186 protein-coding genes and 1 pseudogene (1 of these 187 running past the window's edge) are annotated in these 194,605 nt (G+C 59.7%); 63 read left to right on the plus strand and 124 right to left on the minus strand.

Annotated features, from left to right (window positions below; genetic code table 11):
• Positions 1-286 carry the start of a chemotaxis protein CheV gene (locus tag PSFL_RS27185; RefSeq protein ID WP_057960227.1) on the minus strand. The gene continues 650 nt to the left of window position 1, outside the view, so 286 of the gene's 936 nt are visible here — the first part of the coding sequence; its start codon is at positions 284-286; the stop codon falls past the left edge of the window.
• Positions 287-845: 559 nt separating this feature from the next.
• Here PSFL_RS27185 and PSFL_RS27190 point away from each other — a divergent pair.
• The 3 genes from PSFL_RS27190 to PSFL_RS27200 all read left to right on the plus strand — a co-directional run bounded on the left by PSFL_RS27190 (position 846) and on the right by PSFL_RS27200 (position 3,178).
• A complete protein-coding gene (locus tag PSFL_RS27190) occupies positions 846-1,295 on the plus strand; it encodes a hypothetical protein (protein ID WP_057439155.1) in 450 nt (149 codons plus the stop codon).
• A gap of 333 nt (positions 1,296-1,628) precedes the next feature.
• Positions 1,629-2,522, plus strand: a complete 894-nt coding sequence (locus PSFL_RS27195) for a sensor histidine kinase (protein ID WP_170060040.1) — start codon at positions 1,629-1,631, stop codon at positions 2,520-2,522.
• Entirely contained in the window at positions 2,519-3,178 is a 660-nt protein-coding gene (locus PSFL_RS27200) for a response regulator transcription factor (RefSeq protein ID WP_057439157.1), read from the plus strand. The genes PSFL_RS27195 and PSFL_RS27200 overlap by 4 nt, the downstream gene beginning before the upstream one ends.
• Here PSFL_RS27200 and yegS read toward each other — a convergent pair.
• The 3 genes and pseudogenes from yegS to moaB form a co-directional block, all read right to left on the minus strand.
• Positions 3,140-4,064, minus strand: a pseudogene (yegS, locus tag PSFL_RS27205) (lipid kinase YegS); the annotation flags it as partial. The gene PSFL_RS27200 and the pseudogene yegS overlap by 39 nt on opposite strands.
• An 87-nt stretch (positions 4,065-4,151) precedes the next feature.
• Positions 4,152-5,339, minus strand: a complete 1,188-nt coding sequence (gene glp, locus PSFL_RS27210) for a gephyrin-like molybdotransferase Glp (protein WP_258558660.1) — start codon at positions 5,337-5,339, stop codon at positions 4,152-4,154.
• Between the two features lie 22 nt (positions 5,340-5,361).
• Positions 5,362-5,901 carry a molybdenum cofactor biosynthesis protein B gene (moaB, locus tag PSFL_RS27215; protein ID WP_397470681.1) on the minus strand — a complete coding sequence of 180 codons (540 nt, stop codon included), beginning with the start codon at positions 5,899-5,901 and terminating at the stop codon, positions 5,362-5,364.
• Between the two features lie 76 nt (positions 5,902-5,977).
• Here moaB and mobA point away from each other — a divergent pair, with 76 nt between their 5' ends.
• Positions 5,978-6,580, plus strand: coding sequence for a molybdenum cofactor guanylyltransferase MobA (mobA, locus tag PSFL_RS27220; protein ID WP_057439159.1), 603 nt, complete (start codon positions 5,978-5,980; stop codon positions 6,578-6,580).
• Positions 6,581-6,660: 80 nt separating this feature from the next.
• Entirely contained in the window at positions 6,661-6,882 is a 222-nt protein-coding gene (locus tag PSFL_RS27225; RefSeq protein WP_029298091.1) for a YgdI/YgdR family lipoprotein, read from the plus strand.
• A gap of 68 nt (positions 6,883-6,950) precedes the next feature.
• Here the strand turns inward: PSFL_RS27225 and PSFL_RS27230 are convergent, their stop codons facing one another.
• The 3 genes from PSFL_RS27230 to PSFL_RS27240 form a co-directional block, all read right to left on the minus strand.
• On the minus strand, positions 6,951-7,841 hold the full coding sequence (locus PSFL_RS27230) for a pseudouridine synthase (protein ID WP_057439160.1): 891 nt from the start codon (positions 7,839-7,841) through the stop codon (positions 6,951-6,953).
• 51 nt (positions 7,842-7,892) lie between these two features.
• Complete coding sequence (locus PSFL_RS27235; protein WP_029298086.1) at positions 7,893-8,228, minus strand: hypothetical protein; 336 nt, start codon at positions 8,226-8,228, stop codon at positions 7,893-7,895.
• A 76-nt stretch (positions 8,229-8,304) separates the two neighbouring features.
• Positions 8,305-8,541 (minus strand): glutaredoxin family protein, encoded by a 237-nt coding sequence (locus tag PSFL_RS27240; protein WP_115129378.1) that lies wholly within the window; start codon positions 8,539-8,541, stop codon positions 8,305-8,307.
• Positions 8,542-8,689: 148 nt separating this feature from the next.
• Between PSFL_RS27240 and PSFL_RS27245 the strand changes: the two genes are divergently transcribed.
• The gene (locus PSFL_RS27245) at positions 8,690-10,426 is read left to right on the plus strand and encodes a monovalent cation:proton antiporter-2 (CPA2) family protein (protein WP_178124576.1); all 1,737 of its coding nucleotides are present in this window, start codon (positions 8,690-8,692) and stop codon (positions 10,424-10,426) included.
• Here the strand turns inward: PSFL_RS27245 and PSFL_RS27250 are convergent.
• Entirely contained in the window at positions 10,413-11,621 is a 1,209-nt protein-coding gene (locus PSFL_RS27250; RefSeq protein WP_057439162.1) for an ammonium transporter, read from the minus strand. The two genes, PSFL_RS27245 and PSFL_RS27250, sit on opposite strands and share 14 nt — an antisense overlap.
• Positions 11,622-11,976: 355 nt before the next feature.
• Here PSFL_RS27250 and PSFL_RS27255 point away from each other — a divergent pair, with 355 nt between their 5' ends.
• The 8 genes from PSFL_RS27255 (at position 11,977) to PSFL_RS27290 (ending at position 20,942) form a co-directional block, all read left to right on the plus strand.
• Complete coding sequence (locus tag PSFL_RS27255; protein WP_057439163.1) at positions 11,977-12,291, plus strand: YqjD family protein; 315 nt, start codon at positions 11,977-11,979, stop codon at positions 12,289-12,291.
• 2 nt (positions 12,292-12,293) lie between these two features.
• Positions 12,294-12,680: a phage holin family protein gene (locus PSFL_RS27260; RefSeq protein WP_057439164.1), complete on the plus strand. Its 387-nt coding sequence runs from the start codon at positions 12,294-12,296 to the stop codon at positions 12,678-12,680.
• Positions 12,677-13,018 carry a hypothetical protein gene (locus PSFL_RS27265; protein WP_057439165.1) on the plus strand — a complete coding sequence of 114 codons (342 nt, stop codon included), beginning with the start codon at positions 12,677-12,679 and terminating at the stop codon, positions 13,016-13,018. The genes PSFL_RS27260 and PSFL_RS27265 overlap by 4 nt, the downstream gene beginning before the upstream one ends.
• A gap of 93 nt (positions 13,019-13,111) precedes the next feature.
• Entirely contained in the window at positions 13,112-14,275 is a 1,164-nt protein-coding gene (locus PSFL_RS27270; RefSeq protein ID WP_115127860.1) for an EAL domain-containing protein, read from the plus strand.
• 72 nt (positions 14,276-14,347) lie between these two features.
• A complete protein-coding gene (locus PSFL_RS27275; protein WP_057439167.1) occupies positions 14,348-15,679 on the plus strand; it encodes a deoxyguanosinetriphosphate triphosphohydrolase in 1,332 nt (443 codons plus the stop codon).
• Positions 15,680-15,926: 247 nt separating this feature from the next.
• Positions 15,927-16,328: a response regulator gene (locus PSFL_RS27280; RefSeq protein WP_115127859.1), complete on the plus strand. Its 402-nt coding sequence runs from the start codon at positions 15,927-15,929 to the stop codon at positions 16,326-16,328.
• 352 nt (positions 16,329-16,680) lie between these two features.
• On the plus strand, positions 16,681-17,307 hold the full coding sequence (locus PSFL_RS27285; RefSeq protein ID WP_057439169.1) for a response regulator transcription factor: 627 nt from the start codon (positions 16,681-16,683) through the stop codon (positions 17,305-17,307).
• A gap of 8 nt (positions 17,308-17,315) precedes the next feature.
• Positions 17,316-20,942: a transporter substrate-binding domain-containing protein gene (locus tag PSFL_RS27290; RefSeq protein WP_397470682.1), complete on the plus strand. Its 3,627-nt coding sequence runs from the start codon at positions 17,316-17,318 to the stop codon at positions 20,940-20,942.
• Between the two features lie 133 nt (positions 20,943-21,075).
• Here the strand turns inward: PSFL_RS27290 and PSFL_RS27295 are convergent, their stop codons facing one another.
• Complete coding sequence (locus tag PSFL_RS27295) at positions 21,076-21,558, minus strand: GAF domain-containing protein (protein ID WP_115127857.1); 483 nt, start codon at positions 21,556-21,558, stop codon at positions 21,076-21,078.
• Positions 21,555-22,445 carry an ATP-binding protein gene (locus PSFL_RS27300; protein ID WP_029298058.1) on the minus strand — a complete coding sequence of 297 codons (891 nt, stop codon included), beginning with the start codon at positions 22,443-22,445 and terminating at the stop codon, positions 21,555-21,557. Before PSFL_RS27300 ends, PSFL_RS27295 begins: the two co-directional genes overlap by 4 nt.
• Before the next feature lie 166 nt (positions 22,446-22,611).
• Between PSFL_RS27300 and PSFL_RS27305 the strand changes: the two genes are divergently transcribed.
• Positions 22,612-24,936, plus strand: coding sequence for a response regulator (locus PSFL_RS27305; RefSeq protein WP_397470722.1), 2,325 nt, complete (start codon positions 22,612-22,614; stop codon positions 24,934-24,936).
• Here PSFL_RS27305 and PSFL_RS27310 read toward each other — a convergent pair.
• The 3 genes from PSFL_RS27310 to msrB all read right to left on the minus strand — a co-directional run bounded on the left by PSFL_RS27310 (position 24,920) and on the right by msrB (position 26,405).
• A complete protein-coding gene (locus PSFL_RS27310; protein ID WP_057439172.1) occupies positions 24,920-25,381 on the minus strand; it encodes a MarR family winged helix-turn-helix transcriptional regulator in 462 nt (153 codons plus the stop codon). The two genes, PSFL_RS27305 and PSFL_RS27310, sit on opposite strands and share 17 nt — an antisense overlap.
• A complete protein-coding gene (locus PSFL_RS27315) occupies positions 25,378-25,863 on the minus strand; it encodes a glutathione peroxidase (RefSeq protein ID WP_057439173.1) in 486 nt (161 codons plus the stop codon). The genes PSFL_RS27310 and PSFL_RS27315 overlap by 4 nt, the downstream gene beginning before the upstream one ends.
• Before the next feature lie 149 nt (positions 25,864-26,012).
• Entirely contained in the window at positions 26,013-26,405 is a 393-nt protein-coding gene (gene msrB, locus PSFL_RS27320) for a peptide-methionine (R)-S-oxide reductase MsrB (protein WP_115127855.1), read from the minus strand.
• A gap of 203 nt (positions 26,406-26,608) precedes the next feature.
• Between msrB and PSFL_RS27325 the strand changes: the two genes are divergently transcribed.
• Together PSFL_RS27325 and htpX are read left to right on the plus strand one after the other, a co-directional pair.
• The gene (locus PSFL_RS27325; RefSeq protein ID WP_029298044.1) at positions 26,609-27,820 is read left to right on the plus strand and encodes a pyridoxal phosphate-dependent aminotransferase; all 1,212 of its coding nucleotides are present in this window, start codon (positions 26,609-26,611) and stop codon (positions 27,818-27,820) included.
• Between the two features lie 304 nt (positions 27,821-28,124).
• A complete protein-coding gene (htpX, locus tag PSFL_RS27330; protein WP_029298042.1) occupies positions 28,125-29,012 on the plus strand; it encodes a protease HtpX in 888 nt (295 codons plus the stop codon).
• Between the two features lie 57 nt (positions 29,013-29,069).
• Here the strand turns inward: htpX and PSFL_RS27335 are convergent, their stop codons facing one another.
• Positions 29,070-29,726, minus strand: coding sequence for a thiopurine S-methyltransferase (locus tag PSFL_RS27335; protein ID WP_397470683.1), 657 nt, complete (start codon positions 29,724-29,726; stop codon positions 29,070-29,072).
• Positions 29,727-29,829: 103 nt separating this feature from the next.
• On the opposite strand from PSFL_RS27335, the gene PSFL_RS27340 reads away from it, so the two are divergent.
• The gene (locus tag PSFL_RS27340; protein WP_115127853.1) at positions 29,830-30,597 is read left to right on the plus strand and encodes a class III extradiol ring-cleavage dioxygenase; all 768 of its coding nucleotides are present in this window, start codon (positions 29,830-29,832) and stop codon (positions 30,595-30,597) included.
• 97 nt (positions 30,598-30,694) lie between these two features.
• Here the strand turns inward: PSFL_RS27340 and PSFL_RS27345 are convergent, their stop codons facing one another.
• Complete coding sequence (locus PSFL_RS27345; protein WP_017136163.1) at positions 30,695-32,368, minus strand: DEAD/DEAH box helicase; 1,674 nt, start codon at positions 32,366-32,368, stop codon at positions 30,695-30,697.
• Between the two features lie 422 nt (positions 32,369-32,790).
• Here PSFL_RS27345 and PSFL_RS27350 point away from each other — a divergent pair, with 422 nt between their 5' ends.
• Positions 32,791-33,582 carry a crotonase/enoyl-CoA hydratase family protein gene (locus tag PSFL_RS27350; RefSeq protein ID WP_057439178.1) on the plus strand — a complete coding sequence of 264 codons (792 nt, stop codon included), beginning with the start codon at positions 32,791-32,793 and terminating at the stop codon, positions 33,580-33,582.
• 333 nt (positions 33,583-33,915) lie between these two features.
• Here the strand turns inward: PSFL_RS27350 and PSFL_RS27355 are convergent, their stop codons facing one another.
• Complete coding sequence (locus tag PSFL_RS27355; RefSeq protein WP_057439179.1) at positions 33,916-34,671, minus strand: spermidine synthase; 756 nt, start codon at positions 34,669-34,671, stop codon at positions 33,916-33,918.
• A 142-nt stretch (positions 34,672-34,813) separates the two neighbouring features.
• Here PSFL_RS27355 and PSFL_RS27360 point away from each other — a divergent pair, with 142 nt between their 5' ends.
• The gene (locus PSFL_RS27360; RefSeq protein ID WP_057958936.1) at positions 34,814-36,160 is read left to right on the plus strand and encodes a class II 3-deoxy-7-phosphoheptulonate synthase; all 1,347 of its coding nucleotides are present in this window, start codon (positions 34,814-34,816) and stop codon (positions 36,158-36,160) included.
• A gap of 87 nt (positions 36,161-36,247) precedes the next feature.
• On the opposite strand, the gene PSFL_RS27365 is transcribed toward PSFL_RS27360, so the two are convergent.
• Together PSFL_RS27365 and PSFL_RS27370 are read right to left on the minus strand one after the other, a co-directional pair.
• A complete protein-coding gene (locus tag PSFL_RS27365) occupies positions 36,248-37,480 on the minus strand; it encodes a winged helix-turn-helix domain-containing protein (RefSeq protein WP_397470684.1) in 1,233 nt (410 codons plus the stop codon).
• Between the two features lie 43 nt (positions 37,481-37,523).
• Positions 37,524-37,730 (minus strand): DUF1127 domain-containing protein, encoded by a 207-nt coding sequence (locus PSFL_RS27370; protein ID WP_057444696.1) that lies wholly within the window; start codon positions 37,728-37,730, stop codon positions 37,524-37,526.
• A gap of 70 nt (positions 37,731-37,800) precedes the next feature.
• On the opposite strand from PSFL_RS27370, the gene PSFL_RS27375 reads away from it, so the two are divergent.
• Complete coding sequence (locus PSFL_RS27375) at positions 37,801-38,682, plus strand: LysR family transcriptional regulator (protein WP_115129377.1); 882 nt, start codon at positions 37,801-37,803, stop codon at positions 38,680-38,682.
• Here PSFL_RS27375 and PSFL_RS27380 read toward each other — a convergent pair.
• The gene (locus PSFL_RS27380) at positions 38,672-39,421 is read right to left on the minus strand and encodes a sulfite exporter TauE/SafE family protein (protein ID WP_057439181.1); all 750 of its coding nucleotides are present in this window, start codon (positions 39,419-39,421) and stop codon (positions 38,672-38,674) included. The two genes, PSFL_RS27375 and PSFL_RS27380, sit on opposite strands and share 11 nt — an antisense overlap.
• A gap of 111 nt (positions 39,422-39,532) precedes the next feature.
• On the opposite strand from PSFL_RS27380, the gene PSFL_RS27385 reads away from it, so the two are divergent.
• The 3 genes from PSFL_RS27385 (at position 39,533) to PSFL_RS27395 (ending at position 41,553) form a co-directional block, all read left to right on the plus strand.
• Positions 39,533-40,483: a LysR family transcriptional regulator gene (locus PSFL_RS27385; protein WP_057958934.1), complete on the plus strand. Its 951-nt coding sequence runs from the start codon at positions 39,533-39,535 to the stop codon at positions 40,481-40,483.
• A 77-nt stretch (positions 40,484-40,560) separates the two neighbouring features.
• On the plus strand, positions 40,561-41,004 hold the full coding sequence (locus PSFL_RS27390; protein ID WP_057439182.1) for a MarR family winged helix-turn-helix transcriptional regulator: 444 nt from the start codon (positions 40,561-40,563) through the stop codon (positions 41,002-41,004).
• A 129-nt stretch (positions 41,005-41,133) separates the two neighbouring features.
• Entirely contained in the window at positions 41,134-41,553 is a 420-nt protein-coding gene (locus PSFL_RS27395; protein ID WP_057439183.1) for an organic hydroperoxide resistance protein, read from the plus strand.
• Between the two features lie 61 nt (positions 41,554-41,614).
• Here PSFL_RS27395 and PSFL_RS27400 read toward each other — a convergent pair whose 3' ends face one another.
• The gene (locus PSFL_RS27400) at positions 41,615-42,187 is read right to left on the minus strand and encodes an elongation factor P (RefSeq protein ID WP_003172723.1); all 573 of its coding nucleotides are present in this window, start codon (positions 42,185-42,187) and stop codon (positions 41,615-41,617) included.
• A 49-nt stretch (positions 42,188-42,236) separates the two neighbouring features.
• Positions 42,237-43,370, minus strand: a complete 1,134-nt coding sequence (earP, locus tag PSFL_RS27405; RefSeq protein ID WP_115127849.1) for an elongation factor P maturation arginine rhamnosyltransferase EarP — start codon at positions 43,368-43,370, stop codon at positions 42,237-42,239.
• A 132-nt stretch (positions 43,371-43,502) separates the two neighbouring features.
• Here earP and PSFL_RS27410 point away from each other — a divergent pair, with 132 nt between their 5' ends.
• Both PSFL_RS27410 and PSFL_RS27415 read left to right on the plus strand, forming a co-directional pair.
• Positions 43,503-43,871 (plus strand): hypothetical protein, encoded by a 369-nt coding sequence (locus PSFL_RS27410; RefSeq protein WP_057444674.1) that lies wholly within the window; start codon positions 43,503-43,505, stop codon positions 43,869-43,871.
• A gap of 14 nt (positions 43,872-43,885) precedes the next feature.
• Positions 43,886-44,368 (plus strand): GreA/GreB family elongation factor, encoded by a 483-nt coding sequence (locus PSFL_RS27415; RefSeq protein ID WP_057444675.1) that lies wholly within the window; start codon positions 43,886-43,888, stop codon positions 44,366-44,368.
• Positions 44,369-44,373: 5 nt separating this feature from the next.
• Here PSFL_RS27415 and cysB read toward each other — a convergent pair whose 3' ends face one another.
• The 5 genes from cysB to PSFL_RS27440 all read right to left on the minus strand — a co-directional run bounded on the left by cysB (position 44,374) and on the right by PSFL_RS27440 (position 48,246).
• Entirely contained in the window at positions 44,374-45,348 is a 975-nt protein-coding gene (gene cysB, locus PSFL_RS27420) for an HTH-type transcriptional regulator CysB (RefSeq protein WP_115127848.1), read from the minus strand.
• A 105-nt stretch (positions 45,349-45,453) separates the two neighbouring features.
• Positions 45,454-45,954, minus strand: a complete 501-nt coding sequence (locus PSFL_RS27425; RefSeq protein ID WP_057439186.1) for a universal stress protein — start codon at positions 45,952-45,954, stop codon at positions 45,454-45,456.
• Positions 45,955-46,024: 70 nt separating this feature from the next.
• The gene (locus PSFL_RS27430) at positions 46,025-46,942 is read right to left on the minus strand and encodes a 5'-nucleotidase (protein ID WP_038447487.1); all 918 of its coding nucleotides are present in this window, start codon (positions 46,940-46,942) and stop codon (positions 46,025-46,027) included.
• Positions 46,943-46,951: 9 nt separating this feature from the next.
• Entirely contained in the window at positions 46,952-47,914 is a 963-nt protein-coding gene (locus tag PSFL_RS27435; RefSeq protein WP_057439188.1) for a putative 2-dehydropantoate 2-reductase, read from the minus strand.
• Positions 47,911-48,246 (minus strand): co-chaperone YbbN, encoded by a 336-nt coding sequence (locus tag PSFL_RS27440; protein ID WP_115127847.1) that lies wholly within the window; start codon positions 48,244-48,246, stop codon positions 47,911-47,913. The genes PSFL_RS27435 and PSFL_RS27440 overlap by 4 nt, the downstream gene beginning before the upstream one ends.
• 187 nt (positions 48,247-48,433) lie before the next feature.
• On the opposite strand from PSFL_RS27440, the gene PSFL_RS27445 reads away from it, so the two are divergent.
• Entirely contained in the window at positions 48,434-49,510 is a 1,077-nt protein-coding gene (locus PSFL_RS27445; RefSeq protein WP_029297994.1) for a 3-deoxy-7-phosphoheptulonate synthase, read from the plus strand.
• Between the two features lie 56 nt (positions 49,511-49,566).
• Here the strand turns inward: PSFL_RS27445 and PSFL_RS27450 are convergent, their stop codons facing one another.
• On the minus strand, positions 49,567-49,848 hold the full coding sequence (locus PSFL_RS27450; RefSeq protein ID WP_029297992.1) for a GNAT family N-acetyltransferase: 282 nt from the start codon (positions 49,846-49,848) through the stop codon (positions 49,567-49,569).
• A 614-nt stretch (positions 49,849-50,462) separates the two neighbouring features.
• Here PSFL_RS27450 and oprI point away from each other — a divergent pair.
• A complete protein-coding gene (gene oprI, locus PSFL_RS27455) occupies positions 50,463-50,714 on the plus strand; it encodes an outer membrane lipoprotei OprI (protein ID WP_003172710.1) in 252 nt (83 codons plus the stop codon).
• 133 nt (positions 50,715-50,847) lie between these two features.
• Here oprI and PSFL_RS27460 read toward each other — a convergent pair whose 3' ends face one another.
• Genes PSFL_RS27460 through PSFL_RS27470 form a run of 3 tightly spaced genes read right to left on the minus strand, consistent with a single transcriptional unit; the run spans position 50,848 to position 52,833 of the window.
• Positions 50,848-51,816 carry a L,D-transpeptidase family protein gene (locus PSFL_RS27460; RefSeq protein ID WP_057439189.1) on the minus strand — a complete coding sequence of 323 codons (969 nt, stop codon included), beginning with the start codon at positions 51,814-51,816 and terminating at the stop codon, positions 50,848-50,850.
• Positions 51,817-51,874: 58 nt separating this feature from the next.
• Positions 51,875-52,171 (minus strand): hypothetical protein, encoded by a 297-nt coding sequence (locus PSFL_RS27465; protein WP_029297976.1) that lies wholly within the window; start codon positions 52,169-52,171, stop codon positions 51,875-51,877.
• A 56-nt stretch (positions 52,172-52,227) separates the two neighbouring features.
• Complete coding sequence (locus PSFL_RS27470) at positions 52,228-52,833, minus strand: arylesterase (protein WP_115127846.1); 606 nt, start codon at positions 52,831-52,833, stop codon at positions 52,228-52,230.
• Positions 52,834-52,843: 10 nt separating this feature from the next.
• On the opposite strand from PSFL_RS27470, the gene PSFL_RS27475 reads away from it, so the two are divergent.
• Complete coding sequence (locus PSFL_RS27475) at positions 52,844-53,527, plus strand: ABC transporter ATP-binding protein (protein ID WP_057439231.1); 684 nt, start codon at positions 52,844-52,846, stop codon at positions 53,525-53,527.
• Positions 53,527-56,037, plus strand: coding sequence for an ABC transporter permease (locus PSFL_RS27480; protein WP_397470685.1), 2,511 nt, complete (start codon positions 53,527-53,529; stop codon positions 56,035-56,037). The genes PSFL_RS27475 and PSFL_RS27480 overlap by 1 nt, the downstream gene beginning before the upstream one ends.
• A 45-nt stretch (positions 56,038-56,082) precedes the next feature.
• On the opposite strand, the gene greB is transcribed toward PSFL_RS27480, so the two are convergent.
• Both greB and PSFL_RS27490 read right to left on the minus strand, forming a co-directional pair.
• Positions 56,083-56,556 (minus strand): transcription elongation factor GreB, encoded by a 474-nt coding sequence (greB, locus tag PSFL_RS27485; protein WP_057439191.1) that lies wholly within the window; start codon positions 56,554-56,556, stop codon positions 56,083-56,085.
• 137 nt (positions 56,557-56,693) lie between these two features.
• Entirely contained in the window at positions 56,694-57,857 is a 1,164-nt protein-coding gene (locus PSFL_RS27490; RefSeq protein WP_057958926.1) for a hypothetical protein, read from the minus strand.
• Between the two features lie 311 nt (positions 57,858-58,168).
• On the opposite strand from PSFL_RS27490, the gene PSFL_RS27495 reads away from it, so the two are divergent.
• Genes PSFL_RS27495 through PSFL_RS27505 form a run of 3 tightly spaced genes read left to right on the plus strand, consistent with a single transcriptional unit; the run spans position 58,169 to position 61,619 of the window.
• Positions 58,169-59,095, plus strand: coding sequence for an ABC transporter ATP-binding protein (locus PSFL_RS27495; RefSeq protein ID WP_115129376.1), 927 nt, complete (start codon positions 58,169-58,171; stop codon positions 59,093-59,095).
• Positions 59,092-59,817, plus strand: a complete 726-nt coding sequence (locus tag PSFL_RS27500) for an ABC transporter permease (RefSeq protein WP_057439193.1) — start codon at positions 59,092-59,094, stop codon at positions 59,815-59,817. The genes PSFL_RS27495 and PSFL_RS27500 overlap by 4 nt, the downstream gene beginning before the upstream one ends.
• 14 nt (positions 59,818-59,831) lie before the next feature.
• Complete coding sequence (locus PSFL_RS27505) at positions 59,832-61,619, plus strand: Gldg family protein (RefSeq protein WP_397470686.1); 1,788 nt, start codon at positions 59,832-59,834, stop codon at positions 61,617-61,619.
• Between the two features lie 21 nt (positions 61,620-61,640).
• On the opposite strand, the gene PSFL_RS27510 is transcribed toward PSFL_RS27505, so the two are convergent.
• The 3 genes from PSFL_RS27510 to PSFL_RS27520 form a co-directional block, all read right to left on the minus strand.
• Positions 61,641-61,949: a class I SAM-dependent methyltransferase gene (locus PSFL_RS27510; RefSeq protein WP_397470687.1), complete on the minus strand. Its 309-nt coding sequence runs from the start codon at positions 61,947-61,949 to the stop codon at positions 61,641-61,643.
• A 247-nt stretch (positions 61,950-62,196) separates the two neighbouring features.
• The gene (locus tag PSFL_RS27515; protein WP_057439195.1) at positions 62,197-62,631 is read right to left on the minus strand and encodes a DoxX family protein; all 435 of its coding nucleotides are present in this window, start codon (positions 62,629-62,631) and stop codon (positions 62,197-62,199) included.
• Between the two features lie 104 nt (positions 62,632-62,735).
• Positions 62,736-64,157, minus strand: coding sequence for a transglycosylase SLT domain-containing protein (locus PSFL_RS27520; protein ID WP_057439196.1), 1,422 nt, complete (start codon positions 64,155-64,157; stop codon positions 62,736-62,738).
• 235 nt (positions 64,158-64,392) lie between these two features.
• Here PSFL_RS27520 and PSFL_RS27525 point away from each other — a divergent pair, with 235 nt between their 5' ends.
• The 3 genes from PSFL_RS27525 to PSFL_RS27535 all read left to right on the plus strand — a co-directional run bounded on the left by PSFL_RS27525 (position 64,393) and on the right by PSFL_RS27535 (position 67,284).
• Positions 64,393-65,199, plus strand: a complete 807-nt coding sequence (locus tag PSFL_RS27525; protein ID WP_115127840.1) for a TatD family hydrolase — start codon at positions 64,393-64,395, stop codon at positions 65,197-65,199.
• A gap of 96 nt (positions 65,200-65,295) precedes the next feature.
• Positions 65,296-66,777: a methyl-accepting chemotaxis protein gene (locus PSFL_RS27530; protein WP_115127839.1), complete on the plus strand. Its 1,482-nt coding sequence runs from the start codon at positions 65,296-65,298 to the stop codon at positions 66,775-66,777.
• A gap of 144 nt (positions 66,778-66,921) precedes the next feature.
• Entirely contained in the window at positions 66,922-67,284 is a 363-nt protein-coding gene (locus PSFL_RS27535) for an Mpo1-like protein (protein WP_104911974.1), read from the plus strand.
• Positions 67,285-67,291: 7 nt separating this feature from the next.
• Here PSFL_RS27535 and PSFL_RS27540 read toward each other — a convergent pair whose 3' ends face one another.
• The 3 genes from PSFL_RS27540 to PSFL_RS27550 form a co-directional block, all read right to left on the minus strand.
• Positions 67,292-68,089 (minus strand): acyl-CoA thioesterase II, encoded by a 798-nt coding sequence (locus tag PSFL_RS27540; protein WP_057439199.1) that lies wholly within the window; start codon positions 68,087-68,089, stop codon positions 67,292-67,294.
• Positions 68,090-68,190: 101 nt separating this feature from the next.
• Positions 68,191-68,952 (minus strand): CHAD domain-containing protein, encoded by a 762-nt coding sequence (locus tag PSFL_RS27545; protein WP_057958917.1) that lies wholly within the window; start codon positions 68,950-68,952, stop codon positions 68,191-68,193.
• 95 nt (positions 68,953-69,047) lie between these two features.
• Positions 69,048-69,326 carry a hypothetical protein gene (locus PSFL_RS27550; RefSeq protein ID WP_029300795.1) on the minus strand — a complete coding sequence of 93 codons (279 nt, stop codon included), beginning with the start codon at positions 69,324-69,326 and terminating at the stop codon, positions 69,048-69,050.
• 216 nt (positions 69,327-69,542) lie between these two features.
• Between PSFL_RS27550 and PSFL_RS27555 the strand changes: the two genes are divergently transcribed.
• Positions 69,543-70,580: a patatin-like phospholipase family protein gene (locus PSFL_RS27555; RefSeq protein ID WP_057958915.1), complete on the plus strand. Its 1,038-nt coding sequence runs from the start codon at positions 69,543-69,545 to the stop codon at positions 70,578-70,580.
• Positions 70,581-71,437: 857 nt separating this feature from the next.
• Here the strand turns inward: PSFL_RS27555 and PSFL_RS27560 are convergent.
• From PSFL_RS27560 to kdpF, 6 genes are all read right to left on the minus strand, one after another.
• Positions 71,438-72,133 carry a response regulator gene (locus PSFL_RS27560; protein WP_169961263.1) on the minus strand — a complete coding sequence of 232 codons (696 nt, stop codon included), beginning with the start codon at positions 72,131-72,133 and terminating at the stop codon, positions 71,438-71,440.
• Positions 72,134-72,182: 49 nt separating this feature from the next.
• Complete coding sequence (locus tag PSFL_RS27565) at positions 72,183-74,834, minus strand: DUF4118 domain-containing protein (RefSeq protein WP_397470688.1); 2,652 nt, start codon at positions 74,832-74,834, stop codon at positions 72,183-72,185.
• Between the two features lie 126 nt (positions 74,835-74,960).
• Positions 74,961-75,506: a potassium-transporting ATPase subunit KdpC gene (kdpC, locus tag PSFL_RS27570; RefSeq protein ID WP_057439203.1), complete on the minus strand. Its 546-nt coding sequence runs from the start codon at positions 75,504-75,506 to the stop codon at positions 74,961-74,963.
• 55 nt (positions 75,507-75,561) lie between these two features.
• A complete protein-coding gene (gene kdpB / locus PSFL_RS27575; protein WP_057439204.1) occupies positions 75,562-77,625 on the minus strand; it encodes a potassium-transporting ATPase subunit KdpB in 2,064 nt (687 codons plus the stop codon).
• A gap of 5 nt (positions 77,626-77,630) precedes the next feature.
• Positions 77,631-79,325 (minus strand): potassium-transporting ATPase subunit KdpA, encoded by a 1,695-nt coding sequence (kdpA, locus tag PSFL_RS27580; RefSeq protein WP_057444681.1) that lies wholly within the window; start codon positions 79,323-79,325, stop codon positions 77,631-77,633.
• An 8-nt stretch (positions 79,326-79,333) separates the two neighbouring features.
• Positions 79,334-79,423 carry a K(+)-transporting ATPase subunit F gene (gene kdpF / locus PSFL_RS27585; RefSeq protein WP_032863112.1) on the minus strand — a complete coding sequence of 30 codons (90 nt, stop codon included), beginning with the start codon at positions 79,421-79,423 and terminating at the stop codon, positions 79,334-79,336.
• A 400-nt stretch (positions 79,424-79,823) separates the two neighbouring features.
• Between kdpF and eat the strand changes: the two genes are divergently transcribed.
• The 3 genes from eat (at position 79,824) to PSFL_RS27600 (ending at position 82,192) form a co-directional block, all read left to right on the plus strand.
• The gene (gene eat, locus PSFL_RS27590; RefSeq protein ID WP_057439205.1) at positions 79,824-81,188 is read left to right on the plus strand and encodes an ethanolamine permease; all 1,365 of its coding nucleotides are present in this window, start codon (positions 79,824-79,826) and stop codon (positions 81,186-81,188) included.
• Between the two features lie 111 nt (positions 81,189-81,299).
• Complete coding sequence (locus PSFL_RS27595; protein ID WP_081044204.1) at positions 81,300-81,467, plus strand: DUF2897 family protein; 168 nt, start codon at positions 81,300-81,302, stop codon at positions 81,465-81,467.
• Between the two features lie 134 nt (positions 81,468-81,601).
• The gene (locus PSFL_RS27600) at positions 81,602-82,192 is read left to right on the plus strand and encodes a TetR/AcrR family transcriptional regulator (RefSeq protein ID WP_057439206.1); all 591 of its coding nucleotides are present in this window, start codon (positions 81,602-81,604) and stop codon (positions 82,190-82,192) included.
• A 17-nt stretch (positions 82,193-82,209) separates the two neighbouring features.
• Here PSFL_RS27600 and PSFL_RS27605 read toward each other — a convergent pair whose 3' ends face one another.
• Positions 82,210-82,545: a helix-hairpin-helix domain-containing protein gene (locus tag PSFL_RS27605; RefSeq protein WP_057958909.1), complete on the minus strand. Its 336-nt coding sequence runs from the start codon at positions 82,543-82,545 to the stop codon at positions 82,210-82,212.
• Between the two features lie 305 nt (positions 82,546-82,850).
• On the opposite strand from PSFL_RS27605, the gene PSFL_RS27610 reads away from it, so the two are divergent.
• Positions 82,851-83,711 carry a 3-hydroxyacyl-CoA dehydrogenase family protein gene (locus PSFL_RS27610; RefSeq protein WP_115129375.1) on the plus strand — a complete coding sequence of 287 codons (861 nt, stop codon included), beginning with the start codon at positions 82,851-82,853 and terminating at the stop codon, positions 83,709-83,711.
• 47 nt (positions 83,712-83,758) lie between these two features.
• A complete protein-coding gene (locus PSFL_RS27615) occupies positions 83,759-84,499 on the plus strand; it encodes an acyltransferase (RefSeq protein WP_397470689.1) in 741 nt (246 codons plus the stop codon).
• Positions 84,500-84,564: 65 nt separating this feature from the next.
• Here the strand turns inward: PSFL_RS27615 and PSFL_RS27620 are convergent, their stop codons facing one another.
• From PSFL_RS27620 to mtnA, 25 genes are all read right to left on the minus strand, one after another.
• Positions 84,565-86,559: a nucleoside-diphosphate sugar epimerase/dehydratase gene (locus PSFL_RS27620; protein ID WP_057439209.1), complete on the minus strand. Its 1,995-nt coding sequence runs from the start codon at positions 86,557-86,559 to the stop codon at positions 84,565-84,567.
• 183 nt (positions 86,560-86,742) lie between these two features.
• Positions 86,743-88,800: an acyltransferase family protein gene (locus PSFL_RS27625; RefSeq protein ID WP_057958953.1), complete on the minus strand. Its 2,058-nt coding sequence runs from the start codon at positions 88,798-88,800 to the stop codon at positions 86,743-86,745.
• An 87-nt stretch (positions 88,801-88,887) separates the two neighbouring features.
• On the minus strand, positions 88,888-89,898 hold the full coding sequence (locus PSFL_RS27630) for a glycosyltransferase family 4 protein (protein ID WP_057439211.1): 1,011 nt from the start codon (positions 89,896-89,898) through the stop codon (positions 88,888-88,890).
• Positions 89,895-90,863, minus strand: a complete 969-nt coding sequence (locus PSFL_RS27635; protein WP_057958906.1) for an SDR family oxidoreductase — start codon at positions 90,861-90,863, stop codon at positions 89,895-89,897. Before PSFL_RS27635 ends, PSFL_RS27630 begins: the two co-directional genes overlap by 4 nt.
• Entirely contained in the window at positions 90,860-91,771 is a 912-nt protein-coding gene (locus tag PSFL_RS27640; RefSeq protein WP_057439212.1) for a glycosyltransferase, read from the minus strand. The genes PSFL_RS27635 and PSFL_RS27640 overlap by 4 nt, the downstream gene beginning before the upstream one ends.
• A 65-nt stretch (positions 91,772-91,836) precedes the next feature.
• Positions 91,837-92,742 (minus strand): glycosyltransferase family 2 protein, encoded by a 906-nt coding sequence (locus PSFL_RS27645; RefSeq protein WP_397470690.1) that lies wholly within the window; start codon positions 92,740-92,742, stop codon positions 91,837-91,839.
• A 1-nt stretch (position 92,743) separates the two neighbouring features.
• Complete coding sequence (locus PSFL_RS27650; protein ID WP_057439214.1) at positions 92,744-93,898, minus strand: hypothetical protein; 1,155 nt, start codon at positions 93,896-93,898, stop codon at positions 92,744-92,746.
• A gap of 33 nt (positions 93,899-93,931) precedes the next feature.
• Positions 93,932-95,359: a hypothetical protein gene (locus tag PSFL_RS27655; RefSeq protein ID WP_115127828.1), complete on the minus strand. Its 1,428-nt coding sequence runs from the start codon at positions 95,357-95,359 to the stop codon at positions 93,932-93,934.
• Positions 95,356-96,633 carry an O-antigen translocase gene (locus PSFL_RS27660; RefSeq protein ID WP_057958903.1) on the minus strand — a complete coding sequence of 426 codons (1,278 nt, stop codon included), beginning with the start codon at positions 96,631-96,633 and terminating at the stop codon, positions 95,356-95,358. Before PSFL_RS27660 ends, PSFL_RS27655 begins: the two co-directional genes overlap by 4 nt.
• The gene (locus tag PSFL_RS27665; RefSeq protein WP_057439215.1) at positions 96,630-97,757 is read right to left on the minus strand and encodes a DegT/DnrJ/EryC1/StrS aminotransferase family protein; all 1,128 of its coding nucleotides are present in this window, start codon (positions 97,755-97,757) and stop codon (positions 96,630-96,632) included. Before PSFL_RS27665 ends, PSFL_RS27660 begins: the two co-directional genes overlap by 4 nt.
• 101 nt (positions 97,758-97,858) lie before the next feature.
• On the minus strand, positions 97,859-98,263 hold the full coding sequence (locus tag PSFL_RS27670; RefSeq protein WP_057439216.1) for an FdtA/QdtA family cupin domain-containing protein: 405 nt from the start codon (positions 98,261-98,263) through the stop codon (positions 97,859-97,861).
• Positions 98,260-98,826: a dTDP-4-dehydrorhamnose 3,5-epimerase gene (rfbC, locus tag PSFL_RS27675; RefSeq protein WP_057439217.1), complete on the minus strand. Its 567-nt coding sequence runs from the start codon at positions 98,824-98,826 to the stop codon at positions 98,260-98,262. Before rfbC ends, PSFL_RS27670 begins: the two co-directional genes overlap by 4 nt.
• Entirely contained in the window at positions 98,823-99,716 is an 894-nt protein-coding gene (gene rfbA / locus PSFL_RS27680; protein WP_057439218.1) for a glucose-1-phosphate thymidylyltransferase RfbA, read from the minus strand. Before rfbA ends, rfbC begins: the two co-directional genes overlap by 4 nt.
• 479 nt (positions 99,717-100,195) lie before the next feature.
• Positions 100,196-101,548: an LPS O-antigen chain length determinant protein WzzB gene (locus tag PSFL_RS27685; RefSeq protein ID WP_115127827.1), complete on the minus strand. Its 1,353-nt coding sequence runs from the start codon at positions 101,546-101,548 to the stop codon at positions 100,196-100,198.
• 345 nt (positions 101,549-101,893) lie between these two features.
• A complete protein-coding gene (locus tag PSFL_RS27690; protein WP_057439219.1) occupies positions 101,894-102,127 on the minus strand; it encodes a lipopolysaccharide assembly protein LapA domain-containing protein in 234 nt (77 codons plus the stop codon).
• Between the two features lie 25 nt (positions 102,128-102,152).
• On the minus strand, positions 102,153-102,449 hold the full coding sequence (gene ihfB / locus PSFL_RS27695) for an integration host factor subunit beta (RefSeq protein WP_032888918.1): 297 nt from the start codon (positions 102,447-102,449) through the stop codon (positions 102,153-102,155).
• A 329-nt stretch (positions 102,450-102,778) separates the two neighbouring features.
• On the minus strand, positions 102,779-104,473 hold the full coding sequence (gene rpsA, locus PSFL_RS27700) for a 30S ribosomal protein S1 (protein ID WP_029298694.1): 1,695 nt from the start codon (positions 104,471-104,473) through the stop codon (positions 102,779-102,781).
• A gap of 121 nt (positions 104,474-104,594) precedes the next feature.
• Entirely contained in the window at positions 104,595-105,284 is a 690-nt protein-coding gene (gene cmk / locus PSFL_RS27705; RefSeq protein WP_057439220.1) for a (d)CMP kinase, read from the minus strand.
• The gene (locus PSFL_RS27710) at positions 105,281-107,491 is read right to left on the minus strand and encodes a bifunctional prephenate dehydrogenase/3-phosphoshikimate 1-carboxyvinyltransferase (RefSeq protein ID WP_397470723.1); all 2,211 of its coding nucleotides are present in this window, start codon (positions 107,489-107,491) and stop codon (positions 105,281-105,283) included. The genes cmk and PSFL_RS27710 overlap by 4 nt, the downstream gene beginning before the upstream one ends.
• 28 nt (positions 107,492-107,519) lie before the next feature.
• Positions 107,520-108,632 (minus strand): histidinol-phosphate transaminase, encoded by a 1,113-nt coding sequence (gene hisC, locus PSFL_RS27715; protein WP_397470691.1) that lies wholly within the window; start codon positions 108,630-108,632, stop codon positions 107,520-107,522.
• A 9-nt stretch (positions 108,633-108,641) separates the two neighbouring features.
• Positions 108,642-109,736, minus strand: a complete 1,095-nt coding sequence (pheA, locus tag PSFL_RS27720; protein WP_025113086.1) for a prephenate dehydratase — start codon at positions 109,734-109,736, stop codon at positions 108,642-108,644.
• Positions 109,736-110,821 carry a 3-phosphoserine/phosphohydroxythreonine transaminase gene (gene serC, locus PSFL_RS27725; RefSeq protein WP_057439234.1) on the minus strand — a complete coding sequence of 362 codons (1,086 nt, stop codon included), beginning with the start codon at positions 110,819-110,821 and terminating at the stop codon, positions 109,736-109,738. Before serC ends, pheA begins: the two co-directional genes overlap by 1 nt.
• 227 nt (positions 110,822-111,048) lie before the next feature.
• Positions 111,049-113,703: a DNA gyrase subunit A gene (gyrA, locus tag PSFL_RS27730; protein WP_200656569.1), complete on the minus strand. Its 2,655-nt coding sequence runs from the start codon at positions 113,701-113,703 to the stop codon at positions 111,049-111,051.
• Positions 113,704-114,035: 332 nt separating this feature from the next.
• Positions 114,036-118,967 carry a membrane-targeted effector domain-containing toxin gene (locus tag PSFL_RS27735; protein ID WP_397470692.1) on the minus strand — a complete coding sequence of 1,644 codons (4,932 nt, stop codon included), beginning with the start codon at positions 118,965-118,967 and terminating at the stop codon, positions 114,036-114,038.
• Positions 118,968-119,116: 149 nt separating this feature from the next.
• Positions 119,117-120,193, minus strand: coding sequence for an S-methyl-5-thioribose-1-phosphate isomerase (gene mtnA, locus PSFL_RS27740; RefSeq protein ID WP_057439224.1), 1,077 nt, complete (start codon positions 120,191-120,193; stop codon positions 119,117-119,119).
• A gap of 109 nt (positions 120,194-120,302) precedes the next feature.
• Between mtnA and PSFL_RS27745 the strand changes: the two genes are divergently transcribed.
• The 5 genes from PSFL_RS27745 (at position 120,303) to PSFL_RS27765 (ending at position 126,085) form a co-directional block, all read left to right on the plus strand.
• Positions 120,303-121,634, plus strand: coding sequence for a TRZ/ATZ family hydrolase (locus PSFL_RS27745; protein WP_057958895.1), 1,332 nt, complete (start codon positions 120,303-120,305; stop codon positions 121,632-121,634).
• A gap of 63 nt (positions 121,635-121,697) precedes the next feature.
• Positions 121,698-122,396 carry a bifunctional 2-polyprenyl-6-hydroxyphenol methylase/3-demethylubiquinol 3-O-methyltransferase UbiG gene (ubiG, locus tag PSFL_RS27750; RefSeq protein ID WP_003172645.1) on the plus strand — a complete coding sequence of 233 codons (699 nt, stop codon included), beginning with the start codon at positions 121,698-121,700 and terminating at the stop codon, positions 122,394-122,396.
• A 4-nt stretch (positions 122,397-122,400) separates the two neighbouring features.
• Positions 122,401-123,072, plus strand: coding sequence for an N-acetylmuramic acid 6-phosphate phosphatase MupP (mupP, locus tag PSFL_RS27755; RefSeq protein WP_169961297.1), 672 nt, complete (start codon positions 122,401-122,403; stop codon positions 123,070-123,072).
• A gap of 137 nt (positions 123,073-123,209) precedes the next feature.
• Positions 123,210-123,950: a YciK family oxidoreductase gene (locus PSFL_RS27760; protein WP_169961298.1), complete on the plus strand. Its 741-nt coding sequence runs from the start codon at positions 123,210-123,212 to the stop codon at positions 123,948-123,950.
• A gap of 1,208 nt (positions 123,951-125,158) precedes the next feature.
• Positions 125,159-126,085: a GGDEF domain-containing protein gene (locus PSFL_RS27765; RefSeq protein ID WP_397470693.1), complete on the plus strand. Its 927-nt coding sequence runs from the start codon at positions 125,159-125,161 to the stop codon at positions 126,083-126,085.
• Positions 126,086-126,107: 22 nt separating this feature from the next.
• Here PSFL_RS27765 and PSFL_RS27770 read toward each other — a convergent pair whose 3' ends face one another.
• The 7 genes from PSFL_RS27770 to PSFL_RS27800 form a co-directional block, all read right to left on the minus strand.
• Positions 126,108-126,866, minus strand: a complete 759-nt coding sequence (locus PSFL_RS27770; RefSeq protein WP_178112851.1) for a TenA family transcriptional regulator — start codon at positions 126,864-126,866, stop codon at positions 126,108-126,110.
• 79 nt (positions 126,867-126,945) lie between these two features.
• Positions 126,946-129,405 carry an EAL domain-containing protein gene (locus PSFL_RS27775; protein WP_289142346.1) on the minus strand — a complete coding sequence of 820 codons (2,460 nt, stop codon included), beginning with the start codon at positions 129,403-129,405 and terminating at the stop codon, positions 126,946-126,948.
• Between the two features lie 95 nt (positions 129,406-129,500).
• Positions 129,501-131,306 carry an ABC transporter ATP-binding protein gene (locus PSFL_RS27780; RefSeq protein WP_115127822.1) on the minus strand — a complete coding sequence of 602 codons (1,806 nt, stop codon included), beginning with the start codon at positions 131,304-131,306 and terminating at the stop codon, positions 129,501-129,503.
• Positions 131,299-131,901, minus strand: a complete 603-nt coding sequence (locus tag PSFL_RS27785) for a DsbA family protein (protein WP_169961215.1) — start codon at positions 131,899-131,901, stop codon at positions 131,299-131,301. The genes PSFL_RS27780 and PSFL_RS27785 overlap by 8 nt, the downstream gene beginning before the upstream one ends.
• Positions 131,902-131,937: 36 nt before the next feature.
• Positions 131,938-132,879, minus strand: a complete 942-nt coding sequence (locus tag PSFL_RS27790) for a rhodanese-related sulfurtransferase (protein ID WP_057440777.1) — start codon at positions 132,877-132,879, stop codon at positions 131,938-131,940.
• Between the two features lie 118 nt (positions 132,880-132,997).
• A complete protein-coding gene (locus PSFL_RS27795; RefSeq protein WP_115127821.1) occupies positions 132,998-133,297 on the minus strand; it encodes a BolA family transcriptional regulator in 300 nt (99 codons plus the stop codon).
• A gap of 3 nt (positions 133,298-133,300) precedes the next feature.
• A complete protein-coding gene (locus PSFL_RS27800) occupies positions 133,301-133,816 on the minus strand; it encodes a DUF2059 domain-containing protein (RefSeq protein ID WP_115127820.1) in 516 nt (171 codons plus the stop codon).
• Between the two features lie 193 nt (positions 133,817-134,009).
• Between PSFL_RS27800 and PSFL_RS27805 the strand changes: the two genes are divergently transcribed.
• Entirely contained in the window at positions 134,010-135,398 is a 1,389-nt protein-coding gene (locus tag PSFL_RS27805; RefSeq protein ID WP_397470694.1) for a class II fumarate hydratase, read from the plus strand.
• A gap of 1 nt (position 135,399) precedes the next feature.
• On the opposite strand, the gene PSFL_RS27810 is transcribed toward PSFL_RS27805, so the two are convergent.
• From PSFL_RS27810 to PSFL_RS27825, 4 genes are all read right to left on the minus strand, one after another.
• On the minus strand, positions 135,400-136,359 hold the full coding sequence (locus PSFL_RS27810; protein ID WP_057958888.1) for a DMT family transporter: 960 nt from the start codon (positions 136,357-136,359) through the stop codon (positions 135,400-135,402).
• A 592-nt stretch (positions 136,360-136,951) separates the two neighbouring features.
• Positions 136,952-138,136 (minus strand): thiolase family protein, encoded by a 1,185-nt coding sequence (locus tag PSFL_RS27815; protein WP_169961211.1) that lies wholly within the window; start codon positions 138,134-138,136, stop codon positions 136,952-136,954.
• A 101-nt stretch (positions 138,137-138,237) separates the two neighbouring features.
• The gene (gene pap / locus PSFL_RS27820) at positions 138,238-139,755 is read right to left on the minus strand and encodes a polyphosphate:AMP phosphotransferase (protein ID WP_057958886.1); all 1,518 of its coding nucleotides are present in this window, start codon (positions 139,753-139,755) and stop codon (positions 138,238-138,240) included.
• 29 nt (positions 139,756-139,784) lie between these two features.
• Complete coding sequence (locus PSFL_RS27825) at positions 139,785-140,456, minus strand: dermonecrotic toxin domain-containing protein (protein WP_397470695.1); 672 nt, start codon at positions 140,454-140,456, stop codon at positions 139,785-139,787.
• 197 nt (positions 140,457-140,653) lie between these two features.
• Between PSFL_RS27825 and mnmC the strand changes: the two genes are divergently transcribed.
• Complete coding sequence (gene mnmC, locus PSFL_RS27830) at positions 140,654-142,651, plus strand: bifunctional tRNA (5-methylaminomethyl-2-thiouridine)(34)-methyltransferase MnmD/FAD-dependent 5-carboxymethylaminomethyl-2-thiouridine(34) oxidoreductase MnmC (RefSeq protein WP_170045056.1); 1,998 nt, start codon at positions 140,654-140,656, stop codon at positions 142,649-142,651.
• 8 nt (positions 142,652-142,659) lie between these two features.
• Here mnmC and PSFL_RS27835 read toward each other — a convergent pair whose 3' ends face one another.
• Positions 142,660-147,480 (minus strand): NEL-type E3 ubiquitin ligase domain-containing protein, encoded by a 4,821-nt coding sequence (locus tag PSFL_RS27835; protein ID WP_397470696.1) that lies wholly within the window; start codon positions 147,478-147,480, stop codon positions 142,660-142,662.
• Positions 147,481-147,789: 309 nt separating this feature from the next.
• Here PSFL_RS27835 and PSFL_RS27840 point away from each other — a divergent pair, with 309 nt between their 5' ends.
• The 4 genes from PSFL_RS27840 (at position 147,790) to PSFL_RS27855 (ending at position 152,936) form a co-directional block, all read left to right on the plus strand.
• Positions 147,790-149,562 (plus strand): N-acetylglutaminylglutamine amidotransferase, encoded by a 1,773-nt coding sequence (locus PSFL_RS27840; protein ID WP_115127813.1) that lies wholly within the window; start codon positions 147,790-147,792, stop codon positions 149,560-149,562.
• Positions 149,563-149,565: 3 nt separating this feature from the next.
• Complete coding sequence (gene ngg, locus PSFL_RS27845; RefSeq protein WP_115127812.1) at positions 149,566-151,311, plus strand: N-acetylglutaminylglutamine synthetase; 1,746 nt, start codon at positions 149,566-149,568, stop codon at positions 151,309-151,311.
• Between the two features lie 153 nt (positions 151,312-151,464).
• The gene (locus PSFL_RS27850) at positions 151,465-152,649 is read left to right on the plus strand and encodes an osmoprotectant NAGGN system M42 family peptidase (RefSeq protein WP_115127811.1); all 1,185 of its coding nucleotides are present in this window, start codon (positions 151,465-151,467) and stop codon (positions 152,647-152,649) included.
• A gap of 59 nt (positions 152,650-152,708) precedes the next feature.
• Positions 152,709-152,936 carry a YheU family protein gene (locus tag PSFL_RS27855; RefSeq protein WP_003192759.1) on the plus strand — a complete coding sequence of 76 codons (228 nt, stop codon included), beginning with the start codon at positions 152,709-152,711 and terminating at the stop codon, positions 152,934-152,936.
• Here the strand turns inward: PSFL_RS27855 and csrA are convergent.
• Together csrA and PSFL_RS27865 are read right to left on the minus strand one after the other, a co-directional pair.
• The gene (csrA, locus tag PSFL_RS27860; protein WP_057440758.1) at positions 152,933-153,127 is read right to left on the minus strand and encodes a carbon storage regulator CsrA; all 195 of its coding nucleotides are present in this window, start codon (positions 153,125-153,127) and stop codon (positions 152,933-152,935) included. The two genes, PSFL_RS27855 and csrA, sit on opposite strands and share 4 nt — an antisense overlap.
• Before the next feature lie 174 nt (positions 153,128-153,301).
• Positions 153,302-154,117 carry an SDR family oxidoreductase gene (locus PSFL_RS27865; protein WP_057440755.1) on the minus strand — a complete coding sequence of 272 codons (816 nt, stop codon included), beginning with the start codon at positions 154,115-154,117 and terminating at the stop codon, positions 153,302-153,304.
• Positions 154,118-154,447: 330 nt separating this feature from the next.
• Between PSFL_RS27865 and PSFL_RS27870 the strand changes: the two genes are divergently transcribed.
• Positions 154,448-154,600 (plus strand): DUF3309 family protein, encoded by a 153-nt coding sequence (locus PSFL_RS27870; protein ID WP_032863216.1) that lies wholly within the window; start codon positions 154,448-154,450, stop codon positions 154,598-154,600.
• A gap of 69 nt (positions 154,601-154,669) precedes the next feature.
• Here PSFL_RS27870 and PSFL_RS27875 read toward each other — a convergent pair whose 3' ends face one another.
• The 5 genes from PSFL_RS27875 to PSFL_RS27895 all read right to left on the minus strand — a co-directional run bounded on the left by PSFL_RS27875 (position 154,670) and on the right by PSFL_RS27895 (position 160,433).
• Positions 154,670-156,757 (minus strand): LTA synthase family protein, encoded by a 2,088-nt coding sequence (locus PSFL_RS27875; protein ID WP_115127810.1) that lies wholly within the window; start codon positions 156,755-156,757, stop codon positions 154,670-154,672.
• A 392-nt stretch (positions 156,758-157,149) separates the two neighbouring features.
• On the minus strand, positions 157,150-157,341 hold the full coding sequence (locus tag PSFL_RS27880; protein WP_015885097.1) for a PLDc N-terminal domain-containing protein: 192 nt from the start codon (positions 157,339-157,341) through the stop codon (positions 157,150-157,152).
• 67 nt (positions 157,342-157,408) lie between these two features.
• On the minus strand, positions 157,409-157,939 hold the full coding sequence (locus PSFL_RS27885; RefSeq protein WP_397470697.1) for a hypothetical protein: 531 nt from the start codon (positions 157,937-157,939) through the stop codon (positions 157,409-157,411).
• A 41-nt stretch (positions 157,940-157,980) separates the two neighbouring features.
• A complete protein-coding gene (locus PSFL_RS27890; RefSeq protein WP_057440749.1) occupies positions 157,981-158,496 on the minus strand; it encodes an ankyrin repeat domain-containing protein in 516 nt (171 codons plus the stop codon).
• A 110-nt stretch (positions 158,497-158,606) separates the two neighbouring features.
• Positions 158,607-160,433, minus strand: coding sequence for a long-chain-acyl-CoA synthetase (locus tag PSFL_RS27895; protein ID WP_397470698.1), 1,827 nt, complete (start codon positions 160,431-160,433; stop codon positions 158,607-158,609).
• Between the two features lie 350 nt (positions 160,434-160,783).
• On the opposite strand from PSFL_RS27895, the gene PSFL_RS27900 reads away from it, so the two are divergent.
• On the plus strand, positions 160,784-161,062 hold the full coding sequence (locus tag PSFL_RS27900; protein ID WP_029300345.1) for a DUF3509 domain-containing protein: 279 nt from the start codon (positions 160,784-160,786) through the stop codon (positions 161,060-161,062).
• 52 nt (positions 161,063-161,114) lie between these two features.
• On the opposite strand, the gene PSFL_RS27905 is transcribed toward PSFL_RS27900, so the two are convergent.
• The 4 genes from PSFL_RS27905 to aroC all read right to left on the minus strand — a co-directional run bounded on the left by PSFL_RS27905 (position 161,115) and on the right by aroC (position 164,481).
• On the minus strand, positions 161,115-161,426 hold the full coding sequence (locus PSFL_RS27905; protein WP_081044200.1) for a response regulator transcription factor: 312 nt from the start codon (positions 161,424-161,426) through the stop codon (positions 161,115-161,117).
• 212 nt (positions 161,427-161,638) lie between these two features.
• Complete coding sequence (locus tag PSFL_RS27910; RefSeq protein ID WP_169961206.1) at positions 161,639-162,184, minus strand: acireductone dioxygenase; 546 nt, start codon at positions 162,182-162,184, stop codon at positions 161,639-161,641.
• A 46-nt stretch (positions 162,185-162,230) separates the two neighbouring features.
• Positions 162,231-163,379, minus strand: coding sequence for an MFS transporter (locus PSFL_RS27915; RefSeq protein ID WP_057440740.1), 1,149 nt, complete (start codon positions 163,377-163,379; stop codon positions 162,231-162,233).
• 10 nt (positions 163,380-163,389) lie between these two features.
• A complete protein-coding gene (aroC, locus tag PSFL_RS27920; protein ID WP_057440738.1) occupies positions 163,390-164,481 on the minus strand; it encodes a chorismate synthase in 1,092 nt (363 codons plus the stop codon).
• A gap of 142 nt (positions 164,482-164,623) precedes the next feature.
• Between aroC and PSFL_RS27925 the strand changes: the two genes are divergently transcribed.
• Both PSFL_RS27925 and PSFL_RS27930 read left to right on the plus strand, forming a co-directional pair.
• Positions 164,624-165,586, plus strand: a complete 963-nt coding sequence (locus PSFL_RS27925) for an alpha/beta hydrolase (RefSeq protein ID WP_169961205.1) — start codon at positions 164,624-164,626, stop codon at positions 165,584-165,586.
• Positions 165,587-165,686: 100 nt separating this feature from the next.
• A complete protein-coding gene (locus PSFL_RS27930) occupies positions 165,687-166,490 on the plus strand; it encodes a hypothetical protein (protein ID WP_115127806.1) in 804 nt (267 codons plus the stop codon).
• A gap of 137 nt (positions 166,491-166,627) precedes the next feature.
• Here PSFL_RS27930 and prmB read toward each other — a convergent pair whose 3' ends face one another.
• A complete protein-coding gene (prmB, locus tag PSFL_RS27935; protein WP_057440732.1) occupies positions 166,628-167,536 on the minus strand; it encodes a 50S ribosomal protein L3 N(5)-glutamine methyltransferase in 909 nt (302 codons plus the stop codon).
• A gap of 239 nt (positions 167,537-167,775) precedes the next feature.
• On the opposite strand from prmB, the gene PSFL_RS27940 reads away from it, so the two are divergent.
• From PSFL_RS27940 to PSFL_RS27965, 6 genes are all read left to right on the plus strand, one after another.
• Positions 167,776-168,366, plus strand: coding sequence for a cysteine hydrolase family protein (locus tag PSFL_RS27940; protein ID WP_057440730.1), 591 nt, complete (start codon positions 167,776-167,778; stop codon positions 168,364-168,366).
• Positions 168,367-168,506: 140 nt separating this feature from the next.
• Positions 168,507-168,827 (plus strand): hypothetical protein, encoded by a 321-nt coding sequence (locus PSFL_RS27945; RefSeq protein WP_057440727.1) that lies wholly within the window; start codon positions 168,507-168,509, stop codon positions 168,825-168,827.
• A 76-nt stretch (positions 168,828-168,903) separates the two neighbouring features.
• Positions 168,904-169,461 (plus strand): Smr/MutS family protein, encoded by a 558-nt coding sequence (locus PSFL_RS27950; RefSeq protein ID WP_057440725.1) that lies wholly within the window; start codon positions 168,904-168,906, stop codon positions 169,459-169,461.
• A gap of 339 nt (positions 169,462-169,800) precedes the next feature.
• Positions 169,801-170,157: a hypothetical protein gene (locus tag PSFL_RS27955; protein ID WP_397470699.1), complete on the plus strand. Its 357-nt coding sequence runs from the start codon at positions 169,801-169,803 to the stop codon at positions 170,155-170,157.
• A 159-nt stretch (positions 170,158-170,316) separates the two neighbouring features.
• Complete coding sequence (locus PSFL_RS27960; protein WP_397470700.1) at positions 170,317-170,556, plus strand: hypothetical protein; 240 nt, start codon at positions 170,317-170,319, stop codon at positions 170,554-170,556.
• A 252-nt stretch (positions 170,557-170,808) separates the two neighbouring features.
• Complete coding sequence (locus PSFL_RS27965; RefSeq protein WP_397470701.1) at positions 170,809-171,285, plus strand: hemerythrin domain-containing protein; 477 nt, start codon at positions 170,809-170,811, stop codon at positions 171,283-171,285.
• 452 nt (positions 171,286-171,737) lie between these two features.
• On the opposite strand, the gene PSFL_RS27970 is transcribed toward PSFL_RS27965, so the two are convergent.
• The 30 genes from PSFL_RS27970 to PSFL_RS28115 form a co-directional block, all read right to left on the minus strand.
• Positions 171,738-172,001: a DUF1652 domain-containing protein gene (locus PSFL_RS27970; RefSeq protein ID WP_397470702.1), complete on the minus strand. Its 264-nt coding sequence runs from the start codon at positions 171,999-172,001 to the stop codon at positions 171,738-171,740.
• A gap of 182 nt (positions 172,002-172,183) precedes the next feature.
• Positions 172,184-172,681, minus strand: a complete 498-nt coding sequence (locus tag PSFL_RS27975; RefSeq protein ID WP_397470703.1) for a DUF2514 family protein — start codon at positions 172,679-172,681, stop codon at positions 172,184-172,186.
• The gene (locus PSFL_RS27980) at positions 172,681-173,106 is read right to left on the minus strand and encodes a cell wall hydrolase (protein ID WP_397470704.1); all 426 of its coding nucleotides are present in this window, start codon (positions 173,104-173,106) and stop codon (positions 172,681-172,683) included. Before PSFL_RS27980 ends, PSFL_RS27975 begins: the two co-directional genes overlap by 1 nt.
• 59 nt (positions 173,107-173,165) lie before the next feature.
• The gene (locus tag PSFL_RS27985; RefSeq protein ID WP_397470705.1) at positions 173,166-173,420 is read right to left on the minus strand and encodes a hypothetical protein; all 255 of its coding nucleotides are present in this window, start codon (positions 173,418-173,420) and stop codon (positions 173,166-173,168) included.
• Positions 173,417-173,716 carry a hypothetical protein gene (locus PSFL_RS27990; protein ID WP_170042754.1) on the minus strand — a complete coding sequence of 100 codons (300 nt, stop codon included), beginning with the start codon at positions 173,714-173,716 and terminating at the stop codon, positions 173,417-173,419. Before PSFL_RS27990 ends, PSFL_RS27985 begins: the two co-directional genes overlap by 4 nt.
• Positions 173,716-174,255: a hypothetical protein gene (locus tag PSFL_RS27995; RefSeq protein ID WP_397470706.1), complete on the minus strand. Its 540-nt coding sequence runs from the start codon at positions 174,253-174,255 to the stop codon at positions 173,716-173,718. The genes PSFL_RS27990 and PSFL_RS27995 overlap by 1 nt, the downstream gene beginning before the upstream one ends.
• A 22-nt stretch (positions 174,256-174,277) precedes the next feature.
• Positions 174,278-174,931, minus strand: coding sequence for a hypothetical protein (locus tag PSFL_RS28000; protein ID WP_170045048.1), 654 nt, complete (start codon positions 174,929-174,931; stop codon positions 174,278-174,280).
• Positions 174,931-175,248: a hypothetical protein gene (locus PSFL_RS28005; RefSeq protein ID WP_346342844.1), complete on the minus strand. Its 318-nt coding sequence runs from the start codon at positions 175,246-175,248 to the stop codon at positions 174,931-174,933. The genes PSFL_RS28000 and PSFL_RS28005 overlap by 1 nt, the downstream gene beginning before the upstream one ends.
• An 8-nt stretch (positions 175,249-175,256) precedes the next feature.
• Positions 175,257-178,928: a phage tail protein gene (locus PSFL_RS28010; RefSeq protein ID WP_397470707.1), complete on the minus strand. Its 3,672-nt coding sequence runs from the start codon at positions 178,926-178,928 to the stop codon at positions 175,257-175,259.
• 59 nt (positions 178,929-178,987) lie between these two features.
• Positions 178,988-179,599 carry a tail assembly protein gene (locus PSFL_RS28015; protein WP_397470708.1) on the minus strand — a complete coding sequence of 204 codons (612 nt, stop codon included), beginning with the start codon at positions 179,597-179,599 and terminating at the stop codon, positions 178,988-178,990.
• Between the two features lie 62 nt (positions 179,600-179,661).
• The gene (locus tag PSFL_RS28020; RefSeq protein ID WP_248135838.1) at positions 179,662-180,063 is read right to left on the minus strand and encodes a hypothetical protein; all 402 of its coding nucleotides are present in this window, start codon (positions 180,061-180,063) and stop codon (positions 179,662-179,664) included.
• On the minus strand, positions 180,039-180,371 hold the full coding sequence (locus PSFL_RS28025) for a hypothetical protein (protein WP_397470709.1): 333 nt from the start codon (positions 180,369-180,371) through the stop codon (positions 180,039-180,041). The genes PSFL_RS28020 and PSFL_RS28025 overlap by 25 nt, the downstream gene beginning before the upstream one ends.
• A 96-nt stretch (positions 180,372-180,467) precedes the next feature.
• Positions 180,468-180,665: a hypothetical protein gene (locus PSFL_RS28030; RefSeq protein WP_169906054.1), complete on the minus strand. Its 198-nt coding sequence runs from the start codon at positions 180,663-180,665 to the stop codon at positions 180,468-180,470.
• A gap of 165 nt (positions 180,666-180,830) precedes the next feature.
• Positions 180,831-181,592, minus strand: coding sequence for a C40 family peptidase (locus tag PSFL_RS28035; RefSeq protein ID WP_397470710.1), 762 nt, complete (start codon positions 181,590-181,592; stop codon positions 180,831-180,833).
• Between the two features lie 2 nt (positions 181,593-181,594).
• Positions 181,595-182,347, minus strand: a complete 753-nt coding sequence (locus PSFL_RS28040) for a phage minor tail protein L (protein WP_397470711.1) — start codon at positions 182,345-182,347, stop codon at positions 181,595-181,597.
• Positions 182,348-182,358: 11 nt separating this feature from the next.
• Complete coding sequence (locus tag PSFL_RS28045; protein WP_397470712.1) at positions 182,359-182,697, minus strand: phage tail protein; 339 nt, start codon at positions 182,695-182,697, stop codon at positions 182,359-182,361.
• A complete protein-coding gene (locus PSFL_RS28050; protein ID WP_397470713.1) occupies positions 182,697-185,753 on the minus strand; it encodes a phage tail tape measure protein in 3,057 nt (1,018 codons plus the stop codon). The genes PSFL_RS28045 and PSFL_RS28050 overlap by 1 nt, the downstream gene beginning before the upstream one ends.
• A 27-nt stretch (positions 185,754-185,780) precedes the next feature.
• The gene (locus tag PSFL_RS28055) at positions 185,781-186,083 is read right to left on the minus strand and encodes a DUF1799 domain-containing protein (RefSeq protein WP_397470714.1); all 303 of its coding nucleotides are present in this window, start codon (positions 186,081-186,083) and stop codon (positions 185,781-185,783) included.
• Positions 186,084-186,100: 17 nt separating this feature from the next.
• Entirely contained in the window at positions 186,101-186,481 is a 381-nt protein-coding gene (locus PSFL_RS28060; protein ID WP_397470715.1) for a phage tail assembly chaperone, read from the minus strand.
• A 3-nt stretch (positions 186,482-186,484) separates the two neighbouring features.
• Positions 186,485-187,141, minus strand: coding sequence for a phage tail protein (locus PSFL_RS28065; protein ID WP_078825120.1), 657 nt, complete (start codon positions 187,139-187,141; stop codon positions 186,485-186,487).
• 73 nt (positions 187,142-187,214) lie between these two features.
• The gene (locus PSFL_RS28070) at positions 187,215-187,631 is read right to left on the minus strand and encodes a phage tail terminator-like protein (protein ID WP_397470716.1); all 417 of its coding nucleotides are present in this window, start codon (positions 187,629-187,631) and stop codon (positions 187,215-187,217) included.
• Positions 187,628-188,284: a hypothetical protein gene (locus PSFL_RS28075; protein ID WP_397470717.1), complete on the minus strand. Its 657-nt coding sequence runs from the start codon at positions 188,282-188,284 to the stop codon at positions 187,628-187,630. The genes PSFL_RS28070 and PSFL_RS28075 overlap by 4 nt, the downstream gene beginning before the upstream one ends.
• Complete coding sequence (locus PSFL_RS28080; RefSeq protein WP_397470718.1) at positions 188,281-188,649, minus strand: hypothetical protein; 369 nt, start codon at positions 188,647-188,649, stop codon at positions 188,281-188,283. The genes PSFL_RS28075 and PSFL_RS28080 overlap by 4 nt, the downstream gene beginning before the upstream one ends.
• A gap of 17 nt (positions 188,650-188,666) precedes the next feature.
• Entirely contained in the window at positions 188,667-189,170 is a 504-nt protein-coding gene (locus PSFL_RS28085; RefSeq protein ID WP_397470719.1) for a DnaT-like ssDNA-binding protein, read from the minus strand.
• A gap of 59 nt (positions 189,171-189,229) precedes the next feature.
• Entirely contained in the window at positions 189,230-189,805 is a 576-nt protein-coding gene (locus PSFL_RS28090; protein WP_397470720.1) for a hypothetical protein, read from the minus strand.
• Positions 189,806-189,854: 49 nt separating this feature from the next.
• Complete coding sequence (locus PSFL_RS28095) at positions 189,855-190,823, minus strand: major capsid protein (protein ID WP_078825126.1); 969 nt, start codon at positions 190,821-190,823, stop codon at positions 189,855-189,857.
• A gap of 11 nt (positions 190,824-190,834) precedes the next feature.
• Positions 190,835-191,545 carry a hypothetical protein gene (locus PSFL_RS28100; RefSeq protein ID WP_010567903.1) on the minus strand — a complete coding sequence of 237 codons (711 nt, stop codon included), beginning with the start codon at positions 191,543-191,545 and terminating at the stop codon, positions 190,835-190,837.
• Positions 191,546-191,632: 87 nt separating this feature from the next.
• Positions 191,633-191,986, minus strand: coding sequence for a Gp49 family protein (locus PSFL_RS28105; RefSeq protein ID WP_146386629.1), 354 nt, complete (start codon positions 191,984-191,986; stop codon positions 191,633-191,635).
• A 13-nt stretch (positions 191,987-191,999) separates the two neighbouring features.
• A complete protein-coding gene (locus PSFL_RS28110) occupies positions 192,000-193,088 on the minus strand; it encodes a minor capsid protein (protein ID WP_397470721.1) in 1,089 nt (362 codons plus the stop codon).
• Positions 193,063-194,523 carry a DUF4055 domain-containing protein gene (locus PSFL_RS28115; protein ID WP_397470724.1) on the minus strand — a complete coding sequence of 487 codons (1,461 nt, stop codon included), beginning with the start codon at positions 194,521-194,523 and terminating at the stop codon, positions 193,063-193,065. Before PSFL_RS28115 ends, PSFL_RS28110 begins: the two co-directional genes overlap by 26 nt.
• Positions 194,524-194,605 lie beyond the last annotated feature (82 nt).

Genomic DNA, 194,605 nt, shown 5'->3' on the forward strand with positions numbered 1-194,605 from the left:
CGGTAACGATAATGGTGCTGTTGGGCCCCGGTACCAGCGGACGCATGCCGATGGCCTGGGACAGGTCGATCACCGGCAGGGTCTGGCCCCGCAGGTTGACCACGCCGCAGACAAACGGGTGACGCTGGGGCATCAGGGTCAGCTTGGGCAACTGCAGGACTTCCTGCACCTTGAACACGTTGATTGCGAACAACTGGCGCCCTGCCAGGCGAAACATAAGGATCTCCAGGCGATTCTCACCCACCAATTGCGTGCGTTGATCTACCGTGTCGAGAATGCCAGCCATTGAAGACTCCTGGGGTGTGCTGAAAGATTTGCTGCTTACTGGAGAAAGATATCGGCAGACAGTGCCAAACCTTGACCCCCCGGTAAAATGCCACGTAAATGCATTGATGTCACACTGACATCATGCTTTACTGGCCTCACCTCACCTTACCGTCCGGTCGTCAAGCCACGCCGCAGGACCCTCAAACGGGCATAAGGTTCCGCCACGTAAGGGATTCCCCTAGTCGCAATCAGGTCCAACCTGATATTCCCGATATCCAATAGCCATTAATGTGACGCCATTCTCATTGCATGAACGGAGTCAGGCTTTTGTTTGCTATCGCAAGCCCACGGCCCAAGGGCCTTCCAGGCATTAACGCCTGGGCAATCGAAGTAATGCGAATGCCTCTGGTTGTTTCCACTGCAAGCAGCGCCAGCAGTCGCGACGCTGGTCATTCAAATAAAAGTACTACTCAAAATTCAGAAATGAACTACAGATCTCGGTCATATTTCGGCGCTAGTTTTAAGCCGTTGCTCCGGTATTACATCTCATTGTCTGACCGTACGTTGTGGAGACTTTCATGATGAACGACGGTAAAGAGTGGCAAGACGCACTTCCCGAGTTCCTCCTGGAGGCAGAAATGCTGCTGGCCAAGTCTGAGGAATGCCTGAGCCATCTGCATTTGATCCGCAACGATAACGATGCCATCGACTGCATGAAGAACAGCCTGGTCAAATTGGCGGAAAAGGCCGATGCCATGGCGCTGGAAGCCATTGGCAGCTTTTCCCGGCATATCCAGGACCTGATCAGCAACGCCCAAAGCCCGATGCAGCTTCACGATGCGGCACTTGCAGCCCTGCATGACTGCCTGACGCTGCTGGCCTGGCAACTGGAACTGATCGACATCAAGACCGGCAAACTGAGCCTGGATGACGCCGAGCAAACCACGTTGATTGAAACGGTTGTCCAGCAGATCCCCCAGAAGGATGTTGGCGCTCACCATCGCCACTCCATGCCCTACGCTTCCTGAACCTGCCATGCGGTTAACCAGGCCGCCGGCGGGCGCCCAACTAATACCCGTCAAGTATTTAGCCAGCCAACTATCAATAACCCAATATGGGTAATAGCGATACAAAACCAAATTAATAGTACAACTAGACACCGCTGAACTAAGCCTTGTAGCAGGCGACCAACGGTAATTGTTGGTGGTACTATTAGCGCGCTCGAAGTGGCTGCCCGTGAAGACGTAATAAATCTGAGAAGCGCCTCGAACCAACACTAAACCCAATCGCTTTCCAAACAGAGCCCGGCCAGCGGTCATGACCGGTCTACCCGTAGCGAACACCCATCGGCTCCATCTGCTATGTACGCCAGCCCCAAGTCACTCATCGCCAGGTTCGTCCTCTCGGGCAATACCCGTTGGATCACCCTGGGTCTTTGCCTGTGCGCGACTCTGGTCAGCCTCTGGGTCTATGCCCACAAAGCACCGCTGCCGCTGTTTTTGCTGTTGCTCAACCTCGCCGCCCTGACCGCCGCCGGCCTGCAGCGTTGGCGCTCGCGCAAGTCGATCAAGTTCCAGCCCCAGGAATTGGCCGACCGCCTGCTGCAAGTCCAGGAAAACGAGCGCCATCGTCTCAGCCGCGAGCTGCATGACGATATCGGCCAACTGCTGACCGCTGCCAAACTGCAAAGCGACTGGCTGCAACGCCGCTCGCCGGCAGAGTTGCAGGACCAGTGCGGCGTACTGTGCAACACCCTCAACGAAACCCTGGCCAAGGTGCGGGACGTATCGGCCATTCTCAATCCCCGGCAACTGACCAGCCTGGGCCTGGAGGCGAGCCTGCGCGCGCACCTGCTCAAGACCCTGGCAAACACCCCGGTGCATTGGAGCCTGGAATGCCAGCAACGCCTGACCGGGATTCCCGAAGAGATGGCGGTGGCGGCCTTTCGTATCACCCAGGAAGCCGTGACGAACATGTTGCGCCATGCCCAGGCGCGCAACCTGCTGGTGCGCCTGCAACGTTTGCCACAGGGGTTGTCGCTGTTTATCAGCGATGACGGCCGGGGGTTCTCCCCCGCCACCGACCCGGCCCTTGCGGGGCAACGGGGCATGTCAGGCATGTGCGAGCGCATTGATCAACTGGGCGGCATGCTGACGGTCAATAGCCAACCCGGCTTTGGCACGCGAATCGAAGCGCTGTTCCCCTGGGCGCCCCGTACCCTCGAACGGGCCAATTCCCCTGAGGTTCTAGAGTGACCTGCAATTTACTGCTGGTAGATGACCACGCCCTGATCCGCGCGGGTGTGCGCGCACTGATCCTGGATATCCCCGGCTATGCGGTGATTGGCGAGGCCACCGACGGCGCGCAGGTACTCGCACAATTCAATGCCCTGCAGCCCGATATCGTCCTGCTGGACCTGTCGATGAAGCACACCAGCGGCCTGGATGCGTTGCAACAACTCAAGCACGCCTACCCCAAGAGCAAAGTGCTGATCCTGTCGATGCACACCGACCCGCAATTGATCATGCGTGCCCTGGAGGCAGGCGCCCACGGCTACCTGCTCAAGGACACCACCGCCAACGAGCTGGAACATGCGCTGCTGGCACTGCGCAACAACGAGCGCTACCTGAGCCCGGCCATCGCCCACACCGTGATCAACCAGGCCTTGATCCACAGCCAGTCCCACCCGGAGGCGCCCGTGCAGCGCCACAACCTGACGGCGCGCCAGCTGGAAATCCTGCGCCTGATCGTACGCGGCAAATCCACCCGGGAAATCGCCCACGGCCTGGGCCTGAGCATCAAGACTGTGGAAGCTCACCGCTCGCAGATCATGAAGCGCCTGCAGATTTTTGATGTGGCCGGCCTGGTGCTGTTCGCCGTGCGCGAACAGATCATCAGCCTGGACGATTAGCCAGCAACGGTGAATCCATCGGCAAGTGCACCTGCAAGGCCTTGGGCAAGGCGCTGAAGCGCAGGTCACTGCCCTTGAGCGGTTCGCCATCCAGGTTGATATCCAGTCCTTCGGCCACCTTGATTTCCACCCACGGCAGGCGTGCCCGCACAAACAGGTTGTCCAGGCCCCAGCCGTCGGTCATCAGGCTGCGCAAGGTGCCGACCACTTCCTGAGGCGCCGGCAGGATGCTGATATCCAGCAAGCCATCATCGGCCATTGCCCCCGGGCACAGCTCGTGCCCGCCACCGGCCTGGCGACCGTTGCCGATGCCCAGGGCCAGTAACTCGCCGCGCCAGTGAAAGTCCGGCCCCACCAGCTCCCCATAAGCCGCCCGCAACTCGCTGAAACGCGACAAACCGGTAAACAGATAGGCCGCACCGCCCAGCACCTTTTTCAGATCCTCGGAAGTGTTGGCCGTAACCTGGCTGCCAAAACCGCCGGTGGCCATATTGAGAAACACCTGCCCGCCAACCTCCCCCAGGTCGATAGCGCGCGGCGCAACGTCCAGCAGCGCCAGGGCCTCACGCGGCTCCAACGGCACGCCGGCCGCACGGGCGAAGTCATTGGCAGTGCCCAGGGGCATCAGCACCAGGCTGGCGTCGGTCTTGGCGCGAGCCATGGCCTCGGCCACATCACGCAGCGTGCCGTCGCCGCCGCCCGCGATCAGGCGTGTGTAGCCGGCATCCAGGGCTTCACCCACCAGGCGTTGGGCATCGCCACCCTCCCAGGTGACGCGCACCGCCAGCTCCCACCCCTGCTCGCGCTTGCCTTGCACTGCCGCCCGCACGTCTTCGTTGAGGGCTTGCTTGCCGTGCAGAATCAACAGTGCCTTGGGTTTACTCATGGGGTGAAGCTCCTATTGTTGGAGGGGACCTGAGGGATGTTGACCTTCGGCAGTCAGAAAAAAGCCATTGGGCTGTAAATAAATTCTTCAGCCCAACACTTCACTCAGGGGAATGAAATTCACCCGATCACCGATGGCCAAGGTGCTGCCCTCCACTACTTCCACCAAACCCTCGGCCCAGGCGGCACTGCGCAATACACCGGAGCTCTGGTTCGGGTAGATCACCGCCCGCCCCTGCTCCAGGCGCCCGCGCAGGTATTCGCGACGGTTGCCCGGCTTGGCCCACACGAACCCTGCCGGCACCTCGAAACGCAACGGCTGCACCACCGCGACACCCTGACGGCGCAACAGATACGGGCGCGCCAGCAAGGCGAACGTAACCAGGGTGGACGCCGGATTCCCCGGCAGGCCGATCACCGGTACGCCGCGGAAATGACCGAATGTCAAAGGTTTGCCAGGCTTGATCGCCAGCTTCCACAAGGCCAGCTCACCCTCCTCGCGCAATGCGATACCGAGGAAGTCCGCTTCCCCCACCGAGACTCCACCGGTAGACAGGATCAAGTCCACCGAACCCAGTGCGCCCAGGCGGGTGCGCGTCAACTCCAGGTCATCGGGCAAGATACCGGCGTCGATCACCTCGCAGCCCAGGCGTTGCAACCAACTGCACAACACCCGCCGGTTGCTGTTGTAGATCTGTCCCGGCCCCAGTGGCAGGCCCGGTTCGATCAACTCGTCGCCCGTAGACAGCACCGCCACACGCACGCGGCGCACCACCGCCAACCGGTCGCGCCCCAGGGACGCCGCCAGGCCCAGTTCAATCGGGCCGAGCCGTGTACCGGCAGCCAGGACTTCCTCACCGACTGTAGTCTCCTGCCCCTTGGGGCGGATGTTTTGCCCTACGCGCAGCGCCTGGGTAAAGCTCACGCGCTGATCGGATTGCAGCTCGGCGTTTTCCTGCATTTCCACGCAGTCGGCCCCGTCGGGTACCGGAGCGCCGGTGAAGATCCGCGCACAGGTACCCGCCGCCAAGGGCTCAGGGGCCTGGCCGGCGAAAATACGCTGGCTCACCCGCAGCGGCTCGCCTGTCCAATCGGCAGTGCGCAGGGCGTAGCCGTCCATGGCGCTGTTGGGCCACGGCGGCAGGTCGAGGGTGGAAACCAATGCCTCGGCCAATACACGCCCATCGCACGCGGCCAATGGCAGGTGTTCCTGCTCACGGATCGGCGCGGCCTCGGCCATGTTCAGCAGCCGTTCCAGGGCTTCTTCCACAGGCATCAGGGCGCCGGTCTTGCCCGGCTTATCCACGGGATTCACACGGCTCGGCCAGCTTGAGGTGCGGCACAAAATTGCATGGGCGATGGCGGGCATCCAGCTGTTCGGCGAGAATCCCGTCCCAACCGGTACGCACCGCATTGGTGGAACCCGGCAGGCAGCACACCAGGGTGCCATTGGCCAGGCCGGCCAGGGCACGGGACTGCACGGTAGAGGTGCCGATATCGGCGACCGAAATCTGCCGGAACAGCTCGCCAAAGCCGTCCACTTGCTTGTCCAGCAAGCAACTGACCGCTTCGGGGGTGCTGTCACGGCCAGTGAAGCCGGTGCCACCGGTAATCAGCACCACTTGCACCACATCCTCGGCAATCCAGTGGGCGACTTGCGCACGGATTTTGTAGAGGTCATCTTTGAGCAATGCCCGTTCGGCCAGGCGATGCCCAGCAGCGAGCAGGCGGTCAACAAAGACCTGCCCGGAGGTGTCGGTTTCCAGGGTGCGGGTGTCGCTGACGGTCAGTACAGCAATATTAAGAGGTACGAAAGGCGCATCAGCCTTGGCTTTCATGGCTCGGTCCGGTTGTCGAAGGAACAGCCCGATGTTATATCACAGCCCCCTATTTCACTGCCGCTGCGGAGCCGTCATGCCACTCAATTCTTCGCCCCTGCCCTGCTCGATCCTGTTGCTGGCCGGCGGTCGCGGCCAGCGCATGGGCGGCCTGGACAAGGGGCTGCTCGACTGGCACGGGCAGCCGCTGATTGCTCACCTGCACCAACTGGTGCGGCCGTTGACCGACGACCTGATCATCTCCTGCAACCGCAACCAGGCGCAGTACGCCCCGTACGGCGACCAGTTGGTGAGCGACGACAGTCCGGACTTCCCGGGCCCCTTGGCCGGTATCCGCGCCGGCCTGGCCGCGGCGCGCCATGAACATCTATTGATCTTGCCCTGCGATGTGCCGCATATCGACGGGCAACTGCTGGCAGACCTGCTCGAAACCGCGCGGCAGCACCCCCAGGTGCCGGTGATGATCCGCCACGGGGCGTTCTGGGAGCCTTTGCTCTGCGTCATACCGACGCGCCTGCGCGACGCGGTGGAGGACGCCTGGCTGGCTGCAGAGCGCAGCCCGCGCCAGATCCTGCTGAAACTGGGGGCCCAGGCGCTCGATTGCGCCGAGAACGACCCGCGCCTGGCCAACCTCAATACACCAGAGTTGTTGCACCCACGCCCCGGCGTGTCAGAATGAGCGCTAGACAAGGAACTTTGCCGACGTTGCATACGTCACAAGGTCAGAACTCAACACAGTATTACTCTCGGAGAAGACTCATGACCCAACGGACCATCGCCGCTCTCATGCTTGCACTGGGCCTTGCTACCCTCGCCGGTTGCGCCTCGCCTACAGTGATCACCCTGAATGACGGTCGCGAAATCCAGGCTGTCGATACCCCTAAATTCGATCAGGATTCGGGCTTCTACGAATTCGAACAACTGGATGGCAAGCGTACCCGCATCAACAAGGATCAGGTTCGCACCGTTAAAGACCTGTAAGTCTTAACGCCAGATACAACAAAGCCCGTTCTTAAGCGGGCTTTGTTGTATCTGGCGCATGGGAAACATCACCACTCAAGCACGATCCGGCTGCTGAAGTCGCGCTGCTCACCGGTCACCGGGTCGATAAACCGTACGCCTTGGGCCAGCAACTTGAGCGGGTTGGCGTAGTCATCCACGGCATCCTTGATGACCTCGGGATAAAACGGGTCATTGCAGATGCTCGCCCCCAGTGCCGTCATATGCACGCGCAGTTGATGCTTCTTGCCCGTCACTGGAAACAGGCCATAGCGCCATAGGTCGCCATTCTTCTCGCGCACCTGCACCGCCGTTTCCGTGTTGCTTGCACCCGGCCCTTCCTGCATGCGGAAGAACGGTTCGCCCTCCACCAGGCGACTCTTGTGCACCAGCGGGAATGTCAGCGCGGGCAAGGCCGGGGCAATGGCTTCGTAGAACTTATCAATCTGGCGGGTGGGGAACAGTTGTTGATACGCCGAGCGGCTTTGCGGGTTGGCAGAGAACAGCACCAGCCCGGCAGTATGGCGATCAATGCGATGCAGCGGCACCAGCGACGGGTTATCCAGGCGGCGGATCAGGCGGCGCAGTAAAGTCTGCTCGACATATTCGCCGGCGGGCGTCACTGGCAGGAAGTGTGGTTTGTCGGCCACCACCAGATGCTCATCGGCATACAGGATGGACTCCTGCACCGGGATCGGCTTCTCATCCGGCACTTCGCGAAAGTAGTGGATGCGCAAACCTTCCTTGTAGGCCAGATCCACGGCGATGGGCTGGCCATTGCCATCCAGCACCCGACCACGGGCGATGCGGTCCAGCCACTGCTCGCGGCCGATGGCGCGAAAGTGCTCGCACAGGCAGTCGAGCACCGTCGCCCAGGGCCCAGGCGGCAGGTACAGCGTACTGGCTTGGTTCTGGGCAGCGGAAAAACCGGTATCGGACATGCGTACACTCAAGGGCCTGGAAATACTAAGGGGGCATTATCCCCCAGAATCTCAAGCCCTGACCAATTCGGCCCGCAGCACCGGCGAGGCGCTGGCAGCCTCGGTAAACTCCTTGAGCCACCGCAGGACGTCCACCGCTTCCCAGCGGCCGGGATCGTACAGCGCATACAGCAAGCCCTGATACCCGACCACATCCAACTGCTTGTGATAACCGGCGCGCTGGAACAAGGCTTCGATTTCGGCAAAGCAGGTATTGAAATGCACTTTGTTGAACGGCGTCTTGCCTTCCGTGACCAGGCCATCGAGCCGCAGCTCATTCACCGCATCGCGTACGATATCGACGGACATGCGGTTGACGCTGCTTTTCAGTTGTTCGACATTCACCACGGGCGTTCCCTCTCACTCAAATCGCTGTACAAACATACAGTAACCGAATAATCAGCAACCTGCCACGGGATTAGCGCTAACTTAAAAAGGCGACCACCTGTTCAGTTTCGAACGGCCAGCCCAGTTCCGCCCCGGTATCCACCCGGCGCAGCACCGGAATACTTAGGCTATAGGCTTCAAACAGCTCTTGCGAATCGGCGATATCCACCAACTCGACCAACAGCCCGCATTCGACCAACGGCATGATTTCAGCTTCCGCAAGCTCACACAGATGGCAGCCCAGGGTGCCGAACAACTGGCATTCAGGAGGCATGGCGAACAGATCCGATAAGAAACAGGTACCCATTCTAGGCCGCGAGAAAAACCTCGTCGAGTCATGCCAAAGACCTGATCCAGATCACCATGGCCTATAACTGATTCAGCGATTCTCGCGGCTTTTTTCCTGCAACACCCCGACGGAGATGTTTGTGTTTGCCAACCTGCTGATCATTCTTGCCTCATCCCTGGTCGTCATTGCGCTGTTCCGTCGGCTGCAACTGCCACCGGTGCTCGGCTACCTGTGCGTGGGCCTGGCCGTCGGGCCAACAGCCCTGGACTGGGTCAATGACAGCGAAGACCTGCCAGACCTCGCCGAACTGGGCGTGGTATTCCTGCTGTTTTCCCTGGGCCTGGAGTTCTCCCTGTCCAAGATGCTCAGCCTGCGCCGGGTGGTGTTCGGCCTCGGCAGCCTGCAGGTGCTGTGCTGCGCGGTAGTGCTGGGTGCCCTGCTGCTTTTGATGGGCATGTCGCCGGTGGCCGCCTTGCTGCTGGGGGCCGGGCTGGCACTGTCATCCACCGCCATTGTGAGCAAGGAGCTGACCAGCCTCGGGGAGATATTCAGCACTCATGGGCAGAATGCGATTGGCGTGCTGTTGTTCCAGGACGTGGTCGCGGTGCTGTTGCTGACCCTGGTCCCGGTGTTCGCCGGCAGTAGCGAGCAGGCCTGGTACTGGGCACTGCCCCTGACCCTGGGCAAGACCGTGGTGTTGTTCCTCGGCCTGCTGCTCGCCAGCCGCTGGCTGCTGCCGCGCCTGTTCCATGAAGTAGCCGCCTCGCATTCGGCGGAACTGTTCGTGCTGCTGGCCCTGGTGATTGTGTTGCTTACGGCCTGGCTCACACACCTGCTGGGCCTGTCGCCAGCCCTCGGCGCGTTCCTGGCGGGCATGCTGCTGGGGGAAAGCCATTACCGGCACCAGATCGAAGCGGATATCCGACCGTTTCGTGACATCCTGCTGGGGTTGTTCTTTGTCAGTATCGGCATGCTGATCGACTTGCAATTGTTCGTCAGTCACGCCCTGCAGATCCTCGGACTGACCCTGGCACTGATGTTGATCAAGGGCTGCATTGTCGCCGCGCTGGTCAAACTGCGCGGCAGCGACAGCGAGACCGCCTGGCGCAGCGGCCTGGCCCTGGCCCAGGGCGGTGAGTTCTGTTTTGCACTGATGGCGCAAATGCAGTTGAGCAATATGCTGCCCGGCGAAATCAGCAGCCTGCTGCTGGCCGCGACGTTCTGCTCCATGCTGCTGACGCCCCTGCTGCTGCGGGCCGCTCCCTCTATTGCCCTGCGCCTGCACCGCAAGCCCAACCAGCAAGTGCAGCTGGAGGCAATCACCGCGCTCAACGCCGAGCTGCGCGGGCATGTGCTGATCTGCGGTTATGGCCGGGTCGGCCAATCCATCGGGCGTTTCCTGCGCCGTGAACAACAGGCGTTCATTGCCCTGGACGATGACCCCGAACGGGTGCAGGAAGCCGCCACCGAGGACAGCAGCGTGCATTATGGCGATTGCCGGCGCGGCGCCCTGCTCAGCGCAGTCGGCCTGGAGCGCGCACGCCTGGTGGTGATTGCCGTGGACAATAGCGACGTGGCCCTGGTGGTGCTCAAGGAAGCGCGACGGATCAACCACAAAGTGCCGATCCTGGTGCGCACCCGCGACGACAGCCAGTTGACTGAACTGAAGGCCGCCGGGGCCAGCGAGGTGGTGCCCGAACTACTGGAGTCGAGCCTGATGCTGGCGTCGCACGCAATGATCATGCTCGGCCTGCCCGACCAGCAGGTGCGCGACCGCGTCGACGAAGTACGGCGCAATCGCTACCGCTTGCTCCACGGTTTCTACCAGCATACCGACGACAACCGTGAAGCCCCGATCAATCCTGACTGACTGCACCAATCTTATGGATCGACAAGTCCGCGCCGTAGTACTCCTCTTCCTGGCTCAAGCGCAGGCCGCAGAGGCGCTTGAGCACGCCGTACACCAGCAACCCGCCCGCCAGGGCCACTACCACCCCCAGGGCGGTACCGATCAACTGGCTGATCAGGCTCACGCCGCCCAGTCCACCCAAGGCGCTCTGACCGAAAATCCCGCAGGCAATCCCGCCCCACACACCACACAAGCCATGCAACGGCCAGACACCCAGCACATCGTCGATCTTCCACAGGTTCTGGGCGGCGATAAAGCACCACACAAACAGGCCACCGGCCACCACGCCGGTGACCAGCGCGCCCACCGGATGCATCAGGTCGGAGCCCGCGCAGATCGCCACCAGCCCGGCCAACGGGCCATTGTGCAAGAAGCCCGGGTCGTTACGCCCGATCACCAGCGCCGCCACGGTCCCACCGACCATGGCCATCAACGAGTTGACCGCCACCAGCCCGCTCACCCCGGACAAGGTCTGCGCACTCATCACGTTGAAGCCGAACCAGCCGACGATCAATATCCACGAGCCCAGTGCCAGGAACGGAATGCTCGACGGCGCAAACGCCACCAGACGCCCGTCGCGGTAACGCCCCTGACGCGGCCCCAGCAGCAACACCGCCGCCAGCGCCAGCCAACCGCCCATGGCATGTACCACCACCGAACCGGCAAAGTCATGGAAGGATGCGCCGAAGGTCGCCAACAACCAGGCTTGCAGGCCAAAGTTGCCATTCCACACCATGCCCTCGAAAAACGGGTAGATGAATGCCACGATCAGCGCCGTGGCACACAGTTGTGGAACAAAGCGTGCACGCTCGGCAATGCCCCCGGAGATGATCGCCGGGATGGCAGCTGCGAAGGTCAGCAGGAAAAAGAACTTCACCAGGCCATAACCATGGTCGGCACTGAGCACTGCGGCCGGCTGCATAAAGCTGACCCCGTAGGAGATCCAATAGCCTATAAAGAAATAGGCCAGGGTCGAAACCGCAAAATCACTGAGGATTTTCGACAACGCGTTGACTTGGTTCTTCTGCCGTACCGTACCGACTTCCAGAAACGCGAAGCCGGCATGCATCGCCAGGACCATCACCGCGCCAATCAGAATAAACAGCGTATTGGAGCTATGGACGAGAGTGTCCACCGCGCTTTGCACATTTTCCATGGGGATTGGCAGGCCTGCAGTTCAGGAAAAAGCACCAAAGCAGTTCATTGCCCAACAATCGCGCACTAAATTGGCACTGCGCGTTCTACCCTTCTTCAGAGGGAATGAACCGCTTTGGCGCGACGACCATTGAATAAGGCAGTGACTTGCGGGTTTTTCCACGGGTTTTAGGGATTTAGGGTAAGGTTTTTCAAGGCGTTGGCCGAAACCGCCCACATTGCGCGCAAGCCTTGCGGCTGGCGCACCAAGGCAAAGCAAAAGCTGTACCAGACAATTGCAGTGAACCTTCACCAATACCGGTGACTCTCAAGCAAAACCCTGTAAAAGCACCAGACAGCCACTCACGGAGATAACCATGGCCAGAAAATCGGCAAAGACTGCTCAAGAAATATTGATGGAAGATTTCCAGACCCTGGTCAGCGATACCGAAAAGCTGCTGGACGACACCGCGATTCTGGCCGGTGACCAGGCTGACGAGCTGCGCTCGAAGATCCATGACAGCCTGCTGCAGGCCCGGGAAACACTGAAGTTGACTGAGGACTCCCTGCGCGAACGCGGCAAGGCAGCAGTCACTGCCACCGAGGACTACGTGCAGGCCAACCCTTGGCAATCCGTTGGCATCGCTGCCGGCGTGGGCTTCCTGATCGGTCTGCTGGCTACAAGGCGCTAATCATGTCTATCGGCGAAACCGGCTCGTCCGCGGGCCCAAGTTCCACATCGCGGCGCCTCGGCGCGGCTGTCCTGGGCTTGCTGCACAGCCATGTCGAGCTGTTCGGCATCGAGTTGCAGGAACAGAAAGCACGCACCGTCAGCCTGTTGCTGTTTGCCGGGCTGGCACTGGTGTTCGCCCTGTTGCTGCTGGTGGGGTTATCGGCGCTGGTCATGATCCTGGTCTGGGATACCTACCGCCTGACCGGGATCATCAGCCTTTGCGTATTTTACGTTCTGGCCGCAGGGTTCTGCGGGTTGCGCTTGAAGGCGGCGGTATTCGATGAATCCACGCCTTTCCACGCCACCCTCGAAGAGTTGGCCAATGATCGGGAGCGCCTGCTGCCATGAGCCTGACTGAATTGCCGCACACCAACTCCCGGCGAGAAATGCGCAAGGCCTTGATCCGCCTGCGCATGGAAATGCACCGCCAGGAAATTCGCCACGAGTCCCAGCAATTGCTGCTGCCCTTGCAAAAGGTGCGCAACATGGGCCAAAGCTGGCAGGACGGGTTTGGTATCAAGCATGCGCCGCTGTGGGGCGTCGCCGCTGTGACCCTGCTGGGATTCTTCACCGGCAAAGGCGCCAAGGGTGGCGGCATCGGCACCATGACCCGCCTGGTACGGCTCGGTGCGGGCCTGATCCCGTTGATCAAGCTCGCCATGCAGGGTGCGTCCCGCAAACCCTGACGTAACTGGCTGCATTCTTGCAAACGGATCTGGCCCGGCGCCCTCTCTGTAGGGGCCGGGCCTTTTTCATGCCGAAGCACCTAAGGAGGCTCTGTGATTGACGGGCAACCGCTCGCCTGTTTTCAACCGTTTATCGACACCGCCACCGGACGCATCGCCGGGGTGGAAGCGCTGGGCCGCCTGCTCCAGGCAGATGGGCAACTGCACTCGGTAGGCCCACTGTTCGCCGATGCACGCACGCCCACCTCGGCGTTACGCCGCCTGGACCGCAAGATCCGCGACAATGCCCTGAGCCGCCTGCATGAAGCACCTGAAGACTGGTTTCTGAGCCTCAATATCTCGCCCCGCTGGATCACGTTGCTGCGACCCGGACAAGCCCTGCCCAGCCTGAAACAGTTGCAGGCCCATGGCGTCGATCCAAAACGCATCGTGTTTGAGATCACCGAGCTGGGTGGCGACAGCCAGCGCCTGGCCGAAGTCGTCGCCCGCTATCGTGAGGCGGGCGCACGAATTGCCATTGATGATTTCGGCGCCGGGTATTCGCAACTGGATCGGGTCCTGGCCCTGCGCCCGGATATCCTCAAGCTGGATATGCGCCTGTTCCAGGCCGCGGCACTGGGTGGCCCGAGCGGCGAGGTGGTGCGCGCCCTGGCGCAAATGGCGGAAAAAACCGGATGCTGGATCATCGCCGAAGGCGTGGAAACCGAAGCGCAACTGAGCTTTGCCCTTGAGTGTGGCGCACGTTATGTCCAAGGCTATCTGTTTGCCCAGGCGCAACGGGACTGGTTCGCCGCCGATGCCTTCGTCCCGCGCTTTGCCGTGCTGCGCCAGGCTTATGTGCAGCAGAAACTGACGGAGCGCGGACGGATCATGCAATTGCGCCAGCAATTGATCGAACTGATGCAGATCCTGCAAGGCTGGGCCCTGGCCCAGGCCCCCCTGAGCCAACTGCCATGGCTGCCGGGTTTTCCCCGGTTACTGCGGTTTTATCAGTGCGATAGCCACGGCACCCAACTGACCCCCAACTTCGAATGGCGCCAGGATGCCTGGCAAGCCGACAGCCGTTACCTGGGCCACAACTGGTCATGGCGCCCTTACTTCTATCATCTGCTGGCCGAAGGCTGGGAAGAGCGCCGCCTGATTCTCTCCAACACCTACCGTGATGCCACGACCAATCAATACTGCCTGACAGCAGGACAATTCTTCGATAACGGTCAGCGCTTGCTGTTAATCGATATTGACGCCGCCGGACTGTAGTTTTTCGCTTGCTCCCGGCACGCCGAACCGGGAAGCTGGGGGTCGACATTCATCCTACGGAGAGCACTCGCCTTGGATTGGCCTACCCTGCTTACCCGCGAACGCCTTGGAAAACCCCTGCACAGCCCGGAAGAACTGGGCCGCAGCCCGTTTCACAAAGACCATGACCGGATTATCTTCTCCGGGGCCTTTCGCCGCCTGGGCCGCAAGACGCAAGTTCACCCGGTGACCAGCAACGATCATATCCATACCCGGCTGACCCACTCGCTGGAAGTCAGTTGTGTGGGGCGTTCCCTGGGTATGCGCGTCGGCGAGACCATTCGCAGCGCCCTGCCCGACTGGTGCGACCCCAGTGACCTGGGGATGATCGTGCAATCGGCCTGCCTGGCCCACGACATCGGCAACCCACCGTTCGGTCATTCCGGCGAAGATGCCATTCGCCATTGGTTCCAGCAGGCAGCCGGCCGTGGTTGGCTGGATGACATGAGCAGCGCCGAACGCAATGACTTCCTCAATTTCGAAGGCAACGCGCAAGGCTTCCGCGTGCTGACACAGCTGGAATACCACCAGTTCGACGGCGGCACGCGCCTGACCTACGCCACCCTGGGCACCTACCTGAAGTACCCGTGGACCGCCCGCCACGCCGACTCCCTGGGCTACAAGAAACATAAGTTCGGCTGCTATCAGAGCGAGCTGCCGATCCTTGAGCAGATCGCCCAGAAGCTCGGCCTGCCACAACTCGAGGAACAGCGCTGGGCGCGCCACCCATTGGTCTATCTGATGGAGGCGGCCGACGACATCTGCTACGCCCTGATCGACCTGGAAGATGGCCTGGAAATGGAGTTGCTGGAATACGCCGAGGTCGAGTCGTTGCTGTTGAACCTGGTCGGTGATGACCTGCCGGAAACCTATCGGCAACTGGGGCCCGAGGATTCCAGGCGACGCAAACTCGCGATCCTGCGGGGCAAGGCGATCGAGCACCTGACCAACGCCGCCGCGCGGGCGTTCGTCGAACAACAGCCTGCGCTACTGGCCGGGACCCTGCAAGGCGACCTGGTGGAACACATGCACGGCCCGGCCAAGCGCTGCGTACTGAATGCCAAGGACATGGCCCGCAAGAAAATCTTCCAGGACAAGCGCAAGACCCTGCATGAGATCGGCGCCTACACCACCCTGGAAATCCTCCTGAACACGTTCTGCGGCGCGGCCCTGGAGCAACATGGCGGCCGTACACCATCCTTCAAGAATCGACGCGTCCTGGATCTGCTGGGCAACAGCGCCCCCCATCCTGACTGGCCACTGCATCGTTCATTCCTGCGCATGATCGACTTCATCGCCGGCATGACCGATAGCTACGCCAGCGAAATGGCCCGGGAGATGACCGGCCACTCAAACCCTCAATGACCCACACCCCGGGCAGGTTTTCCTGCCTGGGCGCTTACCTCAAAGAATCGACCTACGCAGGCACCAGAGCAGCCTGATCGAATTTGCCCCAACACCCGATGAATAATCACCCCTCTCTTATCCGCTCCAGCGATCAGCTCCTACATTCACGCAACCCCACGATAGCCCAGCGCCTGGCTCACCGAGCAAACAGACACAGGCATCGGCCGACGTGTTTCCGACCGCTGCTACTTCCACGGAAACTCCTATGCCCGAACGAAAATTGCGCATCCTGTTGGTGGAAGATCACCCTTTTCAACTCCTGGCCATTCAGTGCCTGCTCAAGAGTTTCGGCTTCAACCAACTGACCCCTGCCGAGAGTGCGGAGCAGGCGATCAAGTTGATGAGAACAACCGAGGCCCCCTTCGATATCATGTTATGCGATCAATGCCTGCCGGACCTCACCGGGTTGGAGCTGGTGGAGATAGCCTGCCATACGGGCTTCGTCAAAAGTGCGGTATTGCTAAGTGGACTGCCCGCCCTCGAACTGGAGTATTTGAAAACCCTGGCAATACAACGTGACTTGCGCCTGCTTGGATATTTGGCTAAGCCCTTGAATAAAGAAGCCTGGATCGAATTGATCAGCCAATCGGGGCTTGCCGATGATTAAAGAGTGCGCCCTTGCACTTGCCCAGAAACCATCTGACCAAACTGCTCCCCCACTACATCAACACACCGAGCCCAGCCAAAGTATTTTTTCAAATATTAATGTAGGACATTAAACACTCTTGCAACTGAAATATTACCTCCATCCAAGTGACAAATAACACCGCACAACTTTCAAACCTTTCACCTAAGAAACTCTTACAATACGGCCAATAAAGCCTTAGCAGGTCGTAGTCCAATACCTTTTTGGACGTAGGAATTTTCCTGTTTTATATCTACTCAGCCTTCCCTTCATGCTCCTGCCCTACCTTCTGAGCTAATGTGCGCGCTTATTTGCACTAGTATGGAATTGGCTCATGAATACAGTTTTTATTATTGACGACCACCCGGTCATTCGACTTGCAATCCGAATGTTGCTGGAACATGAAGGTTACAAAGTAGTCGGCGAAACAGATAACGGTTGTGATGCAATACAAATGGTCCGCGAATGCCTCCCAGACCTCATAATTCTTGACATCAGCATTCCAAAACTTGACGGACTGGAGGTTCTCTGCAGGTTCAATGCAATGAGCACGCCAATGAAAACCCTGATCTTGACGGCCCAATCCCCGACACTTTTTGCGACACGCTGCATGCGTTCCGGTGCTGATGGCTATGTTTGCAAAGAAGGCGACCTAAGTGAACTGCTAAGTGCCGTCAGAGCTGTACTTTCAGGTTACAACTATTTCCCAAGCCAGGCATTAAACAGCACTGGCACCGATGTGGGCGAAAACGAAGAATTGAATCTTTTCAAAGCCGTTAATGACCGAGAACTTATGGTCCTACAACTTTTTGCGCAAGGCCGTACAAACAAGGAAATCGCCAAAGGCATGTTCCTTAGCAATAAAACTGTTAGCACTTATAAAAAACGACTTATGCAAAAACTTAAGGCCAAGTCCTTGGTAGAACTTATCGAGATGGCAAAACGCAACGCGTTAGTGTGAGAAACAGGATGCCAAGGCGTTTAAAGGACTATCTAATCATTTTGAGTACCGGGCTGTGCTTGAGTACAGCCGTGCCAGCCGCTCAAACCGCTCCAGAACGCTACGCACTGCTGAGTCGTGCCGGCATCGTTCAGTTGGACACTCAACTGACCCCCACGCAGCGCCATTGGCTACAAAACAAACGGGAACTGCTGCTGGGAGCCTCGACACCCGATTACCCACCTTTCGACATCACCGCCAGCGGTCATGACTATGAAGGTATTACTGCCGATTACGCGGGCATCCTCGCCAAAGCCCTGGCATTGCCCGTCACGGTGGTGCGCTACCCCTCGCGGGAGGCGGCAATCCAGGCACTGGAAGAGGGGAAAATCGACCTGCTGGGCAGCGCCAACGGATTTGAAGCGAGCAACGCCGACATCGTCCTGTCAACACCCTATGCGGTCGACCAGCCGGTACTGGTCACCCGTGATACAGAAACCCGCCCTCTCGATGACGGGCTGGCGGGCCTGCGCTTGAGCCTTGTCTACCACTACCTGCCCTTGAAGGAAGTCGAAGCGCTGTACCCCAATGCGATCATCCAGGTCTATCCGTCCTATTTGAATGCGCTGAATGCCGTGGCCTTCGACCAGGCCGATGTGTTTCTCGGCGATACCATTTCCACCCATTACATGATCAACAAGGGCTACCTGAAGAACATCCGCATGGCCAATTTCGGCAAGCACGAAGCATACGGTTTCAGCTTTGCCGTACACCGCGACCAGCAGACCCTGCTGGACATCGTCGATACGGTCCTCGCCGGTGTCGGGACCTACGAGCGGGAGAACATCGCCAAACGCTGGAGTGCAGGCAGCGATATCCTGCTGACCGACCATAAGTTGCAGTTGAGCCAGCGTGAAGAGCGCTGGATCAAGGACCACCCAGTGGTGAAAGTGGTCATCAACGAAACCTTCGCGCCACTGACTTTCGCCGATTCAGATGGCCAACTGCGGGGCATGACCGCCGACCTGCTGGAGTTGATCCGGCTCCGTACGGGCTTGCGTCTGGAGTTCCAGAACACCCGCAACGTCAACCAGATGATCGAACAGGTGGAGAACGGCAATGCCGACATCATTGCCGCCATCAGCCCCAGCCGCGAACGCGAAGCCAAGCTCAATTTCAGCCGCCCGTACCTGCAGAACTCCTATGTCCTGCTGACACGCAAGGAACCTGGGGCACCCTCGAGTCTTGAGCAACTGGCGGGAAAAAAACTGGCAATCACCGAAGGCAACCCCCTGGTGGAGTACCTGCGTCGCGAGTTTGCGCAGATCACCCTGGTAGAGGCCAGCGACACCTTCAAAGCCTCGGAAATGCTGGCCCAGGGGCAGGTAGATGGGGCCGTCAACTCGTTGGTGGTTGCCAACTACTTCCTCTCATCCCACTTCTTTCAGGGCCGGTTGCAGGTCAGTTCGAGTATCGGCACGCAACTGGCCTCTTTTTCCCTGGCGACATCACGCAGCGCCACCGAACTGGCCTCCATTCTTGACAAGGCCCTGCTCAGCATCGCGCCGGACGAACTTGGGGTCATCAACAACCGCTGGCGTGGCTACACGGCCGCCTCCGACAGCTATTGGCGCAACTACCACCGTCTGATTATCCAGATCGTCAGCGCCGCCGGGCTGCTGCTGCTTACATCCCTGGCCTGGAACGGCTACATGCGCCGGCAGATCAAGCAGCGGCAGATGGCGGAGCGGGCCCTCAGCGATCAATACGAATTCATGCGCGCCCTGGTCAATGAGACCCCTCATCCGATCTACGTGCGTGATCGCAATGGTTTGCTACAGACCTGCAATGACAGTTACTTGCAGGTCTTCGGCGTCAAGCGCGAGGACGTCATCGGCAAGAGTGTCATGCAGATCAACCTGGAAAACGAAGCACAAGCCAGTCAGTACCATGCCGACTATCTGCGGGTAGTCGCCGAAGGCAAGCCGCTGATCCTGGATCGCGCCCTGCATATTCATGGGCAGCACCTGACGATCTATCACTGGATCCTGCCGTACCGCGATTCGGTCGGTAAGGTCCAGGGCATCATCGGCGGCTGGATTGATATCAGCGAACGCCGCCAATTGTTCGATGACCTGCGCAGCGCCAAGGACCGTGCCGATGAGGCCAATCGCGCGAAAAGCACATTCCTGGCGACCATGAGTCATGAGATCCGCACCCCCATGAACGCGGTGATCGGCATGCTGGAGCTGACCCTAAAGCGTGCCGACCATGGGCATCTGGATCGTCCGGCCATCGAGGTGGCCTACAACTCGGCCAAGGATTTGCTGGAGTTGATTGGCGACATCCTCGACATCGCACGCATCGAGTCGGGTCGCCTGAGCCTGGCGCCGGAACGCGTCAACCTGCGGGAACTGATCGAGTCGGTGGTGCGTGTGTTCGATGGGCTGGCACGCCAGAAGAGTCTCAATTTGCTACTGGAGTTCAATCCCGGCGTTGAAGAACGTGATGTGCAGATCGACCCCCTGCGCTTCAAACAAGTCCTGTCGAACCTGGTGAGCAATGCCATCAAGTTCACCGAGCAGGGCGAAGTGAAGATCAGGGTGGATATCCAGACCACCGGCGAGCCACAGCAAATCGAGATGAAACTGGTGGTCGAGGACACCGGCATCGGGATCAGCCGGGACGATCAGCAGCGCCTGTTCGAACCGTTTTCCCAGGCCGACAATTCCGGGCACCTGGCCAGGAGCGGCGCCGGTCTTGGGCTGGTCATCTGTCGTAGCCTATGCGAAATGATGGGAGGGCAACTGACCCTGAGCAGCGTGCCCAGGGTCGGCACCCAGGTGTTTGTCTCGCTGCAGATGACCAGCCTGCCACCTGCCTACCCGCTGATCGAGCTCAAGCCTGCGACCCAGGATGCTGCGGCGGTGCTCAATGTGCTGGTGGTGGACGACCATCCGGCCAACCGCCTGCTCATGTGTCAGCAACTGGGTTTCCTCGGGCACCGGTTCACTGCAGTCCAGCATGGCGCGGCGGGGTTCCAGGCCTGGCGCCAGGAGCACTTCGACCTGATCATTGCCGACTGTAATATGCCGATCATGAACGGCTATGAACTGGCACGGTCGATCCGCGAACATGAACAACGGGAGGACATCACGCCCTGCATCATCCTGGGCTTTACCGCCAATGCCCAGCCGGAGGAAAAACAGCGCTGCCGGGATGCAGGCATGAACGACTGCCTGTTCAAACCCATCAGCCTTACCACACTGGAGCGCCATCTGGCCGAGATCACCCCACTGTCACCAGGGCGGATCTTTGATCTCGATAGCCTGAACACCCTCACCGGTGGTGATCCACTGTTAAGCCAGCGTCTGTTGGAAGAATTGTTGAGCAGCAGCCGGCGTGATCGCGAGGAACTCATGGCAATGCTCGGACAAGGCACGCTTCAGGACCTGGTCGACCAGGCCCATAAGATCAAGGGCGCTGCCAGGATCGTCCAGGCCCGCACACTGGCCAAGCAATGTGAGGTGCTGGAACAGGCTGGCGAGGCAGCCGACCCGGTGCAGGTCGAGATTTGGATCAAGGCCATAGAACAAGCCATGCTCGACCTTGAGCACGTGCTGCAAGAGCAGTTGGAGAATATGGCGCCATTGTAGGGGCGGGCTTGTCGGGTCGCCGCATCGCGGCGATAGTCGTTAACGTAGACGTGGGGGGCCCGACACCCCCCAGTGTTCTTCCCGGCGCCATCGCAGGCAAGGCGGCTCCCACAAGGAACGCAGCTGCGCTCACTCAGCAGTCAGTCAACCGCAGAAAGATTGCCGCCAGTTGCTCAATCCCCATCTGATCCTCAAGCCTGAAACGCGCCAGTTTCGGGCTATCCAGATCCAGCACCCCAATCAACCGTCCATCCTTGATCAATGGCACCACCAGCTCACTGTTGGAAGCACCGTCGCAAGCAATATGCCCGGCAAAGGCATGCACATCTTCCACCCGCTGGGTTTGCCGTGAAGCCGCCGCCGCACCACACACCCCTCGACCAAACGGGATCCGCACACAGGCGATCTGCCCCTGGAAAGGCCCCAGCACCAGTTCCTCATCACGATTGAGATAGAAGCCCGCCCAGTTCAAGTCATCGAGTTGGTTGAACAGGAACGCCGAAAACTGCGCCGCGTTGGCGATAAAGTCGCGCTCATCGGCCAGCAGCGATTCCAGCTGCGCACAGAGCATGGCGTACCCATCTAGGCCGCTGCCCGACTGTTGCAAATCAATCATGGCTGACGCTCCAGCAATTTAAGCCCCACCCAGTAGCGGGCGAACTGGTAGGCGCAACGGCCGTTGCGATTGCCACGGCCGGTGGCCCAGCGCACCGCAAGGATGTCGAGTGCTTCATCGCGCTGCCACTGCAAACCCGCTTTGTTGGCCAACTCGCCGATCCAGTGCTCCACCACGTCCAGGAAGTGCTCCTGGGTGAAAGGATAGAACGACAGCCACAAGCCAAAACGGTCGGACAAGGCGATCTTGTCTTCCACCGCTTCACTGGGGTGCAGTTCACCGTCCACGCGTTTCCAATTGTCGTTGTCGCTCTGGTTTTCCGGTACCAGGTGACGACGGTTGGAGGTGGCGTACAGCAGCACGTTTTCCGGGGCCTGCTCCAGCGAACCGTCGAGCACGCTCTTGAGCACACGGTAATCGCCTTCGCCGGCCTCGAACGACAGGTCGTCGCAGAACAGGATAAAACGCTGGGGCAGCTTGAGCAGTTGCTCGACCACCCGCGGCAGGTCGGCCAGGTGGTCACGCTCGATTTCGATCAGGCGCAAGCCGGCTTTGGCATGCTGGGCCAGCAAGGCGCGGACCATGGACGATTTGCCAGTGCCACGCGAGCCCCAGAGCAACGCATGGTTGGCGGGCAGGCCGTCGAGAAACTGCTGGGTATTGCGGGCCAATTGCTCGCGCTGCTTGTCGACTCCAATCAGGTCGGACAGGCGCATATCCAGGCTGACTTCCAGGGGCAGCAGAAAACCGCTGCGCCCCTCACGCTGCCAGCGGGCCGCCAGGCAGTGGTTCCAGTCAATCACCGCGCGAGGTGCTGGCAACAGGGGTTCCAGACGAGCAAGCACCGCATCGGCCCGCTCAAGAAAGGCATTCAATCGAGAATCCATGACTATTCCTGTGGCAAGTTCTTGTAAAAGATGGCGTATTGGCAACCCTGACGCAGTTGCCAGACGGCTGCACCTGAAAAAACGATTCATACCGGGCAAGGCGGACGCTGAAGATGTTCAGCTATGCTTGCCAGGCGAAGGGAAACGTAAAGTGGCTCAGCACCCAATGGATATCAAGTTCGCCCACCGCTTGTCTTATAAACAAGCCAGACTGACTGTGCTGGTCGGTTTCGTATTGGGAACCTTGCTCAGCCTGATCCAAATCGGCATTGATTATGCCAGCGAAGACGCGTCCATCAACCGTGAAATACACGCGCTGATTGAAATCAGCCATAACCCCGCCTCACGCATCGCCTACAACATCGACGCCGAACTGGCCCAGGAACTGACCCTGGGCCTGCTGCATTCCCCCGCCATCACGCGGGCACAGTTGGTCGACAACAATGGCCTGGTGCTGGCTGACGTTAATCGGCCGCGCACAGAGAGCAGCTACCGCCCCATCAGCGACTTTTTGTTCGGCGCCAACCGCCAGTTCGAAAACCGGTTGTATCTTACCCATATGCCCGGCGAATCCCTCGGCGTATTGCACCTTGACGTCGATACGTACGCGTTTGGCAGCCGATTCCTACGCCGAGCGGAGATCACCCTGCTCAATGGCTTTGCTCGCAGCCTGATCCTGACCGGCATCCTTCTAGGCCTGTTCTACGTGATGCTGACCCAACCCCTGGTGCGGATCATCCGCGAGCTGAGCACCCGCAGCCCCGGCAATGCGCCCCTGGCTCGCCTGGACTGCCCGCCGGGGCACGAACACGATGAGATCGGTGTACTGGTCAATGTCGCCAACCAACAGTTCGAGAATATGGAGACCGAAATCCAGCAACGGCGCCACGCCGAGGACCGCCTGACCGAGTACCTCGGCCAACTGGAAGATATTGTTTCGGCGCGTACCACCGAGCTCAAGGCGATCAACCAGCGGCTAAGCCAGTCCAACGAGGAACTGGAAGCGTCGAAAATGACTGCCCTGGGCATGGCCCAGGCGCGTGCGGCCTTCCTCGCCAACATGAGCCATGAAATCCGTACCCCGCTCAACGGCCTGCTCGGCATGATCGCGCTGTCCCTGGACAGCACACTGAATGCCGAGCAGCGCCAACAATTGTCGATTGCCCATGACTCCGGCAAGGTCCTGGTAGAACTGCTCAACGATATTCTCGACCTGTCCAAGTTCGATGCCGGGCAACTGGAACTGGAGAGTATCCCCTTCGACCTCGGCTCCCTGGTGGAAGACACCGCCAACCTGCTGTCGCAGAACGCCGCACCCAGCGTCGAATTGACCTGCCTGATCGACCCGCAGTTTCCCGCCCAGGTCGTGGGTGATCCGACCCGGGTGCGGCAGATCGTCAGTAACCTGCTGTCGAATGCCTTGAAGTTCACCCGTTTCGGCCGCGTCGACGTACGCCTCAGTGCACAACCCGATGGCGTGCGCATCGAAGTGTGCGACACCGGCATCGGCATTGCCCAGGAGGCCCAGACGCGGATTTTCAAACCTTTCACCCAGGCGGGCGCCGGTATTACCCGTCAGTTTGGCGGGACTGGCCTGGGGTTGGCGCTGACCCACAACCTTTGCGAGGCCATGCGCGGGCGGCTGACCATCAGCTCGGAAACCGGCTTCGGCAGTCAGTTCTGCGCCGAACTGCCACTGCCCGCCCACACACCGGCGGCGCGGCTGGGACCATTGACCGGCGAGGTCGCGGTGATTACCGGGGCCAGCAGTGGCCTGGCAGAACTGCTGCTGACCTTGCTGCCGCACTGGGGATTGACGCCGCAGTGCTACACCATCGACGACGACTTGACCGGCCTGGCGCCGGACATCCTGATCACCGACTGCCCCGAGTGCCTGTTCCGCCTGCGCCCGACCGTCAGCGCACCGATTCTGCTGATTACCGCCTACGGCAACTTCATGCCCAGCGAAGAAGTGGCCGCCCTGGCCCCCCTGCAACAGCAGGCTCGCCCGCTGAGCCGCGCTGCGCTGTATCAGGTCCTGCACCGCACCCTGCGCGCCGACAGCGAAATCGTCCTCGACCTGGCCCAACTGGAAACCGGCCCGGTCGCGCATCGGGCGCGCATCCTTTTGGTGGAGGACAACCCGGTCAATCAACTGGTGGCCAAGGGCATGCTCGGCAAGCTGGGCTGCGAGGTGGTGGTCGCGGCCCATGGCGGCGAGGCACTGAAGCAACTGGAAGAACAGCGCTTCGATATGGTGCTGATGGACTGCAACATGCCGGTGATGGATGGCTACGAGGCGAGCCGGCAGATTCGCCGTAGCGGGCGCTGGCCGGAGCTGCCGATTGTCGCGCTGACCGCCAATGCCCTGGCCGAGGAGCGCGAACGGTGCCGGGCCGCCGGTATGAACGACTACCTGGCCAAACCCTTCCGCCGCGAAGAACTCAACGCCCTGCTCGACCTCTGGGTGCCGACTACGACAAGTCTGTGATCTGCCGGAGCAACTGGTCGAGGCCATGGCGCAAGGCGTCCGCCTGGCTCAGGTCCACACCACTGTCACACAACAGGCGGGCCTTCAGCGGCTGGACGCGCTCACGCAACGCCTGGCCCGCGTCGGCAAGACACAAGTGCACTTCGCGCTCATCCCGGGTACTGCGCCGGCGCGTGATCAACGCCAGCTGTTCGAGGCGCTTGAGCAACGGCGTCAACGTGCCGGAGTCGAGCAACAAGCGCTCCCCCAGCGCCTTGACCGTCGGCTGGGGCGGCGCAACGGCGTGCCACTCCCACAACACCAACATGACCAGGTATTGCGGATACGTCAGGCCCAACTCGTCGAGCATCGGTTTGTAGGCCCGCGTCACCGCCCGGGAGGCGGCGTACAGCTTGAAGCACAACTGGTCATCCAGGGCCAGGGATACGGCAGGCAAGTCGGTCATTTGAGCAACGCTTCGATCTCTTGGGTCAGTTCCTGAGGTTTGGTGGTGGGGGCAAAACGCTTGACCACCTGACCGTCGCGACCGATCAGGAACTTGGTGAAGTTCCACTTGATGCCCTTGGAGCCCAGCAGACCCGGTGCGCGCTGCTTCAATTGCACAAACAGCGGGTGGGCCTCGCCGCCGTTGACATCGACCTTCTTGAACAACGGGAAACTGACGCCGAAATTCAGCTCGCAAAACTCTGTAATGGCCCCCTCGTCACCCGGTTCCTGCTTGCCGAACTGATTGCACGGAAAGCCCAATACCACCAGGCCCTGGTCCTTGTACTGCTGCCAAAGCTGTTCAAGGCCTTTGTACTGCGGGGTGAAACCGCACTTGCTGGCGGTATTGACCACCAGGATCGCCTTGCCGGCGAAGTCCGCCAGGGTCTTTTGCTCACCCTTGATGGTGGTGCAGGGGATGGTCAGCAGGTTGTTGCTCATGAGAACGCCTCAGATGCAGAGAAGGTTGTGAAAACATAGCGAGCAATTAAATTGCATGCAATTTAATTGACCAGACTGATAACCCGACATCAGCTTGTGACGAGGGGGGCTTGCCCCCTCATCACCACAGCCCCTCGCTACAGGGGATTTCAGCGGGGAACCAGGTCCAGGCACACCGAGTTGATGCAGTAACGCAAGCCAGTAGGCGGCGGACCATCCGGGAACACATGCCCCAAGTGCGCATCGCACCTGGCACAGGTCACTTCAGTACGGATCATCCCGTGGCTGACATCACGAATCTCAATCATCGCGCTATCAGCAATCGGCTCATAAAAACTGGGCCAGCCACAACCGGCATCGAACTTGGTCTTTGAATCGAACAGTGGCTCATTGCAGCAAATGCAGTGATACACACCATCGGTCGTAGTCGCGTTGTACTTGCCGGAAAACGGCCGCTCGGTGCCCTTGAGACGGCACACTTGATACTGCGCCGGGTCGAGCATTTCCCGCCATTCATCCAGGGTCTTATCCAACTTTTCCATCAATCCACCTCGACAACTGAAAAAGCCTGATCTGTGTCTTTTCCATGGATCAGGCGGCACGTATGATTGCGCCTCTTCAAAGCGCCAGTCTGGCACCCGCGTTATCGGCATTCAAACGTATTTATGGGTCAGGCCACACGCAGGATTCCCAGCACGGTAGTCTTCACATCGTCTGGATCGTTCATTTTCGGGATCACATCGCCATGCAGGTCAGCAAATCGAACAAGCTCGCCAACGTCTGCTACGACATTCGCGGCCCAGTGCTCAAGCACGCCAAACGCCTGGAAGAGGAAGGCCATCGCATCCTCAAGCTGAACATTGGCAACCCGGCGCCCTTTGGTTTCGAAGCACCGGACGAAATCCTCCAGGATGTGATCCGCAACCTGCCCACCGCCCAAGGCTATAGCGACTCCAAAGGCTTGTTCAGCGCGCGCAAGGCCGTGATGCAGTACTACCAGCAAAAGCAGGTGGAAGGGGTCGGTATCGAAGATATCTACCTGGGCAACGGCGTCTCCGAGCTGATCGTGATGGCCATGCAGGCCCTGCTCAACAACGGCGACGAAGTGCTGGTGCCGGCGCCTGACTACCCGCTGTGGACGGCGGCCGTGACCCTGGCGGGCGGCCATCCGGTGCATTACCTGTGCGACGAGCAAGCCAACTGGTGGCCGGACCTGGCTGATATCAAGGCCAAGATCACGCCCAATACCAAGGCGCTGGTGATCATCAACCCGAACAACCCGACGGGCGCGGTGTATTCCAAGGAAGTGCTGCTGGGCATGCTGGAACTGGCGCGCCAGCACAACCTGGTGGTGTTCTCCGACGAGATCTACGACAAGATCCTCTACGACGACGCCGTGCACATCTGCACCGCCTCCCTGGCCCCGGACCTGCTGTGCCTGACCTTCAACGGCCTGTCCAAGTCCTACCGGGTGGCGGGTTTCCGTTCCGGCTGGGTGGCCATCTCCGGGCCCAAGCACAATGCCCAGAGCTACATCGAAGGCATCGATATGCTGGCCAATATGCGCCTGTGCGCCAACGTGCCGAGCCAGCACGCGATCCAGACCGCGCTGGGTGGCTACCAGAGCATCAACGACCTGGTACTGCCGGCCGGCCGCCTGCTGGAGCAGCGCAACCGTACCTGGGAACTGCTCAACGACATTCCCGGCGTCAGTTGCGTCAAACCCATGGGCGCCCTGTATGCGTTCCCACGGATTGACCCGAAGGTCTGCCCGATCCACAACGACGAGAAGTTCGTCCTCGACCTGCTGCTGTCGGAAAAGCTGCTGGTGGTCCAGGGCACGGCGTTCAACTGGCCGTGGCCCGACCACTTCCGCGTGGTGACCCTGCCGCGCGTGGATGACCTGGACATGGCCATCGGGCGCATTGGCAACTTCCTGAAGTCCTATCGCCAGTAACCCGGCTTTCGCTGTACGGCCCGCAAAAGGTCGTACAGCGAGTATCTGGCAACACATTCTGTACCCAGACACACCTTCTGCTCCGCCCGCTTCCCCTCTACCCTGTACTTACCCGCAATCGTGGGGCGCAGACGCCAGCCAAGGGCAATTTTCACGGGTCCCAAGCCTCGGAAAATCCCTGCAAGCCTCTACATTCATGCTGTAGGACACAGTTTGAAATAGTCGCCCGGTTGAATAGCCCACTGCCGCACCTTATATACCCCGCAGTACGCGACATATTAAGCATGAGGAGAATTCTACAACCATGATGCGCATCCTGCTGTTCTTGGCCACTAACCTGGCGGTCGTGCTGATTGCCAGCATCACCCTGAGCCTTTTCGGCTTCAACGGGTTCATGGCGGCCAACGGGGTTGATCTGAACCTCAATCAGCTGCTGGTTTTCTGTGCCGTCTTTGGTTTTGCCGGCTCGATCTTCTCGCTGTTCATCTCCAAGTGGATGGCGAAGATGAGCACCAGCACCCAGATCATCACCCAGCCACGCACCCGGCATGAGCAATGGCTGCTGCAGACCGTCGAGCAACTGTCCCGCGAAGCCGGGATCAAGATGCCCGAAGTCGGCATCTTCCCGGCCTACGAGGCCAACGCCTTCGCCACTGGCTGGAACAAGAACGATGCTCTTGTTGCCGTCAGCCAGGGTTTGCTGGAGCGTTTCTCGCCCGACGAAGTGAAGGCCGTGCTGGCCCACGAGATCGGCCACGTCGCCAACGGTGACATGGTCACCCTGGCATTGGTCCAGGGCGTGGTGAACACCTTCGTGATGTTCTTTGCACGGATCATCGGCAACTTTGTCGACAAGGTGATCTTCAAGAACGAAGGCGGCCAGGGTATCGCCTACTACGTGGCGACCATCTTTGCCGAACTGGTACTGGGCTTCCTTGCCAGCTCCATCGTGATGTGGTTCTCGCGCAAACGCGAATTCCGCGCCGACGAAGCCGGCGCGCAACTGGCCGGTACTGCCGCCATGATCGGCGCCCTGCAACGCCTGCGCTCCGAACAGGGCCTGCCGGTGCATATGCCGGACACCCTGAATGCCTTCGGCATCAACGGTGGCGTCAAGCAAGGCCTGGCGCGGATGTTCATGAGCCACCCGCCACTGGAAGAGCGGATCGACGCACTGCGTCGTCGCGGCTGACAGCCAGCGGGTAAAAAAAGGGGCGATTGAATCGCCCCTTTTTTGTGGGCGCGTGATTTACAGCCGCGCCAACCGGTAAACCCGCTCCTCCAGCCGCGTGACACCGCCCTGGGCGAACTTCGGGCTCTCGGCCAGGATATCCCGCTGCTCCAGGACGCTCAGGCGCCAGTGCACTCCCAGCAGCCCACGGACTTCATTGTCGCTCACGGCAAACGGCGGGCCTGCCTTCAGGGCCTGCTCATAGTCCAGGCTGATCAGCAGGCCACTGTCCACCTGCGGCGCAATCGCCTGCAAATGCGCGGCATAACGCTCGCGCATCAACGGCGGCAAGGCGATCAGCGCCGCCCGGTCGTAGACGGCCGTGCAGCCCGCCACATCTTCGCGGCTCAACTCGAAGAAGTCACCGCACCACAGCTCGATAGCGCCTGCCTGATACACCTTGAAGCTACCCCGTTGGCTGACTTGCGCAACCAGGCGCTGCTCCTGGAAAAACTCTTCAATGGCCTTTTCCGACAGTTCCACCCCCAGGACTCGATGCCCCTGGTTCGCCAGCCAGACCAGATCCAGGCTCTTGCCACATAGCGGCACCAACACCCCCACCCCGCTGGCCAACCCCAGGCCCGGCCAGTGTCGCTGCAAATAGGGATTGACCTCGGGCAGGTGAAAGCCGATCTGATTACGTGCCCAGCGGTCATGCCAAAAGGTGGAGTCCATGAATAATCCTGAAAATTCGATCAAATAGCGCTAAAACTTATATTAGATTTAGATCAATGATCTGATTGAAGATGGTCCCATCTTAACCTTGAGGACCCCACTCATGCTGCCCAGCCTGTTTATTTCCCACGGCTCGCCCATGCTTGCCCTGCAACCCGGCGCCAGCGGGCCGGCCCTTGCACGCCTGGCGGCGGACTTGCCACGCCCCAAGGCAATCGTGGTGATGTCCGCACACTGGGAAAGCCGTGAACTGCTGGTCAGCGCCAGCCCCGCCCCAGAGACCTGGCACGACTTCGGCGGCTTCCCCCGCGAACTGTTTGCCGTGCAGTATCCGGCCCCGGGTGATCCGGCACTGGCCCAGCAAATCGTCGAGTTGCTCATCGCCGATGGCTTGCAAGCCCGCCTCGATCACCAGCGCCCGTTCGATCATGGCACCTGGGTGCCGCTGTCGCTGATGTACCCGGCGGCCGACATCCCTGTAGTGCAGGTCTCCCTGCCCAGCCATATGGGCCCAGCCCTGCAAACCCGCATCGGCCAGGCACTGCGCGGCTTGCGCGAACAGGGCGTGCTGTTGATCGGCTCGGGCAGCATCACCCATAACCTCGGCGAACTGGACTGGCAGGCCGGGCCGCAAAGCATCGAGCCCTGGGCACGGGAGTTCCGCGACTGGGTCGTCGACCAACTCGGCGCCGAGGATGAAGCTGCCTTGCACGACTACCGCCGCCAGGCACCCCATGCAGTGCGCAGCCATCCCAGCGATGAGCACTTGTTGCCACTGTATTTCGCGCGCGGTGCGGGCGGGCAGTTCAGTGTGGTCCACCAGGGGTTCACCCTGGGAGCCTTGGGGATGGATATCTATCGTTTTGCTTAACCACGGTTTTTTGTAGGGCCCCGGGGAAACCCAGGCAAAAAAAATCCCCGAACCAGTCGGGGATTTTTTATGTTCGATCAATCAACCCAAGGGCTGATCAATCTTCGCGATAGCGACGCAGCTTGAGCTGCTTGCCGGCAACGCGGGTGTCTTTCAGCTTGGCCAGCAACTTCTCGAGGCCATCTTCCGGCAGCTCTACCAGAGAGAAGCTGTCACGCACCTGGATGCGACCGATCGCTTCACGTGCCAGGCCACCCTCATTGAGGATAGCGCCCAGCAGGTTCTTGGCAGCGATGCCATCACGCGCACCCAGCGCGGTACGGCAGCGAGCACGGCCTTCGGCCAATGGAACCGGCGCACGACGCTCACGATCACCACGGTCCGGACGGTCGCCAGTACGCTCTGGACGATCACCGCGCGGGGCGTTGTTCGGCACCAGTGGACGTTCTTTCTCGATCGCCGCCAGGGTCAGGGCCTGACCGTTGGTAGCCTTGCGCAGCAGGGCTGCAGCCAGGGCACGTGGGGTGCAACCGATATCGGCGGTCAGGCGGTCCAGCAGGTCGCCGTGGGTCGATTCAGCGTCAGCCACCAGCGGCGACAGGCTGTTGGTCAGTTTCTTGATGCGGGCATCGAGAACGGCCTGGGCATCCGGCAGGCGGACTTCGGCAACTTTCTGACCGGTTACACGCTCGATCACTTGCAGCATGCGGCGCTCACGCGGAGTCACCAGCAGCAGTGCACGACCTTCGCGACCGGCACGGCCGGTACGGCCGATACGGTGAACGTAGGACTCTGGGTCGTACGGCATGTCAACGTTGAACACGTGGGTGATACGTGGAACGTCGAGACCACGGGCAGCTACGTCGGTCGCCACAACGATGTCCAGACGGCCATCCTTGAGGGAGTCGATGACGCGCTCACGTTGGTTCTGGGCAATGTCACCGTTCAGCGCAGCGGCTTTGTAGCCTTTGGCTTCCAGGGCACTGGCCAGGTCCAGGGTCGCTTGCTTGGTGCGCACGAACATGATCAGGGCGTCGAAATCTTCGACTTCCAACAGGCTCAATACAGCCGAGGTCTTCTGGTCAGCGTGAACCAACAGGTGAGCCTGTTCGATCGCGGTAACGGTCTGGGTCTTGGTCTGGATCTTCACGTGTTGCGGATCGCGCAGATGGCGTTCGGCAATGGCACGGATCGACTGTGGCAGGGTAGCCGAGAACAGTACGGTCTGACGGGTCGGTGGCAGCGCCTTGAAGATGACTTCCAGGTCATCCATAAAGCCCAGCTTCAACATTTCGTCAGCTTCGTCGAGAACCAGGTGGTTCACGGTCGACAGGACTTTTTCGTCACGACGCAGGTGGTCGCACAGACGGCCCGGCGTGGCGACAACAATCTGTGCGCCATTACGGATTGCTTTCAGTTGTGGGCCCATAGGCGCGCCGCCGTAAACGGCCACAACGGTAACGCCCGGCATTTGCTTGGCGTAGGTTTCGAAAGCGGTTGCTACTTGCAGCGCCAACTCACGGGTTGGCGCCAGGATCAGGGCTTGCGGCTCGCGCTTGGCAGGATCGATGCAGTGCAGGATTGGCAGGGCGAACGCGGCGGTTTTACCGGTACCGGTTTGCGCCTGGCCAATCATGTCTTGGCCGGCCATGATGATCGGGATCGATTGCTGCTGAATAGCCGAAGGTTCTTCGTAGCCGGTCGCAATGACGGCAGCAAGAATGTTCGGGTTAAGATTAAAAGCGGCGAAGCCGCCGGTTTCCTGGGTCATGGGTCTGCCTCTAAGTGCATCCGCAAAGACCCATGCTCCAAAGCTGCGCATGCCGTGTTGAGACTCAAGAGTCGCCCTGGCTGCTTTGTCGGCGGGGATTTGCGAAAACGAATGAATGAAAAAGATTCGTCAAGGGAGAGTCCGCTGTGCGGACGTGCAGCCGAAGCTGACTTCGGGGAATTGCGCTACCTAAACGCGGCCCGGTTAAAGGCCGGCGCGCACTATACCGGAAATCCCTGAAAAAGGGAGCTTTTTTTATCGGAAAAGGCCATTCCACTGCTCTGTGTCACTGGCTTTGCGCATCTTCGCAGGAACGTCTATTTTTCAAAGGCCCGGCCCCGTTGGTCATTGCGCTTAAACGCTTCACCTTTTGCAGTGGGCCCTTCGGTCCGAAACTGCCTTTCGCGCCCGAGGATGCCCCCATGAGTCAAGCCAGTAGCAGCCGCGTCAGCCGTGAACTACAAGGGCATGTCCTGCTGCTGGGGCTCGATCGGGTAGCCAAGCGCAACGCCTTTGACCTCGATCTGCTCAACGAACTGAGCCTGGCCTATGGCGAATTCGATCGTAATGAAGAAGCGCGGGTGGCCGTGGTGTTCGGGCATGGCGAGCATTTCACCGCCGGGCTGGACCTGATCAACGTCGCCCACACCATGGCCCAAGGCTGGCAGCCGCCGCTGGGAGGTTGCGACCCGTGGGGCGTGTTCGCCGGGCCCAGGGTCAGCAAGCCGGTGATCGTTGCCGCACAGGGCTATTGCCTGACCATCGGTATCGAATTGATGCTCGCGGCAGATATCAACCTGTGTGCCAGCAATACGCGCTTTGCGCAGATGGAAGTGCAGCGCGGGATCTTTCCTTTTGGTGGTGCCACCCTGCGCCTGCACCAGATCGCCGGCTGGGGCAACGCCATGCGCTGGCTGCTGACAGGCGATGAGTTCGATGCCCATGAAGCTTTAAGACTGGGACTGGTGCAAGAGGTCATGGCCAGCGAGGACCTGCTGCCTCGAGCACTGACCCTGGCCAACCGGATTGCCAGCCAGGCACCGCTGGGCGTGCAGGCGACGTTGACATCGGCGCGCCAGGCGCGGGATGAAGGCGAGACCGCTGCGGCGGCCGGGTTGCCGGTGCTGGTCGAAAAACTGCTTAACAGCGAGGATGCCAAGGAAGGGGTGCGGGCGATGCTGGAGAAGCGGCCGGGGGTATTCAAGGGGTTGTGAGCAGGCAGTGATGGCCTCATCGTGAGTAAGTCGAATCGGCGCACCGTCCCATTTGACCGCGTACACCTGTGGGCTTGCCCGCGATGAGCATAGGTCTCTACACAACTCTCTTCTCGGTATGTGTACATAGCCATTGATGCGGTAACGGCGGCTATTGGTTCCGCCCTGACGGCGGCTCACTTTCGAAAAGCGCGAAAGTAACCAAAGCGCTTTTGCCGCCACTCGGTGCCTCGCCTAGGCTCGGCATGAGCGCAGCAACAGATATCTACACAAACCTGAGAAGCACTAAAGAGATGTGCAGAGACCGGGCCGCAATGCGGCCAGTACAGGCAACTAAGTCGCCGGCCGAACCGCCTTGATCAAGGCCTGCAACGAATACCCCAGGCGCGGCGCCAGCGCCTCGGCCCGCGCAGACACAGCCGCCAGGTCCAGCGTCTGGTCCAGGTCCGCCGGCACGATCAGGATCACATTGCCCTCCTTCACCGGCAGCTCCCAGTAATGCCGATGATAAAGCCCACGCAACAACGCAGCGCCCAGGGGCTTGCCATCATCGGTGGCCCATTGATTGATCACCAGCCAACCACCAGGGTTGAGCTTCTTCTGGCAGTTCTCCAGGAAGGTCCAGGCCAGGTGGCCAACCCCCGGCCCCACATCGGTATACAAGTCGACGAAAATCAGGTCCGCCGGCTCCGCCGTCTCCAGCAACTCCAGCGCATCGCCCACGCGGATGTACAGCCGCGGATCATCATCCAGCCCCAGGTATTCGATGGCCAGGCGCGGTACATCCGGGCGCAGTTCAATGGCTTCGACATCTTCCAGGGGCAGGAACTTGAGGCAGGCCTGGGTCAGCGTCCCCGCCCCCAGGCCAAGGAACAGCGCACTTTCGGGATGCTCGTGGCACAAGGCGCCAATCAACATGGCACGGGTGTAGTCATACTCCAGCCAGCTTGGATCGGCGGTGAACACACAGCTCTGCTCGATGGCATCGCCAAACTCGAGAAAGCGGTAATCGGCCACTTCCAGCACACGGATCATGCCGAAGTCATCATGGACCTCAGCCAACAGGCGCTCGACGCGCTCCTCAGTCATTTCATCTCCTAATGGGCCCGGGCACGGGTTCAAGCCGCCTGGTAGCAAGCGGGAAAGGCGCGATTGTCGGCCAAGCGGCGCCAGCAGGTCACGCACTAATTGCTGATAACATGCACGTTCCCGACATTCATTCGAGTTCACGATGAGCCAACCCTGGAGCCCCGACAGCTGGCGCGCCCTGCCGATCCAGCAACAACCCCACTACCCTGACGCCGCGCACTTGCTGCAGGTCGAGCAGAGCCTGGCCAGTTACCCGCCGCTGGTGTTCGCCGGTGAAGCCCGGGAGTTGCGCCGCCAGTTTGCCGAAGTGACCCAGGGTCGCGCATTCCTGCTGCAAGGTGGCGACTGCGCCGAGAGCTTTGCCGAGTTCTCCGCTGCAAAAATCCGCGACACCTTCAAAGTGCTGCTGCAGATGGCCATTGTCATGACCTTCGCCGCCGGCTGCCCGGTGGTCAAGGTCGGGCGCATGGCCGGCCAGTTCGCCAAGCCGCGCTCGGCCAACGATGAAACCATCGACGGCATCACCCTGCCCGCCTACCGTGGCGATATCGTCAACGGTATTGGCTTCGACGAGAAAAGCCGCGTCCCGGATCCGGACCGCCTGTTGCAGTCCTACCACCAGTCCACCGCGACCCTGAACCTGCTGCGAGCCTTCGCCCAGGGCGGTTTTGCCGACCTGCACCAGGTGCACAAGTGGAACCTGGACTTTATCGCCAACTCTGCGCTGGCCGACAAGTACAGCCAACTGGCAAACCGCATCGACGAAACCCTGGCCTTCATGCGCGCCTGCGGCATGGACAGCTCGCCACAACTGCGCGAGACCAGTTTCTTCACCGCCCACGAAGCGCTGCTGCTCAACTACGAGCAAGCCTTTGTGCGTCGTGACAGCCTGACCAACGACTACTACGACTGTTCGGCCCATATGCTGTGGATCGGCGACCGTACACGCCAGCTCGATGGTGCCCACGTCGAGTTCCTGCGCGGGGTGAACAACCCGATCGGGGTCAAGGTCGGCCCGAGCATGAACCCCGAGGATCTGCTTCGCCTGATCGACATTCTCAACCCGGACAACGACCCCGGCCGCCTGAACCTGATCGCACGCATGGGCGCCAACAAGGTCGGCGACCACCTGCCCAACCTGATCCGCGCCGTGCAGCGCGAAGGCAAGCAGGTGTTGTGGAGCAGCGACCCGATGCATGGCAACACCATCAAGGCCAGCAGCGGCTACAAGACCCGGGACTTCGCGCAGATCCTCAGTGAAGTGAAGGAATTCTTCCAGGTCCATGAAGCCGAAGGCACTTATGCTGGCGGGATTCATATTGAAATGACCGGGCAGAATGTCACCGAATGCATCGGCGGTGCGCGGCCGATTACCGAGGATGGCTTGTCGGACCGGTACCACACCCATTGCGACCCGCGGATGAATGCCGATCAGTCGCTGGAGCTGGCGTTCCTGATTGCCGAGACGTTGAAGCAGGTCAAACGCTAGGCAGGTGTGGCCTGAACCAACGCTATCGCGAGCACGCCGGGCTCCCACCACGGTCAATGGGGAGCCGGGCTTGCCCGCGATAGCGTCCTATCTGCCAGCCTCCACGGCCAGCATTGCCACCCGCAACCGGGCTGCGCTGTGTCGCTGACAATTGATCTGCACCTGCTCCAACCCCAGCCAATCCGCCATCTGCCGCAGGCTCAACGCCAGCGCCAACATCCCCGTCTCATCCAACCCTGGCTCTTCCTCATGCACGGCATGCACTGCCAACCGCGCATTGGCACGCTCGGCGCGCAGGTCCACCCGTGCGGCGATGCGTTCGTTGTGCAGGAACGGCAGCACGTAATAGCCGTACACCCGCTTGTCCTGCGGGGTGTAGATCTCCAGCCGATAGCGAAAGTCGAACAGGCGCTCGGTACGGCTACGCTCCCAGATCAATGAATCGAAGGGCGACAGCAAGGCACTGGCTGTCACCTTGCGCGGGACCGTTGGCTCGGGCAGGCAATACGCCGGCTGTTTCCAACCCTGGACCTGGCAGACCTGCAATTGCCCATCCTCGACCAACTCGGCGAGGCGCCCACGACTCTCTGCCGGGGTCAGGCGAAAATAATCGCGCAGGTCCTTTTCCGTGGCGATACCCAGCGCCGTCGCGGCATGCAGCAACAGGCCACGCTGGGCACTGTGCTCGCTCAAGGGTGCCTGTTGCAGGATAGCTGCCGGGATAACCCGCTCCGGCAGGTCGTACAGCCGCTCGAAACCACGGCGCCCGGCCACCGTCACCAGCCCTGCGGCAAACAGCCATTCCAGGGCCTGCTTTTCATCACTCCAGTCCCACCACGGCCCGGCGCGCTCTTCACGGGTCGACAGGCTGCCCGCCCCCAACGCACCCTGCTGTTCGACGATGGCCAGCACGCGGCGGATGGTTGCCTGTTGCTCGCGCCCAAAACGCGCCATCTGCTGATAGATCCCCTGCCCCTCGGACGCCCGCTGCATGCGCCAGCGCATCAGCGGATACAGCGCCATCGGCAGCAGCGAGGCCTCATGCCCCCAATACTCGAACAGCGTACGCTTGCGCCCCTGGCTCCAGGCCGCCTGTTCCAGCAGCAACGGCGAGTAATGACCCAGGCGGGAAAACAGCGGCAGGTAGTGGGAGCGCACCACGGCATTGACCGAATCGATCTGCAACACACCCAGGCGCTCGATCAGACGATTGACCTGGGCTGCCTTGATCTGTGCGGGCGGCTGGCGCCCGGAAAAGCCTTGGGCCGCCAGTGCCAGGCGGCGTGCTTGCTTGAGGGAAAAGCGCAGTTCTGCGGGCATGTGCATCTCCTGATTACGCCCGCAGACTGTAGCGCGGTGGCCGTCATTTACCCAACGGGTCATTCCACACAGACCGGTGGCGTTCATGCTCGACATCCGCCCGGGTCAAGCCAATATCCTTGAGTGAGTCATCACTCATTTCTGCCAGGACCTGACGCTCGCGCTGCACGGCGTACCAACGGCAAACCCTTTGAAACACCCCGGCCAACGGGCGTTTCACCAACAACACATAACCTCTTTGACCCTTCATCATCTCGCCCTCCAGTGGGGATGACTAAAGTCTGGGCCTGGGGCTATGATCAATCCAACGAATGTTTTTTATGCAATACATCTCAGAGATTGATCAATTGAACAACTACCCGAGCATTGATACCGACGTGCTACGCACCTTCGTCGCCATCGCCGACCAGGGTGGTTTCACCCGCGCGGGCGAGAAGGTCAACCGCACCCAATCGGCGGTCAGTATGCAAATGAAGCGGCTGGAGGAGGACGTGTTGCAGCGCAAGTTGTTCGAGCGTGATGGCCGGCAGGTCAGGCTTACGCCCGAGGGGCAGGTGTTGCTGGGGTATGCGCGGCGCATCCTGAAGCTGCACAGCGAGGTGTTCAATACCTTGCGCGAGCCGCATATGGTCGGGCTGGTGCGCATCGGCACCCCGGACGACTACGTGATGCGCTACCTGCCCGGTATCCTCAAGCGCTTTTCCAAGGCCTACCCGCTGATCCAGATTGAGATGCACTGCGAAGGCACGCCAGTGTTGATGCAGCGACGCGACCTGGCGTTGACCGTGGTCAGCCGTGAACCGGGGAATGAAATCGGCGAACAGCTGCGCAACGAGCGCATGGTCTGGGTGGCGTCACCGTGCTTCTGCGTGGATGAACACGAGACCCTGCCCCTGGCGATCGCCGGCCTGGACAGCTTTTGCACGCAATGGGCGCGCGCCTCGCTGGAGGCCGTGGGGCGCGAGTATCGCCTGGCCTACCACAGCTCCAACGGTGCGGCGATCCAGGCCGTGGTGGGTGCGGGGCTGGCGGTGACGGTGATGATGGAAAGCCTGGTCCCCGACGATCTGCGGATACTCGGCAGTGACGAAGGTTTCGGCCCACTGCACACGGTCAACTTGCGCCTGCTGCGCAACCCGAACATGACCTCGCCCATCACCGAGTGCCTGGCCGAATACATCCTCGAAGGCTTCAGACTTTAAAGGTCAACATCACCGCGCATACCACCAGGAAGCCGCAGAACAAACCGCGCAGCAGACGCTCCGGCAACGCGTGGGCGATTTTCACCCCCCAACTGATACTCAGCAGCCCGCCGACCGCCAAGGGCACGCCGATCAGCCAATCCACTTCCTGGTGCCAGGCATAAGTCACCAGGGTGACGCCGGTGCTGGGCAAGGCCAGTGCCAGGGACAGGCCCTGTGCAACCACCTGGGTGGTGCCGAACACGCTGGTCAACACCGGTGTGGCAACCACCGCGCCGCCAACACCAAACAGGCCCCCCATGGATCCCGACGCCGCGCCCAATACCCCCAGCCACGGCCAGGAATAGCGCATCTGCGCCGAAGGTGGCGCATTGCTGGTGACCATGCGCACCAGGTTGTACGCCGACAGGGCCACCAAAAATGCGATAAAACCAATGCGCATCACGCCCGCATCAATGCCTACCGCCCAGATCGAACCCAGCCAGGCAAAGCAAAACCCCGTGATGCCAAGCGGCAAGGCATGGCGCAGCTCAATGCGGTTGCGCTGGTGATAACGCCACAGCGCCAACATCACATTGGGCACGACCATCACCAGCGCAGTGCCTTGGGCGATTTGCTGATCCAGGCCAAACAAGACGCCCAGCACCGGAATCGCGATCAGCCCGCCACCAATGCCAAACAGCCCGCCGACGGTACCCAGGGCTATGCCCAGCACCACATACATCGCCATATCCACCACAACCGTACCCCTGCACCGTCTCAAGCCCTGCATGCTACGCAGTCCACTCTGGCATGGAAACGCACAGCAACGCACAATGGCTATGCCAAATCCGCACAAGCGAATCCCCCCATGAACCCTACGACCTTGACCGATCAACTGGGCCTGTTCCTCGACGTGCTGGAGACCGGAAGCTTTTCCGCAGCGGCGCGGCGCCATCCGCTGACGCCCTCGGCCGTGGCCCGGCGGATCGACAGCCTGGAAAGCGCCCTGGGCAGCCAGCTGTTCCTGCGCAGTACCCATGCGGTGCTGCCTACCCCTGCCGGCCTGGCATTTGCCGAGCGGGCGCGGCGGATTGTCCGGGAGTTGCAACTGGCGCGAGCCGAGGCGGTATCACTCAGCCATGCGCCCGAGGGCCTGATTCGCGTGGACGCGCCCGCCGCCTTTGGCCGGCGACACCTGGCACCGGCAATCGCGGACTTTCTGACGGTCTATCCGGGCCTGGACGTGCACCTGCATCTGATCGACAGTTTTGTCGACATGCAGGGCGAGCACCTGGGCAAGGTCGACCTGGTGCTGCGGGCCGGACATATCGTCGACACACGGCTGATCGCCACGCCTTTGGCCAGCATCGTGCGAATCGCCTGCGCCAGCCCGGCCTACCTGAAAAACCGTGGCACGCCGGCCCATCCCAGCCAACTCAGCGAACACGACGGCCTGGACTGGGAAGGTCTGGCGCCGATGTTCGCCTGGCGTTTTGAACTGGATGGTCGCAAGAACACCTACCGCCCACAGCGCATCCGCATGAGCGCCAACAATGCCGAAGCCCTGCTATCGGGCGCTCTGGCCGGACTGGGCATCGCTCACCTGCCCACCTGGCTGACCAGTGAGTACCTGGTGCGCGGCGAACTGGTGCCGTTATTCTGCGAAAACGGCCTGCCGACCGCAGAAACCGCCGGCATCTACGCCCTGCGCCTGGAACAGCAAGCCAATGCTCGCAGCCGTCTGCTGCTGGAGTACCTCAAGAGCCGTTTCAGCCCCGTCCCGCCGTGGGATCTGGCGTTGCAAAGTGGCTGGGGCTGACTGCGCCTGCAGAATTGTCTGGCGCGTTAAAGGTTTGGCCGCTAGATTCCAGATCAAATACGCTTTAAGGCACTGCCATGACCCACTCTTGCGACGCCCTGCTCCTCGACAACCAACTGTGCTTCGCCCTGCACTCCACCTCGTTGTTGATGACCAAGGTCTACAAACCCCTGCTGCAGGCCCTTGGCCTGACCTACCCGCAGTACTTGGCCATGATGGTGTTGTGGGAACAAGATGGTTTGACCGTGGGTGAAATCAGCAATCGCCTGCTCACCGATCCGGGCTCACTGACCCCACTGCTCAAGCGCCTGGAAGCCGAAGGCCTGTTAAGCCGCACCCGCAGCCGCGCCGATGAGCGTGTGGTTGTGGTGGAGTTGACCGAGGCTGGCCGAGCACTGCGGGACAAGGCCATGGATGTTCCCCCCTGCATCCTTGGCGCCAGCGGCCTGCAGATGGAGCAACTGCAGAAGCTGCAAGCCGACTTGCTGGAGCTGCGCAGGAATCTACAGGCCAGCGTCTAGCCGCCCCCCCAAAGGTGATGACGATCACTTCAAAATTTATATTGCGCGCTAAACATTTGCGCGATACATTCATCTCGCCACTTACTTTGCGCGCAAACCTTTAGCGCAAACACCAGCGAGGAATCCCTGATGCAAACCCTCTATACCGCAGTAGCCACCGCCACCGGCGGCCGAGATGGTCGTGCCGTTTCCAGCGACAGCATCCTCGATGTCAAGCTCTCTACCCCTAAAGAGCTGGGCGGCGCGGGCGGCCAGGCCACCAACCCGGAACAACTGTTCGCTGCTGGCTACTCGGCCTGCTTTATCGGCGCCCTGAAATTCGTCGCCAGCCAGAGCAAACGCAAAATCCCCGATGATGCTTCGATCACCGCCCACGTCGGCATCGGCCAGATTCCCGGTGGTTTTGGCCTGGACATCGACCTTCACATATCCCTGCCCGGCCTGGCGCAAGATGAAGCACAGAGCCTGGTAGACGCTGCACATCAAGTCTGCCCGTACTCCAACGCTACCCGTGGCAATGTGGATGTGCGCTTGCATGTCACGGTGTGACAGGTAAACAGGCATAAAAAAACCCGACTCTTGGTCGGGTTTTTTTTTGGTAACACCAGAATTACTTCTTGGCGCGACCTTTGTACGAACCACCTTCACGGGTGTCGATTTCGATCAGGTCGTCGATTTCGATGAAATCAGCAACTTGCAGTTCGGTACCGTTAGACAGCTTGGCAGGCTTCATCACTTTGCCCGAAGTGTCGCCGCGAGCGGAACCTTCGGTGTAGGCAACCTTACGCACGATGGTGGTCGGCAGCTCTACGGAAACCAGGCGCTCTTCGAAGAAAATGGCTTCGCAGACGTCTTCCATGCCTTCTTCGATGAACGGCAGAACAGCTTCGATATCTTCAGCGTTCAGCTCGTACATGGTGTAGTCGGTAGTGTCCATGAACGTGTAGGTGTCGCCGCTGATGAACGACAGGGTCGCTTCTTTGCGGTCGAGGATCACGTCATCCAGTTTGTCATCGGCGCTGTAGACGATCTCGGTCTTGTAACCGGTCAGCAGGTTCTTCAGCTTGGTCTTCATGATTGCGCTGTTACGACCAGACTTGGTGAACTCAGCTTTCTGAACCAGCCAAGGGTCGTTTTCGAGACGGATCACTGTACCGGGTTTCAGTTCTTTACCAGTTTTCATTACGAATATCCGAAATTTGGATGGGATTTACAAAAATCAAGGTCGCGTATCATATCCAATTTTCATAAAAGTGTACCAGCGCCGTCGCAAGATCGGCCTGCAAGGCCTGTTCCAGACACCATTTTTCGGCATGTGCGGTCACCTCAGGCCAATGCTCAAGGAGCATTTTCCAGTTGGCGGCCATGTCAGCGTCCGTGTTCCAGGCTTGCCAAAGGGCAATCAGTGCACCTTTGGCTGCGGGGGACAGGCCCTCGGTGTAGCGCTCAAGGAATGCATCGAGCTTGTCCAGGTGAATGTCTTCATCCTGACGGTAGATATGCCACAACAGCGGGCGCCCGGCCCATTGCGCACGGACGAAGGAATCCTCGCCGCGCACCGCATTGAAGTCGCAGCACCACAACAGGCGGTCGTACTGCTCCTGGCGCACGAACGGCAGCACCTGCACCGTCAGCGCGCCACGCAGGTGTACCTGCCCCACGCCCAGCGCCTCGACGCCCAGCCAGCGCTGCACATCACCAAGGATGCGCCCTTCCGGCACCAGCAGATGGGTGGGCTGCCCGTCGGCCGCCAACACCTCCAGCCAACTGGCCAGGCCGGCATTTTCGTAGGCAAACAGCGAGATCAATCGTGCGCCCACCACAGGAACAACGCCCAAGTCCTGTAGGAATTGTTGCTGAGCCTGGGAATCACGCTGAAACGCCTGACGCTGCTCGATCAACCCGGCCTCACGCAGCAAGCCCCCGGTGCCGGGACGGAATCCCGGAAAGAAGAAGTACTTTTGCACGCCCTTGAACTTGACCGACGGCAAGCCATGGCAACCGACCACCCACTCCTCGGCGCTCAGGTAATCCAGGTTCATCCACAGCGGCGTGCGCTCGCGAGCGGCCATGGCTTCCATATAATCCGGGGGCAACTGGCAGGCAAAGGCGGCGATCACCACGTCCGCCGCCGGTGTGGTGGGCCAGTGCGCCGGCCAGTGGCGCACGTCCACGCCCTCCTGCCACTGCTGCGCCGCCTGCACATCAACCTCAGGGCACATGCGCTCGAACGCCCGCAGGTCATCGACCCACAACCGCACCGCACAGCCCTGTTCCGCCACCAATTGCCGGGCCAGGCGCCAGGTCACGCCGATGTCGCCGTAGTTATCGACGACGCTGCAAAAAATATCCCAGCGGGCTTTCATTCCGGGCTCCATCAGTCAAAGGCTCGATTGTCCGCATAATTGCCGCCATGCAGAAGGGTTGATCGCGATTATTCTGCACGCCGGCTATGCGACAATCCCCAGCTCGCCGCAAACGCCCGCCAGGAGGCCACCATGTCCGATCGCCCGTTGTCGATGTTCAAACTCAGTATTGCCGTGGCCCTGGGCCTGTGGCTGGGCTTTGTCGCCATCGCCCTGACCGGCTGGCTGGCCTCCCGCTACCTGCTTGAACAACCCGTGGCCGCCGTCACCCAGGCCGTGCAGCAACTGGGCAAACCGCCTGCCGTGACGCCCGAGCCACCGAACCGGATGTTTGAGCAATACCAACAAAACCTGCACAAGCAGGAACAGCAGCAGGCGCTGGATCAGGCCCGGGACAACCCGCGCAACCTGTCCAACCCCAAATGCCAGTTCTGGCTCCAGCAGGACCAGAACGCCCCCAGCGACAAGAGCCGGGCCAACGTCCTGCAATTTTGTGATTGAGCCGAAAACCGCCCATGAATAAACACGCCGTCCTCCAGTTGATCCTGGAAAAACTCGTCGCCGATCTGGATGTGGCACAACGTGCCGCGCAAACTGCCTACGAAACCGCAACCCACGAAGAAAACATCGCCGAAAACAAGTACGACACCCTGGGCCTGGAAGCGTCTTACCTGGCTGCCGGGCAAGCCAAACGCGTCGAGGAGATCAAGCAGTCACTGGCGCTGTGCCAGAACCTCAACCTGCGTCCCTACGATGAACAACGGGGTATCGAGGTGGGCGCCCTGCTCGGCCTGGAAGATGACGACGGCCGCCAGCAATGGCTGTTCCTGGCGCCGGACGCGGCAGGCCTGAAAGTCTATGTGGTGGGGCAGTTGGTGACCGTCATCACCCCCCGCTCGCCGCTGGGCAAAAGCCTGCTGGGCAAGTTCGAGGGAGATGAGGTGGAGATTACGGTGGCGGGCGCCCGGCAACAATTCGTGGTGACCGAGGCCCGCTAGGCCGATCAGTGAACCGGCAGTTCAACGCCGTCGAACAGCTCTTCCAGTTCCTGCTTGTTATGGCACTGGATCGCCTTGGCCATGATTTCACGGGTCAGGTGCGGGGCGAACTTCTCGATGAAATCGCACATGAAGCCACGCAGGAACGTGCCACGACGGAAGCCGATCTTGGTCACGCTGGACTCGAACAACTCGCTGGCATCCAGTACCACCAGGTCGCTGTCGAGCTTGGTATCGACGGCCATCTTGGCCACGATACCAACGCCCAGGCCCAGGCGCACGTAAGTCTTGATCACGTCGGCGTCAGCTGCGGTAAACACCACTTTGGGCGTGAGGCCGCGATGGCTGAAGGCTTCGTCGAGCTTGGAGCGGCCGGTGAAGCCGAACACGTAGGTGACAATCGGGTATTCCGCCAGCGCTTCCAGGGTCAGCTTCGGCAGTTTGGCCAGTGGGTGGCCCTGGGGTACCACGACGCAGCGGTTCCAGCGATAGCACGGCATCATCACCAGGTCGCCGAACAGCTCCAGGGCTTCGGTGGCGATGGCGAAGTCGACGGTGCCGTCAGCTGCCATTTCAGCGATCTGCATCGGCGAACCCTGGTGCATGTGCAAGGCCACGTCCGGGTACTGCTTGATGAACGAGCTGATCACCGGCGGCAGCGCATAACGGGCCTGGGTGTGGGTGGTGGCGATCGACAGGGTGCCTTTTTTCTCGTTGGAGAATTCCTGGGCGATCTGCTTGATGCTTTCGACCTTGCGCAGGATCTCGCCGGCGGTGGTAATGATGCGCTCACCGGCAGGCGTGACGCGGGTCAGGTGCTTGCCGCTGCGGGCGAACACTTCGACGCCCAATTCGTCTTCAAGCAGGCGGATTTGCTTACTGATACCCGGTTGTGAGGTGTAGAGGCTTTGAGCCGTGGCGGAAACGTTGAGGTCGTGGTGCGCCACTTCCCAGATGTAGCGCAGTTGTTGAAGCTTCATATGTGTCCCTCAAAGCAGATAGACGCCACGGATATCAGCGACGGTATATAACTATATTAAAGGTTGGATTGATAAATCTAGAACTTTTTTATCGTTTACGCCCCATCACACATCATCACTGCGTCGACGTTGCAGCAAAGGCACCAGATAGACCGGCACCTGGGACAACTGCAACACCCGCGCCGCCGTACGCCCCAACGGGGTCGAGGCTCCTTCGCCCTGGCTATGACTCCCTACGATCAACAAATCCACCGAGAGTTTCTGCGCCTGGTCGAGAATCACTTGGGCGGGATCCCCCTGGATCACCCGCACCGAACGAATCGCCTGCAAGTCCTGCTCACCGTCCTGCAACTCTTCACGAAAACTGTCCAGCACCCGCTGTTCGATGTTTGCCATCACTGTATTGAGGCCCTGGCTCTGCCATTCGCTCAGGGCCTGTTCATCAAGATAGGTTTGCAGCACCGATTCTGCGAACAGCCCGATCGGCTCCACCACATGAATCACATACAGCTCCGCCTTGAATGTGCGCGCCATCGCCAGCGCATGTTGCATCACGTAAGGCGCATATACACCCAGGTCTGAGGCATACAACATCGACCGAATCATAGAACCTCCTGGACTGCCAGGATGGCGGGGATTGTTTCAGCTTAGCAGCGCCTCCGCGACTGCGATGAACTTAGCTCTCGACCTGGACTTTCGGCTCATTGCTCACGCCATGAGGCACATGCCCGGTGGCCACCACCTCCCTGGCTTTCTCGCAATGGCCGGCCTGATCGTCAAAAAACACGTCGGCGGCGAACGCTTCAAGGAACGCCGATTTTTCCAGGCCGCCAAGAAACAGCGACTCGTCCAGGCGGATATCCCACTCACGCAAGGTGCGGATCACTCGCTCATGGGACGGTGCCGAACGCGCCGTCACCAGCGCGGTGCGGATCGGGCAAGACTCATCGGGGAACTCGCGCTGCAGCAGATTGAGGGCCGCCAGGAAGCCCTTGAATGGCCCACCGCGCAGCGGCTCGCGGGCCGCTTGCCGCTCGCTGGCCTGGAACGCTTCCAGGCCGCCACTTTGGTAGACGCGCTCTGACTCGTCGGAAAACAGCACCGCGTCACCGTCGAAGGCAATCCGCAACTCAGCGCTGGAAGCCCGACGGGCGCCGCCGGACAAAATGGTCGCCGCCGCAAAACCGGCATCCAGCGCGCTGCGCACATCTTCGGCGTGGGTCGAGAGGAACAGGTGGCTGCCAAACGCCGCCAGATAAGGGTGGGGGTTACGCCCACCGACAAAGGCGGCGCGGGAAATATCCAGGCCGTAGTGCTGGATCGAATTGAACACACGTAAACCGGTGTCGGCGCTGTTGCGCGACACCAGCACCACCTCGACCCGTGCGCGGCCGAGGCTGGCATTCAGGGTCAGGAGTTTCTTGACCAAGGGGAAGGCATCCCCCGGCTCGAGGATTTCTTCCTCGTGGTCGATCTGATATTTGCGGTAGGCCTCGACGCCCTGGGCCAGATAAACCTTATGGCTTTCACCCAGGTCGAACAGGGCGCGCGAGGAAATCGCCAGCACCAGTTTGTCGCTCATCCCTTTGGCCATGTGTGTTCCTCAGTCGTTGCGTCGATCAATAAAACTCAAGGCCTGGTACAACGCCTGCATCCGCGGCAACTCGCAGCCCGCGGCCCTGGCAGCAGCCAGCGGGCGAGCGTAGATCGCGGCCAGTTCCAGGGGGCGCCGGTGCAGATGATCGTGATACATGCTGGGCCAGTAATCCGTCAAACGCTCGGTCATGCTGAACATCTGCTCGGGGTAGCCGGGCGCGATCTCATGGCCGCACGCCTGGGCGCCCTGCACTACTTCGGCCATCAGGCCCTGGATCAATTCCCGGCTGGATTCGTCGGCCATCAACTGCGAGGTATTGGCACCGAGCAGCACCGACAGGCCGTTGTACGGCACATTCCACACCAACTTATGCCAGCGTGCCTGATCCAGGTCGGGCATGGCCTGGGCGTCGATCCCGGCGTGGCGGAACAGCCCGGCGCCCTCTTCGACAATCGCCTGGCGGCGTGCAGCATCAGCGATGGCAGTGCCGCTGTGATAGCCAAGACTGACCCGGCCCATGGCCTGGTGCTCGACGATCCCCGGCCCGGAACGGTGCACGCAGATATAACAAAGCCCGCCAAGCAGGTGCAGGGACTCGGGCAGATGCTCGCGCAGGCCGTCCTCGACGGCGAGGCCGTTTTGCAGCAATACAACCTTGGCATCGGGCGCCGCGACCTGGGCAATGGTGGGCGCCAGTTCAACGTTACCAGTGGTCTTGGTGCCCACCAGCAGCCAATCGCAAGGCGGCATGTCGGCCGCGCTGGCATAGGCCTTGACCGGGTGCAGGCGCAAGGCGCCATGCACCGCACTGTTGAGCTGCAAGCCACGCTCACTGACCGCCGCAAATTCACTGCGCAGCAGGAAATGCACATCGAAACCGGCGCGCGCCAGCATCAACCCGTAAAAACCACCAATGGCACCGGTACCGATAATCCCAATGCGTGGCCCTGGCTCAACTGCACTCGTCATGGCAACTCCTCTGGTTCTCGTTTGAGCGCTTCTTCTATAGCCTCACGTAGGTCGCCGGCATTCAGACCCGTCTGCAATGCGCCGTGGAACTGACCCTCGCACACTACAAACAGCGCCGGCAAATGAAAGATCCCGTAGCGCTGCACCGCGCCGCCATTGTGCCCGGCGTCGATCCAGCAGATGCGCGCAACCGGCAGCTCCCAGCCGGGCAACTGCTGGCGCGCCCAGCGGCAACTGGAACAGCCGACACTGGTAAACACCAGCAGCGAAGCACCCGGCAACGCCAGCAACTGCTGGTCGATATCCAAATCCGTCAATTCAAACGCTTTCACTCGATCTGCACCACACCCTTTAACCAGGCAACACACTATCAGGCCGCACGACACCGCGCGCAATTGCCCATTGTCGAGCCGGCTTGTACGCGCTAAGGTTCGGCTCCCCGCTGCATTTAAATCATGCTGTGCTCCGCCGCACGGGGTTCGCTGGCGGCCGGCACCCGTGACCCTGACGAGTAACACGATGGCTGATTTACCGATCAACGACCTAAACGTCGAATCCAACGAGACCCTGATCACGCCCGATCAGCTCAAGCGCGAAATCCCTCTGAGCGACGCTGCATTGCAGACCGTCACCAAGGGCCGCGAAGTCATTCGTGACATCCTCGACGGCACTGACCACCGCCTGTTCGTGGTGATCGGGCCCTGCTCGATCCACGACCTCAAGGCTGCCCACGAGTACGCCGAACGCCTCAAAGTGCTGGCTGCGGAAGTATCCGACACCCTGTACCTGGTGATGCGCGTGTACTTCGAGAAGCCGCGCACTACCGTGGGCTGGAAAGGTCTGATCAACGATCCGTACCTGGACGACTCGTTCAAGATCCAGGATGGTTTGCATATCGGCCGCAAGCTGCTGCTGGACCTGGCTGAAATGGGCCTGCCAACGGCCACCGAAGCCCTGGACCCGATTTCCCCGCAATACCTGCAGGACCTGATCAGTTGGTCGGCGATCGGCGCGCGCACTACCGAATCGCAAACCCACCGCGAAATGGCCTCCGGCCTGTCCTCGGCCGTGGGTTTCAAGAACGGTACCGATGGCGGCCTGACCGTGGCGATCAACGCCCTGCAGTCGGTTTCCAGCCCACACCGTTTCCTGGGGATCAACCAGGAAGGTGGCGTGTCCATCGTCACCACCAAGGGCAACGCCTATGGCCACGTGGTCCTGCGTGGCGGCAATGGCAAGCCCAACTATGATTCGGTCAGCGTGGCCCTGTGCGAACAGGCACTGACCAAGGCGAAGATCAAGCCGAACATCATGGTCGATTGCAGTCACGCCAACTCCAACAAGGATCCGGCCCTGCAACCGCTGGTGATGGAGAACGTGGCCAACCAGATCCTGGAAGGCAACCAGTCGATTATCGGCCTGATGGTCGAAAGCCACCTGAACTGGGGCTGCCAGGCGATTCCAAAGGATCTGGCCGACCTGCAATACGGCGTCTCGATCACCGACGCCTGCATCGACTGGTCCGCCACCGAGACCACCCTGCGCAGCATGCACGCCAAGCTCAAGGACGTATTGCCCAAGCGCAAACGTACCTGACGCACACAAAAACGCCGGGCTAAGCCCGGCGTTTTTTTATGCCTGCCTGTTTGCTTTCACAGCTTCGCGGCATGGCGCTGGTGGCGCTCCATGTAGCGCTCGACGTAGGAGCAGGACGGAATCACCGTGTAGCCCATGCTCTCGGCGTATTGCAGCGCTTCTTCGGTCAGCGCAGCGGCAATGCCGCGCCCACGCAGGGCATTGGGCACAAACGTGCGGTAAATATCCAGGGTCTGCTTCCCCAGGTCCATGTAGGTCAGATAGGCACGATGACCGTCCACATTGGTCTCGAACTGATGACCAGCCTGGTCATGGTGGATGGACAACGCCTCGCTCATCACTACTCCTCGCGGGTCTTGGTTTCTGACCCCTACCTTACCGATGTTTTTCCGGCGAAGGAACATCTACGCCACCCCGTGCCGGTTTCGACAACGAGAAAAGCCCTACAGCACTCACGCCCCGCACGCAGGAATAGTAGGCACCAATCCTGTCATTGCTCAAGGGACACTCGTCATCCATTTGGCTCGCGAACATAGAAAGGGCTGATCGAACATCCTGTGGTCGATAGCCTGAACATTGCCGGCAGTTGAAGCGTGAGACGAACCCGCGCTTTTAAAGTCACCTCTACATGCGCGAAAGATGCCCGGCAACCCCGGGACAATCTGAACAATAGTATGGGGGCAGATATATAAATTGACATCGGCTTACAACGTTTAACACTTGCCAGGCGGCGCTTTCAGCCTGGATCCAATCTTTGACCAAGCGTCAAAAACTGGATATTTTTTATACAGACCCTCTAAAGATTAGCCAAAACAGATTCAGCACAAGAATTTTTTTTGCTTCTTGCGCTACGTCAGTTTACTTACTACAAGTAATGGGTAGTATGTACGCCGGCTATTAGCTCACTCTGAGAAATTAGCCATTAATTAGAAAGTCCTTGAAGGGGAACACGATGAACAACGTTCTGAAATTCTCTGCTCTGGCTCTGGCCGCAGTTCTGGCTACCGGTTGCAGCAGCGTCTCCAAAGAAACCGAAGCTCGTCTGACTGCAACTGAAGACGCAGCAGCTCGCTCCCAGGCTCGTGCAGACGAAGCCTACCGTAAAGCTGATGAAGCTCTGGCTGCTGCTCAAAAAGCACAACAGACTGCTGACGAAGCTAACGAGCGCGCTCTGCGCATGCTTGAAAAAGCTAGCCGCAAGTAATAATCCTTCGGGGTTGTTATCTAGCCGATCCATTTTGGATCGGCTTTTTATTGCCTGGGATTCGGCTACGGATCCCAGGCAATAAAAAACCCGCCAGGGGCAATCCGTGGCGGGCTTCGATGGGAGACAGGCGTTACTGCTGCAGATCGACCGGCATGCTGCTGACCATCGGCGCCGCGCCCGGTTCGCCAATTTGCGCCGGCAAACCATCTTCGGCCGCCACCACATCACGCACTTGATCCCAATCGACCCGCAGGTTATTGGCCAGGTCTTCGCGCTTGAGCATCGCATTGATGACTGCCGTGTGCTTGTCGACCACCGACGGCGTGCCATCGTCGTTCAACGGCGCATGCGCCTCCAGATAGACCTTGCCGCCGCTGATGCCGAATTTGTAGGCGTCATTGATGATCCGCACCGACGTGCCCACCGGAACCATCTTGGCCATCTCCAGCACATTGTTGTTGAACATGCGGAAACAACCATGACTGGTACGGGTACCGATACCGAACTTCTTGTTGGAGCCATGAATCAGGTAGCCCGGCGTGCCCAGGGTAAACTTGAATGGCCCCAGGGGGTTGTCCGGACCTGCCGGCACCACGTTGGGCAGCGGGTCACCGTCTGCTGCGTGTTCGGCCTTGATCGACGCAGGAGGAGTCCAGGTCGGGTTGGGTGTCTTGGCAATGATGCTGGTGTGGGCAATCGGCGAACCCCAACCCTCGCGACCGATCCCCAGCGGGAAGGTGTACACCACGTCCTGGCCCTTGGGGTAGTAGTACAGACGGTACTCGGCGAGGTTGATCACGATGCCTTCGCGGGGCCCCGGCGGCAGGATGAAACGGGTCGGCAGCACAATCTCCGCGCCGGTGCCCGGTAGCCAGGCATCCACGCCGGGGTTGGCCGCGACCATCTCCGAATAGCCCAGGTCGTAAGTCACGCCCAGGTCGGCAAAGGTGTCTTCGTACTTGGCCTTGATCACCTGGACCTCGCCGACAATGTCTTCACCCGGCGGTGGCAGGGGCAGTTGCAGAGCCGCAACAGGACCGGCTGCACATAAGGCAGCGAGAGACAGGCAACGGGTGACGACAGGCAGACGCGACAACATCCGGAAAATCCTTCGCAGATCGACGGGGGTAAATGGCGATTGTAGCGTGTAGCAGCCCTTAAAGCTCGAAGCGCAGTTCAGGCCAGATAGGCGGTGTGCCACGCTTTTGCGATTCGAGAATCGCCCGGCACAGGGGGCACAGGCGCTGGTCCTGGAAGATCGAGCGATCCACCGAAGACCAGCGTGGCTGGGCCGGCAGCAATGTGCCGCAGAGCGTACGGTCGATCGTGCCGCCCAGCTCCAGCTGACGTGTTACCAGGTGCACCTTCACTTCCTGGCAGGCGAACAGATCCAGCTGCTCGTCAGGCTCGATCAGTTGGTAGGCAAATAGGGACCAGGCAGGACGCGACGACATCGGGGGCTCCAAATCGGGGGCGCCACCTTAGCCGAAAGACCGCTGCTAGAAAAGCGTCATAACAGCGGTTTTAGCGTCGGCCAGACATTTTCCAGCAACTTCGCCTGGGCGCCGACTGCCGGGTGCAGTTGATCCGCCTGCATCATCTCCGGATGCCCCCCCACCCCTTCAAGAAAAAACGGTACCAGGGGAACGTTTTTTTCCTTGGCCAGCACGCCATAGACTTCGGCAAATGCCGTGGTGTAGCGCGGGCCATAATTGGGTGGCAACTGCATCCCCAGCAGCAACACCTTGGCGCCACCGGCCTTGGACTGGTCGATCATCGACGCAAGATTTTGTTGCAATTGTGCCGGGGGCTGTCCACGCAAGCCGTCGTTGCCGCCCAACTCGATCACCACCACGTCCGGCTTATGCTCTGCAAGCGCCGCCGGCAGCCGCGCCAAGCCTCCGGCACTGGTGTCGCCGCTGATGGAGGCGTTGACCACTTTATCGTCGAAACCCTCCTGCTTGAGCCGTTGCTCCAGCAGTGCCACCCACCCTTTGCTGGTATCCAGGCCGAAACCGGCACTGATACTATCGCCAACGATCAGGACAGTACCCGCCGCTGCGTTCTGGGCCATGCACATCAGGGCCAGGCCAGCACTCAAAAACCATATTCGCATCGGATTCTCCATGGGCGCATGCATTCTCACCGCGCAGAACCTTAGCAAAGTGGTTCCCAGCGCGGAAGGTGAACTGACCATCCTGCACGAACTGAGCCTGGAACTGAACAAGGGCGATAGCCTGGCTATCGTCGGCAGCTCCGGCTCGGGAAAATCCACGCTCCTTGGCCTGCTGGCCGGGCTCGACCTGCCCAGCAGCGGTGAAGTCACCCTCGCCGGCCAGGCCCTGAGTGTCCTGGACGAAGATCAACGGGCGCGCATCCGCGCCGAACACGTCGGCTTTGTGTTCCAGTCATTCCAATTGCTCGACAGCCTCAATGCCCTGGAAAACGTCATGCTGCCCCTGGAGCTGGACGGTCGCAAAGACGCCCGCGAACGCGCCCGGCACTTGCTCGAACGGGTCGGCCTGGGCCAGCGCCTGACTCACTCGCCCCGCCAGCTCTCTGGTGGCGAGCAACAACGAGTGGCCATTGCCCGTGCATTCGCCGCCGAGCCGGACGTACTGTTTGCCGATGAACCCACCGGCAACCTCGACAGCCACACCGGCGAGCGCATCAGCGACCTGCTGTTCGAGCTCAACAAAGAGAACGGCACCACCCTGGTGCTGGTGACCCACGACGAGCGGCTGGCCCATCGCTGCCGACGCCTGATCCGCCTTGAAGCCGGCCAGATGGTCGAGCCCCTGGAGCCTTGATGGCACGTTTGCCGCTGTTGCGCCTGTTCAGCCTTGCCCTGCGCCAATTGCTGCGCGATGCCCGCGCCGGTGAGTTGCGCGTCCTATTCTTCGCCCTGCTGGTGGCCGTAGCCGCCAGCACGGCCATCGGCTACTTCGGCGCACGACTCAACGGCGCGATGCTGTTGCGCGCCACCGAGTTCCTTGGCGCCGACCTGGTGCTGGAGGGCAGTTCCCCGGCCCGGCCCGAGCAGATAACCAGTGGCACGCAACTGGGCTTGGCACATGCCAGGGTGGTGGAGTTTTCCAGCGTCATCGCCACCGACAACGGTATTCAGTTATCGAGCATCAAGGCGGTCAACGAGCAGTACCCGCTGCGCGGCCAGTTGAAAAGCGCGGCCGAACCGTTCGCTGAAGACACCCCGGGCGGCGGGCCGAAATCCGGCGAAGCCTGGGTCGAGGCCCGCCTGCTGACCGCACTGGACCTGAAAGTCGGCGACAGTATCGACGTCGGCCTGAAGACCCTGCGCCTGGCCCGCGTACTCACCTATGAGCCGGATCGGGCCGGCAATCTCTACAGCCTCACCCCGCGGGTGATGATCAACCTGGCCGACCTTGAGGCCACCGGCGTGGTGCAGCCGGGAAGCCGGGTCAGCTACCGCGAGTTGTGGCGTGCGCCGCCAGCCAGTGTCGCGCTGCAAACCTACCGCGACCAGATCACCCCGGGACTGGCCGCCAACCAGCGCCTGCAGGATGCGCGGGACGGCAACCAGCAGATCGGTGGTGCCCTGGGCAAGGCCGAGCGCTACCTGAACATGGCCAGTCTGGTCGCCGTGTTGCTCTCCGGCGTAGCCGTAGCCCTGTCGGCCAACCGCTTTGCCAGCCGCCGCTTCGACGCCAGTGCGCTGCTGCGCTGCCTGGGTCTGTCGCGACGGGAAACCATGCTGCTGTTCAGCCTGCAACTGACCGTCCTGGGCTTGCTGGCCAGCCTCACCGGTGCCGCTCTGGGCTGGTTCGCCCAACTGGGCCTGTTTTACCTGTTGAACGACCTGTTGCCGGCAGACGTGCCACCCGGCGGATTGCTACCGGCCGTCGCCGGCATCGGTACCGGCCTGGTGGCCCTGGCCGGCTTTGCCCTGCCCCCTCTGGCGGCCCTGGGCCGAGTGCCGCCGTTGCGGGTGCTGCGACGCGACTTACTGCCAATCCCCTCCAGCACCTGGATGGTGTATGGCGCGGCGCTGTTTGCCCTGGGCCTGATCATGTGGCGCCTGAGCCTGGACCTGGTGCTGACCTTCGCCCTGCTGGGCGGCGGGGTGATCGCCGCGCTGCTCCTCGGTGGCCTGCTGCTGTTGCTCTTGCAAAGCCTGCGCCGCCTACTGGCGCGTGCTGCCCTGCCCTGGCGCCTGGGGTTGGGCCAACTGTTGCGCCACCCGCTGGCGGCGGCGGGCCAGTCCCTGGCGTTCGGCCTGATCCTGCTGTCGATGGGTTTGATCGCCCTGCTGCGTGGCGAGTTGCTGGACACCTGGCAGAACCAACTGCCCAAGGATGCCCCCAACTATTTCGCGCTTAACATCCTGCCGGCCGACAAGGACGCCTTCGGTGCCCGCCTGCTTGAACTGCAGGCACAGGCCGCGCCCTTGTATCCGGTGGTGCCGGGACGCCTGATCAGCATCAACGGCGAACCGGTGCAGGAAATTGTCAGCAAGGACTCCAGTGGCGATCGGGCGATACAGCGAGACCTGAGCCTGACCTGGGCGGCCAACCTGCCCCCTGGCAATACCCTGACATCGGGCACCTGGTGGGCGGATCAGCCGAGCGATGAAATACCGGGGGTCTCGGTCGAAACCAAGGTCGCCGAAAGCCTCAAGCTCAAGCTCAACGACCACCTGATCTTTACCGTTGGCGGGGAAAACCGTGAAGCCCGGGTCACCAGCCTGCGGGAGATCAACTGGGACAATTTCCAACCCAACTTCTTCATGATCTTCCAGCCTGGCACCCTGAAGGACCTGCCGGCCACGTACCTGACCAGCTTCTATCTGGCCGCCGGCCATGACCAGCAGATCGTCGACCTGTCCCGGGCCTTCCCGGCCGTGACCATCCTGCAGGTCGAGGCGCTGCTGGCCCAACTGCGCAGCATCCTGGCCCAGGTCACGCTGGCCGTGGAATACGTGCTGCTGTTTGTCCTCGCGGCTGGCATGGCGGTGCTGTTCTCCGGCCTGCAGGCCACCCTGGACGAACGCATCCGCCAGGGCGCCTTGTTGCGCGCCCTGGGCGCGGAGCGCAAGTTGCTGGTCAAGGCCCGGCGTATCGAGTTCGGGCTGCTGGGCGCGGTCAGCGGGTTGCTGGCGGCACTGGGTACCGAGCTGGTGACCCTGGTGCTGTATCGCTACGCATTCGACCTGGTCTGGCACCCTCACCCATGGTTGCTGGTGCTGCCAGTGATCGGTGCAGTGCTGATCGGTGGTGCCGGAGTGTTCGGTACACGCCGCGCGTTGAACGCCAGCCCACTGGCGGTACTGCGCGAAGGCTGAAACAAAAATGGCCCGCTTCCTCCTTGGGGAGCGGGCCACTCACAGTTACTTGATGTATTCGATACCTGTGATCCACCAGCACATTTCGCCATTTGGCGTCTGCACAATGGCCTCATCATCCACTTCTTTGCGCAGCAAGGCCCTGGCCATGGGGGAGTCGATGGAGATGTAGTCCATGCGCTCATAAATCTCGTCATAACCCACGATGCGAAAACGCTTGGTCTCGCCCTGCTCGTTCTCGATATCCACCCAGGCGCCGAAAAACACCTTGCCCTCCTGCTCGGGCATGTACTCCACCACCCGCATATCTTCCAGGCGTTTGCGCAGGTAACGCACCCGGCGATCGATTTCACGCAGCAGCTTCTTGTTGTACTGGTAGTCGGCGTTCTCGCTGCGGTCTCCCAGCGAAGCAGCCCACGTCACCTTGCGCGTTGTATCAGGACGTTTCTCTCGCCACAGGTAATCGAGCTCTTTTTTCAGTGCCTCATGACCTTCTTTGGTAATCAGCTTGGTACTCAAAAGCGTCACATCCCCAGGAAATATCCATTGGTTCACCCCCCCTCTGCATCAGCCAAGGATGCATTGGCTGCCTGACGGCAATCGGCCGGGTCTGATGATAAATGAACGCCAGAAAGTAGCCAGGCCTGATTCCCCGGTCAATCGGCACCAAGCAATTTACTGGATTGCTGCTCAACATTTTCCACAGGAAACAGGGTGCCATCCAGGCGATAAAGCAGTGCCTTCAAGTCGCCCCTGAAGCCCGACAACTGCCCCAGCCCGGTCGCCAGTTGCTCAGCCTGTTGCTGGGATGCCCGGTCCTGCGCCTGTAGCCTGAACGACTCATCTTCCATCTGTTGAGCCCAGCCCTCCAGGCGGCGTTGTTCTGCCTGCTGCAACTGCGCATCCCGGGCCAGGTGCTCCTCCCGGCTATTCAACGCTTCGGCTCGCTGCTGCAAAGCAAGCTCCTGCGCGGCCAACTGTTGATTGGCCTGCTCCAATGTGGCCTTTTCCCGTAGTAGCTGGTCCCTTTGCAGTTCAAGCGCCTCCTGCTGCTGGAGCACTGCGCGTTTCTGTTGCGTCAACTCATGCGCCACACGGGCAAGATTGGTCAGCGTGGTGTCTACTTCATGCAGGGACGACTGATCCGCCGCCACGACTGGCGGGACGACTGCGGGCGGTGCAACCGGCTGCGGCTCCGGGGCCTGCGGTGCAGATACCTCCTGTGCCTCCGGTTCCTTCGGCGGTGGAGGCAATGGCTCAGGCAAGACGACCACTGGCTCCTCATGGGGCTCCTGCGTCATATCCTCACGATTTGCCGTACCCGGTGGCGATACCATTTTTGACGAGAAGCGAATAGACGGCACAATCAACTCGGTGCTCTCTATCGCGGGCAGACCAATGACTGAAGTGCCCAGGGTGATCACCTTCATCACCAATGCCTTCTTGATCATCAGCGAGTGGTGATCCTCCGGTCGGGCCGTCGGTAGCTTGCTGCCCTTCAGGTCAATGAAATGATAAGGCACCTGGGGCCCGGCGGCATTGCCCCCAGATGCCGTGGCAAGGGTGATGATTTGCTTGAGGACGCTCATTGCCAGTTGCAGGCTCTCCTTGGACTCGATGCTTCCAAGAAAATACCGCTCGGACTTTTTGCGCAACGCGGCGATGTAGACCCGAGAGCTTCCGGGTTCGACCTCCTCGTCCAGACTGTAGACAAGAAAGTTGGAAGCAATTTGCGGTATCGCAAAACAACAGAGCAATGCACCGTTAACGGGGGAATCATGACCAGAGTGTTCAAGAACAAGAGTACGTAGAAGCATCATGAGTGTCGGACTCCATTACCGTAGTACTTCATATACACGCCATTTTTCAAATCAAAATCAACAATCCTGCAAAAACAACGCAATTGTTTCAGCGAGTGATTGAGGCACATGTAGGACTTACCTTATTCAAGCGCTTTAGCGTTTCCAAGCGCCCCTATTGAACGTACCATTTTTTAACAAAGCTGCACCTGAAACACTTGATCAATACTTTTCATTTTCCACCCTCGGCAATTCTCAACCTGAACACACAGGCTTATTGAGCCCCCTGCATATTCAGCATGCCCCGGCAAACAACCAAGCAGAAAAGCCTAATGATCGAAATAACCAATCTAACAAAAAAAACGGGACGAGCGATTGCCATCGACAATATGACATTCAGTGTCCGCCCAGGGGAATGCCTGGGGTTGTTCGGACACGATGGCGCTGGCAAAAGCACACTACTCAAATTGCTCTCAGGCGCAACTCCCGCAACTTCCGGCAATATAAAAATACATGACATAGATATCGCGACCCATCCGATAAGGGCAAAAAAAATAATAGGCTACCAGCCTGAATTCGCCCTCAGCCACGGCAATATGAAGGTAAAAAGCTTTCTGGGTTTCATGGCCGAAGTTCGCGGACTTCGTGGCCTGGAAAAGCGCAAGATGGTTGACCGCGCCATCACCCGCCTGGAACTTTGGCGAGTACTTGACTCACCTGTCGCAGCCCTCCCCCCAGGGCACCGGCGCAAAGTCGCGCTGGCCCAGGCCATCCTGCATGACCCCAAACTGCTGCTGCTCGATGAACCCACAGAGGGCCTGGACACCCTGCAAAAACAGAAGGTCGGCACCCTCATCCAGTCGTTGACCGAAGACATGACGGTCATTGTCGCCTCGCGCAACCCCGAGGAATTCTCCTGCATCTGCCAACGGGCGCTGGTCCTGGCCGAGGGCCGATTGCTCGCCGACGCCCCTGTCACCGAGCTGCAGCGTAGCTCGCGCCATTACCAGGCAATCACCCTGGCCGCCGATACCCCCCTGGACCTATTGGCGCTGGCCGTGCTTCCGGGGGTGGCTGGCATCGAAGAAGACCGGCACGCCTACGGCAGCGTGACGGTACTCGCGATGCCAGGGCAGGTCATCTATCCCCACATCAATGCCCTGGTCGCCAACCGTCGCTGGAAGATCAATACCTTGAGCCTTGAGCCGGGACGCTTGAGCGACGTCATCCACCACTTGAGCCAGGAGGCACCCAATTGAAACGTCTACCCGTGATATTCAAACGGCAACTCAACAACTACTTGTCGAGCCCGGCCACCTATTTTGGCGTCGCTATGTTTCTGATTACTAACACCACACTAGGCTTTTATGTAGGAAACTTCTTAAACGGAAATCCGACAGACCTTCACGCCTTCTTCCAGTTTCACCCCTGGCTTTATCTTTTTTTCATTCCATTTATTTCCACACTGCTCTGGTCGGATGAGCACAACGAAAATGCACGCTCCTTTACAAATACCTTGCCGGTCTCAGCCCTCGAACTGACATTGGGCAAGTTCCTGGCCGCTTGGACCGTTTGCGCACTCACACTCGCCTTGGACTTCCCACTGGTCATCATCATTAACTATCTGGCCATGGCGGACAACTCAACCATCCTCGGCCAATTCATAGGGAGTTGGTTACTGGCAGGCGCTTATCTCTCATTCTCCTGCCTTGTCTGTGTAGTGGCCTATAATCGCCTGATTATTTTCGGCATCACACTCGCGTTATTATTGCTCACCAGCACTTTATCGTCAGTGCTGGACATGCTGACCCATCAGGCCCCTATCTGGGTGATCGACAGCTTGATTTCACTCAACCCGCGGGTACGTTTCAGCGCGATAGACAGCGGCCTCCTGACCCTGCATGACACGTCGTACTTCATAAGCATGATCATCGCTTTCCTCACCGCAACCACCCTAACTTTAAACTTCAGAAAAGGCTGAGAAAGGAAATCCCCATGAGGAACCTTATAAACTTCGGCGTGACGTTGAGCGTCATCGCCCTGCTTTTTCTCGCCTTCAATCTGGTATGGGTACTGAAACTGCCCAACTATCGACTGGACCTTTCAGAGAAAAAAATCCACACCCTGTCACCTTCGACCGACGCCCTGCTCGCGGCACTTGAAACCCCCATGGATTTGTATTTTTTCAATGGGAGCCATCCCCGCAAAAGTGACGCCCTGAACAACCATGGCGAGTACATTGCCCTTCTGCTCAAAGCCTATGAAAGTGCGTCGAAAGGCAACGTTACGCTGCACCTGATTGATCCAGCCCCCTTTTCAGAGGACGAGTACAAGGCTGAGTTACTGGGCCTGGATAGCCAGCAAGGACTGTTTGGACTCATCGGCACCCGTGCCAACCATGAGCCGCAGAAAATCGAACGATTCGACCCCGCCCAGGCGAGTTTCCTGGAATATGAGATCAGTCGCCTGATCCACAACGTCGCCCGCGAGGAGCAACCCACCATCGGCCTGATCTACGGATTAGCCATGGACGGCAACCTGAATGGACGCACCCAGGAAGCCACGCCGCCGTGGCAGTTATTCAAGGAAATACGCAGCCAGTTCAATCTGATGACCCTGGGCAGCGACACCTCGCGCATCCCCGCTCACATCAAGACCCTGATGGTGGTCCAGCCCTCTCGGCTGCCGGAACAGGCACTTTTTGCCATTGACCAATTTGTCCTGGCAGGGGGAAAGCTGATGATGTTTGTCGACCCCTTGAACGGCTCAACCGCCGACACCACCGGCCTGCAAACCCTGCTCGCCGCCTGGGGCGTGCAGATGCCGGCGAATAAGGTATTGGCGGACAACCTCTATGCAACCCCGGTGGTCGTGACCAGCGGCCAGCCGCCCGTACGTCATCCCGGGGCGCTCACCCTGCCCCGAGAAGCGATGGCGCAACAGGACGTCAGCACCTGGGGCGTTGACAGCGTGACACTGTTGAATCCAGGCACACTCGTGCCGCTGAAAAAAAGCCGCACCACATTCACCCCACTGCTCCAGAGTTCCGGGCAGGCCAGTACGTTCGATGGGGTGCGCTTCACTCAACCGGACGAATTCGCCTCCATGATTGGCGAGGCCGTCAGTCGTGGCCGGCCGAATGTGATCGCAGCCCGTATCGAAGGGCCCGCCTACTCCGCATTCCCTGACGCCAGCAACGGCCAGAAGGCCACACTGCAAAAGGCGACCAATATCCATGTGGTGGTGGTCGCCGACATTGACATGCTCAGCGACCGCGTCTGGCTGGCCGCACGCAATGCCAACGGACAGAAAGCGCGGCGCCCGGGCAATGCCCGGTTTGTCTTGAATACATTGGATAACCTGGCGGCGCCAGACACCCTGAGTGCTATCAGCCCTCGTGCAAGCGACCGGCAACAGCCCGGGTTGCTGGACAGGCTGCGCCACGAGGCTGCGCAATCCTACCGAAAAAAGGCTGCCCTGATGGAGCAACGGCTGGCCCAGACGGAAAAGGAATGGCGGTTGCTGAACACGCCGCCCTCCATGCTGGAGACTCAGGCAATCTCTTCAAATACGCTGTTGCAAGCGCTAAACAAAGAGCGCCTGCGATTACGCATGGAGCTTCACACCCTGGAAAAAGAAGCCTACAAGAGCGTCCGCCGGTTGGAACTCGCTGTGGTGGTGCTCACGACGATCACCGTGCCACTGATAGTGAGCCTGCTGGGCCTGGGGATCTTTATCTCGCGTCGCCGTCGCCAACATCCACCTGCCGCAGCGTTCTACTGAACGTGGTTCTCTCAGCCTCGATTAACGCCGGGTAATCAAACCCTGGCGCGCCACGCGGGTCAGGTGGTGAACAAACTCGTTGGCATCCTCAGCGTTCGGCGCCTGGATTACCGCCAGGTCAAAGCTGTTTGTGGCAAAGCGCGCCAGGGACTCGCCATCTTCGACAAACTGGATCAGGAACGCCGAAGGTCGGCCAGTCCGCCGGGGCCAGCCATCCAGGTAACGCAGCAACGTCGGCTGGTGCTTGCCGCCAAGGAGAATTTTCGGATTGCGTTGAGTCAGGCCCGCAGTGATCGGGGCCAGGCGTACAAGAGGTCGTAGTGCATTCATCGTGTCGTGTCTCTGCCTCAAAAGTCTGCGGGCAGGTGAGAGGCAACACCGAACCAGCGCTTTAGCGGTATTTCGAAACCTGGAGCAGGCTTCTGTCGGGACTGCAGCGAGTCCCTGTGGCGCCCCGCAATTAGCTGTTTAAATCGGCGCATGCAGCATCCTAGAGAAGCCGGTGGGGCAGTGTCAAGAATCCCGTACAACGAAAAAGGCCCGCGCGGGGCGGGCCTTTAACAGGTGAGCTGCGCGATCAGTTGGCGATGGCACGGTCGGCAGACAGCTTGCCAGCACCTTCAAACAGCACCGCCACTGTGCCGCCCAGCAGTGCCAGGGCGAACTCATAGCCGTTGTTGGCCATGAACAAACCGTTGCTGATATGCACCGAGAAAATCGCCACCAGCGAGACGATGGTCAACCCCAGCGCCGCCGGGCGTGCCAGCAGGCCAATGATCAGCGCCAGGCCGGCGAAGAACTCAGTACCGCCCGACAACAATGCCATCAGTGTACCCGGGGCCAGGCCGATGCTCTCCATCCACTGCGCCGTGCCCGCCAGGCCGCCGCCGCCAAACCAGCCAAAGAGTTTTTGCGAACCGTGGGCGGCAAAAATGATACCGACAAAAATCCGCAGGACAGTCAGGCCATAGCCGGCACGGGTGGACAGGAGGTTTTTGATCATTGGGCTCATATTGCTAATCCTTTTCGATGAAGGGGGTTGGTTGGCCGCTATATTAATCAGTTTAGATAATGATAAAAGCCGAAAAAAGCGCTAATCAATATCTAATAATTAGATTATTTGCGTGAGACGATCTTGGACGTCACCGGCTCCAGGGAGTCCCGTTCCCGATCAAAGGCCAAGTAGTACTTGTTCACGCTATTAACATAGCTGACGCCGCCCATTCCGACCTGCTCCATGGCGATGCGCTCGACCTGGAAGAACCACTGATTAGGGTTCAAACCCCGGCGGCGCGCCTCGGCACGCATGCCCTGCACCCGCTCCGGCCCCATGTTGTAGGCCGCCAGGACGAACGCCATACGCTCGCGCTCGTTCAGCTTGGGGCTGGCGAAGAACTTGCGGCGAATCAATGCCAGGTAACGCGCCCCTGCCTGCACATTGCTGTCCAGGGTCTGGATATTGTTGACCCCCACCCGCTGGGCCGCTGAAGGGGTGATCTGCATCAAGCCCGTCGGCCCGCTGCCGCTTTTTGCGGCGGGGTTGAGGGACGATTCCTTGAAGGCCAGGGCCGCCAGGTTCAGCCAGTCCATGCCTTGTTCCCGGGCGTGTTTCTGCAGGACCGGGCGCAGTTTCTCCAGGCGCTGGCGATCAGCCCGCGCCAAGGGGTAGCGCACCTGATAGAGACGGCGATAGATGCGCTGGAAGGCCACGTCCTGATCCGACGGAGTCTTGTAGGTTTTCAGGAAGCGGTCGATGCTCGCCCGCAGCATCGAGGCATCCTGGCGCACGAACCAGTACTCCTCGCCCGGCTCGCTGATCGCCACTTGCTTGTCGAAACGCAGCTTGGGCAGGATCTTTGACCAGCGCTCGGCAATCGGCCGTTCGACAATGGTCAGGTGGAAGATCCCCGCCTGGACCATCTCCAGCACATCTTCCACCGCCAGGCTGGGGTCCACCCATTCCACCTTGACCGGCGGCAGCTTGCGCAGTGCCAGCTTCTGATTGATCTGGTTGACCGCCTCCCCCGCTGCGCTGCCCGTGGTCAGGGCCAGGGTGCGCCCAGACAACTGCTCCAGCCGGGTAAACCGCCGCTCGCCCTTGAGGCCCACCAGCCACAGCGGCACGTCGCTGGCAATCGGATCACTGCTGCTGATCTTGTGCGCCCCCGTCGTATCCAGCAGTTCGCCGGGCGCCACCAGGTCACCTTCGCCACGGGCCAAGGCCCCCAGCAACTGATCCTTGGCTTTGGGAATGATCTTGAGGTTGATTTCCTGGCCGTCGCGGGCGCGGCCGTTGAGGTAGTGTTCGAAGGCGCGCAGGCGGTGGTACTCAACGCCAATCGACTGGCCCTGGACTTCACCGGAACTGTTGCGGCTCTGGTTGACCAGCACCCGCAAGGTGCGGCTGCTGCGGATTTCTGCCAGGTCACGGACTTTGCCCGACTTGGTCACTTCCAGCGGCCCGTCCAGGCGCGCAACCGCCGCCGTGGGCAGCAGCAGCGTCAGGCACACCATAAGCAATGCCGAGGGTCGGATCATCCGCTCTCCGGAAAGAACAAGGCCCCATGCACCGCGAAAAACGCCGCATTGGGGGACAGAAACAGAGCGCCAGAGGCGCAGACTTTGGGCGCAAGGGTGGCACAGCAGCAGGCCTTCGGCCAACCACGGTGTGACTTGCGACGTTCAAAGACAGCGATAACTCGTTGTAGTTCTTGGTTTTTCTTATAAATCTACAGCTCTGATAGACTTTCCGGCCGCAGGCGGAGATAGCACCATGCAACTCATTGATATTGGCGTCAACCTGACCAACTCCAGTTTCGACGACAAACACCAGGCCGTGCTCGACCGCGCCTATGCTGCCGGCGTGGGCCAATTGGTCGTCACCGGCACCAGCGTGCAAGGCAGCGAACAGGCCCTGGAGCTGTGCCAGCGTTGGGACGAAAGCGCCCGACGGCTGTTCTCCACCGCCGGTATCCACCCCCATAGCGCCAGCGATTGGAACGCCGACAGCGCCCGGCAACTGCACGACCTGCTCAGCCAGGAGCGGGTACGTGCCGTGGGTGAATGCGGGCTGGACTTCAACCGTGACTTCTCGCCCCGCCCCCAGCAGGAAAAGGTCCTCGAAGCCCACCTGGCACTGGCCGTCGAATTGCAACTGCCAGTGTTTCTCCATGAACGGGACGCCAACCAGCGCCTGCTGGAGATCCTGCGCGATTACCGCGATCAACTGCCCGCCGCCGTGGTGCACTGCTTCACCGGCGAACAACGCGCGCTGTTCAGTTATCTCGATCTGGACCTGCATATCGGCATCACCGGCTGGATCTGTGACGAACGGCGTGGCACGCACCTGCACCCACTGGTCAGGGAAATCCCCCGGGGCCGCTTGATGCTGGAAAGCGATGCGCCCTACCTGCTGCCACGCACCCTGCGCCCCAAACCGAAGAACGGGCGCAATGAGCCGGCCTATCTGCCGGAAGTCTTGCGCGAAGTGGCCCTGCACCGAGAAGAAAGCCTGGAAGACCTGGCCCAGCACAGCACCGCCTGCGCCCGTGCGTTTTTCGGCCTGCCTGTGCCGGATTGACGCGGTGCATTGACCCATATCAACACCCCTTTTCCGGATAGCGGCACAATACTGGCACCTTGCCAATACTGTTTCCGCTATCAGAGAAAACCTTCCATGGGTGCCTGGCTTAGCAATATCTCGCTGAAGTACAAATTCTGGGCCGTGAACGCGGTCGCTTTCATCACCACGCTGCTGCTGGTGCTGTATGCCGTGCAGCTTGAACAACAGGCCCGCAGCCATGCCGCCCAAGCCTCGGCACAAGCCCAGGGCCGCTTGCTCAGCGCCTGGCCGGCCGGGCAGCCGCTGCCCCAGGGCGAGCACTGGCTGACGTTTGCCCGGGGCCAGGCGCCCGAGTTGGCGGACCAGGACCTGTCAGCCCTGAGCGAAGCCAACGGTTGGGTCGAGTTCAATCATATGCCGCTGTTCGGCGAAAACCCGTTGCTGGGCGCCGAAGTCATCTCCCGCGCCGGTGGCCAACAAGTCGCCGTGCTGGCCTATGCACCGAGCCTGAGCCAGGTGTTTACCGAGCGCTTTACCAACTACGCGGTGGCGGTGCTGATCCTGATGCTCGCCATGCTCTGTGCCTCGCAACTGTTGATCCGCTTTTTGCTCGCCCAACTCAACACCTTGAAAGACGTGATGCTGCACGTAGAGAAAACCGGCGACCTCTCGGCCCGCGTGCCCCTGGCATGCAAGGACGAGGTCGGGCAGATGGCCAGTGCGTTCAACGCCATGCAGGCCGGCTACCAGCGGGTGGTCAGTACGGTAGCGCGCACCGCCAAACTGTTGGATGACGGCGCCGCACGCCTGGCCAGCAGCATGAATGAGGTGCAGCACGGTATGCTCGGCCAGCAAAGCGAGACCGACCAGGCGGCCACCGCGATCAATGAAATGACCGCCACCGTGTATCACATCGCCCAACACGCCGGCGCCACTCGCGACTTGTCCCAGACCGCCGACACCTTGGCCGGCAGCGGTCAGGAAGTAGTAACCCGGGTTCAGCGCTCGATTGCCGGATTGTCCACCGGTGTGCAGCAAACCGCAGAAATGATCCAGAAGCTGGCCGAGGACAGCCAGAAAATCAATGGCGTGGTCGGCGTGATCCACAGCATTGCCGAACAGACCAACCTGCTGGCTCTCAACGCCGCCATCGAAGCGGCCCGCGCCGGGGAAATGGGGCGCGGCTTTGCGGTGGTGGCCGACGAAGTGCGCAACCTGGCCAAGCGCGTGCAAAGCTCCACCGATGAAATCACCCGCATGGTCTCGGCCCTGCAGGCCGGCACCCGGGATGCGGTGGACTTTATGCAGGAAAGCTCGTTCAAGGCCGACAACTGTGTGCAGCAGGCCCAGGAAGCCGGCGCTTCACTGGCCGAAATCACCAGCGCCGTGGCGCAGATGCGCGAGAGCAACACGCAGATTGCGGTGGCTGCCGAGCAGCAGAGCCATGTGGCCGAGGAGATGAACCGCGCGGTGGTGAGTATTCGCGATGTCACGGAAAACACCGTGCAACAGACCGTGGATTCGGCGACCACCAGCAATGAACTGGCAACCCTGGCCGGCGAGTTGAGCAAAGCCATCGGCCAGCTCAAACTGTGACGTTTGCCCACCGATCCGCCAGCGCCTGCCGCTGGCGGATCGATCAAAACGCTATAACCCCCATAGCCAACCCCAATTCGCCGCCCCTGCCCGCCCGACCTAAACTCTGTCCATCGAGTTTCAATGGACAGAGGATTTATCATCATGGGCAAACGTCACCCCAATCTCCCGGCCTGGCAATGGCGCGCCTACCCGCAGAACCATCAGCACCCGACCAACCTGGTGCTGCACCTGATTGCCGTGCCGCTGTTCATCGTCGGGTTTCTGCTGATTGTGTCCGGCGTGTTCAGCCTGAGCCTGGCCAGTTTCGCCATCGGTGTGGTCGGCGTACTCGCCGGCCTGGCGCTGCAACGCCACGGCCATAGCCTGGAAGCCCAGGCCAGCGAGCCGTTCAGTGATCGTAAAGATGCAGTGCAGCGCCTGGTGGTCGAGCAGTTCGTGACCTTTCCGCGCTTTGTCCTCAGCGGTGGCTGGTGGCAGGCCTGGCGTCAGCGCCACCGCCACTGAGGCAGGGTCAGGCGAAGACCACCACGGTCTGGCGGCTGATAGCGATCAACTGGCCGTCAGGCCCCCACAACATCGCAGCAGCATGGCCATAGCCGTCGCGAGCATGCTCGATCTGGACGTGGTACTGGCACCAGTCCAGGGTCGTCAACTGTGCCAGGGGCTGGATGAATTCGATGGTCCAGGTCAGGGTGCTGCCGGGTGCCGGCTTCTTCAGGTGCGGTAAGAGCGCCGGCGGCCAGGCATCCACCAGCGCGAGGATATGGGCTTCGGTCAAAGGCTCTTCTTTCACATCCCCCCGCAAGCGCACCCAGCCGCCCATTTCCCGGGATTTATTGCCGGTGAACGGCAAGCCACCGACGCTCCAGCGCATCGCCAAGTGGCGCATGAACTCAGGCGTCACGCCTTTGATATAGGGCAGTTCCTGGCACTCGTCCCAATGTTTGAAAGTCGGCGCGGGCAAGGCCGGCACGTCGATCTCTGAAGGCCGCGATGCGCCGAAGCTGGCCTGGGCCAGGGTCATCACTTCACCGTCCTGCACCACCCGCCCCAGCAACTGGCTGACGGCCTTGCCTTCGCGCAGTACTTCGACTTGATAACGGGCGGATACGTCGGGCGCCACGGGCCCGACAAACGTCACGGCCAACGAACGCAATGGGCGATCAGCCGGCACCTGGGCGCGCAACGCTTCGTATTGCAAGGCGGCAACCAGCCCGCCAAACGTGGCGCGACCCTGGGCCCACTCGGCCGGAATAGACACGTCCAACGGGTTGTTACGGGCAGCGTCGAGCAAATCACTAAAGCGCATGGCGACCTCACATCAAGAAAACCGATGAGCGATCTTAACCAGCGCGCCAGCCCGGTACAGCACTTATTCCGGCCAAATACCCAGACAGATAAGCCGCAGGCTCAGAAACAATCCGCCGCCAGCTTGTCGAGTACCCGATCGGCTTTGCCTTCAGCTTCGGCCATGGTCCGATGCCAGACTGCAACGCAAGGTTGCAAGTCTGCCTGGAGCCTGGCTTGCGCCAACCATTGCCAGCAGTCGTGCCAATCTCCCAGGGCGCCTTGGGCGGACTTGAGACGGGACATGGCCTTGGCCGGTACCTGGCCCAATTGCGGGTAGGCCTCGGCCGCGTAGCGCACGCGCTTGATCAACAAACGCAGGCGATGGCGGTCGTGGTCGGGATCGTGCAACGCCACCTCGAGAGCCTGCCATTGTTTGCCCAGGCGTTTTTCGATACGGGCGCGCAGGCGCTTGAGTAGTTTTTGATGCTGGGAAGCGCGGATAAATCGCGGAAAGGCGGCCATGATCTGCAACAGCTGCGCCAATTCCGCGCTCTGGGCCACCTGCCGATAAGTCTGCGGCTGCTGGCGCAGACGCCGGGCCGCCGCTTCGTGATGGCCATGTTGCTGCAGGTAGGCCGCCAGCACTTCGCGGTCACGCAGCGGCGTGGTCAATTGGCCGACCGCGCTGGCGGCGGCCTCCAATTGCTCGACGCCGGGCAGCCCGCGCAAAGGGCGCAACAGGCTGCGCAGGCGGCGCACGGTGGTGCGCAGGTCGTGCAGCGCCTCGTCATCGGTCACCGCCGCCAGGCGCGCCTGACAACTCAACAATCCGACTTCCAGGCCGATGACCTGGGCGACTAACTGATCCACCAACGCCGACATGCTGTTTCCCCTGTCAAACAACCGCCATACACCCGCACAAAACAGGCGCCTGGGACCACCTTAACCACTCCAACAACGCGTTACGCTGACGCGGATCAACGGCCCGCGCGCGACTCACGAATATAGAAACGGGCTTTTTCCGCTTTGCTGGCACAGCCTTCGAACGCTTCGAATTGCTGCTGGGTCTTGGCGCCGGTCAGCAACGACAGGGCCTTGGAATAGCTGACCGTACCGGCAAAACCTTCGGCCTTGGCCAGGTCCAGCTCGTGCCAGGCGGCATCCAGCTGGCTGCCGCAGCTATCGCGATAGGCCGTTTTGCCGGCACAACCGGCCAGAGCCAACACAATCACAGGCAAACACATCCAGGCTTTCATCAATGACACCTCAAGAAAAGAAAACAGTCGTGGGATGTAGACGTTGCCTACATCGAAAAGTGCCTTATCACACAGCCTGAAATGCCCAGTGCTGATAGCCAAAGCATACCCGAGCAAATAGCTCGGCTTACGAAAATTATCGTTCTGCTCCGCTAGGATTGAAGCAGCCCCCTGCTTGGGTGCATTGTGGACAGCTGTTTTACGAAGGATCCAGTCATGAAAAAACGCGTTGCATTGGTCCTGGGCTCAGGCGGAGCAAGGGGTTATGCCCATATCGGGGTGATCGAAGAGATCGAAAAACGCGGCTATGAAATCGCCTGTATCGCCGGCTGCTCCATGGGGGCAGTGGTGGGCGGGATCTATGCTGCGGGCAAACTGCAGGACTACCGGAACTGGATCGAAAGCCTGGACTATCTGGACGTGCTGCGCCTGGTGGATGTGAGCTTTCGCCTGGGGGCGATACGCGGCGAAAAAGTCTTCGGGCAGATCCGCAAGATCGTCGGCGAGATCAATATCGAAGACCTGCGCATTCCCTACACGGCGGTCGCCACCGACCTGACCAACCAGCAGGAAATCTGGTTCCAGGAAGGCTGCCTACACCAGGCGATGCGCGCCTCGGCAGCGATCCCCAGCCTCTTCACCCCGGTGATGCAAGGCAACCGCATGCTGGTGGATGGCGGCCTGCTCAACCCGCTGCCTATCGTGCCGGTGGTGTCGAGTCATTGCGACCTGATCATTGCGGTCAACCTCAACGCCACCAACCAGAAACACTACAGCCTGCCGGTAATCCAGCGCCCGCCGGCGTTCAAGAGCCGCTTCGACAACCTGGTACGTTCACTGGGTTCCCATCTGCCGTTTCGGCGCAAGCAGGCCGAACAATTATTGTTGCTGGAACAGGAAGCGCTGCAGGCGCAGGCCGCCGATATCAACCCCTGGCTCGAAGGCGCCGAGCCGGAAGCCCAGCAACCGGCCGCAGCCCCGGAAACCGCTGGCGCCCCCAAGTCGGCAACCGGTTCGTTCATCATCGACAACGTCGGGCCGGCGTCGCTGCTGGATTTGATCAACCAGAGTTTCGAGGTGATGCAGACGTCGTTGGCCCAGTACAAAATTGCCGGCTACCCGCCGGATGTGCTGATCAACGTACCCAAGCGCGTGTGCCGGTTCTTCGAGTTCTACAAGGCGCCGGAATTGATCGCGCTGGGGCGGGAGATTGCCAGTGATACGCTGGATCGGTATGAGAGTGAGCAGAGTTGAGATCTTCGCTGGGGCTTGAGGCGCTATCGCGGCATAGGTATCTACACAACTCTTTCGTGGTTCTTGGGGTTGTGTACATATCCGTTGCTGCGGTCACGGCGGCTATTGGTTCCGCCCTTACGGCGGCTCACTTTTGGAAAAGAGCCCGGAGTGCCGGCCCAGCCAAAAGTAACCAAAAGGGCTCTTACCCCACCACTCGGCACCTCGCCTAGGCTCGGTGTGCCCGTCATCCGACATTGATTTGGGGGGCAGCGTGGTTTAACGGGACGCCTAAGATCAAAATCACAAGCAAAGCGAGGCGGCCTGACAGCCGACCTGATCGCCGAAGCGTGCGCGTACCCTTGTGGGAGCTGGCTTGCCTGCGATGACGGTGTCTCAGCCAATACAGTTATCGACTGATACACCGTCATCGCAGGCAAGCCAGCTCCCACAGGGGGAATGGAGCTTCGCGCCCCGGCTTTGGCATTGCTGTTGCTGTTGCTGTTGCTCTGCTTTTGATCTGGCTTTTGATCTTGATCTTGGGCGCCCCGTTAAACCACGATGGCCGCAGGCAGGTATTGCGCAGTGGGCACCCCGGCATGGATGCCGGGGTAGCCGCGACACGGCCATGGATGGCCGATCGCGGCGGGCCCACGGAGCAATGCCTGACTGCGGGCATGCCGAGCCTAGGCGAGGCACCGAGTGGTGGGGCAAGAGTGTTTTGCTTACTTTTGCGCTCTACAAAAGTGAGCCGCCGTAAGGGCGGAACCAATAGCCGCCGTAACCGCAAAAACGGATATGTACACAACCCCAAGAACCACGAAAGAGCTGTGTAGATACCTATGCCGCGATAGCGCCGGCCCAGCAATCACAATCTTTCAGCCCTCAGCCCCCAACAACCGATACCCCACCCCCGCCTCGGTCACGATAAAACGCGGCTGGGTCGGGTCATCCGCCAGCTTCTGGCGCAAGTGCCCCACCACAATCCGCAGGTAGTGGCTGTCTTCGGTATGGGTCGGGCCCCAGATATCCTTGAGCAACTGCTGCTGGGTAATCACCCGCCCAGGGTGGCGCGCCAGTTGCGCCAGCACCGCGTATTCCTTGCGGGTCAGGGCCACGTCGACACCCTCCAGCAGCACCCGCCGATAAGCCAGGTCGACCATCAGCGGGCCAAACTGCAGGGCGGCCTGCTGCGCCTCGCCGGTGGGCGCCTGGCGCAACAGCGCGCGCACCCGGGCGAGAAACTCCTGGATGCCAAACGGCTTGGTCACGTAGTCGTTGGCCCCACCGTCCAACGCCTGGACCTTCTGCCCTTCGCCGGCACGTACCGACAACACCAGCACCGGGGCCGTCGACCATTCGCGCAACTCGCGCAGCACCTGCTGGCCGTCCATGTCCGGCAGGCCCAGGTCCAGCACCAGCAGGTCCGGCTTGCTCAAGGCCGCCTGGGCCAGCCCTTCGGCGCCGGTCCCGGCCTCGATTACTTTGTAGCCCTGGGAGGCTAGGCTGATGCGCAAGAACTTGCGGATCTGCGGCTCGTCATCAATGACCAAAATCGTCGCAGTCTGGTTCATGGTGTTCCATCACAATCACTGAAAAAAGTTAAGAGTAGCGCACTGCGTCTCACGCTTCACTGTCCGGGCTCGGCTGGGTCTGCAACGGCAGGAACAGGGTGATGCACGTGCCCCGCCCGTCTATGCCCTCGGTCACGCTGATATGCCCGCCGTGGGCGCCGACCATGCCCTGGCAGATTGCCAGGCCGAGCCCGGTGCCCTGCCCGCCCCGGTCGCCCCGTGCGGCGGTGTAGAACATATCGAAAATCTTCGCCCGCTCTTCCTCGGGAATACCCGGACCTTCATCACTGACCGAAAAAAACACCGCCTGTTCGGCGACGCCAGCACGCAGTTGCAAGCGGCCATGGGGCGGTGAAAAACGCGCGGCGTTTTCCAGCACATTGACCAACGCCTGCTCGATCAAGGCAGCATGCACATACAGCAATGGCAACTCCAGCGGCACATCGGTACTCACCTGCAACGGCGCCAGCACTGCACGCAAACGGCCGAGGGAGCTGCCGACGATATCGCCGGGCGACACCCAGTCCCGCGCCAGCTTCAAGGCACCATGGCCGAGGCGGGTCATGTCCAGCAGGTTCTGGATATAGCGGTCCAGGCGCTCGGCTTCATCGCGGGTGCCTTCCAGCAACTCGCGGCGATCTTCCAGGGGAATGGCTTCGCCCAGGGCCAGCAGGCTGTCGATGCTGCCGCGCATGGAGGTCAGCGGCGTGCGCAAGTCATGGGACACCGAGGCCAGCAAGGCACTGCGCAGTTGCTCGGTCTCGCCATGCAAACGGGCGGCCTCCAGGTTCTGCGCCAACTGGGCGCGGGCCAGGGCCTGGGCCAATGGCTGGCTCAAGGCCGTGAGCAGGCGCCGACGTTGGCCACTGAGCTCCAGGCCAGCCTTGGGGCTGACGCCGAGCAGGCCCAGCGGACCGTTTTCAGCAGACAACGGCCACCACCACCAACGCCCAAACGGCAAGGTTCCGGTGCCCATGCCCGCCGGCTGGTCGTGCTGCCAGGCCCAGTCGGCGGCGGCGCGCTCGGCCTCGGTAAAGGTGAGCGGCCCGCCGGTCTCGACCGTCCAGTCACCGGGCCCGTCGCGATTGACCAGGCACAACTGCAAATCGCTCCAGCCCTGCAGATGATGGGCCGCCGCGCTGATCACCGCCTGGCGATCAGTAGCAGCGGTGAGTTTGCGCGACAGGTCGAGCAGTTCGCTGGTTTCTTCCTGGGTGTCGCGCAGGGCCTGCAATTGCCGACGCTGGCGGGCGGCGAGGTTGCCGGTCAGCGCCGCCATCAGCAGGAAGAACAGCAAGGTCAGCACATCTTCTTCACGCTGGATAGCGAAGGAGAAATTCGGCGGAATAAACAAAAAGTCATAGGTCAGGAACGACAGCGCAGCGCAGGCCAATGCCGGCCCCAGGCTGCTGCGCACCGCCACCAGCAGCACTGCGGCGAGGAACACCAGAGAGATGTTGGGCAGCGGCAGAATACTCGACACCGCCCACGCCAACGCACTGGCCAGCACCGTTGCCAGCAGCGCCAGGGCGTAATCGAACCACACCAGGCCACGCACATCGGGCAAACGCGGCGCGGCGGGTGTTCCATCGCTGTCGAGGATATTGATTTCCAGGCCCCGGGCATTGCGCAACAAACGCGCCGCCAGGCCGCCACCGAACAGTCGGCGCCGCCAGCGCGGGCGCGACTGCCCCACCAGCACCAGGCTGGCACGGCGCTCGGCAGCATGCTGGATCAGGGTCTTGGCCACCTCGCCGGCACGCAGCAACACCACTTCGCCACCCAGACGCTCGGCCAGTTGCTGGGCATTTTGCAGCCTCAACCGAGACTGTTCGTCACGCACTCGGCCGTTGTCCACATGCACCATGCTCCAGGGCAGATGCCGGCGCTGGGCCACACGGCTGGCGTGACGCACCAGGCGTTCGGCCTCGGCGTCGCCATCCACCCCCACCAGCAAGCGCCCGCGCACGGCGGGCGCGGCCTGGCCCAATTGCCGGTAGCCCTGGGCCAGATCGTCATCGACGTGCGCGGCGGCAGTCTGCATCGCCAACTCGCGCAGGGCCATGAGGTTGGTCTGGGTAAAGAATGCGTCGATGGCCGCGCGCGCCTGCTCCGGCACATAGACCTTGCCGTCGCGCAGGCGCTCCAGCAGCTCGCGGGATGGCAGGTCGATCAGCAGTAACTCATCGGCTTCCTGCAGCACCCAGTCCGGCAGGGTTTCGCGTACCTGCACGCCGGTGATGCCACGTACCTGATCGTTGAGGCTTTCCAGGTGCTGGACGTTGACCGTGGTGAACACGTTGATGCCGGCGGAGAGCAGCTCCTGGATGTCCTGCCAGCGCTTTTCGTGGCGGCTGCCGGGGGCGTTGCTGTGGGCCAGTTCGTCCACCAGCACCAGCTTGGGCTTGGTGGCGAGCAAGCCGTCGAGGTCCATTTCTTCGAGCATCACCCCACGGTATTCCGAGCGCAGCAGCGGCTGCTGGGGCAAGCCACTGAGCAAGGCCTCGGTCTCGGCGCGGCCATGGGTCTCGACCACCCCGGCCACCACTTTGACGCCCTGGCGCAACTGGGTGTGGGCGGCCTGGAGCATGGCGTAGGTCTTGCCCACGCCCGGTGCGGCACCGAGGAATACCTTGAGCCGGCCACGGCCGTGCTTGGGTAGGTCGGCTAGGAGGGCGTCGGCGCGGCCGGAGTCACTCATGGGGCAGTCTTCTTTCAGTTAGGGATGTTGGGTACATACAGCCGCCATCGCCGGCAAGTCAGTTCCCACATCCGGAATGCATTCCAAGTGTGGGAGCGGGCTTGCCCGCGATGGCGGCGCAACGGCCTACAACTTTTCCAGCGCCATATTCAGCGCCAGTACATTCACCACCGGCGGCCCCACCAGCGGCTGTTCGATATGCTCGTCCATCAAGCGCTCCAGGGTCGACACCGGCAACTGGCGTGCCGCCGCCACCCGCGCCAGTTGATAGGCAATTGCCTGCGGTGGCAAGTGTGGATCAAGACCGCTGCCGGAGGTAGTCAAGAGTGCCAGGGGCACCGGGCCCTGGCCGGGGCCCTGAATTTTCGCGGCGTCGTCAAACACCCGCGTTGCCAGCGCCGGGTTGCTCGGGCCGAGGTTGCTGGCACTGCTGGACACGGTGGCAAACGCACCCGCCGAAGGCCGCGAGTGGAACCAGCGCTCGCCGGTAAATTCCTGGGCAATCAGGCTGGAACCGCGCACCTTGCCTTCGGCGTCACGCACCAGGCTGCCATTGGCCTGGTCGGGAAAGGCCACCTGGGCGACGCCGGTCACTACCAACGGATAGGCCACGCCCGTGATCAGGGTCATCAATACCAACAGGCTCAAGGCCGGACGGATCATGCTGGACATTTCATCTTCCTCAATTGATTCGTGACCTGTAGGAGCCAGCTCCTACAGGGTTGGGTCAGACCAGGTGCAGCGCTGTCAGCAGCATGTCGATCGCCTTGATCCCGGCGAACGGCACCACAAGCCCGCCCACGCCATAGATCAACAGGTTGCGTCGCAGCAGTGCCGCCGCACTCGCCGCCTGCACCCGCACACCGCGCAGGGCCAGGGGGATCAGCACCACGATGATCAGCGCGTTGAACACAATCGCCGAAAGGATCGCGCTCTGCGGGCTGTTCAGGTGCATCACGTTAAGCACCCCCAGTTGCGGGTAGATCGAGGCAAACAGCGCCGGCAGGATGGCGAAGTACTTGGCCACGTCGTTGGCAATCGAAAAGGTGGTCAGCGCACCACGGGTCACCAGCAATTCCTTGCCGACCTGCACCACGTCCAGCAGCTTGGTCGGGTCGCTGTCGAGGTCGACCATGTTCGCCGCTTCGCGCGCCGCCTGGGTGCCGTCATTCATGGCCATGCCCACGTCCGCCTGGGCCAGGGCCGGGGCGTCGTTGGCACCGTCGCCACACATGGCCACCAGGCGCCCGTCGTTCTGCTCGTGGCGGATGCGCGCCAGTTTCTTCTCCGGCGTGGCTTCCGCCAGCACATCATCCACACCCGCTTCGGCGGCAATCGCGGCGGCGGTCAATGGGTTATCGCCGGTCACCATCACCGTGCGGATCCCCAGCTTGCGCAGCTCGGCAAAGCGCTCACGGATACCCGGCTTGACCACGTCCTTGAGGTGGATCGCGCCGAGCAATTTACCGTCGGCACACACCAGCAACGGAGTGCCGCCGCTCTGAGCGATTTTGTCGATTTCCCGGGACAGCGCGGGCAACAGGTCTTGGCGTTGCAGACCGATAAACGCCAGCAGCGAATCGACAGCGCCTTTACGGTAGACGCGGCCCTGGTAATCCACCCCGGACAAGCGCGTTTCGGCGCTGAACGGCACGCCGGTCAGCTCTTGCACAGAGGGCTCGGTGTACGGATGCAAGGCGCGCAGGTATTCGACGATGGATTTGCCTTCTGCCGTATCGTCGGCCAGCGAGGCCAGCAGCGCGCCTTCGGCCAATTCCTTGCCATTGACGCCGGGCGCGGCATAGATGCCTGCACAGCGCCGGTTACCGAAGGTGATGGTGCCGGTCTTGTCCAGCAACAGCACATGCACGTCCCCCGCCGCTTCCACGGCGCGCCCGGACTTGGCGATCACGTTGAGGCGCACCAGGCGGTCCATGCCGGCGATGCCGATGGCCGACAACAGGCCACCGATGGTGGTGGGAATCAGCGTGACCAGCAGCGCCACCAGGAACACCAGGGGCAGGCTGCCATTGGCGAAGTGGGCGAAGGGCTGCAAGGTCACGACCACCAGCAGGAAGATCATGGTCAAGCCGATCAGCAGGATATCCAGCGCCACTTCGTTGGGGGTTTTCTGGCGTTTGGCGCCTTCCACCAAAGCGATCATGCGGTCGAGTGTCGATTCACCAGGGTTGGCGGTGATGCGAATCACCAGCCAGTCCGAGACCAGCCGAGTATTGCCGGTGACGGCCGAGCGGTCGCCGCCGGATTCGCGGATCACTGGTGCGGATTCACCGGTAATCGCCGCTTCATTGACCGCCGCAATACCCTCGATGACTTCGCCGTCGCCAGGGATCATTTCCCCGGCCGCAACCCGCACCACATCGCCTTTGCGCAGGCTGGTGGCGGGCACTACCGTGAAGCTGCCGTCTGCCTCCTGGCGTCGTGCACTCAGGCCTTCACTGCCAGCCTTGAGGCTGTCGGCACGGGCCTTGCCACGGCCCTCGGCCAGGGCTTCGGCGAAGTTGGCGAACAGCACGGTGAACCACAGCCACAGGGCAATCTGCACTGCGACAAAGGTCGGCACGCTGCTGTCCGGCACCAGGCACAGCACGGTGGTGAGGATCGCGGTCAGTTCGACCACCAGCATCACCGGCGAACGCTTCAACTGGCGCGGGTCCAGCTTGACGAACGCCTGGATCAGGGCCGGGCGCCACAGGGCCGAGATCGAGGTCTTGGCCGACTCCTGGGTCTTGACCGGAGCGGCATTGTTTACAGGCATATTCATGTTCATACCCCTTAGAAGCCCATGCTCAGGTGTTCAGCGATAGGGCCCAGTGCCAGCGTCGGCAGGAACGTCAGGCCGCCCACCAGCAAAATGGTCACGGTCAACAACGTCACGAACAACGGGCCGTGGGTCGGGAAACTGTCCTGGCCAATCGGTGCGCTTTTCTTCATCGCCAGGCTGCCGGCCAGGGCCAGTACCGGGAGGATGTAGCCGAAGCGTCCGATCAACATGCCCAAGCCCAGCATCAGATTGTGAAACGGGGTATTGGCGCCCAGGCCACCAAAGGCCGAACCGTTGTTGGCACTGGCTGAGGTGTAGCCATAGAGCAACTGGCTGAAGCCGTGGGGGCCAGGGTTGCTGATGGTTGCAGCAGTGGCCGGCACGCTGGCGGCAATCGCGCCGAGCACCAGTACGCCTACGGGCATCACCAACAGGGTCACCACCAGCAGTTGCACTTCCCGGGCCTGGAGTTTCTTGCCGAGGTATTCCGGGGTGCGGCCGATCATCAAGCCGGCGAGGAACACCGCGATCAGCACGTTGAGCAGCATGCCGTACATACCGGCACCGACGCCGCCGAAGATCACTTCGCCGACCATCATATTGACCAGCGCCACCATCCCGCTCAGGGGGTTGAGGCTGTCCTGCATGCCGTTGACCGAACCGTTGGACGCCGCCGTGGTGGTCACCGACCACAACACGGTGCCGGTAGTGCCGAAACGCATTTCCTTGCCTTCCAGGGGCGCAGTCTGCTCGACCGCCGGGTTGTTCAGGGTCGGGTTGGGCTGATACTCGGACCACAGCGACACCGAACCGCCAATCAGGAACAGCGCGAGCATGCAGCCGAGAATCGCCCGGCTCTGGCGCAGGTCCTTGACGTAGTGGCCGAAGGTGAACACCAGCGCCACCGGAATCAGGATGATCGCCGCCACTTCAAACAGGTTGGCCCAGGCAGTCGGGTCTTCGAACGGATGCGCCGAGTTGACCCCGAAGAAGCCACCGCCGTTGGTCCCCAGTTGCTTGATCGCAATCTGGCTGGCCGCCGGGCCGAGTGGGATCACCTGATCGACGCCCTGCATCGTCAGCGCGCTGACGTAGTGAGCGAAGGTTTGCGGCACGCCCTGCCAGACCAGAAAGAGCGCCAGCACCAGGCACAATGGCAGCAAGCCATAGAGGGTGGCGCGGGTCATATCCACCCAGAAATTGCCCAGGGTGCTGGCGGACTTGCGACCAATCCCACGGCAAAGGGCGACAAGCACCGCAAGGCCAGTGGCCGCACTGACAAAGTTCTGCACGGTCAGGCCGACCATCTGGCTCAGGTAGCTGAGGCTGGCTTCACCACTGTAGGACTGCCAGTTGGTGTTGGTCATGAAACTGACGGCGGTGTTGAACGCCTGCGTCCATTCCTGCCCAGGCAACTGCTGCGGGTTGAGCGGCAGGTAGTCCTGGAACAACAGGATCGCAAACAACAACAAAAAGCCCGCCAGGTTGAAGGCCAGCAGGGCCAGGGTGTACTTCTGCCAACTTTGTTCTTGTTGTGCATCGACCCCGGCCACGCGATAACACACGCGCTCGACCGGCCCGAACACTGGCGTAAGCCAAGTGCGCTGCCCTTCCATCACCTTGTAGTAGAACCGCCCCAGAAATGGCGCTGGAACCAGCACCACGGCGAAGAAGGCGATGATCAGCCAATAGTCATAACTGTGCATAGCCGCTCCTAGCCCCGATCCGCGCGCAACAGCGCAACCAGCAGATAAATGAATAGCGCCACGGCCAGTAGCAGTGACACCCCATCCAGAACACTCATGGAAGTTTCTCCGTCAGACGGCGACTGCCGCGTATGGAGGTATTGTCCGCAGGAGGGGCGTAAAGGAACGAGGGCGAGGGGGTGGAGGGGGCGTAAAGATGGCGTAAAGAGTGGGTTGGGCGTGAGGTTTTCGGGGCTGTTGAGGCCGCTATCGCGGGCAAGCCCGGCTCCCACAGTTGACCGGGTGCATCCTTGGGAATACGGCTAAATGCGGCAGCCGGGCTTGCCCGCAATAGCATCAGCCTATCCGCCGCCGCCCTACCCTGGTGCACGGAATTACGGTCGCAAACAACAAACTATCTCCCGGGCGACAGTTCCTGCCCTTTACGACGCCCTTTTCCAAGCTGGCATGGCCGCTGCAATGTCCTGAAACATTCCAAACCGTTCTGGGAGCAGCGCAATGAACACCCAACTCAAGCCCACCTTGGGCACCTTGCATCTGTGGGGCATCGCCGTGGGGCTGGTGATCTCCGGCGAATACTTTGGCTGGAGCTATGGCTGGGGCGTGGCCGGGACGCTGGGCTTTTTGGTGACGTCATTGATGGTCGCTGCCATGTACACCTGTTTCATCTTCAGCTTCACCGAACTGACCACCGCAATTCCCCATGCCGGTGGGCCGTTTGCCTACAGCCGGCGGGCGTTCGGCGAGAAAGGCGGGCTGATCGCCGGGCTGGCCACCTTGATCGAGTTCGTCTTCGCGCCTCCGGCGATTGCCCTGGCCATCGGCGCCTACCTGAATGTGCAATTCCCCGCACTCGACCCGAAACACGCAGCGGTCGGGGCCTACTTTGTGTTCATGGGCTTGAATATTCTCGGGGTGAAACTGGCCGCGACCTTCGAGCTGGTGGTGTGCGTGCTGGCCGTGGCCGAACTGTTGGTCTTTATGGGCGTGGTGGCACCGGCATTCAGCTTCAGCAACTTCGCCCTCAACGGCTGGGCGGGTGCCGACACCTTTGGCGCGCCGGCGATAGCCGGGATTTTTGCCGCGATCCCCTTCGCCATCTGGTTCTTCCTCGCCATCGAAGGCGCCGCCATGGCCGCCGAAGAAGCCAAGGACCCCAAGCGCACGATTCCCAAGGCTTATATCAGCGGCATCCTGACCCTGGTGTTTTTGGCCATGGGTGTAATGTTCTTTGCCGGCGGCGTGGGCGACTGGCGCACCCTGTCGAACATCAACGACCCCTTGCCCCAGGCAATGAAAACCGTGGTAGGTGAAAGCTCCGGCTGGCTGCACATGCTGGTGTGGATCGGCCTGTTTGGCCTGGTGGCCAGCTTCCACGGCATCATCCTCGGCTACTCGCGCCAGTTCTTCGCCCTGGCCCGCGCCGGCTACCTGCCCTCCTCCCTGGCCAAGCTGTCACGCTTCCAGACACCCCACCGGGCGATCCTCGCCGGCGGCGTGGTGGGCATCGCCGCCATCTACAGCGACGGCCTGATCAACCTTGGCGGCATGACCCTGACCGCCGCGATGATCACCATGGCCGTGTTCGGCGCCATCGTCATGTACATCATGAGCATGCTCAGCCTGTTCAAGCTGCGTAAGAGCGAACCGTTGCTGGAACGCACCTTCCGCGCGCCGGGCTACCCGATCGTGCCGGCCATTGCGCTGATCCTGGCGCTGGTCTGCCTGGTGGCCATGGCGTGGTTCAATACCCTGATCGGCCTGATCTTCCTAGGGTTCATGGCCGCAGGTTTCATCTACTTCCAACTGACCGCCCAAGACCGCGCCGATGCGCCAGCGGATGCGATGTTGACCGGGCTCTAAACCAGCGAGGCAGAACGGGCCTACAATGGAACGACTGACGAAAGCCGTCACTCAAAGCTGATAGTGCCGTGGGGAATCTTCCCCATGGCAGTCGGCCTCAAGGAGAGCCCTATGCCCTGGTATGCCTGGTTGATCATGGTGGTCGCCATCGGTTCGATCGTTGGTGGCTTGCTGATGCTGCGTGACAGCGCCAACAAAGTGGAACTGACCGACGAACAACGCAAACGTGTCGCCGAGCGCAATGCTCAGGCCGACGCCAAGGACGCGCAGGATCGCTGAAACAAACGCCCCGTGCTGACCGTTACCGGCAGCACGCCAGGCGAGTCGATCTAGATTAAGGCAAATTTGTAATCGCTCCGCGAAACAGCACCAAACCTTGGTTAATATGGCCCTATGTTTCAGAGGGCCCTCTCATGCGCTACTCGCACAATCACAAAGCTCAAACCCACCAGCGCATCATTAAAGAGGCGTCGGTGCGCTTTCGCCGCGACGGCATTGGCGCCACCGGCCTGCAACCCCTGATGAAAGCCTTGAACCTGACCCATGGCGGGTTCTACGCCCACTTCAAATCCAAGGACGAACTGGTGGAAAAGGCCCTGCAAGCCGCCTCCGCCGAACTGGACGCGCATTGCGCGATGCTCTTCAGCCAGGAACGACCGCTGGAAGCCTTTATCGACAGTTACCTGTCAGAGTGGCATCACACCTCCCCCGACCAAGGTTGCCCGTTGCCCACCATGTCCTCGGAACTGGGACAGCGCGGGCAACAGAGCCCCACCACCGATACAGTCCTCGACGCCCGGCTCAAGCAAATCGAAACCGCATTGGGCAGCCCCAATGCCGACGAACAAAGCCTGGTGATGATGTCGACACTGGTAGGTGCATTGGTCCTGGCGCGCAGTGTCGAAAACCCGGAACTGGCGACACGCATTCTCGATGTGGTGCGAGAAAGCCTGAAAACCGGGGTCAATACAGCCCCTGCCGACATAAAAAAGGCCGGTCAATGACCGGCCTCCTGCCTTGATTACTTAACCTCCAGCCTGTCGCGATTCTTCTCCAGCAGCGACTTGCCAATCCCCTTCACTTCCAGCAACTCATCCACCACCGTGAACGATCCATTGGACTCGCGATAAGCAATGATCGCCTTGGCCTTGGCCGCGCCAATGCCAAACAGATCACGGCGCAGGGTTTCAGCGTCCGCTGCGTTGAGGTTGACCTTGGGGGTGGGTTGTTCGCTTGCGCTCAACTGAGCCGCGAGCGGCTGCGGCGCCTCAGGCTTGGCCGATGGGGCGGCGATCGACACGGCGGACAGGCTGGTGAGGAAGGCAAAAAGCAGGGAGGAAAAAACGGATCTACGCATTAGAGACGCTCCATGACATCAGTGGGAAAAGCAGCTTTCCGAAGCTGCTTTTCAAACTTAGGTGATGTGGGGGGATAGTCAAAAATGGGTGAGTTACAACATATGGCAGCCGAAAATAAGCGCCGCCCTCCTCCAGCAACCACGTGGCCAGGGGCTGGAGAGACAAAGTAAAATCAACACCTGCCTGAAATATCAACGCTTATCTAAACGCCCTGTGTCGGAGCAGGCACTGATTGCTTCATCTTGCCAGGTGAATTGGATATCATGGAATTTTTCGAAAAGAAGCGAGCCGGGACGAAATGCGAATGTCGACAGACCTGTACTCTGTAGCGGTAATTGGAACAGGCACTATGGGTAAAGGAATAGTACAGATCCTCGCGCAGTCGAATCAAATCTCGACCGTATTCTGGAAAGGGCGCAGCCTTGCTTCTGTTAATGACTCTCTAGTTGAGTTGGAAAACCAATGGAGTCGCCAAGTAAAAAAAGGCCGCCTGGAAGAATCACTTGCCCGTCAATACCGCGAAAAAATAGTTACTGTTGAGCATTACACTTCACTGTCTGACTCAAAGCTAATCATTGAAGCTATTGCAGAGAACATGGATGCCAAACAAGCGATATTCAAAGAACTTTCGACTATTTCCTCATCCGAAATGGTCCTGGCTTCAAATACATCCTCGCTGTCAATCACCGGACTAGCCTCGCTGTGTGCCTTCCCTCAAAACGTAGTTGGCCTACACTTCTTCAATCCGGCGCCGGTCATGAAACTAACTGAAGTTATTGCTGGACTAGCCACTTCAAGTGACACGCTTGACTGGGCGGTTAATTTTTCCAAGGGCTTGGGGAAAGAGCCTGTCATTGTTAACGAAGCCCCCGGATTCATCGTCAACCGCATGTTGATTCCAATGATCAACGAAGCCATCGGTATTCTTGCAGAGGGCGTCGCCACGGCCGAGGAAATTGATAAGGCGATGCGCTACGGCGCCAACCACCCAATAGGCCCGTTGGCACTTGCGGACTTGATTGGCAACGATGTGAATCTCTCGATCATGGAAACACTACACAATGAAACAGGCGACCCAAAATATCGTGCCCATGCGCTGCTGAGAAAAATGGTCAGAGCCAATCATCTCGGTAGAAAAACAGGCCAGGGTTTTTATAAATACTAATTCGTAAACAATGCGCTTTCAAAGTGCGTTGCAGAAGGGAGATATCAATGATACATGCAACCGCACTTATAGATGATGGTGCAAAAATTGGAAATAATGTCAGTATTGGCCCTTACAGTATTGTTCATAAAAATGTCGTTATCGGTGATAACACCGAGATCGGGGCTTACTGCGAAATTGGCTTGCCGACAAAGCTTGCAAACGGACGCCCGTTGATCATTGGCAAAGACGCCGTCATCCGCTCTCACAGCGTATTTTATGAAGGCTCGACTTTTGGTACAAACCTGGTTACAGGCCATCGAGTCACAGTAAGAGAGCTGACAACAGCTGGCGACGGTTTCCAGATTGGCACTTTGGGCGATATCCAGGGCCACTGCGAGATTGGCGACTATGTCAAATGCCATAGTAATGTTCACATTGGACAGCACTCGACAGTAGGCAACTACGTCTGGATCTTCCCCTACGTGGTCCTGACCAACGACCCTCACCCGCCGAGTGAAGTGATGGCAGGCGTAACAATCGAAGATTTCGCGGTCATCGCCACCATGTCGGTCATACTGCCCGGCGTTACCGTCAAAAAGGGTGCCTTGGTAGGTGCCCACAGCTCCGTGAATAAGGACGTCGCTCCAGATGCCGTGGTTGCCGGCTCGCCCGCAAAGTTTATTTGCGGCACGGAGAAGATCAAATTGAAGGATGGTTCGGGGAATCACGCCTATCCATGGCGTCGCCATTTCCACCGCGGCTATCCAGAGAAAGCCGTCACTGAATGGATCAAGGAATTTTCGTAAGACCCGCTGACGTCGGCTCATCGGTAAACCTTTTCACAGGTCTCACCGATGAGCCAGATAGTACTTCAAGGCTCCAGGCGACGCTGCTGGTAGATCCAGTCCACGATCTCACCATCCGGAGCATATCCACTGACCGTATCGCGTAGCAGTTGACGGACCCGGCTGTAGTCGTCCGCATCAACCGCTGCCAGTAGTTCTGTCAGCTTCCCTTTGAGTATCTCCCAATCCAGATGATCCTCGTTGGCACTCATAATCATCGGATGCTGGGTGGCTACTACGTTGTCGCCAATCAGCAGCTCTTCGTAGAGTTTTTCACCGGGACGCAACCCGGTGAACTCAATGGCAATATCACCATGAGGGTTTCTATCCGAGCGAACACTCAAGCCAGACAGATGAATCATCTTCTCTGCCAACTCGACGATTCTCACCGGCTCGCCCATATCGAGCACGAACACATCCCCGCCCTGCCCCATTGAGCCCGCCTGGATCACCAACTGGGCCGCTTCAGGGATAGTCATGAAGTAACGCGTGATCTTCGGGTGAGTGACCGTGAGCGGTCCACCTGATTTGATCTGCTTGTGAAACAACGGAATAACCGAGCCGGACGAACCCAATACATTGCCAAAGCGAACCATGGTGAAACGGGTCTTATTGACGCGGGAAACATTGGTCTTGTCGCCAAACAATACCGGTGCCAACTCACGGCTCAACGCCTGCAACGTCAATTCGGCCAAACGCTTGGTACTGCCCATTACATTGGTCGGGCGCACAGCCTTGTCCGTGGAGATCAGCACAAAGTTGGAGACCCCCGCCTGCAGCGCTGCCTGGGCGGTGTTCAATGTACCAATGACATTGTTCAGAACACCCTCTGCAATGTTGTGCTCAACCATCGGTACATGCTTGTAAGCTGCCGCATGGTAGACAGTATCGACATGCCAGGTTTTCATCATGTCGAGCAATTTTGCCTGGTTGCGTACCGAACCTAGGATCGGCAGCAAGCGAACTGGCAGCGACTCACGGGTAATACGCTGCTCAAGCTCGGACAAGATGCTGTAAAGGTTGAACTCACTGTGTTCGAACAGCAACAAAGTAGTCGGACGCAACGCCAGGATCTGCCGGCACAGCTCTGAACCAATAGAACCTCCCGCCCCCGTCACCAGGACGCTCTGTCCCTTGATGCAATGCTCCAGCAGGTCGCCCTGGGCCGGCACGGCATCACGCCCGAGCAAGTCGGCAATGTCTACTTCCTGAATGTCATCGACCTTCACCCGGCCACTGGCGAGATCCATGAAACCCGGCACGCTGCGTACGTGCAGCGGAAACCCTTCCAATAGGCCGAGAATCTCACGACGCCGCGCACGATTGGACGACGGAATGGCCAACAGAATTTCCTGGGCCCCCGTGGTGTCGATCATCTGTTGAATGTGCTTAGGCTTGAACACTTGGAGGCCGGAAATGACGCGATCCGAAATGCTGCTGTCGTCATCAATAAAAGCCACCGGGCGCATGACCCGTCCCATGCGAAGTGCGGCAACCAGTTGATTACCGGCAGCACCTGCGCCGTAGATCGCGACCTTGGTCAGGCCATCATCACGACTAGTAAACGGTACATGCTGGGCTGCCGCAAACCAGTCACCCAAAAAGTACTGGCGCATGGCCAGGCGCAAACCACCAATCATGATCAGACTGAGCCACCAGTAGTTGAACACGATAGAGCGTGGCACGACATTTTCGTGGTTGCTGTACCAATAGACGACAACCCCGAGAATTAGCGCCGACAGGCTGACCGCCTTGATGATAGCGATGAGCGCATCATTACCGAAGTACCGCATTACGGCGCGATACATGCCAAAACGGATAAACAGCGGGATCGAAACGATGGGTGCGCTGATGAACAGCCATGAATGCAAGACGATGGGGTTGACCAACTCGTCTATCCCGAGACGAACAACAAACGCCATCCACAGGGCGATCCAGACCAGCACGATATCGGCGATGACCTGGAGGATCCGTTTGCGTCTGCGAGGAAGACTCAGCAAATATGCCCGTAATTTATCCATGTTGTTACCGACTACCCCTTACTACAAACAATTGAAAAAACGCTTGACGGGCGCCGTCCACCCGTCGCTCTGATGAATTAACACGCCTAATGTCGTGGTTTTCACGGCATCATCAGAGTCCCACGCCCAACAAATCATACAGACTTAAGTATCCAAGCCAAAAAAATGCCCCCAGCCGTCTGCCTAGTTGACGGGGCTGGATGTGTATCCTGTTTCAACCAGCTTTCTGATAATCAACGGGCCCAACGCCTTTTCGGAAAAATACACCGATGCCAGGGGCGTCAAATGACCATAGTCGAACGTTACCAGGCCGGTTTTTCGGTCATCTCCCAGATACGTAAGGCAGCCGTCCTGATCACAAAATACGCTGATCGCCGACAGATACTCAAAACCTCCGGCACCCTGCGTGTATTGCTGCGCCAAGAGTTTATCAGTCTCAAGCGGCACAGGCAGAAGGTTACTGGATATCCGGCGCGGGGTTTGCGACCAGTATTTCCTTATGACCAATTGATACAAGTTTTGATCAAAACGGGGAACCGGCCCTACGACAATAACTCTCTTCACTCCGGCCCCTGTGGCTTCGCGTGCGAGTTCCTTAAAACTGTTGACCGAGTCATGGCCTTCAAGTTGCGCGATAACCAACACGTCCGGTTTTTCCTTGCGCATCACCTCCAGCGCAAACTCGTTTGATCGGTCGCAATACTGGCGCCCCCCTGTAGCGCGCCCTGGCAGGTTTGCCTCGCAACCTGAACTGGCTACCTGAAGGAGAGAGACATCGTGGGGTAACGTTTCCCTTAAACCGTACGAAAACTGCTGGGCATGGGAGTCGCCCCAGACCATTACCTTGGTATTGCTGACCGGGGTGTAGCAGCTCGCATCAATCTGTTGACGTGGTGTCATCGTCGCATTGCCCGCCCGATAGCTGTCGACATCAAAGAAGTCGCACTCGAACCTATACTTTTCAAACAGTCCGTGTTTGCTGGAATATGCCCAGCCGGGCAAGGAGTTCTCAAAATATTGAGCAAACCCCTCTCGCTCCTTGAGCGAAGACGGCAATCCAAAACGGTCAACAAAGCCGTTTTTTACAAAGGTCATGCCTCCGACTACGGCAAGTGTACCGCCGATGACAAGTAGCACTGGGGCCTTGGGGAATTTCGGGCTGATCTTGCGTAGCGGTAACTCGAGGAACCTGTAAGTCACATAAGCCAGCAAAACACTGACGCCTACTGCGAACATGCCGGAAAGAAGATTTAACTCATCCCCCCCTATGATCCGAATGAAGGTAATGACAGGCCAATGCCACAGGTAAAGGGGGTAGCTGATTAGGCCAATCCATACCAAAGGCTTGCTGGCCAGGAGCTGGCTATTCAGCCACGCCCGTGGACCTGCAAGGATCATCATCACGGCACCGCTGACCGGCATCAACGCCCAAAAACCTGGAAAAGCCTTGTATTTATCGATCAGGACAACCGAGGCGAACAAAAAGAACAGCCCCAGTACGGAGAGAATATTGCTGGCGCGCAATGAACCTATTGCGACTCCCGGCACTGACTTACCGAACACAGAGAAGTACGCGAGCAGGCTACCGGACAGTATTTCCCAGAACCTATATTGCGGCATGTAGAAGGCTGCGGAAGGGTTCACCGACAGTTTATAAAGGCCTGCGCCGAAGGAAATCAACGCCATGCCGATCAGGAGTGGCAGTACCAGGACCCGCCGCCGCCAAAAAACCCAAGCTGCCAGAGGAAACAAAATATAAAACTGCTCTTCGACACCCAATGACCATAGGTGAAGCAGGATTTTTAGTTCTGAAGATGTATCGAAATAGCCTGACTCCTTGTACAGCACCAGGTTTTGGATAAACCCGATACCACCTAGGATATGCTTGCCCAGAAACTTGAACTCCGCCGCCATCAGCGCAAACCAACCTACCGCGTAACAGGCGAGCAGAACGATGATCAACGCAGGAAAAATGCGGTTAACCCGGCGTTTGTAGAAATCAAAAAAACTAAAATTACCGGCCTCAAGGCCTTTAAAAATAATGCTTGAGATCAAATAACCAGAGATGACAAAAAAAATATCAACACCAATAAATCCGCCACGCATATAAGCCGGAAAGGCGTGATACAAAACAACTGAAATGATCGCGAATGCACGTAACCCATCGATATCAGGCCGGTAGCTCAAATGGGATGCCAATGAGTGGTTTTTTTTCACTTCCTCATTGTGTCCTTGGATCATTGCCCTGCCACCCATCTAACCGAACTCCCGAGATAAACACTCTAAATGCCGCATTGATTCACTTGCTCCAATTGCACACCGGCGGCGCTACTCTCTCTGCCCAGCCCTGTATTTGACTGCCAGGAACACCAGTGGAAGATACGCAATAACAGTACCCAGCCCTGCGTCCAGCCCAAAAAGCGCCACCGCCAATGCCAACGGCAGCAACCACACCAGATTGATGACAGCTACCGTGAGGCTGACGGGCAAATGGCGTCCATATTGACGGCTTGCAAATTGGTAAGCATGACTGCGATGGGCTTCATAGACCTTATCGCCCCGGGCAAGGCGCCGAATGAGGGTAAAGGTCGCATCCACGATAAAGACCCCCAGCATGATCAGCCAGGCGAAGAAAAACTCACTGCCGGCCCAGGCAGCCTGAATAGAAAGACCTCCCAGAATGATCCCCAGAAACCCACTGCCTGCGTCGCCCATGAAAATACGGGCTGGCGGGAAATTCCAATACAAGAAGCCAGCCACAGACACGCTCAACAACAAGGGCGCCCACATCATTGCCGGCTGCCCACTCAAAAAGTAAATCAGCGTCAAGCCGAGACAGGCACAGATGGCCTGCAGACTGGCAAGACCATCAATACCGTCCATGAAGTTGTATAGATTCAGCATCCAGACCAAATAAAACACGGCTAGGACATGACCTGCCCAACCAAGATCGAACGTAACACCAAAAGCGGTAATTGCCGGTAGCCCTTGCATCCAGGACAAAGTCCAGATCGCGGCGGAAAAATGCCCCAACAGGCGCCAACGGGCAGCAATATGACCATGATCGTCCATAAAACCGATGACAGCGACCAACAACCCAGCCCCCAGCAGCGCGGCACTCTCAGCAACCGTTATCAACTGGACAAACGCCAGCCACACGAGTGCAAGCGCAAACGTCAGTACAATAGCCACTCCACCGCCGCGTGGGGTCGGGACCGTGTGCGAACTACGGGCATTAGGAATATCAATGATGCTGCGGCGCAACGCGTATTGACGCAAGAGTGCCGTCAAGGCCAGGGAAACCAAGGCAGCAACGGGAAAGATGTACCAGTAGTTCATTCAGTACGCTCGCTGAAATAGTGCTGCGCAGTAACATCAAGACCTTGCTTGAGTGTCATTGGCGGCTGCCAACCCAACACCTCGCGCGCCTTGGTAATATCGACTTGCAGCGAGCCGCAAAGACGTTGGGACAGCGCTTTTTTGCCTAACAACGTCGCCCCCCAGACCAGCACCCATTGTGGAACCGGTATAAGCCTGGCAGGTGCGCCGAGGGATTGTGCAAGTTCGCGTAGCAGTTCAGTAGTCGACACATCCTCCCCGTCACTCGCCAAAAAGGTCTCATTGGAAGCAGCCGGGTGAGTCGTACAGGTCAAGATCAGGCTCACGAGATTATCCAGCGCAACCAGGCTTCTTTGGTTGCGTATGGCACCAAATGGCAGAGGAACACGCTTCACGAGCCATTTCATCATGCTTTCAAAGTTCGCTTTGACTCCCGGCCCATACACAAGAACCGGTCGGATAATCACCACCTCAAGCCCAGTCTCCAGCGCAAGGGCCTTCAGCGCCTCCTCCGCCTCCATCTTGGATACACCGTAAGGATCAACGGGCGCCGACAGATCGGTTTCGCGAAAAGGGCGACCTGGAGCGGTTTGCTCGCCGTTGACCTTCACTGAACTGACGAACACAAAACGCCTGGCTCCCGCGGACGCGGCACTCCGGGCCAACGCAAGGGTGTGCCCGACATTAACCCGCCGAAACGCCGCAAGTGGATCCGCTTCGGTGTCGTTCATGACGTGAACACGCGAGGCGAGATGAACAACAACATCTACGCCCTGCAAGGCTGGGTGCTCTGGTGACACAGCCGAGAAATCGGGAAGCACCACGTATTCAACATCTGACGCCAAAGCATCCGGCAGACGACGGATAAGGGCACGCACCTGATAATCAGTGCTCCCCTGCAATTGTTGAATCAGATGACGGCCGACAAAACCGCTGGCGCCGGTGACCAATAACTGGGTTTTCATTTCTTTTGCCTCAAAACCGCCAACACCAGACACAAACCAGCGAATACCAACTTATCCCGTGGGCGTCTGCGGCACTTCGCGGCACTGGTCGCCAAGCGCAGCAGGTCCAGGCGCCCCAGCCCGATCCAGCGCCGGACAAAAGGTTCGTTAGCCATACCGACCATGCCGGCGATCAGTGCTGCTTGATTCAGCCACCAACCATCTAACACTTGGGAAAGGCGTTTCTTGAACGCCTTTGAGCCGCTATTCACCCCGACCTGGTTACCACCGTGCTGGCGATAGCGCATATAAGGCCGGCTATCGATCACCCACTTGAATCCGTGTGAACGGCTATACGCATAACAATACCAATCATGCAACGTTACACCCTGTACTTGTACAAAACGACCGTTGATATGCTGTTGAAGCTCAACAAACAGACGCCGGGAAAAGACGTAAGTGCACCCAGGCCCGGCCGCTTCAAACAAATGATCGAACGCAACCTGAGGTTGCGATTTGACAATGATCGACTCACGACCATCCGGCCAGAATGCCGTTACATTGCCGGAGTAGCCGTCAGCCCCAGTATCGTTCATGTGCTGCGTGGCGCTGGCAAGTTTGTCTGCCAGCCATATATCGTCCTGGTCAGCGAATGAAAAATAATCAAAGCCATCAGTGGGTGCTTCATTGACCAGGCGGAAAAAATTTCGTGCCGCACCGCCAAATTTTTCACCGTGGGCCAGACATTTGACTCTTGAGTCTCTCTGGCACAGTTGATCGACCCATTCTTCGGTACCGTCGTTGGAGCTGTCCACGCTGATCAGAATCGAAACGGATACGCCAACTTGTCCTAGGATCGAATCGACCTGCTCGGCCATCCAACGCATGCCGTTATAAGCAGCAAGCAGAACCAGAATACGTGGCTGCATCAGAATCCACCCTTAGTACTTAACCCAAAAACAATCCTTGGAATATCACGTCCTAAAAACGACATTCAACGTACCCCGCCCAACTTTTTCTGCCAGCCATGGCTTGCACCGCGCATCATCATTCTGAGTGATTTGAGCTTACTGTCGTCAATCAGCAGATTAACGAAAAAGCGTAGTATCAGCGCAGAGAACATACGTTTTCTCCAACATGCCGGCGTATGGCGCATACGGCAAACAGCGACAGTATTACGGAAGAAAAAATAACGACGCACGGGGGAGTATCTAAAAAAGCTCAAGCCAAAAATCTTTACGGGGGGAGCATCAGACAATGCATGTCCCATTTCCACATTCAGACAACCGTACAAGGTATAGCCCTGGTCACGGACCCGAAAGCACCACTCTGTATCCGTAAAATCGACGAACATGCCCTCGTCATAGCGAATACCTTCGATCCACGCCCGAGTACTGATGAACATACCCGAGGTAATGAGCGCATCCGCCTTCACCAGGCCATGCTCATCATCAGAACTGAAAACCGGCTTGATAACCCCGTCGACGGAACTGTAAAAAGGAAAGTTAATTTTCTTTCCATCACGACGATCAAAAAACGCCGGGCTGACCGCAATACAACTGGCATCCTTTGCCTTGGCGCTCATCATCGCCTGATACAGCCTTGCAATCAGATCGGGTTCCGCATGACTGTCCTGATCGAACGTCACGACGTATTGCATACCCGCTTCAATCGCCATTGCGAAGCCAGTATTGAGTGCGGCGCCCAACCCCTGGTTGCCATTGAGCGAGACATAATTGACCCGCGCGCGCACTTCAGGTGCCTGAGCCAGAAATGATTCGCTCCCGCCGTTATCGACCAACACCAGAAACTCAACCTGCGCTGCCAGGGAAGTCAGCAACTCATCAAGAACCTCAATATCGGGATTATAACCGACGACTATTGCTGCAACAGTATCCAACTTACCTCCTGACTTCAGCGTGCAACGCCGAAGGTTCTTGATTTTTTATCACAACAGACCAGTACCACAATATCACCAGAAACCCGAAGGAGTTAAAGAGAACGGGATTACTCAATGACATTAGCAGGTACATAAACATTATCAGACGGCTGGATGAGCCTTGCACACTCGCTAAATACTTTCGATTAGGAAAGAGCAACACACTGAACAGCAACAGTGACAACGGAAGCCCTACATATCTAACAGAGTCCATCCAGGTAATTTCAGTTTGAGCAGCCAGCTCACCATAACCTTCGGTATAGTAATATGTTCCAAGACCGTTACCGAACACCAGCATTTTCCAATCCGCCACATTCAGAAAAGATATAATGTGGCCAATTTTTATGTTATTTGACTGTTCATCGGAGCTGAACATACTGGTTTCTGTTAACAGGTAGCCCACACCCAGAATGATTACCGGCACCAGAGCACACAACATCAACAGTCGCGCAGACCAATTTTTGTTGTAAAAATACAGCACCAACATGGAAACAGCGGCCATTACGATCAACCCCCTAGAGGCGGACCAGATAATAGCCATTAAAATAACAACCACAAAGAAGAGTGACCAAAAACGTTTCACTTGTAGAAAATCAAGAAAAAACAATGACAGCGGAAGCAATAGAAACGGGGAAGAACGGTGATGAAGCATAAACATATCTAACCCGCCAAAGCTGCGCAGACCGTAGTATCCAAGCTCATTGGCATTGTAAAAATCGAGCAGCATCACACTCAAAGACGACCCTGGCTCAACCATCAGCATAAAAGAAAATACGCACATGATAAGTGCAAATATAGCGCCTACCGCCTTCACAATCAGCGCCATATCAACTTTAAATTCGACAATCGAATAGATAAGAAATAGCGAGACAGCCCCCAATATCATTTGCCGGGAAAAATCAGCATCGGCGCCGCCTAATAAACCTAGTAAAAAACCATATAAAAAAATCAAAAAGACAACAACTGGCGCAATTGTTTTAATAGGTCGACTAATAAAGACGTACACCGCCATTAAAAACAGAGGCACAAAAAACAGCTTGTTTAATACAAATACCGGCAACAAAACCGTCGACAGGCAATAAAAAAACAGGATCCACTTTACAATCCGACTAGTCATGAAAAACTCGCGAGCGACTTACAAAAATAGCATTCATCGAAACTTCCTCGCCAAGATCATTTTCGCCAGCAGCTTTATTTTCTTCCCAATAGACATCGCGACGAATAAACGGATAGCGAGCCCCCCCTGAAGCCGGGACAGTAGCAAAAACGTATCCAAGGAAATATCCACTTTCAAGGAACCTTTTGGCTCCTCAAAAAAAGCTGTATCTCCCAGCCCGTCACCACTTGAAACCAGCGGGTTAGCGTAAACCTGCCCGTCGTACAAACATTTCAGATAGCGCTCTTTTACCGAGTCAAAGGCATTAACCTTCTCAATAGCACAAAGCACCTCTTCGTCGTACCTATAGTCCGCTATAGAACCCATCACAGCATCAATATCAGTTCGCTTAAGCCTGTCCGCTGGTGAGTAGCCTTGAACCGGAGAGAGCAGCCCCACACACCGCTGCCCTTTGACGAACTGCTCTGCGAACGCAGTCCCACCTGGCAACGGGTGGCTATCAACGTAAAAATCCGCCTTACTGACCAATTCACTGTACTCCTGAAAATCAAGGTGTGCCCTGATACTCAGTCTGGAGCGATATCGGAGTTTTAACGGCCACCACCAAAACGCTTTTTTAACATCACTGCCGATAACCAGGAATGTTGAGGCAGGATAGTCATCAAGAATACGTGCTACCAACTTAAAAATACTGAAGCCTTTGCGGGGTTTGTACTTTATGTCTGAGCCCGCAGAAATGAAAAGCAACGGGGCCTGCATTGCTGGTTTAAAATTATTGGCCATAACGCCGTGAGGGATGTTCACCGGGATTCCCAGGAAGCTCTTTCGCCCCTGAATATGCTTGGTCAAATCAAAGCGGCAACCATGGCCACTGAGTTCGAAGTAATAGTCTGCAATCGAGCTCCCATAGGAGAAAACGTGGTCGGCATGATTGACAAAATACACTTCAAGCCCAGAAATGCGTTTTGCTACGCCACACGCTACGACCACCAGAATATCGTCAGGATGAATATGCAGTACGGCCTTTTCATAGCTCAGCAACAAACACACTATCTGCGTCAGCGCATCAACAGGACATGTAGCAATGACGACGCTGGTCTTATCAAAAAATCTGCAAACCTGGGCTTTCGCATCTGGTGCGGCCTGGCGTGAGATCAAAAGATCGGTACGTTCAGGGTGCATAGAGGCAAGTTTTTCCATCAATCTCGTATGCCCACCTGTCATGTAGGGCTCGGTCACGACATGCAAAACCCCTCCACGCTGATTGGGCGTAGCCCCGAAGGTTGAGCCCGCCATTGAGAGACAGCGTTCAATCAGGTTCGCTTCAACAAGCGGCGCATCATGAATCCCTACATCCGCAAACCAAAGCAGGTTGCCATAAGCACTCGCTAACGCGAGCGCCTGATTCAGATCAGCCGTCCCATTAATGGCAGTTTCAAAGTCCTTAAATAGTTTTTTCAAGCGTGATGTTCCAGCTTCTTATGAAAATAATCATCAAGCCTTAGATATACAAAAACATACATAACCAGACTGTAAACCGCATAATTTACCGCATAAGCCCAAGTAGCAGCTTCGACCCCCCACCATTGCGTGAATGCAATGGTCAATAAATACAAGGAAACACAAAATATAATTTCAGTAGTAATAAAGACCTTGACCATAGCCCGACTGAGCATGACATACGCCATAATCCAGCTGAATATCTTCAGGCAGTCGCCCACTACTTGACCAGCAAAAAACATCCTTACAGGGTAGAAGTCAGAGGTAAACAGCACGGCCACGACGAAGTCCCGAAGCACATACATTGCGGCGGCAGCTAACAGGGCAACCGGAAAAATCAGTTTATAACCTTGTATTATTTCTGTTTTTACTTCTGCCGCTGTTTTCAACTCAGAAAGCTTGGGCAGGTAATAGACACTCAACGTGGTCGTTACCAACAAAAGATAAGCGGCACTCAGGCGCCACATAGCCTCCCAGTAGCCAGCCATCTCCCAGCCGTACACCGTACCGATATGATTCCTGACCAACATCTGCGCCAATGGCGCACAAGCAGCAGAAACAACTGCCATCAAAAAAAAGGCAAATAATTTTTTCGCAATTTGCTTGTCTGGGCGTCCAAACAAAAACGAAAGTTTAAACCAGTGCGTTCGCAAGCATAATAATAATGTCACGACAAAACTGATGGATTGATAAACTACCAGCGCTACAAGCGCACCATACAAACCAAAACTGGTTGCCAGGTAAAACGTCACGCCAAAGGATAAGAAGCTACCAGCGATATTCGCGACGATGTACAGTACGATTTCCTTTCGCCCGTTCAATATCGCCAGCAGCAATATGTTCAACGAGAAAAAAACCACGACACCGGCAAACCAAAGAAAAACACCGCCCAAGGCGGCATCTTTCAGGAATAGAGATGCAAGTTCTTTATTATATAAAGCGACAATTAATGCGACTACAAGACTACCCAGAATAGCTACAAACCCTGCTGTTCTCCACAGTTTGATCTGTTGCTCAGGCTCCTCATGATATTCAGCAGTGTACTTGACGACGCCATTGGTAATGGCGCCGCCTGTAAATATCGTGATGACCTGCAAAGCATTCTGAAACTGCCCTATTGCAGCATACCCAGCTGGCCCCACATAGATAGCCAAGACCTTATTAAGACCCAGCAAGGTAAGCATTTTAATGGCAACAGCAATACCATTTAACAAGCTGGTCCGAACAAGATTCATACGGCGTCCGGTTTAAAACTATTGCAGGCTTCGACTACAACCCGAGCCTCATCGATAGATAGCGTGGGTCCTATTGGCAAGCTGAGAATTTGCTCGTGTATTTGTGTCGATACCGGGAGTTCCTGATCCTTCAGCTCAGCATATGCCTGCTGGAGGTGAGGTGGGATCGGATAATGGATGAGCGTCTGTATACCTTGAGCCGCAAGGTGAGCTTGAAGCTTATCTCTCTGAGCACAGAGCACCGTATAGACATGCCATACATGGCATTCGTTAACCGAGGCGTTGAATGCGGCATCAGCTGGCAAGGTAATCGCCGGGTTGATGATCGACTTACTGTACAGCTCAGCGAGTTCACGACGATATGCGGTTTGTTTGTCCAGGTGCTTTAACTTCACGGACAAACACGCTGCCTGCATTTCATCAAGTCGGCTGTTTACGCCGCGATAGACGTTTTTATATTTTTCATAGGAACCGTAGTTCCCCAGCGCACGAACCGTTTTGGCCAAGGCTTCGTCATTGGTCGTAACGGCCCCCGCATCACCCAATGCACCGAGATTTTTTCCAGGATAGAAGCTAAATCCAGATGCATGCCCCCAACTGCCGGCCTTTTTTCCGTCGACCTTCGCGCCATGTGCTTGCGCCGCATCTTCAAGCACCAGCAAGTCATGGGAACGGGCAAGCTCCATAATTTTAGGCATATCGGCCAGGCGACCGTAGAGGTGAACCGGTAAAATCATCCTGGTTTTTGATGTGATCGCGGCTTTTGCATTAACCGGGCAAATATTGAATGTCTTCGGATCAGGTTCGACCAATACAGGAACCAATCCGTTTTCCGAAATGGCAAGGATACTGGCGATGTAGGTATTGGAGGGAACGAGAACCTCATCACCTTCACTGAGGCGGCCCAGCTCTTTCCAGGCACGAATGACCAATACAAGGGCATCCAGTCCATTGGCAACGCCAATGCAGTGCTCGGTACCACAATATTGGGCAAACTCATGCTCGAATGCCTGGAGCTCTTTCCCACCGATATACCAACCGGAATCAACAACGCGTGTACAAGCAGCTACCAGCTCATCGCGGCACAGATCATTTATAGACTTCAAGTCAAGAAATTTTATCATTTACCAAGCACTCGTTTACTTTGACAGAGCCAGAGCCCGCTTCAACTATCGCCCCAATTAGCCGGCAGTTCTCAGCAGAAAATCAGTGTACTTTCTATATTCTAAGACTGATTAACCAGGCTTTTGAATACCGAATAATCCCTTATATAATCACGCTCGTCATAAACGGCACTTGCCAACACCAGCAATACGCAATCCGGACTGAAATCATGCATTTCTCGCCAGATCATACGATCGATAATGATAGCCTTGTCAGGAGCGTCCAGCCACACCTCCTCCTTGTTCACGCCATCATCAAGCTTCATCAGGCAGCGCCCAGACACGCATACAGCCACCTGCATCAATTCCTTGTGCGCGTGAAATCCTCGTGGAACACCTTCTTTTGTTTCAGTGAGGTAGTAAACTCGTTTAATTTCAAACGGAACATGATTTTCATATTCCAGCGCGACCAACTGGCCCCGCTCATCACCTTTGGAGGTGATATCCAGAAACTTGATCAAACTCATGCTTGCTTCTCCGAGAGGCTATCGGATGTCGGAGCCTTTTCATCTTTTTCGCTAACGTTAAAGCCGCCGGTTGCAGGCCAATTTATCCCAAGCCTTGCATCACTCCAATGCAGCGCCCCTTCAGAGTCTTTATCGTAATAATCCGTGGTTTTATACAAAAAGTGCGTGTCATCTTCCAACGCAACAAACCCGTGAGCAAAACCCTCGGGGATCCACAGCATCAAGTTATTTTGGGAGCTTAGTTCTACACCGACCCATTGCAGGTACGTGCTGGACTCAGGCCGAATATCCACCGCCACATCAAATGCAGCCCCCCGCACCACACGCACGAGCTTGCCCTGGGCATGGGGAGCGCGCTGGAAGTGCAGCCCCCTCAGCACGCCCTTTGCCGAGCAGGAGTGATTGTCTTGAACAAACGCTCGCGGAACGGACAGCCCTAACTCTTTAAGTGCTGTATGAAACCGCTCTTCGTTAAAGCTTTCCATAAACCAGCCGCGATCATCGCCAAAAACTTTTGGCTCAATGATTACAACGTCAGGAATAGCAGTCTGAATCAGTTTCATGCCTTTGAGGCCTCTTCCAGAAGTTTCTGCAAGTACTGGCCATAGCCTGTCTTTTTCAGTTTTTCCGCCTGAGCACCCAGTTGCTCTGGGGTGATCCAGCCTTTATGGAATGCAATTTCTTCAAGGCAGGCGACTTTCAACCCCTGGCGGTGCTCAATGGTATGAACGAAGTGACTCGCCTCCAGGAGCGACTCATGAGTCCCCGTGTCCAGCCAGGCAAAACCACGGCCCAGCATTTCCACGGTTAATGACTTGTCATCCAGATAGGCGCGGTTGACGTCAGTGATTTCAAGCTCGCCACGCGGCGACGGCTTGATGCTCTTGGCAATGTCAACCACTCGATTGTCGTAGAAGTACAAGCCTGTCACTGCATAGTTGGACTTCGGTTTCGTCGGTTTTTCTTCGATGCTCAATGCCCGACCAGTGGCATCGAACTCAACAACACCAAAACGCTCAGGATCTGATACGTGATACCCAAAGACTGTCGCACCAGATGTCTGGGACATGGCGGAGCGCAAGTTATCGGAAAAGTGCTGGCCGTAGAAAATATTGTCGCCAAGGATCAGGCAGCAAGGATCGTCACCAATAAACTCCTCGCCAATCAGGAAGGCCTGGGCCAAACCGTCCGGACTGGGTTGCTCGGCATAGCTAAGCTGGATGCCGTACTGGCTGCCGTCTCCCAGGAGCTTTTTAAAGCAAGGCAGATCTTCAGGGGTAGAGATGATCAAGATTTCGCGCATGCCAGCCAGCATCAACACCGACAACGGATAGAAAATCATTGGCTTGTCGAAAATAGGCAACATTTGCTTGGATACACCCAGTGTCAGCGGGTGCAAACGCGTCCCGGAGCCGCCAGCGAGGATGATGCCTTTGCGTTTGATGTCCGTCATATCTGTAAGACTTCCTTAAATATCTGCATTACACCAGGCCAACACATGGGTGGACAGGTGAAAAATAGCGCGTAGCTTCTCGGTATTGAGCCGCAATTTCAATGCCTGCGGCCGGCAATTCGAAGTCGCCAACATAAAAACTTAATCTTTTCGGGGGATAGCCCCCCACCTGCGAGTGCCTCCTGCACGACACAGACAACCCTCAGTTCTAAGAAATGACCGTACAGGCCGGGCTGACCGACTCGCGCAATTATGATCCATCCACTGCGCGTCGCTGCCGTTTTTTATATGAATAAGCGGCCAAGCAGCAAGACCGCCCCACAGATGCCAGCAACACCACCTGAACTCAGGTATCAGGCGAGAGGTGAAGACGAAAAATGCTTATCCCGTTGGGCTATAGACAACAAGTTGCAGGCTAGTTTCCTTTTAAAATCAAATCCCGCATTGCCTGGGGAGCACAATGCGGATCGAGCGGCTATCTATTGCGACTTGTTCATACCCGCATCGCTACCCACCATGGTTGGCGAGCCAGGCTGCACGGACAATACTACCGACTGCGGTTGAGGCTGACGGTTTTTGACGAGATGACGAATCACGGCAATAAAGGCGCCAATAAAGCCACCCAGAACCAAGCCAAGCAGGATAATCATCGCTTTCTGGGGCTTCACCGGGCGCAAAGGCTCCAGCGCCTGCTTGTCGATAGTCACCAGTTTCAGCCGGCTCATATCAATGCTCAGGTTACGCAAACGGGCTACTTCGGCACGAACCGGCTGCACACCGGCCAGGAACAGGTCCTCGTTTTCACGACGATTCAGCACCTCAATCTCACGATTGGATTGGAGCAATTGCAGCTCTTTAGCAATCTGCGCGATACGACCCTCAGTAAAATCATCGGACTTACGCTGCATCAACGCAGTGCGTTCAGCCTCGAGCGCCTCGACGCCCATGAAGTACAGAGGGATTTGCTGATTGTTTATTTCGGTACGCATCACACTTGATGAGCCATTACGGTCTGACTCACCCAGAGCGGAAGGCGTGCTGGGTTTTCTGATTCCCAGGGACTTGGCGATTCCAATGGCCTCGTTCAACTGCGCCACTCGGTCAGTGCGCCCAGTCTTCAACTGTGCTCGCAATGCTTTGAGTTCATCCTGCAACTGCGCACGTCGCAAGCTGTCCGTTTCTCGCAGCGATGCTATCCGCGCCTCTTTATCAACCTCGTAGCTGGAACGGGCAGCATCAATCTTGCCCTTGAGCTCGTTCAACCGGTTTTTTACGATGACGTCCAGATCCGCCGCAATCTGCTCACGCTCCGTGGCAATCGCGTAATCGATGAAGCCGTTGAGAATGGCGACGCCATCAACACCTTTCGGATAACTCATCTCAAGCTTGATATAAGCACTGAGGGAGTTGGCTTTTTTCGGATCGGGCAGACTGAGCTCGATAGAGTTACGGTTGAACTCTTCGAAACTCTGCTCCAAGGTCCTGCCAGGCTGTTCAAAGGCCTTGAACAGCTTCTGGTTTGAACGAAAAAAACCCAAGCGGGTATCGTAGGACTCCAATGATGCGCCCACTCTGACAAGAGCATCACCAGGAGGAAGTGTATATATCTCGGAGCGATTCAAAGCATCAAGCTCGTTGATTGCGGCCGGGCGCAACACACTGCTGACTTCGTACTGAGGAGGCGTGAGGAACGCATAGATCGCAGCGATCAGCCCAGCGCCTGCTGTAGCGGCCATGACTAACTTTTTCTGCTTCCAGATAGCCTGAAAAAGCACAACGAGATCAATCTCGTCGGACGAAGGAATCGGGGGCGCGCGGAAGCTACTACTCACAACAAAAACCTGCCTTCAAAGAGAAACTGCGGGCTCGTTATGCAGACGATCTTGTGTTTTTTTTATATTTATAAGGGCGGCCAATAAACCCAGCGTCGCTGCCAGGCTCTGGACACACAAAATGACTGGAATCGAGAACAGGTTGCATTTTGCCATCTCGCCGTAACATTGCAAGGCTTGACATGCCTGTAAGGCAATTCCTATTTCGCGACCAAATTGCAGGATAGATGATTGTAGGGAGCCCTAAAGCCGCTACTTCCTGACGACAGAGCAGTGCTCAACGCATCGCAGTCCGGGGAACCAGCGTGCGCTACAGGCGACAGACGGTCTCCACCACTAATCAACCTACAACGCTGGCTTATGACGCTTTTTGGACTGGATCAGCAGGCTCAGGACCGGCCCCACCAACATCCCAACAATCAACGCCAACGTCACAAACACCGACACCGGCAGCTCCGGCGTAGACCACCCCAAGAACGCCAGGGCGACGTCTTGCTGGTTTTCCAGTACGAATGCCAGGATCGCCAAGGCGACGATCAGCACTATCAGTACCAGGGCGACGCGCTTAACACCGCGCATAAACTTCTCCTATCCCCAAAAAAGCTCAGACGCCGTCTTCTTCGTCTTCGTTCACTCGATCACGCAATTCCTTGCCCGGCTTGAAATGGGGCACGAATTTGCCGTCAAGGCTGACCGACTGGCCGGTTTTTGGGTTGCGGCCCACGCGTGGTGCGCGGTAGTGCAGCGAAAAGCTGCCAAAGCCGCGGATCTCTATTCGGTCACCCGTGGCCAGGCACTGGGACATTTGTTCAAGCATGGTCTTGATGGCCAACTCCACATCCTTGGATGAGAGCAGCCCTTGATGGGTGACAATTCGTTCGATCAACTCCGACTTCGTCATATTTTTCCCTTCTTTTTCAAGCAGCTAGGAAAAGCGCTCCGAAGGTTTTAGCATGACCAGATGAATTTGAACAGCCTGTGGCTTGACTTATCTTGCGCAAACTATGGCAGCCCTCACAGAATCCACGATAACAGCAGATAGCCCCCAGGAAGCCACAGCAGACGTCTTACCGACAAACCGCTGTCAGTGCCGGAATCAGAAACCCCCAGCCCGTACGCAGCCTCAGGCCGCCCCCATTGCGCAGACCAATCGCACCCAAGGGCAAAACCCAAATTCCAGACACAAAAAAGGGCGACCGAAGTCGCCCTTTTTGTATGGTCTGACAGAACTTAGTTCTGTTTTTCCATTTGTGCACGCAACAGGTCGCCCAGAGTGGTCGGACCCGAAGCAATGTCAGAGGTAGCTGGCTTGTCGCGCAGGCTCTGGATTGCTTCTTTCTCTTCGATCTCGTCTTTCGACTTGATGGAGAGTTGGATTACGCGGCTCTTGCGGTCAACGCTGATGATCTTGGCTTCTACTTCCTGGCCTTCTTTCAGAACGTTACGCGCGTCTTCAACGCGATCACGGCTGATTTCGGAGGCTTTCAGAGTCGCTTCGATATCGTCACCCAAAGTGATGATGGCGCCTTTAGCGTCAACTTCCTTCACGATGCCTTTAACGATTGCACCCTTGTCGTTCTCTTGAACGTACTCGGAGAACGGATCGCTTTCCAGTTGCTTGATACCCAGGGAGATGCGCTCGCGCTCTGGGTCAACCGACAGGATAACGGTGTCCAGCTCGTCGCCCTTCTTGAAACGACGAACAGCTTCTTCGCCAACTTCGTTCCAGGAGATGTCGGACAGGTGAACCAGGCCGTCGATGCCGCCGTCCAGACCAATGAAGATACCGAAATCGGTGATCGACTTGATGGTGCCGGAGATTTTATCGCCCTTGTTGAACTGGCCAGAGAAATCTTCCCATGGGTTAGATTTGCACTGCTTGATGCCCAGGGAGATACGACGACGCTCTTCGTCGATGTCCAGAACCATAACTTCCACTTCGTCGCCGACTTGTACGACTTTCGAAGGGTGGATGTTCTTGTTGGTCCAGTCCATTTCGGAAACGTGTACCAGGCCTTCCACGCCTTCTTCCAGCTCTGCGAAGCAGCCGTAGTCGGTCAGGTTGGTAACACGCGCGGTGACGCGAGTGCTTTCTGGGTAACGGGCTTTGATAGCAACCCATGGATCTTCACCCAGTTGCTTCAGGCCCAGGGAAACACGGTTGCGCTCGCGATCGTATTTCAGAACCTTGACATCGATCTCGTCGCCAACGTTGACGATTTCGGAAGGATGCTTGATGCGCTTCCAAGCCATGTCGGTAATGTGCAGCAGGCCATCGACGCCACCCAGATCGACGAATGCGCCGTAATCGGTGAGGTTCTTGACGATACCTTTGACTTGTTGGCCTTCCTGCAGGGATTCCAGCAGAGCTTCACGCTCGGCGGAGTTCTCTGCTTCCAGGACGCTGCGACGGGAAACGACAACGTTGTTGCGCTTCTGGTCGAGCTTGATGACCTTGAATTCGAGCTCTTTGCCTTCCAGGTGCGTGGTGTCGCGCACTGGACGAACGTCGACCAAAGAACCTGGCAGGAACGCACGGATGCCGTTAACGTCGACTGTGAAGCCGCCTTTAACCTTACCGTTGATAACGCCCTTGACCACTTCTTCAGCTGCGAAGGCTGCTTCCAGAACAATCCAGCATTCAGCGCGCTTGGCTTTTTCACGGGAGAGCTTGGTTTCACCGAAGCCGTCTTCAACCGAGTCCAGAGCAACGTGAACTTCGTCACCGACATTGATAGTCAGGTCGCCAGCGTCGTTGTAGAACTGCTCAAGCGGGATGAGTGCTTCAGACTTCAGACCAGCGTGAACGGTTACCCAGCGAGCTTGGTAATCGATATCAACGATAACACCGGTGATGATGGAGCCAGCCTGAAGATTCAGGGTTTTTAGGCTTTCTTCAAAGAGTTCCGCAAAGCTTTCGCTCATTTTAATTCCTGTTGATAAGGGCGAAGAATACGCCCATCTGCCACACCCCAGACGGTGTGGGTTACGTTCATATAAGAGAAGAAGCGCAGGTCTAGGACTGGTCCCCTGCACTTCCTCTAAGTCATCCGGCGATATCGCGCAGGGCGATTTCACTCAAGATGCGTTCCAGCACCTGCTCGATGGACAATTCCGTGGAATCCAGCTGTATGGCGTCAGCCGCCGGTTTGAGCGGGGCTACCGCACGCTGGGTGTCGCGCTCATCGCGCGCACGAATCTCATCTAGCAGACTCGACAGACTAACACCATCCACCTTGCCCTTCAACTGCAAGTAACGGCGGCGCGCCCGCTCCTCGGCGCTGGCCGTCAGGAAAATCTTCAGCGGCGCCTCGGGAAACACCACGGTGCCCATGTCGCGACCATCGGCCACCAGGCCCGGCGGCTCCTGGAAAGCCCGCTGGCGCTGGAGCAATGCATCACGCACGGCAGGCAACGCAGCAACCTGGGACGCCCAGGAGCCGACCTGCTCGTTGCGCAGATCATCCGTCACATCATCCCCTTCCAGGATAATGCGCAGCGCATGACCTTCGGTCGCACCGACGAACTGCACATCCAGATGCGCCGCCAGCAGCACCAACGAGGCTTCGTTGGTCAGGTCGACGCCGTGATTGCGCGCCGCGAAAGCCAGCAGGCGATACAACGCCCCGGAATCCAGCAGGCACCAACCCAGGCGCTTGGCCAACAGGCCCGCGACAGTGCCTTTGCCAGAGCCGCTTGGCCCGTCGATGGTAATCACCGGTGCTTTGATATTCACAATTGAGCCTCTTGGGCAACACGCATGCCGACTTGGGCAGACAGTGTAAGAAAATTCGGAAAAGATGTAGCTACGTTGGCACAGTCATGGATACGAATCGGCGCAGTGGCGCGCAGGGATGCCACGCTGAACGCCATGGCGATCCGATGATCGCCGTGGGCATGCACCTCACCACCGATCATGCCGCCGCCATCAATGATAATCCCATCAGGGGTCGGCACACACTTCACACCCAGCGCCAGCAGACCGTCGGCCATCACCTGGATGCGATCGGACTCCTTGACCCGCAACTCTTCGGCGCCACGCAATACCGTGCGCCCCTCGGCGCAGGCAGCGGCGACAAACAACACCGGGAACTCATCGATAGCCAGGGGCACCAGGGCCAGGGGAATCTCGATACCCTTGAGCCGTGCGGCGCGCACACGCAGGTCTGCAACCGGCTCGCCGCCCACTTCACGGGGGTTTTCCAGGGTAATGTCTGCCCCCATCAGGCGCAGGATATCGATCACCCCGGTGCGGGTCGGATTGATCCCCACATGCTCCAACAACAACTCGGAACCCTCGGCAATCGAAGCCGCCACAAGGAAAAACGCCGAAGAGGAAATGTCGCCCGGCACCTCAATGCGGGTTGCCACCAACCGATGACCTGACTCAACCGCTACCGTCTCCCCCTTAACCTCCACCGGGCAACCAAAACCGCGCAACATGCGCTCAGTATGATCGCGGGTGGGCGCAGGCTCGGTCACCGCCGTCCGGCCTTCGGCGTATAGCCCCGCCAGCAACAGGCTGGATTTGACCTGGGCACTGGCCATCGGCAGCGTGTAATTCATGCCCTTGAGCACCTGCCCGCCACGAATAGTCAGCGGCGGCTGCCCCTGCGGCCCGGTCTCGATCACCGCACCCATTTCTCGCAACGGCTTGGCCACACGATTCATCGGGCGCTTGGACAGCGAGGCATCACCGGTCAGAACACTGTCAAAACGCTGCGCCGCCAATAAACCGGACAACAGACGCATGGAGGTACCCGAGTTACCGAGATAAATCGGCCCCGGCGCAGGCTTCAAGCCGTGCAGGCCAACGCCATGGATAGTCACCCGCCCATGGTGCGGGCCCTCGATCACCACGCCCATGTCGCGGAACGCCTGCAGGGTCGCCAGGGCATCTTCCCCCTCGAGAAACCCTTCGACCTCGGTAATACCCTCCGCCAGCGACCCGAGCATGATCGAGCGATGGGAAACGGATTTATCCCCCGGCACCCGGATCTTGCCGCTCAACTGCCCGCCCGGATTGGCGACAAACACCACATCATGCGCATTGGCGGCAGCATCCATATACGCCCGGCGCGCGAGGATCTTGCTGAAGTGCTCCCGCGCCACTCGCGCCCGGGTAAAGACGCCCAGCAACTGGTGCCCATCTCCCGCATCGACCGCATCGCGCAAGGCGTCGAGGTCACTGCGAAAGGTGTCCAGGGTGCGCAACACGGCCTCGCGGTTGGCGAGAAAGATGTCGTGCCACATCACCGGATCGCTCCCGGCAATTCGCGTGAAATCGCGAAAACCGCCGGCGGCGTAACGGAAAATCTCCAGGTTCTCGTTGCGCTTGGCCAGAGAATCCACCAGGCCAAAGGCCAGCAGATGCGGCAGATGGCTGGTCGCCGCCAGCACTTCATCATGGCGCTCGACCTGCATATGCTCGACATCCGCGCCCAGTTCGCGCCACAGCCGATCCACCACGGCCAGGGCCGCCGGGTCGGTTTCTGCCAGCGGCGTGAGGATCACCTTGTGCCGCCGGAACAGCTGGGAGTTGGACGCTTCCACCCCACTCTGCTCGGAACCGGCAATCGGATGCCCCGGCACGAACCGCGCCGGCATGCCGCCAAACGCCAGGCGCGCCGCGCGCACTACATTGCCCTTGGCGCTGCCGACATCCGTGAGGATCGCCTGCCCCAGATCCATGCCGGCCAACAGTGCCAACAGTTTTTCCATGGCCAGGATCGGCACCGCCAACTGAATGACATCAGCGCCCTGACAGGCAACGGCCAAGTCCGCCTCACAGCGGTCCACCACCCCCAGCTCTACCGCCAACTGGCGCGATTGCGGGTCCAGGTCCACACCGACCACTTCACCACACAGGCCGCTTTCGCGCAGGCCCTTGGCAAAGGAGCCGCCAATCAATCCCAGACCGACCACTACCAGGCGACCGATCACAGGCACAACAGGTTGCATTGCAATCACATCAACCACGGGCCAGGACCTTGGCCAACGCCTCAAGGAAGCGACTGTTTTCAGCCGGCAAACCGATGGTGATGCGCAAGTGGTTCGGCATGCCGTAATTGGCCACCGGACGCACGATCACGCCTTCGCGCAGCAGGCCCTGGAATACCGGAGCGGCCTCCCGGGCGAGATCCACGCAAACAAAGTTGCCCTTGGACGCAATCCAGCTCAGACCCAGTTCGCGGAAGCCTTGCTGCAGCTGCTGCATGCCGCTTTCGTTGATCCGTCGCCCCTCTTCCAGGTACTCGGCATCCTTGAGCGCCGCACAAGCCGCCGCCAATGCCAGGCTGTTGACGTTGAACGGCTGGCGCACGCGATTCAGCACATCCGCGACGACAGCTGTGGATAACCCGTAGCCGACCCGCAGCGACGCCAGGCCATAGGCCTTGGAGAAGGTGCGCGATACCAGCAGGTTCGGGTAGGCCGCAAGGAAGTCCAGGCCGTCGGGCAGGTCGCCGCCCTCGGCATACTCGATGTAAGCCTCGTCCAACACTACCAGCACATGCTCAGGCACATCCTGCAGGAACTCGTTCAGCGCGTCGGCACCGAACCAGGTACCGGTCGGGTTGTTCGGGTTGGCGATAAACACCACGCGGGTCTGGGCATCAATGGCCGCCAGCATGGCCGGCAGGTCATGCCCCCAGTCCTTGGCCGCAATCACCCGCGCCTCGGCACCGACCGCCTGGGTGACAATCGGATATACCGCAAACGCGTGCTCACTGAATACCGCGTTCAGGCCAGGGGCCAGATAGGCACGCGCCACCAGCTCCAGGATGTCGTTGGAACCGTTGCCCAGGGTGACCTGGCTCAACTCGACCCGGCAGCGCTCGGCCAACAGGGACTTGAGCGTAAAGCCGTTACCGTCGGGATAACGGGTCAGCTCCGCCAATTCTTCACGGATCGCGGCCAGCACCTTGGGGCTTGGGCCCAACGGGTTTTCATTGCTCGCCAGCTTGACGATCTTCGCCGGATCCAGATTCAACTCGCGCGCCAACTCGTCCACAGGCTTGCCCGGAACGTAAGGCGAGAGTTGTTGCACGCCCGGCTGCGCCAGGGCGAGGAAGTTGCCACTCATGTCAAAGCCTCACAAAACCGCTTTCGGGTAAGAGCCCAGCACCTTGAGTGCCACGGCTTCCTGACTGATTTTCTCCAGCACACTCTTGACCAGCGGATCACGGTGGTGGCCGACGAAGTCGATAAAGAACACATAGGTCCATTTACCGCTACGCGAAGGACGCGTCTCGATGCGTGTCAGGTCTATCCCGTTGTCGTGGAACGGCACCAGCAGTTCATGCAGTGCGCCAGGCTTGTTGCTCATGGAGACAATGATCGAGGTCTTGTCGTCGCCGGTTGGAGGCACTTCCTGGTTGCCGATCATCAAAAAGCGCGTGGAGTTATCCGGGCGATCCTCGATTTTCTCGGCCAGGCGCGTCAGGCCGTACAGGCCAGCCGCCATATCCCCGGCAATCGCCGCCGAGTTCCACTCACCCTTGACCCGCTTGGCCGCCTCGGCGTTGCTGGACACCGCCACGCGCTCGACATTCGGGTAATGGGCATCCAGCCACTTGCGGCACTGGGCCAGGGACTGGGCGTGGGAGTAAATGCGGCTGATGCTGTCGGTCTTGGTGTTTTCACCCACCAGCAAATGGTGGTGAATACGCAGCTCGACTTCGCCACAGATCACCATGTCGTGTTCAAGGAAGCTGTCGAGGGTGTGGTTGACTGCGCCCTCGGTGGAGTTTTCCACCGGCACCACACCAAAATTCACTGCGCCAGCGGCCACTTCACGGAACACTTCGTCGATGGCTGCCATCGGCTTGCTGATCACTGCGTGACCGAAGTGCTTCATGGCCGCCGCCTGGGTGAAGGTCCCCTCGGGGCCGAGGTAAGCCACTTTCAAGGGCTGTTCAAGGGCCAGGCACGAAGACATGATCTCGCGAAACAAGCGCGCCATTTCTTCATTGCCCAGCGGCCCCTGGTTACGCTCCATCACGCGCTTGAGCACCTGGGCTTCGCGCTCCGGACGGTAAAATACCGGCACTTCGCCTTCAGCCAGGGAGGCCATCTTGACCCGCGCCACTTCCTGGGCACACCGCGCCCGCTCACTGATCAGCTCCAGGACTTTGGTGTCCAGGGCGTCAATGCGCACACGCAGGGCCTTGAGTTCTTGCTCAGACATTAGCCGTGTTCCTTTTCGAACTCTGCCATGTAGGCCACCAGCGCCTTGATGGCATTGATGTCGACGGCGTTGTAGATCGAGGCGCGCATGCCGCCTACCGAACGATGGCCCTTGAGGTTCAGCAGGCCACGCTCGTCGGCACCGGCCAAAAATGGCTTGTCCAGGCGGTCGTCGGCCAGGCGGAACGGCACGTTCATCCACGAGCGGGCGCTCAGGTTGATCGGGTTGCTGTACAGGCCGCTGGCGTCGATGAAGTCGTACAGGGTGCGCTTCTTCTCTTCGTTGAGCTTGCCCATGGCAGCCACACCGCCCTGCTCCTTGAGCCACTCGAACACCAGGCCCGAGAGGTACCAGGCAAAGGCCGGCGGGGTGTTGTACATCGAGCCGTTGTCGGCCGCGACCTTGTAGTTGAGCATGGTCGGGCACACCGAGCGAGCACGCCCGAGCAGGTCTTCACGGATGATGTTGACCAGGATGCCGCTTGGACCGATGTTCTTCTGTGCGCCGGCGTAGATCATGCCGTAGCGCGACACATCCATCGGGCGCGAGAGAATGTCCGAGGACATATCGCACACCAACGGGACATCACCCACTTCAGGCACCCAGTCGAATTCCAGGCCGCCGATGGTTTCGTTCTGCACGTAGTGAACGTAGGACGCGTCCTTGGACAGCTTCCACTCGTTCTGGCCTGGAATAGCAAAATAATCGTAAGGCTTGGCCGTACCGGCCACGTTGATATTGCCGTAGCGCGAGGCTTCTTCAATGGCCTTCTGCGACCAGATACCGGTGTCGATATAGTCGGCAGTCCCGTCTTCGGGCAACAGGTTCAGCGGCAATTGGGCAAATTGCTGGCTGGCGCCGCCCTGCAGGAACAGCACCTTGTAGTCCGACGGAATGTCCAGCAGGTCGCGCAGATCCTGCTCGGCCTTGGTGGCAATGGACACGAACTCATCGCTGCGATGGCTCATTTCCATGACCGAGAGGCCTTTGCCATGCCAGTCGAGGAGTTCACCCTGCGCACGCTGCAGGACTGCCTCAGGAAGTGCCGCGGGACCAGCACAGAAGTTATAGGCTCTCTTGCTCACATCCAATCTCGCTCTGATCTGGTGGTCACATAATTCGTGTTCGACACATAACCCCATGTGGGAGCGGGCGTGCTCGCGAAGGCGGCGTGTCAGGCCACACATGCGCTGACTGATACACCGCCTTCGCGAGCAAGCCCGCTCCCACAAGGGAATGCGCAGTATTGCAAATTTTCAAAGGGGACAAATAACAAGGGGGCGAATCTTCATCCGCCCCCTTGGTTGCCCGCTTATTCCTGCGGTTCTTCTTCGTCTGCGGCAGCATCGAGGGCTGGCTCGTCGACGCTGTCATCGCCGGCTGCGATCACCTCGCCATCGAATTCCTCGCCTTCCAGCTCCTCGCCTTCGACTTCCGATGGCTCCTGGACACGCTCCAGACCCACCAGGGTCTCGTCGCTGGCCAGCTTGATCAAGGTCACGCCCTGGGTGTTACGGCCCAGGCTCGACACTTCATCAACACGGGTACGTACCAGGGTGCCCTGGTCGGAAATCAGCATGATTTCCTCGCCATCGAGCACCTGGACCGCGCCGACCAGACGGCCATTGCGATCGTTGCTGACCATGGCGATAACACCCTGGCCGCCACGCTTGTACTCGGGGAACTCGCCGATGGCGGTACGCTTGCCATAACCACGGGCCGAAGCGGTGAGGATCTGGCTGCCTTCTTCCGGGATCAGCATGGAAATCAGCTTCTGCCCTTCCGGCAGACGCATGCCGCGCACACCACGAGCGGTACGGCCCATGGCACGCACGTCGGATTCCTTGAAGCGTGTCACCTTGCCGCCGTCGGAGAACAGCATGACTTCACGCTCGCCATCGGTAATGGCTGCGGAAATCAGTACGTCGCCTTCGTCCAGCTCCAGGGCGATCAGGCCCACGCTGCGCTGGCGGCTGAAGGATTCCAGCGGGGTCTTCTTCACAGTGCCCTTGGCGGTGGCCATGAAGATGAAGTGACCTTCGGTGTATTCCTCGACCGGCAGCATGGTGGTGATGTATTCATCAGTGTCCAGCGGCAACAGGTTGACCAGCGGACGACCACGGGCGGCGCGGGACGCTTCCGGAATCTCGTAGGTCTTGAGCCAGTACACCTTGCCCTTGCTGGAGAACAGCAGCAGCGTGGTGTGACTGTTGGCTACCAGCAGGTGAGCGATGTAGTCCTCATCCTTGACGCCCGTCGCCGACTTGCCTTTACCACCACGACGCTGGGCCTGGTATGCAGCCAACGGCTGGGTCTTGGCGTAGCCACCGTGGGAAATGGTCACCACGCGCTCTTCTTCCGGGATCATGTCACCCAGGGTCAGGTCGAGGCGCGCATCAAGGATTTCAGTGCGGCGCACGTCGCCGTATTCGGCGCGGATCACTTCCAGCTCTTCGCGGATCACTTCCATCAGGCGCACGGCGCTGTTGAGGATGCGGATCAGCTCGCCGATCTGGTTGAGGATTTCCTGGTACTCGGCCAGCAGCTTTTCGTGCTCGAGGCCGGTCAGGCGGTGCAGGCGCAGTTCCAGGATAGCCTGGGCCTGTTCCGGCGACAGGAAGTACTTGCCATCGCGCAGGCCGTATTGCGGGTCCAGGGTCTCCGGACGGCACGAATCAGCACCGGCACGTTCAACCATCGCTACTACCGCGCTGGATTCCCATGGCATCTTGATCAGTGCTTCCTTGGCTTCCGACGGCGTCGGCGAAGCCTTGATCAGGGCGATGACCGGGTCGATGTTCGACAGTGCAACCGCCTGGCCTTCCAGGATGTGCCCACGTTCACGGGCCTTGCGCAGTTCGAACACGGTACGGCGAGTAACCACTTCGCGACGGTGACGGACGAAGGCTTCCAGCAGATCCTTGAGGTTCAGGATGCGCGGGCGACCGTCGATCAGGGCCACGACGTTGATACCAAACACGCTTTGCAGCTGGGTCTGGGCGTAGAGGTTGTTGAGGATCACCTCAGGCACTTCGCCACGACGCAGCTCGATCACCACGCGCATACCGTCTTTGTCAGACTCGTCGCGCAGTTCAGTGATGCCTTCGAGTTTCTTCTCTTTAACCAGCTCGGCGATCTTCTCGATCAGACGCGCCTTGTTCAACTGGTAAGGCAGCTCGGTGATGACGATCTGCTGGCGGCCACCGACCTTGTCGATGTCTTCGATCATCGAACGGGCGCGCATATAGATGCGGCCACGACCGGTACGATAGGCTTCGATGATGCCGGCGCGACCGTTGATGATTGCGGCGGTCGGGAAGTCCGGGCCGGGGATGTACTGCATCAGCTCATCGACGGTCAGCTCAGGGTTGTCGATAAGCGCCAGGCAACCGTCGATGACTTCACCGAGGTTGTGTGGCGGGATGTTGGTGGCCATGCCCACGGCGATACCGCTGGAGCCGTTGACCAACAGGTTGGGAATACGGGTCGGCATGACCGCCGGGATCATTTCGGTGCCGTCGTAGTTCGGCACCCAGTCCACGGTTTCTTTATGCAGGTCGGCCAGCAGCTCGTGCGCCAGCTTGGTCATGCGTACTTCGGTGTATCGCATGGCCGCGGCGTTGTCGCCGTCCACCGAACCGAAGTTGCCCTGGCCGTCTACCAGCAGGTAGCGCAGGGAGAATGGCTGAGCCATCCGTACGATGGTGTCGTACACCGCAGTGTCGCCGTGAGGGTGATACTTACCGATCACGTCACCGACAACACGGGCAGATTTCTTGTACGGCTTGTTCCAGTCGTTACCCAGCTCGCTCATCGCGAACAGCACACGCCGGTGCACGGGCTTCAAGCCATCGCGCGCATCAGGCAGTGCCCGCCCGACAATTACGCTCATTGCGTAGTCGAGGTAGGACTGTTTCAGCTCGTCTTCGATATTGACCGGGAGGATTTCTTTGGCCAGTTCGCCCATGAGAAGCCTGATTCCTTTTTCGGGTGAAACCTCGTCGCGTCCATATGAGACGAACGAAGCTCGCCGCTGCCGGCAAAGTGCCTGACAACGACTTACGACAAATCAACGAGTTATGACACGGATCTGCACGTTATAGGTAGCCCCTCGGGGCGACCCTGGAAACCGCCGAATGTTATCACAATCGCCGCCACGCACCTATCCCCCTGATGCGCATGGAGTGTAGTTAGTTGACCAGTGACAGGCTGAATGGAGCCGAGAGGCGCTCAGAGACCTAACGGCCTCGCAATTGAGCCCGCAATTGGCTGTATTTCGCCGCGCAAACGCCAATAGGCCTATAAATTGTCAGGCCCTTCAGGCCGACGCGCAGGAGAATGGGTGACATCCAACTCAATTCCCACATCCGGCGCAGCCGCCCCTGAAAACCATCCGCGCCTGCCCGGCGCCCTGAGAACCGTGGGCTGCCCGGCCCTGGCGTCGCTGATGCGCACGCCAATCCCCCCGGTAAGCTCGGCAATTCCCGGCACGCCGTCGGTGGTATTCATGTGGGCTGCTCCAACCCACGCGATCCATCGGCCGCCGTCTTCTGGGTGATAAGCCTGAATCTGACGAACAGCGAAGTAATTCATGTCTTCAATCCGGCTCGACATATCAATCGAAGGCCTGCCGGTGTAGCGATCCCTGCGCAGCGTCAAATAGTCATCATCCAGCCCACGGACCCTCAGGCCACAGGCCTGGGCCCTCCTTGACACCACGCTGCGCGCACTCACCGAACCGGGCGAAACCAATAGCATGGGCGACCCGGTGGCATGGCTACCCTCGATGTACAGCGTGCGAAAGCCGCGATCATAAAGCGCCTGCATCTTATCGGTCAGAAACGTGACACTGGCTTTTTCCGCATGGTTTTCCCCCAGCACCAAACCTTGCACCGATTCCGGCCACCCGCGAATCAGATCATCCACCGTGGCCGATGCCCCCAGAGAAAGCGCCTCGGGCCGAGGAGGTATCTGCACCGTCTCGAAGAATCGCCGACGATCCCGAACAAACCAGGCGTCATAGTAATCGACCGTTGAAGCAGGTAACCCGTGGAAACCGTGGCTGTTGAATCTGTATTGATCTGTTGTCAGATACTCCTCCACAGGCAATTCCATCGAGAGTTTCGAGCCGGATTTCCCCGCGCCCCTGACCCCGATCGAGTGCCAGTGCCCAGACCTGCCGGAGCGCAGAAAACCCACCTCGGTGCGCCGCTGGGCATCAATGACCTGTACGGTCAAACCGCCTTCGCCGTAGAGCTTGAAATCGCTTTTTATGCGCAATACCACTGCATTGCCCTGCCTATCCACCGGGCGAATCAAATACTCACCCGCCTGGGTGCGGTAAATACCCTTGGCATTAGGTTCCAAACCTCGGAGCAACACGACCGCTTCGTCGCGAGGCACGGCACTGGCCTTCCACGCCTCGGGGATGAGCGAGGCTGGCGTTGGCGGGCGAGACGCCTGTAGAAGGGACCGCGCAGGCACTACCGGCGGGCTGAAAAACGCACTGCGGATCGCCAGGGGCCTGACACCGAGCACCTCGCCCCCCTCAATTACAGCATCCATACTCAGACGCCATCCACCAGGCCCATCACGCAGGACCAGCCCCGGAATAGCCTGACCGCGCGCCCGAAAATTACCCACCGCAGAGTGCGCCAACCGGCTCCAGAGCCGCGGGATCGAAGAGCCCCAATGAAGCCCCCAGGGCAGCATATCCAGCAGCATCCCTGCCACCTCTACCCCAAACATCAACTTATTGAAGGTCGATTGACGACTGACTTGCGCATTCGTATTGGCACCGCGCTGCGCAAGCTCTACCAAGCGAAAAACCTGCAAGTAGTACAGGGCTTGCAGCAGGGACGATCGACAAGGCACCAACTGCACATTCAAGGGCGGCAGACGCTCCAGTGGCTTCACGCCACTGAGGAAAAAAGTCGCCAGGCCCTCAACGAAAAGCTGATATTTCAAACCCGACGAGACCAGGCTTTCAATCACTTGCTGGGACTTTACGCACAGTCGCTCCAGAAGATAGGCCCGCCACTGCGGCCTGCCGAGCAATGCTATCAGCTCGCTATCTCCGGCCAACTCCCGCAAGTCCAGGCCGTCGGGCGCATTGGGTGCATAAAGCACCCGCTCGGCATCTTCTGCGGTCGAGATCACGACCAACCCCTGCACCCACTGGCTCCCCCCGCGCTCAGGCTCGGCATCAGGCACCCCCAACATCAGGATATTTGCCACGACCGCCCGCCCCTCCACCCGAGGCCGAGCAGCGGGTGCCCATGCCGCCAGCACCGCCTCCACCCATTGCTGCGCACGTTTTTTCGCAGGGTCAGCCGTTAATACCGTTTTATAGATGGCTGGATTGAGCCGTGCCGACTGGGCTGCATACTCCAACGTGGCAGCCTGGCCCGCCATCCATGCCTGTGCCAGCCGCTCGGCCGCCGCCGAGGTGGCAGGCGGCGCGAATGTTTTCTTTAGAACATCCTCGCAATAATGATGACCGGCATCGATTTCTTTTACCCAGCGCTCAATCGTCTCGCGCGACAGCTTAAGCGCCTCGCCACTCACGTCGAACACGCGTCGCCCGTCGGCATACGTCAGGGACGCCTCGATATTGACCCTCGACGTCCAGGCGATGCTCCCTTCCCACGGTTTGAGGTTCTTGAGGGTCAGCTCAGTCAAGCCCATACGTTCGACGTACACGCTTTCAACAGGCGGCGTCACGCCCGGCTGGGATACATAGGTAACCCGAACAGCCTCGGTGCGCACGACGATGATCTTGTCCGGATCGATCTGCTCCACTGCAGAACCGGGCAAACTACGCGCCTCCAAAAAATCTCGCAGCCTGCCTCTGAGCTTCTGCCTGGCATATCCGTGCAACGACTCAAGGCCCTCAAGCAACGCTGCCAGAGCCTGGTTTTTTTCCTGCGCGACCAGCGCCGCCTCCTGCAAGCGCTCCCGATCCGTTGCCGCCAACGCCTTTTGCCAACCCGGCGCCGCCTGTTCTTCCAACAACTGGTTACGCACTACAAAAGCTGGCGCCGTATCCAACTGGGGCGCCAGGTCAATGACTCTGTCCACCGTTCCAGGGCGCAGGCGATTATCAGCCTCAAGCACCAGGCGCAGATCTCGCTGCTGTTTGCTCAGCAAGGCTTCAACCCCGTGGGCGACAAAATCGCCTTCTATTACCTCCGGGACGAGTGCAAGCCGCCCCGTCCAACGGCCGGTTTGCTGGCCACGCACATCGGCTGGCAGGCCACCGGCCAACAGGAGACCTTCAGGTGCACCCTCGTCAAGGCGCCGCCCCACCTCGGCATTAAGGCTGCCCAGGCTCGAAAACGCCTCAAATCCCTGGGCAATCGTCCACAACACCAGCGGCCCGCCGGGCGGGCTGACACTGTCCGGGCTAAGCATAAACGCCGTGGCAAATCGCTCCCCGCCGGTCAAGGTCAGACTGTAGATTCGGGGGCGTTGCGCGAGGGGAAACGCCAGCTCGCGGGCGACAGCAGTGGGGTATTTCAATACCTCGTCGATCAGTTGCCGATGGGACGAGGTCAAAGTGCCATCCATCGTGCGCAAGGCCGATTCGGTCGCCAGTATTTGCTTGCGCACCCGCGTCAGCAAATCGACGGGCGCGCCCTGGTCGCGCTGAGCCGTACTCCAAAATTCGCCCAGCAGCCCGGCAAATTGTTGTTTCAGCGTCATCACCAGGCTGCTCGGTGTGCCGACCTGCTGCAGCCTGTAACCTTCATCCAGGGTATTGGGTTCTACGTAAAACGCGCCGTCCGCATAGTCGTCAGTACCACCGCCCTCCCATAGCGTATCGAGCAGCGATTCCAGCGTCTGGGACGCATATGGCTGCCCATCGGGTCGAGAACGGGTGAAATAGATCTGCAGGGGGCTGATCTTCCCGCTGAAGCTGGGGAACAGTGTTTTCAACTGCTGTTGGAAAAACCCATCAAACCCGGGCGCGCCCGCAAGCAATTGCCCCGTCAAACGGTTTAGCTTGTTTATCTGCCGTATCAGGTTCTGTTGCTGGTCGCCCACGGCAATGCCAGCAGAGGGCACCACCGGCAACGTATCAGGGCGAAGCGGGCGCTGGAGCAGGTCCCCCGGCAAGCCTGTGGGCAGCGCCAGCACCTGCGCAACCCGGGTATCAATCCCCGACCGGACGGGCAAAAAAGCGGCGCGCGCATTGACCCGTTGCTGGGCCAGTTGCTCGTCCAGGACCTGCCCCAGCAGAGAACCCCGGGCATCCGGGAGCATCCCCACCAGCCCCCAATACGCGCGCCGCTCCCGGCGCAAGGCAAGCACTTGCTCGCGCTCAGGCTGCGCAACGTTTACGAGGATTTCATCGCGCTCCCCCGCGACTGCCTGCCGCAAGCTGAGAGCGGCCAATATCGCAGAGTCGCAGGCAAACTCCTCTAGGCCGCGCTGCGGGGTATAAAGCAGCACCGGCCGACTTTTGGTCAGCCCTCCCCGCCACGCCAACACAAACGCAGCCGACAGATTGATATCCTGGCCCGCGCCTCTGAGCACCAGGCGAAACATTGCCACCTTGGGCGGGTCGCTCGCGGGTTGGGACTGCTCGGCAAGCAGGCTGCGCGCCAGGGCCCAGCCATCGGCCGTGAGCCCAACCGTCGGATCCGCCAGGTTATCGGCCCTGCGTAACGCCGCTTCTGCCGCCAGTTCACCCTGGCGATAACGCAGCCAGGTGTCACGCGAGGTCAACTCATTGCCTTGGCGAACAGGGTTGTACCAGAACCGGTCCAGGTGCTGGCGGAAATGCTCGAACAGCCCCTGAAGATGCTGATTGAGCACCTCGACGAACGTTTCAGGATCAATATCGAGCAGGCTCTGGTGGCCCGTTGCAGGGTTGATCGCAGAAAAACCGTTTATGGATGAGTCGAGCGGGGTCGCGCCTGACACCAGGGCCTCCTGCATCGCCTGGGTCATTGAACGCGGCGTGACACCGGATGGCAGCTCCTCCAGCAGCCACACCGTATCAGGGTCGATTTCCAGCTCGGGAAATTGGCGATCAAGCGCCTGTTGGAACGCTTCGCCACTGATGCGCGCCAACGACGGCTGGTGCCGCACCAGGCGTTCGCAGAATGCACTCTCGGCTTGCAACTGTTGCAAATGCCAGGCCCGGCTGGGCACTGGAAGGACGCCCATCAACTCACGGTCGTCAATGAGCGGGTCAGGCATGGAAGCAGATGTAACGGTAGACATGAATAGGTGCCCCGAAGGTGATCATGGGCCACGGCCACATCGTCATGCTCGCGGACGCTGACGCCCACACTCAGAAATGCCGTGACATTGATCACCATCCTGCGAGAACCCCTCGCCCAGACGGCCTTACACTTGTACTACTGACCGCCTCAATGCAGACGCTTGCGGCACATCAACTTTGCCAATTTGGCCGTATCCGGGCGCTCGACGATACCTTTTTCAGTCACGATCACGTCAATCAAGTCGGCCGGGGTCACGTCAAATACCGGGTTAAAAGCCGCTACATCGGCGGCAAAGCGCTGCCCGGCGACTTCCAGCAACTCGCCGGCATCCCGCTCTTCGAGGGCGACGTCATCGCCAGTAGCCATCATCAAGTCCAGGGTAGAGCTGGATGCCACCACCATAAAGCGCACGCCGTGGTGCATGGCACACACCGCCAACTGGTAGGTGCCGATCTTGCTGATCACGTCGCCATTGGCCGCGATGCAGTCGGCGCCGACAATCACCCAGGTCACGCCCTTGGTCTTGAGGATATGCGCACCGGCCGAGTCGGCATTCACCGTGACCGGGATACCCTCGCCCGCCAATTCCCAGGCGGTCAGCCGCGAGCCTTGCAGCCAGGGGCGGGTTTCGTTGGCATAGACCTGCTCGACCATGCCTTCCAGAAACGCCGCACGGATTACCCCGAGCGCAGTACCAACACCGCCGGTGGCCAATGCCCCCGCGTTGCCATGGGTCAGGATGGCCTGGGCATTGCCCTGGTGCTTGCGGATCAACTCGACGCCCAGTTGCGCCATGGTCAGGTTGGCTTCGCGGTCACTTTCATGGATCGCGATGGCTTCGGCCTCCAGCACCGCCAATGGGTCGGCGTGGTTCTTGAGGCGGTCGAGGCGGTCGCGCATGCGCTTGAGAGCCCAGAACAGGTTCGACGCGGTGGGCCGGGAGTCGGCCAGCAGCGCGTAGTCTTCTTCCCACGACGCCTGCCAGTCACCGCCCTCGGCGATGCGCTCGCGGGCGGCGAGCACCAGGCCGTAGGCGGCACTGATGCCGATCGCCGGCGCGCCACGCACCACCATCGCGCGAATGGCTGCAGCCACCTCGTCGACCGTCGCGCATGTCACCCAGCTTTCCCGGGATGGCAGCGCACGCTGATCGAGCAGGTGCAGTGCGCCATCACGCCACTCTATGGCCTTCACTTTCTCTGCTGCCAACAGTCGATCGCGCATCCATCACCCCGTACTCATCAACAAAAGCCGCCGATTATAGCGATCCGCCCGCCAGGGCGCTCGGGTATACTTCGCCCTCTTTATATAACCGCCCCGGACGATGCTCGCTATGACACCACCCGCCGCCCCGCTCGACTTATTGCTGCTGCCAAGCTGGCTGGTACCGGTCGAACCTGCGGGCGTGGTGCTCAAGGCACATGGCCTGGGCATTCGCGATGGGCGCATCGCGTTTATCGGCCCGCGCGACCAGGCGCTGAAGCTGGCGGCCCATGAAGTGCGCGAGCTGCCGGGGGTGCTACTCAGCCCGGGCCTGGTGAATGCCCACGGCCACGCGGCCATGAGCCTGTTTCGCGGCCTGGCCGACGACCTGCCGCTGATGACCTGGCTGCAACAGCATATCTGGCCGGCCGAAGCCAAGTGGGTCGACGAGGCCTTCGTGCGCGACGGCACCGACCTGGCAATTGCCGAGCAAATCAAAGGCGGCATCAGTTGCTTCTCGGACATGTACTTCTTCCCCAAGGTCGCCAGCGAGCGCGTGCATAACAGCGGCATGCGTGCGCAGATTGCGATTCCGATCCTCGACTTCCCGATCCCCGGCGCGGCCACTGCCGACGAGGCAATCCGCCAGGGCGTGGAGTTGTTTGGCGACCTCAAGCATCACCCGCGGATCAAAATCGCCTTTGGCCCCCATGCGCCCTACACCGTCAGCGATGCAAACCTGGAAAAAGTCCGGGTCATCGCCGAGGAACTGGACGCCGCGATTCATATGCACGTCCACGAAACCGCCGGTGAAGTGCAGCAGTCCGTCGAACAGTACGGCGAGCGGCCCCTGGCCCGCCTTGCACGCCTGGGCTTGCTCGGCCCGCGCTTGCAGGCCGTTCATATGACCCAAATCAGCGAAGAAGACCTGGCGTTGCTGGTAGAAAGCAACAGCAGTGTGATCCATTGCCCGGAATCCAACCTGAAACTGGCCAGTGGCTTCTGCCCGGTGGAACGCCTGTGGCAGGCCGGCGTCAATGTGGCAGTAGGCACCGACGGCGCGGCAAGCAACAATGACCTCGACCTGCTGGGCGAAACCCGCACCGCCGCGCTACTGGCCAAGGCCGTCGCCGGCTCGGCCAGCGCCCTGGATGCCCATCGCGCGCTGCGCATGGCCACCCTCAACGGCGCACGGGCCATGGGCCTGGAAACGGAAATCGGCTCGCTGGAAGTGGGCAAGGCTGCAGATATCGTGGCCTTCGACCTCTCGGGCCTGGCCCAGCAACCGATCTACGATCCGGTGTCACAGCTTATATATGCCACTGGGCGCGATTGTGTGAAACACCTTTGGGTCGGCGGCAAGCAACTGCTCGACGACCGGCAACTGACGCGCATGGATGAACAACAGCTGAGCGCCACGGCCATTGCCTGGGGCCGGCGCATCAGCGGACACCACGAATAACGCCGGCCCCGGATCGAAATTCCTGGCCAGGCAAAACGTTTTATCGGATTTAGAGGACTACCCATGAGTAACGTCGACCACGCCGAAATCGCCAAATTCGAAGCCCTGGCCCATCGCTGGTGGGACCGCGAAAGCGAGTTCAAGCCCCTGCACGACATCAACCCGCTGCGGGTCAACTGGATCGACGAGCGGGTCAACCTGGCCGGCAAGAAAGTCCTCGACGTGGGCTGCGGTGGCGGCATTCTCAGCGAAGCCATGGCCCAGCGCGGTGCCACGGTGATGGGTATCGACATGGGCGAAGCGCCCCTGGCCGTGGCCCAACTGCATCAACTGGAGTCGGGCGTGAGCGTCGAATACCGGCAGATCACCGCCGAAGCCCTGGCCGAAGAAATGCCCGAGCAGTTCGACGTGGTGACCTGCCTGGAGATGCTGGAGCACGTGCCCGACCCATCGTCGGTGATCCGTGCCTGCTTCCGTATGGTCAAGCCCGGCGGCCAGGTGTTCTTCTCCACCATCAACCGCAACCCGAAGGCCTACCTGTTCGCGATCATCGGCGCCGAATACATCATGAAGCTGCTGCCGCGCGGCACCCATGACTTCAAAAAGTTTATCCGTCCTTCCGAGCTGGGCGCCTGGAGCCGTCAGGCCGGGCTGACCGTCAAGGACATCATCGGCCTGACCTACAACCCCCTGACCAAGCACTACAAGCTGGCCAGCGACGTCGACGTCAACTACATGATCCAGACCCTGCGAGAGGAATAAGCCTGTGAAGTTGAAAGCGGTTCTTTTCGACATGGACGGTACGCTGCTCGATACCGCGCCGGACTTTATCGCCATCTGCCAGGCCATGCGCGCCGAGCGCGGGCTTGCACCGATCAACGACCAGCATATCCGCGATGAAATTTCCGGCGGCGCCCGGGCCATGGTCGCCGTGACATTTTCCATGGACCCGGAGTCTCCAGGCTTTGAAGAGCTGCGCCTGGAGTTCCTCGAACGCTACGTCAAGGGCTGCGCGATCCATAGCAAGCTGTTTGATGGCATGGCCGAACTGCTGGAAGACATCGAGCGCTCCAAGCTGATCTGGGGCGTGGTAACCAACAAGCCATTGCGCTTTGCCGAGCCGATCATGGAGCAACTGGGCCTGGCCCAGCGCTCGGCGCTGCTGATCTGCCCGGACCACGTAAAGAACAGCAAACCCGACCCGGAGCCGCTGATCCTGGCCTGCAAGATGCTCGACCTGGACCCGGCCAGCGTGCTGTTCGTGGGTGACGACCTGCGGGATATCGAATCGGGCCGCGACGCCGGGACCCGTACCGCCGCCGTCACCTATGGTTATATCCACCCCGACGACAACGCCCGCAACTGGGGCGCCGACGTTGTGGTCGATCACCCGCTGGAGCTGCGCAAGGTGCTCGATAGTGCACTCTGCAGCTGCTGACACTGAAACACTGAGATCAATGTGGGAGCTGGCTTGCCAGCGATAGCGGTGAATCAGCTGCCGCTTTATTGACTGACACTGCGCTATCGCGAGCGAGCCCGCCCCACATTCAGACTGAATTTTTGTTGAGGTCGATTATGTTTGATTACTCCGCACGCCCAGAATTGCTCAAGGACCGGGTCATCCTGGTCACCGGCGCCGGCCGCGGGATTGGTGCAGCGGCGGCCAAGACCTACGCCGCCCACGGTGCCACCGTGCTGTTGCTGGGCAAGACCGAGGCCAACCTGGCCCAGGTCTACGATGAAATCGAAGCCGCCGGCCACCCGCAGCCGGTGGTGATCCCGTTCAACCTGGAAACCGCCCTGCCCCATCAATACGACGAGCTGGCGGCGATGATCGAAAAAGAATTCGGCCATCTCGACGGGCTGCTGCACAACGCCTCGATCATTGGTCCGCGCACGCCGATCGAACAGCTGTCGGGCGAGAACTTCATGCGCGTCATGCATATCAACGTCAACGCCATGTTTATGCTGACCGCCACCCTGCTGCCCCTGCTCAAGCTGTCCCAGGATGCTTCGGTGGTGTTCACCTCCAGCAGCGTCGGGCGCAAGGGCCGGGCCTACTGGGGCGCCTATGGCGTGTCGAAGTTCGCCACCGAAGGCCTGATGCAGACCCTGGCCGATGAACTCGACACCGTGGCGGCAGTGCGCGCCAACAGCATCAACCCCGGCGCTACCCGGACCAGCATGCGTGCCCAGGCTTACCCAGGGGAAAACCCGACCAACAACCCGCTGCCGGAAGAGATCATGCCGGTGTACCTGTACCTGATGGGCCCGGACAGCTCGGGGATCAATGGGCAGGCGTTCGACGCGCAATAATCTTCGGACATGACACTACGCCATTGTGGGGCTTGTGTGGGAGTGGGCTTGCCCGCGATGGCCATAGGTACAGGGATCTACACAACTCTTTTCTGGGGTTGTGTACATATCCGTTGCTGCGGTCATGGCGGCTATTGGTTCCGCTCTTACAGCGGGTCACTTTTGGAAAAGAGCCCCAAAAGTAACCAAAAAGGCTCTTGCCCCACCACTCGGCACCTCGCCTAGGCTCGGTGTGCCCGTCATCCGACATTGATTTGGGGGGCCGCCGCGATGGGCCATCCATGGCCCAGCGCGGCTAACCCGGCGTCCTGCCGGGTTACCCCCCAAATCAATATCGGATGACGGCCAGCGTGGTTTAACGGGGCGCCTCAGATCAAAAGCAAAGCGAGGCGGCCTTAGAGCCGACCTGATCATCGAGGCGTGCGCATATATCTGTGGGAGCTGGCTTGCCTGCGATGGCGGTGTATCAGTCGATAAATGTATTGGCTGATGAACCGTCATCGCAGGCAAGCCAGCTCCCACAGGGGAATGCAGCTTCGCGCTTTGGCATTGCTGTTGCTCTGCTTTTGATCTGGCTTTTGATCTTGATCTGAGGCGCCCCGTTAAACCACGATGGCCGCAGGCAGGTATTGCGCAGTGGGTACCCCGGCATGGATGCCGGGGTAGCCGCGACACGGCCATGGATGGCCGATCGCGGCGGGCCCACGGAGCAATGCCTGACTGCGGGCATGCCGAGCCTAGGCGAGGCACCGAGTGGTGGGGCAAGAGCGCTTTGCTTACTTTGGCGCTCTTCCAAAGTGAGCCGCCGTAAGGGCGGAACCCTAAGTGGCCGTGACCGCAGCAACGGATATGTACACATACCCAGAAAAAAGTTGTGTGACACCTACCGCCATCGCAAGCAAGCCCACCCGCCAAAATGGGCCTGCGCCAAATTTCCACCACGCCTTTTCCTCAATAAACCCCATCCCCTTGTTTTATAAGCACAAAAAACTAATTGCACTAAATGGCACGCTTTTCGCTCCAATTTGCTTAAGCAGGCAGCGCGACATCAAGACGTGCGGCATGGGATCAGGGGTTATAACCCCCGGCAAAGCGGACTAGACTGTTACCCAAGTTTTACGGAACTGAAGGAACAGTAAGGCGCCCGCCAGTAACCGCTCCCATCGAGCCTGTAAGACAGCATTCTGTGCTTAGAGGCCTGCCCGTTTATGAAAACACCGACCCAGACCAACGCAATTGACTTCGACAGTGCCAAATTGCAACGCCTGGGCTTTGGCCAGCCTTCCATCGTCGCCCGCCGACCCATCAGCCTTGCGCAACTGCGCCAGCAACTGAATCTGCAATTGCAGACCAGCCTGGAAGCAGAGAGGATCCTCGGCCTGTTTTTTCGCGAAGTGCAGCGCCTGGTCCCCCTGGACGCCCTGCAATACCGCCATGAAACCAGCGACCTGCGTCTGGAATATGGCCAGCGCGGTCATCACTCCGTGAGTTACAGCCTCAGCCATCAGGGCGAGCACCTGGGGGAATTGGTGTTTCGCCGCAACCAACGCTTCAGCGAAGAGGAACAGGGCAACCTGGAATCACTGCTGGCCAGCCTGCTGTACCCCATGCGCAATGCCTTGCTGTATCGCGCCGCGACCCGCAACGCCCTGCGCGATCCATTGACCGAGACCGGCAACCGCGTCGCCATGGACCAGACCCTGGGCCGGGAGATCGAGATGGCCAAGCGGCATCTGCATCCGCTGTCCTTGCTGATGCTCGACATCGATCACTTCAAGCGCATCAACGACAGCCACGGCCACGCCACCGGCGACAAAGTGCTCAAGGCCGTCGCAGCCTCGATCAAAAGCCAGTTGCGCAATGTGGATATGGTGTTTCGGTTTGGCGGGGACGAGTTCCTGATCCTGCTTTCCAACACCAGCCGCGATGCCGCCACCATGGTCGGCGAACGCTTGCGCCAGGCAGCACAGGCCCAGGACTACTGGGCGGACGCCACGCGTATCGAATTGACGGTGAGCCTGGGTTGCGCGACCTTGCTGGTAGGCGAGTCGGCCGAAAGCTTGCTGCGCCGGGCCGACAGCGCCTTGTACGTGGCCAAGCGCGAAGGCCGCAACCGCCTGGCAATGGCGGGGTAACCCCTACCCCGCCCTGCCGGGGTCAGGCTTCGCTGGCCGCCAGTACCTGGCGTTCGCGGATCACCGGGGTTTTCTCCAACTGCATGCAACGCTCCAGGAACAGGTACATGTAGTCGTAGCTCTTGCACACGGCCTGGCGCAACTCCACTTGCAACGCCTTGCTCGGGTTCATCCCCGCCAGGGTGCAGATGATTTCCAGCGCTTCCCACGGGTGGGCGTCGTCGTACTGGGCATGCATCTTCAGCCACTTCATGGCGCGCTTGCGATCTTCTTCGGGGAACGCTGCGGCATACACGCCCGTCGAACACACCAGCGCAGACCACTCCCCAGTGGCCCCCTCAATGGCGTAGTTGGTAGCGGCAATCGCAACAATCAACGAATCGGCCGAACTGGTGTGCCAGCACCAATGACTCAGTGCGTGCAACTCGGGCGGCACGTTCTGCGCTTGCAGTTCTTCCAGGCCCACGCCATGGGCGCGTGCCCAATGCATCCAATAGTCGGCATGGTTCAGTTCCACGCGAATATTGCGCATCAACCAACGTCGCGCCATATCCTCGCCAGGATGACGGGCAAACTTGGTCTTGGTCAGGTTTTGTGCCATGTACAACGCGAACTGTTCCACCACTGGCCAGCCACCAATCAGGTATTGGCGCATGGTCTTGGCACTGAGCTTGTTATCGCGCATGCGCTGGTACAGTTCGTGTTCGACAACTCGGCGCTTGCTCTCGCTACAGTCCTGGATCAATTGCTGAGCCCAGGCGGGGTAACTTGAGGCTTCCATAAGCGGGCCGGTTCTGCTGAATGTGTCGATCACTGTCGGGCTCCTTTTGATGTGTGATGTGTACAGACCAGCAGATGTTTCAGCGGAACGTGCCGGGCGCCCGGAATAACAGAGGCTGCGGGCGCGCAGGTCGACACTGCAAACTATCGAAGGTAAACAATTGCGGGCGCTCAATCAGGTAGCCCTGAGCGTAGTCCACGCCGATCTCAAGCAATGCCTGCTCGATGTGCGGCGTTTCGACAAACTCGGCAATAGTGCGTTTACCCATGACATGGCCGATGTGGTTGATCACTTCGACCATGGCGCGGTTAATCGGGTCGTCCAGCATATCCTTTACGAAACTTCCATCGATCTTCAGGAAGTCTACAGGTAAATGTTTGAGGTAGGCGAATGAGGACATTCCGGCGCAAAAGTCGTCCAGGGAGAAGAAACAGCCTAAGGCCTTGAGCTCATTGATAAAACGAATCGCACTGCCAAGGTTGGAAATGGCGCTGGTTTCGGTGATTTCAAAACAGATCATGCTCGGCGGAATGCCATAGGCGTTGAATTTCTCCCGCAGGAAGCTCAGGAAGTCGTCATCGCCGATGGTGATGCCCGACAGGTTGATCGCACACATCGCCATGGGCCTGCCCGGTCGCTCGATCATGCAACGGGCAATCAGCTTGAATACGTTCTCCACCACCCAGCGGTCCAGCGAAGTCATCAACCCATAACGCTCGGCAGCCGGGATAAAGCTGTCGGGCAAAATGATCCGCCCCGCTTCGTCGTGCAGGCGCAACAGGATCTCGATATGCCCGGCACCCGCCTCGGTATGGCCCAAGGCCGCGATTTCCTGGGCATACAGGCAGAAGCGGTTCTCCTCCAAAGCCATGTGCAGGCGCTGGATCCAGGCCATCTCGCCAAAGCGCAAGGACAACTCGGAGTCATCGGCGTGATAGACCTGCACCCGGTTACGCCCCTTTTCCTTGGCCATGTAGCAGGCCATATCCGCAGCGCGCAAAGAAGTTTCCAGGGTGGTCGGGATGTGCGAGATATGGACCAGGCCGATACTGACCGTGGTGACAAACGGCCGGCCTTTCCAGACAAAGTGCAGGTTTTGCACGGTGCGACGCAGACTTTCGGCGATTTTCTCGGCCACCAGTGGCGGGCAGTTCTCGAGCAGAATGCCAAACTCATCGCCCCCGAGGCGAGCCAGCGTATCGCCTTCGCGCAGGTCCGATTGCAGCAGCGCGCAGATATGCCGCAACAACTCATCGCCCGCCGCGTGACCACAGGTGTCGTTGACCAGCTTGAACTGGTCCAGGTCGAGGAACATCAAGGCATGCCCCGACTGCTGGCGCCCGATGCCATGCAACACTTGCTCCAGGCGGAATTCAAATTCACGGCGGTTGGCCAGCCCGGTCAAGGCATCATGGGTCGCCTGCCAAGACAGGTTGGCAATGTATTGGCGCTCCTGGGTCATGTCGTGCAACACCAACACTGCCCCGCTGACCTTTCCGGCACTGCGGATCGGGGCACCTACCAGGGTCACGGAGACCGTGCTGCCATCCAGACGCTGGATCAGCTTGGAGTGTTCGCTGCCGCCGGTGAGTTGACCGCCAAGAATATGCTCGATCAGGGCAAACCCTTCGGCCTGGGCGTTTTCATCCAGCAGATTGAACAACGCCGCCAGGGGCAGGCCCTGGGCCTGGGCAGCCTTCCAGTGGGTCAGGGACTCCGCCGCCGGGTTCATATAGGCGATAGCCCCGTCGACATCGGTGGTAATCACTCCGTCGCCGATGGACTCCAGGGTGATCTGCGCCCGCTCCTTCTCCACTTGCAAGGCATCGGCAAACGCATGGCGCTGGGCCAATAGCTTGCGGGTGCGCAACAAGGCCAGGGCAATCAGGCCGAGGGCGGTGGCCAGGTTAGTAATCAGCAGCAGGCGCAGAATCATCCTTGAACCTTCACCCAGGGCATCGCTGAAAGCCTTGGCCGCCGGCGTCACGCTATCGTTGATGGCGATGATGCGTTCTTTCCAGGCATGGATGTCGGCGCTGGTGGCTTGGTTGGCAAGGATGTCCCGGTGCATTTCCTGCGCCAGGTCGTCGAGTTGCACCAGGTAGCCATCGCCCACGGTCCACAGCTCGATGGCTTTTTCCAGGTAACTGAAATGGCGGAAATTAAGGTACAGCCAGATCACGCTCGACACGTCATCCGGATGGTTGCCGCCCTTGAGGATCCCTCGGCGCGCGGCCGCCAGGTCAGGGTTGGGGCGGTCCAGGGCGATGCGCAGCTCGTGCCCGCCCTGGGGCACGGCAATCGCGTTCTGGTATTTGAGAAAGGTCTTCTGGTCGCGGTTATCGGCGTACAGGGTCAGGTAATAGATGGCATCTTTCTGGCCCTTGGACCACAGGCTTTCGCCCGCCACATAACCGCGCACGGCCGAGAGCATATAGAGGCTGACGCAGCCCAGTAATGCCTGGAACAGTACAACCGCAATAAAAGGCCAGACAATGCCCAGCAACCGGGGTGTTCCGAGAGTTCGCTTCTGCTTCATGAGATCCCTTGCATCAGCACAGGCGAGTAAAAACTGCTCCTGACAGCACAGCCGAGGCCAAACACGATCCCTCCAGGATCGGTACCGGGATCGTTTCAGCGAACTTGTTGCAAGTGTCCGTAAAGCTTGGCGTACAAACCGCCGTCGGCTATCAGCTGCTGGTGGTCGCCGTCTTCGGCTATATGCCCACCGTCAAACACCAATACCCTATCAGCCTGCTTCACCGCCGACAAACGGTGAGCAACGATCAGTGTAGTACGCCCACTGAGAAACCGCGCCAGTGCCTGGTGCAGGTTGTATTCGGTGGCCGCATCCAGGGCCGAGGTGGCTTCGTCGAGGATCACCACTTTCGGCTCGGCCAGCACCATCCGGGCAATCGCCAGGCGTTGGCGCTGGCCGCCGGACAAACGTACGCCCGAGCGCCCGACAATACTGTCCAGGCCCTGGGGTAACCCCTTGACCGTAGCATCCAACTGGGCAATTTCAAGGGCCTGCCAGCAGGCTTGATCACTGCGCTCGCGGCCCATGGTCAGGTTGGCGCGCACCGTGTCGTTGAACAGTGCCGGATGCTGCAGCACCACCGCGACATGCTCGCGGATGGTTTCCAGGCCAATCGCCTGCTGGGTCGCGCCGCCGAAGCGGATCGTGCCCGCCTGCGGGGTGTAGAGCCCCAGCAGTAATTGCACCAGGGTACTTTTACCGCCGCCACTGGCGCCGACAATCGCCACCTTCTCGCCGGGGGCGATGACCAGGTTCAACTGGTTGAGCACCAGGTCTTCGCCATAGCCAAAGTCCAGGCCCTGCACCTCGATACCCACGGTTTCGCGCCCGGTAAACGGATCTTCGCCCCCTGCGTATTGCGGTTCGTCGGCGCGGGCCAACAGTTCGTTGATCCGCGTCAGCGCGCCACCGGCTGCGTAGTAGGCGTATTGCAGGTTCAGCAGTTGCTCCACCGGGCCGATCATGAACCACAGGTAGCTGAACACCGCGAGCATCTGGCCGATGGACAAGTCGGAAAACAGCACCGTGAGCATCGCCGCCGCGCGGAAGATATCAATGCCGAACTGGAACAGCAGGCCACTGGCGCGGCTGGAGGCGTCGCTTTTCCACTGGGAGTTGATGGCAAAGTCGCGCACTTCTTGGGCACGCTGCCCCAGGCGCCCGAGGAAAAACCCCTGGCGATTGCCGGCGCGCACTTCCTGGATGGCATCCAGGGTTTCTGTCAGGGCCTGGGTAAACCGCGAGGTGCTGTCGTTTTCGAGCTTTTTCAGGTGCTTGACCCGCTTGCCCAACTGCACCGTGGCGTAGATCACCAGGGGGTTGAACAACAGGATCAACAGGGCCAGCTTCCAGTGCATCCACATCAGGATCCCGGAGGTGCCGACCAGGGTCAGGGTGGCCACCAGGAACCGGCTCAAGGTTTCCCCGACAAACTTGTCCACCGTGTCCAGGTCGGTGACCAGGTGTGTGGTCACGGTGCCACCGCCCAGGCTTTCGTATTCACTCAGGGAAATACGCTTGAGCCGCTCGATCAGACGCACGCGGATGCGGTAGACAATGTCCTTGGCCAGCCCCGCAAACAGGCGGGCCTGGACCACGTTGAACACCAACGCCGCGCAGCGCAATACCAGGGTGATCAGCAGCATCAGGCCGATATACCCGGCAGCCTGCTGCCAGGCCGTCGGCAACGCGTGGTTCATCACCTGCAACGCAGCATCGCCATTGCCCAGCAGCACTTCGTCCACCAGCAACGGCAGGAGCAAGGGAATCGGTACGCTGCACAGGGTCGCCAGTACGGCGACACCGTTGGCAATCCACAGGGCTTTTTTATGGCGCAGGGCCAGGCGACGGATTTCTGCCCAGGTCAGCCGATCAACCCGTGGTGTTGGCTGATCATGCACAGGCAGCTCGCTCCAGCCAGCGACCGAGCAGCGGCGACAGCTCGGACAGCGGCTGGTAGCCATTGGTCAACAATGCCAACTGGCCATTGCGTTCGGCCAGCAAGGTCGGGAAACCGGCGATGCCCAGGTCCTGGACCCAAGTGAAGTCGGCGGCCGTGGCGGCATGTTGTTCGGCGCGGTCAAAGGCTTCGGCAAACTCGATACGCGGCACCCCGGCGGTCTCGGCCAGCTCCACCAGCACACTGGCGCGGGTCACATCGCGACCCTCGACATAAAAGGCCTGCTGGATCAGCCCGAGCAAGGTCCAGGCGCAATCCGGCGCCAGGCCACGCGCAGTGACCAGGGCCCGGCAGGCCGGCTCGGTGTCATACACAAACCCTTCAGGCAAGGCGCCCTCCAGGCGGAACGGCTGGCCCGTGGCCTCGGTCACCGCCTGCCAGTGCTCCAGGATATAGCGCCGAGTAGTCGGTTCCAGCGCCGCACCACTGCCGGTACGCAAGCCGCCCACCACCAGGTGCAACTCCACGCCAGCCGCCTGGGCCTGCTCAACCAGGGCCTTGGCCACCGGGGCAAAACCCCAGCACCAGGAACACATCGGGTCCATTACATAGAGCAGGCGCGCAGACATGGTTCAAGCCTCGGTGGATGATTGCTTGTAGTTATAACCAATCGGGTGCGGCATATTGCGGGCCTTGGCCAGCTCGATCTGCTTCTGGCGGTCGATCGCACTGCGACGGGTCTTCTCGGACAGCTTATCCCAGCAGTGCGGGCAACTGATGCCGGCCACGTAGTGCTCGGATGCGCGGTCCTCTACGCTAACCGGTGTACGGCAGGCATGACATTGATCGTAGTCACCTTCGCTCAAATCGTGGCGCACGGTCACGCGGTTATCGAAGACAAAGCAGTCGCCCTGCCATTTGGTCTCTGCCTGGGGCACCTCTTCGAGGTATTTGAGGATGCCGCCCTTGAGGTGATACACCTCGTCAAAGCCTTCGCTGAGCATGTAGCTCGAGGCCTTTTCACAACGAATTCCGCCGGTGCAGAACATCGCGACTTTCTTGTGCTTGGCCGGATCGAAGTTGGCTTTGATATAGTCAGGAAATTCGCGAAAACTCGTGGTTTTCGGGTCGATTGCGCCCTCAAAGGTGCCGATCGACACTTCATAGTCGTTACGGGTGTCGATCAACAGCACTTCTGGATCGCTGATCAACGCGTTCCAGTCTTGTGGATCAACGTAGGTACCGACTTTCTTGTTCGGGTCGACGCCTTCGACGCCCAGGGTCACGATCTCTTTTTTCAGCTTGACCTTGGTGCGGTAGAACGGCTGCTCATCGCAGTACGACTCTTTGTGGTCGATATCGACCATGCGTGGGTCGTTCTTCAACCAGGCCATCAGGCCATCAATGCCTTCGCGGCTACCGGAAACGGTGCCGTTGATGCCTTCTTCGGCGATCAGCAAGGTGCCCTTGATGCCGTTGTCGACCATGGCCTGCAACAGGGGCTCACGCAGGGCGACGTAATCTTCGAGGGTGACGAACTTATACAGTGCCGCCACGACGATGGGGTGTGTCATGGGTGTTCTCTCCAGGTGGCTACCCTCGTAAAGGGTGAACCGGATGCAAAAAAAACGCGCCGACTGAGCGGCGCGTTGCGGATTCTAGCAAAACATAGGCCCTTGTAGCAGCCGGATATCAGTGTTTGCTACCGCCAGCGCAGGTCGGCGAGGCCGGGGCTGCGTCGGTTTTTGCCCATTCTTCAGGCGTGTAGGTATGCAGCGCCAGCGCATGGAACTCGCTCATCAGGTCGCCCAACGTGGCGTAGACCTTCTGGTGGCGCTTGACGCGGTTGAGCCCCTCGAACTGCTGGCTGACCAGCACGGCCTTGAAATGCGTCTGCAATCCACGGCTGTGCATATGGCTTTCGTCCAGCACACTCAGGTGTTCCGGGCTCAGGGCGGCAAGTGCCGATTCGATACGCTGCTGCATGGTCATTGCTTACTTCTTCTTGGCGGGTGCGGCTTTGGGGGTCAGTTCGTTGGTCATGTCTTCCAACAGCTTGTTCACGACAGGTACCGCGCTTTCCAGCTTGGCCTGGGTCAACTGGGCCGATTGCTGGGTCAGTTGCGGCATTTTCTCCAGGACTTTCTTGCCCAGTGGCGACTTGTAGAAGGCAACCAGGTCTTTGAGTTCGGACTCGCTGAAGTTGCTGGTGTACAGCTTGACCATGTCCGGCTTGAGCTTGTTCCAGCCAATGGCCTGGTCCAGGGCGGCGTTGGCCTTGGCCTGGTAGGTGTCGAGCACGGTTTGCTTGGCGGCAGGCGCCTTGGTCTGCTCGAAACGCTGGGCGAACATTTGCTGCACTTGCATGTACACCGGGGTGCCCAGCTTGTCCGCGTGAGCCAGGGTCAGGAAGGCTTCGGCACTGGCGTTGTGGCTGGCGGTATCGGCAAGAACCTGGCCGCTGGCACAGACCAGAGCAACCGCGGTACAGATGGCACGAAGACGAGTCATCGAGTTTCCTTTCTAGCAGGCGAGGTAATACCCCAAGGGCGACCATTCTGCGCCTAAAAAACGCTGGCACTCAACCCCACGCCTTACAGCGCCTGGTTTTGCGGGGGTTTGGCCGATGAAATGGCTTTTATGGAACCCAAACGCCCCCCCAGGGCCTAAACTGCGCAAACCGACTACAAGGAGAGTCCCTGCGATGAGCCGTATCGAAACCGACAGCCTGGGCGAAGTACAAGTCCCGGATGACGCTTACTGGGGCGCACAGACCCAGCGTTCACTGGTCAATTTCGCCATCGGCGAACAACGCATGCCACTGGCGGTCCTGCACGCCCTGGTCCTGATCAAGAAAGCGGCGGCGCGGGTCAACGACCGCAATGGCGACCTGCCCGCCGATATTGCCCGGCTGATCGAACAGGCCGCCGACGAAGTGCTCGACGGCCAGCACGACGACCAGTTCCCCTTGGTGGTCTGGCAGACCGGCAGTGGCACCCAGAGCAATATGAACGCCAACGAAGTGCTCGCCGGCCGCGCCAACGAGCTGTCGGGCGGGCCCCGTGGCGGCAAGAGCCCGGTACACCCCAACGATCACGTCAACCGCTCCCAGAGCTCCAACGACTGCTTCCCCACCGCCATGAGCATCGCCACCGTACAGGCGGTGCACGAGCAGTTGCTGCCGGCGTTGCGCGAGCTGTCTGGCGGGCTGGCGGAGTTGTCGGCGCGCCATATGAAGCTGGTCAAGACCGGCCGCACCCATATGATGGACGCCACGCCGATCACCTTCGGCCAGGAAGTCTCCGCGTTCATCGCCCAACTGGACTATGCCGAGCGCGCCATTCGCAGCGCCCTGCCCGCCGTGTGCGAGCTGGCCCAGGGCGGCACGGCGGTAGGCACCGGCCTGAACTCGCCCCATGGCTTTGGCGAGGCGATTGCCGCAGAAATCGCTGCGTTGTCCGGGCTGCCGTTTGTCACCGCGCCCAACAAGTTCGCCGCATTGTCGGGCCATGAGCCGCTGACCACCCTGTCCGGCGCCCTGAAAACCCTGGCCGTGGCCTTGATGAAAATCGCCAACGACCTGCGCCTGCTGGGCTCGGGGCCACGCGCTGGGCTGGCCGAAGTGCGCCTGCCGGCCAATGAGCCGGGCAGTTCGATCATGCCCGGCAAGGTCAACCCGACCCAGTGCGAGGCGCTGTCGATGCTGGCGTGCCAGGTGCTGGGCAACGACGTGACCATCGGCATTGCCGCCAGCCAAGGGCATTTGCAGTTGAACGTGTACAAGCCGGTGATTATCCACAACCTGCTGAAGTCGATCCGCTTGCTGGCCGATGGCTGCCGCAACTTCCAGGAACATTGCATCGCGGGCCTTGAGCCCGACGCCGAGCAAATGGCCGCGCACCTGGAACGGGGTTTGATGCTGGTGACCGCGCTGAACCCGCATATCGGCTATGACAAGTCGGCGCAGATTGCCAAGAAAGCCTATGCCGAAGGGCTGACGCTACGTGAAGCAGCGCTGGAGCTGGACTACCTCACCGATGCCGAATTCGACCAGTGGGTACGCCCGGAGAATATGCTCGAAGCCGGGCATTGACCTAAAGGTGGGCCAACCTTGCGCGCCGGGCCTTGAGCCCGGCGATCAAGGACGGCGCCAACGCCACCGACGCCGACCCCAATACCACCAGCACCGCACCGCCGTAACCCAGGCCATTGATCTGCTCGGCATGCACATAGTCAGGCCACAACCAGGCGGCAATCGCCACCGCCACAAAGGTCACCAGTGGTGTAATCGCCAACGTCGCACTGACCCGCGACGCTTCCCAGTGAGCCAAGGCTTCGGCAAAGGCGCCATAGGCAATCAGCGTATTGAAACAGCACGCCAGCAACAGCCAGCCTTGCAATGGGCTCAGTTGCAGCGCCTCCATGGGATGTACCCAGGGCAACAGGAGAAATGCGCAAGACAGGTAAATCACCATCATCACCTGCAGTGAATTCCACACCGTCAACAATTGCTTCTGGCCCAGGGCGTAGAACACCCAGATGGTGGTCGCCAGGAGAATCGTCAGCACCCCGGCGGTGTAAGTGCCCAGGGATGTCAGCAGCTCCGCCAGGCGCTGGTTGAAGAACAGTGCAAAGCCGATGATCAGCACCAACAGGCCTACCCCCTGCCCCAGGCTGAAACGCTCCTTGAACAGAAACACACTGGCGATCATCAAAAAGATCGGCCCCATCTGCACCACCAGTTGCGCCGTGCCGGGGCTCAACATCTTCAGCCCCACCAGATAGAGCACGTAGTTGCCCAGCAGCCCACACACCGCCATCGCCACCAGCCAGCCACCGCGCTTGCCCAAGACTTTCGGGCTGGGCAGACGCTTGACGGCGGCCAGATAAACGAACAGGCAACTGCCGGACACCATCAGGCGAAACCAGGTCACGGTGATCGGGTCCATCACCTGCAGCACCTGTTTGAGCTTGATCGGCAGAATGCCCCAGAGCAGCGCGGTCAGCAGGGTCAGGGATAAACCGTAGACCCAGCGGCCGGAAGAGATGTGCATGAGTGCCCCAAGAGCCAGAGGTAGAGGAAGCCGCATTCTAGGGGGATGTGGGTGGACCTTGGCGAAGTTTTTTATCAGGCATACCGCAAATCAACTGTGGGAGCTGGCTTGTGTGGGAGCTGGCTTGCCTGCGATGCAAGCACCTCGGTACATCAGTTGCATCGCGGTGACGCTATCGCAGCATGGGTATCTACACAGCTATCCTCTGGGTATGTGTACATATCCATTGCTGCGGTCACGGCCGCTATTGGTTCCGCTCTTACAGCGGGTCACTTTTGGAAAAGAGCCCGGAGTGCCGGCCCAGCCAAAAGTAACCAAAAGGGCTCCTGCCCCACCACTCGGTGCCTCGCCTAGGCTCGGCATGCCCGCAGTCAGGCATTGCTCCGTGGGCCCGCCGCGATCGGCCATCCATGGCCGTGTCGCGGCTACCCCGGCATCCATGCCGGGGTGCCCACTGCGCAATGCCTGCCTGCGGCCATCGTGGTTTAACGGGGCGCCTAAGATCAAGATCAAAAGCCAGATCAAAAGCAGAGCAACAACAGCAGAGCCAGAGCACGAAGCTGCATTTAATAATTGGGCCCCCAGGGCCAGATCAGCGCACAGCTTCAAACAGCCCGGTTGCTCCCATCCCGCCGCCCACGCACATGGTGACGATGCCATAACGCAAATTGCGCCGTTGCAGCTCCCGCACCAGGTGCCCGACCTGCCGTGACCCGGTCATGCCGAACGGGTGACCAATGGAGATCGAACCGCCGTTGACGTTGTACCTGGCATTGTCGATCTCCAGACGATTGCGCGCATACAGGCACTGGGACGCAAACGCCTCGTTGAGCTCCCACAGGTCGATGTCCGCCACTTGCAGGCCACGGGCCTTGAGCAATTTGGGCACCGAGAACACCGGGCCGATGCCCATCTCGTCCGGCTCGCAGCCGGCCACGGTAAAGCCACGGAAAAACGCCTTGGGCTTGAGCCCCAGTTCCAGGGCTTTTTCCAGGCTCATCACCAGGGTCATCGACGCGCCGTCGGACAGTTGCGATGAGTTACCTGCCGTCACCGAACCATCCTCGGCAAACACCGGCTTGAGCCCACTCAGGCTGGCCAGGGTGGTGTCCGGGCGGTTGCAGTCGTCGCGATCGACCACGCCGTCGAGGATCTGCACCTCGCCGGAGTGCTTGTCCTCGACCTTGTACTTGACCGCCATGGCCACGATTTCATCGTCGAACAGCCCCTCGGCCTGGGCCTGGGCGGTGCGCTGCTGGCTTTGCAGGGCGTACAGGTCCTGCTCTTCGCGGCTGACGTTATAGCGGCGGGCAACTATTTCGGCGGTCTGGCCCATGGGGAAGTAGATGCCCGGCACCTGCTCCTTGAGCAATGGGTTGATCAGGTTGTCGGTATTCACGCTCTTCATGGTCAGACTGATGGACTCGACACCGCCGGCGACAATGATGTCGCTGCACCCCGAGGCGATCTGGTTGGCCGCGATGGCAATCGCCTGCAGCCCCGATGAACAGAAACGGTTGAGGGTCATGCCGGCGGTGCCGGTGCCCAGGCGCGACAGCACTGCCACGTTGCGGCCGATGTTGTAGCCCTGGGCGCCTTCGTTGGAGCCGGCGCCGACAATGCAATCCTCGACACTGGCCGGGTCGATGCCACTGCGTGCCAGCAAGGCGTTGACGCAATGCGCGGCCATGTCATCAGGACGGGTCTGGTTGAACTTGCCGCGAAAGGACTTGGCCAGGCCGGTTCGCACGCTGTCGACGATCACTACTTCACGCATGGGCTACCTCGATCTTGTCGTTATTGGGAGACAGATCGAGGATAGATCCAGGGCCTGGCGATCGCGACGATCATTCACCTGGCGTATGCAAAAGCATGGCGCTATTTGTGCTTCTTCTTTTTGTCGTGCTTGTCGGACTTGGCGAACGCCTCTTCCAGCGCCAGGTTGATGGTGCGCAGCACCTTGACCCGTGCCCAGCGCTTGTCGTTGGCCTCCACCAGGGTCCAGGGCGCGATCTCGGTGCTGGTGCGGTCCACCATGTCGCCCACCGCGGCCCGGTAGACATCCCACTTGTCGCGGTTGCGCCAGTCGTCTTCGGTGATTTTGAAGCGTTTGAACGGGATCTCTTCCCGGGCCTGAAAACGCTCCAGCTGGGTCTGTTTATCAATCGCCAGCCAGAACTTGACCACGATCACCCCGGCGTCGCGCAATTGCTCCTCGAAATCATTGATCTCGGCGTAGGCGCGCATCCAGTCGGCCGTGGTGCAAAAGCCTTCGACCCGCTCCACCAGCACCCGGCCATACCAGGAGCGGTCAAACACGGTAAACATGCCCCGCGCCGGGATCTGCCGCCAGAACCGCCACAAGTATGGCTGGGCGCGCTCGTCTTCGGTGGGCGCGGCAATCGGCACGATGCGGTACTGGCGCGGGTCCAGTGCCGCCGCCACGCGGCGGATCGCCCCGCCCTTGCCCGCCGCGTCGTTACCTTCAAAAACCGTGACCAGCGCGTGTTTGCGCATGCGTTTGTCGCGCATCAGGCCCGAGAGCCGCGCCTGTTCGGTAATCAGTTGCTCTTCGTAGTCGTCCTTTTCCAGGCGCTGGGTCATGTCCAGGCTGTCCAGCAGACTCATCTGGTCCACCGAGGATGGCAAGGGCGCCGGATGGATGCCGCTGGCCCTGGCCTTGGACAGCTTCAGGGCATTTTGCAGGCCCTCCAGAAGGATCCTGGCCACGGTCAGCCCGCGGTAGTTGGCATCCACACCTTCGATCACATGCCAGGGTGCATAGTCACGGCTGGTGCGGCGCAGCACGCGCTCGCCGAAATGCACGAACTTGTCGTAGGTCTCGGACTGCTGCCAGTCCAGCGGGCTGATACGCCAGCTGTGCAGCGGGTCGTCCTGCAGGGCCTTGAGCCGCGCCTTCATTTGTTTCTTGGAGAGGTGGAACCAGAACTTGAAGATCAGCGCCCCTTCATCGCACAGCATCTGCTCCAGGCGCTCGGCCCCGGCAATGGCCTGGTCCAGGCGTGCGTCCTTGATCTGGCCATGGACCCGCGCCTGCAGCATCTGGCTGTACCAGTTGCCGAAGAACACGCCCATGCGCCCCTTGGCCGGCAGTTGTCGCCAGTAGCGCCAGGCCGGCGGGCGGGCCAGTTCTTCGTCGGTCTGCTGGTCGAAGGTGCGCACCTCGATCAGGCGCGGATCCATCCATTCATTGAGCAGCTTGACGGTTTCGCCCTTGCCGGCGCCTTCGATGCCATTGATCAGCACGATCACCGGGAAGCGTCCCTGCTGGTGCAACTCGAACTGCGCTTCCAGCAAGGCCTCACGCAAGGCCGGGACTTCTGCGTCGTAAGTGTCCTTATCGACGGCGTGACCAATTTCGGCGGATTCAAACATGGGCGACTCCCTTCCAAGATGGATCAAGACTAGCGGATTGGGCAGCACGGCGGGCAAGCAATTCCACGCCACTTGCCGTGGATCAATTGACCGGGCTGCTCGTCGGTGTCGAGCTGGAACACCTCGCTGATGTGCCGCTGGTACAAGCGGCCAAGGTCCAGGGCCCTGCAACCTTGGGCGAATTCATGGGGCGCAACGGCGATCATCCCCCGCGCAGCGCCCGCCGACTGCAGCTGTGATTCGCCGGGATAAGCTTGCGCACGCGCTTCATCCGCAGAAAAGTTCTGCAGCGCCATGTGCAACAAGCTCTGTTGTTCCAGCGTGACCGACCTCACGTACTCCAACGGCAACACATCTGTCTCATAGGCATAGACTGCGCGCACAAACAGATCCTTTTTCGGCTCCACCGTAACCTGCCACTGTGCCTGGCAGTAAGCCTTCAACTGCTCATTGCAGAACTCATCCAGCGGGCGCAACGACCGCAAGCGATCCGCGACCGCCGCGCGCGCCTCTTCAGCCCTCGCGCCATCAGCTTCCAATGCCTCCAGCACACCTTGCGGGGCATTGATCATCCAGCCCGGCAGGCGCTTTTGCAGGACCTCGGCCTTGGCCAGATCGCCGGTCATTTCGAGCAAGGCGGCTTGCAACTGGTGCTGCGTCAACTGCGTGAACGTGTGGGTTAAATCGTCCTGTACCGACATCAGCAATGTCCCTTATTGCCTAGGGTTGAACGCCTAACGATACCCTGTGCCAACCCGCCGGATTAACGCTGATTGTTGATCGAATCGGGGGCTATCGCCGGGAGTTTTTCCATGTATGAAGTAGCCGGCTAACACCCGTTTCAACCCTGCCCCCCGTGATCGACTAGAATGGCCGCCTTGTCTTTGCCGAGTTGCCCATGAACCCCGTACAGCCCAATGCCCAGCTCGACTGGGACGACCAGGGACGCCCACGCTCGCGGGTGTTCGACGACGTGTATTTCTCCGACAAGTCGGGCCTGGATGAAACCCGCTACGTGTTCCTCGAGCAGAACCGCCTGCAGGAGCGGTTTGCCGCGCTGCCCGTGGGCGGGCGCCTGGTAATCGGGGAAACGGGGTTTGGCACCGGGCTGAACTTCCTGTGTGCCTGGCAGCTGTTTGAGCAGCACGCGGTACCGGGCGCGCGCCTGCATTTTGTCAGCGTGGAAAAGTACCCGCTGCGCCACGCCGACCTGCAACGCGCCCTCGCCCTCTGGCCCGCGCTCAAGCCATTGGCTGACCAATTGCTGGCGCAGTACGTCGCCATTCATCAGGGCTTCCAGCGCCTGATCCTGGCGAACGGGCGCGTGACGCTGACCCTGCTGATCGGCGATGCCCTGGAGCAACTGCCGCAACTGGATGCGCAGATCGACGCCTGGTTTCTCGACGGTTTTGCCCCGGCGAAAAACCCCGACATGTGGACCGCCGAACTGTTCGCCGAGCTGGCACGGCTGGCGGCCCCGGGCTCGACCATCAGCACCTTTACCAGCACCGGCTGGGTACGGCGCCTGCTCAACAGTGCCGGGTTCAAGATGAAGCGCACACCGGGCATCGGTCACAAGTGGGAAATCCTGCGCGGCGAGTTTCTCGGTTGGCCGGCCGACGCGCCGCTACCGGCCCCGATCAAGCCCTGGTTCGCCAGGCCGACGGCCCTCAAGGGTGAGCGCCGAGCCCTGGTGATCGGCGGCGGCATGGCCGGCTGTACCAGTGCTGCGAGCCTGGCCGCACGGGGCTGGCAGGTGAGCCTGCTGGAGCGCCATGAAGGCCTGGCCCAGGAGGCCTCGGGTAATCCGCAAGGGGTGCTCTACCTCAAGCTGTCAGCCCACGGCACCGCCTTGTCGCAGATGATTGTCAGCGGCTTCGGGCATACCCGGCGCCTGCTGGAACACCTGCAACGAGGGGTGGATTGGGACGCTTGTGGCGTGCTGCAACTGGCGTTCAACGCCAAGGAGGCCGAACGCCAGGCCCAATTGGCCCAGGCATTTGCTCCGGACTTGCTGCACCTGCTGGACAGGGATCAGGCCCAGGCCCGGGCCGGGGTCGGCCTGGCGTATGGCGGGCTGTTTTTCCCCGAGGGTGGCTGGGTGCATCCGCCCGCCCTCTGCCAGTGGCAGGCACGCCAGCCGGGCATCACCGTGCACGTGCTGCATGAAGCCCTGGAACTGCGCAAGGTAGACGAGCAATGGCAGGCCTGGGACGGTGACAGGTTGCTGGCCAGCGCTCCCGTGGTGGTGCTGGCCGGGGCGGCCGAGGTCAAGCGTTTTGCCGCCAGTGCCGAGCTGCCCCTTAAACGTATTCGCGGGCAAATCACCCGGTTGCCGCAGACCACCGACAGCCAGGCGCTGGCCACGGTGGTCTGTGCCGAAGGGTATGTCGCGCCGGTCCGCCTGGGCGAACACACCCTGGGCGCCAGCTTTGATTTCAAGAGTGATGACCTGGCGCCGACCGCTGCCGAGCATGCCGGTAACCTGGCGCTGCTGCAGGAGATTTCCCCGGACCTGGCCCAGCGCCTGCGCGCCGACAGCCTGTCCCCACATACCCTGGAGGGGCGCGCCGCGTTTCGTTGCACCAGCCCGGACTATCTGCCGATTGTCGGGCCGCTGGTCGATCCCCAGGCGTTTGCCCAGGCCTATGACACCCTGCGCAAGGACGCCCGGCATACGCCGGACATCGCCTGCCCATGGCTGGACGGCCTGTACGTCAACAGCGGCCACGGCTCACGGGGCCTGATCACCGCTCCCCTGTGCGCCGAACTGTTGGCCGCGTGGCTGGACAACGAACCGCTGCCCCTGCCCCGCAGTGTCGCCGAGGCCTGTCATCCGAGTCGCTTCGCCCTACGCGCGTTAATTCGCAGCAACGTGACGAAAAAACCTCAGTGAGCACTCCCTCAAACGGCCGGCGTTAACTCGCAGGAGCCCAGGTCGTCGAGTTTCAACGCCTCATGGGTCAGGCGTTCAAGCTCGGCGAGCTCCGCCTTTTCCTGCTCATCCTGTATCTGGCTCATCTGACTCCGGTAGTCGGCGTCAGCCAGCGTCTCTCGCTGCGCCCACACCGCCTCGACGCGCTCACCGAAGGGCCGGTTCAGGGTGTCGAATGAACCGCTATGGATGCGCCGCAGATAACTGCTCCAAAACGGCAGCTTTACCACATACTTCAACAACTGCGGAGAAAGCTCAGCCATCTTCAACTGCATTTCAGCGAGCGTCAGCATATGCTCGGTCACCCCACCGAGACTGGCATAGCGCATATGGCGGGGTTGCCCGGGCAGATGAAAGCGCCCGGCCAACCCGGTGCGATAAGCCAGGCTGACCTCCAGCGGATCCAGCATCGGGTGCTCGGCGCTATGGCTGCGGGCCATATGCTCCAGTCGGTCGAGGCGAAACAACCCCTTGGCCAGCCTCAAGAGCGGCTTGGCCGTGACCTGACCGCCCGCCACCTGCTGCGAAGCCTGGTGGATTTCAACCAGCACTTCCAGATTACTGAAACTCACTGCAGCAGCATCATCACAGTTCAGGGGCGTGGCCGCCCGTTCAAAGATCTCTTCGCGCAGCCGGGTATCCATCGCCGCGGCGTCCAGCACGCGCCAGACCCGGCGGCCCATGTCCTCCTGCACGTGGGAGGTATCTGCGACACTGCCCAGGCCGGCCAGCAGCTTGAACAGAGCGTCGGAGCCCAGCTCATCCTTGAGTCCCGTCCAGGTCTCGACCCGCTCGGCGTAGCGCGCCATGCGCTCATCCCCCAACCATAAGTCCCGGGCGGTCTGCTCATTGAGCCGGGCGATATCGTCCTCCATGAAGCCCATGCCCACGCCAAGGGTGTCCCGGTAGTTCTGCAACAGCAGGCGGCTGGGGGAGTCCAGCGGGTTATGGCGCAGGTTGATGATTTCAGCATGCTGGCGTGGCACCTCGAACAACCACTGCGGCAAGGTGGCGAGATCATTTTCCCGCAGGTCCAGGTGCTCCAGATAAGGCAGACGCATAAAGCCGGAGGGCAAGCGCTGAAGCCGGCAATTGCGCAAGACCAGGTGACGCAACTCAAACATGTTGCTGACCAGCGGCGGGTCTACCAGGGGGTTGTTGCTCAGGTCCAATACCGTCAACCCTCGCAGGTCACCGAGTTTGGTACGCGTATATTCCGTCAGTTGCAGTTGGTTATTGGCCAGGTACAGCCGACGAAGGTGCTTCATCTGCTGCAGCACTTCCGGCAGTCGTGTCACCTGGTTGTCCGTCAACTCCAGAGTATTCAAACCTTTGAAATGCTTGAGGAAGTAACCAACATCATCGTTGAGCCCCATGTTCCTTAACGACAACTGGCGAACATGCTCGAACTGGACTTCGGGCGGCAGGGTCGGCAATGCCCCGATCACCATGCCATCGAGGGAAAGATTCGGGACTTGCCGATGGGACTCATCCGGGATCAGCGAGGCATATTGCCAACTGCGCTCGATGAGCTGGACGGCCTGGTGACGGGCCAGGCGGTAGTCCCGCAGGGCAACGTCCGAGCGCCCCTGCCCGCCCCCCTCCCTGGCCCACACCTTGAGCGTTCGATGCAGTGCTTCATATTGCTGCTCGAGAGCACGCACGGCGTTGGCCCGGGACAGCGGATCGTGACCCAAGTCCTGCAAAAAGGTCGCTATGCGCCGCTCATCAAACAGGGGGTAGAGCTTGCGGACCTTGCGCACCAGGCCGGCGGGCTGTCGCGGCGGCTCCACGGGCATTGCTTGCACGCACGACACAGGCGGATCTTCGGGCACCGGCCGTTCCGGCCATAGATAACGGCTAATCCGGCGCCGCTCATCCTGGGCCTTGCCAATCAGGCTATTGCGCAAATGGCTGGCCCTGCCGCTCGCGGGCAACTGCAGCTGGTCGAGCTCAGCGGGGGGCAAACTGTTAAGCAACGCCTCATAGAACCCCTCCGGGCCCTCGGCCATCGGCCCCAGCGGCGCACCTTGTCCGTTGTAGGCGCGCCACCCCAGGTTCGACTGGACCAGCGTGCGAGTGGTGGCGGCAGATGCGTTGCCCACCTGCCCCATGACACTACCGTCCAAGCTCTCCTGGCGTATTTGCAGCAACACATCTTCGGGCCAGCCCGGAACCCGCGGCAGTAACCCCAGCGCTATACGCCGAGTGGCGTCGGTGGCCAGTTCCGGCAGGTACAGACCGCTCAGGGCATCGTCTTCGTTAAGTATTTCCAGGGTCTCCCGCACCCATTGGGCGATCCGCAAAGGCACCCGCCCGGTATCGCGCAGCCGCCAACGCTCGGCCGTGGAGGCCTGGGTCATGATTTCCCAGGCAAGCCGAATGGGCAGTTGCGGATAGCGATGCTTGAGCACGCCGTGATCGGTCTGGTCGGGGAAGTCGACATCGGCACGCAGCCTTTCGTAAACCGCCTGGTGATTGTCCTTGAGTGAAGCGGTCAGCCGCCGCGCCAGCACCTCTTGCGCCTCTTCTGGAGGGAAGGTGCCGCCGAGCAGGCGCGTGGTCTCCTGGGGGTCGAGGGCCTCCAGTAGGCTGGACAGGACTTGCCCGTGTTTCAGATGCCCCGTGGTGATGTGGATGCTCAGGTCTTCGTAGTCGAAAGGCGCGGTGTCGGGGTGACGCTCCAGCAGGTACCCCTGCTCGTCCAGCAGTTCGAAAAACCGCCCCTGGGGCCAGCCTTCCATCAGCGGCAGGGCCAGCATCTGCACACGCGTAGTCGCCGCGTCGAGCGGTGCCTGATGCTCCATCTGCCAGATCAGGTCGCGAACCTCCTGATTCTGCCTGAAGCGCAGCGCACGTTCGCGCAAGCGCTCCGGCAATGGCAGGTTTTGCCTGGCTATTTGCTGCAGGCGGGGCAAGGTCGCGTCAGTGATGGCGGCGATATCCCGTAGATGCCCGGCTGGAAGGGTACCGAGGCTGGGGTCCAGTCGGCCCAGGACATAGTCCGGGTTCTGCCATTCTTGCGGTTGTTCGAACGAGAACTGCCAACCGCCCTGGTAGTTGTGGACCAGGGGCGGTCGATACGCTGAATCACGCTGCGGATGTCGGGCCCGCCAGCGGCCGGTACCGGAGTCAAAGACAACCGAGTAGGTCGAACCGTCGACATTGACGTAGGACTGGCCGTGAGCCTGGTAGACCCCACGGGGACTGGCAACCGTCCCTTCGAGCGAAACGGTGTGGCGGTACGGCTCGGTGCGGCTGCGCCACAAGCGCGTGGTTCTATCCGGCATGCGCACCGCCTCGAACCGTTCGTAAAACCCCGAAGCCGGCGGCGTGGTTCTCCAGAGCCGGCCGGCCACTTTTGCACCCGCCGCGAACAACGCCATGGCCGCGAGGTTCTCAGCAATGTTCGTCAGGTGCCGAAGGGCACCGAGTTTGTCCTGGTGTACCCAGTCATCCACCCCTTCGAACACTTCCCCAAGCAGTTGCCCGACCGCCACGCCCGTCATCAACTGGCCCAGTACCGGCACCACAAACGCGGCGACGTTGAGTACCGTCAAGCCCGCATCCAGGTAATCCTGGGTGCGCTGGCGGCGTGCGTCGTCATCGGCCTGGGCATTGGGAACGGCGAGCACACGGGCATCAAGCTGGATTTTGCCGACACCGGCATTAAAAAAGAACGTCGAAAAATTATCCGTTACAGGTAGCGGTTCTACGCGCACTAGGAGGTTGTACTGCTCCAACCGCTGAAAAAAACCGAAACGCTCGGACTCGTCCAGGTAGCCCATGAAGAAGTGTCGATAACGACTCACGTGGAGCTTGAGGCTGAGGTAAAGCTTGAACTGCTCCAGAGACACGTAGCGGTACCACGGCCGCACGGGCTCATTGGGCATGTACACCACGATCGGGCCGTTGGAAAACCCCTCGGGGGAGGCGCCGGAAAACACCAGCACGCCCCACAGGCACGCCCCGTCGATGTTCAAGCCTTGCCAGGTCAGCGGTTGGTTGTTGAACCACAGTTGCCGGGTGCTGCTGGCGGGCATGTCCGCCTTGACCAGGCCCAGCAACAGCTCACGGGTCGGTTGATCAATATCGCCTTTGGCATAGGCGATCTGCAGGTCGATCAGCATATCCATGCACCGGGACTGACCCATCGTCCTCACCGCCGGGCTATAGCCGCCGTCCGGGTCCGTCAGGTTGAACACCTCGCGCACATGGGTTTGATAGGCCTCCCCCAGATTCAGCTCGCGGCAGTAGCCGATAAATGTCTGGGCGCTGATATCTTGCGCAACCCTGCGCTTAGCCCCAACGCGGACCACGGCATTGATCGGTATGCCTCCCGGTTCGGCCCCGGCCTGGGAAAAATTCTGCATCGCCGCTTGCAGCAGGCTGTGTTTCTCCAGGGTAACGGTCTGCACCAGCATGCCGCCCAGGTCCGGATTGACTCCCCTGAAGGTACGCCTGGGGAGCTCCAGCGAGTCGTTCTCGATATCCAGCTGGGTGTGGCCTTTTGCGGCCAGAAACGCCGTGAGGCGTTCGGCACAGAACGTGTCCAGGGGGGCCAGACGGCTCAGCAGCCGTTGCAGGTTTGCCTTGGGCCGCTCGCTGTCGGCATACGCCTGCTCTATGGCCTGGAGTGCCTGGGGGTCGGCCTTGACCAGCCAGGCGGGCAACGTGTCATGCAAGACCTGCGCTTTATCCAGGTCGCCGGTGCTGTCCAGCAGCGCCTTCATCAATTCGTCCGAGGTCACAGGCTGCACAGCCTGGCTCAGCTTTGCTGTTTGCGTCATTCGCAACGGTCCTTAATCGCGTTGAACATGACCCATCACCATAAGCTCCCCTGCACCGCAGAAGGGTTCAAATAGCTGGGGGGTTGCCCTTGGAAACGCGCCACTATTTGCATCTGAGCCAGACCTAATTACCTCCACTTTGCCCCGCGCCCCACGGGCCGCGGAACGGCGTGCGCGGGGGAGCGGCCGTTTGCCATATAACTTATTGATCTAAAACTCCAGGTATAGCCTCGGGTCAGTCCTTGGGTACCCGCCGTTTTGGCGCGTGCCTTTTGCCCCCTCCCCAACGGAAAAACCGGTAAGGACTTTATGTGCGGATTAGCTGGAGAACTGCGTTTCGATCATCAACCTGCCGACCTGGCAGCGGTGGAGCGAATCACCCATCACCTGGCACCACGCGGACCTGACGCGTGGGGCTTCCATGCCCAAGGGCCGATTGCCCTGGGCCATCGTCGCCTGAAAATCATGGACCTGTCGGACGGCTCGGCCCAACCGATGGTCGACGCGCAACTGGGCCTGTCCCTGGCGTTCAACGGCGCGATCTACAACTTCCCGGAACTGCGCACCGAGCTTGAAGCCCTGGGCTACGCCTTCTATTCCGGCGGCGACACCGAAGTGCTGCTCAAGGGCTACCACGCCTGGGGCGAAGCCTTGCTGCCCAAGCTCAACGGCATGTTTGCCTTTGCCATCTGGGAGCGCGACAGCCAGCGCCTGTTCATCGCCCGCGACCGCCTGGGCGTCAAGCCGTTGTACCTGTCGCGCACCGGCCAGCGCTTGCGCTTTGCCTCGGCGTTGCCGGCGTTGCTCAAGGGCGGCGATATCAACCCGATCCTCGACCCGGTTGCGCTCAATCACTACCTGAATTTCCACGCCGTGGTGCCGGCACCGCGCACCTTGTTGGCGGGCATCGAAAAGCTGCCGCCGGCCACCTGGATGCGGATCGAGGCCAATGGCAAGACCGAGCAGAAAACCTGGTGGACCCTGCCCTACGGCCCCCATGACGATGAAAAACACCTGACCCTGGAAGACTGGACCGACCGCGTGCTCGACAGCACCCGCGAAGCCGTGGCGATTCGCCAACGCGCGGCGGTGGATGTCGGCGTGCTGCTGTCGGGCGGTGTGGATTCGAGCATGCTGGTGGGCCTGTTGCGCGAAGTCGGCGTACAGGATCTGTCGACCTTCTCCATCGGCTTTGAAGATGCCGGCGGCGAGCGTGGCGATGAGTTCCAGTACTCCGACCTGATCGCCAAGCACTACGGCACTCGGCACCACCAACTGCGTATCGCCGAAAGCGAAATCATCGAGCAACTGCCGGCCGCGTTCCGCGCCATGAGCGAGCCGATGGTCAGCCATGACTGCATTGCCTTCTATTTGCTGTCGCGGGAAGTGGCCAAGCATTGCAAGGTGGTGCAAAGCGGCCAGGGCGCCGATGAGCTGTTCGCCGGTTACCACTGGTACCCGCAAGTGGACGGCGCCAGTGACCCGTATGCGGCCTATCGCGAGGCCTTCTTCGACCGCAGCTACGACGACTACGCGGCCACCGTCGCCCCGCAATGGCTGACCGCCAATGACGCCGCCGGCGACTTTGTGCGCGAGCATTTCGCCCAGCCCGGCGCCGAGGCGGCTGTGGATAAGGCCCTGCGCCTGGACAGCACGGTGATGCTGGTGGACGACCCGGTCAAGCGTGTGGATAACATGACCATGGCCTGGGGCCTGGAAGCGCGCACGCCGTTTCTCGACTACCGCCTGGTGGAGTTGTCGGCGCGGGTGCCGGGCCAATTCAAGCTGCCGGACGGTGGCAAGCAAGTGCTCAAGGAAGCTGCGCGTCGGGTGATCCCCAGTGCGGTGATCGACCGTAAGAAAGGCTACTTCCCGGTGCCCGGCCTCAAGCATTTGCAGGGCGACACCCTGAACTGGGTGCGTGACCTGTTGCTGGACCCGAGCCAGGATCGTGGTCTGTTCAACCCGGCGATGCTCGACCGTCTGCTCACTGACCCCCAAGGGCAATTGACCCCGCTGCGCGGCTCCAAGCTGTGGCAATTGGCGGCGCTGAACCTGTGGCTCAGCGAACAAGGAATCTGATTGATGAAACCTCACGCCACGGCCTACAGCCAACGCCTGCTGCGCGGCCAGGCGCCGTCCTACGAGCGCCTGCAAGCGCGCCTGGCCGAAGACGGCAGCGAACCCAGTGACCAGCCCATCGCCGTGCATTGCGGATGGGGCCGCTTATTGATTGGCCATACCTTCCCCGACCCGGCGAGCCTGGCCCTGGAGCTGCTCAACGAGCAGCCCGGGGAACGGGATATCGCCCTGTATGTGGCCGCGCCCCAGCAGATCCTCGGGATTGATCCGCAACAGTTGTTCCTCGACCCCTCCGATACCTTGCGCCTGTGGTTCACCGACTACCGGCCGGCCACCCGGGTGTTCCGTGGCTTTCGCATTCGCCGGGTACAGAGCGAAGCCGACTGGCAGGCAGTCAATCGCCTGTACCAGGGGCGCGGCATGTTGCCGGTGGATGCCAACCTGTTGACCCCGCGCCATCAAGGCGGCCCGGTGTACTGGCTGGCCGAGGATGAAGACAGCGGCGCGATAATCGGCAGCGTCATGGGCCTCAATCACCATAAAGCCTTCCATGACCCGGAACACGGCAGCAGCCTCTGGTGCCTGGCCGTCGACCCGCAATGCTCGCGGCCCGGCGTCGGCGAAGTGCTGGTGCGCCACCTGATCGAGCACTTTATGAGCCGGGGCCTTAGTTACCTGGACCTGTCGGTGCTGCACGACAATCGCCAGGCCAAGAGCCTGTACGCCAAGCTCGGTTTTCGCGCCCTCACCACCTTTGCCATCAAGCGCAAGAACGGTATCAACCAGCCGCTGTTCCTTGGGCCGGGGCCGCAGGCGGGGTTCAATCCCTATGCACGAATCATTGTCGAAGAGGCGCACCGGCGCGGTATTGATGTGCAGGTGGACGATGCCGCAGCCGGGCTGTTCACCCTCAGCCATGGCGGGCGCCGGGTGCGCTGCCGTGAGTCATTGAGCGACCTGACCAGTGCGATCAGCATGAGCCTGTGCCAGGACAAGAGCCTGACCCACAAGGTCTTGAGCGCCGCCGGCTTGAAATTGCCAGCGCAACAACTGGCAGCCAGCGCCGACGACAACCTGGAGTTTCTCGACGAACACCAGCGCATCGTGGTCAAGCCGCTGGACGGAGAACAGGGCCAGGGCGTGGCCGTGGACTTGCAGACCATCGAAGAAGTGCAAGGCGCCATCGAAGCGGCGCGCCAGTTCGACTCTCGGGTTTTGCTGGAGAGTTTCCACGAGGGCCTGGACCTGCGCATCCTGGTGATTGGTTTTGAAGTAGTAGCTGCCGCGATCCGACGCCCGGCGCAGGTGATCGGCGATGGCAAGCACAGCGTCGGCGCCTTGATCGAAGTGCAGAGCCGGCGCCGCCAGGCGGCCACAGACGGCGAGAGCAAGATCCCGATGGATGACGAAACCCTGCGCACCCTGAAGGCGGCAGGATATGACTACGACAGCATCCTGCCTTCGGGTGAAGTGCTGGCGGTACGGCGCACTGCCAACCTGCACACTGGGGGCTGCCTGGAAGATGTCACGGCGATTCTGCATCCGACGCTGGTGGATGCTGCCGTGCGTGCGGCACGTGCCCTGGATATTCCGGTGGTCGGCCTGGACTTGATGGTGCCGGCCGCTGACCAGCCGGAGTACGTATTTATCGAAGCCAACGAACGGGCCGGCCTGGCCAACCATGAACCACAGCCCACGGCAGAACGGTTTGTGGATTTGTTGTTCCCCCACAGTCAAACCACGGCTTGAGACATGAGCTGACTGGACGGGCCTCATCGCGGGCAAGCCCGCTCCCACAGGTTGCTGTGTGAGCTGGCTTGCCTGCGATGAGGCCAGCCCGGCCAACAAATCCCCAAGCCCCTCATCGAAACCATCGATGCCCTCAACTCATCAGGAGTTTCCATGACCCGAACCATCCCCGAACCGGATCTCAACTACCTGCAAAAAGTGCTGCTGGAAATGCTCGCCATCCCCAGCCCCACCGGGTTTACCGACACCATCGTGCGCTACGTCGCCGAACGCCTGGAAGAACTGGGCATCCCGTTTGAAATGACCCGGCGCGGTACGATCCGCGCCACCCTCAAGGGCCAGAAAAACAGCCCGGACCGTGCGGTTTCCGCGCACCTGGACACCATTGGCGCTGCCGTACGGGCGATCAAGGACAATGGCCGCCTGACCCTGGCCCCGGTGGGTTGCTGGTCCAGCCGCTTTGCCGAAGGCAGCCGCGTCAGCCTGTTCACCGATAATGGCGTGATCCGTGGCAGCGTGCTGCCGCTGATGGCCTCCGGGCATGCCTTCAACACCGCCGTGGATGAAATGCCGATCAGTTGGGACCATATCGAACTGCGCCTGGACGCCTACTGCGCCACCCGCGCCGATTGCGACTCCCTGGGGATCAGCGTCGGTGACTTCGTGGCGTTCGACCCGCTGCCGGAATTCACCGAAAGCGGCCATATCAGCGCCCGCCACCTGGACGACAAAGCCGGGGTCGCGGCCTTGCTGGCGGCGCTCAAGGCCATCGTCGACAGTGGCGAACCGTTGCTGATCGACTGTCATCCGCTGTTCACCATCACCGAAGAAACCGGCAGCGGCGCGGCGGCGGCCCTACCCTGGGATGTCAGCGAATTCGTCGGCATCGACATTGCCCCGGTCGCCCCCGGCCAGCACTCCAGCGAACATGCAGTGAGCGTGGCGATGCAGGACTCCGGCGGCCCTTACGACTATCACCTGTCCCGGCACCTGCTGCACCTGGCGGCGGAAAACGACCTGCCGGTACGCCGTGACCTGTTTCGCTATTACTTCAGCGACGCGCACTCGGCGGTCACCGCCGGCCACGATATCCGCACCGCGTTGCTCGCATTTGGCTGCGATGCGACCCATGGTTACGAACGCACCCATATCGACAGCCTGGCGGCCTTGAGCCGCCTGCTGGGCGCCTACATCCTCAGCCCGCCGGTATTTGCCAGCGATGCGCAACCGGCCCAGGGCTCCCTGGACCGCTTCAGTCATCAACTGGAACATGAAACACAAATGGAGAGCGACACCCGCGTGCCCTCGGTGGACAGCCTGGTCGGACAGAAATCCTGAGGCTGGCAACTATGATCCCGGCACAGTAGGATCGCCGGGATCCACCATTTGAGGCTTGTATGCTGATTCCCTACGATGCACTTGAAGTCGACACCCTGACCCGCCTCATTGAAGACTTCGTGACCCGCGACGGCACCGACAACGGCGACGACACGCCCCTGGAAACCCGGGTACTGCGCGTGCGCCAGGCGTTGACCAAGGGTCAGGCGCTGATTGTTTTCGACCCTGAAAGCGAGCAGTGCCAGTTGATGCTCAAGCACGACGTGCCCAAGCACCTGTTCGACTAAGGATTGGGCACCGCCACCGCCTGCCCCTGCAGGCGGCGGATCTTTTCGTAGACCTCCGCCCGGTGCACATTGACCCCTGCGGGCGCTTGCACACCGAGTTTCACCTGGAGGCTGTTGACCTCCAGGATCCGCAGGGTGATGTGATCGCCGATGGAAATGATTTCGCCTACCGCGCGGCTAAGTACCAGCATGGCGTGTGTCCTTTGGAAAGTTACCGGACCGCGACCATGCGCCCTCCTCTACGAGCCATCAATGACCTGCCAGATAAACAGATCCGCCCTACAACCCAGGGTTGGATTTACTGACAGACGAATATCAAACAGCCCAGTAGGAGCGCAAAAATATAAACGTATTGTTTATACCCCTCAGCCTTTGACCGACTGAGCCTTGGCGCGCATTTTTTCCGACATGCTGGTCATCTCGTCATACAGCAATTGCGGGTTTTTCTGTTTCAGCGCCCAGGCCATGCGTCCCTGTTCGTGGGGCAGGATCATGAACTCACCGGCGGCCACACGCTGGTAGATGTAATCGGCAATGTCTGCCGCACTGATCGGCGAGCTTTCCAGCAGTTTGCCGACCTGGGCCTTCATCGCCGGGGTGGGGCCGCGGAACGAGTCCAGCAGGTTGGTCTGGAAGAACGACGGGCACACCACGTGCACCCCGACTTCCTGCTGCTTGAGCTCCACCAGCAGGCTTTCCGAAAGCGCCACCACACCGGCCTTGGCCACGTTGTAGTTACTCATGGCCGGGCCTTGCATCAGGGCCGCCATAGAGGCGATGTTGATGATCCGGCCCTTGCTCTTTTCCAGCAGCGGCAGGAAGGCCTTGCAGCCCTTGACCACCCCCATCAGGTTGATTGCGATCTGCCAGTCCCAATCCTCCAGGGACAGCTCGCTGAAGAACCCACCGGAGGCGACCCCGGCGTTGTTGACGATCACGTCGATGCCGCCCAGCTTGACCTCGCAGGCCTGGGCAAAGGCGGTGAGCTGGCTGTAGTCACGCACGTCACAGCGCTGGATAAACCCGTCGCCACCGGCCTGGCGTACCCGCGCGAGGGTTTCCTGCAAGCCCGGCTCGCTGACATCCGACAAGGCCAGCTGCCAGCCCTCGCGGGCCCAGCGCAGAGCGATTTCGCGACCCAGGCCGGATCCGGCGCCAGTGATCATCATGCGATTTTGCATAGGAAGTAGCCTTGTGATTCAGGGAAGAAGTACGCGCCAGTGTAGCGAAGGTTATTCACCGCCCCATGCACCATCAAGTTGCTGAATGCCCGGGGCAAACCAAAGGCCCGGTCGGATGCCGGGGCGTGGGGTAAGTTCAATCTTTTTAAACTAAGTGCGCAACAACACAACAATTAAAAACGAAATAAGCCAGCGGCCAAATCGGATTAAAAAAACAGGGAATTTTCTGCAAAGTGCAGGAGTCGGATTGATTAAGGCGGCCGTTTTAAAGGTGCGGCTCTGACAATTAACAATCAGGTCTTTTCAGAAGACGAATAAGGAAAACAAACTATGAGCCTCATTCTTATCATTGTTCTGATCCTCCTGCTGGTCGGCGGCCTGCCGGTATTCCCGCACTCGCGTAACTGGGGTTATGGGCCGTCGGGTATTCTCGGTACGGTGCTGGTGGTGCTGTTGATTCTGTTGTTGCTGGGCAAGATATAACCCCCCAGCGTTAAAAAAGATGCAAAAAAAAGAGGCCTTGAAGAAGGCCTCTTTTTTATTGCCGGGCGATTAGTCCGGCTTGCCGTCTACCACGCCTGCGGTGTTATCCAGCAGGCTCTTGGTCGCGGTTTGCAGGAACGACTCAAGTTTCTGCTTGAGTTGCGCCTCATCCGCCGACTCGGGAATTACCTTGCCGGTCGGGTTGGCGCCCAGTTCGTATTGCCACAGTTTCGGTGGCATTTCCTTGGGCAGTACCAACACACGGTCGGCAGTGAGCAACGCCACGGTCTGGTCGCTGCCCGAGGGCTTGATCACGCCAAAGCCCTTGTCGCCTTCCGGCAAGTTGAGCAGGTCGCGGCCCCAGCACTGGTGGCGGGTTTCACCGCCCAGGCGGCCCATGATGGTCGGCACGATGTCGATCTGCGTGCCCACGGTGTGGTCACGCACGCCGAACTTGTCCTGCACGCCCGGTGCGATCAGCAGCAGCGGCACGTTGAAGCGCCCAAGGTCCATTTCGGTGATCTGTTGCTCGTTACCGAAACCATGGTCGCCGACGATCACAAACAGGGTGTCCTTGAAGTACGGCTCCTTACGGGCCTTCTCGAAGAACTGGCCCAGGGCCCAGTCGGAGTAGCGCATGGCCGTCAAATGCTCGTTGAGACGGCCACGATCAGTCACCGGCTCGACCGGCAACGGCGTCGGCAAGGCGTACGGCGTGTGGTTGGACAGGGTTTGCAGCAGGGCGTAGAACGGCTTGCCGCCTTCGCGCGCCTTCAGCTCCTGCAGGCCCCGGTCGAACATGTCCTGGTCGGACACGCCCCAGGTCGGATCGGAGAACACCGGGTCGACGAAGTCATTGCGGCCAATGAAGTTGGTCATGCCCTGGTTGCTGAAGAAGCCCGACTGGTTGTCCCAGGCGAAGTCGCCGTTGTAGACATACACGTCGTCAAAATCACGGGCGCTGAGCAACTGCGGTAAGCCCGACAGCTTGTGGCTGCCTTCCGGGGTCTGCATCAGGTATTCGAAGCCTGGCAGGTTCGGGAAGCAGGCCATGGTGGCGAACATGCCCTGGTGGGTATGGGTGCCATTGGAGAAGAAACGGTCGAACAGCAGGCCTTCCTTGGTCAACTCGTCGAAGTACGGCGTGATTTTGCCGCCACTGCCCAGGGCGCCCACCGAGTGACCGGCGAAGCTTTCCATCAGGATCACCACGACGTTCTTGATCGGCAGGGTCTTCTCGGCCGGCGGCGTGAAGTCACGGCGCACGGCGGCAGTGTCGGTATCCACCAGTTTTTCGTCAGGCAGCACCAGCATGTCACGCACGGTCTGGGTCGCCAGCGGCTGCTCCAGGGTGGCTTTCCAGACGTTCTCACGGTGCTCGGAGAAGCGCGCCTTGGCTGCACCGATCAGCGACAACGTACCGTTGAGGCCCAGGTGGTTGGCGAAGTTCGAGTCGGTGGTGTACACGTCACCCCAACGCAGTGGCGGACCCTGACGCAGGGTGCCACGCGCGGCGACCACGGCAATCAGCAGGCACACCACGAACACCGCGATGCGGCTGTACCACGGCGCGACCTGGCGGGTGCCGACAGTGCCACCGCTGAACGGGCCACGGGGGCGCGTCGCACGGTCGGCGCCCTTGAAGGCGATGCTCAGGATAAAGGTACCGACGGCCCAGCCCAGCAGGTAGCGCACCACCGGGAAACCGTACCAGAGCATGCTCATCACGGTTTTCGGGTCTTCCTTGACGTACTGGAAGACCAGGCCGTTAAGGCGCTGGTGGAACTCGCGGTAGAAGTCCATCTCCATCAGGCCAAGGAACAGCGCGATGCTGGAGACCACGGTCAGCCACAACCGGAAGAACCCACGGGCGGCCATGGCGCGCACGCTGAACAGGGCCAGGATCAGCGGGATGCTCAGGTACACCACCAGGCGCAAGTCCAGGCGCAGGCCATTGACGAACGCTTCAAGGAAGGTCGAGGCCGGGGTGTCGAGCATCATGTCGCTGTTGTATACCAACAGTCCCAGGCGCAGCAGGGAGAGCATCACCATCATGACCAGGGCGCAAAGCAGCGTGTAGGCCAGGTGGGACTTGACGGTCGGTTGCAGCAGACGAGTAGAAGCTCGCTGCTGATTCAGGGCGTCCGGGTTTGCCATGTTGTTTGAGGACCCATTGGAAGTTTAAGTGGCGAAAGAATGCAGCGGCGTCCTGCCCCGGCCAATAAAGGCTCAGGGTCCAGGGTATTACGCGGTGGGCAGATGGTGCCCGATCAACGTCGGCAACGCTATTGATTACTCATTGCACAGCGCTCCTGGCGGCACAGACGGGCCTTGGCAGGAAAATAAGCGAGGGAATTGTCTTGGATGAAGTGTGAAAATTTTGTGCAGCGAATATCTAGACACAAAAATCTACAGAACACGCCGCAAACAAATGTGGGAGCGAGCTTGCTCGCGATAGCGGTGTGTCAGCCAATCAATCTGGTACTGATACACCGCTGTCGCGGGTAAGCGCGCTCCCACATTATTTATATGCTTGTGCCCGCAGAGGATCAGAGCCGCACGTTGCCCCGTGGCCCGGCGATGGCCCAGATAATCAGGCCCAATACCGGCAACAGCAGGATCAACAGGATCCACAACACTTTGGCCCCGGTGCTGGCGCCGCTTTTGAACACGTTGATGATCGCCCAGATATCCAGTGCCAGGATGATCAACCCGATCAGACCATTAAATGTGGAACCCATGGTGTCGCTCCTAAGTGAGGGCTTGCCTGTTTAGGATAGCCAGCCCTGGCCAGGGTTCCGTTTTATTTCAGACGTGGACGGCAATGCGCAGGGCTTCCAGGGACGGTTCGCCCTTGATCCCGACTTCGGCACACAATTCCAGCACCCGTGGCACGTCATTGCCATAGACCAGCACGGCCTGGATTTCGTCATCGAGCAACTGGCTGAAATTCATCAGGGTGTAGCCGCCGTTTTCCGGGTTCATGGCGCTGAGCTGGATCTGGATGCGATTAAGGGCCGTCAGCGCCTCGGTCTTGGCCAACTGCTTGGGCTTGAGGTTGAACGCAACGTCGGGACCAAAGGAGGCGACGATCTGGGCGAACAGGTCCTGGTAGGTGTCGGCCTGGAACAGCACCGTTTCCGGCAGGCTGCCGACCACAATCCACTCGCCCAGCGGGATGGGGAAGGTGTCGTCGTAGTTGATATCAGGGTTGGCCGCCAGGAACCCATCGGCATCGGCGTAGGCCTGGCTGGCCTCATCGGCGATCCGCACGATCTCGGCGTCGCCCAGGCAACCGGAACTGATTTTAGTGATGAGTTCGACGAGCGCGGTGTTCATGGGCGAATCCTGTGGCGAGGCTGATTTTGAGGGCGCAAAGCCTACACCAGTTTTTGCAACTGCGCCGTCGTATCCGCTGCCCCCATGGTCTGGGCCGCCACCAGGGCCGTTACCCCCTGGGCATCCGTGGCCTTGGGGTTGGCCCCCACACTGATCAGGTACTCGACCATTTCGGTGCGGTTGAACATCGCCGCCATCATCAGCGCCGTGCGGCCATCGGCAGAGGCGCCGTCAACCGGGGTGCCGCCTTCAATCAACGCCTTGACCACCGCCAGGTTGCCCTTGAACGCTGCACCGGCAATCGGCAGTTGGTTCTTGTCGTTGGCGATCTGCGGATCGGCCTTGAATTCCAGCAGCACTTTCACCGCCTCGGCGTGCCCGTGATAGGCGGACAACATCAACAAGGTATCGCCATTGTGATTGCGCAGATTCACCGGCAAGCCCTTGGCCAGCAGCGCAGCCAGCATGGCGGCATCACCGCGGCGGGCCACGTCGAAGACCTGCTCGGCAAATTCGGCGGCTTCTTCTTCGGTCATTTGTTTGGCTTGATCAGACATCTGCGGCTCCCTGTGGGGTGTGGCGTAAGGCCGTCAGTTTCCCGAGCAGCGCCGCGCCTGTCACCCCTTTTTTGCCGAAAGCCACGATAGCCAGGTTCTATCGAGCCGCCCTAGTAGCGATATTTTCCACTCTGGATATCCGCCAGCACCTGCACGGTCACGGGCACATAGGTATCGCTGCCCGGTAACCAGGCGTAGAGCGGATCGTCCCCCACCTTGTGCGGGTCGAAGGCCTCTTCCTTAAGACGGACCTTCTGGTACTTAAAGGTGCCGGTGGTTTCCATCTTCACCTTGACCCGCAGGAACAGCGGCACCGCATAGGCCGGCATCTGGCTCTGGGCGAATTGCAGCAACGCCTGCATATCCAGGGTGGCCAGGGATTCGGACGGGGTAATCGCCGCCATCCCGGCGCGGCCATTGGTGTTGGCGATTTCCACGCCGTAGGCCACCGCCTCGGTGATCTGCGGGTGCTGCATAAAGATGTTTTCCACCTCGGTGGTGGAGACGTTCTCGCCCTTCCAGCGATAGGTGTCGCCCAGGCGGTCCACGAACTGCGCATGGCCAAAGCCAATGCTGCGCAACAGATCGCCGGTGTTGAAGTAGCGGTCGCCCTTTTCGAACACGTCGCTCAAGACCACCTTGCGGTTCTTTTCCGGGTCGGTGTAGCCATCGAACGGCGCCTTGTCGTCGATCCTGGCCAGCAGCAGGCCCTGGCCGCCCTTCTGCACTTCACGCATAAAACCATTGCTGCCACGGATCGGCTCGCAAGTGTCGTGGGCGTAGTCCACCAGCGCCCAGTGCATCAGGGAAAAGCCGATGGTGTTGTCGAAATTCAGCACGTTGGTGAAGCCGATATTGCCGTCACTGGCGGCGTACAACTCGCAGATATGCCCCACACCAAAACGCTCCTTGAACGGCCCCCACACTCCCGGACGCAAGCCGTTGCCGATCATCTTCACCACTCGGTTGTCGCGGTCGCGCTCGCTGGGCGGCTGGTCCATCAGGTAGCGGCATAATTCGCCGACATAGCCCAGGGTGGTCGCGTTGAATTTGCGTACATCGTCCCAGAACTGGCTGGCGCTGAATTTGCGGCGGATGGCAAACCCCGACGCGCCGGCAATCGCCGAGCCCCAGCACACACAGAGCCCGGTGGCGTGGTACAGCGGCAGAGTGCAATAGACCACGTCCTCCGGCCCCATATCCAGGGCGATGGTGCCGAAGCTGGCCGAGGATTTCATCCAGCGCCCATGCTTGAAGATACCGGCCTTGGGCAAACCGGTGGTGCCGGAGGTGTAGATATAGAAGCACGGGTCGTTGAAGTAGATCTGTTGGCTGCTGGCCGGGTTATCCGTGGAACAGTCTGCGCTGGCGGCTATCAGGTCGATATAGCCCTGGGGCACAGGCGCCACCTGTTGATCGGCGACATACCAGGTGCGCTGCGGATCAATCGCCACCTGCTCACGTACCGCGTCGTAGGCGTCGACCAGTTCGGCGCCGACCACAATTGCCACCGGGTTGACCAGGGTCAGGCTATGCACCAGCACCGCCTGGGTCTGCGCGGTATTGAGCATGGCGCAGATGCCGCCAACCTTGGCCACCGCCAGCACGGCCAACAGCAGTTCGGGACGGTTTTCAATAAACAGCGCGACCACATCACCCTTGCCAATGCCCTGGGCCTGCAGATGATGGGCGATGCGATTGGCGTGCTGGTTGGCCTGGCGGTAGCTGAGCACCTGGTCGCCAAACAACAGCGCGGCGCCTTCGGGGTTGCGCTGGGTGGCCTGTTCGAAGGTCCAGCCCAGGCCGCACGGCTGGTCGGGGTCAGTGATATTGGCGACACGGATACCGCGCACCAACCGTGGCAGGGCCCGAACAATGGTCGGCACCTTACGCAACATCATGCCGAGGGTAATCATCTCGCTATGGGGATTGCTCATGCACAGAAGTCCTTTTTCTTATTATTCGTAGGGTCCACGGGCCTTCATGCGGTGTAGGACCATTCCTGAATGCCTTGCAGGAAAATACGCCAGCCATTCCTTGGCTGTACACGCGGGATTTGCAATGTTTTGTATCCCAGGCACCGATGACGCACGATACCGTTCGTCATCGCCCAATAGCGCAAAATGCAGGATGCACGATGGCCATTCATGCATATTGCACGAAAGTGAAAAGCTCTATTTTTTGCAAGCTATTGATTTATAAGGTCTTTATATAAATCGCGATACTGGCACAATCACTGCACCTATCACTCCATGCCGCACAACACGAGCCAATGGAGCCGATAGACATGAGCCTGATCCAAGATAAATTCGCTTCTGTATTCTCCAACTACGACGTCACCACCCAGGCACGTCCTGACGGTGGGATCCTGCTGACCCTGCGCAACACCGAAGGCAAGCAGATCAAACGCTCGATCTCGTACCAGCAACTGCACACTGCCGACCAACTGACCTGGGTCATCAGCGCTATCCGCCGCGACCTGGCAGAACAAGCCAGCGAGTTGCCGCAGATTTCGATGCTGCAAAGCCAGCACCGCTTTGCCCTGCCGACCTACCATTCGGCATAAGTACCACTGCGTTTCCCAGGGCCGTGAAGCCGTTGCGCTTCACGGCCCTTTTTTATCCGCACAACCCGCGCCTGATCGCTTCACTCACCGCCTGGACCCGGTTATTGACGTGCAACTTGCCGTAGATATTGCGCAGGTGAAACTTCACCGTGGCCTGTGAGACACAGCGAATCCGGCTGATCTCCCACACTGTCTTGCCCTCCGTGGCCCAGCGCAGTATTTCCAACTCCTTGGCCGTCAGTGGCTTATCCGGCAACGACTGTGCGTCGCCTGCCCTGTCGTCGCACGCCTGCTCACAAACATCTGTTGCCACACTGACCGCCGGCCCAGGTACGGATGGGGTGGGCTCCTCTGGACTGCTCATGCTGCCTCTCCCTCTCGTAGTGGTTTGCACTGTCAATATTCGGACAACTCCTATTGACAGATAGGTACACAGCGACGGGAGAGTTACATAAAGCCAAGGGTTAACACATCGACCCTCAGACAAATAGCTGGAACTTACAAACTATAGAGTCCATTCCCACAAACTTATCCAACTTGAGCATATTGAATAAGTTTGCGGATAGTGAACTAAGGTCAATCATCCAGCCCCGGGAAACCTTGGGCGATCCCGCTGCCGGTCACTTGCGCCTCAGCCCCGGACGCCGTCTGGAACAGACTGATCGCGACCACACGCGGCTCCTCCCCCAGGTCAAACCAGCGTGGCATGCCGGCCGGTATGCGCAGCAGGTCGTGTTTTTCGCAGAGCACCGTGTAGACATAGTCGCCGATATGCAGGCCGAGCAAACCACGGCCGGCGGCGAACAAGCGGATCTCATCAGCCCCGTGGTAATGCTCATCGCGCAAACCTGCGGCAAGGGCAACCTTTTGCGGGTGCTCGCGGTTCACGCTCAACACTTGCACCTGCGCGTAGCCCTGTGCCGTCATCCAGCTGTCAATTTGCGCTTGGTACGCCGCCGTCACTTCGGCGGCACTGGCGCCGGCCTCGACACGGGTGCTGGCCTGCCAGCGTTCGAAGCCCACGCCCTGCTCGGCCAGGGTCGAGGCAATATCGTCAGCGTGGGTCAAGACCTTGTTCGGGGTGTCCGGGGTAGAAAGGTGATAAACGCAAAGAATGCTCATAAAAGGGGTCCTCGGGCGGTAAGAGTCTGCAGATGATGGGCCGGGCTCACGGCTGCTCCTCGGGCAAGCGCAGCGCCATGATCAACGCGGCGGCCAGGGCCGCGAGGCTGGCGATACTGAAGGTCAGGGTCGGCCCCAACTGGTTCCAGCTGTACCCGGAATACAAGGCGCCGAGCGCGCCGCCGGTGCCGGCCAGCGCCGCATACAAGGCCTGGCCCTGGCCTTGCTGGCGCGCACCGAAGCTGCGCTGCACAAATTGAATGGCCGCCGCATGAAAGCTGCCAAAGGTCGCGGCATGCAGCACCTGGGCGAGCAACAGCACCCACAGGAATTCGGCGAATGACCCCAGCAACAGCCAGCGTAACGCGGCCAACAGGAAACTGGCCACCAGCACCCGGCGCACCGAGAAGCGCGTGAGAATCCGGCTCATGGCCATGAACATCAACACCTCCGCCACCACACCCAAGGCCCACAGCAGGCCGATCACACCGCGGCTGTAACCGAGGTTTTCCAGGTGCAGGGTGAGGAAGGTGTAGTACGGGCCGTGGCTCATTTGCATCAACGCGACACAGGCGTAAAACGCCAGCACGCCAGGGCTGCGCAGTTGCCGCAGGAAGCCGTCGCCGGCACCGCGACCACCGGTGGCAGCCGGCTGGGCATTGGGCACCCACCAACTGGCACCGATGATGCCGGCCATGATCAACACGATCGCCACCGGGTAGATGTCCAGGCTCAGGGCCTCGAACAGGCGCCCCAGGGCGACGACGGCAAGGATAAACCCGACGGAGCCCCATAAGCGGACCTGGCTGTAGCGCGAGGTCTGACCTTGCAGGTGCGCCAGGGTGATGACCTCGAACTGCGGCAGCACCGCATGCCAGAAGAACGCGTGCAGGGCCATCACCAATGCCAGCCAGGCATAGCTCTGGCTGACAAAGATCAGCGAAAAACTGAGCAGCGTGCACACCGCGCCAAACCGCACAATGGCCAGGCGCCGCCCGGTGTAGTCACCCAGCCAGCCCCAGATATTGGGGGCCACGCAGCGCATCAGCATCGGGATTGCGACCAACTCGCCAATGCGCGCGCTGGAGAACCCCAGATGATGGAAGTACAGCGCCAGGAACGGCGCCGTCGCCCCCAGCAGGGCGAAATAGAACAGATAGAAGCTGGAAAGTCGCCAGTACGGGAGCGCTGTCACGGTCAGACCGTCACAGCTGGCCCAGCACCGGAGTAGTCACGCGCACATCGGCATTCTGCCCACGGTGCCGCAGCAGATGGTCCATCAGCACAATGGCCATCATTGCTTCGGCAATCGGCGTGGCGCGGATGCCGACGCAAGGGTCATGGCGGCCCTTGGTAATCACATCCACCGGGTTGCCATGCACATCAATCGAACGCCCCGGCGTGGTGATGCTCGAGGTCGGCTTGAGTGCCAGGTGCGCCACAATCGGCTGGCCGGACGAGATACCGCCGAGAATGCCACCCGCATTGTTGCTGACAAAACCTTCGGGGGTCAGCTCATCGCGGTGCTCGGTGCCGCGCTGGGCGACACAGGCGAAGCCGGCGCCGATTTCCACGCCCTTGACCGCGTTGATGCTCATCAGCGCGTGGGCCAGTTCGGCGTCCAGGCGGTCGAAAATCGGCTCGCCCAGGCCCGGCATCACCCCTTCGGCGACCACAGTGATCTTCGCGCCCACCGAATCCTGGTCGCGGCGCAACTGGTCCATATAGGCTTCCAGTTCCGGCACCTTGTCCGGGTCGGGACTGAAGAAAGCGTTGTCTTGCACGCTGTCCCAGGTCTTGAATGGGATTTCGATCGGGCCCAGTTGGCTCATATAGCCACGAATCAGGATGCCCTGGGTTGCCAGGTACTTCTTGGCAATGGCTCCGGCGGCCACGCGCATCGCGGTTTCCCGCGCCGAACTGCGGCCACCGCCACGGTAATCGCGCTCACCGTATTTATGGTGGTAGGTGTAGTCGGCGTGGGCCGGGCGGAACAGATCCTTGATCGCCGAGTAGTCCTTGGACTTCTGGTCAGTGTTACGGATCAGCAGGCCGATGGCGCAACCGGTAGTGCGACCCTCGAACACGCCAGAGAGGATCTCGACTTCGTCGGGCTCCTGGCGCTGGGTGGTGTGGCGGCTGGTGCCGGGCTTGCGGCGGTCGAGGTCGCGCTGCAGGTCGTCCAGGGACAGCTCAAGGCCGGGCGGGCAGCCGTCGACAATGGCGACCAACGCCGGACCATGGCTTTCGCCCGCGGTGGTGACAGTGAACAGCTTGCCGTAGGTATTGCCGGACATGCAGAGCGCTCCGTGAAATCAGTTGAATCAACTCAACCGTGATAACTAAGCGCGCCAGTATACGCAGGCTCACCCAGTAGTTCATCCTCGAAACCTTCCCGGTAGACGTTGGTCCAACCGGCACCTTCCTCATGATGGCGCGATGATGCTGCGAGTTTTGCTGTTTACCCTCACCCTGTTCTGTAGCGTCGCCCACGCCGCCAGCCCTGTCGTACTGCAACGGCCCATCAGCCTGGACACCGGCAGCGGCGAGCTGTTTGGCTCATTACTGCTGCCCCAATCCGACAAACCCGTGCCTGTAGTGCTGATCATTGCAGGCTCCGGCCCCACCGACCGCAACGGCAACAGTGCCGAAGGCGCGCGCAATGACAGCCTCAAGCGCCTGGCCTGGGTGCTGGCGCGCCATAACATTGCCAGCGTGCGCTACGACAAACGCGGCGTGGCCGCCAGCCTCAAGGCCACGCCAGACGAGCGCGACCTGACGCTAGACGCCTATGTGGCCGACGCCGTGGCCTGGGGCAAATCGCTCAAGGCCGATCCGCGCTTCGGGCCCCTGGTGGTGCTGGGGCACAGTGAAGGCGCATTGGTGGCTGCCCTCGCCGCCCCTGAACTCAACCCCGACGGGGTGATTTCCCTGTCCGGCAGCGCCCGCCCGGTGGACCAGGTGATTCGCCAGCAATTGGCGGATCACCTGCCGCCGGCCCTGCTGCTGCGCAGCAATCAGATCCTCGACCGGCTCAAGGCCGGCCAGGTGGATGCTGATGTGCCGGGCCCGCTGCAGGGTATTTTCCGTCCCAGCGTGCAGCCGTACCTGATCAGCCTGTTTCGTGCGGACCCCGCAGCGGCGTTCGCCCGCCTGACAATGCCGGCCCTGATTGTCCAGGGCACCACCGACCTGCAAGTAGGGGTCGCCGATGCCCAGAAGCTCAAGCAGGCCAAACCCGACGCCGAACTGGCGGTGATTCCCGGCATGAACCACGTCATGCGCATCGTGCCCAACGATGTGAAGCAGCAGTTGAGCTCCTACAACAATCCACAATTGCCCCTCGCCGATGCGCTGGGTAGGCGTCTGGTTAGCTTTATCGACGGACTTCGCCACCGATAACCCACTATTTACCCTCCAGTCCTGGAAAGAACGGCCGATAAGCACAAGGTCGACAGCAAAAAGCCTGTCGACTAGCTGGGCTTGGACAGGATCGCGCCGAATGACGAACACCGAAGCAGTACCACAACCTCCCGCCGAAACCACCGCCGACACCGAAGCGGCGGCTGCGGCTGCGCTGCCGTGGGCAGAGGTTGAGGCCGAACACTTCAAAATGCTGCGCCTGGCGCCCTTGGCCACCGATCGCGCAACCGGCGCCCGTCCCTTGCGCTTTGTGCAGTTTGGCTACGCCGAGCGCAACAACAAGGACCACAGCCTGCTGCGCATGGTCATCCAGTTGCCTGCCCAACGGGTGCGGCGCGAACAGAATCACCTGGATGTGTGGGTCGATCATGCCACCCACCGCGTGCACTTCGGCCCAAGCAACAGCCTGGAAATCGAACCCGCGAACCGAGGCCTTGGCCGCTTCCTGGTAGCCCAGGGCGCTGCGTGGGCAAAAAAGAAGTGGTCGCACTATCGCGTCGACGGCGTCGACCTGGCGAACAAGGACGCGCTGAACGAAGCCACGCGCCTGCGTCGCGACCACTTTTTGCGGATCCAGGGTTTTGATGTGGCCTATGCCGATGTCCAGCACCTGAAAGGCCATGTGCAGCCGGGCAAGGTCAGCGAAGTGCTGGACAGCTGGAACACCGAGAAGGTGCAGTTCGTGGAAATCCTCGAAGCGGCGCAAATGCTGCAACAGGCCGAACAAAACCTGGCCGAGCAGGAAGTGAAGCTGCGCCACGAGGAAGAAAAGGTCATCAAGTTCAAGCGCGAGGACAGCGGCTTGCGCTTCACCATCACCTGCCTGGTGGCGTTTACCGTGTTCCAGGCGGGATTATTGATCTGGATTGCGACGCATCGCTGACCACTCGGTTTCTCTGAAAAATCCAAATCAAATGTGGGAGCAGGCTTGCTCGCGAAAGCGGCGGATCAGTCGGTACGTGTATTGACTGATCCATCGCTTTCGCGAGCAAGCCCGCTCCCACATTCAGTTCCGCCTGATCAGACGCGAGAGGCAAACACCGCCTGATGGGCCCGGCACTGCTCCGCCGTCAGCATGAATACGCCATGCCCGCCGTTCTGGAATTCCAGCCAGGCAAAATCCACTTCCGGGTACAGCGCTTCAACGTGCACCTGGCTGTTGCCCACTTCGACAATCAGCAAGCCCTTCTCGGTCAGATGATCGGCCGCCTCGGCCAACATCCGGCGCACCAGGTTCAAGCCATCGTCACCGCAGGCCAGGCCCAATTCGGGTTCGTGCTGGTATTCATCGGGCATGTCGGCAAAGTCTTCGGCATCGACATACGGCGGGTTGGACACAATCAGGTCAAAACGCTGGCCGGGCAAACCGTCGAAGCCGTCACCCTGCACGGTGTACACGCGTTCGTCGGCGCCATGGCGCTCGATGTTCTGGTTGGCCACTTCCAGTGCTTCGAAGGACAAGTCCCCCAGCACCACTTCGGCTTCCTGGAACTCGTAGGCGCAGGCGATGCCGATGCAACCGGAGCCGGTGCACAGGTCAAGGATGCGCGCCGGCGGCTGGGCCAGCCAGGGCTCAAAGCGGTTTTCGATCAACTCGCCAATCGGTGAGCGCGGGATCAGCACGCGCTCGTCGACGATAAACGACATGCCGCAGAACCAGGCTTCTTTCAACAGGTAGGCCGTGGGCACGCGCTCGTGGATACGGCGATGCAGCAGACGCTGTACGTGGGAAATCTCTTCTTCTTCGAGGTTGCAGTCCAGGTAGCTGTCGGCAATTTCCCAAGGCAGGTGCAGTGCACCCAGTACCAATTGCCGGGCTTCGTCCCAGGCATTGTCCGTACCATGGCCAAAAAACAGGTCTTCCCCATGGAAACGGCTGACAGCCCAACGGATATGGTCGCGCAAGGTGCGCAGGCGGGAAGTGATCACGGGGGCAAGCTCCAGGAAAAAACGACTGGCAATTCTAACAGCCTTAAGCTGTACGGACGATGTATGAAAAACTGCGACGGCGCGTCAGACTCAACCTGATTCAAGGTTTTTCTGCTATACCGCTGTCCCTCTTGACATGGCTGTAGGCCAACAACGGCGCACCTTACGTTAGTAGCGATTCACAGAACCGCTCAGCCAGAGGACAATGTCGCAAAAGCCCCACTCACAGGAGCCCCAGAATGTCCGTTCCAAAGACGATGTTTCAACTCAGCGGTCGCGGTTACGCACCGGCCAATTTGAGCCACGCGACCCTTGTGATCATCGATGCCCAGAAAGAATATTTGAGCGGCCCGCTCGCCCTGTCGGGCATGGACGCCGCCGTGGAAAACATCAAGCAACTGAGTGCTGCCGCCCGCAAGGCCGGGCGCCCGATCGTGCATGTCCGTCACCTGGGCACCGTCGGCGGCCTGTTCGACCCTCAGGGCGAGCGCGGCGAATTCATCCCCGGCCTGGAGCCGCACGATGACGAAACCATCATCGGCAAGCTGCTGCCCAGCGCTTTCCACGGCACGCAGCTGGAAAAAACCCTGCAGGAGCTGGGCTCCCTGGACTTGATCGTCTGTGGTTTCATGAGCCACTCCAGCGTCAGCACCACGGTGCGCGCAGCGAAGAACCTGGGCTTTCGTTGCACCCTGGTGGAAGACGCCTGTGCCACCCGCGACCTGCCTTACAAGGGCGGCATCCTCAGCGCCGAACATGTGCAGCAAACGGAAATGGCCATCATGGCCGACAACTTCGCCACCCTCGCCTTGACCCAAGATCTGATCTGATCGCCCTGTTGATGAGCGGCGCGGCCACCTCAGGCCCCGCTCATCCGCTAAAGCCTGTCATTTACCGCAATTGCCTCCCAGCCCGGAACAAGTTGTTTATCTTCCGGTCGAAGGGCCGATACCCTGGAGGAAAGGTCGGAATGAAGATATCCGATGGTTTTGACGCTCGTCGCTTGCGCCCCAAGGGCCCGAGCAACTGGCGTCTGCGCCTGGGCGTAGCGTTTGCTGCGTTGCTCGCGCTGTTTGGCTTGCTGCTTTCGTTGGCGGGTGCAGCCGCGCTGCTGGGCCATTCGCCCGCGCTCGGCGAGCTCAATACCAGCCCCGGCGGCGCGGCGCTGCTGTTGGCCGGCGGGCTGTTGATCCTGTGGCTGGGAATTTGGTGGTGGCGCCGTTGCCGGCGCCGTATGCACCAGCCGCTGTCGCTGAACATCGCCTCGCACCTGATGAAAAAGCACGATTGAGGGAACACTGATAGCGTTTTGTCCCGCATCAACCGCCTCGATTTGGGTAAACTGCCCGCCCTTCGCGGAGGCTGACATGCAAGACGACGATTTTTCCCTGTTCAAAAACGAGCTGCGCGGTGTCAAGCCGATCAAGCACGACCGCGCCGACACCGGCAAACCCAAGACCGACCGCGCACAGATCGCCAAGCTGCGCCAGGCGGCCACGGTGCGTACGGATGCCACCACGGTGGACGGTCTGTCAGACCAGTTCGTGATTGACGTCGGCCCCGAGGACGAGTTGATGTGGTCCCGCGACGGGGTCCAGGAAAGCCAGGTGCGCAAGCTCAAGGCCGGACAGATCCCCTTCGAAGGCAGCCTCGACCTGCACGGCATGACTGTGGAAAAGGCCCGGGAAACCCTCTGGGCCTTCCTGGCCGAAGCCACCAAGTTCGAAATCCGCTGCGTGCGCGTGACCCACGGCAAGGCCGTGCGCCTGGACGGCAAGCGCCCGATGATCAAAAGCCACGTCAACACCTGGTTGCGCCAGCACACCCAAGTGCTCGGTTTCACCTCCTGCCAACCGCGCCATGGCGGTGCCGGGGCGGTGTATGTGATGCTCAAGCGCACGATGCTCGAAGGGCGTGACGAGTAACCCACGCTTGCAGCGATCTGCCGGCCACCGTACCCTTGCACTTTGCGAAAATCCCACAGGTAGTTTCATGTCCCTGGAACAGAATTACACAGCGATTTTCAATGGGTAGTGGTAAGTAGTAAAAGCCAATGAATCCGGGGGTTTGCTCCCTCAGAAACACCCGGATTTACCCTGGCAAACACGGTCATTGGTACAAAAAGTGGTACAAGATTAATCCCCTCCCCCGGCGTCCTGCCGACCGAACACCAAACCAAAATCCCCTACAGCTCGTCGCCTCACATCGCACAACCCGCAAACCTCGATTACTGTATGCACATACAGCATTTGGATCACCCCACAATGAATATCGACGAAGACACCTCGACGTGGCTTGGGTGCCCTACGCCCCTGGAAATGTACAAGCACCAGTGCGCGCTACTCGAGGACGAACTCACAACCGCCTATCGCCTGCTGAGCAAGGCGCGGGCGAACGTTGCGGGACTGGTCCAGATGAATGACCTGCTCGCCACCGGAAAAGCGTCGGCAGAGACGGCGCTGAGGGACGCCCTTGAGCGCATAGCGGCGATGGGCAATGACCAGACTGACAAGAGAAGCTTTCGAAGTGTCGACCTGGTGACCGATCAACGCGACCATCTCTTCAGGGAGAATCAGCGGCTGCTGCTGGAGTTGAAAGTATTGAGGAGGCCACAGCCCTGACATACGCCTGGCACGCCCGCAGCACGATCAATCCTTGATCGCCGGCATAGTTGATGGCGATAATTCGTTGAGCGGGTGCTGGGCGGGAGTATGTTTCTCAGTTCCGTCCATATTCGAGGCCTATTAACTAGATGAATTTTCTGCCAGGGAAGCAGCCATATGCCCTTCACCAAGCCCAACCAGCAACTTCACCGAGACCTGAAAGAGGCTGCGGCCCTGCTAAAGTGGTCAGGCGTTGACTTGATGCAGGCTGCAGTGCGACTGTCTGAGGCCGATCAGGAAGATGAGGCGAAGGTGTTGCTGACAATAGCGGCGAGCTATCAGGCTGCTGAAGACAAACTGGTGGGGTACGCGCATGAGGTGAGGTCGGGAAAAGTAAATCGAAGCAAGCCCGAATAGGCACTGGCCTGACCAGACGCAATTCTATATCCATCAATCTCTAAAAATTTTCCCACATGAAGCCGTGGCGTTATGCATCACGCTCTATGCTTGTTCGGGCAGTCTGCATGACTGCTAAACGCCACCACAGAGCGTATCTTACTGACTTATATGAGCTTGGGAATTTTCTGAATTTGGCATGGCAAATGCGACACCCTTACGGACATTGCCGACAGAGACCGGCAAAAAATAACCGTGATAGTGAGGTAGCAAATGAACGCCATAGACCTTCTCAAAGCCGACCACGAAAAAGTAAAAGCCATTCTTACCCAGCTTAGCGAATCCACAGAACGCGCAGTAAAGAAGCGTACTGACCTGTTAGACAAGCTGGAGATGGAGATTTCTATCCATACGCAGCTGGAGGAACAGATCCTCTATCCCGCCTTCAAAGCAGCTGGCGGCAAGGATGAGGCCGAGATGTACTACGAGGCCAAGGAAGAGCATCGAACAGTCGATTCCCTGGTGCTTCCCGATCTGAAAGCGACGGATCCAACCACGCCCGAGTTTGCCGGCCGTGTGAAGGTCGTAAAGGAGCTCCTTGAGCATCACATCGAGGAAGAGGAAACCGAAATGTTTCCAAAGGCGAAGAAACTTCTTGGCAAGAGTAAGCTCGATCAGCTCGGCGAGCAGATGCTGGAGTTGAAGGCGACGCTGAAAAAGAGCTTGAGCGCTTCCAATCTCGCGGCCTAACGTTCCGCCGCCCTAGCAGCCCCTGCAAACAAGCCCGGCCCAGCGCCGGGCTCCTGTTACTAGCGCTAAATCAATGACCGTTTTGCCACTATTTACAATCCCGGTAGAGCAGCTACGCTTCAAAACTCAAAACTCAAAACTCAAGACTTTGAATTGAAGGAACGGCCCCGTGGACACCCTTAGCAAGATGGAAATTGAAACTGCCCTTTCCATTCGCCTGCCAAACTGCGTGATTACTTGCATTTTAAGTACTGATCGCATGCTTTCGATAAACGCAACAGGCCCGGAGGGAGATCAGTTCACAGCGGTGAACATCGATCGGACTCAGTACCACGGGGAGGCAGGTATCAATAGGCTAGTCCGAGAAATTCTTCAGGAGATGGTGCTGTCGAGACGGAATTCCCGGCTTGATGTTTCGAGAAAGTTTGGCTAGGAGTAGATCACCCTACCCCTCACGTAATTTTCCGCTGGTATCGCTGTACAGGTAGAGTCGATAGCAATCTTGCCTCCTCTTTGACTTCCATAACCAGCCTCGCTATCGCTCGGCTCGATGTTAGGCTCTGAGCGTCAATACCGGTTACCGTCAACTCGACCTGATGCGTCGTAGGATTGATCAGTCGAACTGTCAACGTTTGATTGACGTCTACGTCACAAATACAACAAGCTGGCAAAAAGGATGTTTCTAAAATGTGTCTCAACTCGAGGAAAGAAATCATCACGCATCTCCATCCGATGATTTATTTTTATGCGTTAGGTTGCTGTACCTAGGCTCTTTCAATTTAGTCAAAGCTGCGCCGCCCAATGTTCATTTTTTCGCCGAGTGTTAGGAAGATAATTTTTGCTTAGGCAGGTCTTGCTCCGAAGCGAGACAACCCTGGGCCCGCCATGCGAGGCTGTTTCATCCGCCTCGAACCCTGAGACTTTCGTAACTTCGCTCGCAAGCCAGCCCAGCTATTCGGGCTCGGTCATACGCTGCTGCCAGATCTCCCGCTCTCTTGTCAGCCCGCTGGAACAATTCGGAGAGCACCATTGCGGCGCGGGTGGCTGACGCGCCTCGCTCGGCAGCTCCGGGATCGCCGCAGACAGCGGCGGCGAATTTGCCGGCTTCAACGTGCAGCCGCTCGCCAGCAGCATCAGCAGCACCAGCATCCACAGCTGCCGCCTTGTTCTGTTCTCGCGCATCACTCGCTTCCTTATTCACTGCCGATTGGCGGCGCTGTTCTTCGTGGCGGGCTGTGTTGCCAGCCTCGGTTAGAGCGATCGCCTGGGCTTTGCCGATCTCTGCCAGTTGTTTTCCGTAGCGCCACTCCTGAACCAGCCAGGTGACGCCGGCGGCGCTGGCCATCAGCACCAGGATCAGCGCCACCAACCCGGCCAGCTTCTGCACGGGCGTCATCACCGCACACCCTTGAAAAAGACGTGCTGTCCGAGGCGCAGTGTCTGCTTGGCCTTCGCCGCCCAGGCCGGGGCCTTGGGCATCGTGGTTGCGTAGTAGTGCGTTGCGCCGCCGGTTGGATCCGGTACCGCGCCAGCCATCACCTGGTCAGCAGCACGCTGTGCCTGTGAGAACTGCGCGGCCGGGATCGGCTTCGCGCCGCTGAGGTAGGCGTAGTTCGGGTCGTTCTGGTTCCAGCAGCTGAACTGCCATGGCTTCAGGCACACGCCGGCGTAGCCCTCCCCCCACCAGGACTTGGCCTTACCGTCGAACACGCGGTTGCGGATGGTCCAGGCCACGGCGACCTGACCGGCCAGACCCTCGCCACGGGCTTCACCCCAGAGCGTGCGCGCCAGGATGTCCCGGTCTTTTTCGGAAGTGGTCATGCTTTTCTCCAGGCAAAAATAAACCCGCTCGATGGCGGGTGGCGGTGTACAGCTAAAGCTCAGGCGCTCACGGTCTCGGCGGCGGCTGGCAGCGGGAAGCGTTGCTTGATCGCCGCTACGGATGCCAGCCACTCGGTGTAGTCGGACTCCAGCCCCTGGCTCAAGGCATCGTAGTCAGCTTCCAGGCGCAGCGGATCCGACTCGGAGAGGTACGCCGCCCGACGCGAAGCCAGGGCAGCCTCCAGCGCCTCGCGCTCACGCTCTTGCTGCAGCTGCTCGGCCGTCTTCATCATGCTGTAATCGATATTGCTCACTGGGGAAGCCTCACATTGCCATCAGGCGGATTGATGATGTCGGCCGGGTACAGCGCCGCTGCCGTTGCCTCGGGCCCAACCGGAAAACGAATGGTGATAATCAGCTCACCATCTACGCGGCGAACAGGTTGAGAGATCCACGTCCCGGAGATAGCCTCCATCGGAAGCGTAGCCCCTTCCGGAAGGGGCCTGAAGTCGTAACGCTCACCGTTGATTGTGAGTACGTCGCTGCGCTTTTTGATTTCAAGCGTTGCAGATGGATCAATCGGAGAGTATGGAGACAGTTTAATAATCATTACTTCCACCTTCCCATTGCGATGTACCCGACCATGTAAGTGTTGTTTTCTCCGGAAGTAATCTGCAATAAGGCTTGAGTACCGCCTATGGCCGTCCCGGTGAACCGCTTAACAGTAGTGCCATTACCGTCAGAAACAGATGGATACTCAAGCGTCGGCACAAGCGTCGGAGTCTGGATAAAATCAGCCGGAAAGGTTGGGTAAAAATCCGCCCTGACATTTGCAACAACAAAAACAGACATCCTTGTCCCAGTACAAAACATCGTGCCATCGGGAAACTTGACGAACGTACCGTTGGCATTACTACCCCACACAATGGGATCAGAAATACCAAGTGCAGCTTTGGCCCCTGCAAGACTGTTAGCCCCCGTGCCGCCCTTCGATAATGGGAGAGCTCCAGGAAGGGCGCCGCTGCCGTCAGCACCAAGCGCAACGTAAAGCTCTTGCGTCATATCGTTAATTTTTATGTTCGCAGAGCGCGTAGTATCGCCCCCTGCACCGTTCGGCAATGCGCCGAGGTTAATTGCCTGTCTGGCCATGAGTGGGTTCTCTTGATCTAATTTAAGAAGTTGGCTTCGCAAAGACTACCGAGATGTACTGCGCGGTCGGCAGGTCTACTCCCGTAGCTTGAATCACTAGCCTATTCCCGCCGTAATCCCAGACCGCTTGGACTACGCCCTGTCTTGATACAGTGCCCGCCATGTCCATGGCGATATTGTTTAAAAGCATGTAGTCGCCAGTGTTTATCGGTGAAAAAGCGGACCAGCTATATCTGTAAACTCCTGGCTGTGTTTGCTCTGCCCCGAGGTAGCTCCAAGCGGATATGGTGCGCGTGAATTGCGCGCAAGGCGTCCCGCTATCAAAAATAATCTTGGAGGTCGCATCCCATAGCCTTAGACCGTAATCAGCAATTGGCGAGGACTTGAATGCAGCGATAAACCACTTCCCGCTGGAATGACTTCCCTTCAGGGTGTTGAACCTAAAAGCGTGCCAGTTCCCTGGCTCGCCTTGCACCAGGCAGAATGCAAAGTAGTCATCTTGATCTGGCCTGACAAAAACTAAAGGGGGCTCATCGGTTGTAATTACACTTGAAAATGCAATCCCTATCCCGCCGCTTCCGCCCCATGTGCCGCTATCAAGAATTACAAGTCTTGCGAATTCAGAGTCAAGCGTTACTACGTTGTCGTTGTTTGTGAATGTAAGGCCGTACGTCATTACCTATACCTCATGACTATGAGTCTCTGGGTAGTTGTTCCGGTCGGCCCCGTAGTTGCTGCTGGGCTTCCGAAAAAAACCCTTACATATCCCTCGTAGACGTACGGAGTGAAAGCTATTGCACTTACCTGCTGCCCAGTAGTTAGGTAAGGGACCACAGGGATACACACGCAAGAATCCTTACTTGGCGTAACCCCGGATATGGGTATATCAACAAAGCGCCCAGCTGTTTTTGGTACGAGCGCCGAATAAATAACCCTGACAGTAAAGGATGTTTCATCCAGCTGGAGGGCTCCGTCAGCCCCCCATATCCGCATACCGAAACTCATTCCGATAGGTCTCCTAGCTGTACCCTTTTTTGTCCAGCTGCGTCGTATACGCGCAAAGATCTGTTGGTCATGGTCATCCGTCCTTGCCCTGGAACAGATCCGTTGATTTCAAAAACACCGGTCTTGCTCAGTCGCCATCCAGTCGAACCCGCAACGTAGTCATCAGACTGAATGTAAGCCCCGATTTTTGCATTGGTGATCGTGCCATCCTGGATAAACGCGGCTTTAATGAACGTCTGACCGCCCGTTACAGCAAACGGAATTGTGCCGCCCTGCCCAATGGCGAACATGTCCGCGTCGATAATGAACTTGGACTGTAAGCCGCCAGGGCCGTTTTCTAGGCCGAGCCCCACACCGGCATATTTGTATTCACCTGTAGCCGAGGTGTATTGCAGGCGCACCGACCAACCTAACGAGACTTTGCCGTCGATTGTTTGGATGGCCTGAGTGTTTTGCGCAATCGAAGCATTGGCCCCATTGAGATTGGTTTCTACGGTCGTAATTTGCTGGCCAAGCACCCCATCTGCCGCTACCCGAGCCGCCGTTTCCGTTTGTATAGCGGTAGAGTTGCCCCCAACTTGCGAGCCAAGAGTAGTGATTTGCTGAGCCAGGGCAGTGTCAGCAGAGACTCGCGCCGTGGTCTCGGTTGATATCGCGGCGGTGTTGGCATTTACCGAGGCTTCAACCAAGTCAGTGCGCTTGCTTTGAGCATAATCACCCTCGGCAATCGCAGACCATACGGACCACACGCCCGCGCTGACAGTGTTGTCGCCGGCGTTGGTGGTCGTGTCGCCTGCATAGGTTGGATTGACCTGAGCGTAAACCCCGTCAACCTTTTCAGATGTTGCAACCAGCTTGCCATCTACCTCGGCGATATCCAGGGTGTTCTGGTGAACCTCGCCCGCAAGTGCATTGGCCTCTTCGAGAGTTGAACCGATGTCCTTCCACGGTGCTGCCGGAGGAGCGATCCCCACAGCTACCGGCCCCTCTGCCTGATAAATCCGCTGTCCTTGGCGGACCATATCGCCTTTAACGTAGGGTTTCTCAGGGTCGTATGCCAGAGCATCGGTGAAGTCTTGAACAGCCTGATCGATCCTCGCGTTGACGGATCCGGGGCCACTACCGTCGATCAAGTCGATTCGGTCGTTGAGCTCTTTGCTGATAGCGCTCTCGTCAACTTTCCCTTTGATCTGCTCAAGAATCGGCCCGGCATCAGAACTGGCCTGACCCATCACGCCATTACCGATCGGATAGAACGGTCCCACGTTGCCGGTACGATCCACCAGGCGCGCCCAGAAGAACAGGGTTGCACCAGCCAGCAGCGATTGCATGCGATAGTCAGCCTGAGGGTATGCCAGGTCGGCCAGCTTGGTCGACGCGCCCAGGTCGTTCGCAGGGCCATACCAGACCTCGGTACGCTGGGTGTCTTCTGCACCTGGTGGGAAACCCCACTTGATGCTGATCCCGAACAGTTCGCTGGTTGTGGTCAGGAACGCCACCGCCGGCGGCAGACCGACCTTCCCCTCCAAGTTGGTAAGGTTTGAGTTCTTCCAAATCGAAGATATCTCGAAGGAGCTCACCGAACGCACGCGGGCGATGTATGCGCCCGAGTAAATTCCGGTGACATCGACACTGGTGGAGCCGGTGCGCTGCACTTTGATCCAGTTTCCGCTGTCCTTGCGCCACTCCACGTCATACGCGACCGCGCCAGCAACGGCGGGCCAGGAGATGTTCATTGTGCTGATGGCCAGGCCCTGATCCACGGAGTAGTTCGACGTGATGTCGACGCTCGCGGGGGCAGGAACTACGGTGATAGGCACAACGCTGATTGGCCGCTCTTCAAGGCGCGCGCCGGTGTCGATGTGATCGAACTTGCTCGGGTCGTACTGCACAGCCGAGATTTCAAACACGCCAGGCTCCGGCCGCGCCACGCTAACCACGCGATAAAGCGGGATAGCCAGGTCGTCAGCATCCAGCGCCCACACCAGTTCACGCTCCGGCGGCACGGAATAAGCCACGGTCACGGTGAGCTGCCGGCCACTGACCATCTGAACGGTGCGCCCCTCGCACTTGCCGTCGGGCAGGTTGAGGATCAGCCGGTCACCGGGCTTGGCATGGGTGTCGCGGTCCAGGGTGATGACTTTGCCGCTCACTGCGGAGATACGTCCGCCCACAGGCCGTCCAGCGAGCAGTTCATCCGCAATCGGAATCACGTAGCCAGGCAGTGGAATGCGCCCGTCCAAGCCTACCTTGAAGGTGACCGCACGGTCCTTAGAGTTGGTGAGCAGCGCCCACTTCCCTCGGCGCTGGGCCTCGGATTCGCGGGTGCAGCCGATTGCACTGATCTCCAGAGGGTTGTCGCCATATCGCCGCTGCAACTTCTGGTCAGTGACGGCCGTGACGTCAGTGTCATAGTTATTTGCTGGGTTGTCGTAGCTGATCAGCGCCCGGGTGTAACGGGTGCGCTCCGACGCGCTTGAGTAAGTGAACTTGCCGTCGATGACGTTCGCCCGGGTATAGGCGAAGTCGAAATCGGTAGCGCGGGGCATATCCGACAGGGTGAACACTTGGCCTTGGGCCCAGTAGGTCATGCCTCGATAAATCGTCGATATGTCCTGAAGCAGCGACCAGGCGTCGGCTTTGCCCTGAAGGTTCAAATTGCAGATGAATCGCGGCTCCTGACCACCTTTCCCGTCCGGCACCAGTTGGTCGCAGTACTGCGAAATGCGGTACAGCTCCCATTTGTCGACCATCCAAGGCTTGATGCGGCGGCCGAGGCCGAAGCGGTCGGCGGTGGTGATGTCGTAGGTCATCCAGACCGCGTTATCGGTCCAGGCCTGCTTAAACGTGCCGTCCCACACGCCTGAGTAGGTGCGCGATACCGGGTCGTAATTGCTCGGGACCTGCAACTTTTTCAGTTTTGTTTCGATCGTGACGGCCGGGATGCTGCGGAACTGCTCGGCGGAGAACTCGATGTAGAGCAGCGCAGTGTTCGGGTAGCGAATCTTGGCGTCGATCACCTCGGTGAAGCCGGCAATCTGCATCGTGTCCGCGATCTTGTTGTTGTTCTGGCTGGTGGTCAGTCGCGTGATGCGCATCAGCCAGCCGGTGGTCGCCTTTGGAAGATCAATACGGCGTGTCCGCTCGTACAGGCTGGTGGTCTTGCCGTCGACAGCCTCGCTCAGCACCTGCTGATAGGCACCGCCATCGGTCGCCAGCTCAACCTTGTATTCGATCCGGTAGCCATTGACGTTTCCGCCAGAGTCCACGGACTGAAGCGCAGGCCACGCAAAACGAACGCGCACAGCGGAAAGCTGGGTATTGCTGATGGCTCGGACCCATGGCGTACCGCTACGCAGCTCGGTGCTGATTGTGGTCTCGTTCTCGATCGAGGGGATGCCCTGGATATAAGCCTGGTCCACGGCCCCGGTGCGCCACTCCCACTTCACGTTCGGGAAGTTCATGTTGCCCTGGGGATCTTGCAGTGGCGTGTTGTCGAGATAGATGTCCTTGGCAGTTGGCGTGCCTTCGAACTCGCCCTCGCCTACAGCGATAAGCATTTTGGCAATGGCGACCGAGCGCAGACTATCTGGGGCTTCCGTTGGCGTTTTTGGTTTCTCTTCGCCACCCTTGGCGCCGTGGATATCGATCTTGCGTGCTGCGCCCATGCTTTCCTCCAGGCAATAAAAAACCGCCTCTTGGGCGGCTGCGGTTTTGCGGATGACAGCTACATCTGGTCTTCGGCGTAGATCGCGGCGCTGATGATCGCGCCGCCCACCCGCCGCTTGCCGTAGCAGAGCGGTACCGGGTTGCCAGATGCAGTGGTGTTCTTGGCGCTGCCGAAGGCGTAGCCGGGGGTGTTCTCTGGTGCGGCGCTGGTCTTAAGGCCGCCGGCCTGTGGGCTGAGCATTTGAATCACACCGCCCAGCACCATCGACCCGCCCATCATGATCAGGGCCGAGCCAAAAGGCGCACCTGCGCCAAAGGTGCCGCCGGTGATGACGAGGCCGACGACGATCAATACTGCGCCGATAATGGCCTGCAGTGCCCCGCCTCGCTTGCTGCCGGTGATGACTGGAGCGATGCGGATGTCACCCTCCCCCGTGAATCCAAGTTCCTTTTCCGCCAGATTCGTCTTGCCGCGAAAAACGGCGAACTCGATCCCTTTGGATTTTGCGTTGGATAGGAAGCGCTCAAAGCCTGGAATTTGAACGCACAGAGCTTTCACCGCTTCGGCGGGAGACCTCACAGCCATTCGGAATGAGCGCCCAAACTGCCGAAGCTGGCCGTAGAGCAGGATTGTGGTCATTGGCTGATAATTGATGGAAAGTGCCGCCATGTGATTTTCTCCAGGCAAAAAAAAGACCCGCCGAAGCGAGCCTTGAACAATTTGATGTGTCGCTACAAGCAGCCTTGCAGCGCGGTCAATCGTTTATTTGCGATCCAATTACCCACAACGACGTAATACTTCGCCTCTGAGCCGGTGCCCTTTGGCTGGATATCAACGAAGTACTGAGAGCCCTCAGTGAATACCGTATATCCGGTGTCACGCCCCGGCTGAAGCGTTGCGCCAGGCGCGCCGCCGAAGATCGGCTGGTTCTGCCATTCGTACTGAACGCACTTTGCCAGCGCGGCGTCGGCCTTTTTCGAGCTCATTACCTTGTAAGGTCCGCTCTGGCGCGCCTCATTCATCGTGGGCGCCATGCACCCCGCGAGCATCGCCGCCGACGAGCAAATAATGAAGGCCAAAACAAGCTTGCGTACCGAGCCCAGAGCCCTCATTTGTCTTTCGCCTTCAGGCATATAGAAAACCATTTATTTTCAAATTCGCTTACCGCCCTTTTTTGGTTTTCCTCCGTACGGAAGGCCGAAGTGCTGTAAGCGTCCTTGATGACTTCTGCCCCAAGCGCGTCGACAGATGGGTCTCCAGCAGAGGCTTTCATCATTTTGGCCATTGAAACTTCATTCTGCCTATTTTTCATAATCGAAGCGGCCATCTCTGAAACGGAAGTGCAATAACTGAGCGTTTCATCGGATGGTTTTGCAGCAAGTGCAACGCCTGAAGACAAAACAAGCGCCACCATCGCTGTACCTGATAATAAAATCCGCATGTCGTTCCCTCGTTGGTTTGGCGGGACTGTAGCACTGGGAAAGCCAGATGCAAAAAACCCGGCGCTTGGCCGGGGTTCATGAGTCTGCTTCTGACCTTACAACGAGCGTAGCTCAGTGAATGCCCGAGCAATGCAGTAAGGAATCACTGCACAGGTCAGCCCCATTGCAGCTGCGGCCGCTTCCTGCGGGGCGCTTTTCGCAAGCATCATCCCGCCAAAGCCCACAACCGCACCTATAAACGACATTACGATGGTGACGAACCACATAAATTTGGCCAAGTTGATTCCCTTCATCCGATGATTGTTCTTGCTCACTCGCTACGAGCGAGCCGCTCTTTCGCGAGGAATCTACAGTTGTCGTTGCGCAAGGTCAATTTGCCATCACTCAACAGATGTACTGCTCAGCCACCAAACGTGGACGGAATGCCAATTCTGCATGACTTGCGTGCCCCCGCCGTGTCACGGTTGTTTTGCGTCCTTATGCCTGAGGATCAGACGCGTACGGTCATGCCAAGGGCCGCCGCAGACAATTATCTCTGACGGCCTGCCGTATAGGTGGTGCAGCAGGAAAGGGCCAGGGCCGAAAACGCCTGAATCCTCACCAGGCAGTGACGGGTCGGTGCCAAGGTAAATGCCAGCGTGGTTCGGGTGAGCAGTCCGGCCAACCTGCATAACGATCATGTCACCGCGCTGCGGTCGGTCGACGCAGACAAAGCCAGCCGCCTCGTAGTGCTGCTCGTACAGGCTCGCGTTCTCCGCGCTTTCCCACCAGCCATCGGTGCGCTGGAAAGCTTCGAACTCCAAACCCCATTCGCGCGCATACCAGTCAGCGCAAACCTGCCAGCAGTCCCAGGCCCCATGTACGAACGGCCGGCTGAGCAGTGGAGTGCTGCCCGTTGGCGTGATGGTGCGCATGTCGCCCTCGGGCCAACTCAAGATATGCCAGGGCAAGGCCGTGGCCTCGCACATGGCCAGGTCATGCGGTGACGGCCTGCTGGTGGCGTCCGGGTGGGAGTGAACGATGCCGATCACTTCGCCCAGGTCTTCCGCCGCGGCGTAGTCCTCGGGATCAAGCCTGAACTCTTCGCTTGGCTCTGTGGCGATGTTCCGGCACGGGAAATACTTCTGCTTGCGACCGATGGCCAGCAACAAACCACAGCACTCTTTCGGGTACTGAGCCGCCGCGTGCGCCTGGATGGCCGCAATGATGTGCTTGCGCATGGTCAGCTCCGGGCTATGAGGGAAACGGCGGGGAATCCGCCGAAAGACAGTTCGTTGTTCTCGCCGAAACGTTTCTTGCAAGACGACAGGCAGCCCTTGCACTGATCCAGTGCTGGATCATCCGTGGGATTGTCCTCGTCGTCGAACATGGCCGCGCCGGTGTAGCCGCAATCCGGACCACGATATCCATTCGTCATGGCCCAGTGGCAGAAAGTCGTCATCTGCCGACCGGGCAGCCCGTGGTTGTCGATCTCGCCTGGCGAAGACAGCTCCCAGACCACCGCCTCACCGTCCTCGCTGGTTTTCTGGTCGATGTACCAGATCTCCAGCGCCTCCTGGGTCGGATCGGCAGTTGGGTTGCCTTCAGGAAAGTTTGCCGCATCCAGGTACTGGGCAAGGGTTTCGCGAACCGTCAGTTTGAACTTGAGCATGTCCTCGAAGGCCAGGCACAAAGCTGTAACCCGTCCATTCACATTGCCCGCGGCGAACGTCGGCCGAGAGGCGGTGCCGTCGCTGCTCGAGGAGATACCCTCAATCTGCACCGGCCAGGCCGCGTACTCCTGGCCCTGCCAGATAATCGACTTGGCGGGTAGATCCTCTTCCGAGCCCTCATAGGCCAGCAATTCCTCTGGCGTGTGAGGGATGGCGTGCCCGTGGAAGCGCAGGTAATCGGCGCCGTATTCCGTCCCGTCAATTTCAAACAGGCGAATCTCGCCGCCGGGCTCCAGTTTCTGGATGTCCGTGATCAGTGCCATGGGCGGTTATCTCAGGGGTGGAAGGTTTGCTGGAAAGTGGCGGTGATGGCGTAGACCTGGCCGCCACGGTGCACAGGCTTGTAGCCGTTGCACTTGTAGAGGCCAAGCTCGCCCAGGGGCGGCTCCCAGAGGAAGCCCTTCGCCCCTTTGTGCCGGTCGAGGAACGCCATGATGTCCTTGATGCGCCCCTTCAAACCGGTGAAGGTCACCGGCCAGGATTGCGACCGGTTGTTGAGGCCGTCCTCTACCGACTGTTCGTATCCATCGCCGAACTGCTTGGAGCGGACGCGCTGGGCAACATCGCCCTCAGCGCCCTTCTCTGTCGCCCAGGTGAATCGTTCGATAGCCATCATCGCCCCTTGATTGCGTTGTTGATCACGCCACCCTGGCGCATGTCCCTACTCCGCAGCTCCTGATACTTCTGCTCAACGAACGTCGCCAGCTCCTTGCCGAAGAGGTCATAGCCAGGCGCGTCAGCGGTTGACGATGCGTTTCCGTCGCCGTCGATATGTACCTCGACATTGATCTGCGTTCCGCCAGCCCCGCCGCCGCCCATTGCCATAACCCCAAGCTTGCCGCTCGACGTCCGGGTCAGCGGCATGATTGCCTCCTCACCAGCTTCACCCATGACGCCGGTCTTGCCGTTGGCCATGCCAAACGCCGTGGGTTTGCTGACGATGGAGTTCGTGAATGCACCGCCGTCGGCGAACATCTGCACACCGCCCGACCACGCGCCGCCCTTGGCTTGCGGGAAGTAGGTGTTGGAGTAGCCGGCCGAAGAGGCGCCGAGGTTTGACGATGTGGCGCCAGCAGACCCGGCAGCCAGTCCATTGCCGCCGCCAGCAGCACTACCTCCGAGGTAGCTTGCTGCCGCGCCCACGAGACTGCCCAGCAATGCGGAGCTGGCTTGGCGGGTCGCGATGCGCGCCATGTCCGCCAGGATCGATTTGGCGAAGTCCGAGAACGACGCCTTACCGGTCATGGCAAAGTTGACGATGGAATCCTCCATGGAACTGAAGGCGTTGCCGAACAGGCTTTTGGTTTGCCCGGCGATGTTGCGCGCCGAATCCAGGTAGTTATCCCAGGCTGCCGTTGCGCCCTTCGTCCAATCGCCCTGGGCATTCTCCACATCCGCATAGTTCTGCCGGATCTGGTCGGTGGCGGCCTTGTTCGCATCGGCAAGCGCCTGCGACTTCCGCTTGAACTCTTCCTCCGACATGTTGCGCGACGGGTCAGACTTCTGGTTGGCCAGCTCCAGCGACTGCTGAGCAAACCGGTCTTGTTGGATATTCAGTTCGCCGCTGAGCGCGTTTTGGCGATCGCCCTGCCCTACGCCGAGCACTGCGCGCTGGCCTGCCAACTCCAAAGCCCGCTGTTGCTGCCCCAGCGCCTGCACGTAAGTGCTGATAGCCCGTTCCTGCTTGGCGAGTCGCCCGGTCTCGTTGGTCGCCAACACCTCAAGCTGGCTGTCGGCATCCTTCTGCGCCTTGACCATCCCTGCGCGCGCGTCGGCGATCTTCTGGTCCAGCTGGATGCTTTGCGCAGCGGACGTGGACTTCTTGCCCTTGGCGGCCTCAAGCGCTGCAATCTCGGCCTCGTAGGCCGACGTGACCTGATCAAGCTCGTTGCCGATCAGGGCCTGACGACGCAGAAGGTAGTCTTCATCAGATAGCAGGCCGGCCTTCTGTGCCGCCTCCAGTTCCTTCTGATAGTTCTTGTAGGTGTCGGTGATCGCCGCCAGGTCGTTCTTGGCGCTGTTGAAGCTGGTCAGATCGACCTGCGTACCGGCGGCTTTCGGATCCTTGAATTTGTCGTTGATGTTCGCGATGTTTTTATCGACCGTTGCCTGGGCCAGGCGAGGATCGTTCGGCGCTACCTTGCGGATATCGTCGAGTTGCTTTTTATAGTCCTTGAGGGCGTCTGCCCGCTTCTGCTCATTTGTCCAAGAGGACTTGGTGAGCGCGTCAACCTTCTGCATCGAGGTGATGGCGGCCTGTTGGGCCTTTGCCTGATCGCCTTCCAGCTTTGCAATTTCAGCCTGTGCCGCCTTCTGGTCCTCAAGCATGTTCAAGCGATTTTGATAGAGATCAATCATCTCCTGCTTGTTTTGAAACAGGCCAACGTCGCCGGACTGCGCGCTTGCCAAGTCTCGGCGGGCCTGTTCGATATCGGCGCCGATGTCCGGGCGGCCGATGTTCTTGAGGCTGTCAGCAGCGCGTGCGACCGCGTTATAGCCCTTCTCCCAGAAGCTCAGGTTCTCCAGAATCTTTGGCGTGCGCTCGTTGATCGCGTCGGCATAAGACTCGGTAGCAAGCTTTACGGCACCAGCATGGTCGCGCTGCTCTTCCAGCGCGGCGATCTGCGAGAACACCGAGGCGGTCAGGTAGTGGTACTGCTCGTTCAGGGCAGCGGAAGCCTTAACTGGGTCGTCGGCAAGCTTGACGAACTCGGATACCGTCTCGCTAACGGCCTTGCCGGTAGCTTCCTGCATCGACACGGCGGCTTGAGCGATGCTGGCGAAGCTTTCGCCCGCGATCTTGCCCTTGTCTGCCAGCTGAGCCAGGACAGCTGCGGCCTGTCCGGTTGTGCCAACGGTGGCGCTGACCTGGCGGGCCATATCACCCAACTGCCCAGCACTTAATCCTGCGTAGTTGCCGGTGAGGATCAGCGACTTGTTGTAGCTATCCTGCTCTTCGCTGCCCTTGTGGTAGGCGTAGGCCAGGCCACCCACGGCAGCGGTGGCCAGCGCCAAAGGTGCCAGAATGGCGAGAAGTCCAGCAGCGCCGGCACCCGCACCGGCGCCCAACTGAGCCACCGCCCGAACGCCGCTACCCCAATCACCAGACGACAGCGCGTTGCCGAGCTGAACGACGTTCTCCTGTGCCTGGCGCGTGCCGAGGCGCAGCTTGTCGAAACCGGTGGTGGTCTTTTCGAGTTTGGCGTAGTCCTTGTCGATCTTACCCAGGGCGCTGTTGTACTGGTCCTGGCTAATTCGACCCTCGTCGAGATGCTTGCCCAGTTGCTCGACCTGCGTGTCCAGCTTGGCCAGCGCTGCACGGGCAGGATCAATCGCACCCAGCAAACTGTTCAGCGCCTTCTGCTCATCCATTGCAGACTTGGCCAGGGCCACTTGCTGCTTATCGAGTTGAGCCGAGATCTTGGCCGCCTCGGCCTCGCCATAGGCGCCGGTCTTGGTCAGCTTGGCGAGAGCCTCACGTTGCTTTGCCAGGTCCTGGGTGGTTTTGGCGCTGGTGGACAGCGACTTTTCCAGGGCCTGCATTTCGTTCATCAGCGAAACGGCAGACTGCTCGGCCCGGCCGCCGGCCTTCGCCATTTCATCCAGGCTCGTTTTCGCCTGGATTGCATCGGCCGAGTCGATCTTGACGCCGAGTTCTGCAATGTTCATCGACTCACCTTGAATAAGTGCCCGTGGTTACGGGCTGTTTTCCCTTTCCTCCGCCATGACGCGCAGGGCTTCGCCTTCCAGGACCTGAAGGTCATGGAAGATTTCAGCGAGTTTCTTTTTCTTGATGCCGAGAAAACCGGCCACGTCGCGGATGCTGCTGTAGTCGAGACCGATCGCGCCGCCAGCGCCTGCTCGCCACTGGGTGGACATGCGGTTGAACAGGAGGAAGGCTGGCCAGTTGCAGGGCCAGACCTCCACTTCCTCAACCAGGTCGCCAGGAGCAAGGCCGAACATGCCGATTACCGTGTCCGGCACATCTGGCGAATACATCGCGCGGGCGGCGTCGGTCAGTTTCCCAGGCGGGCCTGGCTGTATGCGCCTTCATAGGCCTTAACGACCGCCTCGGCGGCACCCTGGCAGGACTTCACGAATGTGACGATGTTGTCGTCGCTGTATTCGTCATCGAAGCCCCAGCTGACTACCAGGTCCTTGATCTGCTGGGCTTGCTGCTCGGTATCCACGGCAACCACTTCAGACCAAGAAGGATTGTCGCCCAGCGCGGCCCTCGCCTTGTTCCGCGCCTCGTTCCACTCATCGAACAGAGCGGCAAGCTCGGCGCGATCCCGGTACTTGAAAGTGAACTCGACCTTCTCGGGCGCGCTGCCGACGATCGGGATCAGCACGGGCGCATTGAACGTAGCCTTTTGCGCAATACGGATCTTAGCCATGGGTTACACCGCCGCCGTCAGGTAGCGGGTCGGCTCGGCCTGCAACGCCAAGCTGACGGTACGGGTCAGCAGGTTGTTGCGGGACACCGCTGGCTGTTTGGAGAACGACGTGTAAGTGCCGTACAGCAGGGTGTCGTTACCGGGCAGGTTCAGGCGCGCCGCTTCGATCTGCTTGCCGGCGTCCGCCTTCAGCAGCACCCCGTTGAACGCCTGGGCCGGATCGTCGGCGATGGTGAGCACCATACTTGCTGCGGATTTGTCGGTGGGGATCTGCTTGCCCTGGTCATCCTCGAGGAACACCACATCCAGGTAGTTCTGTTCGCCACCGGAGAAGGCCACGTCGGAGATTTGCGGGATCTGCACCCAGGTCAGCACCTTGCGCATCGTGCCTGCGCCACCAGCAACCGGATAGACCTGCGTGTCGGTAGTGTCGATGCCTTCTAGAGTAATCGCCGTGGCCGTGGCTGCCTTCACGCGCACCACCTTGCTATCCAGCTTGCTCCAGCCAGACGTCAACAGAACAATATCGCCGGCAGCGATGGTGCCACCTACAACGGTGGCCACCGCCTCGGCAGCGTTGCTGATGGCAGTGAACGCCAGTGCGGTCGCGTAGGTTGCGGCGTGCTGGAAGGTGCCGCCGTTCGGGAGTTTGTAGCCCATGGGGTATTTCCTCTTTGCAGATGTGAAAAAACCCGCTCAATGGCGGGTCTTTGGGTTTGCCCAATGGGCGGGATCAGTTGGTGTCGGCTCGGTACAGGAACGAGACTGGAACGGTATAAGTTGAATCGCCTGTGATGCCGGGCCCAGGGTCAACTGGCGACATGGTCACCACGGTGACCGCGCCCTTCGTGTCCCTGGCATATAGCGGGAACAGATCTGTCAGTTCTGCTGCGATTGGATTCGTCTTGGCCTTGCCGGTACCGGACGGTGCGATGATGCTCACCTGGAATACTCCGGTGAACAGCCGGTGATCCCCGCCGAGCGTGTTGCTCGCGGTATCGCCCGGAATTGCGAAAGCACGCAGATACGTCTCGCCTGCCGCCGGCGTGTAGGCCGTGTTCTCGAACACGATCTTCAGCTTCTCCGACCTGGCAGCGTTCCAGGCGATGAGCTTGGCCTCGTAGATCGAGGCGATGATTGCGTGACTCATACCTGGTTGTTCCTGATGGCCTCCAGCACGATCTGCTGAAAGCGAGCCACGGTTACCCTGACCATACCGCCGGGGGCCTGGGTGGATTGGCCGAACTCCAGCGGGATCGCATAGGGCAAGTTGTTGATGATGTAGGCCGTCTGGCCGGCGGTGAAATCGCTCATAGCGGCGACCAGCGCAGCGGTGGTTTCAGCACCACTTGGGTCTACCTCGTCGAAAGTGACGCTCTCGACCACGCCGAGCGATATGTGCCAGTTCGCACGGAACCGGCCGCCGACGTAGTCCTTTCCTGCCACCAGGCCGTTCACGTTGAAGTTCTGGTCGCGCTCGGTCTTTGTCAGGGGTTTGGCGTACTTCACACCCTTTCGCAATTTGCCGGCTTTGGTGAAGTTCGACTCGTTGAGGTTGATGATCGTATTGCGGACCGCGACCTTGAAGTCATAGTCGTCGGCCGCCCGGGTGTTCGCCTCACGATGAGCAACGTTTGCGGCCCAGATCTCCGGGTTACCCACGGGAGACATTCGAATCAGGCTGCTGCCGACCTCGATGATGATTTCGCGCATACTAGCGTCGATGGCCTCGCTGGTCTGGGCGGCGAACTCGGCGAGGCTCAGTGCGAAACTGCCGGATTGACCGGCGCCTGCCCGACTCATGACCGAACCTGCAGTTCATACAGAATCGGCGTGCCGGCGGGGTTGACCTCTTTCAGCGGAGGAACGATTGACCAGGTACGCCCCTGAGCGACCACTTTGTCGAGCAGCCCCGGCGCCCAGGCCAACCCCTGCGCGGCGATCTTGAGCTTCTTGTCGCCCTGTTTGATCAGGCTGTTGTTCTGGAATTCTTGGCCGGTGAAGTCGAGCAGAATGCCCTGGGCGATCTGTTCGACAGTTGCCCCCGGAGCTTCCCCGCCCGTCTCCGGGTCGTACTCGCCCGGCTCCGTCTTGATGATGGTCACGGGCTGGCCGAACTCTGTGATCATCTCCAGAGCCATCACGGCCATTTCGTCGTAGAAGGCCATGGTGGTCTCCGCTGTGTCTATGCGCGTACTGCGAACAGCCCACGCTTTTGAAGGTAGTCGGCAAACTGCGTTGCGCTCGGACGATCAGGCGCCGCTGGCAGCAGCCGGTTACTAGTAGACGGAATAGCCGCATACTGTCGCGTCACCGCCCCCTCAACACGATCCAGCAGCACAGCTCCTTTGCGCTTCTCCACCGGGTCGATATCGTCCTGATGAATCTCAGCGGCCAGGGCCATCTGCCCGTACTGGATGCGCGCCGGCAGGTAATTGTTCGGCTTGATCTCCTGATCCAGCAGCACTTCCCGGCGCGGCCAGGACAAGGCCTGCTCGCTGCTCATCTTGCGGCCTTTCCAGGTCTTGCCATCCATCGCCAAGGCGGCCCGGCGCAGCAATGCTTCCTGCTCGGGAACGCCTGCGGGGATGACTGTGCCGAATTTCGCGGCATACAGGGCCAAGTCCTCAGCGCTCGCGTAGCTTTCGGCGTCAGGCTTGCCGGTGCCGTCCTCGATGATGAGTGTCATGCGTCAACTCGCTGGAATGGTTTGAAGATTGGCCACCGGGTCACCGGCAGCCAGCATTATCAAGCCTTGGGCAGATCAGCGACGAGCTTTTCCAAGGATTCTTTCGATGCGTTGGCCCGGTATGGCACCTTCGCTTCGTCGAGCCTGGCTTTCAGTTCGGCGACTTCCTTCGCGTCGGCATCTTCCCGATCCGCTTTGCCGACCTGCTGGAGAAGGTCATCTACCTGCAGTTGCAGAGCTTTCACCTTCTCGACTTCACCGTCACGCTCGCGAATGAGGCTTTCCGCGCCGGCGCTTACCGCTTCGAACACCTGAAACAGGCGATCAGCGATCGGGCCAAGATCACCTTCGGGGCGCACCAGCGCTTGATCAGCGAATGACTCGACGATCAGGCCGACAGATTCGAGTTCGGCACGGAAGGCGTCGATGTTGATGCTGGAGTTTCCGCCATCGATCAGCAGTACCGTCGGCACTTCCTTGACCGTCACGTCGGGCACATCGTCGGCAGCATCTTCGCGGCTTTCGGTAACGCTTGCGTCGACGATGCGCAGGCCATTCGCCTTGGCCAGCGCCTTCACGTCTTCCTGGTACTGGTGGAATGGACCAGGCAGATACCAGATGTTCTTGTTGCTCATGATCGTGTCCTCGCCGAGCCGGGCACTGGGCCCGACTCAGCTGTCAGGGTTACTTGGAGGCGTCACCGATCAGAGCCACACCGGCGGTGTGCTTGATGCTGGTAGCGGTCTTGTCCCAGTTCGTCCCAGTGGCCAACTCGGCGTCGGTAGGCGACTTGCCGCCGGTGGTGGTGTCCCAGGTGTAGCCCTTCAGACCCAGGCCGAAGGTGTAGTCGGTCTGGAGCGTGGTTTCGATACGCTCCTTGCCGTTGGTGGTCTGGACATTGCTGATGATGTCGCGGCCGTCGTGGACCAGCGCAGCGCCTTGCACCAAGGACAGGATGATTTCCTTGTTCGGGGTGCCGGCCTGCATCAGCGCCGGAGCATCCGTCACAACGGAGATCTTGCCGAGGATGTCCACCACCCGGACGTTGCCCGCCTGAAACAATTGCTGCTGGTTCGCCAGGTTCTGCCCGACCAACTTGTGGTAGCTGGTGCCCTGCATGACCTGGGTGACCAGGTTCTGGCTGGCGTCGCCAAACTTCGCGTGAGCGTTGTTCAAGCCGGCGTAGGTGATGCCGGCGGTAGCCGACACATCGTTGACCGCGGCGGCCTGGGCGGTGATTGCAGCAACCAGGGCAGCGATCGCGGTGTTCAGCTGGTCCTTCAGCAGGATTTCAGCGAACGCACGGCTGGCGACCTCGATGCCTTGCGCGGTTGGACGCTCCAGCCAGGTCATCTGCGACGGCTCGTAGCGGATCGGACCGAAGCCGCCGGCCACCTTCACCGAAGTGTTCTTCAGCTCGGTCAGATCGGTTGCAGCGACAGTAGCGTTTGCGCTGTAGCGATCCACACGGCGCTGGGCAGCCGCCAGGGTCTGGAAGAACGACTCTTGGAGGAAGTCGCCAGTGAAACCGTCCGGAGACAGCACGATTGCACCACGGCTGGCGGCGTTGAAAGCGGCGAGATACTGATCCAGCGTCTCGAGAGTCGCCGGCATGATGTATTCGTTGAAAACCTGCATTTGCGACAGGGACATGAGTTATTTCCTTACGATTGTGGGAGATCCGGGAACCGGCTCGCGATTGCGGCCTGCCGTTCCTCTTTGGTGCCGCCGATTTTTCCTTTTGCGGCCCCGCCGCCACCTCCAGCACCCGCAGCCCCGCCGCCAGATGCTTTGCTACCCGCGATCAACGGCGCGAAGGCCGTGTCGTTTGCGAATTCTGCTTTCAGCTCTTCCAGCGTTGCTGCGGAGAGCTTGCCCTGCTGGTCGAGGACGACCACAACAGGCTTCCCGTCGCGCTGCTCGACGCTCAAACGGCGTTCGATATGCGGCAACAGGGCTTTGGCGCTGCCTGGGATTGCCAGGGCAGACGCGATGTCAGTAGCGGTACGGCCGACGGTCAGATCCCGGATCTGAGTGCTCAGCGTTCCACGCTCCTGTTCCAGCATGCCGTTGAGCTCAGCTTCGCGGCGGTTGTACTTTTCGGACCAGGATTTTTCGAGTTCTTCGACGTTGCCGGACTTGCGAGCGGCCTCTTCACGCTCCAGTCGGGCCTGCTCTTCCGCATCCTTGCGAGCCTTCTCGGCGGCTTTCTTCTCGCCGAGCAGCTCTTCCACCTTCGACTTCAGGCCGGATACATCTTCTGGTTGCGGCAGGCCTTCAATACCGAGGACAAACTTGCCTTCCTTCTCGGTGTAGAGCGATTTAACGGAGTCATCGAGACCGTCAAGAGTGTCCAGCTGATATTTCAAACCCATTTGCTTGTCTCCCAGAGACGATTTGCAGGCCCTGCCCGCAGACATGAAAAAGCCGGCTCATGGCCGGCCTGGTGATTCGGTGTTCGGTTACTTGGCTTCGTGCAGTTGCTGTTTGAGCGCGTAGCCCATCAGCGGCCATACTTTCTGCTCGGCGTTCTGGCGGGCGATCTTGCGGCCAACCTCCGCGTCGAAGTTCTCAGGGCTGGCGCATGCGCTCTCGCCGGTGACGGTGAAGCCGTTGCGCAACACCAGGACGCAGAAGGTCAGCAGATCCAGCGACTTGTCGGTGTATTGCGCCAAATGGGGGTCGCTGCCATGCACGCCGTCTTGAGCAGTGAAGTAGTGGCACCCCTTGATATTGGCTTGCAGGTCTGCCGGAGTGATGCGCGGCGCAGTCAGGCCCTTGGCTTGAATCTCTTGCTCGATTGCTTTGTCGTTCATGTGGATCTCCAGGTTATTTGATGCCCGCCCGCTCGAACGCCAGAGGCTCAAGAGCCTTCATCTGCACAAGGGTCAGAGGTGAAAAGTTTCGATCAAGCTGAAGCTCGGAGAATCGTTCGATGCTCAGGCCGCCTTCGCGGAATAGCTTGGCGCGGACCGGGCCGATGGCCTTGTCCTGGAACGCTGCCGGCTGCTGCTTGAGCCAGTCGTAGTAGGTGAGGTCTGCCCTCACCTGCTGCGCACCGCCGTCGCCGATGGATGCCCGCGTGGCGTCCTTGGCGAAAAAGGCGCTGAAGCGCGTCACCGCCACCACCGTAGAGCGGCAGTTGATGTGGATCGGCGGCCTTGGTCCCTCAGTCAGCTTGAACCGGCGCTTATCAAGCGTTCGGCATTGGCTGGTTGTCTTCGAATCCAGGGTGCTGACCCACTCCACCGACTGCACGACGTCGCTGTTTTCCTTCAGCGTCTCCATGCGCGCCTGTGTGGCGACGTGCTGCACCGCCGTCCGCACGATGGCACCGGCGTTGCGGTTGGTCGTGGCCAGGATGCCGTCGTTGTACTGGAGCGCCTTGGTGCCGCGAATGTTCTTGATGATCTGGAAGTTCGTCTGGCCTTCGAAGAAGCCTTGCCTGATCGCGCCTGTGAGGCGTTGCCGCTCGGTAGCGGTGAACCCATCAATGAACGACTTGAGTAGCTTCCCGCCGTCGGCACCGCGCACGCTGAGCGGGTTCGTGAGGATTGCCGCCCTGATGGCAGCAGCACCTGGCACCGCCGCATCAAAGGTGATGCCCACCGGCGCCGCCCGGGTCAAGCTGGTCGCTTCGAACTCGGCCTCGTAGTTGGCGATATCCACCAGGTCGAGGTTCAGCTTCTCGCTGTACCGGTCGAAGATGCCCAGCAGCAGGCTATCAACCTCGCTCAGCAGCCGCTCCAGGCGGGCGACGGTGTAGTCCGTCAGGTCCGTCCGCGTCAGCCGCTCACGAATCGAGCGGTCGATCTCCTTGAGGAACGGCGCGAACTTCGCCACCTCTCCAGACTTCAACTGCTCCAGGAACACCGCATGCCGGATGGTGGCGTCAAGGATTGCTTGGTTTGCCGCCATTCGGAATTACCTCGGTGTCGTCCAGGGCTGGCCCAGTGCTTTGTGCCTCCAGCTCATCCCGGATTTCGTCGTCTGTTTTCTCAGGGTTGATGACGCCTCGATCGCGCAGGTACTGCCAGAAGTCGCCTTCCGGTAGCTTGCCGCCCTGCACCGCATTGAACAGCGCTGCAAGGATCGTCGCGTCCAGAGTGATCTGGCTGAAGTCTTGGTTGAGCTTGTAGACCACCTCTCCGGGCGCGTTCACGAACTCAGCCATCCAGACCAGGCACTGGCTGTACGCCTCGCTGACGTTGCTCACCACCAGGGAGAGAACACTGTGTTCGGCGGCGCTGTCGTTGTCGGCCTGGGTTGCGGTCTTCACTGCGCTACCACGCTCGATCAGGCGGGCGCCGAGGGAAACCATGTCCTGCTTCTTGGCGTCCATGGCCTCTTTCACGAGCGTGTTCGGCTCGGGCTGAGCAAACCCGCACGATCCATTGGCGGGAAGCGTCAACGGTGCCCTGGAGCCGACGTAAATGCCGTTGGCTTCAAGGTGATCGCGCCAGGCTTCGTCCAGTCCGGAGATCCAGAACTGCGGCTGACCAGAGAACCAGACAGAGTCCTCATAGTCCGCACTGTTGCAGTAGTGACCGATGTTCAGCACCGCCATGTCATACAGCGGCGCGTCGTCGATGCTGGTGTCGTTGTTTTCGCTACCAAGGAAGTGGAACGGGATGATCCGCCAAGGCTGGCCCGCGCCATTCAGGGGGGTGAATGGCGGGATAATCATAGCCGTCTGGCTTGTTCCCTCTTCCCACACCTCCTGGGTGTAAACGCCGGTCTCGTCCAGGCGCAGCACTCGGTATCGCGTCACCTTTTCGCTGCCGAAGCCATCATCGGTGTCGACATCTACAGATTCTTGCAGAACAACCAAGCTCAGCAAGTGCTGACCACCGACCTTGCGGGTTTTCCAGTTCCTGATCGACTCGGCCGGGTAACTCGCAACGCTTGCGCGAGCGCGACCCGCCTGTTCGTCCGCCTTGCTCACTGTACCGGTCTGCACCGCGGCGTAGTCCACCAGCAAGCCGTGCCGACCAACCTCGAGCAGATGCCCGATGACCGACTGAGACTGCTGATAAACGCTCACGCCCTGCCCGTCGATGTCCGTGGCGACGTAATCCAGTGCGCCGGGGACCGTCAGCGTTGGCCAGGTGCGGAACACGGCCCCCACCAGACTGTGCTTCGTGCGCCCGGTAGCGTTGTAGTACACGGCCCGCTGCTTGTACGACTTGTACCGTTCAAGGTTCTCAGGGCTGGTGTCGTGCTTGTTGGGCCTGGGCAAGTAAACATCGCCGCGCCCCTTGACCGTCTCGGAGCCCTTGCACACGTCGCGCACCAGCCGCCAACGGGACTGTGCCGCGTCGTACTCCGGGCGGGTGTATGTGACGTCTGCCATTAGCGTGCGAATCCCATTTTGATTGATTTGACCGGCTTCTTTGCGCTCTTGGCGACAGCGAAGTACCGGAATGCATCGGAGC

The organism is Pseudomonas sp. DD1, from assembly GCF_044510355.1.
Taxonomy (GTDB): Bacteria; Pseudomonadota; Gammaproteobacteria; order Pseudomonadales; family Pseudomonadaceae; genus Aquipseudomonas; species Aquipseudomonas shahriarae.

What these genes read in the sequence shown, in the direction of transcription:
- PSFL_RS27190 (WP_057439155.1), top strand. Translation starts at nt 846, where the DNA reads ATGATGAACGACGGTAAAGAGTGGCAAGACGCACTTCCCGAGTTCCTC.
- PSFL_RS27195 (WP_170060040.1), top strand. Translation starts at nt 1,629, where the DNA reads ATGTACGCCAGCCCCAAGTCACTCATCGCCAGGTTCGTCCTCTCGGGC.
- glp (WP_258558660.1), bottom strand. Translation starts at nt 5,339, where the DNA reads ATGCCTGTGGAAGAAGCCCTGGAACGGCTGCTGAACATGGCCGAGGCC.
- moaB (WP_397470681.1), bottom strand. Translation starts at nt 5,901, where the DNA reads ATGAAAGCCAAGGCTGATGCGCCTTTCGTACCTCTTAATATTGCTGTA.
- mobA (WP_057439159.1), top strand. Translation starts at nt 5,978, where the DNA reads ATGCCACTCAATTCTTCGCCCCTGCCCTGCTCGATCCTGTTGCTGGCC.
- PSFL_RS27225 (WP_029298091.1), top strand. Translation starts at nt 6,661, where the DNA reads ATGACCCAACGGACCATCGCCGCTCTCATGCTTGCACTGGGCCTTGCT.
- PSFL_RS27230 (WP_057439160.1), bottom strand. Translation starts at nt 7,841, where the DNA reads ATGTCCGATACCGGTTTTTCCGCTGCCCAGAACCAAGCCAGTACGCTG.
- PSFL_RS27240 (WP_115129378.1), bottom strand. Translation starts at nt 8,541, where the DNA reads ATGCCTCCTGAATGCCAGTTGTTCGGCACCCTGGGCTGCCATCTGTGT.
- PSFL_RS27245 (WP_178124576.1), top strand. Translation starts at nt 8,690, where the DNA reads ATGTTTGTGTTTGCCAACCTGCTGATCATTCTTGCCTCATCCCTGGTC.
- PSFL_RS27250 (WP_057439162.1), bottom strand. Translation starts at nt 11,621, where the DNA reads ATGGAAAATGTGCAAAGCGCGGTGGACACTCTCGTCCATAGCTCCAAT.
- PSFL_RS27255 (WP_057439163.1), top strand. Translation starts at nt 11,977, where the DNA reads ATGGCCAGAAAATCGGCAAAGACTGCTCAAGAAATATTGATGGAAGAT.
- PSFL_RS27260 (WP_057439164.1), top strand. Translation starts at nt 12,294, where the DNA reads ATGTCTATCGGCGAAACCGGCTCGTCCGCGGGCCCAAGTTCCACATCG.
- PSFL_RS27265 (WP_057439165.1), top strand. Translation starts at nt 12,677, where the DNA reads ATGAGCCTGACTGAATTGCCGCACACCAACTCCCGGCGAGAAATGCGC.
- PSFL_RS27280 (WP_115127859.1), top strand. Translation starts at nt 15,927, where the DNA reads ATGCCCGAACGAAAATTGCGCATCCTGTTGGTGGAAGATCACCCTTTT.
- PSFL_RS27285 (WP_057439169.1), top strand. Translation starts at nt 16,681, where the DNA reads ATGAATACAGTTTTTATTATTGACGACCACCCGGTCATTCGACTTGCA.
- PSFL_RS27290 (WP_397470682.1), top strand. Translation starts at nt 17,316, where the DNA reads ATGCCAAGGCGTTTAAAGGACTATCTAATCATTTTGAGTACCGGGCTG.
- PSFL_RS27295 (WP_115127857.1), bottom strand. Translation starts at nt 21,558, where the DNA reads ATGATTGATTTGCAACAGTCGGGCAGCGGCCTAGATGGGTACGCCATG.
- PSFL_RS27300 (WP_029298058.1), bottom strand. Translation starts at nt 22,445, where the DNA reads ATGGATTCTCGATTGAATGCCTTTCTTGAGCGGGCCGATGCGGTGCTT.
- PSFL_RS27305 (WP_397470722.1), top strand. Translation starts at nt 22,612, where the DNA reads ATGGATATCAAGTTCGCCCACCGCTTGTCTTATAAACAAGCCAGACTG.
- PSFL_RS27310 (WP_057439172.1), bottom strand. Translation starts at nt 25,381, where the DNA reads ATGACCGACTTGCCTGCCGTATCCCTGGCCCTGGATGACCAGTTGTGC.
- PSFL_RS27315 (WP_057439173.1), bottom strand. Translation starts at nt 25,863, where the DNA reads ATGAGCAACAACCTGCTGACCATCCCCTGCACCACCATCAAGGGTGAG.
- msrB (WP_115127855.1), bottom strand. Translation starts at nt 26,405, where the DNA reads ATGGAAAAGTTGGATAAGACCCTGGATGAATGGCGGGAAATGCTCGAC.
- PSFL_RS27325 (WP_029298044.1), top strand. Translation starts at nt 26,609, where the DNA reads ATGCAGGTCAGCAAATCGAACAAGCTCGCCAACGTCTGCTACGACATT.
- htpX (WP_029298042.1), top strand. Translation starts at nt 28,125, where the DNA reads ATGATGCGCATCCTGCTGTTCTTGGCCACTAACCTGGCGGTCGTGCTG.
- PSFL_RS27335 (WP_397470683.1), bottom strand. Translation starts at nt 29,726, where the DNA reads ATGGACTCCACCTTTTGGCATGACCGCTGGGCACGTAATCAGATCGGC.
- PSFL_RS27340 (WP_115127853.1), top strand. Translation starts at nt 29,830, where the DNA reads ATGCTGCCCAGCCTGTTTATTTCCCACGGCTCGCCCATGCTTGCCCTG.
- PSFL_RS27345 (WP_017136163.1), bottom strand. Translation starts at nt 32,368, where the DNA reads ATGACCCAGGAAACCGGCGGCTTCGCCGCTTTTAATCTTAACCCGAAC.
- PSFL_RS27350 (WP_057439178.1), top strand. Translation starts at nt 32,791, where the DNA reads ATGAGTCAAGCCAGTAGCAGCCGCGTCAGCCGTGAACTACAAGGGCAT.
- PSFL_RS27355 (WP_057439179.1), bottom strand. Translation starts at nt 34,671, where the DNA reads ATGACTGAGGAGCGCGTCGAGCGCCTGTTGGCTGAGGTCCATGATGAC.
- PSFL_RS27360 (WP_057958936.1), top strand. Translation starts at nt 34,814, where the DNA reads ATGAGCCAACCCTGGAGCCCCGACAGCTGGCGCGCCCTGCCGATCCAG.
- PSFL_RS27365 (WP_397470684.1), bottom strand. Translation starts at nt 37,480, where the DNA reads ATGCCCGCAGAACTGCGCTTTTCCCTCAAGCAAGCACGCCGCCTGGCA.
- PSFL_RS27370 (WP_057444696.1), bottom strand. Translation starts at nt 37,730, where the DNA reads ATGAAGGGTCAAAGAGGTTATGTGTTGTTGGTGAAACGCCCGTTGGCC.
- PSFL_RS27375 (WP_115129377.1), top strand. Translation starts at nt 37,801, where the DNA reads ATGCAATACATCTCAGAGATTGATCAATTGAACAACTACCCGAGCATT.
- PSFL_RS27385 (WP_057958934.1), top strand. Translation starts at nt 39,533, where the DNA reads ATGAACCCTACGACCTTGACCGATCAACTGGGCCTGTTCCTCGACGTG.
- PSFL_RS27390 (WP_057439182.1), top strand. Translation starts at nt 40,561, where the DNA reads ATGACCCACTCTTGCGACGCCCTGCTCCTCGACAACCAACTGTGCTTC.
- PSFL_RS27395 (WP_057439183.1), top strand. Translation starts at nt 41,134, where the DNA reads ATGCAAACCCTCTATACCGCAGTAGCCACCGCCACCGGCGGCCGAGAT.
- PSFL_RS27400 (WP_003172723.1), bottom strand. Translation starts at nt 42,187, where the DNA reads ATGAAAACTGGTAAAGAACTGAAACCCGGTACAGTGATCCGTCTCGAA.
- earP (WP_115127849.1), bottom strand. Translation starts at nt 43,370, where the DNA reads ATGAAAGCCCGCTGGGATATTTTTTGCAGCGTCGTCGATAACTACGGC.
- PSFL_RS27410 (WP_057444674.1), top strand. Translation starts at nt 43,503, where the DNA reads ATGTCCGATCGCCCGTTGTCGATGTTCAAACTCAGTATTGCCGTGGCC.
- PSFL_RS27415 (WP_057444675.1), top strand. Translation starts at nt 43,886, where the DNA reads ATGAATAAACACGCCGTCCTCCAGTTGATCCTGGAAAAACTCGTCGCC.
- cysB (WP_115127848.1), bottom strand. Translation starts at nt 45,348, where the DNA reads ATGAAGCTTCAACAACTGCGCTACATCTGGGAAGTGGCGCACCACGAC.
- PSFL_RS27425 (WP_057439186.1), bottom strand. Translation starts at nt 45,954, where the DNA reads ATGATTCGGTCGATGTTGTATGCCTCAGACCTGGGTGTATATGCGCCT.
- PSFL_RS27430 (WP_038447487.1), bottom strand. Translation starts at nt 46,942, where the DNA reads ATGGCCAAAGGGATGAGCGACAAACTGGTGCTGGCGATTTCCTCGCGC.
- PSFL_RS27435 (WP_057439188.1), bottom strand. Translation starts at nt 47,914, where the DNA reads ATGACGAGTGCAGTTGAGCCAGGGCCACGCATTGGGATTATCGGTACC.
- PSFL_RS27445 (WP_029297994.1), top strand. Translation starts at nt 48,434, where the DNA reads ATGGCTGATTTACCGATCAACGACCTAAACGTCGAATCCAACGAGACC.
- PSFL_RS27450 (WP_029297992.1), bottom strand. Translation starts at nt 49,848, where the DNA reads ATGAGCGAGGCGTTGTCCATCCACCATGACCAGGCTGGTCATCAGTTC.
- oprI (WP_003172710.1), top strand. Translation starts at nt 50,463, where the DNA reads ATGAACAACGTTCTGAAATTCTCTGCTCTGGCTCTGGCCGCAGTTCTG.
- PSFL_RS27460 (WP_057439189.1), bottom strand. Translation starts at nt 51,816, where the DNA reads ATGTTGTCGCGTCTGCCTGTCGTCACCCGTTGCCTGTCTCTCGCTGCC.
- PSFL_RS27465 (WP_029297976.1), bottom strand. Translation starts at nt 52,171, where the DNA reads ATGTCGTCGCGTCCTGCCTGGTCCCTATTTGCCTACCAACTGATCGAG.
- PSFL_RS27470 (WP_115127846.1), bottom strand. Translation starts at nt 52,833, where the DNA reads ATGCGAATATGGTTTTTGAGTGCTGGCCTGGCCCTGATGTGCATGGCC.
- PSFL_RS27475 (WP_057439231.1), top strand. Translation starts at nt 52,844, where the DNA reads ATGGGCGCATGCATTCTCACCGCGCAGAACCTTAGCAAAGTGGTTCCC.
- PSFL_RS27480 (WP_397470685.1), top strand. Translation starts at nt 53,527, where the DNA reads ATGGCACGTTTGCCGCTGTTGCGCCTGTTCAGCCTTGCCCTGCGCCAA.
- PSFL_RS27490 (WP_057958926.1), bottom strand. Translation starts at nt 57,857, where the DNA reads ATGATGCTTCTACGTACTCTTGTTCTTGAACACTCTGGTCATGATTCC.
- PSFL_RS27495 (WP_115129376.1), top strand. Translation starts at nt 58,169, where the DNA reads ATGATCGAAATAACCAATCTAACAAAAAAAACGGGACGAGCGATTGCC.
- PSFL_RS27505 (WP_397470686.1), top strand. Translation starts at nt 59,832, where the DNA reads ATGAGGAACCTTATAAACTTCGGCGTGACGTTGAGCGTCATCGCCCTG.
- PSFL_RS27510 (WP_397470687.1), bottom strand. Translation starts at nt 61,949, where the DNA reads ATGAATGCACTACGACCTCTTGTACGCCTGGCCCCGATCACTGCGGGC.
- PSFL_RS27515 (WP_057439195.1), bottom strand. Translation starts at nt 62,631, where the DNA reads ATGAGCCCAATGATCAAAAACCTCCTGTCCACCCGTGCCGGCTATGGC.
- PSFL_RS27520 (WP_057439196.1), bottom strand. Translation starts at nt 64,157, where the DNA reads ATGATCCGACCCTCGGCATTGCTTATGGTGTGCCTGACGCTGCTGCTG.
- PSFL_RS27525 (WP_115127840.1), top strand. Translation starts at nt 64,393, where the DNA reads ATGCAACTCATTGATATTGGCGTCAACCTGACCAACTCCAGTTTCGAC.
- PSFL_RS27530 (WP_115127839.1), top strand. Translation starts at nt 65,296, where the DNA reads ATGGGTGCCTGGCTTAGCAATATCTCGCTGAAGTACAAATTCTGGGCC.
- PSFL_RS27535 (WP_104911974.1), top strand. Translation starts at nt 66,922, where the DNA reads ATGGGCAAACGTCACCCCAATCTCCCGGCCTGGCAATGGCGCGCCTAC.
- PSFL_RS27540 (WP_057439199.1), bottom strand. Translation starts at nt 68,089, where the DNA reads ATGCGCTTTAGTGATTTGCTCGACGCTGCCCGTAACAACCCGTTGGAC.
- PSFL_RS27545 (WP_057958917.1), bottom strand. Translation starts at nt 68,952, where the DNA reads ATGTCGGCGTTGGTGGATCAGTTAGTCGCCCAGGTCATCGGCCTGGAA.
- PSFL_RS27550 (WP_029300795.1), bottom strand. Translation starts at nt 69,326, where the DNA reads ATGAAAGCCTGGATGTGTTTGCCTGTGATTGTGTTGGCTCTGGCCGGT.
- PSFL_RS27555 (WP_057958915.1), top strand. Translation starts at nt 69,543, where the DNA reads ATGAAAAAACGCGTTGCATTGGTCCTGGGCTCAGGCGGAGCAAGGGGT.
- PSFL_RS27560 (WP_169961263.1), bottom strand. Translation starts at nt 72,133, where the DNA reads ATGAACCAGACTGCGACGATTTTGGTCATTGATGACGAGCCGCAGATC.
- PSFL_RS27565 (WP_397470688.1), bottom strand. Translation starts at nt 74,834, where the DNA reads ATGAGTGACTCCGGCCGCGCCGACGCCCTCCTAGCCGACCTACCCAAG.
- kdpC (WP_057439203.1), bottom strand. Translation starts at nt 75,506, where the DNA reads ATGTCCAGCATGATCCGTCCGGCCTTGAGCCTGTTGGTATTGATGACC.
- kdpB (WP_057439204.1), bottom strand. Translation starts at nt 77,625, where the DNA reads ATGAACATGAATATGCCTGTAAACAATGCCGCTCCGGTCAAGACCCAG.
- kdpA (WP_057444681.1), bottom strand. Translation starts at nt 79,325, where the DNA reads ATGCACAGTTATGACTATTGGCTGATCATCGCCTTCTTCGCCGTGGTG.
- kdpF (WP_032863112.1), bottom strand. Translation starts at nt 79,423, where the DNA reads ATGAGTGTTCTGGATGGGGTGTCACTGCTACTGGCCGTGGCGCTATTC.
- eat (WP_057439205.1), top strand. Translation starts at nt 79,824, where the DNA reads ATGAACACCCAACTCAAGCCCACCTTGGGCACCTTGCATCTGTGGGGC.
- PSFL_RS27595 (WP_081044204.1), top strand. Translation starts at nt 81,300, where the DNA reads ATGCCCTGGTATGCCTGGTTGATCATGGTGGTCGCCATCGGTTCGATC.
- PSFL_RS27600 (WP_057439206.1), top strand. Translation starts at nt 81,602, where the DNA reads ATGCGCTACTCGCACAATCACAAAGCTCAAACCCACCAGCGCATCATT.
- PSFL_RS27605 (WP_057958909.1), bottom strand. Translation starts at nt 82,545, where the DNA reads ATGCGTAGATCCGTTTTTTCCTCCCTGCTTTTTGCCTTCCTCACCAGC.
- PSFL_RS27610 (WP_115129375.1), top strand. Translation starts at nt 82,851, where the DNA reads ATGTCGACAGACCTGTACTCTGTAGCGGTAATTGGAACAGGCACTATG.
- PSFL_RS27615 (WP_397470689.1), top strand. Translation starts at nt 83,759, where the DNA reads ATGATACATGCAACCGCACTTATAGATGATGGTGCAAAAATTGGAAAT.
- PSFL_RS27620 (WP_057439209.1), bottom strand. Translation starts at nt 86,559, where the DNA reads ATGGATAAATTACGGGCATATTTGCTGAGTCTTCCTCGCAGACGCAAA.
- PSFL_RS27625 (WP_057958953.1), bottom strand. Translation starts at nt 88,800, where the DNA reads ATGATCCAAGGACACAATGAGGAAGTGAAAAAAAACCACTCATTGGCA.
- PSFL_RS27630 (WP_057439211.1), bottom strand. Translation starts at nt 89,898, where the DNA reads ATGAACTACTGGTACATCTTTCCCGTTGCTGCCTTGGTTTCCCTGGCC.
- PSFL_RS27635 (WP_057958906.1), bottom strand. Translation starts at nt 90,863, where the DNA reads ATGAAAACCCAGTTATTGGTCACCGGCGCCAGCGGTTTTGTCGGCCGT.
- PSFL_RS27640 (WP_057439212.1), bottom strand. Translation starts at nt 91,771, where the DNA reads ATGCAGCCACGTATTCTGGTTCTGCTTGCTGCTTATAACGGCATGCGT.
- PSFL_RS27650 (WP_057439214.1), bottom strand. Translation starts at nt 93,898, where the DNA reads ATGACTAGTCGGATTGTAAAGTGGATCCTGTTTTTTTATTGCCTGTCG.
- PSFL_RS27660 (WP_057958903.1), bottom strand. Translation starts at nt 96,633, where the DNA reads ATGAATCTTGTTCGGACCAGCTTGTTAAATGGTATTGCTGTTGCCATT.
- PSFL_RS27665 (WP_057439215.1), bottom strand. Translation starts at nt 97,757, where the DNA reads ATGATAAAATTTCTTGACTTGAAGTCTATAAATGATCTGTGCCGCGAT.
- PSFL_RS27670 (WP_057439216.1), bottom strand. Translation starts at nt 98,263, where the DNA reads ATGAGTTTGATCAAGTTTCTGGATATCACCTCCAAAGGTGATGAGCGG.
- rfbC (WP_057439217.1), bottom strand. Translation starts at nt 98,826, where the DNA reads ATGAAACTGATTCAGACTGCTATTCCTGACGTTGTAATCATTGAGCCA.
- rfbA (WP_057439218.1), bottom strand. Translation starts at nt 99,716, where the DNA reads ATGACGGACATCAAACGCAAAGGCATCATCCTCGCTGGCGGCTCCGGG.
- PSFL_RS27690 (WP_057439219.1), bottom strand. Translation starts at nt 102,127, where the DNA reads ATGCGCGGTGTTAAGCGCGTCGCCCTGGTACTGATAGTGCTGATCGTC.
- ihfB (WP_032888918.1), bottom strand. Translation starts at nt 102,449, where the DNA reads ATGACGAAGTCGGAGTTGATCGAACGAATTGTCACCCATCAAGGGCTG.
- rpsA (WP_029298694.1), bottom strand. Translation starts at nt 104,473, where the DNA reads ATGAGCGAAAGCTTTGCGGAACTCTTTGAAGAAAGCCTAAAAACCCTG.
- hisC (WP_397470691.1), bottom strand. Translation starts at nt 108,632, where the DNA reads ATGAGTGGCAACTTCCTCGCCCTGGCGCAGCCGGGCGTGCAACAACTC.
- pheA (WP_025113086.1), bottom strand. Translation starts at nt 109,736, where the DNA reads ATGTCTGAGCAAGAACTCAAGGCCCTGCGTGTGCGCATTGACGCCCTG.
- gyrA (WP_200656569.1), bottom strand. Translation starts at nt 113,703, where the DNA reads ATGGGCGAACTGGCCAAAGAAATCCTCCCGGTCAATATCGAAGACGAG.
- PSFL_RS27735 (WP_397470692.1), bottom strand. Translation starts at nt 118,967, where the DNA reads ATGTCTACCGTTACATCTGCTTCCATGCCTGACCCGCTCATTGACGAC.
- mtnA (WP_057439224.1), bottom strand. Translation starts at nt 120,193, where the DNA reads ATGCGCGATCGACTGTTGGCAGCAGAGAAAGTGAAGGCCATAGAGTGG.
- PSFL_RS27745 (WP_057958895.1), top strand. Translation starts at nt 120,303, where the DNA reads ATGACACCACCCGCCGCCCCGCTCGACTTATTGCTGCTGCCAAGCTGG.
- ubiG (WP_003172645.1), top strand. Translation starts at nt 121,698, where the DNA reads ATGAGTAACGTCGACCACGCCGAAATCGCCAAATTCGAAGCCCTGGCC.
- PSFL_RS27760 (WP_169961298.1), top strand. Translation starts at nt 123,210, where the DNA reads ATGTTTGATTACTCCGCACGCCCAGAATTGCTCAAGGACCGGGTCATC.
- PSFL_RS27765 (WP_397470693.1), top strand. Translation starts at nt 125,159, where the DNA reads ATGAAAACACCGACCCAGACCAACGCAATTGACTTCGACAGTGCCAAA.
- PSFL_RS27770 (WP_178112851.1), bottom strand. Translation starts at nt 126,866, where the DNA reads ATGGAAGCCTCAAGTTACCCCGCCTGGGCTCAGCAATTGATCCAGGAC.
- PSFL_RS27775 (WP_289142346.1), bottom strand. Translation starts at nt 129,405, where the DNA reads ATGAAGCAGAAGCGAACTCTCGGAACACCCCGGTTGCTGGGCATTGTC.
- PSFL_RS27785 (WP_169961215.1), bottom strand. Translation starts at nt 131,901, where the DNA reads ATGTGTTCCTGGTGCTGGGGTTTTGCCCCGGTGGCCAAGGCCCTGGTT.
- PSFL_RS27790 (WP_057440777.1), bottom strand. Translation starts at nt 132,879, where the DNA reads ATGACACACCCCATCGTCGTGGCGGCACTGTATAAGTTCGTCACCCTC.
- PSFL_RS27795 (WP_115127821.1), bottom strand. Translation starts at nt 133,297, where the DNA reads ATGACCATGCAGCAGCGTATCGAATCGGCACTTGCCGCCCTGAGCCCG.
- PSFL_RS27800 (WP_115127820.1), bottom strand. Translation starts at nt 133,816, where the DNA reads ATGACTCGTCTTCGTGCCATCTGTACCGCGGTTGCTCTGGTCTGTGCC.
- PSFL_RS27805 (WP_397470694.1), top strand. Translation starts at nt 134,010, where the DNA reads ATGAGCCGTATCGAAACCGACAGCCTGGGCGAAGTACAAGTCCCGGAT.
- PSFL_RS27810 (WP_057958888.1), bottom strand. Translation starts at nt 136,359, where the DNA reads ATGCACATCTCTTCCGGCCGCTGGGTCTACGGTTTATCCCTGACCCTG.
- PSFL_RS27815 (WP_169961211.1), bottom strand. Translation starts at nt 138,136, where the DNA reads ATGCGTGAAGTAGTGATCGTCGACAGCGTGCGAACCGGCCTGGCCAAG.
- pap (WP_057958886.1), bottom strand. Translation starts at nt 139,755, where the DNA reads ATGTTTGAATCCGCCGAAATTGGTCACGCCGTCGATAAGGACACTTAC.
- PSFL_RS27825 (WP_397470695.1), bottom strand. Translation starts at nt 140,456, where the DNA reads ATGTCGGTACAGGACGATTTAACCCACACGTTCACGCAGTTGACGCAG.
- mnmC (WP_170045056.1), top strand. Translation starts at nt 140,654, where the DNA reads ATGAACCCCGTACAGCCCAATGCCCAGCTCGACTGGGACGACCAGGGA.
- PSFL_RS27835 (WP_397470696.1), bottom strand. Translation starts at nt 147,480, where the DNA reads ATGACGCAAACAGCAAAGCTGAGCCAGGCTGTGCAGCCTGTGACCTCG.
- PSFL_RS27840 (WP_115127813.1), top strand. Translation starts at nt 147,790, where the DNA reads ATGTGCGGATTAGCTGGAGAACTGCGTTTCGATCATCAACCTGCCGAC.
- ngg (WP_115127812.1), top strand. Translation starts at nt 149,566, where the DNA reads ATGAAACCTCACGCCACGGCCTACAGCCAACGCCTGCTGCGCGGCCAG.
- PSFL_RS27850 (WP_115127811.1), top strand. Translation starts at nt 151,465, where the DNA reads ATGACCCGAACCATCCCCGAACCGGATCTCAACTACCTGCAAAAAGTG.
- PSFL_RS27855 (WP_003192759.1), top strand. Translation starts at nt 152,709, where the DNA reads ATGCTGATTCCCTACGATGCACTTGAAGTCGACACCCTGACCCGCCTC.
- csrA (WP_057440758.1), bottom strand. Translation starts at nt 153,127, where the DNA reads ATGCTGGTACTTAGCCGCGCGGTAGGCGAAATCATTTCCATCGGCGAT.
- PSFL_RS27865 (WP_057440755.1), bottom strand. Translation starts at nt 154,117, where the DNA reads ATGCAAAATCGCATGATGATCACTGGCGCCGGATCCGGCCTGGGTCGC.
- PSFL_RS27870 (WP_032863216.1), top strand. Translation starts at nt 154,448, where the DNA reads ATGAGCCTCATTCTTATCATTGTTCTGATCCTCCTGCTGGTCGGCGGC.
- PSFL_RS27875 (WP_115127810.1), bottom strand. Translation starts at nt 156,757, where the DNA reads ATGGCAAACCCGGACGCCCTGAATCAGCAGCGAGCTTCTACTCGTCTG.
- PSFL_RS27880 (WP_015885097.1), bottom strand. Translation starts at nt 157,341, where the DNA reads ATGGGTTCCACATTTAATGGTCTGATCGGGTTGATCATCCTGGCACTG.
- PSFL_RS27885 (WP_397470697.1), bottom strand. Translation starts at nt 157,939, where the DNA reads ATGAACACCGCGCTCGTCGAACTCATCACTAAAATCAGTTCCGGTTGC.
- PSFL_RS27890 (WP_057440749.1), bottom strand. Translation starts at nt 158,496, where the DNA reads ATGTCTGATCAAGCCAAACAAATGACCGAAGAAGAAGCCGCCGAATTT.
- PSFL_RS27895 (WP_397470698.1), bottom strand. Translation starts at nt 160,433, where the DNA reads ATGAGCAATCCCCATAGCGAGATGATTACCCTCGGCATGATGTTGCGT.
- PSFL_RS27900 (WP_029300345.1), top strand. Translation starts at nt 160,784, where the DNA reads ATGAGCCTGATCCAAGATAAATTCGCTTCTGTATTCTCCAACTACGAC.
- PSFL_RS27905 (WP_081044200.1), bottom strand. Translation starts at nt 161,426, where the DNA reads ATGAGCAGTCCAGAGGAGCCCACCCCATCCGTACCTGGGCCGGCGGTC.
- PSFL_RS27910 (WP_169961206.1), bottom strand. Translation starts at nt 162,184, where the DNA reads ATGAGCATTCTTTGCGTTTATCACCTTTCTACCCCGGACACCCCGAAC.
- aroC (WP_057440738.1), bottom strand. Translation starts at nt 164,481, where the DNA reads ATGTCCGGCAATACCTACGGCAAGCTGTTCACTGTCACCACCGCGGGC.
- PSFL_RS27925 (WP_169961205.1), top strand. Translation starts at nt 164,624, where the DNA reads ATGATGCTGCGAGTTTTGCTGTTTACCCTCACCCTGTTCTGTAGCGTC.
- PSFL_RS27930 (WP_115127806.1), top strand. Translation starts at nt 165,687, where the DNA reads ATGACGAACACCGAAGCAGTACCACAACCTCCCGCCGAAACCACCGCC.
- PSFL_RS27940 (WP_057440730.1), top strand. Translation starts at nt 167,776, where the DNA reads ATGTCCGTTCCAAAGACGATGTTTCAACTCAGCGGTCGCGGTTACGCA.
- PSFL_RS27945 (WP_057440727.1), top strand. Translation starts at nt 168,507, where the DNA reads ATGAAGATATCCGATGGTTTTGACGCTCGTCGCTTGCGCCCCAAGGGC.
- PSFL_RS27950 (WP_057440725.1), top strand. Translation starts at nt 168,904, where the DNA reads ATGCAAGACGACGATTTTTCCCTGTTCAAAAACGAGCTGCGCGGTGTC.
- PSFL_RS27955 (WP_397470699.1), top strand. Translation starts at nt 169,801, where the DNA reads ATGAATATCGACGAAGACACCTCGACGTGGCTTGGGTGCCCTACGCCC.
- PSFL_RS27960 (WP_397470700.1), top strand. Translation starts at nt 170,317, where the DNA reads ATGCCCTTCACCAAGCCCAACCAGCAACTTCACCGAGACCTGAAAGAG.
- PSFL_RS27965 (WP_397470701.1), top strand. Translation starts at nt 170,809, where the DNA reads ATGAACGCCATAGACCTTCTCAAAGCCGACCACGAAAAAGTAAAAGCC.
- PSFL_RS27970 (WP_397470702.1), bottom strand. Translation starts at nt 172,001, where the DNA reads ATGATTTCTTTCCTCGAGTTGAGACACATTTTAGAAACATCCTTTTTG.
- PSFL_RS27975 (WP_397470703.1), bottom strand. Translation starts at nt 172,681, where the DNA reads ATGACGCCCGTGCAGAAGCTGGCCGGGTTGGTGGCGCTGATCCTGGTG.
- PSFL_RS27980 (WP_397470704.1), bottom strand. Translation starts at nt 173,106, where the DNA reads ATGACCACTTCCGAAAAAGACCGGGACATCCTGGCGCGCACGCTCTGG.
- PSFL_RS27990 (WP_170042754.1), bottom strand. Translation starts at nt 173,716, where the DNA reads ATGATTATTAAACTGTCTCCATACTCTCCGATTGATCCATCTGCAACG.
- PSFL_RS27995 (WP_397470706.1), bottom strand. Translation starts at nt 174,255, where the DNA reads ATGGCCAGACAGGCAATTAACCTCGGCGCATTGCCGAACGGTGCAGGG.
- PSFL_RS28000 (WP_170045048.1), bottom strand. Translation starts at nt 174,931, where the DNA reads ATGACGTACGGCCTTACATTCACAAACAACGACAACGTAGTAACGCTT.
- PSFL_RS28005 (WP_346342844.1), bottom strand. Translation starts at nt 175,248, where the DNA reads ATGCGGATATGGGGGGCTGACGGAGCCCTCCAGCTGGATGAAACATCC.
- PSFL_RS28010 (WP_397470707.1), bottom strand. Translation starts at nt 178,928, where the DNA reads ATGGGCGCAGCACGCAAGATCGATATCCACGGCGCCAAGGGTGGCGAA.
- PSFL_RS28015 (WP_397470708.1), bottom strand. Translation starts at nt 179,599, where the DNA reads ATGGCGGCACTTTCCATCAATTATCAGCCAATGACCACAATCCTGCTC.
- PSFL_RS28020 (WP_248135838.1), bottom strand. Translation starts at nt 180,063, where the DNA reads ATGCCTGAAGGCGAAAGACAAATGAGGGCTCTGGGCTCGGTACGCAAG.
- PSFL_RS28025 (WP_397470709.1), bottom strand. Translation starts at nt 180,371, where the DNA reads ATGCGGATTTTATTATCAGGTACAGCGATGGTGGCGCTTGTTTTGTCT.
- PSFL_RS28030 (WP_169906054.1), bottom strand. Translation starts at nt 180,665, where the DNA reads ATGAAGGGAATCAACTTGGCCAAATTTATGTGGTTCGTCACCATCGTA.
- PSFL_RS28035 (WP_397470710.1), bottom strand. Translation starts at nt 181,592, where the DNA reads ATGCGCAAGCACATCATTGCGGCCATCCAGGCGCACGCGGCGGCTCAG.
- PSFL_RS28040 (WP_397470711.1), bottom strand. Translation starts at nt 182,347, where the DNA reads ATGGCACTGATCACGGACATCCAGAAACTGGAGCCCGGCGGCGAGATT.
- PSFL_RS28045 (WP_397470712.1), bottom strand. Translation starts at nt 182,697, where the DNA reads ATGGCTATCGAACGATTCACCTGGGCGACAGAGAAGGGCGCTGAGGGC.
- PSFL_RS28050 (WP_397470713.1), bottom strand. Translation starts at nt 185,753, where the DNA reads ATGAACATTGCAGAACTCGGCGTCAAGATCGACTCGGCCGATGCAATC.
- PSFL_RS28055 (WP_397470714.1), bottom strand. Translation starts at nt 186,083, where the DNA reads ATGTATTCGCCAGATGTGCCGGACACGGTAATCGGCATGTTCGGCCTT.
- PSFL_RS28060 (WP_397470715.1), bottom strand. Translation starts at nt 186,481, where the DNA reads ATGGCTAAGATCCGTATTGCGCAAAAGGCTACGTTCAATGCGCCCGTG.
- PSFL_RS28065 (WP_078825120.1), bottom strand. Translation starts at nt 187,141, where the DNA reads ATGGGCTACAAACTCCCGAACGGCGGCACCTTCCAGCACGCCGCAACC.
- PSFL_RS28070 (WP_397470716.1), bottom strand. Translation starts at nt 187,631, where the DNA reads ATGAGTCACGCAATCATCGCCTCGATCTACGAGGCCAAGCTCATCGCC.
- PSFL_RS28075 (WP_397470717.1), bottom strand. Translation starts at nt 188,284, where the DNA reads ATGAGTCGGGCAGGCGCCGGTCAATCCGGCAGTTTCGCACTGAGCCTC.
- PSFL_RS28080 (WP_397470718.1), bottom strand. Translation starts at nt 188,649, where the DNA reads ATGGCCTTCTACGACGAAATGGCCGTGATGGCTCTGGAGATGATCACA.
- PSFL_RS28085 (WP_397470719.1), bottom strand. Translation starts at nt 189,170, where the DNA reads ATGACACTCATCATCGAGGACGGCACCGGCAAGCCTGACGCCGAAAGC.
- PSFL_RS28090 (WP_397470720.1), bottom strand. Translation starts at nt 189,805, where the DNA reads ATGAGCAACAAGAACATCTGGTATCTGCCTGGTCCATTCCACCAGTAC.
- PSFL_RS28095 (WP_078825126.1), bottom strand. Translation starts at nt 190,823, where the DNA reads ATGTCCCTGTCGCAAATGCAGGTTTTCAACGAATACATCATGCCGGCG.
- PSFL_RS28100 (WP_010567903.1), bottom strand. Translation starts at nt 191,545, where the DNA reads ATGGGTTTGAAATATCAGCTGGACACTCTTGACGGTCTCGATGACTCC.
- PSFL_RS28105 (WP_146386629.1), bottom strand. Translation starts at nt 191,986, where the DNA reads ATGAACGACAAAGCAATCGAGCAAGAGATTCAAGCCAAGGGCCTGACT.
- PSFL_RS28110 (WP_397470721.1), bottom strand. Translation starts at nt 193,088, where the DNA reads ATGGCGGCAAACCAAGCAATCCTTGACGCCACCATCCGGCATGCGGTG.
- PSFL_RS28115 (WP_397470724.1), bottom strand. Translation starts at nt 194,523, where the DNA reads ATGGCAGACGTCACATACACCCGCCCGGAGTACGACGCGGCACAGTCC.